Source organism: Serratia quinivorans (assembly GCF_946227985.1).
In the GTDB taxonomy this organism is placed as follows: domain Bacteria; phylum Pseudomonadota; class Gammaproteobacteria; order Enterobacterales; family Enterobacteriaceae; genus Serratia; species Serratia quinivorans_A.
On record NZ_CAMKGL010000004.1, the window covers coordinates 1 to 230,686 of the forward strand.

The 230,686-nt window shown below is 55.0% G+C and carries 197 protein-coding genes, 4 tRNA genes, 5 pseudogenes, 1 riboswitch and 2 other annotated features (1 of these 209 cut by a window edge); of the genes and pseudogenes, 80 read left to right on the top strand and 126 right to left on the bottom strand.

Features of this window, described 5'->3' with window-relative positions:
* Window positions 1–479: 479 nt before the first annotated feature.
* The 3 genes from clpB to rluD all read right to left on the bottom strand — a co-directional run bounded on the left by clpB (window position 480) and on the right by rluD (window position 4,892).
* Complete coding sequence (gene clpB, locus OCH02_RS13085; RefSeq protein WP_261431627.1) at window positions 480–3,053, bottom strand: ATP-dependent chaperone ClpB; 2,574 nt, start codon at window positions 3,051–3,053, stop codon at window positions 480–482.
* A gap of 130 nt (window positions 3,054–3,183) precedes the next feature.
* Window positions 3,184–3,915: a purine nucleoside phosphorylase YfiH gene (yfiH, locus tag OCH02_RS13090; RefSeq protein WP_261431628.1), complete on the bottom strand. Its 732-nt coding sequence runs from the start codon at window positions 3,913–3,915 to the stop codon at window positions 3,184–3,186.
* Entirely contained in the window at window positions 3,915–4,892 is a 978-nt protein-coding gene (gene rluD / locus OCH02_RS13095; RefSeq protein ID WP_135315212.1) for a 23S rRNA pseudouridine(1911/1915/1917) synthase RluD, read from the bottom strand. The genes yfiH and rluD overlap by 1 nt, the downstream gene beginning before the upstream one ends.
* A gap of 131 nt (window positions 4,893–5,023) precedes the next feature.
* On the opposite strand from rluD, the gene bamD reads away from it, so the two are divergent.
* From bamD to pheA, 4 genes are all read left to right on the top strand, one after another.
* The gene (gene bamD, locus OCH02_RS13100) at window positions 5,024–5,755 is read left to right on the top strand and encodes an outer membrane protein assembly factor BamD (RefSeq protein WP_012005328.1); all 732 of its coding nucleotides are present in this window, start codon (window positions 5,024–5,026) and stop codon (window positions 5,753–5,755) included.
* Window positions 5,756–6,067: 312 nt separating this feature from the next.
* Complete coding sequence (raiA, locus tag OCH02_RS13105) at window positions 6,068–6,409, top strand: ribosome-associated translation inhibitor RaiA (RefSeq protein WP_012005327.1); 342 nt, start codon at window positions 6,068–6,070, stop codon at window positions 6,407–6,409.
* 122 nt (window positions 6,410–6,531) lie between these two features.
* Window positions 6,532–6,658 (top strand) — a sequence feature (Phe leader region).
* A complete protein-coding gene (locus OCH02_RS13110) occupies window positions 6,533–6,580 on the top strand; it encodes a hypothetical protein (RefSeq protein ID WP_261431838.1) in 48 nt (15 codons plus the stop codon). (Overlaps the previous feature by 48 nt.)
* A gap of 40 nt (window positions 6,659–6,698) precedes the next feature.
* A complete protein-coding gene (gene pheA / locus OCH02_RS13115) occupies window positions 6,699–7,856 on the top strand; it encodes a bifunctional chorismate mutase/prephenate dehydratase (RefSeq protein WP_153857977.1) in 1,158 nt (385 codons plus the stop codon).
* A gap of 40 nt (window positions 7,857–7,896) precedes the next feature.
* On the opposite strand, the gene tyrA is transcribed toward pheA, so the two are convergent.
* Both tyrA and OCH02_RS13125 read right to left on the bottom strand, forming a co-directional pair.
* Window positions 7,897–9,018 carry a bifunctional chorismate mutase/prephenate dehydrogenase gene (gene tyrA / locus OCH02_RS13120; RefSeq protein WP_261431629.1) on the bottom strand — a complete coding sequence of 374 codons (1,122 nt, stop codon included), beginning with the start codon at window positions 9,016–9,018 and terminating at the stop codon, window positions 7,897–7,899.
* Between the two features lie 6 nt (window positions 9,019–9,024).
* Entirely contained in the window at window positions 9,025–10,098 is a 1,074-nt protein-coding gene (locus tag OCH02_RS13125) for a 3-deoxy-7-phosphoheptulonate synthase (RefSeq protein WP_135315208.1), read from the bottom strand.
* Window positions 10,099–10,683: 585 nt separating this feature from the next.
* On the opposite strand from OCH02_RS13125, the gene OCH02_RS13130 reads away from it, so the two are divergent.
* Together OCH02_RS13130 and OCH02_RS13135 are read left to right on the top strand one after the other, a co-directional pair.
* Complete coding sequence (locus tag OCH02_RS13130) at window positions 10,684–11,448, top strand: YdiY family protein (RefSeq protein WP_153857980.1); 765 nt, start codon at window positions 10,684–10,686, stop codon at window positions 11,446–11,448.
* Between the two features lie 244 nt (window positions 11,449–11,692).
* Window positions 11,693–11,911 carry an ogr/Delta-like zinc finger family protein gene (locus tag OCH02_RS13135; protein WP_112348060.1) on the top strand — a complete coding sequence of 73 codons (219 nt, stop codon included), beginning with the start codon at window positions 11,693–11,695 and terminating at the stop codon, window positions 11,909–11,911.
* A 155-nt stretch (window positions 11,912–12,066) separates the two neighbouring features.
* On the opposite strand, the gene rplS is transcribed toward OCH02_RS13135, so the two are convergent.
* From rplS to ffh, 5 genes are all read right to left on the bottom strand, one after another.
* On the bottom strand, window positions 12,067–12,423 hold the full coding sequence (gene rplS / locus OCH02_RS13140) for a 50S ribosomal protein L19 (RefSeq protein ID WP_012005300.1): 357 nt from the start codon (window positions 12,421–12,423) through the stop codon (window positions 12,067–12,069).
* Window positions 12,424–12,477: 54 nt separating this feature from the next.
* The gene (trmD, locus tag OCH02_RS13145) at window positions 12,478–13,245 is read right to left on the bottom strand and encodes a tRNA (guanosine(37)-N1)-methyltransferase TrmD (RefSeq protein ID WP_012005299.1); all 768 of its coding nucleotides are present in this window, start codon (window positions 13,243–13,245) and stop codon (window positions 12,478–12,480) included.
* Window positions 13,246–13,297: 52 nt separating this feature from the next.
* A complete protein-coding gene (rimM, locus tag OCH02_RS13150; RefSeq protein ID WP_209635235.1) occupies window positions 13,298–13,846 on the bottom strand; it encodes a ribosome maturation factor RimM in 549 nt (182 codons plus the stop codon).
* A gap of 18 nt (window positions 13,847–13,864) precedes the next feature.
* Entirely contained in the window at window positions 13,865–14,113 is a 249-nt protein-coding gene (rpsP, locus tag OCH02_RS13155) for a 30S ribosomal protein S16 (protein ID WP_004932501.1), read from the bottom strand.
* Window positions 14,114–14,329: 216 nt separating this feature from the next.
* Entirely contained in the window at window positions 14,330–15,691 is a 1,362-nt protein-coding gene (gene ffh, locus OCH02_RS13160; protein ID WP_261431630.1) for a signal recognition particle protein, read from the bottom strand.
* A gap of 169 nt (window positions 15,692–15,860) precedes the next feature.
* Here ffh and OCH02_RS13165 point away from each other — a divergent pair, with 169 nt between their 5' ends.
* Window positions 15,861–16,652: an inner membrane protein YpjD gene (locus OCH02_RS13165; protein ID WP_017891659.1), complete on the top strand. Its 792-nt coding sequence runs from the start codon at window positions 15,861–15,863 to the stop codon at window positions 16,650–16,652.
* A gap of 40 nt (window positions 16,653–16,692) precedes the next feature.
* A complete protein-coding gene (locus tag OCH02_RS13170; RefSeq protein ID WP_012005295.1) occupies window positions 16,693–17,982 on the top strand; it encodes an HlyC/CorC family transporter in 1,290 nt (429 codons plus the stop codon).
* A gap of 68 nt (window positions 17,983–18,050) precedes the next feature.
* On the opposite strand, the gene luxS is transcribed toward OCH02_RS13170, so the two are convergent.
* The 13 genes from luxS to pncC all read right to left on the bottom strand — a co-directional run bounded on the left by luxS (window position 18,051) and on the right by pncC (window position 27,864).
* On the bottom strand, window positions 18,051–18,566 hold the full coding sequence (luxS, locus tag OCH02_RS13175) for an S-ribosylhomocysteine lyase (RefSeq protein WP_020825287.1): 516 nt from the start codon (window positions 18,564–18,566) through the stop codon (window positions 18,051–18,053).
* Between the two features lie 166 nt (window positions 18,567–18,732).
* On the bottom strand, window positions 18,733–20,295 hold the full coding sequence (gene gshA / locus OCH02_RS13180; RefSeq protein ID WP_261431631.1) for a glutamate--cysteine ligase: 1,563 nt from the start codon (window positions 20,293–20,295) through the stop codon (window positions 18,733–18,735).
* A gap of 82 nt (window positions 20,296–20,377) precedes the next feature.
* Window positions 20,378–20,806, bottom strand: coding sequence for a YqaA family protein (locus OCH02_RS13185; protein ID WP_012005293.1), 429 nt, complete (start codon window positions 20,804–20,806; stop codon window positions 20,378–20,380).
* On the bottom strand, window positions 20,803–21,369 hold the full coding sequence (gene yqaB / locus OCH02_RS13190) for a fructose-1-phosphate/6-phosphogluconate phosphatase (protein ID WP_261092475.1): 567 nt from the start codon (window positions 21,367–21,369) through the stop codon (window positions 20,803–20,805). Before yqaB ends, OCH02_RS13185 begins: the two co-directional genes overlap by 4 nt.
* Before the next feature lie 312 nt (window positions 21,370–21,681).
* Window positions 21,682–21,758, bottom strand: a tRNA-Arg gene (locus OCH02_RS13195).
* 51 nt (window positions 21,759–21,809) lie between these two features.
* Window positions 21,810–21,886: transfer RNA gene (locus tag OCH02_RS13200), tRNA-Arg, on the bottom strand.
* Window positions 21,887–21,947: 61 nt separating this feature from the next.
* Window positions 21,948–22,024 (bottom strand) — tRNA-Arg (locus OCH02_RS13205).
* A gap of 3 nt (window positions 22,025–22,027) precedes the next feature.
* A tRNA-Ser gene (locus OCH02_RS13210) sits at window positions 22,028–22,120 on the bottom strand.
* A gap of 311 nt (window positions 22,121–22,431) precedes the next feature.
* A complete protein-coding gene (csrA, locus tag OCH02_RS13215; protein ID WP_002209449.1) occupies window positions 22,432–22,617 on the bottom strand; it encodes a carbon storage regulator CsrA in 186 nt (61 codons plus the stop codon).
* 252 nt (window positions 22,618–22,869) lie between these two features.
* The gene (gene alaS / locus OCH02_RS13220; RefSeq protein ID WP_261431632.1) at window positions 22,870–25,497 is read right to left on the bottom strand and encodes an alanine--tRNA ligase; all 2,628 of its coding nucleotides are present in this window, start codon (window positions 25,495–25,497) and stop codon (window positions 22,870–22,872) included.
* A 133-nt stretch (window positions 25,498–25,630) separates the two neighbouring features.
* Complete coding sequence (gene recX, locus OCH02_RS13225) at window positions 25,631–26,137, bottom strand: recombination regulator RecX (protein WP_261431633.1); 507 nt, start codon at window positions 26,135–26,137, stop codon at window positions 25,631–25,633.
* Window positions 26,138–26,201: 64 nt separating this feature from the next.
* Window positions 26,202–27,263, bottom strand: coding sequence for a recombinase RecA (gene recA / locus OCH02_RS13230; protein ID WP_012005289.1), 1,062 nt, complete (start codon window positions 27,261–27,263; stop codon window positions 26,202–26,204).
* 112 nt (window positions 27,264–27,375) lie between these two features.
* Entirely contained in the window at window positions 27,376–27,864 is a 489-nt protein-coding gene (gene pncC, locus OCH02_RS13235; protein ID WP_012005288.1) for a nicotinamide-nucleotide amidase, read from the bottom strand.
* 250 nt (window positions 27,865–28,114) lie between these two features.
* On the opposite strand from pncC, the gene OCH02_RS13240 reads away from it, so the two are divergent.
* On the top strand, window positions 28,115–29,509 hold the full coding sequence (locus OCH02_RS13240) for an MFS transporter (protein WP_261431634.1): 1,395 nt from the start codon (window positions 28,115–28,117) through the stop codon (window positions 29,507–29,509).
* A gap of 11 nt (window positions 29,510–29,520) precedes the next feature.
* On the opposite strand, the gene chbG is transcribed toward OCH02_RS13240, so the two are convergent.
* The 5 genes from chbG to OCH02_RS13265 all read right to left on the bottom strand — a co-directional run bounded on the left by chbG (window position 29,521) and on the right by OCH02_RS13265 (window position 34,424).
* Window positions 29,521–30,282, bottom strand: coding sequence for a chitin disaccharide deacetylase (gene chbG / locus OCH02_RS13245; RefSeq protein ID WP_261431635.1), 762 nt, complete (start codon window positions 30,280–30,282; stop codon window positions 29,521–29,523).
* Window positions 30,283–30,435: 153 nt separating this feature from the next.
* Window positions 30,436–31,299 carry a transcriptional regulator ChbR gene (chbR, locus tag OCH02_RS13250; RefSeq protein ID WP_261431636.1) on the bottom strand — a complete coding sequence of 288 codons (864 nt, stop codon included), beginning with the start codon at window positions 31,297–31,299 and terminating at the stop codon, window positions 30,436–30,438.
* Window positions 31,299–32,684 (bottom strand): glycoside hydrolase family 1 protein, encoded by a 1,386-nt coding sequence (locus OCH02_RS13255; protein WP_261431637.1) that lies wholly within the window; start codon window positions 32,682–32,684, stop codon window positions 31,299–31,301. The genes chbR and OCH02_RS13255 overlap by 1 nt, the downstream gene beginning before the upstream one ends.
* A 49-nt stretch (window positions 32,685–32,733) precedes the next feature.
* Complete coding sequence (gene chbC, locus OCH02_RS13260; RefSeq protein WP_261431638.1) at window positions 32,734–34,095, bottom strand: PTS N,N'-diacetylchitobiose transporter subunit IIC; 1,362 nt, start codon at window positions 34,093–34,095, stop codon at window positions 32,734–32,736.
* Between the two features lie 11 nt (window positions 34,096–34,106).
* Window positions 34,107–34,424, bottom strand: a complete 318-nt coding sequence (locus tag OCH02_RS13265; RefSeq protein WP_020825274.1) for a PTS sugar transporter subunit IIB — start codon at window positions 34,422–34,424, stop codon at window positions 34,107–34,109.
* Between the two features lie 1,261 nt (window positions 34,425–35,685).
* On the opposite strand from OCH02_RS13265, the pseudogene OCH02_RS13270 reads away from it, so the two are divergent.
* The 3 genes and pseudogenes from OCH02_RS13270 to OCH02_RS13280 form a co-directional block, all read left to right on the top strand.
* Window positions 35,686–35,817, top strand: a pseudogene (locus OCH02_RS13270) (IS630 family transposase); the annotation flags it as partial.
* 59 nt (window positions 35,818–35,876) lie between these two features.
* Window positions 35,877–36,686 (top strand): DUF3289 family protein, encoded by an 810-nt coding sequence (locus OCH02_RS13275; protein WP_261431639.1) that lies wholly within the window; start codon window positions 35,877–35,879, stop codon window positions 36,684–36,686.
* The gene (locus OCH02_RS13280; RefSeq protein ID WP_261431641.1) at window positions 36,673–37,119 is read left to right on the top strand and encodes a DUF943 family protein; all 447 of its coding nucleotides are present in this window, start codon (window positions 36,673–36,675) and stop codon (window positions 37,117–37,119) included. Before OCH02_RS13275 ends, OCH02_RS13280 begins: the two co-directional genes overlap by 14 nt.
* Before the next feature lie 296 nt (window positions 37,120–37,415).
* Here OCH02_RS13280 and OCH02_RS13285 read toward each other — a convergent pair whose 3' ends face one another.
* From OCH02_RS13285 to OCH02_RS13295, 3 genes and pseudogenes are all read right to left on the bottom strand, one after another.
* Entirely contained in the window at window positions 37,416–38,234 is an 819-nt protein-coding gene (locus OCH02_RS13285) for an RES family NAD+ phosphorylase (protein ID WP_261431642.1), read from the bottom strand.
* Entirely contained in the window at window positions 38,231–39,412 is a 1,182-nt protein-coding gene (locus OCH02_RS13290) for an IS3 family transposase (RefSeq protein WP_261431643.1), read from the bottom strand. Before OCH02_RS13290 ends, OCH02_RS13285 begins: the two co-directional genes overlap by 4 nt.
* 66 nt (window positions 39,413–39,478) lie before the next feature.
* Window positions 39,479–40,190 (bottom strand): annotated as a pseudogene (locus OCH02_RS13295) (integrase); the annotation flags it as partial.
* 147 nt (window positions 40,191–40,337) lie between these two features.
* Between OCH02_RS13295 and OCH02_RS13300 the strand changes: the two are divergent.
* Window positions 40,338–41,576, top strand: a pseudogene (locus OCH02_RS13300) (DNA mismatch repair protein MutS); the annotation flags it as partial.
* On the opposite strand, the pseudogene OCH02_RS13305 reads toward OCH02_RS13300, so the two are convergent.
* The 8 genes and pseudogenes from OCH02_RS13305 to ftsB all read right to left on the bottom strand — a co-directional run.
* Window positions 41,569–41,829, bottom strand: a pseudogene (locus OCH02_RS13305) (sigma-70 factor domain-containing protein); the annotation flags it as partial. The pseudogenes OCH02_RS13300 and OCH02_RS13305 overlap by 8 nt on opposite strands.
* A gap of 53 nt (window positions 41,830–41,882) precedes the next feature.
* A complete protein-coding gene (gene nlpD / locus OCH02_RS13310) occupies window positions 41,883–42,869 on the bottom strand; it encodes a murein hydrolase activator NlpD (protein ID WP_261431644.1) in 987 nt (328 codons plus the stop codon).
* 324 nt (window positions 42,870–43,193) lie between these two features.
* Window positions 43,194–43,820, bottom strand: coding sequence for a protein-L-isoaspartate(D-aspartate) O-methyltransferase (locus OCH02_RS13315; protein ID WP_261431645.1), 627 nt, complete (start codon window positions 43,818–43,820; stop codon window positions 43,194–43,196).
* Window positions 43,814–44,575, bottom strand: coding sequence for a 5'/3'-nucleotidase SurE (gene surE, locus OCH02_RS13320; RefSeq protein ID WP_012005277.1), 762 nt, complete (start codon window positions 44,573–44,575; stop codon window positions 43,814–43,816). The genes OCH02_RS13315 and surE overlap by 7 nt, the downstream gene beginning before the upstream one ends.
* 269 nt (window positions 44,576–44,844) lie before the next feature.
* Entirely contained in the window at window positions 44,845–45,891 is a 1,047-nt protein-coding gene (gene truD / locus OCH02_RS13325; protein ID WP_261431646.1) for a tRNA pseudouridine(13) synthase TruD, read from the bottom strand.
* Window positions 45,892–45,894: 3 nt separating this feature from the next.
* Entirely contained in the window at window positions 45,895–46,368 is a 474-nt protein-coding gene (ispF, locus tag OCH02_RS13330) for a 2-C-methyl-D-erythritol 2,4-cyclodiphosphate synthase (protein ID WP_006317702.1), read from the bottom strand.
* A 10-nt stretch (window positions 46,369–46,378) separates the two neighbouring features.
* Complete coding sequence (gene ispD / locus OCH02_RS13335) at window positions 46,379–47,086, bottom strand: 2-C-methyl-D-erythritol 4-phosphate cytidylyltransferase (RefSeq protein WP_261431647.1); 708 nt, start codon at window positions 47,084–47,086, stop codon at window positions 46,379–46,381.
* Between the two features lie 3 nt (window positions 47,087–47,089).
* Window positions 47,090–47,410, bottom strand: a complete 321-nt coding sequence (gene ftsB / locus OCH02_RS13340; protein WP_012005273.1) for a cell division protein FtsB — start codon at window positions 47,408–47,410, stop codon at window positions 47,090–47,092.
* 406 nt (window positions 47,411–47,816) lie between these two features.
* On the opposite strand from ftsB, the gene OCH02_RS13345 reads away from it, so the two are divergent.
* The 3 genes from OCH02_RS13345 (at window position 47,817) to OCH02_RS13355 (ending at window position 50,215) form a co-directional block, all read left to right on the top strand.
* Window positions 47,817–48,587 (top strand): basic amino acid ABC transporter substrate-binding protein, encoded by a 771-nt coding sequence (locus tag OCH02_RS13345; RefSeq protein WP_261431648.1) that lies wholly within the window; start codon window positions 47,817–47,819, stop codon window positions 48,585–48,587.
* Window positions 48,588–48,789: 202 nt separating this feature from the next.
* Window positions 48,790–49,509, top strand: a complete 720-nt coding sequence (locus OCH02_RS13350; RefSeq protein ID WP_261431839.1) for an amino acid ABC transporter permease — start codon at window positions 48,790–48,792, stop codon at window positions 49,507–49,509.
* The gene (locus OCH02_RS13355; protein WP_153857996.1) at window positions 49,493–50,215 is read left to right on the top strand and encodes an amino acid ABC transporter ATP-binding protein; all 723 of its coding nucleotides are present in this window, start codon (window positions 49,493–49,495) and stop codon (window positions 50,213–50,215) included. The genes OCH02_RS13350 and OCH02_RS13355 overlap by 17 nt, the downstream gene beginning before the upstream one ends.
* A 52-nt stretch (window positions 50,216–50,267) precedes the next feature.
* Here OCH02_RS13355 and OCH02_RS13360 read toward each other — a convergent pair whose 3' ends face one another.
* From OCH02_RS13360 to cysG, 5 genes are all read right to left on the bottom strand, one after another.
* Window positions 50,268–50,585, bottom strand: a complete 318-nt coding sequence (locus OCH02_RS13360; RefSeq protein ID WP_261431649.1) for a DUF3561 family protein — start codon at window positions 50,583–50,585, stop codon at window positions 50,268–50,270.
* An 84-nt stretch (window positions 50,586–50,669) separates the two neighbouring features.
* Window positions 50,670–51,299, bottom strand: a complete 630-nt coding sequence (gene cysC, locus OCH02_RS13365) for an adenylyl-sulfate kinase (protein WP_315899209.1) — start codon at window positions 51,297–51,299, stop codon at window positions 50,670–50,672.
* Between the two features lies 1 nt (window position 51,300).
* Window positions 51,301–52,728: a sulfate adenylyltransferase subunit CysN gene (gene cysN, locus OCH02_RS13370; RefSeq protein ID WP_261431650.1), complete on the bottom strand. Its 1,428-nt coding sequence runs from the start codon at window positions 52,726–52,728 to the stop codon at window positions 51,301–51,303.
* Between the two features lie 11 nt (window positions 52,729–52,739).
* A complete protein-coding gene (gene cysD, locus OCH02_RS13375) occupies window positions 52,740–53,648 on the bottom strand; it encodes a sulfate adenylyltransferase subunit CysD (protein WP_012005266.1) in 909 nt (302 codons plus the stop codon).
* A gap of 9 nt (window positions 53,649–53,657) precedes the next feature.
* Window positions 53,658–55,088, bottom strand: a complete 1,431-nt coding sequence (cysG, locus tag OCH02_RS13380; RefSeq protein ID WP_261431651.1) for a siroheme synthase CysG — start codon at window positions 55,086–55,088, stop codon at window positions 53,658–53,660.
* A 262-nt stretch (window positions 55,089–55,350) separates the two neighbouring features.
* On the opposite strand from cysG, the gene OCH02_RS13385 reads away from it, so the two are divergent.
* Window positions 55,351–56,424 carry an aminopeptidase gene (locus tag OCH02_RS13385; protein WP_261431652.1) on the top strand — a complete coding sequence of 358 codons (1,074 nt, stop codon included), beginning with the start codon at window positions 55,351–55,353 and terminating at the stop codon, window positions 56,422–56,424.
* A gap of 61 nt (window positions 56,425–56,485) precedes the next feature.
* Here OCH02_RS13385 and OCH02_RS13390 read toward each other — a convergent pair whose 3' ends face one another.
* From OCH02_RS13390 to cysJ, 3 genes are all read right to left on the bottom strand, one after another.
* A complete protein-coding gene (locus OCH02_RS13390) occupies window positions 56,486–57,220 on the bottom strand; it encodes a phosphoadenylyl-sulfate reductase (protein WP_261431653.1) in 735 nt (244 codons plus the stop codon).
* A 71-nt stretch (window positions 57,221–57,291) separates the two neighbouring features.
* A complete protein-coding gene (gene cysI, locus OCH02_RS13395) occupies window positions 57,292–59,007 on the bottom strand; it encodes an assimilatory sulfite reductase (NADPH) hemoprotein subunit (RefSeq protein ID WP_012005259.1) in 1,716 nt (571 codons plus the stop codon).
* Window positions 59,007–60,806, bottom strand: coding sequence for an NADPH-dependent assimilatory sulfite reductase flavoprotein subunit (gene cysJ, locus OCH02_RS13400; RefSeq protein WP_261431654.1), 1,800 nt, complete (start codon window positions 60,804–60,806; stop codon window positions 59,007–59,009). The genes cysI and cysJ overlap by 1 nt, the downstream gene beginning before the upstream one ends.
* A gap of 435 nt (window positions 60,807–61,241) precedes the next feature.
* Here cysJ and queD point away from each other — a divergent pair, with 435 nt between their 5' ends.
* Window positions 61,242–61,601, top strand: a complete 360-nt coding sequence (gene queD / locus OCH02_RS13405) for a 6-carboxytetrahydropterin synthase QueD (protein ID WP_012005257.1) — start codon at window positions 61,242–61,244, stop codon at window positions 61,599–61,601.
* A 29-nt stretch (window positions 61,602–61,630) separates the two neighbouring features.
* Here queD and queE read toward each other — a convergent pair whose 3' ends face one another.
* Window positions 61,631–62,302, bottom strand: coding sequence for a 7-carboxy-7-deazaguanine synthase QueE (gene queE, locus OCH02_RS13410; RefSeq protein WP_261431655.1), 672 nt, complete (start codon window positions 62,300–62,302; stop codon window positions 61,631–61,633).
* 323 nt (window positions 62,303–62,625) lie between these two features.
* Here queE and OCH02_RS13415 point away from each other — a divergent pair, with 323 nt between their 5' ends.
* From OCH02_RS13415 to OCH02_RS13455, 9 genes are all read left to right on the top strand, one after another.
* Window positions 62,626–63,963 (top strand): MFS transporter, encoded by a 1,338-nt coding sequence (locus tag OCH02_RS13415; RefSeq protein WP_261431657.1) that lies wholly within the window; start codon window positions 62,626–62,628, stop codon window positions 63,961–63,963.
* A gap of 375 nt (window positions 63,964–64,338) precedes the next feature.
* Entirely contained in the window at window positions 64,339–66,030 is a 1,692-nt protein-coding gene (gene hutU, locus OCH02_RS13420; RefSeq protein ID WP_261431659.1) for a urocanate hydratase, read from the top strand.
* Window positions 66,027–67,562 carry a histidine ammonia-lyase gene (gene hutH, locus OCH02_RS13425; RefSeq protein WP_012005252.1) on the top strand — a complete coding sequence of 512 codons (1,536 nt, stop codon included), beginning with the start codon at window positions 66,027–66,029 and terminating at the stop codon, window positions 67,560–67,562. The genes hutU and hutH (OCH02_RS13425) overlap by 4 nt, the downstream gene beginning before the upstream one ends.
* 225 nt (window positions 67,563–67,787) lie before the next feature.
* Entirely contained in the window at window positions 67,788–69,179 is a 1,392-nt protein-coding gene (locus tag OCH02_RS13430) for an amino acid permease (RefSeq protein ID WP_261431660.1), read from the top strand.
* A 52-nt stretch (window positions 69,180–69,231) separates the two neighbouring features.
* Window positions 69,232–70,197 carry an ABC transporter substrate-binding protein gene (locus OCH02_RS13435; RefSeq protein WP_261431662.1) on the top strand — a complete coding sequence of 322 codons (966 nt, stop codon included), beginning with the start codon at window positions 69,232–69,234 and terminating at the stop codon, window positions 70,195–70,197.
* A 68-nt stretch (window positions 70,198–70,265) separates the two neighbouring features.
* Complete coding sequence (locus tag OCH02_RS13440; RefSeq protein ID WP_261092441.1) at window positions 70,266–71,111, top strand: ABC transporter permease; 846 nt, start codon at window positions 70,266–70,268, stop codon at window positions 71,109–71,111.
* Window positions 71,112–71,116: 5 nt separating this feature from the next.
* Window positions 71,117–71,974, top strand: coding sequence for a glycine betaine/L-proline ABC transporter ATP-binding protein (locus OCH02_RS13445; RefSeq protein ID WP_261431664.1), 858 nt, complete (start codon window positions 71,117–71,119; stop codon window positions 71,972–71,974).
* 10 nt (window positions 71,975–71,984) lie between these two features.
* Window positions 71,985–73,508, top strand: coding sequence for a histidine ammonia-lyase (gene hutH, locus OCH02_RS13450; RefSeq protein WP_261431665.1), 1,524 nt, complete (start codon window positions 71,985–71,987; stop codon window positions 73,506–73,508).
* Window positions 73,509–73,899: 391 nt separating this feature from the next.
* Window positions 73,900–74,934: a 3-oxoacyl-[acyl-carrier-protein] synthase III C-terminal domain-containing protein gene (locus OCH02_RS13455; RefSeq protein WP_261431666.1), complete on the top strand. Its 1,035-nt coding sequence runs from the start codon at window positions 73,900–73,902 to the stop codon at window positions 74,932–74,934.
* Between the two features lie 146 nt (window positions 74,935–75,080).
* Here the strand turns inward: OCH02_RS13455 and eno are convergent, their stop codons facing one another.
* The 5 genes and pseudogenes from eno to OCH02_RS13480 all read right to left on the bottom strand — a co-directional run.
* On the bottom strand, window positions 75,081–76,376 hold the full coding sequence (eno, locus tag OCH02_RS13460; RefSeq protein WP_012005243.1) for a phosphopyruvate hydratase: 1,296 nt from the start codon (window positions 76,374–76,376) through the stop codon (window positions 75,081–75,083).
* Window positions 76,377–76,457: 81 nt separating this feature from the next.
* The gene (pyrG, locus tag OCH02_RS13465) at window positions 76,458–78,095 is read right to left on the bottom strand and encodes a glutamine hydrolyzing CTP synthase (protein WP_012005242.1); all 1,638 of its coding nucleotides are present in this window, start codon (window positions 78,093–78,095) and stop codon (window positions 76,458–76,460) included.
* Between the two features lie 367 nt (window positions 78,096–78,462).
* On the bottom strand, window positions 78,463–79,257 hold the full coding sequence (mazG, locus tag OCH02_RS13470) for a nucleoside triphosphate pyrophosphohydrolase (protein WP_261431667.1): 795 nt from the start codon (window positions 79,255–79,257) through the stop codon (window positions 78,463–78,465).
* Window positions 79,258–79,317: 60 nt separating this feature from the next.
* Window positions 79,318–81,549: a GTP diphosphokinase gene (gene relA, locus OCH02_RS13475; protein ID WP_261431668.1), complete on the bottom strand. Its 2,232-nt coding sequence runs from the start codon at window positions 81,547–81,549 to the stop codon at window positions 79,318–79,320.
* Between the two features lie 9 nt (window positions 81,550–81,558).
* A pseudogene (locus tag OCH02_RS13480) lies at window positions 81,559–81,984 on the bottom strand (hypothetical protein); the annotation flags it as partial.
* 87 nt (window positions 81,985–82,071) lie between these two features.
* Between OCH02_RS13480 and barA the strand changes: the two are divergent.
* Window positions 82,072–84,792: a two-component sensor histidine kinase BarA gene (gene barA, locus OCH02_RS13485; protein WP_261431669.1), complete on the top strand. Its 2,721-nt coding sequence runs from the start codon at window positions 82,072–82,074 to the stop codon at window positions 84,790–84,792.
* A 58-nt stretch (window positions 84,793–84,850) separates the two neighbouring features.
* On the opposite strand, the gene degP is transcribed toward barA, so the two are convergent.
* Both degP and dgt read right to left on the bottom strand, forming a co-directional pair.
* Window positions 84,851–86,293, bottom strand: coding sequence for a serine endoprotease DegP (degP, locus tag OCH02_RS13490; protein WP_174354283.1), 1,443 nt, complete (start codon window positions 86,291–86,293; stop codon window positions 84,851–84,853).
* Window positions 86,294–86,485: 192 nt separating this feature from the next.
* A complete protein-coding gene (dgt, locus tag OCH02_RS13495; RefSeq protein WP_261431671.1) occupies window positions 86,486–88,003 on the bottom strand; it encodes a dGTPase in 1,518 nt (505 codons plus the stop codon).
* Window positions 88,004–88,132: 129 nt separating this feature from the next.
* Here dgt and mtnN point away from each other — a divergent pair, with 129 nt between their 5' ends.
* From mtnN to OCH02_RS13515, 4 genes are all read left to right on the top strand, one after another.
* On the top strand, window positions 88,133–88,834 hold the full coding sequence (gene mtnN, locus OCH02_RS13500) for a 5'-methylthioadenosine/S-adenosylhomocysteine nucleosidase (protein ID WP_261431672.1): 702 nt from the start codon (window positions 88,133–88,135) through the stop codon (window positions 88,832–88,834).
* A gap of 46 nt (window positions 88,835–88,880) precedes the next feature.
* Window positions 88,881–89,642: a vitamin B12 ABC transporter substrate-binding protein BtuF gene (gene btuF / locus OCH02_RS13505; RefSeq protein WP_410001258.1), complete on the top strand. Its 762-nt coding sequence runs from the start codon at window positions 88,881–88,883 to the stop codon at window positions 89,640–89,642.
* On the top strand, window positions 89,642–90,256 hold the full coding sequence (locus OCH02_RS13510; protein WP_012005233.1) for a TRIC cation channel family protein: 615 nt from the start codon (window positions 89,642–89,644) through the stop codon (window positions 90,254–90,256). The genes btuF and OCH02_RS13510 overlap by 1 nt, the downstream gene beginning before the upstream one ends.
* 228 nt (window positions 90,257–90,484) lie before the next feature.
* Entirely contained in the window at window positions 90,485–90,733 is a 249-nt protein-coding gene (locus OCH02_RS13515; protein WP_261431675.1) for a hypothetical protein, read from the top strand.
* A gap of 57 nt (window positions 90,734–90,790) precedes the next feature.
* Here OCH02_RS13515 and erpA read toward each other — a convergent pair whose 3' ends face one another.
* Both erpA and clcA read right to left on the bottom strand, forming a co-directional pair.
* On the bottom strand, window positions 90,791–91,135 hold the full coding sequence (erpA, locus tag OCH02_RS13520; RefSeq protein WP_012005231.1) for an iron-sulfur cluster insertion protein ErpA: 345 nt from the start codon (window positions 91,133–91,135) through the stop codon (window positions 90,791–90,793).
* An 89-nt stretch (window positions 91,136–91,224) separates the two neighbouring features.
* Entirely contained in the window at window positions 91,225–92,664 is a 1,440-nt protein-coding gene (gene clcA, locus OCH02_RS13525) for a H(+)/Cl(-) exchange transporter ClcA (RefSeq protein ID WP_261431676.1), read from the bottom strand.
* A 178-nt stretch (window positions 92,665–92,842) separates the two neighbouring features.
* On the opposite strand from clcA, the gene hemL reads away from it, so the two are divergent.
* Window positions 92,843–94,132, top strand: coding sequence for a glutamate-1-semialdehyde 2,1-aminomutase (gene hemL, locus OCH02_RS13530; RefSeq protein ID WP_261431678.1), 1,290 nt, complete (start codon window positions 92,843–92,845; stop codon window positions 94,130–94,132).
* A gap of 60 nt (window positions 94,133–94,192) precedes the next feature.
* Here the strand turns inward: hemL and ampE are convergent, their stop codons facing one another.
* The 3 genes from ampE to OCH02_RS13545 form a co-directional block, all read right to left on the bottom strand.
* A complete protein-coding gene (gene ampE, locus OCH02_RS13535; RefSeq protein ID WP_153858028.1) occupies window positions 94,193–95,047 on the bottom strand; it encodes a beta-lactamase regulator AmpE in 855 nt (284 codons plus the stop codon).
* A 387-nt stretch (window positions 95,048–95,434) separates the two neighbouring features.
* Window positions 95,435–95,719 (bottom strand): hypothetical protein, encoded by a 285-nt coding sequence (locus OCH02_RS13540; protein WP_261431679.1) that lies wholly within the window; start codon window positions 95,717–95,719, stop codon window positions 95,435–95,437.
* Entirely contained in the window at window positions 95,697–96,212 is a 516-nt protein-coding gene (locus OCH02_RS13545; RefSeq protein WP_261431681.1) for a DUF2778 domain-containing protein, read from the bottom strand. The genes OCH02_RS13540 and OCH02_RS13545 overlap by 23 nt, the downstream gene beginning before the upstream one ends.
* A gap of 386 nt (window positions 96,213–96,598) precedes the next feature.
* Between OCH02_RS13545 and nadC the strand changes: the two genes are divergently transcribed.
* The 4 genes from nadC to hofC all read left to right on the top strand — a co-directional run bounded on the left by nadC (window position 96,599) and on the right by hofC (window position 100,775).
* Window positions 96,599–97,489, top strand: coding sequence for a carboxylating nicotinate-nucleotide diphosphorylase (nadC, locus tag OCH02_RS13550; RefSeq protein ID WP_012005227.1), 891 nt, complete (start codon window positions 96,599–96,601; stop codon window positions 97,487–97,489).
* A 198-nt stretch (window positions 97,490–97,687) separates the two neighbouring features.
* A complete protein-coding gene (ppdD, locus tag OCH02_RS13555) occupies window positions 97,688–98,137 on the top strand; it encodes a prepilin peptidase-dependent pilin (protein ID WP_261431682.1) in 450 nt (149 codons plus the stop codon).
* On the top strand, window positions 98,134–99,579 hold the full coding sequence (gene gspE, locus OCH02_RS13560; protein ID WP_261431683.1) for a type II secretion system protein GspE: 1,446 nt from the start codon (window positions 98,134–98,136) through the stop codon (window positions 99,577–99,579). The genes ppdD and gspE overlap by 4 nt, the downstream gene beginning before the upstream one ends.
* Window positions 99,576–100,775 carry a protein transport protein HofC gene (hofC, locus tag OCH02_RS13565; RefSeq protein WP_261431684.1) on the top strand — a complete coding sequence of 400 codons (1,200 nt, stop codon included), beginning with the start codon at window positions 99,576–99,578 and terminating at the stop codon, window positions 100,773–100,775. Before gspE ends, hofC begins: the two co-directional genes overlap by 4 nt.
* A 70-nt stretch (window positions 100,776–100,845) precedes the next feature.
* Here hofC and OCH02_RS13570 read toward each other — a convergent pair whose 3' ends face one another.
* Entirely contained in the window at window positions 100,846–101,889 is a 1,044-nt protein-coding gene (locus tag OCH02_RS13570) for a GMP reductase (RefSeq protein WP_261431685.1), read from the bottom strand.
* Window positions 101,890–102,346: 457 nt separating this feature from the next.
* On the opposite strand from OCH02_RS13570, the gene coaE reads away from it, so the two are divergent.
* Genes coaE through yacG form a run of 3 tightly spaced genes read left to right on the top strand, consistent with a single transcriptional unit; the run spans window position 102,347 to window position 103,973 of the window.
* Window positions 102,347–102,961 carry a dephospho-CoA kinase gene (gene coaE, locus OCH02_RS13575; RefSeq protein ID WP_261431686.1) on the top strand — a complete coding sequence of 205 codons (615 nt, stop codon included), beginning with the start codon at window positions 102,347–102,349 and terminating at the stop codon, window positions 102,959–102,961.
* A gap of 5 nt (window positions 102,962–102,966) precedes the next feature.
* Window positions 102,967–103,719, top strand: a complete 753-nt coding sequence (gene zapD / locus OCH02_RS13580; RefSeq protein ID WP_261431687.1) for a cell division protein ZapD — start codon at window positions 102,967–102,969, stop codon at window positions 103,717–103,719.
* 50 nt (window positions 103,720–103,769) lie between these two features.
* A complete protein-coding gene (gene yacG, locus OCH02_RS13585; protein WP_112348023.1) occupies window positions 103,770–103,973 on the top strand; it encodes a DNA gyrase inhibitor YacG in 204 nt (67 codons plus the stop codon).
* 104 nt (window positions 103,974–104,077) lie between these two features.
* Here yacG and mutT read toward each other — a convergent pair whose 3' ends face one another.
* The 3 genes from mutT to secM all read right to left on the bottom strand — a co-directional run bounded on the left by mutT (window position 104,078) and on the right by secM (window position 107,920).
* Window positions 104,078–104,482 carry an 8-oxo-dGTP diphosphatase MutT gene (gene mutT / locus OCH02_RS13590; RefSeq protein WP_261431689.1) on the bottom strand — a complete coding sequence of 135 codons (405 nt, stop codon included), beginning with the start codon at window positions 104,480–104,482 and terminating at the stop codon, window positions 104,078–104,080.
* 103 nt (window positions 104,483–104,585) lie between these two features.
* A complete protein-coding gene (gene secA / locus OCH02_RS13595) occupies window positions 104,586–107,297 on the bottom strand; it encodes a preprotein translocase subunit SecA (protein ID WP_261431690.1) in 2,712 nt (903 codons plus the stop codon).
* An 89-nt stretch (window positions 107,298–107,386) separates the two neighbouring features.
* On the bottom strand, window positions 107,387–107,920 hold the full coding sequence (gene secM, locus OCH02_RS13600; RefSeq protein ID WP_261092421.1) for a secA translation cis-regulator SecM: 534 nt from the start codon (window positions 107,918–107,920) through the stop codon (window positions 107,387–107,389).
* Between the two features lie 26 nt (window positions 107,921–107,946).
* Between secM and OCH02_RS13605 the strand changes: the two genes are divergently transcribed.
* Window positions 107,947–108,471, top strand: a complete 525-nt coding sequence (locus tag OCH02_RS13605) for a DUF721 domain-containing protein (protein ID WP_135315109.1) — start codon at window positions 107,947–107,949, stop codon at window positions 108,469–108,471.
* Between the two features lie 13 nt (window positions 108,472–108,484).
* Here OCH02_RS13605 and lpxC read toward each other — a convergent pair whose 3' ends face one another.
* From lpxC to mraZ, 16 genes are all read right to left on the bottom strand, one after another.
* A complete protein-coding gene (gene lpxC / locus OCH02_RS13610; RefSeq protein ID WP_017891607.1) occupies window positions 108,485–109,402 on the bottom strand; it encodes a UDP-3-O-acyl-N-acetylglucosamine deacetylase in 918 nt (305 codons plus the stop codon).
* 103 nt (window positions 109,403–109,505) lie between these two features.
* Entirely contained in the window at window positions 109,506–110,660 is a 1,155-nt protein-coding gene (gene ftsZ, locus OCH02_RS13615; RefSeq protein ID WP_004950150.1) for a cell division protein FtsZ, read from the bottom strand.
* Between the two features lie 74 nt (window positions 110,661–110,734).
* The gene (gene ftsA / locus OCH02_RS13620; RefSeq protein ID WP_004950148.1) at window positions 110,735–111,991 is read right to left on the bottom strand and encodes a cell division protein FtsA; all 1,257 of its coding nucleotides are present in this window, start codon (window positions 111,989–111,991) and stop codon (window positions 110,735–110,737) included.
* Window positions 111,988–112,839 (bottom strand): cell division protein FtsQ, encoded by an 852-nt coding sequence (gene ftsQ / locus OCH02_RS13625; RefSeq protein ID WP_099063078.1) that lies wholly within the window; start codon window positions 112,837–112,839, stop codon window positions 111,988–111,990. Before ftsQ ends, ftsA begins: the two co-directional genes overlap by 4 nt.
* 1 nt (window position 112,840) lies before the next feature.
* Window positions 112,841–113,761, bottom strand: a complete 921-nt coding sequence (locus OCH02_RS13630; RefSeq protein ID WP_261431691.1) for a D-alanine--D-alanine ligase — start codon at window positions 113,759–113,761, stop codon at window positions 112,841–112,843.
* Window positions 113,751–115,229, bottom strand: a complete 1,479-nt coding sequence (gene murC / locus OCH02_RS13635; RefSeq protein WP_012005212.1) for a UDP-N-acetylmuramate--L-alanine ligase — start codon at window positions 115,227–115,229, stop codon at window positions 113,751–113,753. The genes OCH02_RS13630 and murC overlap by 11 nt, the downstream gene beginning before the upstream one ends.
* Window positions 115,230–115,312: 83 nt before the next feature.
* A complete protein-coding gene (murG, locus tag OCH02_RS13640) occupies window positions 115,313–116,377 on the bottom strand; it encodes an undecaprenyldiphospho-muramoylpentapeptide beta-N-acetylglucosaminyltransferase (RefSeq protein ID WP_261431692.1) in 1,065 nt (354 codons plus the stop codon).
* Window positions 116,378–116,380: 3 nt separating this feature from the next.
* A complete protein-coding gene (gene ftsW, locus OCH02_RS13645) occupies window positions 116,381–117,583 on the bottom strand; it encodes a cell division protein FtsW (RefSeq protein ID WP_037426050.1) in 1,203 nt (400 codons plus the stop codon).
* Window positions 117,580–118,899, bottom strand: a complete 1,320-nt coding sequence (murD, locus tag OCH02_RS13650; RefSeq protein ID WP_261431693.1) for a UDP-N-acetylmuramoyl-L-alanine--D-glutamate ligase — start codon at window positions 118,897–118,899, stop codon at window positions 117,580–117,582. Before murD ends, ftsW begins: the two co-directional genes overlap by 4 nt.
* 2 nt (window positions 118,900–118,901) lie before the next feature.
* A complete protein-coding gene (mraY, locus tag OCH02_RS13655) occupies window positions 118,902–119,984 on the bottom strand; it encodes a phospho-N-acetylmuramoyl-pentapeptide-transferase (RefSeq protein WP_012005208.1) in 1,083 nt (360 codons plus the stop codon).
* Window positions 119,978–121,339 carry a UDP-N-acetylmuramoyl-tripeptide--D-alanyl-D-alanine ligase gene (gene murF, locus OCH02_RS13660; RefSeq protein ID WP_261431694.1) on the bottom strand — a complete coding sequence of 454 codons (1,362 nt, stop codon included), beginning with the start codon at window positions 121,337–121,339 and terminating at the stop codon, window positions 119,978–119,980. The genes mraY and murF overlap by 7 nt, the downstream gene beginning before the upstream one ends.
* A complete protein-coding gene (murE, locus tag OCH02_RS13665; RefSeq protein WP_261431695.1) occupies window positions 121,336–122,823 on the bottom strand; it encodes a UDP-N-acetylmuramoyl-L-alanyl-D-glutamate--2,6-diaminopimelate ligase in 1,488 nt (495 codons plus the stop codon). The genes murF and murE overlap by 4 nt, the downstream gene beginning before the upstream one ends.
* Complete coding sequence (locus tag OCH02_RS13670) at window positions 122,810–124,573, bottom strand: peptidoglycan glycosyltransferase FtsI (protein ID WP_012005205.1); 1,764 nt, start codon at window positions 124,571–124,573, stop codon at window positions 122,810–122,812. The genes murE and OCH02_RS13670 overlap by 14 nt, the downstream gene beginning before the upstream one ends.
* Before the next feature lie 42 nt (window positions 124,574–124,615).
* Window positions 124,616–124,936, bottom strand: coding sequence for a cell division protein FtsL (gene ftsL / locus OCH02_RS13675; RefSeq protein ID WP_012005204.1), 321 nt, complete (start codon window positions 124,934–124,936; stop codon window positions 124,616–124,618).
* On the bottom strand, window positions 124,933–125,874 hold the full coding sequence (rsmH, locus tag OCH02_RS13680) for a 16S rRNA (cytosine(1402)-N(4))-methyltransferase RsmH (protein ID WP_261431696.1): 942 nt from the start codon (window positions 125,872–125,874) through the stop codon (window positions 124,933–124,935). Before rsmH ends, ftsL begins: the two co-directional genes overlap by 4 nt.
* A 2-nt stretch (window positions 125,875–125,876) precedes the next feature.
* Complete coding sequence (mraZ, locus tag OCH02_RS13685) at window positions 125,877–126,335, bottom strand: division/cell wall cluster transcriptional repressor MraZ (RefSeq protein WP_261431698.1); 459 nt, start codon at window positions 126,333–126,335, stop codon at window positions 125,877–125,879.
* A gap of 871 nt (window positions 126,336–127,206) precedes the next feature.
* Between mraZ and OCH02_RS13690 the strand changes: the two genes are divergently transcribed.
* The gene (locus OCH02_RS13690) at window positions 127,207–127,647 is read left to right on the top strand and encodes an L-alanine exporter AlaE (RefSeq protein ID WP_085120222.1); all 441 of its coding nucleotides are present in this window, start codon (window positions 127,207–127,209) and stop codon (window positions 127,645–127,647) included.
* 33 nt (window positions 127,648–127,680) lie between these two features.
* On the opposite strand, the gene cra is transcribed toward OCH02_RS13690, so the two are convergent.
* The 5 genes from cra to leuO all read right to left on the bottom strand — a co-directional run bounded on the left by cra (window position 127,681) and on the right by leuO (window position 134,672).
* On the bottom strand, window positions 127,681–128,685 hold the full coding sequence (gene cra, locus OCH02_RS13695; protein ID WP_085120221.1) for a catabolite repressor/activator: 1,005 nt from the start codon (window positions 128,683–128,685) through the stop codon (window positions 127,681–127,683).
* Between the two features lie 216 nt (window positions 128,686–128,901).
* The gene (gene ilvN, locus OCH02_RS13700) at window positions 128,902–129,393 is read right to left on the bottom strand and encodes an acetolactate synthase small subunit (RefSeq protein ID WP_261431699.1); all 492 of its coding nucleotides are present in this window, start codon (window positions 129,391–129,393) and stop codon (window positions 128,902–128,904) included.
* Between the two features lie 2 nt (window positions 129,394–129,395).
* Window positions 129,396–131,114, bottom strand: a complete 1,719-nt coding sequence (ilvI, locus tag OCH02_RS13705) for an acetolactate synthase 3 large subunit (RefSeq protein ID WP_174354262.1) — start codon at window positions 131,112–131,114, stop codon at window positions 129,396–129,398.
* 317 nt (window positions 131,115–131,431) lie between these two features.
* A complete protein-coding gene (locus OCH02_RS13710) occupies window positions 131,432–133,240 on the bottom strand; it encodes an AMP-dependent synthetase/ligase (protein ID WP_261431700.1) in 1,809 nt (602 codons plus the stop codon).
* Between the two features lie 484 nt (window positions 133,241–133,724).
* The gene (gene leuO / locus OCH02_RS13715; RefSeq protein WP_261431701.1) at window positions 133,725–134,672 is read right to left on the bottom strand and encodes a transcriptional regulator LeuO; all 948 of its coding nucleotides are present in this window, start codon (window positions 134,670–134,672) and stop codon (window positions 133,725–133,727) included.
* 885 nt (window positions 134,673–135,557) lie between these two features.
* Here leuO and leuA point away from each other — a divergent pair.
* From leuA to leuD, 4 genes are read left to right on the top strand one after another with little or no spacing between them, the layout of a single operon-like run.
* Window positions 135,558–137,132, top strand: coding sequence for a 2-isopropylmalate synthase (gene leuA / locus OCH02_RS13720; protein ID WP_261431702.1), 1,575 nt, complete (start codon window positions 135,558–135,560; stop codon window positions 137,130–137,132).
* Window positions 137,133–137,134: 2 nt separating this feature from the next.
* The gene (leuB, locus tag OCH02_RS13725; protein ID WP_261431703.1) at window positions 137,135–138,226 is read left to right on the top strand and encodes a 3-isopropylmalate dehydrogenase; all 1,092 of its coding nucleotides are present in this window, start codon (window positions 137,135–137,137) and stop codon (window positions 138,224–138,226) included.
* A 1-nt stretch (window position 138,227) separates the two neighbouring features.
* Complete coding sequence (gene leuC, locus OCH02_RS13730) at window positions 138,228–139,628, top strand: 3-isopropylmalate dehydratase large subunit (RefSeq protein ID WP_129937893.1); 1,401 nt, start codon at window positions 138,228–138,230, stop codon at window positions 139,626–139,628.
* A gap of 11 nt (window positions 139,629–139,639) precedes the next feature.
* Complete coding sequence (gene leuD, locus OCH02_RS13735; RefSeq protein ID WP_261431704.1) at window positions 139,640–140,242, top strand: 3-isopropylmalate dehydratase small subunit; 603 nt, start codon at window positions 139,640–139,642, stop codon at window positions 140,240–140,242.
* 47 nt (window positions 140,243–140,289) lie between these two features.
* On the opposite strand, the gene OCH02_RS13740 is transcribed toward leuD, so the two are convergent.
* From OCH02_RS13740 to sgrT, 3 genes are all read right to left on the bottom strand, one after another.
* On the bottom strand, window positions 140,290–141,762 hold the full coding sequence (locus tag OCH02_RS13740) for an anion permease (RefSeq protein ID WP_261431705.1): 1,473 nt from the start codon (window positions 141,760–141,762) through the stop codon (window positions 140,290–140,292).
* A gap of 141 nt (window positions 141,763–141,903) precedes the next feature.
* Complete coding sequence (locus OCH02_RS13745) at window positions 141,904–143,103, bottom strand: sugar efflux transporter (protein ID WP_261431707.1); 1,200 nt, start codon at window positions 143,101–143,103, stop codon at window positions 141,904–141,906.
* A gap of 156 nt (window positions 143,104–143,259) precedes the next feature.
* Window positions 143,260–143,433, bottom strand: coding sequence for a glucose uptake inhibitor SgrT (gene sgrT, locus OCH02_RS13750; RefSeq protein ID WP_012005190.1), 174 nt, complete (start codon window positions 143,431–143,433; stop codon window positions 143,260–143,262).
* Window positions 143,434–143,523: 90 nt separating this feature from the next.
* Here sgrT and sgrR point away from each other — a divergent pair, with 90 nt between their 5' ends.
* The 7 genes from sgrR (at window position 143,524) to ilvN (OCH02_RS13785) (ending at window position 151,198) form a co-directional block, all read left to right on the top strand.
* Window positions 143,524–145,185: an HTH-type transcriptional regulator SgrR gene (gene sgrR / locus OCH02_RS13755; RefSeq protein ID WP_261431708.1), complete on the top strand. Its 1,662-nt coding sequence runs from the start codon at window positions 143,524–143,526 to the stop codon at window positions 145,183–145,185.
* Between the two features lie 37 nt (window positions 145,186–145,222).
* Window positions 145,223–145,447: riboswitch (TPP riboswitch) on the top strand.
* 57 nt (window positions 145,448–145,504) lie between these two features.
* Window positions 145,505–146,491, top strand: a complete 987-nt coding sequence (gene thiB / locus OCH02_RS13760) for a thiamine ABC transporter substrate binding subunit (RefSeq protein ID WP_261431709.1) — start codon at window positions 145,505–145,507, stop codon at window positions 146,489–146,491.
* Complete coding sequence (gene thiP, locus OCH02_RS13765) at window positions 146,467–148,071, top strand: thiamine/thiamine pyrophosphate ABC transporter permease ThiP (protein ID WP_261431710.1); 1,605 nt, start codon at window positions 146,467–146,469, stop codon at window positions 148,069–148,071. Before thiB ends, thiP begins: the two co-directional genes overlap by 25 nt.
* A 114-nt stretch (window positions 148,072–148,185) precedes the next feature.
* Window positions 148,186–148,890, top strand: coding sequence for a thiamine ABC transporter ATP-binding protein ThiQ (gene thiQ, locus OCH02_RS13770; RefSeq protein WP_261431842.1), 705 nt, complete (start codon window positions 148,186–148,188; stop codon window positions 148,888–148,890).
* A gap of 88 nt (window positions 148,891–148,978) precedes the next feature.
* Entirely contained in the window at window positions 148,979–149,095 is a 117-nt protein-coding gene (gene ivbL / locus OCH02_RS13775; protein WP_208295193.1) for an ilvB operon leader peptide IvbL, read from the top strand.
* Between the two features lie 111 nt (window positions 149,096–149,206).
* The gene (ilvB, locus tag OCH02_RS13780) at window positions 149,207–150,901 is read left to right on the top strand and encodes an acetolactate synthase large subunit (protein WP_261431712.1); all 1,695 of its coding nucleotides are present in this window, start codon (window positions 149,207–149,209) and stop codon (window positions 150,899–150,901) included.
* Window positions 150,902–150,904: 3 nt separating this feature from the next.
* Window positions 150,905–151,198 carry an acetolactate synthase small subunit gene (ilvN, locus tag OCH02_RS13785; protein ID WP_261109675.1) on the top strand — a complete coding sequence of 98 codons (294 nt, stop codon included), beginning with the start codon at window positions 150,905–150,907 and terminating at the stop codon, window positions 151,196–151,198.
* A 209-nt stretch (window positions 151,199–151,407) separates the two neighbouring features.
* Here the strand turns inward: ilvN (OCH02_RS13785) and OCH02_RS13790 are convergent, their stop codons facing one another.
* Window positions 151,408–152,178 (bottom strand): DedA family protein, encoded by a 771-nt coding sequence (locus OCH02_RS13790; RefSeq protein WP_261431713.1) that lies wholly within the window; start codon window positions 152,176–152,178, stop codon window positions 151,408–151,410.
* Between the two features lie 184 nt (window positions 152,179–152,362).
* On the opposite strand from OCH02_RS13790, the gene OCH02_RS13795 reads away from it, so the two are divergent.
* The 3 genes from OCH02_RS13795 to rluA all read left to right on the top strand — a co-directional run bounded on the left by OCH02_RS13795 (window position 152,363) and on the right by rluA (window position 158,816).
* Window positions 152,363–154,726: a DNA polymerase II gene (locus OCH02_RS13795; protein ID WP_261431714.1), complete on the top strand. Its 2,364-nt coding sequence runs from the start codon at window positions 152,363–152,365 to the stop codon at window positions 154,724–154,726.
* A gap of 265 nt (window positions 154,727–154,991) precedes the next feature.
* Window positions 154,992–157,898 carry an RNA polymerase-associated protein RapA gene (gene rapA / locus OCH02_RS13800; protein ID WP_261431715.1) on the top strand — a complete coding sequence of 969 codons (2,907 nt, stop codon included), beginning with the start codon at window positions 154,992–154,994 and terminating at the stop codon, window positions 157,896–157,898.
* Between the two features lie 267 nt (window positions 157,899–158,165).
* Window positions 158,166–158,816: a bifunctional tRNA pseudouridine(32) synthase/23S rRNA pseudouridine(746) synthase RluA gene (gene rluA, locus OCH02_RS13805; RefSeq protein WP_261431716.1), complete on the top strand. Its 651-nt coding sequence runs from the start codon at window positions 158,166–158,168 to the stop codon at window positions 158,814–158,816.
* 142 nt (window positions 158,817–158,958) lie between these two features.
* On the opposite strand, the gene djlA is transcribed toward rluA, so the two are convergent.
* Complete coding sequence (gene djlA / locus OCH02_RS13810; protein WP_112347999.1) at window positions 158,959–159,780, bottom strand: co-chaperone DjlA; 822 nt, start codon at window positions 159,778–159,780, stop codon at window positions 158,959–158,961.
* A gap of 228 nt (window positions 159,781–160,008) precedes the next feature.
* Here djlA and lptD point away from each other — a divergent pair, with 228 nt between their 5' ends.
* From lptD to apaH, 6 genes are all read left to right on the top strand, one after another.
* Window positions 160,009–162,372 carry an LPS assembly protein LptD gene (gene lptD / locus OCH02_RS13815; RefSeq protein WP_261431717.1) on the top strand — a complete coding sequence of 788 codons (2,364 nt, stop codon included), beginning with the start codon at window positions 160,009–160,011 and terminating at the stop codon, window positions 162,370–162,372.
* Window positions 162,373–162,437: 65 nt separating this feature from the next.
* A complete protein-coding gene (gene surA, locus OCH02_RS13820) occupies window positions 162,438–163,736 on the top strand; it encodes a peptidylprolyl isomerase SurA (protein ID WP_261431718.1) in 1,299 nt (432 codons plus the stop codon).
* On the top strand, window positions 163,723–164,715 hold the full coding sequence (gene pdxA, locus OCH02_RS13825; protein WP_261431719.1) for a 4-hydroxythreonine-4-phosphate dehydrogenase PdxA: 993 nt from the start codon (window positions 163,723–163,725) through the stop codon (window positions 164,713–164,715). The genes surA and pdxA overlap by 14 nt, the downstream gene beginning before the upstream one ends.
* Window positions 164,708–165,526 carry a 16S rRNA (adenine(1518)-N(6)/adenine(1519)-N(6))-dimethyltransferase RsmA gene (gene rsmA / locus OCH02_RS13830; protein ID WP_012005175.1) on the top strand — a complete coding sequence of 273 codons (819 nt, stop codon included), beginning with the start codon at window positions 164,708–164,710 and terminating at the stop codon, window positions 165,524–165,526. Before pdxA ends, rsmA begins: the two co-directional genes overlap by 8 nt.
* A gap of 12 nt (window positions 165,527–165,538) precedes the next feature.
* Window positions 165,539–165,916: a Co2+/Mg2+ efflux protein ApaG gene (gene apaG / locus OCH02_RS13835; RefSeq protein ID WP_012005174.1), complete on the top strand. Its 378-nt coding sequence runs from the start codon at window positions 165,539–165,541 to the stop codon at window positions 165,914–165,916.
* 2 nt (window positions 165,917–165,918) lie between these two features.
* Complete coding sequence (apaH, locus tag OCH02_RS13840; RefSeq protein ID WP_261431721.1) at window positions 165,919–166,770, top strand: bis(5'-nucleosyl)-tetraphosphatase (symmetrical) ApaH; 852 nt, start codon at window positions 165,919–165,921, stop codon at window positions 166,768–166,770.
* A 39-nt stretch (window positions 166,771–166,809) separates the two neighbouring features.
* Here apaH and OCH02_RS13845 read toward each other — a convergent pair whose 3' ends face one another.
* The 4 genes from OCH02_RS13845 to OCH02_RS13860 form a co-directional block, all read right to left on the bottom strand.
* Window positions 166,810–168,699, bottom strand: coding sequence for a PhoX family protein (locus tag OCH02_RS13845; RefSeq protein ID WP_261431722.1), 1,890 nt, complete (start codon window positions 168,697–168,699; stop codon window positions 166,810–166,812).
* A 192-nt stretch (window positions 168,700–168,891) separates the two neighbouring features.
* The gene (gene folA / locus OCH02_RS13850) at window positions 168,892–169,374 is read right to left on the bottom strand and encodes a type 3 dihydrofolate reductase (RefSeq protein ID WP_012005171.1); all 483 of its coding nucleotides are present in this window, start codon (window positions 169,372–169,374) and stop codon (window positions 168,892–168,894) included.
* Window positions 169,375–169,516: 142 nt separating this feature from the next.
* Window positions 169,517–169,981: a threonine/serine exporter gene (locus tag OCH02_RS13855; RefSeq protein WP_261431724.1), complete on the bottom strand. Its 465-nt coding sequence runs from the start codon at window positions 169,979–169,981 to the stop codon at window positions 169,517–169,519.
* On the bottom strand, window positions 169,978–170,778 hold the full coding sequence (locus OCH02_RS13860) for a threonine/serine exporter ThrE family protein (protein ID WP_153860865.1): 801 nt from the start codon (window positions 170,776–170,778) through the stop codon (window positions 169,978–169,980). The genes OCH02_RS13855 and OCH02_RS13860 overlap by 4 nt, the downstream gene beginning before the upstream one ends.
* 127 nt (window positions 170,779–170,905) lie before the next feature.
* Between OCH02_RS13860 and OCH02_RS13865 the strand changes: the two genes are divergently transcribed.
* Window positions 170,906–171,520 carry a LysE family translocator gene (locus OCH02_RS13865; protein WP_261431726.1) on the top strand — a complete coding sequence of 205 codons (615 nt, stop codon included), beginning with the start codon at window positions 170,906–170,908 and terminating at the stop codon, window positions 171,518–171,520.
* 234 nt (window positions 171,521–171,754) lie between these two features.
* Here the strand turns inward: OCH02_RS13865 and kefC are convergent, their stop codons facing one another.
* The 5 genes from kefC to dapB form a co-directional block, all read right to left on the bottom strand.
* Window positions 171,755–173,608, bottom strand: a complete 1,854-nt coding sequence (gene kefC / locus OCH02_RS13870) for a glutathione-regulated potassium-efflux system protein KefC (protein WP_261431727.1) — start codon at window positions 173,606–173,608, stop codon at window positions 171,755–171,757.
* Complete coding sequence (gene kefF / locus OCH02_RS13875; protein WP_261431728.1) at window positions 173,601–174,158, bottom strand: glutathione-regulated potassium-efflux system oxidoreductase KefF; 558 nt, start codon at window positions 174,156–174,158, stop codon at window positions 173,601–173,603. The genes kefC and kefF overlap by 8 nt, the downstream gene beginning before the upstream one ends.
* A 180-nt stretch (window positions 174,159–174,338) precedes the next feature.
* A complete protein-coding gene (gene carB, locus OCH02_RS13880) occupies window positions 174,339–177,563 on the bottom strand; it encodes a carbamoyl-phosphate synthase large subunit (RefSeq protein WP_135315069.1) in 3,225 nt (1,074 codons plus the stop codon).
* A gap of 16 nt (window positions 177,564–177,579) precedes the next feature.
* Window positions 177,580–178,728: a glutamine-hydrolyzing carbamoyl-phosphate synthase small subunit gene (carA, locus tag OCH02_RS13885; RefSeq protein ID WP_261431729.1), complete on the bottom strand. Its 1,149-nt coding sequence runs from the start codon at window positions 178,726–178,728 to the stop codon at window positions 177,580–177,582.
* A 471-nt stretch (window positions 178,729–179,199) separates the two neighbouring features.
* A complete protein-coding gene (dapB, locus tag OCH02_RS13890; RefSeq protein ID WP_261431730.1) occupies window positions 179,200–180,021 on the bottom strand; it encodes a 4-hydroxy-tetrahydrodipicolinate reductase in 822 nt (273 codons plus the stop codon).
* Between the two features lie 434 nt (window positions 180,022–180,455).
* Between dapB and OCH02_RS13895 the strand changes: the two genes are divergently transcribed.
* The 4 genes from OCH02_RS13895 (at window position 180,456) to OCH02_RS13910 (ending at window position 185,362) form a co-directional block, all read left to right on the top strand.
* The gene (locus OCH02_RS13895; RefSeq protein ID WP_261431731.1) at window positions 180,456–181,187 is read left to right on the top strand and encodes a FadR/GntR family transcriptional regulator; all 732 of its coding nucleotides are present in this window, start codon (window positions 180,456–180,458) and stop codon (window positions 181,185–181,187) included.
* 169 nt (window positions 181,188–181,356) lie between these two features.
* Complete coding sequence (locus OCH02_RS13900; RefSeq protein ID WP_261431732.1) at window positions 181,357–182,745, top strand: MFS transporter; 1,389 nt, start codon at window positions 181,357–181,359, stop codon at window positions 182,743–182,745.
* Window positions 182,746–182,747: 2 nt separating this feature from the next.
* The gene (gene ilvD, locus OCH02_RS13905; protein ID WP_261431734.1) at window positions 182,748–184,460 is read left to right on the top strand and encodes a dihydroxy-acid dehydratase; all 1,713 of its coding nucleotides are present in this window, start codon (window positions 182,748–182,750) and stop codon (window positions 184,458–184,460) included.
* On the top strand, window positions 184,460–185,362 hold the full coding sequence (locus OCH02_RS13910) for a dihydrodipicolinate synthase family protein (RefSeq protein ID WP_261431735.1): 903 nt from the start codon (window positions 184,460–184,462) through the stop codon (window positions 185,360–185,362). The genes ilvD and OCH02_RS13910 overlap by 1 nt, the downstream gene beginning before the upstream one ends.
* 38 nt (window positions 185,363–185,400) lie before the next feature.
* Here OCH02_RS13910 and OCH02_RS13915 read toward each other — a convergent pair whose 3' ends face one another.
* The 3 genes from OCH02_RS13915 to pvcA form a co-directional block, all read right to left on the bottom strand.
* Entirely contained in the window at window positions 185,401–186,675 is a 1,275-nt protein-coding gene (locus OCH02_RS13915; protein WP_261431736.1) for a glycosyltransferase, read from the bottom strand.
* A gap of 5 nt (window positions 186,676–186,680) precedes the next feature.
* Complete coding sequence (locus OCH02_RS13920; protein WP_261431737.1) at window positions 186,681–187,544, bottom strand: TauD/TfdA dioxygenase family protein; 864 nt, start codon at window positions 187,542–187,544, stop codon at window positions 186,681–186,683.
* 90 nt (window positions 187,545–187,634) lie between these two features.
* On the bottom strand, window positions 187,635–188,600 hold the full coding sequence (gene pvcA, locus OCH02_RS13925) for an L-tyrosine isonitrile synthase (protein WP_261431738.1): 966 nt from the start codon (window positions 188,598–188,600) through the stop codon (window positions 187,635–187,637).
* Window positions 188,601–188,792: 192 nt separating this feature from the next.
* On the opposite strand from pvcA, the gene OCH02_RS13930 reads away from it, so the two are divergent.
* Window positions 188,793–189,716, top strand: coding sequence for a LysR family transcriptional regulator (locus OCH02_RS13930; RefSeq protein ID WP_261431739.1), 924 nt, complete (start codon window positions 188,793–188,795; stop codon window positions 189,714–189,716).
* Window positions 189,717–190,024: 308 nt separating this feature from the next.
* Here the strand turns inward: OCH02_RS13930 and ispH are convergent, their stop codons facing one another.
* The 5 genes from ispH to ribF all read right to left on the bottom strand — a co-directional run bounded on the left by ispH (window position 190,025) and on the right by ribF (window position 195,851).
* Window positions 190,025–190,978 carry a 4-hydroxy-3-methylbut-2-enyl diphosphate reductase gene (gene ispH, locus OCH02_RS13935; RefSeq protein ID WP_261431740.1) on the bottom strand — a complete coding sequence of 318 codons (954 nt, stop codon included), beginning with the start codon at window positions 190,976–190,978 and terminating at the stop codon, window positions 190,025–190,027.
* A complete protein-coding gene (gene fkpB, locus OCH02_RS13940; RefSeq protein ID WP_261431741.1) occupies window positions 190,959–191,429 on the bottom strand; it encodes an FKBP-type peptidyl-prolyl cis-trans isomerase in 471 nt (156 codons plus the stop codon). Before fkpB ends, ispH begins: the two co-directional genes overlap by 20 nt.
* Window position 191,430: 1 nt before the next feature.
* Window positions 191,431–191,940 (bottom strand): signal peptidase II, encoded by a 510-nt coding sequence (gene lspA / locus OCH02_RS13945; RefSeq protein WP_261092379.1) that lies wholly within the window; start codon window positions 191,938–191,940, stop codon window positions 191,431–191,433.
* Window positions 191,940–194,756 (bottom strand): isoleucine--tRNA ligase, encoded by a 2,817-nt coding sequence (gene ileS, locus OCH02_RS13950; protein WP_261431742.1) that lies wholly within the window; start codon window positions 194,754–194,756, stop codon window positions 191,940–191,942. Before ileS ends, lspA begins: the two co-directional genes overlap by 1 nt.
* A 156-nt stretch (window positions 194,757–194,912) precedes the next feature.
* Window positions 194,913–195,851, bottom strand: a complete 939-nt coding sequence (ribF, locus tag OCH02_RS13955; protein ID WP_261431743.1) for a bifunctional riboflavin kinase/FAD synthetase — start codon at window positions 195,849–195,851, stop codon at window positions 194,913–194,915.
* A gap of 390 nt (window positions 195,852–196,241) precedes the next feature.
* Between ribF and rpsT the strand changes: the two genes are divergently transcribed.
* Complete coding sequence (gene rpsT / locus OCH02_RS13960) at window positions 196,242–196,505, top strand: 30S ribosomal protein S20 (protein ID WP_037420676.1); 264 nt, start codon at window positions 196,242–196,244, stop codon at window positions 196,503–196,505.
* A gap of 67 nt (window positions 196,506–196,572) precedes the next feature.
* On the opposite strand, the gene nhaR is transcribed toward rpsT, so the two are convergent.
* The 4 genes from nhaR to dnaK all read right to left on the bottom strand — a co-directional run bounded on the left by nhaR (window position 196,573) and on the right by dnaK (window position 202,217).
* Entirely contained in the window at window positions 196,573–197,472 is a 900-nt protein-coding gene (nhaR, locus tag OCH02_RS13965; protein WP_004950031.1) for a transcriptional activator NhaR, read from the bottom strand.
* 194 nt (window positions 197,473–197,666) lie between these two features.
* Window positions 197,667–198,833, bottom strand: coding sequence for a Na+/H+ antiporter NhaA (gene nhaA / locus OCH02_RS13970; RefSeq protein WP_261431745.1), 1,167 nt, complete (start codon window positions 198,831–198,833; stop codon window positions 197,667–197,669).
* 236 nt (window positions 198,834–199,069) lie between these two features.
* A complete protein-coding gene (gene dnaJ / locus OCH02_RS13975; RefSeq protein WP_261431746.1) occupies window positions 199,070–200,197 on the bottom strand; it encodes a molecular chaperone DnaJ in 1,128 nt (375 codons plus the stop codon).
* 106 nt (window positions 200,198–200,303) lie between these two features.
* A complete protein-coding gene (gene dnaK / locus OCH02_RS13980; protein WP_012005144.1) occupies window positions 200,304–202,217 on the bottom strand; it encodes a molecular chaperone DnaK in 1,914 nt (637 codons plus the stop codon).
* A gap of 324 nt (window positions 202,218–202,541) precedes the next feature.
* Here dnaK and satP point away from each other — a divergent pair, with 324 nt between their 5' ends.
* On the top strand, window positions 202,542–203,141 hold the full coding sequence (gene satP / locus OCH02_RS13985; RefSeq protein ID WP_261431748.1) for an acetate uptake transporter: 600 nt from the start codon (window positions 202,542–202,544) through the stop codon (window positions 203,139–203,141).
* 52 nt (window positions 203,142–203,193) lie between these two features.
* Here satP and OCH02_RS13990 read toward each other — a convergent pair whose 3' ends face one another.
* The 3 genes from OCH02_RS13990 to tal form a co-directional block, all read right to left on the bottom strand.
* Window positions 203,194–204,501, bottom strand: a complete 1,308-nt coding sequence (locus OCH02_RS13990; RefSeq protein ID WP_261431749.1) for an MFS transporter — start codon at window positions 204,499–204,501, stop codon at window positions 203,194–203,196.
* Window positions 204,502–204,625: 124 nt separating this feature from the next.
* Window positions 204,626–205,213: a molybdopterin adenylyltransferase gene (gene mog / locus OCH02_RS13995; protein ID WP_153858086.1), complete on the bottom strand. Its 588-nt coding sequence runs from the start codon at window positions 205,211–205,213 to the stop codon at window positions 204,626–204,628.
* Window positions 205,214–205,363: 150 nt separating this feature from the next.
* Window positions 205,364–206,317 (bottom strand): transaldolase, encoded by a 954-nt coding sequence (tal, locus tag OCH02_RS14000; protein ID WP_135315054.1) that lies wholly within the window; start codon window positions 206,315–206,317, stop codon window positions 205,364–205,366.
* Between the two features lie 381 nt (window positions 206,318–206,698).
* Here tal and OCH02_RS14005 point away from each other — a divergent pair, with 381 nt between their 5' ends.
* Entirely contained in the window at window positions 206,699–208,123 is a 1,425-nt protein-coding gene (locus OCH02_RS14005; protein WP_261099203.1) for an alanine/glycine:cation symporter family protein, read from the top strand.
* 104 nt (window positions 208,124–208,227) lie between these two features.
* The gene (gene yaaA, locus OCH02_RS14010) at window positions 208,228–209,001 is read left to right on the top strand and encodes a peroxide stress protein YaaA (protein WP_017891555.1); all 774 of its coding nucleotides are present in this window, start codon (window positions 208,228–208,230) and stop codon (window positions 208,999–209,001) included.
* Window positions 209,002–209,062: 61 nt separating this feature from the next.
* Here the strand turns inward: yaaA and thrC are convergent, their stop codons facing one another.
* From thrC to OCH02_RS14035, 5 genes are all read right to left on the bottom strand, one after another.
* Window positions 209,063–210,352 (bottom strand): threonine synthase, encoded by a 1,290-nt coding sequence (gene thrC, locus OCH02_RS14015; RefSeq protein ID WP_012005137.1) that lies wholly within the window; start codon window positions 210,350–210,352, stop codon window positions 209,063–209,065.
* Between the two features lie 3 nt (window positions 210,353–210,355).
* Window positions 210,356–211,285: a homoserine kinase gene (gene thrB, locus OCH02_RS14020; RefSeq protein WP_004949998.1), complete on the bottom strand. Its 930-nt coding sequence runs from the start codon at window positions 211,283–211,285 to the stop codon at window positions 210,356–210,358.
* 1 nt (window position 211,286) lies between these two features.
* Complete coding sequence (gene thrA / locus OCH02_RS14025; RefSeq protein WP_261431750.1) at window positions 211,287–213,746, bottom strand: bifunctional aspartate kinase/homoserine dehydrogenase I; 2,460 nt, start codon at window positions 213,744–213,746, stop codon at window positions 211,287–211,289.
* 25 nt (window positions 213,747–213,771) lie between these two features.
* Window positions 213,772–213,890 (bottom strand) — a sequence feature (Thr leader region).
* Window positions 213,829–213,915, bottom strand: coding sequence for a thr operon leader peptide (thrL, locus tag OCH02_RS14030; protein WP_073963430.1), 87 nt, complete (start codon window positions 213,913–213,915; stop codon window positions 213,829–213,831). (Overlaps the previous feature by 62 nt.)
* Before the next feature lie 194 nt (window positions 213,916–214,109).
* Window positions 214,110–214,796, bottom strand: a complete 687-nt coding sequence (locus OCH02_RS14035; RefSeq protein WP_261431751.1) for a tRNA/rRNA methyltransferase — start codon at window positions 214,794–214,796, stop codon at window positions 214,110–214,112.
* A gap of 633 nt (window positions 214,797–215,429) precedes the next feature.
* Here OCH02_RS14035 and arcA point away from each other — a divergent pair.
* Window positions 215,430–216,146, top strand: a complete 717-nt coding sequence (gene arcA / locus OCH02_RS14040) for a two-component system response regulator ArcA (protein WP_004949989.1) — start codon at window positions 215,430–215,432, stop codon at window positions 216,144–216,146.
* A gap of 47 nt (window positions 216,147–216,193) precedes the next feature.
* Here arcA and creA read toward each other — a convergent pair whose 3' ends face one another.
* Entirely contained in the window at window positions 216,194–216,673 is a 480-nt protein-coding gene (creA, locus tag OCH02_RS14045) for a protein CreA (protein ID WP_261431752.1), read from the bottom strand.
* A gap of 342 nt (window positions 216,674–217,015) precedes the next feature.
* On the opposite strand from creA, the gene robA reads away from it, so the two are divergent.
* Window positions 217,016–217,885: an MDR efflux pump AcrAB transcriptional activator RobA gene (gene robA, locus OCH02_RS14050; RefSeq protein WP_261431753.1), complete on the top strand. Its 870-nt coding sequence runs from the start codon at window positions 217,016–217,018 to the stop codon at window positions 217,883–217,885.
* On the opposite strand, the gene gpmB is transcribed toward robA, so the two are convergent.
* A complete protein-coding gene (gpmB, locus tag OCH02_RS14055) occupies window positions 217,882–218,529 on the bottom strand; it encodes a 2,3-diphosphoglycerate-dependent phosphoglycerate mutase GpmB (protein ID WP_261431754.1) in 648 nt (215 codons plus the stop codon). The two genes, robA and gpmB, sit on opposite strands and share 4 nt — an antisense overlap.
* A gap of 111 nt (window positions 218,530–218,640) precedes the next feature.
* On the opposite strand from gpmB, the gene yjjX reads away from it, so the two are divergent.
* On the top strand, window positions 218,641–219,177 hold the full coding sequence (gene yjjX / locus OCH02_RS14060) for an inosine/xanthosine triphosphatase (protein ID WP_261431755.1): 537 nt from the start codon (window positions 218,641–218,643) through the stop codon (window positions 219,175–219,177).
* Window positions 219,178–219,195: 18 nt separating this feature from the next.
* Here the strand turns inward: yjjX and trpR are convergent, their stop codons facing one another.
* Window positions 219,196–219,525 (bottom strand): trp operon repressor, encoded by a 330-nt coding sequence (gene trpR / locus OCH02_RS14065; protein WP_153858096.1) that lies wholly within the window; start codon window positions 219,523–219,525, stop codon window positions 219,196–219,198.
* Between the two features lie 55 nt (window positions 219,526–219,580).
* Entirely contained in the window at window positions 219,581–221,509 is a 1,929-nt protein-coding gene (gene sltY / locus OCH02_RS14070) for a murein transglycosylase (protein WP_261431756.1), read from the bottom strand.
* 746 nt (window positions 221,510–222,255) lie between these two features.
* On the opposite strand from sltY, the gene OCH02_RS14075 reads away from it, so the two are divergent.
* From OCH02_RS14075 to ettA, 4 genes are all read left to right on the top strand, one after another.
* Window positions 222,256–222,870, top strand: coding sequence for a YfiR family protein (locus OCH02_RS14075; RefSeq protein ID WP_261431757.1), 615 nt, complete (start codon window positions 222,256–222,258; stop codon window positions 222,868–222,870).
* A complete protein-coding gene (locus OCH02_RS14080) occupies window positions 222,867–224,114 on the top strand; it encodes a diguanylate cyclase domain-containing protein (RefSeq protein WP_261431758.1) in 1,248 nt (415 codons plus the stop codon). The genes OCH02_RS14075 and OCH02_RS14080 overlap by 4 nt, the downstream gene beginning before the upstream one ends.
* A gap of 36 nt (window positions 224,115–224,150) precedes the next feature.
* A complete protein-coding gene (locus OCH02_RS14085) occupies window positions 224,151–224,648 on the top strand; it encodes an OmpA family protein (RefSeq protein WP_017891551.1) in 498 nt (165 codons plus the stop codon).
* 265 nt (window positions 224,649–224,913) lie between these two features.
* Window positions 224,914–226,581 carry an energy-dependent translational throttle protein EttA gene (ettA, locus tag OCH02_RS14090; RefSeq protein ID WP_261431759.1) on the top strand — a complete coding sequence of 556 codons (1,668 nt, stop codon included), beginning with the start codon at window positions 224,914–224,916 and terminating at the stop codon, window positions 226,579–226,581.
* A gap of 30 nt (window positions 226,582–226,611) precedes the next feature.
* On the opposite strand, the gene OCH02_RS14095 is transcribed toward ettA, so the two are convergent.
* Window positions 226,612–227,523: a LysR family transcriptional regulator gene (locus OCH02_RS14095; protein WP_261431760.1), complete on the bottom strand. Its 912-nt coding sequence runs from the start codon at window positions 227,521–227,523 to the stop codon at window positions 226,612–226,614.
* Between the two features lie 98 nt (window positions 227,524–227,621).
* Between OCH02_RS14095 and OCH02_RS14100 the strand changes: the two genes are divergently transcribed.
* Window positions 227,622–228,623, top strand: a complete 1,002-nt coding sequence (locus OCH02_RS14100; RefSeq protein ID WP_261431761.1) for a zinc-binding alcohol dehydrogenase family protein — start codon at window positions 227,622–227,624, stop codon at window positions 228,621–228,623.
* A gap of 36 nt (window positions 228,624–228,659) precedes the next feature.
* Here the strand turns inward: OCH02_RS14100 and nadR are convergent, their stop codons facing one another.
* Entirely contained in the window at window positions 228,660–229,919 is a 1,260-nt protein-coding gene (gene nadR / locus OCH02_RS14105; protein ID WP_261431762.1) for a multifunctional transcriptional regulator/nicotinamide-nucleotide adenylyltransferase/ribosylnicotinamide kinase NadR, read from the bottom strand.
* A 56-nt stretch (window positions 229,920–229,975) separates the two neighbouring features.
* Window positions 229,976–230,686: the 3' portion of a DNA repair protein RadA gene (gene radA, locus OCH02_RS14110; protein ID WP_012005120.1), read on the bottom strand. The gene runs 675 nt beyond the window's last position; 711 of the gene's 1,386 nt are visible here — the last part of the coding sequence; the start codon falls outside the window, past its right edge; it ends in the stop codon at window positions 229,976–229,978.

Sequence of the window (230,686 nt, forward strand, 5' to 3'; positions counted from 1 at the left end):
AAACAACTTATTGCTTGGTCACTCTTCAAGACTTGATATTTTTTCGAACCCGAAGGTTCTGGATATCGTCTTGTGGAGTGCCCACACAGATTGTCTGATAAATTGTTAAAGAGCAGTGAGTTAGCCGCCGTGGCGCGCTATCTCGAGGTGGCGTATATTACGCTTTTCACCCGAAGAGTCAAGCGTTTATTTTGCCTTTCTCTTTCCGACTGGGCGACTTGGCTCTCGTTAGAGGAGTCGTTGTTCCCGGTCAGTGGAGGCGCATTATAGGGAGTTCTCAGAAGGCCGCAACCCCTAAATGCAAAAAACTTTTCAAGCGTTCAAATAACAACCAATAAAGGTCTTTTAGGATATTTATTAGCCGGAAAAGTGGTGTTTTAAGGCCGTTAGCCCGGAAAGTTCTATAAGCGCAATGAAAACAGATAAAGAAAAGGGAGCGGTTGCCCGCTCCCTTTTATCGCAATGACTATAGATAGCCGTTACTGTTTGGCGACGATATGTTCGTCTTCTACATCCAGCGTCACCGGTTTGCCCGGAATCAACTTGCCGGAAAGGATTTGCTGCGCCAATGGGTTTTCGATCTCCTGCTGGATAGCGCGTTTCAACGGACGTGCACCATACACAGGGTCGAAACCAGTTTTGCCCAGCAGCTCCAACGCCGGTTCGGTCATAGTGACTTCGTAACCACGTTCTTCCAGACGTTTGTACAGACGCGCCAGCTGAATCTTGGCAATCTCGGCAATGTGTTTCTGGCTGAGAGGGTGGAACACTACCACCTCATCTATACGGTTGATGAATTCCGGACGGAAATGATGCGTGACCATTTCCATCACTGATTCCTTCATCTGCGCGTAGTTCATCTGACCGAAGTGTTCCTGGATCAGATCGGACCCCAGGTTAGAAGTCATGATCACCACGGTATTACGGAAATCAACGGTACGTCCCTGACCATCGGTCAGACGCCCATCGTCCAATACCTGCAGCAGGATATTGAACACATCCGGGTGCGCTTTCTCCACTTCATCCAGCAGGATCACTGAATAAGGTCGACGACGCACTGCCTCGGTCAGATAACCGCCCTCTTCGTACCCGACATAGCCCGGAGGCGCACCCACCAGCCGCGATACCGAATGTTTTTCCATAAACTCGGACATATCTATACGCACCATGGCATCGTCACTGTCGAACAGGAACGAGGCCAGCGCCTTACAGAGTTCGGTTTTACCCACCCCGGTCGGACCAAGGAACAGGAACGAACCGATTGGACGGTTTGGATCTGAAAGCCCAGCTCGACTACGGCGAATTGCGTTAGAGACCGCGCTCACGGCTTCATCCTGGCCAATAACTCGAGAATGCAGTTCCTGCTCCAGACGCAACAGCTTGTCACGCTCGCCTTCTAGCATTCTGGCAACAGGAATACCGGTAGCCCGCGCCAACACTTCAGCAATTTCTGCGTCGGTCACCCGGTTACGCAACAGCTTCATCGTTTTGCCTTCAGCCAGCGTGGCGGCAGCAAGCTGTTTTTCCAACTCTGGGATCTTGCCGTACTGCAGTTCTGACATCCGCCCCAAATCGCCGACGCGACGCGCCTGCTCCAGAGTTATCTTGGCCTGCTCAAGTTCCGCTTTAATATTCTGCGTACCGGAGAGTGAGGCTTTTTCCGCTTTCCACTCTTCTTCCAGCTCTGAATATTCACGCTCTTTCTGCTCCAGCTCACCGCTAAGCATTTCCAGACGTTTCTTGCTGGCGTCGTCCGACTCTTTGCTCAGCGCCTGTTGCTCCAGCTTAAGCTGAATAATGCGGCGCTCCAGACGATCGAGCGATTCCGGCTTGGAGTCCATCTGCATGCGGATGCTGGACGCCGCCTCATCGATCAGGTCAATCGCCTTATCCGGCAATTGACGATCGGAGATATAGCGATGTGACAAGGTCGCCGCAGCAACAATTGCCGGATCTGTGATCTGCACATGGTGATGCAGTTCATAACGTTCTTTCAGACCTCGCAGGATAGCGATGGTGTCTTCAACGCTGGGTTCCGCCACATAGACTTTCTGGAAACGACGTTCGAGCGCCGCGTCCTTCTCTATATACTGGCGATATTCGTCCAGCGTGGTGGCACCGACGCAGTGCAATTCCCCACGCGCCAGCGCCGGTTTCAACATATTGCCGGCATCCATCGCGCCATCGGCTTTACCCGCGCCGACCATAGTATGCAATTCATCAATAAACAGAATGACGCTGCCTTCCTGTTTGGACAGATCACTCAGCACCGCTTTCAGACGCTCTTCAAACTCACCGCGGTACTTAGCCCCGGCGATCAGCGCCCCCATATCGAGGGACAGCACACGTTTATGCTTTAGGCCTTCCGGGACTTCACCATTAATGATGCGTTGCGCCAAACCTTCGACGATGGCGGTTTTACCCACGCCAGGTTCGCCGATCAACACCGGGTTGTTTTTGGTACGACGTTGAAGCACCTGAATGGTGCGACGGATCTCTTCGTCACGGCCGATAACCGGGTCAAGTTTGCCCTGCTCGGCACGTTCGGTCAGATCAATAGTGTATTTCTTCAATGCCTGACGTTGGTCTTCAGCACCCTGATCTTCCACGCTGTCTCCACCTCGCATTTGCTCAATAGCCTTGCTGATTTTATCGGTTGTCGCACCGGCCGCTTTCAACAGATCGGTCAATGTTCCACGATCCTCAAGCACCGCCAGTACAAAGAGTTCGGAAGAAATGAATTTGTCCGCCCGCTTTTGCGCCAGCTTGTCGCACAGGTTAAGGACACGCACCAGTTCATGGGACGGTTGAACGTCACCACCGGTACCTTCGACTTGAGGCTGACGAGACAGTGCCTGTTCGATTTCAGTGCGCACGCGCCCTGCATCGATACCGGCAGAAGTTAAGAGTGGACGAACCGTGCCCCCGTCCTGATTGAGCAGAGCGCTCATCAGATGTAACGGTTCAATAAACTGGTTGTCGCGCCCAAGGGCTAAAGATTGGGCATCGGCGAGGGCAAGCTGGAATTTGTTAGTAAGACGATCCAGACGCATAACACCTCCAAGATGGGTCGAAATTGCTACTGGAGATTAAATGAGGTCATCCCTCAAAAATTCAAGGTTATTTCGACTGTATATTTTCGGTACTACATCATGCGTCTTTGGACCGTCCTAATTCAATAGGTTATATCAGCCAGATTAAACTTGCCAGACGTCCGGTTATTCCATCGCGACGATAGGAGAAAAAATGACTGATTTCGCTCACCGTACAACGATCGCCACCGTAGATGGCGTGGATGCCTGCGCGTTGCAGGCGCTGACGGGCTAATAAATAGATATCGGCCAGAAATTTATCACCCAGGGGGGTAAAAGCTGCCGCCGCTGCGTCATCCACAGCAATAAATGCCGCACGGACCTCAGGGCCTACCTCAAACTGCTGCGGGCCAATCGCCGGGCCGAGCCAGGCGCTGATGCGCCCCGGTTCAGCTGCAAAAGCAGCCAGAGTTTGTTCCAGCACGCCATTGCACAACCCACGCCAACCGGCATGGGCTGCAGCAACTTCATCACCGGCCTGCGAACAAAACAGCACCGGCAAGCAATCCGCCGTCATCACGGCACACACTTGCCCCGGGACATTACTGTAAACGGCATCCGCTTGCAGGTCGGCTGGCGTTTGCCCATCCAGCCGCACTACACGGGTACCATGGATTTGCTCCAGCCAGACTGGCATCTGCGGCAGGCCGGCATTCTCTACCAGCCGTTGGCGGTTATCCGCCACTGCTCGCGCATCATCACCCACGTGGGTTCCGAGGTTGAGCGAGTCATACGGCGGTAAACTAATGCCGCCGTGACGGGTGGTGCTGCAGGCTTTTACCCCAGCAGGCAACGGCCAATCGGGCAGGATAAGAGAATCCATTACCAGTTCATCTGATCTTTAAATTCTTCGGTATCGGCTTTCAGCGCGTTAATCAAATCGACCATATCCTGAGGCAGCGGCGCGTGCCACTCCATCTGGATACCGCTGATTGGATGATATAAACGCAGCATGGTCGCGTGCAGTGCCTGACGATCGAAACCGCGCAGCGTGGCAATAAATGCATCCGACGCACCTTTTGGTGGACGCGGACGGCCACCGTACAGCTGATCGCCCACCAACGGATGGTTGATATGTGACATATGCACGCGAATCTGGTGAGTACGGCCTGTTTCCAGACGCAGGCGCAGGCGAGTGTGCGCACGGAAGTGCTCCATAATACGGTAATGCGTCACCGCGGGTTTACCCATCGGGTGCACTGCCATATGAGTGCGCTTGGTTGAATGGCGCGAAATCGGCTCTTCGACGGTACCGCCGGCGGTCATGGTGCCAATGGCAACCGCTTCATATTCACGGGTAATATCACGCGCCTGCAGCGCTTCTACCAGTCGGGTTTGCGCCGGGACGGTCTTGGCCACGACCATCAAACCGGTAGTGTCCTTGTCCAAACGGTGCACGATGCCGGCACGCGGCACATCGGCAATTTCAGGATAGTAGTGCAGCAACGCATTAAGCACCGTGCCATCCGGGTTACCGGCGCCAGGGTGCACGACCAGGTCGCGTGGTTTGTTGATGACCAGAATGTCACTGTCTTCATAGACGATATTCAGCGCGATGTCCTGCGGTTCCCAACGGGCGTCTTCTTCTATCTGTGCATCAATGGCGACCGTCTCTCCCCCCAGTACCTTCTCTTTCGGTTTGTTTATCGTTTTGCCATTAACCTGTACCCGATCGTCCAGGATCCAATCTTTTATGCGAGATCGTGAATAATCAGGGAACAATTCGGCCAAAGCCTGATCTAAACGTTGTCCGAGTTGAGATTCGGCCACCGTTGCGGTGAGTTGTACTTGTTGTGCCATATGCAGCTTCTTCGTTAACGTTGGGTTTTCACGGCGATGCCGTTTAATATAATGTGCTATTGTAACTGGTCTTTGTCGGGAGCTTAACGGACAGTCTCCCGGAATAACACCCTGAGGATAATCAAAACGTCATGACGCGTATGAAATATCTGGTGGCGGCAGCCACGTTGAGCCTGGCGCTGGCAGGTTGCTCCACATCCAAGGATGCGGTTCCCGACAACCCACCTTCGGAAATCTATGCTACTGCCCAGCAAAAACTGCAGGACGGTAACTTTAAGGGCGCGATTACGCAACTCGAAGCGTTAGATAACCGCTATCCTTTCGGGCCGTACTCTCAGCAGGTTCAGTTGGACCTGATTTATGCCTACTACAAATCTGCCGATTTACCACTGGCTCAGGCGTCTATCGATCGTTTCATGCGTCTGAACCCTACGCACCCGAACATCGACTACGTGATGTACATGCGTGGTCTGACCGATATGGCGTTGGATGACAGTGCATTGCAAGGCTTCTTCGGGGTCGATCGTTCAGACCGCGATCCACAGCATGCTCGCGCTGCGTTTCGCGATTTCAGCCAGCTGATTCAGCAGTACCCGAACAGCCAGTATGTGACCGATGCCAACAAGCGTCTGGTGTATCTGAAAGACCGCCTGGCCAAGTATGAGCTTTCGGTGGTGGAATACTACACTAAACGCGGTGCCTACGTCGCGGTCGTTAATCGCGCCGAACAGATGCTACGTGAATATCCGGATACCAAAGCGACGCGCGACGCGCTGCCGCTGATGGAAAATGCGTATAAACAGTTGCAACTGAACGGTCAGGCCGACAAAGTGGCCAAAGTGATTGCCGCCAACCCGGCATAACCGAATTGGCAACGGTAGAAAAACAAAACGGCAGCTTCGGCTGCCGTTTTCATTTGCTGCGAACTTAGCCAGAGCTGGATAAATACACAAGCAAAAACACGATGTTAGCAAGACTGCCCCACCGCTTATCCATTCAATAATGCGCGTTCCGCTCTCAAGACTCAAGCGTTAGATAGCCAATTCAAATGCTGAATCACAGATTGAACTAACTTTGCAAAAAGTGACAAAAATACGTGATTTTCATCACGCATTTAAGCAAAAAGCGGGGTATGCTGGATCCATCCAAGACGGAAAGACAGAGAGGTAAGTTATATGACATTGAACATTACCAGCAAACAAATGGACATCACTCCCGCAATCCGCAGTCACGTCGAAGACCGTCTCACCAAACTGGAAAAATGGCAGGCCCAACTGATTAACCCACATATCGTCTTATCCAAAGAACCGAAAGGGTTTGTTGCCGACGCCACCATTACTACCCCTAACGGCCCGCTGGTCGCCAGCGCAAAACATGAAGACATGTACACCGCCGTTAACGATCTGATCGCCAAGCTGGAGCGTCAGTTGAATAAGGTGCAGCACAAAGGCGAAGCACGCCGTGCCGCGACCAGCGTGAAAGACATCATTCCGGAAGTCGAACCGGAACAGGAATAACCGTTTAGCGGCTGTTTCACATCAAACGCGCCTGAGGGCGCGTTTTTTGTCTGGTTTTTTTATTGACGAGATAAAGGCCTGCGGTTACTTTAAAAACTGTCTCACGCATACTCTGGATAACCCATGCTCCCTAAACCGTTTTTCTTCGCATTCTTTTTTACCTTCCCCTGATTGGGAGGCGTTTCGTCGTGTGATAAAGAATGCGAAGACGAACAGCAAAGCCTCCTGAAACCAGGGGGCTTTTTTTATGGCTATTTACGACGTATAAAAAATAAGGCAGAAGCTGATTATGACTGACAACCCGTTACTCGTGCTGCGCGAACGCATCAGCGCACTGGATCTAAAACTGCTGTCCCTGCTGGCAGAACGCCGTGAGCTGGCGGTAGAAGTAGGGAAAACCAAGCTTCACTCTCATCGTCCAATCCGGGATAAAGAACGTGAGCGCGACCTGCTGGACGCCCTGATCGCCGCCGCCAAGCCCTACGATCTGGACGGGTTCTACGTCACCCGCCTGTTCCAACTGATTATCGAAGACTCGGTATTGACCCAGCAGTCGTTACTGCAAAACCAACTCAATCAAGTCAGTCAGCATTCAGCCCGCATCGCTTTCCTCGGCCCGAAAGGCTCTTATTCTCACCTGGCCGCACGCCAATACGCAGCTCGCCATTTCGACCAGTTGATCGAGTGTGGTTGCCAGAAATTCCAGGACATATTTACCCAGGTCGAAACCGGTCAGGCGGATTACGCCATTCTGCCGATCGAAAATACCAGCTCAGGTTCGATTAACGACGTCTACGATCTGCTGCAGCACACCAGCCTGTCGATCGTCGGCGAGCTGACTAACCCTATCGATCACTGCGTCCTGGTAGCCAGCGACACCGATCTTGCCCAGATCGAAGTTGTGTATAGCCACCCGCAGCCATTCCAACAGTGCAGCCAGTTCATTAATCGCTATCCGCACTGGAAAATCGAATATTGTGAAAGCACTGCCGCAGCGATGGAAAAAGTCGCCAAATTGAACTCGCCAAAAGCCGCAGCGCTAGGCAGCGAAGCTGGCGGCGCGTTGTATGGCCTGCAGGTGCTGGAGCACAATCTGGCCAATCAACAGCAGAACATCACCCGTTTCATCGTGCTGGCGCGTAAGGCTATCGACGTTTCCGAGCAGGTGCCGGCTAAAACCACGCTAATCATGGCCACTGGGCAGCAATCCGGTGCACTGGTTGAAGCCCTGCTGGTGCTACGCGAAAACGGCATCATCATGACCAAACTGGAATCTCGCCCGATTAACGGCAATCCGTGGGAAGAAATGTTTTATATCGATGTGCAGGCTAACCTGCGTTCTGAATCAATGCAGAAAGCATTGAGGGATCTGACCCCCATCACCCGCTCACTGAAGGTGTTGGGCTGCTATCCCAGCGACAACGTGGTGCCGGTCAATCCATCCTGATGATGTAAAAAAGGGTTCGGCATTGCCGAACCCGGATACTCTATTGTCGGCTGTCATTCGCCTGACGTAGCAACGAACGGCTTTCCACCAGGAAACGCTGCGCATAGTCACCAAACCAATGCTCGACCTTCTGGAAGCTGTGAATAAACGCCTGTTTATTACCCTGTTCCAGCAGTTTGATCGCCTCGCCGAAGCGCTGATAGTAACGTTTGATTAGCGCAATATTCTCTTCCGACGACATGATGATATCTGCGTACAACTGCGGATCCTGCGCAAACAGCCGTCCGACCATCGCCAACTCCAACCGGTAGATCGGTGAAGAGAGTGCCAGCAATTGTTCCAGTTGAACGTTTTCTTCCGCCAAATGCAGACCATAGGCAAAGGTGGCAAAATGGCGCAGCGCCTGGATGAAAGCCATGTTCTGATCGTGCTCAACCGCGCTGATACGATGCAAACGCGCGCCCCATACCTGCAGCTGCTCCAGCAACCATTGATAGGCTTGCGGCTCACGGCCATCGCAATAGACCACCACCTGCTTGGCCACGCTGCCTACGTCCGGGCCAAACATCGGATGCAGCCCCACCACCGGGCCCGAGTGCGCTGCCAACATGGCATTTAGCGGACGATTTTTTACCGATGCCAGATCGACCAGGATACAGTCCGCCGGCAGCGGGGGTAATCTTTCAATGACCTGCTCAGTCACGTGAATCGGCACGCTGACAATCACCATTCCGGCGTCTGCCAGCAATGTATCGGCCTGCGGCCAATCTTGCTGATCCAATACCTTGACCTGGTAGCCGGACAGCGTCAGCAGGCGATTAAACAACCGTCCCATTTGGCCGTTACCGCCGATGATGACAATCGGACGCAGCTGTGGGTTCAAGGTTTTAAAGCCTTTGTCGTTCTCGCTGACATAAGACTCGCGCATTACCCGGCGTAGCACGTCCTCGATCAGATCAGGGGGGACACCAAGATTGACGGCTTCCTGACGCCGTGAGGCCAGCATCGCCGCCTCACGTTCAGGAACATACACCGGTAACCCGTGGTGGCTCTTGACCTCACCCACTTCTGCCACCAGCTGCAGGCGTTTTGCCAGCAGCTCCAGCAGCGCCTTATCCACTTCGTCGATTTGATCGCGCAACGCGGTCAGTTCAGCCACCATAACTTACTACTCTCCAGTACGTGCCGTCAGCGCAGTGCCGAGTTCCTGGTGCATATGACGCAGCAGCGTCTCTGTACTTTCCCAGTTAATGCAGGCGTCGGTAACAGAAACCCCGTAGCGCATATCTGCACGCGGTTGCTCAGAGGACTGGCTACCTTCGTGCAGGTGGCTTTCCAGCATGATGCCGGTGATCGAACGGTTACCCGCTTTAATCTGCTCTACCACGGACTCGGCAACCGTCGGCTGACGGCGATAGTCTTTATTCGAGTTGCCATGGCTGCAATCTATCATCAAGGACGGGTGGAGTCCCGCCTCCTGCATCTGTTTTTCACAGGCCGCAACGTCTTCGGCACTGTAGTTCGGCGTTTTGCCACCACGAAGGATCACATGCCCATCCGGGTTACCTTGCGTTTGCAACAGGCACACTTGCCCTGCCTGGTTGATGCCGACAAAACGGTGTGGCATCGCCGCTGCACGCATCGCGTTGATCGCCGTGCCCAGGCTGCCGTCGGTACCATTTTTGAAGCCCACCGGCATCGACAAGCCTGAAGCCATCTCACGGTGAGTCTGCGATTCTGTGGTTCGCGCACCAATCGCAGACCAGCTGAACAAGTCGCCCAGGTATTGCGGGCTGTTCGGATCCAACGCTTCTGTCGCCAACGGCAGGCCCATACCCACCAGATCCAGCAACAGACGACGCGCGATATGCAAACCGGCTTCAACATCAAACGAACCATCCATGTACGGATCGTTAATCAGGCCTTTCCAGCCGACGGTGGTTCGTGGTTTTTCAAAATAGACACGCATAACGATATAAAGCTGATCGCTCAATTCAGCCGACAGGGTTTTCAAATGACGGGCGTAATCCAGTGCAGCATCCGGGTCGTGGATAGAACAGGGCCCACACACCACCAGCAGGCGATGATCGCGCCCCTGCAAAATATCAGCGATGGTTTTGCGCGCGGTAGCGATTTCATTTTCATCGCTGGCGCTGAGCGGGAACTGGTTCTTCAGTTCTTCCGGTGTGATCAGAATTTGTTCTGCACTGATATGAACGTTATTGAGCGCGTCTTTTTGCATGATGCTATTCCTGTCGTTTGCCGTTATGCGTAAGCGTTAATACAACCTTGAGCGTTTCAGGTCCTTACCATACCATGCAATGTAAAGTTTTCAATCCGACATCTGTAAATAAAAAATTACCACTGACAAACCATCTTGAAATGCCGTACTGAAATAGGCAACAAAAACAAATCAACATCATGATTTGTAAATAAAAAACATCAAATTAAACCAATGTTTTCGTTTATCCCTTTTAACCTTGAAGGATGGGCGCCATCGCCATAGATCGTAAATATAAATGTACACTACGTTTTCTACGACAATGCATCGGGACGCGATACACCGTTCGGTCTCATCCAGATTATTGAGCACGGTTCCCCCACCCGATGTTGCCACCAGACGATAACCTTAGCCAAAACCCAGCCAAACGCTAAGGATACTCAGCATGATATGCCACAGGAAGGGGTTAATTAAGTAGAAGAAAAGTGAATAAGTGAGGAAGAGAAATTAAAAACTTAAGCTAATCGTAGCTATTTTGGTCGCCATGACGAACCGATATAATGTGACTGACATCACTTATAATCACTCTTAACAACTGGATCCAAAATGCTCTCTTTACGCGCTCGCCGCGCTATTCCGCTGTTCATTAGCTGCTTAACGACTTTCACCAGTGTTTCAGCCCTTGCCGACAATACACTTTTCACCGCGATGGACGATCCGGCCACCGCGAAAAAGCCATTTGAAGGTAACATTCAGGCGGGTTACAACTCACAGTCTGGCAACTCCCAAAGCTCGACGCTGCTGGCCAACACCAGCATGACCTGGTTCAACAGCGATGCCGCCTACAGCCTGTGGGGAGCCGCCAACAACACCACCTCCTCTAACGTGCGCTCGTCTGAAAAGTATCAGGCTGGCGGTCGTACACGTTATAACCTGTCCGATCGCAACTACCTGTTCGGTCAGGCAAGTTGGCTTAGTGACCGCTTCAATGGCTATGACTCCCGTTCCACGCTGACCGGCGGTTATGGTCGCCAAATCCTCAACGGGCCACTCAGCGACCTGCGAGTTGAATTTGGTCCCGGCGTACGTCACGATGAATATCATGGCGGTGGTCGCTCCACCAAAGCGCTGGCTTACGGCGCAGCCAACTATTCGTATCAGTTGACCGACAATACCAAGTTCTCCGAAGGCGTTTCCGCACTGGCTAACGAAGAAACCACCTTGAACTCCGAAACCGCGCTAAGCGTCGCGATTAACGAAAAGTTCGCACTGCGTCTGGCTTATAACGTGACTTACAACAGCAAGCCGCCGGCGTCAGCACCGAAGAACACCGATACCACGACGTCCATCAGCCTGGTATACGGTCTGTAATCTTTTCGCCCTGTAAACTGACCCCACTAAGCCCATCATCGATGGGCTTTTTTTTATTTCCAAAAAAAATTTAAACATTTTGCTAAAAAATAACACTCTCGCCATTGACGACTTTAGCAAATAGCTTAATACTGTATATATATACAGTATTTGTTAAACGAGTTTAGAACATGAGTATTTTCAATTTCTAATTCTGAGCTCTATACCTACCCATTTTTACTTAATTTTTTGCAAGGGGGTTTCTATGATGCACTGTCCACTTTGCGGTAGCGTGGCCCATACTCGCTCCAGTCGTTACCTGAGTGAAGCGACCAAAGAGCGCTATCACCAATGCCAGAACATTAACTGCAGTTGCACTTTTGCCACGCATGAGTCCGTCGCGCGAGTGATTGTGAAGCCTGGCGATATTATTCCGGCTCAGCCGCACCCGGAAAAAAACAAGCCGCGCGCCGCCGCACTGTAATGCACAGAGCCTGCCACCGCAGGCTTATTTATCTCTGAGGAAACCTACTTTTCCGAAAACAAAATCTTGCAAATGCAATCAACAGATTTTAAGCATAAAAAAAGGGGTCGGCATATTGCCAACCCCTTCATAGTTATTAACTTTTGGATGCAGCGTTAGCCGACGCGGTTCAGACGCTCTTTAATACGAGCAGACTTACCAGTACGCTCACGCAGATAGTACAGTTTGGCTTTACGAACGGCACCACGACGTTTAACAGCAATGCTGTCAATTACTGGTGAGTGAGTCTGGAATACACGCTCAACACCTTCGCCGTTGGAAATCTTACGAACAGTGAATGCAGAGTGCAGACCGCGGTTACGGATAGCGATAACCACGCCCTCGAATGCCTGCAGACGTTTTTTGCTACCTTCAACGACCCATACCTTAACTTCCACGGAATCACCCGGACGGAATGCAGGTACGTCTTGCTTCATCTGCTCTTGTTCAATTTGCTTAATAATGTTGCTCATAATATGTCTCTTACCCTAGGTAAACTGATATATCGGTCCCGTCGAGCCAATTGCTCAGACGTTCCCTTCATAGTCCTGCTGCTTGGTCTGATGTTCCCGTTGGAACTCAGCCAGCAACACCGCTTGCTCGTCAGTCAGAGCTAGGCTTTCCAGAAGTTCAGGTCTTCTAAGCCAGGTACGGCCCAGCGACTGCTTTAAGCGCCAGCGACGTATCTCGGCATGGTTGCCCGACAGTAAAACTGGCGGAACTTCCATCCCTTCCAACACCTCAGGACGGGTATAGTGCGGGCAGTCCAGCAATCCATCGGCAAAAGAATCCTCTTCTGCTGATGCCTGATGGCCCAGCACACCCGGTATAAAACGGGCGACTGAATCGATCAAGGTCATTGCCGGCAGTTCCCCGCCGCTGAGAACGTAATCGCCGATTGACCATTCTTCATCAATTTCGGTTTGGATTACGCGCTCGTCTACCCCTTCATAACGACCGCATACCAGAATCATCTTCGGGTTGGCCGCCAGTTCGCACACGCCGGTTTGATCCAGCTTGCGTCCCTGAGGTGACAGATAAATCACCTTTGCTCCCTCGCCTGCCGCTGCTTTTGCTGCATGAATGGCTTCCCGCAAGGGTTGCACCATCATCAGCATTCCCGGGCCGCCGCCATAAGGGCGATCGTCCACGGTACGATGCCGGTCGTAGGTGAAGTCACGCGGACTCCAACACTGCACGCTCAGCAGGCCATTTTTTACTGCCCGGCCAGTCACCCCGTAATCGGTGATCGCGCGGAACATCTCAGGAAACAGGCTTACAATACCAATGAACACAAGCCAATCCCCATACTGTCATTCCACTTGTTTCGACCGTTTAATTCGGAGGTCAAAAACCAGGATCCCAATCTGCTTCAATCACGCGAGCAGTGAGATCGACTTTCTTGATAACCTGCCCATGAAGAAACGGGACCAACCGTTCCTTCATGCCGAATGCATCTTTCAGGTTAGCTTTCACAACCATCACATCGTTCGAACCGGTTTCCATCATATCGATGACTTTACCCAGTTCGTAGCCGGTGGTTGTGACTACCTGGCAACCCATAAGGTCTTTCCAGTAGTAATCATCACCCACCAACGCAGGAAGTTGTTCCGAATCCACCAGGATCTCGCGATTGGTCAGTAGATTCGCAGCATCCCGATCGTCAACGCCTTTGACTTTGATGATCAGGTCCTGACTGTGGCGCTTCCAGTCTTCCAACTCGACAAGCTGCCATTGACCCGCCTGCTGGATAAACCACGGCTGATAGTCAAAAATGCTTTCGGCGTTCTCGGTGGATGAAAATACTCTGAGCCAACCACGAATGCCGTAAGTAGACCCCATTTTACCGAGTACAATCGGCTGCTTAGGTGCTACCGGTTTGAGTTGCTTGCTCATTGCCACCACCGCGACAGATTAAGCTGCTTTCTTAGCGTCTTTGATCAGCGCGTGAACGCGATCAGAAACAGTTGCACCCAGGCCGACCCAATGTTCGATGCGGTCCAGGTCCAGACGCAGTGCTTCAGCCTGACCAGATGCGATCGGGTTGAAGAAGCCTACGCGCTCGATGAAACGACCATCACGAGCATTGCGGCTGTCGGTCACTACTACTTGATAGAACGGACGCTTTTTTGCGCCGCCACGTGCCAAACGAATTGTTACCATAACATCCTCTTTAGTTAATAAAACAGCCGGGCCCCATTGAGGGAACGGGGCCCGGTTGCAATATAAAAAGCCCGAAAATTTTACTCATTTTGGCGCAAAAAGCAATCGAAAGCGTAGATCGTCGTCAACTACTTTTTTTCGCCAGTAATATTTCGGGCGGTTTTCACCGCGAACGGCAAATGCTTAAACAGGCTCACCCCAGAGGGCAAGCGGCTGTCAGCGGCCCGGGAAGCCCGGCGGCATCATACCTTTCATGCCGCGCATCATCTTCGCCATTCCGCCTTTCTTCATCTTTTTCATCATGCGTTGCATGTCGTCGAATTGTTTTAACAAGCGGTTAACATCCTGCACCTGCATGCCGGAACCCACCGCAATACGACGTTTACGCGAACCTTTGATGATTTCCGGTTTGGCGCGCTCTTTCAGCGTCATCGAGTTGATCATCGCCTCCATGCGCACCAAAACCTTGTCGTCCATCTGCGATTTCACATTGTCCGGCAGTTGGCCGGCACCGGGTAGTTTGCTCAGCATGCTGGCCATACCGCCCATGTTACGCATCTGCTTGAGCTGTTCCAGGAAGTCGGTCAGATCGAAACCGTCCCCCTTCTTCAGCTTGTTAGCCAGTTTTTCCGCCTGTTCACGGTCAACTTTGCTTTCGATATCTTCGATCAGCGACAGTACGTCGCCCATGCCGAGAATACGTGACGCCACGCGGTCCGGATGGAATGGCTCCAGCGCTTCGGTTTTCTCACCCACGCCGAGGAACTTGATCGGTTTGCCGGTAATGTGACGGATCGACAGCGCAGCACCGCCGCGCGCATCACCATCGACCTTGGTCAGCACTACGCCGGTCAGCGGCAGCGCCTCGTTAAAGGCCTTGGCGGTGTTGGCCGCATCCTGGCCGGTCATGGCGTCAACCACAAACAGGGTTTCCACCGGCTTGATCGCCGCGTGCACCTGTTTGATCTCGTCCATCATCGCTTCGTCAACGTGCAAACGGCCGGCGGTATCGACGATCAGAACATCGTAGAATTTCAGCTTGGCCTGTTGCAGTGCACGGTTAACGATGTCGATCGGCTTGTCTTTAACATCAGACGGGAAGAAGTCGATGCCGACGCTTTCCGCCAGCGTTTCCAACTGTTTAATCGCCGCTGGGCGATAAACGTCAGCGGAAACCACCAACACTTTTTTCTTCTGTTTTTCTTTCAGGAATTTGCCAAGCTTGGCGACGCTGGTGGTTTTACCGGCGCCCTGCAGGCCCGCCATCAGCACCACAGCCGGCGGTTGCGCCGCCAGGTTCAGCTCGGTGTTCACTTCGCCCATCGCGGCAATCAGCTCGCCCTTGACGATTTTTACAAACTCTTGCCCCGGCGTCAGGCTTTTGTTGACTTCATGACCAACCGCGCTTTCTTTTACGCGATTGATAAAGTCCCGCACCACCGGCAGCGCAACGTCCGCTTCCAGCAATGCCATGCGCACTTCACGCAGGGTTTCCTTGATATTTTCTTCGGTCAGCCGCCCACGGCCGCTGATATTGCGCAGGGTGCGCGACAAACGATCGGTTAAATTTTCAAACATCGTCTCTTGCTCAACGTGTAATGACAGGCCGCTCTGGCGACATAATTGCGGCGATTATAACACGAAGCGAAGAGGATCTCTGCCTCAGCGTTGGAGATCGGTTGGAGTGGGACGCGCTCAACGCTATACTGACAATCCAATTCACCACGCCGAAGCAAAATTAAACGCTATGCCAGTTTTCTCCATTGTGGCTTTGATCGCCTACCTGCTCAGCCTTGGACTGATTATTCCCAGCTTGTTGCGGAAGAACAGCGCATACCGTCGGCTTGCTCTCGTCTCGGCGGTGGTGGCACTGGTTTGCCACGCCATCGCACTGCAGCAGCGTATTTTTGACGTCAGCGCCGGACAAAATCTCAGCTTGTTAAACATCGGCTCGATAGTCAGCCTGATCATCTGTTCGGTCATGACCTTTGTCGCTTCACGCGACCGCGGCTGGTTCCTGCTGCCGATTGTTTATAGCTTCGCGATGATCAATCTGGCCTTCGCCAGCTTTATGCCGGGTGAGTTTATTACCCATCTGGAAGCCAGCCCGGAACTGATGGTGCACATTGGCCTGGCGCTGTTTTCCTACGCTACGCTGATTATTGCCGCGCTATATGCGCTGCAACTGGCCTGGCTGGACTATCTGCTGAAAAACAAAAAGCTGTCGTTCAGCGCCGACATGCCGCCGCTGATGAGCATCGAACGCAAAATGTTCCATATCACCCAGATTGGTGTCGTGCTGCTGACGCTCACACTTTGCACCGGCCTGCTCTATATGGATAACCTGTTCAGCAAAGAAAACGTGCACAAGGCCGTCCTGTCGATCATGGCATGGTTTGTCTATATCGTTTTGCTGTGGGGCCATTACCATGAAGGCTGGCGTGGTCGCCGTGTCGTGTGGTTCAGCTTTGCCGGCGCCTTTCTGCTAACGCTGGCCTATTTCGGCAGCCGTCTGATCCAGCAAGTGATGGTTCGCTAAGCCCTCAGGCTATCTTTCTCCATACATAAGGAATACCGCGTTGGAGCACGTTTCGACAGGGACCCTGATCATTATCCTGGTGGTTATGATCGTGGTTTCCGCTTACTTCTCAGCATCCGAAACCGGCATGATGACGCTAAACCGCTATCGTCTCCGTCATCTCTCCAAGCAGGGCAACCGCTCTGCCCGCCGGGTCGAGAAGCTACTGCAAAAACCGGATCGTCTGATCGGCCTGGTGTTGATCGGCAATAATCTGGTCAACATCCTCGCCTCGGCGCTGGCAACCATTGTCGGTATGCGCCTGTATGGCGATTTTGGCGTCGCTATCGCCACCGGTATCCTGACCTTTGCCGTGCTGTTGTTCGCCGAAGTGCTGCCGAAAACCTTCGCCGCTTTATATCCGGAGCGTATCGCATTCCCCAGCAGCGTTTTACTGGCACCGTTGCAGAAGGTGATGTTTCCGCTGGTGTGGCTGCTTAATGGCATCACCACGCTGGTCTTGCGCCTGTTCGGCATCCACACCAACGTGCGGGTCAGCGATGCCGTCAGCAAGGACGAGTTGCGCACCATCGTTAATGAATCCCACTCACAGATTTCTCGCCGCAATCAGGACATGTTGATTTCCGTACTGGATCTGGAGAAGGTGACGGTCGACGACATCATGGTGCCCCGCAACGAAATCGTCGGCATCGATGTCAACGATGACTGGAAGTCGATCATGCGCCAGCTCACCCACTCGCCGCACGGCCGCATCGTGCTGTACCGCGGCTCACTGGATGATGCCATCGGTATGCTGAGGGTACGTGAAGCCTACCGCCTGATGACCGAGAAGAAAGAGTTCAACAAAGAGAACCTGCTGCGCGCCGCCGACGAAATTTACTACGTGCCTGAAGGCACACCGCTTAACGTCCAACTGGTGAAATTCCAGCGCAACAAAGAAAAAGTCAGCATCGTGGTGGACGAATACGGTGATATTCAGGGGTTGGTGACAGTCGAAGATATCCTGGAAGAAATCGTCGGTGATTTTACTACCTCAATGTCGCCAACGCTGGCGGAAGAGGTCAATCCGCAAAGCGACGGTTCAGTCCTGATCGACGGTACCGCCAACGTGCGTGAGTTGAACAAGGCATTCAACTGGACACTGCCGGCCACCGATGCACGCACCATTAACGGTATGCTGTTGGAAGAGCTGGAAGAGATCCCTGAGGTGGGTACCCGAGTCCGGGTTGGCCATTACGACGTCGACATCCTCGACGTGCAGGACAACATGATCAAACAGGTGCGGGTCACGCCGATAAAGTCGCTGCAATCGAGCGTTCAACAACACTGACCGCCCACCAGAAAGGAAAAAAGACGCGAACATCGCGTCTTTTTTTATCGTTGTAGCCAGGTGACGAACTAGATATGTAGTTCCTGCAGCTTCTCTTTCGGCAGCGCTAACTCTTCGTTGTGGTTCACTACCACGTCGTGATCAAGAATGTGCTTGGCAATTTCCTGCGCTTCCTCCAGTGAGTGCATATGGTAAGTACCGCACTGGAACTCATTGAGTTCAGGAATTTTACGCTGGTCGGTCACTTTCAGCACGTCAGCCATCGCCGCTTTCCAGGCGTCGGCAACTCGCTGCTCTTCCGGCACACCAATCAGGCTCATGTAGAAGCCGGTACGGCACCCCATTGGGGAGATATCGATAATCTCAACGCCCTGGCCATTCAGGTGGTCACGCATAAAGCCGGCAAACAGGTGTTCCAGCGTATGGATGCCACGCTCCGGCATCACTTCCAGATTCGGGCGGCAAAAACGCAGATCGAATACGGTGATGGTATCACCATGAGGAGTTTTCATGGTTTTCGCAACGCGGACAGCCGGGGCTGCCATGCGGGTATGGTCTACGGTGAAGCTATCCAGCAGTGGCATTTCGTTACCTCCTCGTAAAAGAGTATTTATTTCGAAACTTTTTTATCTATCCAGGAAACCTTTTCTAACTCAGCGAGTCTGAATATGTGAAAGACGCGCATTTGTTATCATCATCCCTGTCATCAGAGATGCATATTTGGCCACATTGATGTGGCCTTTTTCTTTTTCAGCTCCCGCCATGCAGCTTCAGGAACTCTTCAAAGCTTAGCGTATCACTGGCTTCTACGTTACGTTGGCGCTGCCATGAGGCTTCCTGCTCCTTCGCCAGTTCGGCTTCAGTCAGGATTTCCAACGGCTCTTCAATCAGCATCTGACGGTATTGCTCAGCTAACTGCAGGCCCACACGACCGGTGCCCTCTTCCTTCATCGCTTTCAGGATACGGGCCGAGAACGTCAGTTCCGGATCGTCAAACGCTGCGACCAGTTCGTCACACACCTGCTGATACTGGCGATCGCCAGCTTCGCTATCCAACACTTCCGCCACGCGGCGCAAATCGTCAAACAAGGCTTTGCCTACTTTTGCCAATGGCTCACGGCTGTCATCACAACCGATACCAATGGTCTGGCCCGGTTTACGTCCTTCGAGGATCACCCGGTTCCAGTTTTTGCGTGTGCAGAGTAATTCATCACTGCTCATCTCTGGCGCATCGGCCAACACACACCATACCAGGAACAGGTCCAGGAAACGTGCCTGCACCGCATCCACGCCGATTGGCGAGAACGGGTTGATGTCCAGCGAGCGAACTTCGATGTATTCAATACCGCCGCGCAGCAGAGCATCTGACGGTGTCTCACCGCTTTTAGTCACACGCTTCGGCCGGATCGGTGCATAGAGTTCGTTTTCTATCTGCAGCACGTTACTGTTCAACTGCAGATGACGATCGCCATCTTTAACACCTAATTTGGCAAACTCTTCCGAAGGGGTAACAATTGCCCGCTTCAGGCCTTCAACATAGCTTTGCAGATCGTTAAAGGTAATGCCCAGATTGCTTTGCGATTTATTGGTGTAACCCAGGTCACTCAACCGTAGCGAAGTGGCATACGGCAGATAACACATACCCTGCTCGGTACGCTCAAACGGCAACGCGGTCTCACGCCCTTTCAGGAACGAGGAACAGATCGCCGGCGATGCGCCAAACAGATACGGGATCACCCAGCCAAAACGGTAATAGTTGCGGATAAGACGGAAATAGCCCGCTGAAATCTGCTCCTTACCGCTTTCGGCATCTTTAACGCCGGCCCAAGCTTGCCAGAATTCCAGCGGCAGGGAGAAATTGTAATGCACGCCGGAAATGGTCTGCATCAGCGCGCCGTAGCGGTTCTTCAACCCCTCACGGTACAACGTCTTCATGCGGCCAATATTCGACGAGCCGAACTGCGCCAGTTCAATGTCCTGCTCGGCTTCAATAAAGCACGGCATGCTGAGCGGCCACATGCGCTCCTCACCCAGATTACGTGCCACGTGACGATGAATATCACGCAAGAACGTCAGCAGGTGATCGAGATTGTCGTCAACCGGCGTAATAAACTCTAACAGCGCCTCGGCAAAGTCTGTGGTTATCCAGTGGTGCGTTAATGCCGCCCCCAATTTTTCCGGATGTCCGGTTGTTGCAAGCTTTCCGTCTTCGGTGACACGCAGCGTTTCACGCTCAATGCCGCGACGAATGCCTTTTAATGCATGGGGATGGGCTTCCAACCAAGAAAGCGCCTGGGATACGTCCGGGATCAAATTGACCTCCCGCTTCTAAAAACAAGAACTCGTAAGCATACTGAATCTGCACCCGAGAGAATATTGAGTTATATTCACGTCGTTAATGCCACCAGGCCATTCCCTGTAGCGTTATCATAGTCAAAATGATGTAACGCAGCGCCTTTCCGATACACAGAAATAGCGCAACAGGACCCCAGGGCATGCGCAGCCAGCCTGCCAACACGCACAACAAATCGCCCACTACCGGTACCCAACTGAGCAACAGCGCAGCCGGGCCAAAACGTTGCATCCACCCAAGCGCTGTGTCCAGCCCTCGCTGTGGTTTCAACGCCGGTAACAGGCGCCCGATAATGACATTGGTCAGCCCACCGAGCGTATTGCCCAACGTCGCGGCCAGCACCAGTAACTCCGGTGAGACGCGGCTGTTGGTCAGCAAGGCAACCAAAATAATTTCTGAATTTCCCGGCAGCAACGTCGCACTGAGAAAGCTGCCGCCGAATAACGACATCACGGCCAGCGTACTACTCACAGCGTACGAACGTCTACCACGGCCATATTGGCGCTTTTCGCCGCCTGAATGCCGAAATCTGCGTCTTCAAACACCACGCATTTCTCCGGCGGTACGCCAATCAGTTCGGCACAGCGCAGGAAGGTGTCCGGCTCTGGCTTGTGACGCTGCACATCATCGGCGCCTACGATCGCATCAAAGCAGTGGAACAAGCCCAGATGACGCAGCAGCGTTTCCGCCATGCGGTGCTCACTGCCGGTACCCACCGCCATGGGACGGCGGCCATGGTAGGCCTTCACCACCTCAATCAACGGCAAGGGCTGTACGCTGTCCAGCAGCATCACCTCAACAGCACGAGTTTTCTCCGCAGCCAACTGATGGGGATCAAGATCGGCCTGATGGCTGGCAATAATCGCCTGGGCAATACGCCAGGTTGGTGAACCGCTCAACGCCATCACCGCAGGCTCATCAAACGTCATACCGTAACGGGACAACACTTCACGCCACGCCTTTCGGTGCGTCGGCTCGGTATCGAGAATAGTGCCGTCCATGTCGAAAATAAGACCCTGATAGCGGTCGTACATCGTTACTCCATGATCGTTGAGGAAAGAAAACTACTTTAGCGTAAAGCCGGAAGGTTGTCGCTGATCGCGTAATAGCGGAATGTGCTGTGCGCAAGAGTAAAGATGGAAGGATTACAGCAGTGTATCGCCAAATGCCAGAAAGCGAAAAACCCGCCAAGGCGGGTTTTTCTTAGATGGTGCATCCAGGAGGATTACTCAGCGTAAACGCTTCGCCCTGCGGGCCGTTGCTAAAGCAACGTTATCCTTCTTCGCGCTACCTTCCAGTTCGTAGCTATCTGAAAGCGAAGACTTAGAGATAAGTACTTTTCAATATGGTGCATCCAGGAGGATTCGAACCTCCGACCGCTCGGTTCGTAGCCGAGTACTCTATCCAGCTGAGCTATGGATGCATTACTATTTTTTGGTTTGTCTGCTTGAAGAAACAAGTTTGACAGAAAGAATGGTGCATCCAGGAGGATTCGAACCTCCGACCGCTCGGTTCGTAGCCGAGTACTCTATCCAGCTGAGCTATGGATGCACAGGAATTCTTTTTTGATACCGTATGGTACGTTGTTACTACCCCACCATACTGCAAAATATGGTGCATCCAGGAGGATTCGAACCTCCGACCGCTCGGTTCGTAGCCGAGTACTCTATCCAGCTGAGCTATGGATGCAAATGGCGGTGAGGCGGGGATTCGAACCCCGGATGCAGCTTTTGACCGCATACTCCCTTAGCAGGGGAGCGCCTTCAGCCTCTCGGCCACCTCACCATACGCTTCTTGCGAATTGTACCTAACTTGCTTTGGAGAAGCTCATCGGCACTGCGTGGCGCACATATTACTTTCTCCGACTTTTAAGTCAAACAATTTTTCCCATCTCATGTGCGTTTGCACAATTCACACTCAACATGGGCGATTTCACGTCAAAAAGATTGTTTTATCAACAGGCAATAACAGTGGATCGGCAAATAAAGGGGGGAGTAGCTGCAGGAAGATTTAACAGGGGATGTCAGAGAATAGTCTGTGGGGGGAACAAAAAAGCTCAGTAGCGTCTCGCTGTGCAACGAGACGCTGCATCGAAATCAGTAAGTCGTCGGTTGAGACTTCTCTGCCTGAATGCGCTGATAGATTTCTTCGCGGTGAACTGACACCTCTTTGGGGGCATTCACACCAATACGAACCTGGTTGCCCTTGACCCCTAACACTGTGACAGTGACCTCATCGCCAATCATGAGGGTTTCACCAACTCGACGAGTCAGAATTAACATTCTTTGCTCCTTGAAAGATTAAAAGAGTCGGGTCTCTCAGTTTCCCCGTCATTATCCATCATATGCTGCGAAAACGTAAGTCATGTAATCCACAATAAGTGTAAGCAGACTTGGTCTCACCTCAGATAATGATAAGTTTAGCCGACCTGAAAAACTTTGTTCCCGTAATTGTAACCAAATTGTGTTAGCACAGGTTAAAAACGCCATAATCAGTAATGAGTTATGGCGTTTGTAAGTGCTATTTATTTATATTCACAGTTTCGAGGCCACCCAGGCTTCTACGCTGTCTAATGCCGCTGGCAGGGCGCTGACATCTGTCCCCCCGGCCTGTGCCATATCAGGGCGTCCGCCCCCTTTACCGCCAACCTGCTGCGCTACGTTACCGATCAGCTCGCCGGCTTTTACCCGGTCGGTCAGATCTTTGGTCACGCCGGCAATCAGGCTCACCTTATCATCGGCCGTGGTGGCCAGCACGATAATCGCGGAACCCAGTTGATTTTTAAGATCATCAACCATGGTACGCAGCATTTTGGCCTCAACGTTATCCAGTTGGCTGACCAACAGCTGTACGCCGTTAACCATTTTCGCCTTGCTGGACAATGAAGCGCTTTCTTGTGCCGCCTGCTGGTCCTTCAACTGCTGCAGCTCTTTTTCCAATGCGCGGGTACGATCGAGCACCGCACGCACTTTGTCCGTTAGGTTATTGCTGTCACCTTTAACCAGATGGGCAACGTCCTGTAACAGATCGTTTTGCTGATGCAAGGTAGCCATCGCGCCATCACCGGTTACTGCTTCAATACGACGGATACCTGCGGCGGTACCAGACTCGCTCAGAATGCGGAACAGGCCGATGTCACCGGTACGGCTGGCATGGGTGCCGCCACACAGCTCAGTCGAGAAATCGCCCATGGTCAGTACGCGCACGTTGTCATCGTACTTCTCACCGAACAGCGCCATAGCGCCCTTCTCTTTGGCATCATCCAGCGCCATAACCTCGGTTTGCACCGGCAGGTTACGACGAATTTGTTGGTTCACCAAGTCTTCCACGGTGCGAATTTGCTCCGGCTTCATCGCTTCAAAATGCGAGAAGTCGAAACGCAGGTATTTATCGTTAACCAACGAGCCTTTCTGCGCCACGTGCTCACCCAACGTTTGACGCAGCGCAGCGTGCAGCAGGTGGGTTGCGGAGTGGTTCAGACGAATCCGGTTGCGTCGCACGGTGTCGATCTGCGCGTCAACGCGGTCGTTCACCTTCAGCGAGCCATGTGACAACTTGCCCTGATGGCCAATAGCCTGGCCGTATTTCTGAGTGTCGCTCACTTCAAAATCAGCGTTGGTGGCTTTCAGCACCCCTTTATCGCCAACCTGACCACCGGACTCACCGTAAAACGGGGTCTCGTCCAGGACCACCACGGCTTCTTCTCCGGCGTGGATCTCGTTCACCGGCTGACCATTACGGAACAGCGCGGTCACGGTGGACTGCTGTTGTTCGTGGTCATAACCACTGAATTGGCTGGCACCATCAACGCGGATCATGCTGTTGTAGTCTGTGCCGAAGCCGCTGGACTCACGCGCACGGCGGCGCTGTGCTTCCATTGCCTGCTCGAAACCGGCTTCATCCACTTTCAGACCACGTTCACGGCACACGTCCGCCGTCAAATCGACCGGGAAACCGTAAGTGTCGTACAGACGGAATGCGGTTTCACCGTCCAGGGTATCGCCCTGCAACTTGGCCAACTCTTCGTCCAGCAGCGTCAAACCACGTTCCAGAGTGCGGGCAAACTGATCTTCTTCGGTTTTCAGCACTTGCTCAACCAGCGACTGCTGACGCTTCAGTTCGTCGGCTGCAGGCCCCATCACTTCGATCAGCGGGGCAACCAGCTTGTAGAAGAAGGTGTCTTTCGCGCCCAACATGTTGCCATGGCGAACGGCGCGACGGATGATACGGCGCAGAACATAACCACGACCTTCGTTGGACGGCGTCACACCGTCTGACACCAGGAAGGCACAAGAACGAATGTGGTCGGCGATCACGCGCAGAGATTTATTATCCAAATCTGTGGCGCCGGTCACCTTGGCCACCGCGGCAATCAGCTTGCTGAACAGGTCGATTTCATAGTTGGAGTTCACGTGCTGCAATACTGCGGCAATACGCTCCAGCCCCATACCGGTATCTACCGAAGGTTTTGGCAGTGGCAGCATTGTGCCGTCGGATTGGCGGTTAAACTGCATGAAAACGAGGTTCCAGATCTCAATGTAGCGATCGCCGTCTTCTTCCGGGCTGCCCGGCGGGCCACCCCAGATATGATCGCCGTGATCGTAGAAAATCTCGGTGCACGGGCCGCATGGGCCGGTATCACCCATTTGCCAGAAGTTGTCTGAGGCAAAGGCGCCGCCTTTATTGTCGCCAATGCGAATAATACGTTCTGCCGGCACACCAATCTGCTGCTGCCAGATGTCGAAGGCTTCGTCATCGGTTTCATAGACGGTCACCCACAGCCTTTCTTTCGGCAGGTTGAACCAGTTCTCACCGGTCAACAGTTCCCACGCGTAGCTGATGGCATCATGTTTGAAATAATCGCCGAAGCTGAAGTTGCCCAGCATTTCAAAGAAGGTGTGGTGACGTGCGGTATAACCGACGTTCTCCAGATCGTTATGCTTACCGCCCGCACGTACACAACGCTGTGAGGTGGTGGCTCGGGAATAGGCGCGCTTGTCCAGCCCCAGGAAAACATCTTTAAATTGGTTCATGCCGGCATTGGTAAACAACAATGTCGGATCATTGTCAGGCACCAGGGAGCTGCTCGCTACAACCTGATGGCCCTTACTATGAAAGAAATCGAGAAACGCTTGACGGATCTCAGCGGTGCTCTTGCTCATAATTTTCCCGGAAAGGCTAGAATAACGACACGTGAGCAAGATACGCGACATCCTGACGATGGCACCTAGCTCACGAACAAAAAGTGGGGATAAGATAAATTTTCTTCAGAGGGAAGTAAAACCCCGTGTGCGTTCATTGCGCAAAATCACGGTAAATTGACTGAATTTCTTCCTGGAAGAAGCCACGATAGAGCAGATAACGCTGCACTTTGGCTTTCTCCTTCCAGTCCGTTGGCAATGCTTCGCCAAATTTACGCTGCGCCACCTGTTTGGCCTGCTCACACCAATCAATCTCGCACTCCGCCAGAGCTGCCTGCGTCAGTTCCTTATCCACACCTTTTTGCATCAATTCGGAGCGAATGCGCTGCGCGCCATAACCTTTACGACTGCGACTGCCAATATAACTGCGGGCAAAGCGTTGATCGTCCAGCCAGTTATGCTGGTAACAATAGGCAATAACCTGTTCTATAACGGCAGGGTCGACGGGTTCTTCAGGGAGCGGAGCGGAGGACGAGGGAGTTTTGGTGCCAAATCTGGCTTTCGCCATAAATGGCTGCGCCGCAAGTTTGCGGCGCAGTTCAGCTTCACTATGATCGCGTTGCGACAGCAGGCGCATGGCGCGGCTTAGCAAGTCATTCATTTTTCAAGCCTGATTTAGTTGACGTCCGTGAACCTATAACGGTATTCACGAACGCCAGCAGCGATTAAAACTCTTCGCTGGTTTCAGCTTCGTCGTCGAAGCCTTCGTTGGTTGCAGCAACCAGTTCGCCGTTGCTGTGCAGCAGCAGGTCACGCAGTCTTTTATCCAACTCAGCAGCAACCGCCGGGTTTTCTTTCAAGAAGTTACAGGCGTTTGCCTTACCCTGACCGATTTTATCGCCATTGTAGCTGTACCAGGCGCCGGCTTTCTCGATCATCTTGTGCTTCACGCCCAGATCGACCAGTTCACCACGGCTGTTGATACCTTCACCGTACAGGATTTGGAACTCGGCCTGTTTGAACGGCGCAGCGATTTTGTTTTTTACCACTTTTACGCGGGTTTCGCTGCCAACCACTTCATCGCCTTCTTTAACCGCGCCGATACGGCGGATGTCCAGACGGACAGAAGCGTAGAATTTCAGTGCGTTACCACCGGTGGTGGTCTCAGGGTTACCGAACATCACACCGATTTTCATGCGGATCTGGTTGATGAAGATCAGCAGCGTGTTGGCGTTTTTCAGGTTACCGGCCAGCTTACGCATCGCCTGGCTCATCATACGTGCCGCCAGGCCCATATGTGAGTCACCAATTTCACCTTCAATTTCCGCTTTTGGCGTTAGCGCCGCTACGGAGTCAACGATGATGACGTCAACCGCACCAGAGCGGGTTAAGGCATCACAGATTTCCAGTGCTTGCTCACCGGTGTCCGGCTGCGAACACAGCAGGTTGTCGATATCAACACCCAGCTTTTTCGCATAAATCGGATCCAGCGCGTGCTCGGCATCGATGAACGCACAGGTTTTACCTTCGCGCTGTGCCGCAGCGATAACCTGCAGCGTCAGGGTAGTTTTACCGGAAGACTCCGGGCCATAAATTTCAACGATACGACCCATTGGCAGGCCGCCCGCACCCAGTGCGATGTCCAGTGACAGTGAGCCGGTAGAGATCGTTTCTACGTCCATAGAACGGTCTTCACCCAGACGCATGATGGAGCCTTTGCCGAACTGTTTCTCAATCTGGCCCAGTGCCGCAGCTAGCGCCTTTTGCTTGTTCTCATCAATAGCCATTTTTGCTCCTTCGTTACGCAATGTCGGTGTTACCCCACACTGCCACTGATTGTATGTTGTGCAGGAAATGTCACTAATTATACTGTATGGTCATACAGTATCAAGCCTAATTTTACAAAAAATCATCAAGCGCGGTTTGCAGCGCAAAAATCGTCGCCTGAAGCCGCACTGCATCGCGATCGCCGGCAAATTGCTTCCTGTGCGCCAGTACCCGTCCAGAGCCGTCGGCAAAGCCAAACCAAACGGTGCCCACCGGTTTTTCCGCACTCCCGCCGTCCGGCCCGGCAATGCCGCTGACCGACAGCGCCAGACTGGCTCGTGCTGCGTGTAACGCCCCCTGGGCCATCTCGCGCACCACCTCTTCGCTCACTGCGCCATGGGCCGTCAGAGTTGCCTCCGCCACGCCCAGCAACTCATGCTTTGCCGTATTGCTGTAGGTGACAAAGCCACGATCGAAATAGGCAGAACTCCCGGCAATGTCGGTGATGGCTTTGGCGATGCCGCCACCGGTACAGGACTCCGCGCAGGTGATCCACTGGCCGTTGGCCTTCAGTTTTTCGCCCACCGCAATACTGAGTTTACGCAGTTGATTTTCGCTCATAACCTCTCCTTAGCGAATCAGGTATATGCGCCCGATAGTAGCATTTATCAAGCTTGCCTGACGGTGCGATGACAGAAATGCGCGGCGCTTCGCAGGCGAGGCGGTGTTAAGCGGCAAACCAAACTGCTAGTATCGAATGTAACGCTCGGGTTAACGGGCAGTGTCTTGCACGAGGGATCTCACCGGGTTGCCTTTGCCGCCGGCAGGGTCAGCCCCAGGGCAAACCAGGATAAAAGATTAGGATGATAGAGTGAAAAAAACGTTAGGCGTCTTCTTTCCGTTGTATACCACCACCCTGCTGATGCTGCTGGGTTCAGGGTTGCTCACCACTTACATCTCCCTGCGTTTAACCTCTATCCACGTGACCGGTGCGCTGATCGGGGCAATTATTGCCGCCAACTACATCGGCCTGGTGATCGGCGGCAAGGTCGGCCATTTTCTGATTGCCCGCGTCGGCCATATTCGCGCCTACGTTTCCTGCGCCGGCATTATCACCGCGGCGGTGCTGGGGCACGGCCTGACGGAATACATTCCCATATGGGTAGTACTGCGGCTGATTATCGGCATGTGCATGATGTGTCAATTCATGGTGCTGGAAAGCTGGCTGAACGATCAGGCAGAGTCCAATCAGCGCGGTATGGTTTTCGGCTTTTATATGGCAGCGACTTATCTGGGCATGTCATTGGGTCAGGTGGTGCTAATGCTGCAAAGCAATCTCGGTATCACCACCCTGCTGGTGATTGCCCTGTGCTTTGCACTCTGTCTGGTGCCTATCGCCCTCACCACCCGCACCAACGCACGCCATATGTCACCTGCACCTATGGAGCTACGCTATTTTATCGGGGCCATTCCCAAAGTGCTGGCGACCACGCTGGTGATCGGCATGGTGGTGGGATCTTTCTATGGTTTGGCACCGGTGTATGCCAGTCTGCAATCGTTAACCACCCAGCAAACCGGCCTGTTTATGGCGATAGCCATCTTCGCCGGGCTGGTGGCGCAGTTCCCACTCAGTTGGCTGTCAGACCGTTACAACCGAACGCTGCTGATGCGCATCAACGCCATTTTATTGATCGTAGCTTCGCTGCCGCTGGCGCTGGTGCCACACATTGATTTTCCGGTGTTGCTGGTCGTGGGCTTTATCGTCAGCATGCTGCAGTTCACGCTGTATCCGCTGGTCGTCGCCCTGGCGAACGATTTGATCGAACCGGAACGGCGCGTATCCCTGGCCGCCTGTTTGCTGATGGCCTTCGGTGTCGGTGCCAGTATCGGCCCATTGGCGGTCGGTTCACTGATTGAACCGCTGGGCGGCAATATTCTGTATGCCTTCTTCTCGCTTTGCGGCGTGTTGCTGGTGGGCTTCAGTCGGACGGTAAAACAGGACGAGTCGCAGTTTGCGCAGGATGCGCCATTACCGCATATTCCCCTGCCGGACAGCCTGACCAGTTCCCCGCTGTCTCCGGCATTGAACCCCACCTTCGATGAGCAGACAATCCATGACACCATGCCGCCACCGGAAGCGGCACCTGATCCGGTAGAGCCGCAGGCCAGTGAAACTTCGGAAGCAGAAGACGCTGATGAGCCAATCCCTCAGGGTGCCGATCCTGATGAGGATACCGGGCTGAAGAAGGCCCACTCGATGCTTTAAGCAGGCCAACGTCACAGGTCCAGGAAGGATCCCAGACGGTAGCCGCGCTCTGCAATCCTGTTTTTAATGTCTGGCGAGGTCAAAACGTCCACCTCAGCCAGCCGTGGGTAGCAATACTTGCTCGCCAAGATCGTCTTGTCCAAAAACGCCGGGTGGCACATCATCTCCACCGACCGGGCGCCGCGTTGGTCGGTGCGCTCAAGCACCTGTAAAAACAGTGCTTCGGATATCTCCTCACCATAAAAGCCCGCATCAAACCATTCAGTGCTGTGGTCATAGCGCAGTGGAGTGCCTTGCCGTTCAACCTCCTCGCGCCCTATGCGCAGCGGCAGGGATTTAGACTGGGCAAAAGCCTCCACCAGAGGATAAATCTGCGGCAACATATGCACGTGATGATGGCTGTCGATATGCGTCGGCGCTTTGCCGAACACCGCGACGAATTTGTCATATTGACTCACCAACTCGTCGTGGATTTCATCCAGATCCAACAGCGCGGACTCAGCCCTTTCCCATAACCACTTGCCCAACTCCCCACGTTCGTTGACCAGCGACGACATGACAGTCAGGGGCTTCCCGTGGGTCAGCACAAAGTGCAGGCCAATCTGCAGCCCAGAATATAGCTGGCTGAGCCTGGCGGCATGGTGCACATCCACGCTATTGACCATGGCAGTAGTTGAAGAGACAACCCCGTAGTGATAGGCCTCGATAACGCCATAGTTTTGGCCCTTGCTCAGACCAAAATCGTCAGCATTCACTATCAGTAACTTTTCCATTTTGGCATCCATTTAACAAATTTTTGGCAAGGGAATACCGTCCGTCAGGTACGGCAATTCCCCTTCGCTTAAGCAAAGAAATTTATCTCATCAGGCTATTGGTGGCCTGAAAGGCATTCGGAATATCGGCGTTAATGCTTATCGGGAGCGGCCCTAAATAGGGCCGTAGAACTTTTTTCGGTAATTACCCGGCGTCACTTCAGTGAGTCTTTTAAAGTTTTTAATAAACAGGCTCACGTCACCATAGCCCGAATCAAAGGCGATATCCGAAACCGAATAGTTGGTGACCTCAAGCTGGGTTTTGGCGAAGTTAATGCGGATTTCATTAATCACCTGCATCGGCGTTTTATGGTAATAACGCCGCATTGCCCGGGTCAGGTACTCCTGCGTTTTCCCCGACAGTTCAACCATATTGAGCAACGCCTTTTCGCCAAACATCGCTTTATCATGCATGCCGGCCAGAGTGTTCTTTAGCCACTGGGGAATATCATCCCCCTCGCCGCTCTCTTCCTTATAATGACGAATGCGGCTGATGATATAAAAAGTCAGGGTTTCCAGAAATTCGGCAAAATCATCCTCACGGAACTGTGGCGAACTGACCACCGACTCGATATAAGCCAGAAACTCATTCTTCAGGCTGTAGGCCTGAGAAGCGACAAAACAGCGAGGCAGCTGCTGCAAATAGTTTTCTTCAAAGAAAACCTTGCCGACCGCCACGTTAAAGATTTTCGCGGCGCCGAACTCATAAAAACTCTGGTGATGCGAGCCAATGGGGATAAACACAAAATCCCCCCGCTCCAGCAGCACCCGCTTGCCGTTGATCTCCTGATAGCATTTGCCGCTCAGGACGATGGTGAATTCGTAATAATCATGCTGATGTAGCCCGGTGGCGCTTTCCACCTTGTTATAGATAAACAGATGGAAATCTTTGCAGTTAAAAAAATCCTGCTCCCGAATCAGCTTAACGTCGTTCGCATTCAGCGAAACCAGACTTTCAGTCACCGCGCGCGCTCCCATTAATCAAAACCGTTTTGCCTGGCCGTCTCGGCAAACCAATAACCACTCTTTTTGATCGTGCGTTGCTGGCTGTCCCGATCCAGCCGAACCAACCCGTAGCGATTTTTGTAGGCATTAAGCCAGGACCAACAGTCAATAAAGGTCCATAGATGGTAGCCCTTGCAGTTAGAACCCTCTGACAATGCCTGATGCAACCATTTCAGATGGTCACGAATAAAGTCGATTCGATAATCGTCCTCTACCCGCCCACCGGCACCGATGAAGGCCTCTTCGCCTTCTACCCCCATGCCGTTTTCTGAAATATAGCAGGGAATGTTGCCGTAGTTTTCCTTCAAATCCATCAGGATGTCATACAGGCCTTTTTCATAGATTTCCCAGCCGCGGTGCGGGTTAATTTTGCGGCCCGGCATCTCGTAATAGCTGAACAAGTCTTCCGGCATCGTCACCAGGTCGCCGGCCCGATAGCCCTGCTTCGCTTTGACCCTGCGCGGTTGGTAGTAATTGACGCCCAGAATATCCACCACCCCAGCGGCAATCAGCTGCGCGTCTTCCGGCGCTGTCTGCGGCAACAAGTTATTGGCCCGCAGTATATTCACCAGGTCGTCCGGATAGCGCCCTTTGGTCACCGGATCGAGGAAACTTTTGTTCAACAGCAGATCCGCATGGTGGGCGGCAACCAAGTCTTCCTGGCTGCCCGAACGCGGGTAGGTCGGGCTCAGGTTCAAAATAATGCCTATGGAGCCCTGGTTACCCAGCGCCCTGAACTCGCTCACCGCTTTGGCATGGGCCAAAACACTGTGGTAAGCCACTGTAATCGCCCTTTTGAAATCAACGACACAAGGATAATGCAGGTCGTTCAGATACCCGGCTTCGACCGGGACAATCGGCTCATTAAAGGTAAACCAATGGCTGACTCTGTCACCGAACAGGCTGAAACAGGTTTTGGCATAACGCGCATAGGCATCAACCACCGCCCGGCTTTCCCAGCCCCCCTGTTGCTGCATGCACAGCGGCATATCGAAATGGTAAAGATTGATAAATGGCGTGATGCCCTGAGCCAGCAGGCTGTCGATCAGCGCATTATAGAAAGCGACCGCTTTCGGGTTCACTTCGCCATCCCCTTGCGGGATCAACCGCGACCAGGAGATCGAGGTTCTAAAGCTATTATGCCCAAGGGCCTTTAACAGTTGGATATCCTGCTGGAAATTATCATAAAAGGTGGAGGTTTCGGACGGGCCAACCTGATGATGAAAACGTTCTGGTGCAATCTCATACCAGTAATCGAAGATGTTCTGGCTTTTGCCATCCCGTGCGGCAGCCCCTTCCGACTGGGGTGCCGAAGTGGCGCTTCCCCACCAGAAATCGTCAGCAAATTGATATTTCATCCGAAGCCCCTCTAAAACCGGGGCAGCGGATTGCTGCCCCAGACTGCAGTTAGAATTTCAACGCCTTGGCGATGTCTTCTTCACTTTCCGTCGCCTGATCGATCTGACTCTGTGCCTTGTTGGAGATCATCACGAACGGCAAGTAAATCAGGGTCGCTACGCCCAGGTTAAAGAAGCTCAGTAACATGGCAACGATACTGCCGTTGGTGTTGAAGAACGCCCCCAGCCCCACCGGCATGGTCCATGGCGCAATATTGGTGATTGGCGGGATCAATCCGGTGTAATAAGCCACCGTGGTAATAATCGTCAGTACCGGCTGAACCAGAATAAACGGAATAAACATCACCGGGTTCATAATCACCGGCAGGCCGAACAGGATAGGTTCGTTGATCTGGAAGATGCCCGACGGCGTCGCCAGCTTGGCAACCTGACGATAATCTTCGCGGCGTGAAGCGATAAAGATGGCAATAATCAGCCCCAGTGTCGACCCCGTCCCGCCCAGATAGATGTAGGAGTCAACGAACGGCTTCGCCCACATGTGGAACTCTTTACCCGCAGCCACCGCGGCTTCGACGGAACCGTACTTGTTGTACAGCTCGACATTCTCCAGTGCGAATGGCGTCATGATGCCGCTGTCCAGTGCGGCCAGCGCCATTGAGCCATGTACCCCGAAGAACCACAGCAGCGAGGAGAACATCACATACACCCAGCCCACAATGCTGCCCATTTTTGCCAGCGGTGCCGAGATACTGTCCATGATGATTTGGTGGAAGTTGGTGCCCCACAGCGTCAGACAATAGGCCAGTACGCCCATGATCGACAAGATAAGAAAACCGGGGATCAAGGCCGAGAACGAGCGTGACACTGAAGAAGGTACGCTGTCCGGCAGGCTGATCACCCAGTTGCGACGAACCACAAAGGTAAACATCTCCGCCACCACCAGGCCGATCACCATACCGGAAATGATGTTGGCACCACCCAGCCAGTTAGCGCCTACGGCATAAGCCTCACCGACGCTAAACGGCGTCACGGTCATAAAGGCGGCAACCGCCAGCAGCGCTGCGGCCAACGGGTCGACTTTGCGCTCTTCAGCCAAAGCCATACTGATAAAAAAGGGCGTCATCAGGGACATAATCCCCAGGGTGCCGTTATAAACGCTGCCACCGATGGCCTTCAGGCCATTCAACGTCTCAATGGTAGACACATCCAGCCGCACGCCCATTGAAAAGAAGAACGATCCTTCGCCGAAGCTAAGAAACACGTTGTTGATCAGAACGAACATCGCCCCGGTCAACGTCAGTGGCATCAAGCGAATGAACCCGTTTTTGATGGCATTAACGTGGGGCTGTTTACCAATTTTCACGGCAAAGGGCAGAATGACCTTTTCCAACGAGGCAATTAACGTATTCACGGCAGACCCCTTTATTGGTTAGCTTTTTTTATAGTGGCAACGGCGGCCTTCAACACGCCCAGACCATCGAGCTTGCCGTATAAGGCAGAGTCGATCACTTCAACGGGCTTGTTGGGTAACTGCTTTTGCACTTCGGCTAGCGTGTAGGCAATCTGTGGTCCAAGCAGAATCAAATCAGCCTCGGCACCCTTTTCTGCGGCCAACGCCTCTGGATAGGCGGCAATGATCACCGGCACTTCGTACTTCTCGGCTTGTGCTTTCATTTTTGAAACCAGCAGGGAAGTCGACATACCGGCAGAACAAAACAGATAGATTTTTTTCTTTTCCATACCCAATCCCTCAAGATAATCAAAAAAGCCCCGTGTCATTTGTTTGCCAGATGCAATAGTCATTGCCTCACGCACATTCCTTATGAAAATTTCCGTTACTTTGCCCTGGTTGCAGACAGTATACGGAGGCAGCGAAGCGGATCGGTAAGCCATCAGCAGTTAGAACCGTCTCTGCTTGACCTTCCTGATTGACCCTCTTCACATTTCACATAAAAAAATAGTGTGATCTGTCTCTCAAATAACCTTTAATCACTGAATAAATTCGTCATAAATAAGCAAATAATAATTATAAACAATAAGTTATAAACATGCAGAGTGTTTATGGATAATTCTGTGCACGGGGTCATCCATCGGTCGATTGATGAGCATAAAATCGTTCGCCCTTGATTAGCGCGCTTCAGCAAGATATGACGATCCAGGTGATGGAAAAGAAGTGGTAAATGGCTGGGGTTTTGGGGGTGAGGGTTTGAAGGTCAGGCTCAGGCAGGGCTGGGTTACTCTCGAGACAGATCGCCTGATTGGGGTAACACATTGCTTTGATTGCCCACTAATGACATCTGCAATACAGACCTGTATCCCCCAAGATTGACCTGTGCCCCCCTCCCCCGCCTTATAAATAGACTTTGCGTAAAGCTTCCCATTTTTACCTGTGACAGCCGATTGCCCGCTGGGCTAGTATAGCGACAGTATTAAGGGCTTATTGATCCTTACCGCCGTCAACCACTGCTCTATCGAGTGGTTTTTTGTGCCGCGGCGTGAACCCTAATGATGACAATCAACATCACAACCAACTTTAAATTCAATGGATTGGAAACAGTAATCTTATGAATAGTACCGATAAGCTCGATTCACACACGCCAATGATGCAGCAGTATTTTTTTCAACAGTCAACCATTTGAAATAAAAGAACAAAGTGATTGCCATACTGATTCTAGTTTACTGATGGAATACATATTGTTTTTACTATGAAGATTCTGCTGGGTATGGATGTAGTTCAAAGGTATGGTGAAGCAATCTTCCAAAATGGGTAGAGGGGGCTGGTATTGAACACAAGAGAAAACAGATTAGAGTCCTAGCTAAATAGTTGTGTGAAATAGTACTCCACTTTTGACCAACCTTTATGAAACAAGAGCTCTATCCATACCTTATCTGGTGAATTAATGTTCGTCCAGCGTCAAGATCCCATTGTATTCAAATAGAAACATCAGCATCTGTAGGCGGACGTTTGTTGGGGGGATTACCGGGAGCGCTTTTGCTTTACCGTTATTTCAGTAATGCACGGGAGTTCAGGGATGCGATATCGGTATTTTTCAAACAGACGCTACCGGATATAGCGGGATCTCTTACATCTCGAATTAACGATCACTTTCAGGTACTTAAGTCTGTGCCTTGAGGTTTATTGAGTATAGTTGTAAAGTGGTTGCACATTTGACTGTAAGGGATTTATTTCGAATGAACGCAATTGACAGTAGATTGATAATCTTCTCAACCCAAAAAAAATTCAATGACAGAAATGCCGATGATATGCAAAGCGGCGACATTGATGTTGATACACTAAAAAAGCATTACCATCTTGGGCAAGTCTCAAATTTCATCGACTGGACAACTTTTGGTCCTTCCTATAAACATCCCTATCTGAATTCAATACAGCCCGTAAGCAGAGAAAAAACCATTGCACTGTTATATGATGAGTTAAGATCGCAGTCGTATGTATTTTCTTTTCAGGGACCATACCAGGGCTTAATCAAAGATCTTTTCAATCATATGCAACGAAATAATGGAAGAGATTATCAAAATCCAGCAATGAATACTGCATACAGAAATTTAATCCTGGCTGATAATTCCCCGAACAGCACCAGAGCCATAATAAAAAGAGGCATCGAGCAGTTTGATTTTAGCAAATCGAAACTGACCAAAGAAAATTTCACCAATGATCTATATAAAAGTCATTTACCCAAATACACAAGGTGGAAAGACTGGATTAATGGAATGGGTATTACCGTTCATGATGTAAACAGTACAGAAATTTCCATTGAGAGCCTCACTCTCGAAGGAAAAAATTACACTGCGGTTGTCAAATACAGGGCACAGGATCATTTTGGATTAGACAGAGAAGATATAATGAAAGCTAAATTCAATTCGATTGCCTTTTTTAGGATATGGTTTGTTCTGCAGCGTGCAAAGCATTTGGCTCAAAAACCATTCTTCACTAATTTTGAAGCCACAATAACACTGACAGGAGAAACCAATGTTCAAATATAAAAGGACCATAGCGACTGTAATTGTTTTAATCATTGCATATTGCATATGGCTTGCTGTCAGACCAACAAAAATTGTCAGAGTCGATAATGGTGCTGTTTTTGTAGAACACTTACCAATGACAACAGAAGGAAAACTAAAATGGTGGTTGAAAAACAAAGAGCTATTGCAGGAAAAATATCACATCATTAATAAACCGTATAACTTCACGGTTACCATCATGAGCTTTGATGGTTATGAGGAATTACCTAAAGGAACAACGGACGGTTCTATCGATGATTATACCTGCTTTGATGATACTAATGGAAAGCATGAAAAATGTGTTTATAACAATATAGCGATAATTGTCAGAGGTCAACTTAAAGGAAAACAGTTCATAAATATTGACGGTAAAACATATATCCAGAAAGATGATGGGAAAGTTGAATTAGAATGAACATTATTTTCAATACCTAACTATATATTAAAATAAAATAATGAGAGTCTACAGTATTTCGAAGCATCGCCCAAAAAGTGTTTAATCGTGCATTGTGGTGTGGTTGTGTTTAAGTATATAAATTGAAAAAAACAATCTATATAATCATAAAGGATTAATTAAGCACTGATACGAAGGCCTGACTCGAACATCGCAACTATCCTTTTGATCTTTAGTAATTAAAGCAATCCACATTGTCGATGATACCATCATTGATACCATCAGTCCCGACTGGTGATAATCGAACAAAGAGTATATTAATCTTGTTTACTTACACTAACTTCGACTTTATCTATATCATAAATACTTACATTTCCTCCAGTCGCATTTAACGGATCAAAAAGAGCAAGATTGATTCCTTCACTTACAGAACTAATATAAAGTACTCCATGAAAGCCAGTTTTCTTAATAAATTCGCATATATATTGACTTGGAATATAATCAAGGGCTGCACTTTTAGGTAATACAGGTCTTGTTAGTTCATAACCAAGCCGTTCAAGAAAAGGTATATCTGCAAGCATTTTACCCATTTCACCTGGATCGGTTAATAAAAACGGTGAAACGGTTTCACGAGGGTTTCTTAGGTCTATTAGAGTCAGGTTATCTTTTAGAGTAAACTCTGCGACACAAGCTCTGTCACCTGTATGAGGTCGAATTTCAGACAAAGCTGTATCTGGTTTAGATCCAAGATATAAATACGGTATACCTGTAGGATTTGCTCTCCCATGACTAACTAATCTCTTGGGGGGAGCCCCCATTTTGTCTATCGTAAAAGCAGCATCATCTGCATAAATACGGGCTCGATACCAAGTTTTAGAAAAATAATCTAAAGCAAGGAAACTTAATAACTCGCCAAGCCTATCTGTATCAAGTGATTTATTGAGAAAATATCTATTTTCATACATGAGTTCCTGACAAAGATGATCCCATAATGCGAGAGATTCACTCTTATAATCATCAGAAAGCACGAAGGTTTTTCTAACAATATTCCCATCATCAAGTATATCACCTAATAACTCTTTGGCATGAGCCTCATCTAAAAGAGGATGTGGAAATAGCTTCCATGTAGTGGTCAAGCAAAACTGGCCACGGCGTTAGAGTTTTTCCAGAACAATCGTTCTGATTCATTCGGCGTCAAACCACCATTATATTGATGAGGTCTGAGCTGGCTATAATATCCTGTGATGTAATTCGTTATTGCCGTGCTGGCTTGGCTAAAATTAGCGTAGCCATTATCCGGTACCCACTCTGTTTTCAGGCTTCTGAAGAACCGTTCCATTGGGCTGTTATCCCAGCAATTCCCCCGGCGACTCAGGCTTTGCTTTATCTGACACCTCCACAGTAACTGCCTGAAATTCCTGCTGGTATAGTGGCTGCCTTGGTCCGAGTGATACAGTAAATTAGCCGGCTTTCCTCCCGCTTCCCAGGCCATTGACAGCGCTTTAGCTGTCAATGCAGAATCCGGGAAAAATGACATCGCCCAGCCAACCGGTTTACGGGAAAACAAATCGAGTACAACAGCCAGATAAGCCCAGCGTTTTCCCGTCCAGATACAAGTCACATCACCGCACCAGGCCTGATTAGGCTCGGTAACAGCAAACTGGCGATCCAGATAATTAGGGATCTCAATGTGTTCCTTAGACGCCTTCTTATAACGATGGCCAGGTTGCTGACAGCTGATAATATTGAGCGCTTTCATCACCTTTGTTGCCCGCCAGCGGCTCAGTTTTATACCTTTGGTGGTGACCATCGCGGCAATGCTTCGCGCTCCTGCTGAGCCGTTACTTTCGCGATAAACTTCACGCACAAGGCTCAGTAATGCCACTCTCGTAGCGTCAGGCCTCTTTGGCTGCCGCCAGTATTTATAGCTGCTGCGATGAACCCCAAACACGTTGCACACAACGGCAACAGGAAACCGCGCCCTGAGTTTCTCAACTAATGAGAACTGTTCAGGGAGTCTGACATCAAGAGCGCGGTAGCCTTTTTTTAATATATCCCTTTCCATTTCCATTTCAACGCGTTGAAGTCTTTTCTTCAACTCACGTATCTCAATCTGCTCAGGTGTAATGGGTGACGCTACGGGTGATTTTCCCGCTCGCTCTTCTTTCAGTTGTCGAACCCATTTGTCCATCGTGGATTTGCCGACATTCATCGCAGTGGCAGCGGCGGCAACGGTATAGTGCTGATCGAGTACAAGCTGGGCAGCTTCGAGGCGAAACTCGGGGCTAAAATTGCGTCTGTTACGTCCGGTCATAATGTCACCTGTTTTGACTATGAGGTGATGATATCACCTCTATTCAGGTGGCCAAATTCACTATGCCACTACAAAAGGGTTATATGACAATGATGGTTGTCGTTGCTGGGTCTGAGCATTCCCTGCTTCAATCTCGATTGCGTGTTTTACAGCAACGTTAGCCCAGCGGAATGTTTGCTCTGCGGCCGTCCTTGCTCTACTTGCGATTTCATCAAACTTGCGAAGAATTTCATTGTCTGTTAAATCCTTCACTCGAAGCCCTGACCATTCAGAAAGCCTGTTTTCTGCTTTGCTCAGCACATTAAGTGTGTTGGGTTTCGCCGGTTTAGATCTACCCATCAAATGATTTCTGTATTGAGCAAAGACTTCGCTGATAGTGAGTTCTGAAGCATCGGCCTCCCGCCTCACTGCATTAGGATTCCTTTTGGTCAACTTCATCGTTTGCACAAAATTGCGGGCTACATCGCGTGCCTGTTCAATGCTGGCAAAATCAGAGACATTACCAATAGTAGACCTGATAACCTCTTGAGGTGCCCTACCACCCGTAGAAGGTCTATTTTCTGCTGATGACACACGCCGCTGGATGAAGTAGGTCTTTTTCGTGGCACTAATTTTGACACCAAAACCAACGGGTGAATCACGATGGCTGTCAGTGATAAGATACGATCTTTCGCTCTGGATTGGGTAAGTAGACTACTCTGCCTTGCGGATCGAGACTTGGTTTGACGTCGATTGATAACTTATTGATTATAATCGACTGATTGAGTGTCATTTTCATCAATGTATACCAGCAGTTCAAGTGTGTATACCAAATACTAACTAGAATACATAGGGTATACAAATTTATCGGTTCACATGGGTTTTTAAGGGTTTCACATGGGGCCACCTGAGTACCCAAAAGACTTAAAAAACGAGTAAAATCAATATGAATGAGTCTATTGACAAGGATCTATCAGACCACACTCCAATGATGCAGCAGTATCTGCGCCTCAAGGCACAGCACCCCGAGATCCTGCTGTTCTACCGCATGGGCGACTTTTATGAGCTGTTCTATGACGATGCCAAACGCGCTTCCCAACTGCTGGATATATCGCTGACCAAGCGCGGTGCCTCAGCGGGGGAGCCTATTCCCATGGCCGGCGTCCCTCACCATGCAGTCGAGAACTATCTGGCCAAACTGGTGCAGCTCGGTGAATCTGTCGCCCTGTGCGAACAAATCGGCGATCCGGCCACCAGTAAAGGCCCGGTGGAGCGCAAAGTAGTGCGTATCGTCACGCCAGGCACCATCACCGACGAAGCTCTGCTGCAAGAACGTCAGGACAACCTGCTGGCGGCAATCTGGCAGGATGCACGCGGCTTTGGCTACGCCACGCTGGACATCAGCTCCGGTCGTTTCCGCGTGGCCGAACCTGCTGATATCGAAACCATGGCGGCAGAGTTGCAGCGCACCAATCCTGCCGAGCTGCTTTACCCCGAAACCTTTGAACAGATGTCGCTGATTGAACAGCGCCACGGCCTACGCCGTCGCCCATTGTGGGAGTTTGAACCCGAGACTGCACGCCAACAGCTCAACCTGCAGTTCGGTACCCGCGATCTGACCGGTTTCGGCGTTGAGCAGGCCCATCAGGCACTGCGCGCCGCCGGTTGTCTGCTGCAATATGTTAAAGATACTCAACGCACCTCATTACCGCATATCCGTGGCATCACCATGGAGCGCCAGCAGGACGGCATTATCATGGATGCCGCCACGCGGCGTAACCTTGAGCTGACCCAGAACCTGTCCGGCGGCAGCGAAAATACCCTGGCGGCAATCCTCGACCACAGCGTGACGGCGATGGGTAGCCGTATGCTTAAGCGCTGGCTGCATATGCCGACCCGTGACATCAAAGTATTGAATAATCGCCAGCAGGCGATCGGCTCGCTGCAGGATCTGTATAGCGACCTGCAACCCTCGCTGCGTCAGGTGGGCGATCTGGAGCGCATCCTCGCCCGTCTGGCATTACGCAGCGCCCGTCCCCGCGATTTGGCCCGTATGCGTCATGCTTTCCAACAGTTGCCGGATATTCACGCGTTACTGAAAGGGGTAGAAACCCCGTATGTGCAACAGCTGCTGTCACAGGTCGGTCAGTTTGATGAACTGCAGGATTTGCTGGAACGCGCAGTGCACGCCGCGCAAAATAAACTTCTTCCTCTGCGGTCAGCAGCGGAGAATAACCGATTTCGCCAAGATAGAGCTGCGTCGCATCCAATACGCGTTGGGTCACGCCTTGTGACAACAACTCTTCTTCCGCTAGATCACTCTCACTGGCCTCTTCTTCAACCAGTGCTTTTTCGTCGAATGATTCCGCTTCCGTTGCGTTCTCGTCGAAATCCGCATCGTCATGTAACTCGTTAACTTTCAGCGTATTTTGGCTCATATGCTGCTCCTACCCGTGATACCGCGAGCAGAATACAGCGTATTCTGCCCAATCTATCGCTGCGGAAGATAACGCAGCGGGTTTACGGATTTCCCCTTGTAACGAATTTCAAAATGCAAACGTACTGAACTGGTTCCGGTGCTACCCATGGTGGCTATTTTTTGACCCGCCTTCACTTCTTGTTGTTCCCGGACCAGCATTGTGTCGTTGTGAGCGTAGGCGCTCAGGTAATCATCATTGTGTTTGATGATGATTAGATTACCGTAACCCCGTAAAGCGTTGCCTGCGTACACTACACGACCATCGGCGGTAGCGAAGATAGGCTGCCCACGAGTCCCGGCGATATCGACACCTTTATTCCCACCTTCTGATGAGGAAAAGTTATCAATAATCTTACCGTCAGTTGGCCATCTCCAGGTACTTACTGGGGCGCTGTTGCTGACGGTGCTGCTCACTGGTGGAGCAACGACCGGTGCGGTAACAGGGGCTGTTGCGGTAGTTGCCGCCACTGCGCCTGCTGCAGGTAACATCTTACCTACATTCTGTTTACCCGAATTATCAGAATACGCGTTAGTTGATGGAGAATCAACCGTTGCAGTTTGTATCTGAGAGGTCGATGGTGGCTTAGGAACACCGCCGCTGGTCGCGTCTGTTGCCGCCAGCATACCGCCGTTTCCGTTGGAGGAACCATTACCAAGCTGAATGCTTTGACCCACATTCAGGCTGTATGGCTCAGGGATATTATTGCGCTGGGCCAGGTCACGATAGTCGTTGCCGGTGATCCAGGCGATGTAAAACAGCGTGTCTCCGCGTTTAACCGTGTAGGTATTGCCGCTGTAGCTCCCTTTGGGGATCGAAGTGTAACTGCGGTTGTAAACAATGTGCCCTTCAGCGTTAGCCTGCGCTCCAGCGTTGCTGGATGCGGCAGCTCCGCCACCGTCCACACTACTAATAGGGGCCGATGTCGATTCAGTGTTCGTACAACCTGCCAACCACAAACTTACCATCGTACACACCGCAACCCGGCGTAATGTAATCATTGGGCTTCCCGTGCTCATGCTTCCCCCATGACAGCAATATCAGCGATATATCCAAATACCCTTTACATGGTAGCTGAGCTTTTAACATTCTCTCGATTTCTACCCTGAAAGGTGCCCACAGCCGATCCCTGAACGTCAGGAAATCTCATGCCGGAGCCTCAAAACAGCGCGCCAATGCTAACCACATTAGCGCTGCTGCACCATAAGACAACTACGCAGAAAGGCAATTGTATTGAAAATTAGTTTTATTGAAACGTTAAAACATTAACCGGAGGTGATGAAAGTGCAACAGATTTCGTTTCCTGCCGAAAATTCAGACAATCGCTAGGCCAGTTCACCCTTGACCAAGGGAACAAAACGCACCGCTTCGACGGTATCGATAACAAATTCGTTTCCCTGACGCCGTATGTACTTCAGAGTTTGGGCCTGCTCACCGACCGGTAACACCAGAATACCGCCGTCGTCCAACTGCTCCATCAGCGCCGGAGGGATCTCCGGCGGGGCTGCCGTGACGATGATGGCATCAAACGGCCCGCGCGATGCCCACCCCTGCCAGCCATCGCCGTGACGGGTGGAAACATTGTGAAGATCGAGTTGCTTCAGCCGCCGTTTGGCCTGCCATTGCAACCCTTTGATGCGCTCAACAGAGCAAACATGCTGCACCAGATGCGCCAGGATAGCCGTTTGATAACCGGAACCGGTGCCGATCTCCAATACCCTGGAGGTTGGCGTCAGGTTCAGCAGTTCGGTCATACGTGCAACCATATAAGGTTGGGAGATGGTTTGGCCAGAGCCAATGGGTAACGCAGTATTCTCATAAGCCTTGTGTTCAAGTGCCTCATCAACAAAACGTTCACGCGGCACCGCTTCGATCGCCTGCAGCAACCGCTCGTCCCGGATCCCCTGTTGACGCAGCTGCGTCAGCAATGTTTGCATACGCTTGTTCACCATTCCCCGCCGACCCCTGCTTTGGTTAACCACGTTTTTACCACGTCCTGGGCTGCATAGGCGGTTAAATCCACCTGCAGTGGCGTGATGGCCACATAACCCTGTTCTACCGCAGCGAAATCCGTGTCCGGCCCCGCATCAAACTTATCACCGGGCGGCCCAATCCAATAGAGATTTTGCCCACGCGGATCTTGTTGGCAGAACACTTTGTCAGCCGGATGGCGACTGCCGCAGCGGGTCACGCGAATGCCCTTGATCTGATCCAGCGGTAAATCCGGCACGTTGATATTCAGAATTTTACCGGTTCGCAATGGCTCGCGCTGTAACGCACGCAGCACCCGACAGGTAATTGCCGCGGCGGTCGCATAATGCTGATGGCCGTTCAGCGACACGGCCAGCGCAGGCAATCCCAAATGGCGTCCTTCCATGGCAGCAGCCACGGTACCGGAATAGATAACGTCATCGCCCAGATTAGGGCCCGCATTGATACCGGAAACCACGATATCAGGCGCAGGCTGCATCAGGGCATTCACTCCCAGATACACGCAGTCCGTCGGCGTTCCCTGCTGAACGGCGATATCTCCATTGGGCATCGTCAGGGTGCGCAATGGAGATTCCAGCGTCAGCGCATTGGAAGAACCACTGCGGTTACGATCGGGTGCTACAACTTGCACTTCGGCGAACTCTCTCAATGCCGCCGCCAGCACCTGGATGCCCGGGGCGGTCACGCCGTCGTCATTACTCAGCAATATCCGCATAAAAGATTGTCTTCTTTTTTATCTCTCAATCAGAACGCCTTAAACGCGGCCTGGTAATTAAATACTCGGAATCAACGCCCAAAAGGAGGGGCTTAACCAGCAGATATTATGTTTACTCCCCCCGGCATGTCCAGTCACCAAGGGAAAAGACGATTTTTCGCGCGGCTTTCAAGCCTCGTGTTAGCACCGAAAACCGCAGTTGGGCAAACACACCTCATTACGTCGTCATGCTCCAGACGAAAAAAAACCTGCATAAGCAGGCTTTTTTATTACTCACTAATATCCGCATCACCGTTGTCCTGCCGCATAATTTCGCGCACAACGCTGGTAGCGAAACTGCCGGCCGGCAGCCAAAAACGCAGTTCAACGGTGGCATCATCCCACCACTCCCACTGCATATTTTTGGGTTGTAACAACAGCGCGCGGCGGGCCGGATCAACACGTTCGCGCTTTAAAAGCGCCATCAGTTCCGGTTGCTCCAGTAAACACTGCTGTTCAAAATGTAACGCTTCACCGGCGGTACCGGGTTCGCCGTCGCCCGGTAAGGGGGCGGTAATCATCAGTTCGCCGGCATCCAGCCGCTGTTGCAGCGCTGCCAATTCTTCCGGCTGCGCAACAAACCAACTGCCACGGCCGCTGAGCTGTAAGGCATCGCCTTCCAGCACGGTGTGTTGCTGCTGATTGGCCAAACGTCGGCTGGTAATCAGGTTAAACAACGCACTGCGGCTGGCAGAAAGATAAAAACTGCGCTTGCTGCGTTCTTTAACCCGGATCTCATCATTCGCCCAACGGCGCGCCATCACCAGGTTATTGCCGCCGCGACCAAAGCGTTGGCTGCCAAAATAGTTTGGTACGCCGCCGGTTGTAATCGCCTGCAGCCGCGGTTCGACATCCTGACGATCGGAGATATGGCGTAGAACCAGCGTGAAGGCATTGCCTTTTAGCGTGCCAATACGCATTTTGCGCAAATGGCGGGCGCTGGCCAGCACTTCACAGCCCTCCAGTGAGAACTGAGTAAAATCAGGTGTCTCTTTGCCCGGTAGATGCAGGCAGAACCATTGCTCGGTCACCGCATGACGATCTTTCAGACCCGCGTAACTGACAGAGCGAGCATGAATACCGGCAAAGCGCGCCAAATAATCGGCGACAAACTGGGTGTTACAGCCCTTCTTGCGGATGTTCACCAGCACATGTTCGCCTTCGCCATCCGGCTCAAAGCCCAGGTCTTCCACCACCACGAAATCTTCCGGGTTGGCTTTCAACACGCCGGTGCTCTGCGGCTGGCCATGCAGCCAGGTCAGGTTAGCCATATCCATGCGTTATTCCTTGATCAACAAGGCGACCGCTTCACAGGCAATGCCCTCGCCGCGCCCGGTGAAACCGAGCTGTTCGGTGGTGGTCGCCTTAACGTTGACGTCATCCATATGGCACTGCAGGTCTTCCGCCAGGAAAACGCGCATTTGCGGAATATGCGGCGCCATTTTAGGTGCCTGGGCGATAATGGTGATATCCAGGTTACCCAGACGATAGCCTTTGGCGCGAATGCGTTTCCAGGCTTCGCGCAGCAGCTCGCGGCTGTCGGCCCCTTTGAATGCCGGGTCAGTATCCGGGAACAGCTTGCCGATATCCCCTAACGCCGCCGCCCCCAACAGAGCATCGGTCGCCGCATGCAGCGCCACGTCACCGTCGGAGTGGGCCAGCAAACCTTTTTCATAAGGGATACGAACGCCACCGATCACCAGCGGCCCTTCGCCACCAAATTTATGTACGTCAAAACCGTGACCGATACGCATGATGCGCTCCTTAATTGTCCAACTGAGTTAAGTAAAAGGCCGCCAGCGCCAAATCTTCCGGGCGCGTGACTTTAATATTGTCCGAGCGTCCGCTAACCAGCAGCGGATGATAGCCACAATGCTCAAGGGCAGAGGCCTCATCGGTGACCGTCGCACCGTCATCCATCGCACGCTGCAGGCAGAGCTTAAGCAACGCGAGCGGGAACAGTTGTGGAGTTAACGCATGCCACAGATCCTGGCGTTCAACGGTGTGGGATATATCACTGCGACCAGGTTCCGCACGCTTCATGGTGTCACGTACCGGCGCGGCCAAAATCCCCCCCACCTCGCTGTGTTCTGTAATCGCCAGCAGGCGTTCCAGATCCTCGGCATGCAGGCAGGGTCTTGCCGCGTCGTGTACCAGCACCCATTTGGCCTCACCGGCCAGTTGCAACCCGGCCATCACCGAATCGGCGCGTTGCTGACCACCGACGGTGACCTGCACGCGCGGATCTCGGGCAATAGGCAACTGGTGAAACTGCTGGTCATCGGGGCCGATAGCCACAATCACCTGCGGAATACGCGGATGGCGCAATAGCGCATGGATCGCATGTTCGAGAATGGTTTGGTGGCCGATGGTTAAATACTGCTTCGGGCAATCCGCCTGCATACGGCTGCCGATACCGGCAGCGGGCAGGACGGCAATCACCGGTGGAAAGGTTCCTGCGGAGTGATTCATGCGTTACTTTTGTAGGTTATTTTGCGAGGAGGACGCCGCGTTGCGTCTGGATTGGTCAGGAACCAGACGATAGAAAGTCTCACCGGGCTTAATCATGCTCAGTTCATTGCGCGCACGCTCTTCGATCGCTTCCTGACCGCCGTTCAAATCGTCGATTTCGGCGAACAGCTGATCGTTACGCGCTTTCAATTTAGCATTGCTGCCCTGTTGGACCGCAACGTCATCATTGACCCGCACGTAATCGTGAACACCATTTTTGCCCAGCCACAGTGAATACTGTAACCAACCGAGCAATGCCAGCAATAACAGCGTAAGTTTTCCCATCTCCGCCCCCTGAAAAACCGCCTAATCATCCCACAACTTTTCGTTGGACTCCACACTGGGAACGGCATTTCACCGCCAAATTCAGAGTAGGATGAGAATTTCTTGAGTTTATAACCTAAATTCGCGCCGAAAGCGGCAAAAAAAAGCACTTTCATCCGATAAGTCACCTCTCGACCTCTCTGTATTCCCACTTTCAGGGTTTTTATCTGTTATGCAGCAAGAAAAACTGGCTGCACCGCCGTTTCGCCAACGCTTCCGCCAATCAAAATTAAAAAGTGCATATTTAACACTACAGAAAATTACATCATCAGGTAGGAGTTGTATTTTTATTCATTGAAGGTTATTTTTATGCACTCTTACTGCATAAATAAATCCAACGAAAAACGTTTAATTACCGGGGATAGTGATGTTTAAACGCTTAGTTCTGATTGGCGCCTGCCTGGCTGCCACCCTGTCGGCTTCTGCCCTGGCGGCAGAACCCACTTACGTCGTCGGCTCCGGCGGTACCTATCGTCCGTTCGAATTCGAAAACAGCAGCAAACAGCTGGAAGGCTTTGATATTGATATCATCAAGGCCGTCGCCAAGGCCGAGGGCTTCCAGGTCAAGCTGGTAAATACCCCCTGGGAAGGCATCTTTGCCACGCTGAACTCCGGCGATCGCGACATCATTATTTCCGGCATCACCATCACCGACAAACGCAAGCAAATGGTGGATTTCTCCGCGCCTTACTTCCCGGCGGAGCAGACCATTGTGGTTCCCAAAGACTCTCAAGTAAATTCCATTGCCGCGCTGAAAGCGCTGAAAGTTGGCGTAGTGAACTCCAGCACCGGCGACATCGTGGTATCTGACGTGCTGGGTAAAAACAGCACCGCCATCAAGCGCTTCGACAACACCCCGCTGCTGCTGCAGGAGCTGTACGAAGACGGCATCGGCGCAGCCGTAGGCGACGTTGGCGTGGCCAAGTTCTACATCAAAACCCACCCGGAAAAAGAGTTCAAATTGGTGTCAGACGCCAAATTCGAACGTCAGTATTTTGGCATTGCCGTTGCCAAAGGCAACGATGAGCTGCGCGGTAAAATCAACGCCGGCCTGAAGAAAATCATCGCCGACGGCACCTACGCCAAAATTTACCAAACCTGGTTTGACAGCAACGTGCCGACACTGCCTGCCGAATAAGCCACTCTCTACACAGGCGTAGCGAGCTAAGTCATATTGGGTGCGGACAGCACGCAGTCACCGGAATGGACACAACGTCCATGAGGATGACGAGTACTGCCCAATCCCAATATGGCGACGCGCAGTAGCCTGAACTCGCTAAAAAAGGAACTAGAACGTGAATTTCCGTTGGGAGATTATCCAGGAATATGCCCCGCTGTTTATGGAAGGCGCCTGGATGACCATCAAATGCACCATTATCTGCGTGATACTGGGCACCACCTGGGGGTTGCTCCTGGGGTTAGGCCGTCTGGCGCAAGCGCCGCACGGCATCTGGAAACCAATACTGCATTACGGCATACAGTGGCCGGTGCGCATTTATATCAGCGCCTTCCGCGGCACGCCGCTGTTCGTGCAGATCATGGTGGTGCACTTCGCCCTGGTACCGCTGTTTATCAACCCGCGTGACGGCCTGCTGGTCACCAACGGCCTGATGAGCAGTGATTTTGCCCGCGCGTTGCGCTCCGACTACGGCGCGTTTCTCTCCTGCGTGGTGGCAATTACGCTTAACGCCGGTGCCTACGTCTCGGAAATTTTCCGTGCCGGTATTCAGTCAATCGATCGCGGCCAGATGGAAGCTTCGCGCTCGCTGGGCATGAGCTACGGCAAAACCATGCGCAAAGTGATCCTGCCGCAGGCATTCCGTCGCATGCTACCGCCGCTGGGCAATAACGCCATTGCCATCGTCAAGGATTCCTCACTGGCTTCCGCCATCGGTCTGGCCGATCTGGCCTATGCCGCCCGGACGGTTTCCGGTGCCTATGCCACCTATTGGGAACCCTACCTGACCATTTCACTGGTCTATTGGGTCCTCACCTTCCTGCTTTCGCTGATGGTGCAACACATGGAAAAGAGGTTCGGGAAAAGTGATTCGCGTACATAACCTGCAAAAACAATTCGGCGAAAGCCACGTACTGCGTGGTATCTCCTGCGAGATCGCGGCCAATGAAGTGGTCTGCGTCATTGGCCCGTCCGGTTCCGGTAAAAGCACCTTTCTGCGCTGTATCAACGCGCTGGAGACGCTTTCCGGCGGTGAGATCCTGGTGAACGGTTTTGCCATTCACAGCCAGAAAACCGATATCAATAAAATGCGCGAGAGCGTAGGGATGGTATTTCAACGCTTTAATCTGTTCCCGCATATGACGGTGCTGGAGAACATCATTATGGCACCGATGGGGGTGAAAAAGCTGTCACGCGCCGACGCTATCCTGCGTGCAGAAGCGCTGTTACGCAAGGTGGGCCTGTTGGACAAGATTGATGCCTATCCCAGCAGCCTGTCCGGCGGCCAACAACAGCGGGTGGCGATTGCCCGGGCGCTGGCAATGGAGCCGAAAATCATGTTGTTCGACGAACCCACCTCAGCGCTTGATCCCGAGTTGGTCGGCGAAGTGCTGGCGGTGATGAAGTCTTTGGCACACGAAGGCATGACCATGGTAGTGGTAACCCACGAGATGGGCTTTGCCCGTGAAGTGGCCGATCGGGTGTTGTTTATCGATCAGGGGATCATTCAGGAAGAAGGCACACCGCAGCAGATTTTCAGCAATCCGACCAACCCGCGCACTCAGGCTTTTCTAAGCAAAGTTTTGTAACCTTCGGCACGGCTTTGCAATGCTTCGGGCGCAGGCAACTGCGCCCACTTTCTCACCAGCCGGTCAGAAAACTGAATACCAGCCAGAACAGACACAGCACAATAGTGCCGGTCAACAGCAGCGTCAGGATCAGGCGGCCGCGCAACAGCATGCTGAGCGTGATGCCAATCAGTACCGACACCGGCATCAGGGCCAGGAAGAACGGCCAGGTGTAGAGCAGGAAGAAAAGCGTGTTGGAACCGTAGACCACAAAGGGCACCGCGAACGCCAGCCAGTAGAAAACAAAGCCGCAGACGCCGCCCAGGAAAGAATAAGAGGGCTCCTCTTTCTCCTGGTTTGAGTCAATCAAGATAGGCGAGACATTTTGCATAGTGTTCCCTGGTTATTCGGCACGCTCTCCGGCGGGCTTAGCGTAAAAAGCGTATGGCGCAAAACGCCACACGCTTTTCTGAATTCAGGGTTTGATAATAGCCCGACCACGCAGCACGTCTAACAATTGCGCAATCAAATTTGTTACCAATTGTTGGCCATCAAGGTGAATATCCGGCCGTTGCGGGGCCTCGTAAACCGAATCAATTCCGGTGAAATTGCGCAGTTCCCCGGCCCGGGCTTTTTTGTACAATCCCTTCGGATCGCGCTGCTCGCAAATCGCCAGCGGCGTGTCGACAAACACCTCGATAAAGCGCTCTTCATCAAGCAGTTCGCGCACCATCTGCCGCTCTGCCCGGTGCGGTGAAATAAACGCGGTGAGCACCACCAGCCCGGCATCTACCATCAGTTTGGACACTTCACCCACACGGCGAATATTCTCGCGCCGATCGTCGTCGGAGAAGCCCAGATCGCGGCACAGACCGTGACGCACGTTATCGCCATCCAGCAAATAGGTACTGACACCAAGGGCGTGCAGTGCCTGCTCCAGCGCACCGGCAACGGTGGATTTGCCCGAGCCGGACAGCCCGGTAAACCACAGCACCACGCCTTTATGGCCATTACGGGCTTCGCGATCCGCACGCGCTACCGCATGCGGATGCCAGACCACGTTGTCATCATCCGGCCCGGTTGATCGTTGCTCTACGTCGACCACGTTATTTGCCCCCGTTCAGGTCGCGTGCGCCCCAATGCGGGAAGTGTTTACGCACCAGGGCATTCAGTTCCAGCTCGAATGCGCTGAAGTCACCAGTGGCTGCCTGAGCGTCCTGCAAGGTTTCGCGGATCAGCCCAGCGCCGACCGTGACATTGCTCAGGCGATCGATAAAGATAAATCCGCCGATGTCATGATTCCGCTGATAGCTGTCCAGCACCAGCGGTTCGTCAAAGGTCAGCTCCACCAGGCCAATGCCGTTCAGCGGCAAGGTATCCGCCTGATGCTGGGCCAGTGAGTTGATTTCAACCTGGTGGCGAATGCCTTCCACTCGTGCACGAGTCTTTTTGCCAGCGACCTTGATGTCGTAGCTCTGCCCCGGTAGCAGCGGCTTCTCAGCCATCCACACCACGTCCACCAGTGCGCTTTGCGCCGCCTGCAGGATTTCCCCGGCATCGACCAGCAAATCGCCGCGGCTGATGTCCACTTCATCCTTCAACACCAAGGTTATCGCCTCACCCGGTACCGCTTCCTGCAAATCACCATCAAAGGTGACAATACGTGCAACGGTGGATTCCACACCAGAAGGCAACACCTTCACACGTTGACCCACGCGCACGACACCGGCCGACAGGGTGCCTGCATAGCCACGGAAATCCAGGTTCGGACGGTTAACATATTGCACCGGGAAGCGCAGCGGTTGCGTTTCACGCTCGCTGACAACATCCACGCTTTCCAATACCTGCAGCAACGTAGGACCGTTGTACCAAGGCATATGGGTGCTTTCGCCAGCCACGTTATCGCCGTCCAGAGCCGACAGCGGGACAAACTTGATATCCAGATCCTTTGGCAACTGCTGAGCGAAGGTCAGATAATCCTGCTTGAACTGCTCGAATACCGACTCTTTGTAATCCACCAGATCCATCTTGTTGACCGCCACAACCAAATGGCGAATGCCCAGCAGCGTAGCAATAAAGCTGTGTCGGCGGGTTTGATCCAGCACCCCTTTACGCGCGTCAATCAGCAGAATTGCCAGATCGCAGGTGGAGGCACCGGTCGCCATATTGCGGGTGTACTGCTCATGCCCTGGGGTGTCGGCGATAATAAATTTGCGCTTTTCAGTCGAGAAATAGCGATAGGCCACGTCAATGGTAATGCCCTGCTCGCGCTCAGCCTGCAGGCCGTCGACCAGCAATGCCAGGTCGAGCTTTTCACCCTGGGTGCCAATGCGCTTGCTGTCACTGTGCAGCGTAGACAGCTGATCTTCGTAGATCTGGCGGGTATCGTGCAGCAGGCGACCGATCAAAGTACTTTTACCGTCATCGACGCTGCCGCAGGTCAGGAACCGTAACAGACTTTTATGTTGCTGCGCGTGCAGGTAGGACTCGACCCCGCCCTGCTCAGCGATTTGTTGTGCAATTGCGTTGTTCATCTGGCGGCTCCTTAGAAATACCCTTGACGCTTTTTCAGCTCCATCGAGCCGGACTGATCGCGGTCGATCATCCGTCCCTGGCGCTCACTGGTGGTGGATACCAACATCTCTTCGATGATTTCCGGCAGCGTTTGCGCTTCGGACTCCACCGCGCCGGTCAGCGGCCAGCAACCCAGGGTGCGGAAGCGCACCATGCGCTGGCTGATCACTTCGCCCGGCTGCAGATCGATGCGATCGTCGTCCACCATCAACAGCATGCCGTCGCGCTCTACCACCGGACGTGGCTTCGCCAGGTACAAAGGGATGATGTCGATCTTTTCCAGGAAAATGTATTGCCAGATATCCAGCTCGGTCCAGTTCGACAGTGGGAACACACGAATACTCTCGCCCTTGTTGATCTGACCGTTGTAGTTGTGCCACAGCTCCGGGCGCTGGTTCTTCGGATCCCAACGGTGGAAGCGGTCGCGGAAAGAATAGATACGCTCTTTGGCGCGTGACTTTTCTTCATCACGGCGAGCACCACCAAAGGCGGCATCAAAACCGTATTTGTTCAGCGCCTGCTTCAAGCCTTCGGTTTTCATGATATCGGTGTGCTTGGCACTGCCGTGAACGAACGGGTTAATACCCATAGCCACGCCTTCCGGATTTTTGTGTACCAGCAGCTCAAAACCGTACTCCTTGGCGGTGCGGTCACGGAATTGGTACATCTCACTGAATTTCCAGCCGGTATCCACGTGCAGCAGAGGGAACGGCAGTGTGCCTGGGAAGAAGGCCTTACGCGCCAGGTGCAGCATCACGGAAGAGTCTTTACCGATGGAATAAAGCATCACCGGGTTGCCGAATTCAGCGGCGACTTCACGGATGATATGGATACTCTCCGCCTCCAATTGCCGCAAATGAGTGAGTCGTTTTTCGTCCATAACAGATCCTTAAGCCAAATTCACGACGGCTGGGCGTGATACCCCTGCCGCCTGCGGTTGATGCCCAAACCAGGCGATTTGGTGATGTAAGTCCACCACTTCGCCGATCACCAGCAGCGCCGGTAACGGTGCCTGTTGAGCCAATTGTTCGAGTTGTTGCAGCGTACCGGTTTGCACCAGTTGGTCCGCACGCGTGCCACGGCTGATTACCGCCACCGGCGTTGTGGCCGCACGGCCGTAGGCCATCAGGCGCTGGCTGATATCCGCCGCCTTCATGGTGCCCATGTAGATAGCCAGAGTCTGGCGCGCACGCGCCAAATCGGCCCAGTCCAGCCCATCGCCGTCGGGGCGACAGTGGCCGGTAATAAAGGTAACGCTCTGTGCGTGATCGCGGTGCGTCAGCGGGATACCGGCATAGGCGGTTGCCCCGGCGGCGGCCGTTACCCCCGGCACCACCTGGAACGGAATGCCCGCCGCGGCGGCCACCTGTAATTCTTCACCGCCGCGACCAAAGATAAAGGGATCGCCGCCCTTCAGCCGCACCACACGTTTACCCTGCTGCGCCAGTTCCACCAGCAGACGGTTGGTTTCTTCCTGGATCACCGAGTGTGCGCCAGCGCGTTTGCCCACGCAGATGCGTTCGGCATCGCGACGAACCAAATCAAGAATTTCATCGCTAACCAGATGGTCGTACAGCACCACGTCGGCCTGCTGCATCACCTGCAGCCCGCGCAGGGTCAGTAACCCCACGTCGCCCGGCCCGGCCCCCACCAGGGCAATTTCACCCTGAGTACCTTCACTGCCCTGTGCAAACTGCTGTAAGTCCTGTTCCAATTGCCGCTGCGCCTCGGCGGTTTGGCCATTGGCCACCAGCGTTGAGAAGCGGCCGCCAAAGGTTTTTTCCCAAAAACGACGGCGTTCGCCGATCGTATTCAGCCGTTGCTTCACCTGACCACGCCAGCGCCCGGCTACCTCAGCCATCTGTCCCAGGCTGGCGGGCAACAAGGCTTCAAGTTTTTCACGCAGCATGCGTGCCAACACCGGTGCCTGACCACTGGAAGAGACGGCTACCACCAAGGGTGAGCGGTCGATAATCGACGGGAAGATGAACGAACAGCGCGGCTGATCGTCCACTACGTTGGCCAGCACCCGGCGTTTATCCGCCTCGCTAAATACCTTGGCATTCAGTGCACTGTCATCGGTGGCGGCAATCACCAGGAAAACCTCATCCAGTTGCTGCGCGGCAAAAGCCTGTCCCAGCCAGTGGATCTGCCCCTGCTGACGCAGTTGTTCGAGTATCGGTGAGAGTGACTGCGCAACTATCCGTATTTCAGCCCCGGCGCGCAGGAGAAGATCAACTTTGCGCGCAGCCACTTCACCGCCGCCAACGACCAACACCGGACGTTGTTTCAGGTCGGCGAATATAGGTAGATAGTCCACAACAGCCTTTTCATTTATGCAGGAAGATAGTGTGACTATACGGGCTGAGATTTAGCCTCTGAAATGACGAAAAGGAATGACTAGTTCCTTTATGGAATATAGGCCGCAGCACAGGGCTCAAGCAGTGATAATCGCGACGAAAGTTTGCGCGTTTGTACCAAAATTAAGAGCGGGAGAAATTGTTTAATCTTGCGTACCGTCTCATACTGAACACCGCAAAAAAACAATCGGTATCGCCGATATCAAAGAAGGATTTTTCGGTATGTTTTCCCGCTTTTCTCTGAAGGCCGGCCTGCTGGTTGCAGTGCTCGGCGGTGTTTTCAGCGTTTCTGCCGCCACACAGCCCGCGAAAGAGTCCCCGATGGGTAAATTCGCCGCCGACCAAATCCGTCATATCGCGACTTATTTTCCCGGCCGTATGGCAGGCAGCCCGGCCGAATTGCTCACCGCAGACTATCTAAACCAGCAGTTCAGCAAGATGGGTTATCAGAGCGACATCCGCAGCTTCAATACCCGTTATCTCTACACCAGTAAAGACGGTAAAAAGAACTGGAATAATGTTACCGCCAGTTCGGTGATCGCCGCTAAAAATGGCAGCAATCCGCAGCAAATTCTGATCGTGGCGCATTTTGATACCTATACGCCACAAAGCGACGCCGACCTGGATAACAACCTCGGCGGCTTGACGCTACAGGGCGTCGATGACAATGCCTCTGGCATCGGCGTAATGCTGGAATTGGCAGAGCGCCTGAAGAACATCCCCACGGCTTACGGCCTGCGCTTTGTTGCCACCAGCGCCGAAGAAATCGGCTCATTGGGGGCGCAGAACTATCTGCAGCGCATGAGCCCGGAAGAAAAACGCAATACCGTGCTGGTGATTAACCTCGACAGCCTGATCACCGGCGATCGCCTGTATTTCAATGCCGGCCGCAACACGCCACCCAAGTTGGCAAAACAGAGCCGCGATCGCGCACTGGATATCGCCCACCGCTATGGCATCGCCGCTGCCACCAACCCGGGCAACCAGGCGCATCCTAAAGGCACCGGCTGCTGCTCCGATCAGGAAGTATTTGATAAAGCCGGTATTCCGGTGCTGTCCGTCGAAGCCACCAACTGGTCGCTGGGCAAGAAAGACGGCTATCAGCAGCGTGCCGTCAGCCCGCACTTCCCACAGGGCATGAGTTGGCACCGCCCGCAGTACGATAATCTGCAATATCTGGAGCGTAATTTGCCAGGACGGATCGACAAGCGCAGCCGCGAGAGCGTGCAGATCCTGTTGCCGTTGATCAAAGAGCTGGCGCAGGCGCATCCGCCTAAAGCACCAAAGAAAAAGTAGCCCCCCACAGAAACACCAGGGGCCCAGCCAATGCTGAGCCCCTGGTCAGTTTAATCGGGTATTAGCCTTCGTGCAGGCCGCACTCACGCTTCAGGCCGAAGAAGCGGGTTTCTTCCTCGCTCATGCCCGGTTCCCATTTCTGCGTGGTGTGGGTATCCCCCACCGACAGATAGCCTTGCTCCCACAACGGGTGATAACTCAGGCCGTGCTCGGTCAGGTATTGATAAATCTTGCGGTTGTCCCAGTCGATAATCGGCAGAATTTTGAACACTCCGCGCTGCACTGCCAACACCGGCAAGTGGGCGCGACTGCCCGATTGTTCGCGACGCAGGCCGGCGAACCAGGTCTGCCCGCCCAGAGTTTCCAGCGCGCGATTCATAGGCTCAACCTTGTTGATTTGGTTGTATTTCTCAATGCCCTCAACGCCCTGCTCCCACAGCTTGCCATAGCGTGCCTCCTGCCAGGCAGGCGACTGCTCGGCGCGGAACACCTGCAGGTTCAACTTCAGCATGTCGGCCAACCGATCGATAAACTGATAGGTTTCCGGGAACAAATAGCCGGTATCGGTGAGGATCACCGGGATATCCGGCTTGATCCTGGTCACCAAATGCAAACACACCGCCGCCTGAATGCCAAAGCTTGAAGAGAGTACAAACTCGCCCGGCAAATGCTCCAGCGCCCATTCGACACGCTGCTCGGCAGAAAGGGTTTCCAACTGACCATTAACCACCGCCAGTGCCAACGCCTGCCCTGATTTGGGCAGCGCGTTCAGCTCCGCCAGATTGAATTCAGCCATGTTGCCTGCCTCCTGATGCTTGAATCATACCGCGCAGATCCAGCCCCCTGTAACAGCGGGGCCAAATGGCGTCAGTCCCAGAAATCCTGCGCCGGATCAACCACCGGCCTGACCACACCGGCGCGGATGGTGAAATCACCAAAGCCTTCGCCAGCCGTGCGCTCAGTGGCCCAACGGCCTACCAGTTGGTCAATCTCTCGCAGAATTTCTTCTTCGTTAATATTTTCACGGTACATACGCGGTATACGCGTGCCTTCCCGGTTACCGCCCAAATGCAGGTTATAGCGACCTACCGCTTTACCCACCAGGCCAATCTCCGCCAGCAGCGCACGGCCACAGCCGTTCGGGCAACCGGTGATGCGCAGTACGATATGCTCATCACCCACGCCGTGCCGATGCAGGATCCCTTCCACCTTGGTGACGAACTCCGGCAGGAAACGCTCGGCCTCCGCCATTGCCAACGGGCAGGTCGGGAAGGATACGCAAGCCATCGAGTTTTGGCGCTGTACGCTAACCCCATCGTCGATCAGGCCATGATCCCGCGCCAGCGCTTCGATCTTCGCCTTCTCGCTTTCCGGCACGCCGGCGACGATCAGGTTCTGGTTGGCGGTCAGGCGGAAGTCCCCTTTGTGGATCCGCGCGATCTCGGCAACGCCGGTTTTCAGCGGACGCCCCGGGTAATCCAATAACCGACCGTTCTCAATAAACAGCGTCAGGTGCCATTGGTTATCAATGCCTTTCACCCAACCAATGCGATCGCCGCGACCGGTGAATTCGTACGGGCGGATCGGCTCAAAAGTGATGCCTGCCCGTTTTTCGACTTCGGCGCGGAAGGTATCCACCCCGACGCGCTCCAGCGTGTATTTGGTTTTGGCATTTTTACGATCGGTACGATTACCCCAGTCGCGCTGGGTGGTCACTACCGCTTCGGCGACTGCCAGCGTGTGCTCCAGCGGGATGTAGCCGAACTCGCTGGCCTGGCGCGCATAGGTTTTCTTGTTGCCATGTTCAATCGACAGGCCGCCTCCCACCAACAGATTGAAGCCCACCAGCTTGCCGTTTTTGGCGATCGCCACAAAGTTCATGTCGTTGGCGTGCAGGTCAACGTCGTTCTGCGGCGGGATCACCACCGTGGTTTTAAACTTGCGCGGCAGATAGGTCGCACCGAGGATCGGCTCTTCGTCGGTGGTCGCCACTTTTTCCTGATCCAGCCACACTTCCGCGTAGGCGCGAGTACGCGGCAACAGATGTTCGGAAATTTTCTTAGCCCATTCATAGGCTTCCTGATGCAGTTCTGACTCCACCGGGTTAGAAGTACAAAGCACGTTACGGTTAACGTCGTTGGCGGTAGCCAGCGCGTCCAGCCCCAGGCGGCCCAACAGTTGATGAACCGGCTTAACGTTGCCCTTCAAAATGCCATGGAACTGGAAGGTCTGGCGGTTGGTGATACGAATGCTGCCGTACAGGGTGCTTTCCTGCGCGAACTTATCAATGCCCAGCCACTGCTGGGGCGAGATAATCCCCCCCGGCAGACGGCAGCGCAGCATCATCGCGTGGCGCGGCTCCAGCTTCTGCTCGGCACGTTCGGCACGGATATCACGGTCGTCCTGCTGGTACATGCCGTGAAAACGGATCAGCAGGAAGTTGTCACCGGTAAAGCCACCGGTCAGGCCGTCCTTCAAATCTTCAGCGATGGTGCCGCGCAGGAAGTTGCTTTCTTTCTTCAAACGCTCGGCATCGGCCAATTTGCCTTCAACCACCAGAGGCCCCGGGTGTTTATCACTCATCAGTAAACATCTCGCTGATAACGGCGCTCAAGGCGCAGCTCACTTAAAAATTCATCCGCCAGCTCGGTATCCATACCACCGTGCTCGGCCACCAGTTCCAGTAATGTGTTTTCCACGTCTTTTGCCATGCGGTTGGCATCGCCACAGACGTAAATATGCGCGCCTTCCTGGATCCAACGCCACACCTCTGCGCCCTGTTCGCGCAGTTTGTCTTGTACGTAGACTTTATGTTGTTGGTCACGTGACCAGGCCAGATCGATGCGGGTCAGCAGGCCATCCTTCACATAGCGCTGCCATTCGACCTGATACAGGAAATCTTCGGTAAAATGCGGGTTGCCAAAGAACAGCCAATTCTTGCCGCCGGCGCCGTCAGCGTCACGCTGCTGCATAAAGGCGCGGAAAGGCGCAATGCCGGTGCCAGGGCCAATCATGATCACCGGCGTTTCCGGGTTGGCCGGCAGGCGGAAGTTGTCGTTGTGCTCGATGAACACCCGCACATCGCCGTCCTCTTCCAGGCGATCGGCCAGGAAGCTGGAAGCGCCACCGGCACGAGCGCGACCGTCAATGTCATAGCGCACCACGCCAACGGTAACCTGTACTTCGTTTTCGTTCTCAGCCTGCGACGAAGCGATGGAATACAGGCGCGGCGTCAACGGACGCAGCAGACCAATCAACTGTTCGGCATTGAGATCGGCCGGTGCCTGACGCACCATGTCAACAATCGGCGTATTGTGCGCGTAATGCTGCAGCGCGGCCTTATCTGCCAGCAGGCCAATCAGCTTCTCGTCACGCGACAGCGCCGCGTATTTGTCGACGATCAGCGTAGTGTTCTGCGTCAATTCGAAATGGCTGCGCAATGCTTGCGCCAGCGGCAAAGTTTTACCTTCGACCTCCACCGGCTCGTCGCCTTTCAGCCACAGCAGTTGCACCAGTTCGTCCACCAGCGCAGGATCGTTATCGAACCAGATGCCCAGCGCGTCACCCGGTCGGTAGCGCAGCCCAGAATCGCCCAGATCAATCTCGATATGGCGCACGTCTTTATCTGACGCACGGCCGGTAATTTTTTGTTTCACCGCCAGTTGCGCGGTCAGCGGCTGTTCTTTGCTGTACGGGCTGCTGTCGAGCAGATCAACTGCACCGCTGGCCAACACGCCCGGTGCGGCATTTTCCGCCGGCGCGCGTGCTTTCAACACTTCCACGACCTGTTTACGCCAGGCCGTGGCCAGTTCCTGATATTCCACGTCGGCGTCAACCCGCTCAACCAGGCGCTCTGCACCCAGTTCGGCCAGCTTGCTGTCGAAGTCTTTACCCGACTGACAGAAGTTTTCGTAGGACGTGTCCCCCAGGCCGAATACCGCAAACGCGGTCTCGTTTAGCTTGGGTGCCTTCTTCGAGAACAGGAATTTATGCAGCGCCACCGCCTCTTCCGCCGGCTCGCCTTCCCCCTGAGTGGAGGCGACAATCACCAGCAAACGTTCCTGGGCAATCTGCTTGAATTTGTAGTCACCGGCGTTCACCAGGGTGACGCTCAGCTTGGCGGACAACAGATCGTCGCGCAGCTGTTCCGCCAGGCGGCGTGCATTGCCAGTCTGCGAAGCAGAGATCACCGTGATGCTGGCGGCAGCGGAAGCTACCGGCGCAATGGCAACGCTGCCAGGCTGTTGATTTACCATTCCCCAGAAATAACCTGACAGCCATGCCAGCTGCGTTGGTGAATATTCACCAATCGCCGCCTGCAGGCGCGCCAGCTGTTCGGGCGTCAGCGGGAGCAAAGATGTTGGAGGTGCCTGAGTCGTCATTGCAGTACTTATTTCCTATACTTGGCACCTATCCAGCCAGGTGCTCGCCAGTGTCAGCCGCTTTTTTCATTCGGTCTGCGGTCCTGAAAAGATCAGGAGAGTTTGTAAGGTTACCCAGCCGATTGGCAACGATTAAATAAGGGATAGCAATAAATAATAACTAAAATGACTAAGCTGTTTTTCTGGTAACGGATAGTGCTTAAAGCGCTAAGCGATTTTTTTTATCCACATGAAAATTAAATCATTTTTTTGACGTTTATTGAATGAATCGCATTTAGCACTCATTACCCCAATCGATAGGTCTCATTCATACCAAACAAAAAAAGTGTTAAGCCAACTTTGCTCGCGCTACCGGTAGACCAAAGCGGTATAAATGGCAAGCAAGCTCCGTTTCCGGTAAACTTCGGCGGTTTTTGAGTCAATGAGGCCGTAATAATGGCAACCACGCTGTTTAAAGATTTTCAGTTTGAAGCCGCACACCGCTTGCCGAACGTAGCGGAGGGCCATAAATGTGGCCGTCTGCACGGGCATTCGTTTATGGTGCGTCTGGAAGTGACCGGTGAAGTGGATGCACACACCGGTTGGGTGATGGATTTCGCCGAGCTTAAAGCCGTGTTCTCCCCAATCTGGGAGCGCCTGGATCATAATTATCTCAATGATATTCCAGGATTGGAAAATCCCACCAGCGAAGTCCTTGCCGCCTGGATTTGGCAGCAGCTCAAACCCCAGCTGCCGGAACTGACTGCGGTGATGGTGAAAGAAACCTGTACCGCGGGATGCGTGTATAAAGGTTAAAGAAAGGGCGCCCTATGGCGCCCTGAATTTTATGCGATATTCAGATACTTATGGGTCTGCATCGACAGGCGCCAGTTGCGCGCAATGCAGGTTTCAATACACAGGCGGGTCGCCTCTTCCTTCTGACTGATCGGCTGCAACGCGATAATCCGCGACTTCTCATCGTGCAGCGTCGCCAGCAGCGCATCCAGCGCTTCAATATCACGCTCACGTCCGACCGGGTGTTTCACTTCATCAGCACGTTGCAAAGCCTGGCTCAACACCTTCATGCCGCCGCGCATCCCCACCTTGGGTGAAACCGTCACCCAGGTTTTCGCCGAACATTGGATTTCATGCGTGCCACTGGTTTCAATCTGGCAACCATAGCCATGGTCTTCCAGCAATTGGGTCAGCGGGGTCAAATCGTAAATACAGGGTTCGCCTCCGGTGATTACCACGTGGCGAGCGGTGTAGCCTTGTTGGCGAATGACGGCCAGTAACTGCTCGGCACTGGCGCTCCCCCAGGCATCGCTCTCTTCGGTTTTCACCAGAATCCGTTGCATATCAACTTCCCGATTGGCTTCCTTTTCCCAGGTATGTTTGGTATCGCACCAGCTGCATCCTACCGGGCAGCCCTGCAGGCGGATAAAAATGGCCGGAACGCCGGTAAAAAAGCCTTCGCCCTGCAAGGTTTGGAACATTTCATTAATCGGGTACTGCATCGGTTTCTCAATCTGGATAGGTAAAAAGGGATTATCGCAGATTCCGGCCCGGCGACCAAACAGGCGAAATTGTATTAAATTTTATCTTCCGCGCTGCTACCAGCTTATCTCACCGGCTATCAGCTTCATTTAATTCACTTACCGTGCAATCCCCTGCCGCTGACGATGTAATCTGCTTCGCAAAAACAACATTTAATTAACGTATAAGATAAATATATTTGACATAAACCGCTCACACGCAGATGTATATACAGGCAAGCACAAGTCGGACGCCAGTTCCGGCGGTTCATTCATCACAATCACATCTGCGTTTAGAGGGTGCTATGGCTCATTCCACCGAGTTGAATATTCAGCAGGCCATCGACGACAGCAAATTCTCGCTGTTTCACTGGACCTTGATCATTTTGGGATTTCTGATCCTGGCCATTGATGGCTTTGACACAGCGGCCATGGGGTATATCGCCCCTTCGGTCGCCAAAGACTGGGGCATTGTAAAACAGGATCTCGGCCCGGTATTGAGCGCCGCCCTGTTGGGCCTGTCACTCGGTGCGCTGGTTGCCGGGCCAATCTCCGATCGTATCGGTCGCAAACGGGTGCTGGTGTTTTCATGCCTGTTCTTCGGTCTTTCGAGCCTGGCCACCGCCTATGCCGGCTCGCTCAATAGTCTGACGCTGTGGCGTTTTCTCACCGGCCTGGGGCTGGGAGCGGCAATGCCGAACGCCATCACGCTGATTTCCGAATATGCGCCGCAGCGCTGCCGCTCATTGGCGATTAATACCATGTACTGTGGTTTCCCTCTGGGGGCCGCGGGCGGTGGAGCGATTTCGTCATGGCTTATCCCGGCCTATGGCTGGCACAGCGTGCTGTTGCTGGGAGCAATCGCTCCGCTGGTGCTGACGGTATTGTTGATCCTGTTCCTGCCGGAATCGGTGAAGTACATGGTTAACCGCGGCAAAGACGCGATCAAAATCAAACGCATTGCCCAGCGCTTTGTCAGTCAGGATCTAGACAAGATAACTCGCTTCTATCTGTATGAAGAGAAACTGGCACAGTCGAAAACCAGCGTCGGGCTGTTGTTCACCCGGCCTTATCTGACCGGTACGCTGATGCTGTGGCTGACCTATTTTATGGGGCTGGTGATTTATTACGTGCTGCTAAGCTGGATGCCCATTCTGATGCAGGGGCTGGGCTATCAGTTGGAGCAGTCGGCTATCCTGACCTCGCTGTTCACCTTCGGCGGCACCCTTGGCATTCTGGTGGCCGGCTGGCTGATGGATCGCTGGAACGCCCATAAGGTGGTATCGAGCGGCTTTGTCATTACCGCGCTGCTGATCATGGCGATGGCCACCGAGGACAGCCATATCGTGCTGCTGGGTACCTTTATCTTCCTGATGGGGATCACCATGAACGGTGCGCAGTCCGGCCTGCAAACGCTGGCAGCGACCTTCTACCCAACCCACAGCCGCGCAACCGGCATTGCCTGGATGCAGGGCATCGGCCGCTTTGGTGGCGTGGCAGGGACCATGATGGGAGCGCAATTGCTGGCCATGCAATGGGAAGTGCAGAGTATTTTGATGTTCCTGTGCGTGCCGGCGTTGATCGCCGCTATCGCCACGGTATTCAAAATGACCCGCCGGGCGGTGTTACAGCCTGCTGCATAAAGAAAAATGCCCGTCCTCTGGCGGGCGTTTTTCTTGCAGCGATAGGACTTTTTTATCACAGGCCCTAACTTGTAATAGGTATGTAAATTTATTGTGATTAGACGCGCAAAATTGACCCATTTTTAATTCATTTTTGCTGAATAGCTCACTGTTCTCCCTTGTCCAGCTAATGGCCACAACGCCTAACAAAACACCATCGCATTGATTAATAATAAAAATAACTTTCTCTTATGCCATTTTCGTCCTTCACTGGTCGGTGTTGCATATGCTTGTACATACAAGTATATGTTAATAAACCCGACGCATTGTTATGGCGTGGTGATTCACCCCACCGCGTTATGGGATTCTGCACCAATACTGTTTGAGGAAAATGCTGTGACTGCAAATAACAAAGTTCGCAATGTCGAAGTACGCGCGCCACGCGGCACAAAATTAAATGCAAAAAGCTGGCTGACCGAAGCGCCGTTGCGCATGCTGATGAACAACCTTGATCCTGACGTGGCGGAGAACCCGCACGAGCTGGTGGTTTACGGCGGTATCGGCCGCGCTGCCCGTGACTGGGATTGCTATGACAAAATTGTCGCCACCCTGAAAACCCTGGAAGACGATGAAACCCTGCTGGTGCAGTCCGGCAAACCGGTGGGAGTATTCAAAACCCACAGCAACGCGCCACGCGTGCTGATCGCCAACTCCAACCTGGTGCCTCACTGGGCAACCTGGGAACACTTTAACGAACTGGACGCCAAGGGCCTGGCCATGTACGGCCAGATGACCGCCGGCAGCTGGATCTACATCGGCAGCCAGGGCATCGTCCAGGGCACCTACGAGACCTTCGTCGAAGCGGGTCGCCAGCATTATGACGGCAGCCTGCAAGGCCGCTGGGTGCTGACCGCCGGTCTGGGTGGCATGGGTGGCGCACAGCCGCTGGCCGCTACGCTGGCAGGCGCTTGCTCGCTGAACATCGAATGCCAGCAGAGCCGCATCGATTTCCGCCTGAAAACCCGCTATGTCGATGAGCAGGCCAAAGATCTGGACGACGCGCTGGCCCGCATCAAGAAATACACCGCCGAAGGCAAAGCCATCTCCATCGCCCTGTGCGGTAACGCAGCGGATGTGTTGCCAGAGTTGGTGCGCCGCGGGGTGCGTCCGGACATGGTCACCGACCAGACCAGCGCCCACGATCCGCTGAACGGCTACCTGCCTAAAGGCTGGAGCTGGGAAGAATACCGTCAGCGTGCGCTGACCGAACCCGCTCAGGTGGTTATCGCCGCCAAGCAGTCAATGGCCGAACACGTCGAAGCCATGCTGGCGTTCCAGAAAATGGGCGTGCCAACCTTCGACTACGGCAACAACATTCGTCAGATGGCGAAAGAAATGGGCGTCAACAACGCCTTTGATTTCCCGGGCTTCGTACCGGCTTATATCCGTCCTCTGTTCTGCCGCGGTGTTGGCCCATTCCGCTGGGCCGCACTGTCTGGCGATCCACAAGACATCTACAAAACCGACGCCATGGTCAAAGAGCTGATCCCGGATGACGAGCATCTGCACCGCTGGCTGGATATGGCACGCGAGCGCATCAGTTTCCAGGGTCTGCCGGCACGTATCTGCTGGGTCGGTCTGGGCCAGCGCGCCAAACTGGGTCTCGCGTTCAACGAAATGGTGCGCAGCGGCGAGCTGTCCGCACCTATCGTCATCGGCCGTGACCATCTGGACTCCGGCTCGGTTGCCAGCCCGAACCGTGAAACCGAATCGATGAAAGACGGCTCAGACGCCGTGTCCGACTGGCCGCTGCTCAACGCCCTGCTCAATACCGCCAGCGGCGCGACCTGGGTTTCCCTGCACCACGGCGGTGGCGTCGGCATGGGCTTCTCCCAGCACTCCGGTATGGTTATCGTTTGTGACGGCACCGATGAAGCAGCAGAACGCATCGCCCGCGTATTACATAATGACCCGGCCACCGGCGTAATGCGTCACGCCGATGCCGGTTACGACATCGCCATTGAATGCGCCCGCGAGCAAGGTTTGAACCTGCCGATGGTGGCTGCGACTCAAGGAGACAAAGCATGAAAGCGCTGACTATTCGCCCAGGCCAATTAACGCTGGCGCAACTGCGTGAAATTTATCAACACCCGGTCACCCTGACTCTGGACGACAATGCCTACGCAGATATCCAGAAAAGCGTTGCCTGCGTTGAGCGTATCGTTGAGGAAAACCGTACCACTTACGGCATTAACACCGGTTTCGGGCTGCTGGCATCCACCCGCATCGCCCGCGAAGATCTGGAAGACCTGCAGCGTTCTATCGTGCTGTCGCATGCCGCCGGCGTCGGTGCGCCCACCGACGACAATCTGGTGCGCCTGATTATGGTGCTGAAAATCAATAGCCTGTCGCGCGGTTTCTCCGGCATCCGTCTGGAAGTGATCGAGGCGCTGATGGCGCTGGTCAACGCCGAAGTCTATCCCCATATCCCGCTGAAAGGCTCCGTGGGCGCCTCCGGCGACCTGGCACCGCTGGCACACATGAGCCTGGTGTTGTTGGGTGAAGGCAAGGCCCGTTATCAGGGCGAATGGCTGCCTGCCACCGAAGCGCTGGCCAAAGCGGGCCTGAAGCCGCTGACGCTGGCGGCCAAAGAAGGCCTGGCACTGCTGAACGGCACCCAGGTTTCCGCCGCCTTTGCCCTGCGCGGTTTGTTTGACGTAGAAGACCTGTACGCCGCGGCAACGGTTACCGGTAGCCTGACGGTGGAAGCCGCGCTGGGCTCACGCAGCCCGTTTGATGCGCGCATTCATGCCGTGCGCGGTCAGCGTGGTCAGATTGACGCCGCCGCTGCTTACCGCCATCTGCTGGGCGAGCGCAGCGAAGTGTCCGACTCACACCGCAACTGTGAAAAAGTGCAGGATCCATACTCCCTGCGCTGCCAGCCACAGGTGATGGGTGCTTGCCTGACGCAAATTCGCCAGGCCGCCGAAGTGCTGGAAATTGAAGCCAACGCGGTGTCCGACAACCCACTGGTCTTTGCTGACCAGGGCGACGTACTGTCCGGCGGTAACTTCCACGCCGAACCGGTCGCCATGGCCGCCGACAATCTGGCGCTGGCGTTTGCCGAAATCGGTTCACTGTCCGAGCGCCGTATCTCGCTGATGATGGATAAACACATGTCGCAGCTGCCACCTTTCCTGGTGGACAACGGCGGGGTGAACTCCGGCTTTATGATTGCTCAGGTGACCGCTGCGGCGCTAACCAGTGAAAATAAAGCGCTGGCGCACCCGGCCAGCGTCGACAGTATTCCAACCTCGGCCAACCAGGAAGACCACGTTTCCATGGCACCGGCCGCCGGTCGTCGCCTGTGGGAAATGGCGGATAACGTTCGCGGCATTCTGGCCGTCGAGTGGCTGGCGGCCTGTCAGGGGCTGGATCTGCGTAAAGGGCTGAAAACCACCGAAAGCCTGGAGCAGGCCCGCCGCACACTGCGCGAGCAAGTCAGTTACTACGACAAGGATCGTTTCTTCGCTCCCGACATTGAAGCCGCCAGCCTGCTGTTGGCGGCCGGTCACCTGACCTCGTTAATGCCTGCAGCACTGCTGCCTAGCCAGGCATAAATAAAACGTCCACCCGAAGTCGTTGGAGTTGCAGCTAGGCGGCCAGAGCGTGAATCCCCGGGAGCTTAGTCAGCTAAGTGACTGGGGTGAGCGAACGCAGCCAACAACGCTGCGGCTTCAAGTAATAAGGGTATACCACGCAGTTTGTTCTGTCCCACCGGGCGCTATCCGCCCGGTGCGGATAGCGCGTGCCTGTTCTGCCGTAAAAACTCGACGGGAAGCAACATGCATAACGAAACACCACAACTCAGACGCGGATTAAACGCGCGACATATCCGCTTTATGGCACTCGGCTCCGCCATCGGCACCGGGCTGTTCTATGGTTCCGCCGGGGCGATCCAACTGGCCGGTCCTGCAGTGCTGCTGGCCTATCTGGTGGGCGGCGCGGCGGTCTTTATGGTCATGCGCGCGCTGGGAGAAATGGCGGTGCATCAGCCGGTTTCCGGTTCGTTCGGCCACTACGCCAGCCACTATCTTGGCCCGCTGGCCGGTTTCCTCACCGGCTGGACCTATACCTTCGAAATGGTGATTGTCGCCCTGGCGGACGTGACCGCCTTCGGCATCTATATGGGGCTGTGGTTCCCGGACGTCGCCCAATGGGTGTGGGTACTCAGCATTATCATGTTTATCGGCGCGCTCAATCTGTGCAGCGTGAAAGTGTTCGGCGAAATGGAGTTCTGGCTGTCGCTGATCAAGGTCGCGGCCATTGTGGCAATGATAGTCGGCGGCGGTGCCGTGATGCTGTTTGGTTTTGGCCAGACTCAGCACGCTACCGGCATCAGCAATCTGTGGGCGCACGGCGGCTTTATGCCTAACGGTATCGGCGGCGTGATCGCTTCATTGGCGGTGGTGATGTTCGCCTTTGGCGGCATTGAAATCATCGGCATTACCGCCAGCGAGGCAAAAGACCCCGCGAAAGTGCTGCCGAAGGCGATCAATGCCGTACCGATCCGCATTTTGCTGTTTTATGTGCTGACGCTGCTGGTACTGATGGCTATCTATCCGTGGAACAGCATCGGCCAGAATGGTAGCCCCTTTGTTGAGATCTTCAGCAATCTGGGCATCAGCTCGGCCGCCAACGTACTTAACGTGGTGGTGATCACCGCCGCCATTTCCGCCATTAACAGCGACATCTTTGGCGCAGGCCGCATGATGTACGGCATGGCGCAGGATGGTCAGGCACCGAAAAGCTTCTCCAAACTGACCTCCAGTGGCGTGCCCTGGATGACGGTGTTGGTGATGTCGGTCGCCCTGCTGCTGGGCGTGGTGCTCAATTACCTGATCCCGAAACAGGTGTTTATGATCATCGCTTCCATCGCCACCTTCGCCACCGTCTGGGTATGGCTGATGATCCTGCTGTCGCAGATTGCCATGCGCCGTACGTTGACGCCGCAAGAAGTCAGCAAATTGAGTTTCCCGGTGCCATGGTGGCCGGTCGCACCGGCGCTGGCAACGATATTTATGCTGTTCGTTATTGGCCTGCTCGGTTACTTCGAAGACAGCCGCATCGCCCTGTACGTCGGGCTGGTGTGGGTGGCCTTTCTTACCCTGGCTTACTGGGTATGGGTACGTAAAAAAGGCGGGGGTTCACCCGTCACGTCCTCACCGCAGTATTAATCTCACGAGCCCGCCGTTCCCGGGCTCTTCGTCATTACAGTGGAGTATCACTATGCAAACACGACACAAACTATGGATACCGCTCATTGCGCTCGGACTGATGACAGGCAGCCTGTCCGCGCGCGCAGCAGGCTGGTGCGAATCCGGCAAACCGGTCAAATTCGCCGGACTCAACTGGGAAAGCGGCATGTTGCTGACCGACGTCATGCAATATGTGCTGCAAAAGGGCTACGACTGCAAAACCGACGCGCTGCCGGGTAATTCCATCACCATGGAGCAGGCGGTTGGCAACAACGACATTCAGGTATTCGCCGAAGAGTGGATTGGCCGTAGCGAAGTCTGGAACAAGGCCGAAAAAGCCGGCAAAGCGGTCAGCGTTGGCGCCCCCATTGTCGGGGCTGTTGAAGGCTGGTACGTGCCCCGCTATGTGATTGAAGGCGATACCAAGCGCAAGTTGAAACCGCTGGCGCCGGATTTGAAAAGCATCCCGGATTTAGCCAAGTATGCGCAGGTATTCCGCGATCAGGAAGAGCCGGGCAAAGGCCGTTTTTACAACTGCCCGGCCGGCTGGACCTGTGAACTCGACAACACCGCGATCCTCAAAAAATTCAAGCTGGACGACAAGTTCACCAACTTCCGCCCTGGCACCGGCCCGGCACTGGATACCGCGATCCTTTCCAGCTACCGTCGCGGCGAACCTATCCTGTTCTACTACTGGTCACCTACCCCGATCATGGGCCAGCTCGATCTGGTGAAACTGGACGAACCGGGTGTGAACAAGAACATCCATATCAAGGTCGGCCTTTCCAGCGTGTTTAACCAGCAGGCACCTGAACTGGTGCAGGTGCTGTCTAAAGTCAATCTGCCGCTCGACCTGGTTAACCAGAATCTGGCGCGCATGAGCAAGGAACGCATCAGCTCAGAGAAGCTGGCGCTGGAGTTCTTCAAGCAGCACCCGGAAATCTGGAAACAGTGGGTCAGCGAAGACGCAGCGAAAAAAATTCAGGCCTCCTTGTAATTGCTTTGGCATTCAGTAAACACCAACCCGGAGCCTGCGCGCTTCGGGCCTGACAGGGGTAAATACTTATGTTTCCAGATCGTTTTACTTTCTCCATCGCCGATTGGATCAATCGCTGGGTCGATGTTCTGGTCAACAACTATGGCGATATGTTCCGCAAGATCTCCGACACCCTGCTGTGGGCGGTGATCCACCTCGAAAGCCTGCTGCGTGCTACACCCTGGTGGCTGATGCTGGCGGTGGTTGGGCTACTCGCCTGGCACGCCACCCGCCGCTGGCTGCCGACGGTGGTGATCGTTGGCCTGCTGCTGCTGGTCGGCACCGCCGGCATGTGGGACAAATTAATGCAGACCCTGGCGCTGGTGCTGGTCGCCACGCTGCTGGCGGTGATTATCGGTATTCCGCAGGGCGTACTGGCGGCGCGTAACGATCGGGTGCGGGCGGTAATGATGCCGCTGATGGACGTCATGCAAACCATGCCGAGCTTCGTTTATCTGATCCCGGTGTTGATGCTGTTCGGATTGGGCAAGGTGCCGGCAATTCTGGCGACGGTGATCTACGCCACGCCACCGCTGATCCGCCTGACCGATTTGGGTATCCGCCAGGTGGACAAAGAAGTGATGGAATCCGTCACTGCCTTTGGTGCCAACCGCTGGCAGAAACTGTTCGGCGTGCAGTTGCCGCTGGCGCTGCCAAGCATTATGGCCGGTATCAACCAGACCACCATGATGTCACTGTCAATGGTGGTTGTGGCTTCAATGATCGGTGCTCGCGGGCTGGGTGAAGACGTGTTGGTGGGCATTCAGACACTGAACGTCGGTCTGGGCCTGGAGGCAGGTCTGGCGATCGTTATTCTCGCCGTAGTCATTGACCGTATCACTCAGGCTTATGGCCGCTCCGCCGTTGCGAGGTAACCCCGATGAACAAAATCGAAATCAAAAACGTTTACAAGATCTTCGGCCACAAAACTGCGGCGGCGCTGGCAATGAGCCAGCAGGGTAAAACCAAGCAGGAAGTCCAGGCAGCGACCGACTGTGTTATCGGTGTACACGATCTATCGATGTCGATCGAGGCCGGTGAGATCTTCGTGATTATGGGCCTGTCAGGATCGGGCAAATCCACCCTGGTGCGCCACTTCAACCGGCTTATCGATCCCACCAGCGGCCAGATCCTGGTGGATGGCGAAGATATTCTGCGCTATGACGAAAAGCAGCTTGAGCACTTCCGCCGTCACAAGATCAGCATGGTGTTCCAGAGCTTTGGCCTGCTGCCGCACAAGACGGTGTTGGACAACGTGGCCTACGGTCTGAAAGTACGCGGCGAGGCAAAAGAAGTATGTCAGGAGCGCGCACTGCATTGGATCAACACCGTCGGGCTAAAGGGCTATGAGAAATCCTACCCGCATCAACTCTCCGGCGGCATGCGTCAACGCGTCGGGCTGGCGCGTGCGCTGGCCACCGATACCGATATCATTTTGCTGGACGAAGCCTTCAGTGCGCTGGATCCGTTGATCCGCGCCGAAATGCAGGATCAACTGCTGGCGCTGCAAAAAGAGCTGCACAAGACGCTGGTGTTTATCACTCACGATCTGGACGAGGCCGTGCGCATCGGTAACCGGATCGCAATCCTCAAAGACGGCAAACTGATCCAGGTAGGCACGCCACAGGATATTCTTAACAACCCGGCCGATGAGTATGTTAACCGCTTCGTGCAACGCCGTCTGGCGCTGGATGAAAACGTACAGAAACCGCGCCCGATGATCGCGGCCCGTGCCTGAGGAGAGCAATATGCACTACCCTATTTCGGTCACCCTCGACAACCTGCCGTTACGCTGGCAAGACGTGGTGGCGGTGGCCCGGTATCAGGCCCCGCTCAACCTGTCTGACGCTGCCTGGGCGCGTATCGACAATGCGCAGGCCATCGTTCAGAAAATTGTCGCCAGTGAACAACGTGCCTATGGCGTCAATACCGGCCTCGGGGCGCTATGCAATCAGGCGCTGCACGGCGAACAATTGGCGCAACTGTCCCGCAACACGCTGATGAGTCACGCCTGCGGCGTGGGGGAGCCGCTGAGCGATGAGCAGACCCGCGCCATTATCTGCTGTGCCATCGTCAACTATTGCCAGGGTAAATCCGGTATTCAACGCCCGGTCGTAGAAACGCTGCTGGCACTGCTGAACCGGGGGATTACCCCGCGGGTGCCGTCGCAGGGGTCGGTCGGCTATCTGACCCATATGGCACACGTCGGCGTCGCGCTGCTCGGTCTGGGCGAAGTCAGCTACCGTGGCCAACTCGTCACCGCAGCCCAGGCTTTGGCGGAGGAAGGCATTGTGCCGCCACAGTTGGGTGCCAAAGATGGTCTGTGCCTGGTCAACGGCACGCCCTGCATGACAGGGTTGAGCTGCCTGGCGCTGGCCGATGCCTGGCGGCTGGCCCGCTGGGCGGACGTGCTCGCGGCGATGAGCTTTGAAGCGCTGGGCGGGCAGATAGCCGCCTTTGACAGCGAAATTTTGGCGCTGAAACCACACCCGGGTATGCAACGGGTCGGCAGTAATTTACGGATGTTATTGAACGGCAGCGAGATGATTGCCGCCAGTAAGGGCATTCGTACCCAGGATGCGCTGAGCATCCGTTCAATCCCGCAGGTGCACGGTGCCTGCCGCGATCAAATTGCTCATGCAGAACGGCAGATTGAAATCGAGCTAAACGGCAATAGCGATAATCCCCTGCTGCTCGGCACGCCGGACAACTATAGAGTGATGTCACAGGCCAACCCACACGGCGAGTCTGTGGCCATGGCCGCCGATCTGCTGGCGATTGCCATCGCCGAACTGGGTGGCATCGCAGAACGGCGCATTGATCGGCTGATTAACCCACTGGTCAGTGGCTTGCCGGCATTTCTGGTCAGCGAGCCCGGGGTGAATTCCGGCATGATGATTGCTCAATACGTGGCGGCATCGCTGTGCGCGGAGAACCGCCAACTGGCACAGCCTTGCGTGGTGGATAATTATGTGACCTCGGCGCTGCAGGAAGATCACCTCAGCCTGGGCACCGGGGCGGCGCTAAGACTGCATAAGGCTCTGGGCAACATTAACCAGATCCTGGCGATTGAATACCTGCTGGCGGCACAGGCCTTTGAGTTCCTGCAGCAGCACCGTTTCGGTGACGGCACCCAACGGGCCTGGCAGCGGCTGCGGCAAGCGGTGGCCCCTTATCATCAGGACCGCTGGCTGGCACCGGATATCGCCAGCAGCGCCGCACTACTGCGTGATGAGCAAGCACTGGCGGAGATCGCCCCTGAATTACGTTAATCCCCAGCCCCTTTACCGACCAAGGGGCATTAAAGAGATATTCTCGCCATTTATATATATAATATTTATAATTAACATAAACTGCATACTTATTATAAATTAAATTAAACAATATCTTTGATGAATATGAGCCATCATAGAAAACCCACCAATAAAAAAAATGAAATACAATCAACACACTTCCATACTTAAACCAATAATAACAAATATTATTATTGACACTATTATTACGACTTGATAGTAGTACAAGTAAGGTGTTTTCACATTGGGTTGATATGAAAATAAAATTATTTTTTCAAAACAAATAACCCGATAACTTATCGGCCTTTCCAACTACTGGTTATAACGTCATTTAACTTCTTACCTGAGGGACCATATGAAGATAATAGGGATGTCTGGGTTACTTCCGTCGCGGCTCGTCGACAATCAGGAAATTATTAATTTGGTTGAACACCATTCTAAAGGTGTTTTTCAGGGCGATCTGCCCAAGATGCTAAAAACCATCGAAAAACTACTTAACAAAAGTGGTATTGAAACCCGCTACTGGTTGAACAATGACGAAACCCCGATGACGTTGATGAAAACCGCGTTTAATTCGGCTTTAGCGCAAGCTAACATCAACAAGAGCGATATTGATTTGTTAATCTACGCCAGTGTTACTCGTGGATTTATAGAACCGGCGAATAGTACCTTTATTTCGAAGGCGTTGGGACTGAACTGTAGAAATTATGACGCTGTCGATGCCTGTAACGGCTGGGTGACAGCCATGGACATAATTAACAGTAAAATGAAGGCAGGCGAGATACGCCATGCTATGGTTGTGAATATGGAGTTCGGTATGTCTGAGGGCGGCCCCGGCGTGCCGCAGAATTTTACTTTGCATTCCGCAGATGAACTGGACTATAAGTTTCCGAGCCTTACCATTGGTGAAGCTGCGACCGTTACGATACTCAGCAATGAGTCACCGGATAACTTCAACTTCTCCTATATCAATCGGCCAGATTTAAGCGATCTGTGTACCATTTCTTTGCCAAAATGGGAACTGTTTTGCAATGAAGAGGATATTGAACGTAATGCACCTACCGGTGGCCAATATCAATTCAGCTCATATGCGGCGGCATTGCATGATGAGGGAAAGAGTGAGTTAATCAAAGTATTTTATCAACATAAAATTCCTGTTAACGATATTCATCAAATATTTACGCATACGGCCTCACCAAAAATGATGGGCCTTGTTGGAGAATTTATCGGGGCTAATGGCAACTTGTATAATATTGGCAATAAAACAGGGAATATAATTACCGCCTCCGTCCCCTTTGGCATTGCCGATGCTATTGAACAAGGTAAAGTGGAGAAGGGCCAATTTTGTATGGGATGGGTTGCCAGCGCGGGAATGGTTTTCTCCGCTTTGTCATTTAAACTCTAATCTGTCTGGATTCTAATCGGGTGATTAAGCCGCACTTTTCAACAAGCAGAAAGGCGCTGCAAAAGGAAAATTATAGCACCAGGGGATTTTATGGATAAAAAAACCCGCCGCAGCGGGTTTTTATTTAACAACGAATCAAACCGTTATTACTGACCTTTAACTTCTTTCAGGCCATTGAAAGGTGCGCGTGAACCCAGCGCTTCTTCGATACGGATCAGTTGGTTGTATTTGGCAACGCGGTCAGAACGGCTCATGGAACCGGTTTTGATCTGGCCAGCCGCAGTGCCTACCGCGAGGTCTGCGATAGTTGCGTCTTCGGTTTCACCTGAACGGTGAGAGATCACCGCGGTGTAGCCTGCGTCTTTCGCCATCTTGATAGCAGCCAGAGTTTCGGTCAGAGAACCGATCTGGTTGAATTTGATCAGGATGGAGTTAGCGATGCCTTTCTCGATGCCTTCTTTCAGGATCTTGGTGTTGGTAACGAACAGGTCGTCGCCCACCAGCTGTATTTTGTCGCCCAGCACTTTGGTCTGGTATGCGAAACCATCCCAGTCAGATTCGTCCAGGCCATCTTCGATGGACACGATTGGGTACTGTTTGGTCAGGTCTTCCAGGAAGTGAGTGAACTCTTCAGAAGTGAAAGCTTTGTTGCCTTCGCCGGCCAGTACGTATTTACCGTCTTTGTAGAACTCGGAGGCCGCACAGTCCATTGCCAGGGTCACGTCTTTGCCCAGCTCGTAGCCTGCTGCTTTTACCGCTTCAGCGATAACCGCCAGCGCTTCAGCGTTGGAACCCAGGTTTGGTGCATAGCCGCCTTCATCACCGACAGCCGTGTTCAGGCCTTTGGCTTTCAGCACTTTGGCCAGGTGATGGAAAACTTCAGAACCGATGCGAACGGCTTCTTTCAGGGATTTAGCGCCAACCGGCTGAATCATAAATTCCTGAATATCGACGTTGTTGTCAGCGTGCTCACCGCCGTTGATGATGTTCATCATAGGCAGTGGCATAGAGAATTTGCCTGGGGTGCCGTTCAGCTCAGCGATGTGCTCATACAGCGGCATGCCTTTGGAAGCCGCAGCCGCTTTGGCAGCAGCCAGAGAAACCGCCAGAATGGCGTTAGCGCCGAACTGAGATTTGTTTTCGGTGCCGTCCAGGTCGATCATGATCTTGTCGATGTTAGCCTGGTCTTTGGCATCTTTACCCAGTACTGCCTGAGCAATCGGGCCATTTACTGCAGCAACGGCTTTCAGTACGCCTTTACCCAGGAAACGAGACTTGTCACCGTCACGCAGTTCCAGTGCTTCACGGGAACCGGTAGAAGCACCTGACGGCGCAGCAGCCAGACCTACGAAACCGCCTTCCAGATGCACTTCGGCTTCAACAGTCGGGTTACCGCGGGAGTCGATGATTTCACGACCGATGACTTTAACGATTTTGGACATTAGGTTTTCCTCAGTACAAGTTAAACTAAAACTCCAGACAAACAGCGCGCGGTTCTCACCGCGCGCCGCCTACCAAATATTTTATTTCACCTGGCGCTTCTGATACTCACCAGCGGCCTTCACAAAGCCGGCGAACAACGGATGACCATCACGCGGCGTCGAAGTAAATTCCGGGTGGAACTGACAAGCTACAAACCACGGGTGATTCGGCAGTTCGATAATCTCAACCAGCTTGTTGTCTGCGGAACGGCCGGCAACCAACAGCCCGGCGGCTTCGATCTGCTTCAACAGCATGTTGTTAACTTCATAACGGTGACGATGACGTTCAACAATGGTCGGTTCGCCGTACATCTGACGCACCAGGCTGTTGTCGGTCAGGTGGCATTGCTGGCCACCGACACGCATCGTGCCACCCAAATCGCTTTCTTCAGTACGCACTTCGACGTTGCCGTCTTCGTCGCGCCACTCGGTGATCAACGCCACCACCGGGTACTTACAGTCTGGCACAAACTCGGTAGAGTTGGCGTTCTCCATACCCACCACGTTGCGGGCGAACTCCATCAGTGCCACCTGCATCCCCAGGCAGATGCCCAGGTAAGGGATGTTATTCTCACGCGCGTAACGCGCGGTCATCACTTTGCCTTCCACACCACGGTAACCGAAGCCGCCCGGGATCAGGATAGCATCCAGACCTTTCAGCACTTCTACGCCACGGGTTTCCACATCCTGCGAGTCGATCAGCTTGATGTTCACGGTCAGACGATTTTTCAGGCCGCCGTGTTTCAAAGCTTCAATTACCGACTTATAGGCATCCGGCAGTTCGACATATTTGCCGACCATACCGATGGTCACTTCGCCGCCCGGATTGGCTTCTTCGTAAATCACCTGCTCCCATTCGGCCAGGTTGGCTTCCGGCGCATTGAGGCTGAATCGTTTACAAATATAATCATCAAGCCCCTGAGATTTCAAGAGGCCTGGGATTTTATAAATAGAATCAACGTCTTTCAGGGAGATAACCGCTTTTTCCGGTACGTTACAGAAAAGTGCGATTTTTGCACGTTCGTTAGCAGGAACGGCGCGATCGGAACGGCAAATCAGCACATCAGGCTGAATACCGATGGAAAGCAGCTCTTTTACGGAATGCTGGGTAGGTTTGGTTTTCACTTCACCGGCAGCGGCCAGGTACGGCACCAGCGTCAGGTGCATATACAGGGTGTGCTCACGGCCCACTTCTACGGCCATCTGACGAATAGCTTCCAGGAACGGCAGCGATTCGATATCGCCCACGGTACCGCCAACTTCCACCAATACCACGTCGTGACCTTCGCCACCTTCGAGGATACGCTCTTTGATCGCGTTGGTGATGTGCGGAATAACCTGTACGGTTGCGCCCAGATAGTCGCCACGGCGTTCTTTACGCAGAACGTCGGAGTAAATACGACCGGTGGTGAAGTTGTTGCGGCGCGACATTTTGGTACGGATGTAGCGCTCGTAGTGACCCAAATCCAGATCGGTTTCTGCGCCGTCTTCGGTGACGAAAACTTCCCCATGCTGAATCGGGCTCATGGTGCCCGGATCCACGTTGATGTACGGGTCCAGTTTCATGATGGTAACGTTGAGGCCACGGGCTTCAAGAATAGCCGCCAGAGAGGCTGCGGCAATGCCTTTACCCAGAGAGGATACGACCCCGCCGGTCACAAAAATATAATTAGTTGTCATGCTGAACCTGAGAGTTTAGGTTTAAAGACGATGGAAGAACCAAGACGGGAAAGTAGTATACCCGAACCTCTTCAGACCTACAAACGATCGTTTTACTGTCCATCATCTCTGTCCCCCTCGGGAGTTCATCCGGGTTTACTTTATCGGCCCGCCAGTAACGGTCTTTTTAAAACAACGAGTTAGCGCAGAAAAACTCAATTTACCGCCCTTTAGAGATAATAAAACGCCTTAGAATTCAGTTTGTTGGCGTTTTACTGTCGGTAGGCCGCGGTTCAGCAAACCATAGCCCTGAGCTTAACCGTTTCAGCTTGCATGAACCTTGTCGCCGATCAACATTGCGATAATCATGGGACAGCATTGCTGCTGATTAGTTTTCCTGGCGTTTAACCTGTTGCCACGCCTCTTCCATCTGCTCCAGCGTGGCTTCACCCATCTGCAGCCCGCGCTGTTTGACAATGTCTTCCACCTGACGGAAACGGCGCTCGAACTTGCGGTTGGCAGCCTGCAGCGCGTTTTCTGCTTTATGGCCAAGATGGCGCGATAAATTCACCGTGGCAAACAACAAATCGCCAATTTCTTCTTCCAGCTTCTGCTCGTCGACCACGGCCTGCCGCGCTTCATGCATCACTTCGTCGATCTCTTCGTACACCTTGTCCAGCACCGGGCCCAGCGTATGCCAGTCAAAACCGACCGAGGCGCAACGTTTCTGAATTTTGTGCGCCTTCATCAGCGCCGGCAACGCCTGCGGAATATCATCCAGCGCCGAATGCAGCTCTTTCTCGGCGCGTTCACCGGCCTTCAGCTGCTCCCAGCGCGCCGCAACGACGTCACTGTCCGCTGCATCAGCTTCGCCAAAGATATGCGGATGACGGCGTTCCAGCTTGTCGCTGATGGCATTGCACACCTCGCCGAAGTCAAACAGCCCCTGCTCCTGGCCCATTTGAGCGTAAAACACCACCTGGAACAGCAAGTCACCCAGTTCGTCACGAAGATCGCCGTAGTCCTGACGCTCTATGGCATCCAGCACCTCATAGGTTTCTTCCAGCGTGTAAGGGGCGATAGTGGCAAAGGTCTGCTTGCGGTCCCACGGGCAACCGGCCTGCGGATCGCGCAGCGTTTTCATGATGTTCAGCAAGCGTTGCAGCGGAGAAGATTGGGTCATGACGAAGTCTCTGAAACGAGCGAGGCCCAATATATGGGCCCCGCGATAAAAAATGTAAGGTTAGCTGCCGTGCAGGCGTTTGGCGTCTATCACATCCGGCAGTTGATTGAGCTTGGCCAATACCCGGCCCAGCACCTGCTGGTTGTAGATTTCAATATCCATATCTATGGTCGCCAACTGCTTTTTGGTGTCGCTGCGGCTGGCCACGCCCAGCACGTTGACCTTTTCGTTGGCCAAAATGGTGGTGATGTCTCGCAGCAGGCCGCTGCGATCGTTGGCCATCACACGCACGACCAAAGAGTACCCGCTGGAGTAGCTCTCGCCCCACACCGCGTCAACGATGCGTTCCGGCGCGTGCGACTGCAGATCCACCAGTTGGTCACAGTCTGCCCGGTGGATAGAAATACCGCGGCCCTGGGTGATAAAGCCGACAATATCGTCGCCCGGGATCGGCTGGCAGCAGCGGGCAATGTGGTGCATCAGGTTGCCTACCCCTTCCACCACCACCCGGCCGTTGTCCTTGCTGCGAGTTGCCGGCGGCGCTTTGTGCTGAACCAATTGGCGCAACGCTTCGCGATCCTGCTCCTCGGCGCTCGGTTTGTTGAACTTGCCCTGCAGGAAGTTCACCATCTGATTGAGACGGATATCCCCGCCGCCAATCGCCGCCAGGATCTCATCCAGCGAATTCATGTTGTAACGCGGGATCAGCAGCTTCTCGGCCTCTTTCAGGCTGATGCCGAGGTGTTCCAGCTCATTATCCAGCATTTGACGACCGGCCAGAATGTTCTTGTCCCGATCCTGCTTGCGGAACCAGTTATGGATCTTGGAACGCCCACGGCTGGTGGTGACATAGCCCAGGTTCGGGTTCAACCAGTCGCGGCTCGGGTTCGGCTGCTTCTGGGTGATAATTTCAATCTGATCGCCCATCCGCAGCTGATAGGTAAAGGGCACGATACGGCCACCAATTTTGGCGCCGATGCAGCGGTGGCCGACGTCGCTGTGAATATGGTAGGCAAAGTCGAGTGGCGTAGAGCCTGCCGGCAGATCCACCACATCGCCTTTCGGGGTAAACACATAAACCCGATCGTCGAATACCTGGCTGCGAACTTCGTCGAGCATCTCGCCGGAATCCGCCATTTCTTCCTGCCAGGCGATCAGTTTGCGCAGCCAGGCGATACGTTCTTCGTAGCCGGAACGTACCGTCGCAACCGCGCCCTCTTTGTATTTCCAGTGCGCGGCAACGCCCAGTTCGGCATCTTCGTGCATCTGGCGGGTACGGATCTGGATTTCCAGCGTTTTACCGCGTGGCCCCAGTACCACGGTGTGGATCGACTGATAGCCGTTGGGTTTCGGGTTGGCAACATAGTCGTCGAACTCATCCGGCAAATGACGAAAGTGAGTATGCACAATACCCAATGCCGCATAGCAGTCCTGCAAGCGCTCGACCACCACCCGCACCGCACGCACGTCAAACAGCTCGTCAAACGCCAGCGCTTTCTTCTGCATCTTGCGCCAGATGCTGTAGATGTGTTTTGGGCGACCGTAAATGTCGGCCTTAACGCCCTCGTCCCCCATCGCACTACGCAGCGAGGCAACGAAATCATCGATAAACTGTTCGCGATCGATGCGGCGTTCATGCAGCAGCTTGGCGATGCGCTTGTATTCTTCCGGATGCAGGTAGCGGAAGCAAAAGTCTTCCAGCTCCCATTTCAGTTGCCCGATACCAAGACGGTTGGCCAGTGGTGCATAGATATTCGAACACTCTTTGGCCGCCAGTACCCGTTCGTCTTCCGGCGCGTCTTTCACTTCACGCAGGTGGGCGATACGCTCCGCCAGCTTGATGACCACGCAGCGGAAGTCCTCCACCATCGCCAACAGCATGCGGCGCACGTTGTCGACCTGTTCGGAGGCCATTGAATCGTTTTGGGTGGCTTTCAGTTGGCGGATAGCGTCCATATCGCGTACGCCATGTACCAGATAGGTGATGCCCTTGCCGAAGGCTTCGGTCAGGGTTTCTTCCTGTACGATACCGGCATCCACCAACGGGAACAGCAGCGCGGCGCGCATGCTGTCGTTGTCCATACTCAGGGTGGAGAGGATTTCAACCATTTCCAGCCCGCGCCACAGTAACAGCGACGCGTTGGGATGGTTCTGGGTCTGTTGCTCACAGTAGCGCCAGGTTGCGGCTAATCGCTCACATGACTGCGGGTTAGGTAGCCCCAAGCTGGCAATCCACTCGTCGAGTGCAAATTCGCCAGCCGTGTTCAGATGTGCACTTCTTACCGCAACCATAACCTCTCCCTACTTTGCAGCGACCTCTGGCGCACAACCGTTAATCAACAGCGCCATTGACTCAAGATGCCCCGTATGCGGAAACCGACCCAACATCCACACACGCGCAAGACGATAAGAAGCCGGCGTGACTCGCCTATTCTTATGTGCATTATATTGCCCATTCGCTTCCGGTGTGGCAACACCTTCTATACCTGCCACCGCAGCGGCGCAACGCGCCAACGGCAGGCTAGAATGCCCAGGGCCGCAGAACAGATCCAATACCCGATCATTGGGTTGAATAGCGACCCATTCAAGGGCAGGCCCCACCATTAACTGATTTAATAAGCTATTTATCTGAATAAAGTCACACCAGCTAAAGTCTAAGCGTAGCCCGTCGCTCTAATGATACGGCGTTTCACCGCACAGTTTTTCTAGGCTATCGCTGCCCGTTGCGAATAAAGAATTGCGCCATATTTGTCGATCGAGTGCCGGTTCATTTAAAGTAGGGTCTGTCCGGCAATTTTCCCATACTGGAACCCCATGACCAAATACAGCCTGCGGGCGCGCATGATGATCCTGATTCTGGCCCCAACGCTGTTGATTGGTCTGTTGCTCAGCACCTTCTTCGTGGTGCATCGCTACAATGAGTTACAGGAACAATTGGTTGACGCCGGGGCCAGCATTATCGAACCCCTGGCGGTGGCCAGCGAGTACGGCATGACGTTCCGCAGCCGCGAGTCGGTCAGACAATTGGTCAGTCTGTTACATCGTCGCCATTCAGACATCGTCCGTTCCATTACGGTGTTCGACGCGCAGAATAATCTTTTTGTCACCTCCAATTACCATCACAACTTTACCCAACTGCAGTTGCCGAAAGGGGTGCCTATCCCCACCGATCTGATGCTGACACGGCGTGGCGACTCACTGATCCTGCGTACCCCGATCCTGGCAGAAAGCCAGTATCCGGATCAAACCGCTGGCAGCGATCCTCAACAGGACAACCGCCTGGGCTATGTGGCGATTGAGTTGGATCTGCAGTCGGTCCGTTTGCAGCAATACAAAGAGGTGTTTGTCTCCACCCTGCTGCTGCTGCTGTGCATGTGTATTGCCATTCTGTTTGCTTACCGCCTGATGCGCGACGTCACCGGCCCGATCCGCAATATGGTCAATACCGTTGACCGCATTCGCCGCGGCCAGCTCGACAGCCGCGTCGAAGGCTTTATGCTCGGCGAACTGCACATGCTGAAAAACGGTATCAATTCGATGGCGATGTCGCTCACCGCCTACCACGAAGAAATGCAGCAGAATATCGATCAGGCGACCTCCGATCTGCGCGAAACGCTGGAGCAAATGGAGATCCAGAACGTCGAACTGGACCTGGCAAAAAAACGCGCCCAGGAGGCTGCGCGAATCAAATCCGAATTCCTGGCGAACATGTCGCACGAGCTGCGAACCCCGCTCAACGGCGTGATAGGCTTTACCCGTCAGATGCTGAAAACCGAAATGAGCGTCACTCAGACCGACTATCTGCAAACCATCGAACGCTCGGCCAATAACCTGCTGACCATCATCAACGACGTGCTGGACTTCTCCAAGCTGGAGGCCGGCAAGCTGGTGCTGGAACATATCCCCTTCTCGCTGCGTGAAACGCTGGACGAAGTGATAGTGCTGCTGGCGCCCAGCGCCCATGAGAAAGGGCTGGAGCTGACGCTGGACGTGCATAACGACGTGCCGGAACAGGTGATTGGCGACTCCTTGCGGCTGCAACAGATCATTACCAACCTGTTGGGCAACGCGATCAAATTTACCGAAACCGGCAACATTGACATCCGCGTCGAGCTGCGTGGCCAGCAAGAGCGTCAGATGGAGCTGGAAGTGCAAATCCATGACACGGGCATCGGCATCTCAGAACGGCAGCAGTCACAGCTGTTCCAGGCGTTCCGCCAGGCGGATGCCAGTATTTCACGCCGTCACGGCGGAACCGGGCTGGGGCTGGTGATCACCCAGAAGCTGGTGAAAGAGATGGGAGGCGATATCTGCTTCCACAGTCAGTTGAACCGTGGTTCGACCTTCTGGTTCCATATCACCCTCGACCTGCATGAGGGCATGCTGTCGCTGCCGTCAAACCTGCCGGACCTGCAGGGCAAGACGCTGGGGTATATCGAAGCTAACCCGATGGCGGCGCAGGCGACGCTTAATATGCTAAGCCTCACCCATTTGGTGATCACCCATTCGCCAACGCTGGCCCAGTTGCCGAAGAAAGATTACGACTTCCTGCTGGTAGGAGTACCGATCCCGTTCCGCGAAAATATGGCGCAGCACGAAAGCAAGCTGCTGGCGGCGTTGAAGATCGCCCACCGGGTGATTCTGGCTCTGCCCAGTCAGTCGCAGATCAATGCCGAACAGCTTAAACTGCAAGGAGCCGCCGGCTGCCTGATCAAACCGATCACCAGCAACCGTCTGTTCCCGCTGTTACGCATGGAAACGCCGCTGCTCCTCGCCGCCGTGCCGGAACATAAGCGCCTGCCGCTGACGGTGATGGCGGTCGACGATAACCCGGCCAACCTGAAGCTGATTGGTACTCTGCTGGCCGAACAGGTGGAAAAGACCCTGCTGTGTGAAAGCGGGGAAGAAGCATTGCTGCTGGCGCGCGACAACGTGCTGGACTTGATCCTGATGGATATCCAGATGCCCAATATTGACGGCATTCGTACCAGCGAGTTGATCCGCCAATTGCCGCACCACAATTCGACGCCAATCGTCGCCGTCACCGCCCATGCCGTCAGCGGCGAGCGTGAGCATTTGCTGCAGGCCGGGATGGATGACTATCTGGCCAAGCCGATTGACGAAGCGATGCTGACCCGCGTACTGGCGCGTTATTACAGCGGCGAGCCGGAGCCGGAAACAGCGGTCAATCAACCGCTGCTGTCGCTCGACTGGCCGTTGGCACTGCGCCAGGCGGCGAACAAACCCGATCTGGCACATGATCTGTTGCAGATGCTGCTCGACTTCCTGCCGCAGGTCAGCAGGCGGGTGCAAGCGATTCTGGACGGCGCACCGGATGACGGCATTCTCGATTTGATCCACAAACTGCACGGCAGTTGCAGCTACAGCGGCGTACCGCGTCTGAAACAGCTGTGTTTCTACCTTGAACAGCAGTTACGTCAGGGCGTCAGCAACGACGAACTGGAGCCGGAATGGCTGGAACTGTTGGATGAGATTGAGCTGGTCAGCCAGGCGGCTCGTGCTCATTTGGGCTGATACCGCACGCAATAAAAAGGCACGCCGAAGCGTGCCTTTTTAGCCGGGAGCTAATTAATTACTGCATCAGCAGATACAGCGTGGTATCGCCGCGCAGGATATTCAGCGCCAGTACCGACGGTTTGCTGTCGAGGATTTTACGCAGTTCGCCCAGGTTCTGGATCGGCTGCTGGTTAACCCCAAGGATAAAGTCGCCTTTTTTCAGGCCGATACGCGCAGCAGCGCTGCCTGCCTTGACGTTATCCACCTTCACGCCTTTCTGAGCGCCAGCTTGACCATTGCTCAGCTCGGCGCCTTCAATACCGGTGTAGATATTGCCGGATTCAACCTGAGTCTGAGAACTTTGCTCCAGCGTAACGTCCACGGTGACAGGCTTGCCGTCGCGAATGATCCCCAGCGACATTTTGCTGCCTACCGGCAGAGTACCGATTTCCGCCCGGAAGGAGGCAAAGCTGGAGATGGCCTTGCCGTTCATGGTAACAATCACATCACCAGCCTTGATGCCGGCCTTGGCAGCAGAAGATTTCGGCATGACCTGGCTGACAAAGGCCCCACGCTGCGCGTCCACTTTCATCGCTTTCGCCAGCTCAGAATTCAGCTCGGTACCCATAATGCCCAATTCGCCGCGTTTAACCTGACCATATTCGACCATCTGCGCCGTCAGGTTTTTCACCATGTTGCTCGGGATGGCAAAACCGATACCGATGTTGCCGCCGTCCGGTGCCAAAATGGCGGTGTTAATGCCGATCAGTTCGCCGTTCAGGTTAACCAACGCGCCGCCGGAGTTACCACGGTTAATCGCTGCATCGGTCTGGATAAAGTTCTCGTAATTTTCGATATTCAGCCCGCTACGACCCAGCGCAGAAACAATGCCTGAGGTCGCGGTCTCACCCAACCCATACGGGTTACCGATAGCAACGGTGTAATCGCCTACGCGCAGTTGTTCGGAGTCCGCCATCTTGATCGCCGTCAGATTTTTAAAGTCTTTCAGTTGGATCAACGCGATATCGGAACGCGGATCCTTACCGATCACCTTGGCGTCAAATTTACGGCCATCGCTCAGCTGGACCTGAATTTTGTTGGCGTTCTCCACCACGTGGTTGTTGGTCACCACGTAGCCTTTCGCGGCATCAATCACCACCCCGGCACCCAGCGCCTGGAATTTCTGCTGAGTCCCCTGGCCTGGTGCACCCGGCTCACCGCCAGGTCCTCCGCCCTGACACATCGGCGAAGCCTGGAACGGCGAACCGTCCTGGCAGAATGGCGAGTCTTCACCGAAGAACTGTTGGAACTGCGGCGGCATCTTCGCCGTGTTGACCGTAGTGCTGCCTTCAACATTAATGCTCACCACGGAAGGCATCACTTTTTCCAGCATCGGCGCCAGGCTTGGCAATTGTTGAGTGCTGGAAGAAGCACTTTCTGCGGCGCTGGCCGTCATCGGGCCCATCGCCATACCAATACTGAATGCCAATGCGCTCAGAACTAATGCGGTTTTTTTCATCTGTGTGTCTCTTATAAAAGTCGTTCAGAAAATATTAGGGTCTTTGTGCATAATCAGAACCTATTAATACCGCTAAGTTCCGGCGCAGGTTATTGGTAATAGTAAACAAATATTGTCCGTCTTTACAAAACTCGAAATAGATCCTGCGCCGCCGAGTCAAATGCTTAAAATAATATTTATTAGCTGAATGAATTATTCAGCAGCCATTAATCGCCGATATTCGTCATAGGCATAAAGATCGGTCATGCCGCTGATATAATCCTGCAGCAAACGCGCCCGGAAATAATACTCGCGGATCGCCAACTGCTCGGATGACAGATGCTGCAGGCCCTCAATCGCTTCGATATAGGCCAACCGATGCTTGGTTGAAAGCTTATGAAACAGACGCGTTTCGATCGGATAGGCACGGTGACTGTCTTCCTGCACCAGCAGGGTAAAGTCCGCCAGCGGCATCGCCAACAGGGGGCTGTAAATATCCAGCAGGCCGCTGATGACCCGGTAGCCCTGCAGCTCAAGCTGTTCCACTTCCGGGTGATTGAACACGTGTTTGAACGCGACATTTTTGAAGATTTTCAACAATTGGTAAGCCGGGCTGGAGTCCTCCAGCAGCGCCTGATTAAAGTTTCCCTGATAGACCGCCTCCAGGTTATCAATAAAACGCTGCGCCGCATGCGGGACCAACCGCGCCACGGTAAAGACCCGTAAATACATGAAGAACTGATCTTCGCTACTGCGCCGCGCGCCACCGTGCGCGATTTTGCGAAATGCGCTGGCCACGGTTTTATCAAACAAATCACCCGGCGTGACCTCGCCCCATTCCTGAGTTAAATGCTGGTAAAGCTGCTCGACGGTGAAAATATTTTTTTCCACCGCATCTTCCAAATCGGCCACGCAGTACGAAATATCATCAGCCGCTTCCATAATATAGGTCAATGGGAAGCGGTCGAACTCGCCCATATTCAGCTCCCGCCGCAGCCGATCGACAAACGCCTCTTCCGCCAGATAAAAGCCCGGTTTTTTCATCAGATAGTTATGGCTGGCAGGAATAGCGCTGGCCCAATAGGCCGGGCGGGTATATTTCAGGATACAGCCCACCTGCGCGTAGGTCAGGTTAAGCTTCAGCAGGGTATGCACCAACCGGATAGCCTGGGCATTGCCTTCAAAATGGCTGAGATCCTGACGGATACGGCTACGCAGGCGGTTAAGATCGCTCTCGCCTTCATGCAGCCGCAGTGCACTGACCTGGCAACGATCGTTGCTGGCCGGCTCGCTGCCACAGCTGGCGGGATCGAGGCGCTGGGAAAACCAGTTGTTGATCGCCGACTCGCCAAAGTGCCCGAAAGGCGGATTGCCGATGTCGTGCATCAGGCAGGCCATCTCGACAATACTCTCAAAAGGATCCAGCAGTTTGGTCAGCCCGAGTTCGTCGACTCGCCCGTCTTGTTTAAAACGATTGAGGATCTCTTTGGCGATATGCCTTCCGACCTGTTGCACCTCCATTGAGTGCGTCAGGCGACTGCGAACCGCGGCATTACGCTCGAGAGGAAACACCTGGGTTTTTTGCTGCAGACGGCGAATGGCGGCGGAATTGACTATGCGCCCGCGATCGCTCTCGAACTGCCGGACAATGTCGTATTCTTCCCCGGCTTCAATTGGCTTGCTGAATGGCCGCTGGAAGCTGATTTTCTGCTTAAAATCGATCCCGGACATCTGTTTCTCCGCCGTTGCACCCTGCCCCCGTGATAACAATTCCCGGCGGCATATGCAACGGATTATCTCTCTATGAGAGCCATGATAGACTATGGCGAAATTCCCACAGCCAATCAGTGAGTGTTATTTATGAAAGTAGGCATCATCGGCGCAATGGAGCAGGAAGTCACCCTGCTGCGCGATCAAATTGAAAACCGTCAAACCCTTCAACGCGCAGGCTGTGAAATCTATACCGGCCAAATCGGTGGCGTTGACGTGGCATTGCTCAAATCCGGCATCGGTAAGGTTTCTGCCGCCATGGGCACCACCCTGCTGCTGGAACACTGCAAGCCGGATCTGGTGATCAATACCGGTTCCGCCGGTGGCCTGGCCAGCTCGCTGAAGGTCGGCGATATTGTGGTATCCGAAGAAGTGCGTTACCACGATGCCGACGTGACCGCCTTTGGTTACGAGCCAGGCCAGATGGCCGGCTGCCCGGCGGCGTTTGTGGCAGACGACGCGCTGATTGCCCTGGCGGAAGACTGCATCAAGCAGCTGGGCCTGAACGCGGTACGCGGTCTTATCTGCAGCGGCGATGCTTTCATTAACGGTGCAGAGCCACTGGCACGCATCCGCGCTACCTTCCCAAGCGTGGCGGCGGTGGAAATGGAAGCGGCGGCAGTCGGGCACGTCTGCCACCTGTTTGCTACGCCGTTCGTGGTCGTGCGCGCTATCTCTGACGTTGCCGACAGTGAATCGCACATGAGTTTTGAAGAGTTCCTTACCGTAGCTGCCAAGCAATCTACGCTGATGGTCAACGCCATGCTGCAAACCCTGGCTAAGCGCGGCTGATGTGACACGACGCTTTTCAGCCCTGCTGTGGCTGCTGGCATTAGGGATGGCGCTGCCTGCCGGCGCCGCCCAACGGGTGATCAGCCTGGCTCCCAACACCACCGAGCTTGCCTATGCTGCCGGCATGGGCGATACCCTGCTGGCAGTGAGCGCTTATTCCGACTATCCCCCGGCGGCCAAAAAGCTGGAGCAAGTCGCCTCCTGGCAAGGCATCAACCTGGAGCGGGTGCTGGCGCTGAAACCGGATTTGATCCTGGCCTGGCGCGGCGGCAATCCACAACGGGTGCTGGATCAGCTCGCCGCTTTTGGTATCCCGATCTTTTATGCCGATGCCACCACCATCAATGACATCGCGCAGCGGCTGGATGACCTGGCGCAATACAGCCCGCATCCTGAGCAAGCACACCAGGCAGCAGAGGCGATCCGTCAGCAAATTACCGCGCTGAAAGCAAAATATCCGCATAGCCAGCCACGACGAGTGTTGCTGCAATTCGGTACCCAGCCGCTGTTCACCAGTTCCGGGGCCACCTTGCAAAGTCAGGTGCTGTCACTGTGTGGCGCTGAGAACATCTTTGCCGACAGCCGCATGCCGTGGCCGCAAATCAGCCGCGAACAGGTTCTGGCCCGCCAACCGCAGGCCATCGTCATTACCGGTGACCAAAAAGAAATCGCCAGCGTGAAAGCCTTCTGGGCACCGCAACTGCAGGTGCCGGTGCTTGCAGTGAATGGTGATTGGTTCAACCGCGCCGGCCCGCGCATCATGCTGGCGGCGCAGCAACTGTGCAGTCAACTGGCGGAGATTCATTAATGCTGGTGTTTTGGCTGGATATTCTCGGCACTGCGGTTTTTGCCATCTCCGGGGTATTGCTGGCGGGCAAGCTACGTATGGATCCGTTCGGCGTACTGGTGCTGGGCGTGGTCACGGCGGTCGGCGGCGGTACTATTCGCGATATGGCATTAGCCAACGGACCGGTATTTTGGGTGAAAGATCCCACCGATCTGGTGGTCGCCATGATCACCTGCGTGCTGACGCTGCTGCTGGTACGCCAGCCGCGCCGCCTGCCCAAGTGGATCTTGCCGGTACTGGACGCCGTTGGGCTGGCGGTGTTTGTCGGCATCGGGGTCAATAAAGCCTTCGCTGCCGACGCCAGTCCGCTGGTGGCAATCTGCATGGGAGTGATCACCGGGGTGGGAGGCGGTATTATCCGCGACGTGCTGGCGCGGGAAATTCCGATGATCCTGAGAACCGAAATTTACGCCACCGCCTGCATCATCGGCGGCATTGTGCATGCTACGGCCTATGCGACCTTCGGTATGCCGCTGCAACAGGCAATGATGCTCGGCATGGGCATCACGCTGGCAATCCGCCTGGCCGCCATTCGCTGGCACCTGAAACTTCCCGCTTTTATCCTCGAACGCTAATCCCTCCGCCTGTATACACGGGCGGAGCCTTATCTGCCCGTTACATTTAAAAACAGAATATTCGACTAATTAATAAGCAAAGTGTTATTATCAACTCCTGAAAAATTCAGGGAAACCAATGTAATAAACTTTTTAACCCCAAGTTAATTATTATCCCGCCCTGTTAAATCTTATTAACTTTTTGCCGATAAGCCATTATGTGATTGCTTACGGATGGCTATTTCCCAAATGATGAAAAATATTCTCTTTTTATTCAGTGTAATGCTGTGCAGCCCCTTCGTTTACGCCGGTGCCGCCAGCGGACAAATCGGTGTCAGCCTGACCATCACCCCAAAGTGCAGCGTGCATATCGATGATTCAGTGCCCCAGGTAAAATGCGGCGGTGCAACCGATAGTCAGCCTAAAGTCACCCGAAGCCGGTTGCTGACCGAGGGTGAAAATGAGCCTCACCAGGAACTGGTCACCGTGGAATGGTAGCAATAAAAAACCCGCAAACCGGTGAGGTTGGCGGGTTTAATACTGCGGTAGGCAGGATCAGACGCTGAACGAGGATCCGCAGCCGCAGGTTGTTTTAGCGTTCGGGTTGGTCACCACGAAGCGGGAGCCTTCCAGCCCTTCGGTATAATCGACCGAGCCACCGACCAGATATTGCAGGCTCATTGGGTCCACCACCAGCGCAACCCCCTGCTTCTCGATGGTCATGTCGCCATCGTTAACCTTGTCGTCAAAAGTGAAGCCGTACTGGAATCCGCTGCAGCCGCCACCGGTAATGTAAACCCGCAACTTCAGATCCGGATTTTCTTCATCAGCAATCAGGACTTTAACCTTGCTCGCTGCTGCCTCGGTAAATTGCAGGGGCAGTGCTGTTTCATCACTCATACTCTTTACTCCCAACATTGTTCTGCATCAGGCCGCTACAATGGCGACCGGATTAATGTTATTGATTATCTAATACCTGAGTGTTGCGTTCAAGTATTCACCGCATTTGTTGTATCTTCTTTACCTGTTTTATCTGCTGCTTCGCGTGTCTGCAACGCTTCCTGACGCTGTAAGGTACGGGCCAATATGGAGGAATACAACGGCTTACCTCCGAGGAACTGTGCCACCAAGGTAGCCCCCAGGCAGGTAATAATCATTGGCAGTATCAGCTGATAGTTATCCGTCATTTCCAACACCAGCACGATACCGGTCAGGGGCGCACGTACCGTGGCAGCAAACAGGGCACCCATTCCTGCAATGGCAAAGGTACCGGCCTCGATGCCGTACGCAGGAAACAGATGTGCACCGGCCAGACCAAAGGCAGTACCAAACAGCGTACCCAACGCCAGCATCGGCGCAAAAATCCCGCCCGGCGCGCCGGAGCCAAAACATAACAGCGTAGTGATCACCCGGGTAATAAAAATAAACATCAGCATGCCGACGCTGTAGTTACCGGCAGCGGCGATCGGGATCAGCCCAAAACCCCCGCCTGCGGCTTCCGGCTGGATCAGCCCCAAAATGCCGCAGAGGCCGCCGAGCAAACCGCCTATCAGCAAAACCTTGCGCATTTTACCGCCGTGCAGACGAGCGAACATGTCCTGGGCACGGAAAATCAGCGCGTTGAACATAACCCCCACCGCACCAAAGATCGCCCCGAGCACCAAATACAGCCAAAGGGTGTTAATCGGTGCCGAAGAAAGCTTACCCACCGCAATCACCGACCCTTCGCCGTTGAACAGCTGGAACACCACGCTGGACATAATGACGCCGATAAACACCGCTTTAATTGAGATCAGGTTATAACGGAACTGCGGACGCATCTCTTCAATGATAAACAGAATGCCTGCCAACGGCGCATTAAAGGCGGCGGCAAGGCCGGCGGCTGCACCGGTAGCCAGCAACGAATGGCGCGCCTCTGCGCCGCGCAGGCGGAAAATATCCAGCACCATGCGCCCGACGTTGCCGCCCATTTGCACCGTAGGCCCTTCACGGCCCAGCACCATGCCTGCCCCCAGGGTTCCCATGCCACCGATAAACTTCACCGGGATCACTCGCCACCAGCGCACCGGGCGTAGCTCTTCCAACGCCCCTTCGATCTCCGGGATACCCGAGCCGCCCGCCTCCGAGGCAAAGCGGTGCACCAGGTAGTACCCCAACACCGCCAGCAAAGCGGAAAGAATAAAGGCCAACGGCCAAACCAGTATCCAGTAATCGGCGACCTGTGCCAGCCCGGAAAAACGCTGCTGCTGCACCCAATCCACCGCTTTATCGAACGCCACGCCGAGCAAACCCGCCAGGGTTCCCACCAACGCCGCCATTAGCAGGATCGCCACCGGCGTTTTATCACGGCGCATAAGCTGACGTACCGCATCACTGCGTTTCAGGCGTGGAGCCCGCACCAGCGGCGGCTGTTGCTGTAATTCAGTCATAATGGGTTATTCATTAATGGAATTAAATGTAATACAAATAGGCCAGCTGATTATTCTAGCCTACCCGCTGACTGACCGCCCCTCAAAATAGGTATCTGTCTGTGATCGTTTCATATCGACGAACACTTCACTAGAATAGCGCGGTCAAATCATTCAAACAGAATCCAGGAGCCGATTTATGAGCTTACACAGCAAGTCCGAAAGTCTGTATGCCCAGGCAAAACAGGTAATCCCAGGCGGGGTTAACTCTCCGGTGCGTGCATTCAACGGCGTTGGCGGTGTACCACTGTTTATCGAACGGGCGGACGGGGCTTACCTGTTCGACGTCGACGGCAAAGCCTATATCGACTACGTCGGTTCCTGGGGCCCGATGGTACTGGGGCACAACCACCCGGCGATCCGCAACGCGGTCATTGAAGCGGCACAGCGCGGCCTGAGCTTTGGCGCCCCTACCGAGATGGAAGTCAAAATGGCGGAACTGGTCACCGAACTGGTGCCGACCATGGATATGGTACGCATGGTGAACTCGGGGACCGAAGCCACCATGAGTGCCATTCGTCTGGCGCGCGGCTATACCAACCGCGATAAAATCATCAAGTTTGAAGGCTGCTACCACGGCCACGCCGACTGCCTGCTGGTAAAAGCCGGCTCCGGTGCGCTCACTCTGGGGCAGCCAAACTCACCGGGCGTGCCAGCAGACTTCGCCAAGCATACCCTGACCTGCACCTTTAACGATCTGGAATCGGTACGCACCGCATTCGAGCAGTACCCTTCCGAAATCGCCTGCATCATCGTCGAACCGGTCGCCGGTAACATGAACTGCGTACCACCACTGCCGGAATTCCTGCCGGGCCTGCGCGCACTGTGCGACAAGTACGGTGCATTGCTGATTATCGATGAAGTCATGACCGGCTTCCGCGTGGCGCTGGCCGGCGCACAGGCCTATTACGATGTGGTGCCTGATCTCACCTGCCTGGGTAAAATCATCGGTGGCGGCATGCCCGTTGGCGCGTTCGGCGGCCGTCGTGAAGTGATGGCAGCGTTGGCACCTACCGGCCCGGTCTATCAGGCAGGCACGCTGTCCGGTAACCCGATTGCGATGGCGGCAGGCTTTGCCTGCCTGACCGAAGTTTCGCAGGTGGGTGTCCACCAGACGCTGACCGAACTGACCGATATGCTGGCAGCCGGCCTGCTGCACGCGGCTAAAGAAGAAAACGTCGCGCTGGTGGTGAACCACGTTGGCGGCATGTTCGGCCTGTTCTTTACCGATGCGCCGTCAGTCACCAGTTATCAGGACGTGATGCAGTGCGATGTAGAGCGCTTCAAGCGTTTCTTCCATCTGATGCTGGAAGAAGGGGTTTATCTGGCACCTTCTGCCTTCGAGGCTGGCTTTATGTCCATTGCGCACAGCAAAGAAGACATTCAGCGCACTATCGATGCCGCACGTCGCTGCTTCGCCAAGCTGTAAGTTTTGGCTAGCCAATAAAAACGGGCGCTAAGCGCCCGTTTTTATTTTCAAACTTTGCCGTCAGAGCAAGGTGCCGTAAATCGTCAGCAGTGCCACCACCACCACGATAATCATCGTCACCTTACGTGCCAGGGTTACCGCCGCTCGCGGGGTCTGTACTGGATCCATATGGGGGTCACGCGCCAGTGAGAACTGCGCCAGCCGCGTCAGCACCTGATACTGCGAAGAATGGAGATCGCCCAGCGATGCAAACCATGCCGGCAGCGCTCTCTCACCATGTCCAAACAGGGCGTAAGCCACGCCGGCCAGGCGCACCGGGATCCAGTCCAGCCAGTTCAACAGATGATCGATGCCCGACTGCGAACGCTCCAGCGGGGTATTATGGCGCGCCAACCAGGTTTGGTAAGCACGCAGGAAGGAGTAGCCCGCCAGCGCAATCGGCCCGTAAGGCCCGCAGACCACGAACCAGAACAGCGGAGCCAGATAATAACGGAAGTTAATCCACAGCAGCGCATTTTGCAGTTCACGCAGGCGCAGCTCTTCGCTGCAATCCACCGGCAAACCGTGGATCAGTGCCAGCTCTTCCGCCATCTGGTCGCTGGCATGAACATCCCCCTGCCGCGCCGCTTTCAGATAGGCACGATAGTGTTTACGCTTGATGCCTGCCCCCACGCACAGCAAATCAATAACGATCCACAGCAACAGCGTCACTACGCCGAAAAAAAGCCCTTGAGACAGCCACAGAATGCCCCCGACCACCACCATCCAGGCCAGGGTCATCAGTAACGTCTGCGCCAGCGAGAACCGGTGCAACCGATGAAACACCACCTCCAGCCGATGGTCCAACTGCCAATGCTCACCCAGCTTGAACAAACGTTCCCACGCCAGAACCAGTAACAGCGTAAACAGCGTCATTAGCGACTCCTCTCCCTTTCCATTGTTCCAAGCATAGCGTCATCGGCCTTGCCGGGTTGTTCCAGAGATGCCAGATTTAAATCCGACCCCATGTCGGGTCTGAATCGGTTTTACAGCCTGGGGCAATATGACTGTGCCCGGTAATCCGCGCCGCTGACATCGGATTAATGCCAGATTAGCGGCGCAACCACCGCGCTGCAGTGGTACTTATCATGGCAACAGAGTAGCATGTTTCTGTAAATCAGAAATAACCGTATGATACAAAAAGGATTTACTATCAGTACGTCCACATGATGACCATATCGACAATCGGCCCAGTTTTGGGCCGATTGACTAAACAAAAAAGCCAGCCCGAAGGCTGGCTGAAAGCAAAAGTTGTTTGTGCACTCACTTTCTAACTGCTGAAATTATTCTTTTAGTAACCAAAAACAGAAGAGTAGCGATCACGACATTGGCACACAGCCCTACAGGGAACAAAGCCGGATTACCTTCATTAACTCCCTGGAACCAGCCTAACGGATGCAATGCATCATAGATGCCGTCAGCTAGCGCCCATAGTAGGCTACCAATCGGAGTAAACCGAATTACAAATGCCGAAACAACCAAGCACACGATAAAACCCGCAATATTTAGAGGCCATCTGCTTTTTTTACTTAATTGCGCATCGGTCATAATCCTTACTCCCTGTTACATCAACGCGACCATATGCCAGAAGGCCATTCCGTGAACCTGGCACCTTAAACTTTTTCCGGCTCAGGATCGCGCGCCTAACCTGCTGAAAGTCAGAATTTCGGAAAAATGTGATGCATCCCCATGACTCCCCTGTTCCATCGGGACGCAAGGGATGTAAACGAAATGCACCTCTACTTATTCCATTCACAAAAGTGGTATCACTCATTGTCTGAAAATTATAGAGGCCAAACCATTCATCATGATTAGTTCCAAACCAAGTATCTTTTCCAAAGGTAAGGATCCGGTTTTTTATACCACCTAAAGGCCGGTCTACGATCCAGTACTGCCCTGGCGGAAGCGCTGCATTTTCGATAAATGAACAACGGGGCATATTTATTCTTGGCGCTTGGCCTGAGAAGACCTCAAAGGTGCCTTTACCATAGCAGTGAAATTTTGCTTTTTTCCTATCGGCCGATAAATCGTTATAGTCCATCCGGCATATTTGCATCCTGCACTCCTGTGAAATTGTTAAGCAGAGTTAATCATAATACATAAAATCAGGGTAAAAAAAGCCAGCCCGTAGGTTGGTTTTAAGGTGATTCCCCGGTGTTGGGATACTCATTAAAACCGATCACTCTGGCCCAGTTATCCAAGCCAGCTATGAGTTATTGCGCCGGATTTCCTTCAAGGTGCAGTAACCTTGAACCCGGTCGCCAAAATGCCCACATTGAGTCCACGAGGTGGCAATAGTTAGCACTTATTAGCGTCACTTAGCTTTACTAAGCTATTGATATTATGCAGAACGCCCCGCTAGCGCGGGGCTATAAAACAGAGTAGCATGTTCCCCCTACGATATTACCGTCCATTTCGGAGTTTTCTATGCCGACACGCCGCTACAGTGCCGACAGTCGCCGCACCGAGCTTCTTGAACGAATTGAAAGCGATATCCCCTATGCCGTTGCCCAGGCGCTGCGTGAAGACCTGGGTGGTGAAGTCGATGCCGAACGCGATATTACCGCGCAATTATTACCGGCCGACACCCAGGCCGAAGCCACTATTATTACCCGCGAGCCCGGCATCTTTTGTGGTAAGCGTTGGCTGAATGAAGTCTTCATTCAACTGGGTAACCAGGTGAAAGTGGAATGGCAGGTAGCGGACGGCGATAGCCTGGTCCCAGACCAGCCGCTCTGCAAACTGACCGGCCCGGCGCGGGTATTGTTGACCGGTGAGCGCACCGCACTGAATTTTGTCCAGACGCTTTCCGGCGTAGCGACCGAAGTCAGCCGCTATGTGGCGCTGTTGCAGGGCACGCAAACCCGCCTGCTGGACACCCGCAAGACCCTGCCAGGGCTGCGCACCGCGCTGAAATATGCCGTGCTGTGCGGCGGCGGCAGTAACCATCGCCTGGGGCTTTCCGATGCCTTCCTGATCAAGGAAAACCACATCATTGCCTCCGGTTCGATTAAAAAGGCGGTCGAGAAGGCGTTCTGGCTGCATGCCGACGTGCCGGTCGAGGTGGAAGTCGAATCGCTGGACGAACTGCAGCAGGCGCTGGATGCCGGAGCCGACATTGTCATGCTGGATAATTTCAGCGTCGAGATGATGCGTGCTGCCGTAGCGCAAACTCAAGGGCGTGCCCAATTGGAAGTTTCAGGTAACGTGACCAGTGAAACCCTGCGCACCTTCGCCGAAACCGGGGTGGACTACATCTCTGTGGGTGCCCTGACCAAACATGTGACCGCGCTCGATCTGTCAATGCGCTTTAAATAAACTCCGTCATCCCTGCCTCCCTGTCCCTCGGGGAGGTATTTTCTCGTCAGAATTGCGAAGCTCGCCTCATCCTTTTTCCCTCTTGTGCAATGCTGATTAATTGCTGTGGAACTGCAACGCAAAACAGCCATAACTCGCTCGAAGCCCACGCCCTGTACGCTTACCTTTGCTTCCACATTCACCCGGAGGCAACAACAAATGGAAACACAGCGCGGTTTTACCCTGATTGAACTGATGGTGGTGATCGCCATTATCGCCATCCTGAGCGCCATAGGCATTCCCGCCTACCAGCGCTATATCCAAAAAGCAGCGATGACAGACATGCTGCAAACCATGACGCCGTATAAGCTGGCCGTTGAGCTATGCGTGCTCGACAGCGGTGCGCCCGCTGGCTGTAATGCAGGTAGCAAAGGTATCCCTGCCGGTGACGCCTCACGTTACGTCAGCGCGGTTCAGGTCAGCCAGGGGGTAATTTCGCTGACCGGTACGCAAACGCTGCAAGGGCTAACGGTCGCTCTGACCCCAACCCAAAATGCCAGCGGGCTGACACGCTGGACACGACAGTGCACCAGCAGCAACGTCAATCTGCAGGAAACCTGTCAGGAAGTTTTCCGTTTTGACACCACCGCAACGGCGCCAACGCCATGAGTACGGCGATAAGCGACGAAATCCATGCATTGTGCCGGCGTTACCAGGCGCTGGCGCTCAGCGAAGATCGGTACTGCCTGAATGTGGCCCTGACAGCGGAGGCGCCACAGGCGCTGCTGTCGGCGCTGCGTTTCGCCACCGGCAAGCGCATTCATCTGGAGCAGTGGCCGGCAGCCCGGCTGGAAATGGAACTGAACCAACGTCAAATACAAGGCGATGGCCCCTCGCAGGAAGCACCGGAGGCACAACCTAATGGGTCCTTATTAAACGACGACAGTGACGCTCCCGTCGTGCAGTTTATCAATCAGACGCTGCACATTGCTATTCAACGGCGTGCCTCGGATATTCATTTCGAGCCTTACCAACAGACGCTACGTATCCGACTGCGTATCGACGGGGTACTGCAGGCGATAGCCTCACCGCCATTCACACTCGCCGCTCGCCTCACCGCCCGACTGAAGATCATGGGGCAGTTGGACATTGCCGAGCGTCGCCTGCCACAGGATGGCCAGCTCAGCGTGCAATTGGATAACGCCGGTTACTCAATGCGCATCTCCACCCTGCCCACACTGTACGGCGAAAAAGTGGTGCTGCGAGTCCTGCAAACCGAACGCCAGGAGCTGCCGCTGGATCGGCTGGGAATGGATCCGGCGGCGTTGGCGAAGTTTGCCGCAGCATTATCCTGCCCACAGGGTATGATCCTGGTCACTGGCCCGACCGGTAGTGGTAAAACCGTCACCCTGTACAGCGGCCTGCGTCAGTTGAATGATGCGCAAAGTAATTTATGTAGCGTCGAGGATCCGATCGAGATCCCGTTATTTGGCGTTAACCAGACGCAAATTAATGCCAAAACAGATCTGGATTTTTCCCGCGTTTTACGCGCCTTACTACGACAAGATCCAGACGTGATCATGATCGGTGAAATCCGCGACAGGGAAACGGCAGAGATAGCAGTTAAAGCCGCGCAAACCGGTCATCTGGTGTTGTCCACGTTACACACCAACTCCACCAGCGAGACCCTGACGCGCCTGACCCATATGGGTATTCCCGGCTATCTGATTGCCGCCAGCCTGAAGCTGGTGATCGCCCAGCGGCTGGTGCGCAAACTTTGCAGCCACTGCCGCTATCAGCAAAGCCAACCGGTTCGCTTCCCCACCGCAATTTGGGCCATACCCTTGCTGCCCTGGCAAGCCGAGGGCTGCGAGCACTGCTTTGGCGGATACTACGGCCGTACCGGGGTGTATGAATTACTGACTATCACCCCAGAGGTGCAGGCCGGTCTGTTACAGGGCGCCGCCCCGGGTGAACTGGCCGACATTGCACTGCAGCAAGGGCAGACAACGCTGCTGCAAGCCGGGTTAACACTGGTTTCGCAAGGCATCACCTCGCTGGAAGAGGTATATCGCATTGTCGGTATCATCGCCGGTGAGGAGGCTCCGTGAAAGCGCCGCGCCTTTTCCTCTGGCAGGCAGTTGATCCACAGGGCCAACTGCGCGAGGGCGAACTGATGAGCAGCGAAAAAAATTTGGTCAGCCACTGGCTGATTGAACAAGGGCTGCAGCCCTGCCAGATTAACAGCGGGAAACGTATTGCCCCCAGTCAGTGGCGCGGGGAACCCTTGATCCAGTTCACTCGTCAACTTGCTACCCTGCTGCAAGCCGGCTTGCCACTGGTTAGCGGGTTGCAATTGCTGGCGACAGAACACCCGTCTGCGGCCTGGCGCTGCCTGCTGCGGGACATCAGCGAACAGGTGCAGCAAGGCCAACCCTTTTCCGAGGTTATCGCCGGGCAACAGGCCATCTTTCCTCTGATTTACCGCCAGTTGATCGCCATTGGGGAACTGACCGGTCACCTGGATGAGTGCTGTCGGCAACTGGCCCAACAACAGGAAGCACAGCAAAAATTGCAAAAGAAAGTGGTTAAGGCGCTGCGTTATCCCTTGTTTATCTGCGCTGTAGCGCTGTTGGTGAGCATTCTGATGTTAGTCATGGTGTTGCCGGAATTTGCCGGCGTCTATCAGTCCTTCAATGCGCCGCTACCCTGGTTTACCCAAGGGCTGCTGGATCTTTCCACCTGGTTGATTCGCTGCGGCCCCTGGCTGGCGGTGGTTTTGGGCTGCACGATATTTGCTTATTTTCGAAGACTGCACCCGCAGCCACACTGGCGCAGGCGTGAACAGGCGGCGTTACTGCAACTGCCGTTGATTGCACAACTGATCAAAGGCGGTTGTCTGAGCCAAATATTCCGCATTCTGGCCATGACCCAACAGGCCGGGCTCACTCTGGTTGAAGGATTGAACGCCGCGGCACTGTCGGTGGACAACCTGTTTTACCGACAGGCGATGGAGAAGGTGCAGCAACAAATAGCGCAGGGCCAGACTTTTCACAGCGCGTTGGGGGAACAGTCTCTTTTCCCCCCGCTTTGTCAGCAGTTAGTCCGGGTGGGCGAAGAGTCCGGTTCATTAGATACACTGTTGGGCAAACTGGCGCAGTGGCATGAGCAACAAACTTTTGAGTTGGCCGATACGCTGGCGCAAACGCTGGAACCGATCTTGATGCTGGTGGTGGGCGGGATCGTCGGCACGTTGGTGATCGCGATGTATTTGCCGATATTCCAATTGGGGAACGTTTTAGGATAACTATTGGAGAACCCTGGGCGCAGCATCAATGAACTGCACCCGAGGTTTGGTCAGGCTGAAGTGAACCTGATTAGTTACTGCCGAATATGCGGTTTTCCTGTTCCGCTACGCGGATGAAGGTCGTGCGTTTGGTCAGCTCTTTCAAACGCTCTGCACCCACATAAGTGCAGGCGGAGCGCAGGCCGCCCAGGATATCACGAACGGTAAACTCAACCTCGCCACGCAGTGGCAGTTTAACGGTTTTTCCTTCCGCCGCACGGTACTGAGCAACACCACCGACGTGACGTTTCATCGCCGATTCGGAACTCATACCGTAGAACAGCATGAATTTCTCGCCGTTCTCTTCCACTACGGTGCCTTCACACTCGTCATGACCGGCCAGCATGCCACCCAACATGACAAAATCTGCGCCGCCACCAAAGGCTTTCGCGACATCACCCGGTACCGAACAACCGCCATCACTGACGATCTGACCGCCCAGGCCGTGTGCCGCATCGGCGCACTCGATCACCGCAGACAGCTGTGGGTAACCCACGCCGGTTTTCACTCGGGTGGTACAGACTGACCCTGGCCCAATACCCACCTTGACGATATCGGCACCGGAGAGGATCAACTCTTCAACCATTTCACCAGTGACTACGTTACCGGCACAGATCACATGGTTCGGACAGGCTTCACGCGCTTTCTGCAAGAAGGCGACAAAATGCTCTGAGTAACCGTTGGCGACGTCGATGCAGATAAACTTCAGCCCCGGCGACAAGGCCAGAATTTGCTGCATCTTCACAAAATCAGCTTCTGAAGTGCCGGTCGAAACCATAACGTGGCGCAGCACCGATGCCGGTACGCGCTGCACAAATGCGGCCCATTGTTCAAGGGTGTAGTGTTTGTGTACGGCGGTGAGTACGTCGAAAGAAGCCAGGGCCTCTGCCATGCTGAAGGTGCCGACCGAGTCCATGTTGGCGGCGATAATAGGGACGCCGGACCAGCTCAAGCCAGAATGTTTGAAGCTAAACTGACGATCCAGTTCAACTTCTGAACGGCTTTTAAGCGTGGAGCGCTTTGGGCGAATCAGCACATCTTTAAAGCCTAATTTCAAATCTTCTTCAATACGCATGACTTATGATTTCCTGGTTTATGGCGACGGATCGCAGAACGCAATGGCTTGAAAAGCGACGGGGTATACCTAAATAATTCGAGTTTCAGGAAGGCGACAAGAACGAGAGTCCCGATGCGCTTACTCACGTAAGTGATTCGGGTGAACGCTCGCAGTCAACACACTTGCAGCTCGAAGAATGACGGGTATAGATTAATGCCAGCTCCAGTGACGCTATCATACGCGCTAAAAATCGCCGGACAAGACTGCGAATTATCCTTTATTTACGCTACAATCCGACAAATTTACCTGCGAATGCGCAGTGTGACCGCCCGCTCATTTTCTCTTTCCGACTGCATTTTTTATCACCGGACAGCACAAGCTGCCAGACAAGCAGCGCCTGCTGACTTGCACTTCTGCGCGATCGCTTTATGATTCGTCTATTATTTTTTTATGAACATCAGGTGCATTCTCTACCATGGCCTACATTGTTGCGTTGACAGGAGGTATCGGCAGCGGTAAGTCGACCGTGGCAGACGCCTTTGCCCGCCATGGCGTGGCAGTGGTCGACGCAGACGTTATCGCCCGGCAAGTTGTCGAGCCTGGCACCCCAGCGCTGGCTGCTATCGCCAAACGTTTTGGTAATGAAATGTTGCAGCCTGATGGCACGCTAAACCGCGCCGCACTCCGTCAACGTATCTTCAGTAACCCTGATGAAAAGAGCTGGCTGAACCAACTGCTGCACCCGCTGATTCATCAGGAAACTCAATGCCAACTGGCGCAAGTGACCAGTCATTATGCACTTTGGGTGGTTCCTCTGCTGGTTGAAAACAACCTGCAGGCACGAGCCGATCGCGTCCTGGTGGTCGACGTTGACAGTGAAACTCAGTTGGCCAGAACCATCGCCCGCGACGGCATCAGCCGTCAGCAGGCACAGAACATACTGTCCGCACAGGTCACGCGCGAGCAGCGCCTGGCCGCTGCAGATGACATAATAGATAATAGCGGCACCGCTCAGGGGATAGAGCCATTGGTTGCCGCACTGCATCGCCGTTACCTTGAGCTGGCGGCATCAGCGACCCGACAGGATTAAACTGAATGAGTGATGTTTCCCCAAGCGTTCTTTTTGAACACCCGTTGAATGAAAAAATGCGCACCTGGTTGCGTATGGAGTTTTTACTGCAGCAATTGCACGGCCAGCGGGCATTGAGCGAAACAGCCATTGCCCTGACCTTCTTCCGTACCGTTGCCGATCTGCTCGACGTGCTGGAACGTGGTGAGGTGCGCACTGAGTTACTCAAAGAGCTGGAGCGGCAGCAGCAAAAGCTGTTGGCCTGGGCCGATGTGCCAGGTGTCGATATGTCGCTGGTGGATCAGTTGCGCAACCAGTTGAAACAGCGCGGGGCAGCATTGATGTCTGCCCCGCGTCTCGGCCAATCGCTGCGTGAAGACCGGCTTATCAGTCTGGTACGTCAACGCCTGAGCATCCCCGGCGGGTGTTGCAGCTTTGACTTGCCAACGCTGCACATGTGGATGCATGCGCCCCAGCAAGAACGTGATGATGACGTAGCCAAATGGCAGCAAACGCTGGAGCCACTGAACCAGGCGCTGACCATGGTGCTGGATCTGATCCGTCAGTCCGGGCCGTTTCGCAATCAGATCAGTTTGAACGGTTTCTTCCAGGATAACGCGGAAGGCGCCGACCTGTTGCGCTTGCGCATCAATCTGGCACATCAACTTTATCCGCAGATTTCCGGCCATAAGACGCGCTATGCGATCCGCTTCCTGCCGCTGGACAGTGAGCTTGGTGTGGTGCCGGAACGATTAACCTTTGAGTTGGCCTGCTGCTAACCCAATGACATAAAAACCTTTCACGTGTTGGAAGGGAGTAAGGAACAGATATGACGACCGTAGTGAAATGCCCAACCTGTGGCAAAGGTGTGGTTTGGGGTGAAGTGAGCCCGTTCCGCCCGTTTTGCAGCAAACGCTGCCAGTTAATCGATCTGGGCGAGTGGGCCGATGAAGAGAAGCGCATTCCCAGCAACAGTGACCTGTCGGAAAGTGAAGAATGGAGTGAACGACAAATCGGTCCGGAACCGATTTGAACGCTGCTTGCAGCGGCCCTGTAAGGGTGAGACTCATGGACGAGTCGAATAAGACGAGCGCTGATCTTCTCTGTAGCCCGGCTCTCGCCGGGCCTTTTGCCTGACTACTGTGCAGCGTTCGCCTGTGCCACCAATAGTTTAATAATACTGACATTGGCCTCCGGGAATTCCTCCTCCCGTAGATCAGCCTGCTTCACCCAGCGCATTGGCTGACCTTCACGGCCAAAGGGTTCACCCGCCCACCCCTCCACCAGATAAAAATTCAGCGTCACGATACGATCGCTAAAACGGTGCTCAAGCACTTCCAATAACTCTGCTTGCTCGGTTTCAATGCCGGTTTCTTCCTGCAACTCACGGTTAAGTGCCTGCTCCGGGGTCTCCCCCGGCTCAATCTTGCCGCCAGGAAATTCCCAGAAACCGGCCATGTGTGAATCGGCGGCACGCCGGGTAATAAAGATTTCCTGTTGGGCATTACGAATGATGCCAACGGCGATGTTCAGATGTTTCATCGCATTCTCCTGATTAATTCGTCGGGGGCATGGGCTTCGGCCCAAAAAAACAGGGGCTCAGCACGCTGAACCCCTGGATTTTATGGGTTAAACATTACCGGGCTTAGCTCTGAAGACGGCCGTGGCACTGTTTGTATTTTTTACCGGAACCGCATGGGCAAGGATCGTTACGTCCTACTTTACGTTCAGCCGTTGCCGGCGCATTCGGATCCTCGGTGACCAGCGCATTTTCTTCATAGTGGCTCAGCTGTTGCTGCTTGGCCAGGCGCTCGGCTTCTTCACGACGCTGCAGCTCCAGCGCTTCAACCTCTTCCGGCATCCGCACCTGTACCTTGCTCAGTACGCTGATCACTTCATGCTTCAGTGATTCCAGCATGGTGGCAAACATGTTGAAGGACTCGCGCTTATACTCCTGCTTAGGATCTTTCTGCGCATAACCACGCAGATGGATACCCTGACGCAGGTAGTCCATCGCCGCCAGATGCTCTTTCCACAGGGAATCCAGTGTCTGCAGCATCACACCCTTCTCGAAGTTGCGCATCATCTCGACGCCAACCACTTCTTCTTTACGCTGGTACTCTTCTTTAGCCTTTTCCAGAATGCGCTCACGCAGAGTTTCTTCGTGCAGCTCAGGCTCTTTGTCCAACCATTCGGCGATTGGCATATCCAGATCAAAGTCGTTTTTCAGGCGCTCTGTCAGCCCCTGAACATCCCACTCTTCTTCCAGCGATTCTGGCTGAATGTAGCCGTCGATAGTGGTCTTGAAGACGTCTTCACGGATGCTGGTGATGGTTTCGCTAACGTCAGACACGTCCAACAGTTCGTTACGCTGGCTGTAAATAGCGCGACGCTGGTCGTTGGCCACGTCATCGTATTCCAGCAGTTGCTTACGAATATCAAAGTTGCGGCTTTCCACTTTGCGCTGTGCATTGGCAATCGCCTTGGTAACCCAAGGGTGCTCAATGGCCTCACCTTCTTTCATACCCAGTTTACGCATCATGCTGGAAACGCGATCCGAGGCGAAAATACGCATCAGGGCATCTTCCATCGACAGGTAGAAGCGGGAGGAACCGGCGTCACCCTGACGACCGGAACGGCCGCGCAACTGGTTATCGATGCGGCGTGATTCATGGCGCTCGGTACCGATGATGTGCAGGCCACCTGCGGCCAGTACCGCATCATGGCGGATTTTCCAGGCTGCTTTAATTTCAGCAATTTGCTCTTCAGTTGGGTCTTCCAACTGTTCAATTTCGGCCTGCCAGCTGCCGCCCAGCACGATATCGGTACCACGACCCGCCATGTTGGTGGCGATCGTGACCGCACTGCTTTGGCCTGCCTGGGCTACGATGTCCGCTTCCATGGCGTGGAACTTGGCGTTCAGAACCTTGTGTTCGATGCCGGCTTTAGTCAGTTCGCGGGAAACCACTTCGGATTTTTCAATCGAGATGGTCCCCACCAGCACAGGCTGTCCGTTGACGGTACGCTCACGGATATCTTCAATGATGGCACCAATCTTCTCCAGCTCGGTCATGTAGACCAGGTCCGGCATGTCCTTACGGATCATCGGACGGTTAGTCGGCACCACTATGGTATCGAGCTTGTAGATAGAGCTGAATTCAAAGGCTTCGGTGTCTGCGGTACCGGTCATCCCCGCCAGCTTCTCGTACAGACGGAAGTAGTTCTGGAAGGTGATGGAGGCCAGCGTCTGGTTCTCGTTCTGGATTTCCACGCCTTCTTTGGCTTCCACCGCCTGATGCAGACCATCAGACCAGCGACGGCCCTGCATGGTACGGCCGGTGTGTTCGTCAACGATGATAACCTCACCGTCTTTTACGATGTAGTCAACGTCACGGGTAAACAGCACGTGGGCACGCAGCGCGGCGGTCACATGGTGCATCAGCATGATGTTGGTCGGGGAGTACAGTGACTCGCCGTCATCCATGATGCCGGCTTCCATCAGCATTTCTTCGATCAGGATCAGGCCGCGTTCGGTCAGGTGCACCTGGCGCGCTTTCTCGTCAACCGAGAAGTGGCCTTCGCCCTGGAAGGAATCGGAATCTTCTTTTTCCTGGCGGATCAGCTTGGGGATCAGCTTGTTGACCTTGATATACATCTCGGAGCTGTCTTCAGCCGGACCGGAGATAATCAACGGGGTACGCGCTTCATCGATCAGGATGGAGTCAACCTCATCCACCAACGCATAGTGCAGCTTGCGCTGAACTCGCTCTTCCGGGCTGAACGCCATGTTGTCGCGCAGGTAGTCGAAGCCGTATTCGTTGTTGGTGCCGTAGGTAATGTCGGCGGCATAGGCTTCGCGCTTGGCCGGTGCCGGCATACCTGGCAGGTTGATACCGATGCTCAGGCCGAGGAACTCGAACAGCGGGCGGTTATTTTCGGCGTCACGCTGTGCCAGATAGTCGTTCACTGTAACCACGTGCACGCCACGACCGCTCAGGGCGTTCAGATAGGCCGGCAGGGTTGCGGTCAGGGTTTTACCTTCACCGGTACGCATCTCTGCGATACAGCGATCGTTCAGTACCATACCGCCCAGCAGCTGCACGTCGAAGTGACGCATGCCAAACACGCGCTTGCTCGACTCGCGCACTACGGCGAAGGCTTCTGGCAGCAGGTTTTCCAGCACTTCACCCTTTTCCAGACGCGCGCGGAACTCGTTGGTCTTGGCTTTCAGTTCGTCATCGGACAGTTTTTCCATGTCCGGTTCCATCTGATTGATCTGCTCAACCGCTTTACGCATGCGGCGCAGTGTACGATCGTTACGGCTACCAAAAACTTTGGTCAATAATTTCACTAACATGATGTTTGATATCTCTGTCATGACAGCCAATACAGGCCGTCAATTTGCTGTTATTTTTAGGTTTTTTTTGTCGCCCGACGGGCAAGAAATCAGCTTAAGGCTACGGGTCCGGCGCGAATGCCCTGCACCTGTGCCAGCCACAGCCCCGTCTGATGCTGCGCAAAGGCAGGCAGCACGGCATGGTGGGTATTACGAATGATGGTCGGCGGCTTCGACTCATGCGTTAGCAGCGCGTTGAGAGTAGAAAGCAGCGCCAGTTGCGCTACCTGTAATGGGGGTTCGGTCGCTTCCGCTTCTCTTTCCTGCCCCCGCGCGAAAACCGCCTGCGGTGCAAGAGCAAAAGAAAGGTGACGAATGACGGTGCGAAGCGCATGCTGGTGCCAATAATCGACACTGAAGGTCGGGCGACGATGCGCTTCCTGCAGTAATGCCAGGCTATTAAAGGCACCGCTGACGGAATTTTGCCGGTTCAGGCTGGACGAGGTGCTCGGCAGAGCGGCTTGATCAGGGCTGCCGGACAGATTTGTAGGTACGCCAAGCGTGGCCGCGACCATCCCTAACAGGAGATGGGGCCAGAAATAACGTCTGCCAAATTGTCGCCAACGATTTAGAATACCGATCACGAGTTTATTATCCGCCGGAGCCCATTATGCGCGATAGCCGTCCACAATTATTAGATTCCCTGTTTGACGACGCTAACACAGAAGACAAAGGCCCGCTGCATAACGTCCAGCAACGCGCAGTGGCGCTGCTGAAGCTTAACCGTGCAGTGAAAGGCGTATTGCCAGTTCAACTGCATCCCTGGTGCCGCGTCGCAAATTTCCGACAGGGTATTTTAGTGCTAGAAACGGCAAATGCCAGCTGGATGATGCGTCTACGTTACGAACAACCGGCTTTATTATCTGCACTACGAGCGCAAATTCTACCATCATTGTCGTCGATCGACATCAGGATTAATCCGGCGTTGATGGCAAAAGGGAGCAACCTTGTGCAGAACGCCGCAAAAACCGCAGGAAATACGCAGGCGAAGGTACCAATGCGTCATCTGAGTCAGGAAAGTGCCGAGGAATTAAGGGGATTGGCGAGCCGGAGCCCAGAAAAACTGCGCAAGATATTGGAACGACTGGCATCGCTGGCCGGAGAAGGTGCCAACGCTACCAGTCGTGATAAGTAATCGCGGTATCAGCTTATGCCAATACGGTGGACGGGGCTTTGAATGCCAAAGGCATTTCGGCTTCGTCCTGGAAGGTGACAAATTCCCACGCTTCCTGTTTTGCCAGAACCGCTTGCAGCAGTTTGTTGTTCAGCGCATGACCAGACTTGTACGCGGTGAACGCGCCAATGATGTTATGGCCGCACATGAACAGGTCGCCGATGGCGTCCAGCATTTTGTGGCGTACGAATTCGTCTTCAAAGCGCAGGCCGTCTTCGTTCAGAACGCGGTAATCATCCACCACGATAGCGCAGTCAAAGCTGCCACCCAGCGCCAGGCCACGTGACTGTAAATACTCGATGTCACGCATAAAACCGAAGGTACGTGCACGGCTGATTTGACGCACGAACGAGTCGGCAGAAAAATCAAGGCGGTAGCGTTGCGTACTGGCATCGATAGCCGGGTGGTTGAAGTCGATGGTGAAGTCCAGGCGGAACCCGTTATGCGGGGACAACTCGGCCCACTTGTCGCCATCTTCAACACGCACGGTGTCTTTCAGACGCAGGAATTTCTTCGCAGAGTTCAGTTCTTCAATGCCGGCATCCAGCAACAGGAAGACGAACGGGCTGGCACTGCCGTCCATGATAGGAATTTCGGCGGCGTCAACTTCGATAACGATGTTGTCGATACCCAAACCAGCCAGCGCGGCATTAAGATGCTCAACGGTAGAAATACGCACGTCATGCTCGTTCACCAGGCAGGTGCAGAGCATGGTATCACGCACGGATTTTGCATCAGCCGGAAAATCAACCGGGGGATTCAAGTCAGTGCGACGATAGATGACCCCGGTATTAGCCGCCGCGGGGCGCATTGTCAGCGTGACTTTCTTGCCGGTATGCAAACCGACACCAGTCGCCTGAACAATACGTTTTAATGTCCGTTGTTTGATCATCGTTTTATCTCGCAATGTTATCAATCCTACCGACCAAGCATACAGCATGGCCGGCGGGACAGTTTAGCACAAAGAGCGGAGATTCCAAATTCTCAGGATATTCTTAGTCTGCCTGCTTGCGCAGGAAGGCAGGAATATCGAGATAGTCGGGCTCTTTATTAGGCTGCGCAGTCGGATCGTTAACTACCTTGGCGGCAGGTTTCACTTCCTGCGGCAACGGCGACATGCCGTGCTGCTGGTAGCGATGATCCATCACTGGCTGGCTGGCCTGTTTGTTGGTCACCAGAGTGATTTCCGGACGTTTGTCCATGCCGATACCGGTCGCAACCACGGTCACACGCAGTTCGTCGTTCATTTCCGGATCCAGCGAGGTACCGATAACTACGGTCGCATTGTCGGAAGCAAAAGCACGAATGGTGTTACCCACGGTTTCGAACTCATCCAAACGCAGGTCGAAACCGGCGGTGATGTTGACCAGAACGCCACGAGCGCCGGACAGGTCGATGTCTTCCAGCAGTGGGCTGGAGATCGCCATTTCCGCTGCTTCTTCAGCACGGTCTTCACCACAGGCAACGCCGGAACCCATCATCGCGTAGCCCATTTCGGACATTACGGTGCGCACGTCGGCGAAGTCGACGTTCATCAGGCCCGGACGGGTGATCAGTTCGGCAATACCCTGCACCGCGCCTTTCAGCACGTCGTTAGCCGCGCCGAACGCGTCCAGCAGAGAAATACCGCGCCCCAGAACTTTCAACAGCTTGTCGTTCGGGATAGTGATCAGTGAGTCCACATGTTTGGACAACTCTGCAATACCCTGCTCAGCGAACGCCATGCGTTTCTTGCCTTCAAAATTGAAAGGCTTGGTAACCACGGCCACTGTCAGAATACCCAGATCTTTAGCAACTTCTGCGACGACTGGCGCTGCACCGGTACCGGTACCGCCGCCCATGCCGGCTGCAATGAAGACCATGTCTGCACCATCGAGTGCGGCACGCAAGGCTTCACGGTCTTCTTCCGCTGAATTGCGACCCACTTCAGGGTTCGCGCCTGCCCCCAGACCTTTGGTAATACCGCTACCGATCTGGATGGTTTGGCCAACTGCCGTTTTACGAAGCGCCTGAGCGTCTGTATTAACGGCGAAGAATTCAACACCTTCGATGCGCTCGCGCACCATGTGCTCAACGGCGTTGCCACCGCCACCGCCGACGCCGATGACTTTAATCACCGCGTCATTGGTTAGTTCCATTGGTTCAAACATAGTTTCTCTCCGTTTTGTGCCTGTCGCTGCGAGATCATAAAAAGATTACTCAGCATGATCTCTTTGTTGAAACATTAAAACTCTTTTCTCAGCCAGCTATTGATACGTTTAAACCAATTGCCCACCGAGGCGCGTTTTTCTACTTCTGCCTCACCACTCAGGTGAGACTCTTTTCCATAGTGCAGCAGACCTACCGCCGTAGAGTAGTAAGGCTCCTGCGCGTAATCCGTCAGACCCGTGATGTTCAAGGGTTGGCCGATGCGTACCTGGGTATGGAACACCCGTTGCGCACAAGCTGCCAGGCCATCAATCTGGGCGGCGCCACCGGTCAGCACAATACCCGCTGCCAGATGATGCTTCACCCCTTGCTGACGCAGTTGCTCCTGCAATTGCAAAATCTCATCGTTAACCAGATTCAACAGTTCGGTGTAGCGTGGCTCAATAACTTCAGCCAGTGTCTGTCTTTGCAGACTACGAGGAGGACGCCCCCCAACGCTTGGCACCTCTACACTTTCATCCTTGCTAACAATCGACCCAAGCGCACAGCCGTGTCGAACTTTGATCGCTTCCGCATCTGTCGGCGGTGTGCCGAAGGCGTAGGCGATATCGCTGGTGACCACGTTCCCGGCGTAAGGGATCACTTTGGTGTGGCGCAGAGCACCGCCGGTGTACACCGCCATATCCATGGTGCCACCGCCGATATCCACCACACAAACGCCGAGTTCGCGCTCATCTTCGGTCAGTACCGCATAGCTGGCGGCCAGACCGGCGAAAATAAGTTGGTCTACCTTCAGACCGCAACGTTCTACTGCCTTAACGATGTTTTTTGCCATATCGTTATGGCAGGTGATCAGGTGCACCTTGGCTTGCATACGCACGCCGGACAACCCAACCGGGTTTTTGATGCCTTCCTGATAATCGATGGCGTATTCCTGAGGGATGACGTGCAGGATGCGGTGTTCATCACGTACGCGTACCGATTTAGCGGTATGCACCACGTTCTCCACATCTTCCTGTGTCACTTCCTCTTCGGAAATAGGAACCATCCCTATTTCGTTCTGGCAGCTGATGTGTTTACCCGATAATGCGAGGTAAACCGAAGAAATCTGACAATCAGCCATCAATTCAGCCTGATCGATAGCGCGCTGTACGCACTTCACTACCGACTCCAGGTCGTTAACGCCACCCTTATCCATACCGCGAGACGGGCAACTGCCCACCCCGATAATGTTGACCATGCCATCGGGCAGAACTTCCCCTACCAATGCGGAGACTTTTGCAGTACCGATCTCCAGTCCAACTACCAGTTTTCTGTCCGTCGACTTGATCATTGTTGTTTTGCCTGTGCCTGATTCTGTTGCTGATTACTGTTTTGCTGATCGCCTGCTGCCTGCGGGTCGATTAACACTGGGGCCCAACCTACCGATGCACCGGCCTCATAGCGTAAGTCGACATAGCTGACTCGCTTGCTTTCTGCCTGCCCCTGCTGCTGCAATACCGGATAAAGCTCGATAAAGCGCTGCAGGCGTCCGGTGCGATCGTCGCGTCCCAGCTCCAGCCGAACATCATTATCCAAAGCCAGCTGCCAGGAATGGCGAGCACTCATGGCTGCCATTTTCAGCGTATATTTGCTGGCCGCTAACATGCTGCTCATGGTCCGATATCCGTCCAGAACATCCTGTTCGCTCCCTTCCGGGCCATAAAGCAACGGCAACTTCTGTTTGCCAATTCGTTCTGCCGGCACGCTGAAGGATTTGCCTTCGGCGTCCACCATGTGCAAATCATTCCAGCGCGCCACCGGGACATATTCCACCAGATGGATCTTCAGCTCGTCCGGCCACTGCTTGCGTACGCTGGCCTGCTTGATCCACGGCAGGCGTTCAATCTGCTGCTGGATGATATCCACATCCTGCGTCATGAAAGTACCCGGCGAGCCCAGCGCCAGGATCGCCTGGCGAATATCGTCGTTGGTGGTGTAATGGCGTTCACCGGTTACCACCAGTCGTGACAGCGGCAGGCGGCTGGCGTCTTTCATCCAGCCAATCACAGCCCAGCCACTCCACAGGACCGTTCCCAACACCATCAGCAGGAAAACCATTCCTGCCAACTGGGTTCCATTGCTGCGGCGCGGGTTGTTATCCACCTCGCGTTCACGAGCATTCAGGGCAGCTTGCGACATATCAGTCGGCCAATTCCAAAATTCTCGCCACCAGCTGCGAGAAGCTTAAACCAGACTGGCGAGCTGCCATCGGCACCAGACTATGACTGGTCATGCCCGGCGAGGTATTCACCTCAAGCAGATAGAAGCTGCCATCGCTATCCTGCATCACATCCACGCGGCCCCAGCCGCTGCAGTCCAGCCCGCGGTAGGCGCGTAACGCCAGGGTAGCCATCTCGGCTTCCTGCTGCGCACCCAGGCCACTCGGACAGAAATACTGGGTATCGTCCGAAATGTACTTGGCCTGATAGTCATAAAATACGCCGGCCGGTTGAATACGGATCGAAGGCAATACCTGGTCACCCAACATCGCTACCGTGTATTCCGGGCCACTCAGCCACTTTTCGACCAGCACGTCGTCGTCATGGCGGAAACCTTCTCCCAATGCCGCTTCAAGCGCATCGCGCTCAGTGACTTTGCTCATGCCGACGCTGGAACCTTCACGGCTCGGCTTGACGATTAACGGCAGGCCCAGGGCTTCCACGCGGGCAATCAGCGCCGCTTTCTCTGCACCGACATACTGCTCGCGGTTCAGCGCTACGTAAGGTGCTACCGGCAAGCCCATCGACTGCCACACCATTTTGGTACGCCATTTGTCCATGGTCAGCGCCGAAGCCATCACACCGCTGCCGGTGTAAGGCAGTTCGAGGAACTCCAGCATCCCTTGCAGGGTGCCGTCTTCGCCGCCGCGACCGTGCAGCGCGATAAAGACTTTGGTAAACCCGTGTTCTTTCAGTTGGGTTACCGGGAAGTCACGGATATCAATGCCGTGGGCATCGATACCGGCTTCACGCAGCCCGGCCAGCACGGCGGCGCCGGATTGCAATGACACTTCACGTTCAGCAGAGGTGCCACCCAGCAGTACGGCAACTTTATCGACCATGGTGTTCCTCCTCTTTTTTCTGTGGCTGCAGCTTCAACTCAGCCAGTTTGCGGGCAACTTTGCCCACGTTGCCGGCACCTTGTACCAGCACTAAATCGTCGGCCTGCAGCAACTGCGCCAGGGTTTCCGGCACGGTGTCCGCATCGGAAACCAGAATCGGATCCAGCTTGCCGCGGCTGCGGATAGTCCGGCACAGTGAGCGGCTGTCCGCCCCTGGGATCGCCGTTTCACCCGCCGAATACACGTCCAGCATCAGCAGCACGTCCACCTGCGACAGCACGTTGGCAAAGTCGTCATACAGATCGCGCGTACGGGTGTAACGGTGCGGCTGGAAAACCATCACCAGACGCTTGTCCGGCCAACCGGCACGCGCCGCTTTCAACGTTGCGTCAACCTCGGTCGGATGGTGACCATAGTCGTCCACCAGCATCGCGCTGCCACTTTTGCCGTTAACCGGCTCCAGCGGGAATTCGCCGAGGAAATCAAAGCGGCGACCGGTACCCTGGAAGCCGGCCAGCGCACGCAGGATATCTGCGTCGTCGATGCCTTCCTCTGTAGCCACTGCCACTGCCGCCGCGGCGTTCAACGCGTTGTGACGGCCCGGCGCATTCAGGGTGACCGTCATTAACGGCTTATCCTGACGGCTCAGCGTAAAGTGGCCCTGCGGCCCAACCTGGCGATAGCTTTCGATGCGTACGTCGGCATCGTCACTGAAACCGTAGGTGGTGATATGGCGGCCCACGCGTGGCAGCAGTTCGCGCACCACCGGGTCATCAACACACATCACCGCACGGCCGTAGAACGGCAGGTTGTGCAAAAAGTTGATAAACGTCTGCTTCAGATTTTCGAAATCGCCCTGGTAGGTCTCCATATGGTCGGCTTCGATATTGGTGACAATCGCCACCATCGGCTGCAAATGCAGGAACGACGCATCGCTCTCATCCGCTTCCGCAATCAGATAACGGCTGGAACCCAAACGCGCATGGGTACCCGCCGCTTTCACCAGCCCGCCGTTGACAAAGGTCGGGTCCAGGCCGGCTTCGGCATAAATGCTCGACACCATCGCCGTGGTGGTGGTCTTACCGTGCGTACCGGCAACGGCGATACCGTGGCGGAAGCGCATCAGTTCGGCCAGCATCTCTGCGCGACGGATCACCGGGATACGCGCCTCACGGGCGGCGACAAGCTCCGGGTTGTCGGCGGAAATAGCGGTAGAAACCACCACTACGCTGGCATCCAGTACGTTTTCCGGGCGGTGATGGAAATAAATCGTCGCCCCGAGCGCGCTCAACTGTTGGGTTACCGGATTCGGTGCCAGATCGGAACCGCTGATTTGATAACCTTCGTTAGCCAACACTTCGGCGATACCACCCATGCCGGCGCCACCGATGCCGACAAAGTGAATGTGCCGGACGCGTCGCATCTCGGGCACGATAGTACGTAGTTTCGCCAGTTGTTGTGTATTCATCACTCTCTCTAATCCGGGTCCGGCATACCGGGCCCCTGTATGACATTCTTTAATTCAGGCCCGGCGTACCGAACCCCTGCACATTATTTGGCGGCCCGCACCAGCTCCGCTGCCACCCGCTCGGTGGCATCCGGAATGGCTACTGCACGCGCCTTTTCAGCCATCGCCAACAGCGTTGGACGATCCCAGCCGGCCAGCAGTTCCGCTACCACATCGGTGTTAAACTGCGGTTGTTCGATAATCTTCGCCGCGCCGGCTTCTTCCAGCGGGCGAGCATTCCAATATTGCTGACGGTCTTTGTGCTGGAATGGCACGAATATCGCCGGCAGGCCTGCAGCAGCAATCTCGCTGACGGTCAACGCGCCGGAACGGCACACCACCACATCAGCCCAGGCGTAGGCGGCAGCCATGTCATCAATAAACTCGGTCACCTTGTGCTGTGTCTGCCCTACCCTCTCGTAGTCGCGCAACACGTTTTCCAGCGCACCTTTACCTACCTGATGCCAGAGCGTTATTTTATCGCCCAATCTCGCCGCGACTTCAGGAACTGTCTGATTCAGTACCCGTGCCCCCTGACTTCCGCCAATCACCAGTACGCGGATTGGCCCTTCACGCCCGATCAAGCGTTCTGCCGGTAGCGGTAACGCCAGTACGTCGGTACGAACCGGGTTACCCACCACCTCGGCGTTCGGGAACGCGCCAGGGAATGCCTGCAGCACGGTTTTGGCAATACGCGCCAGCCAGCGGTTGGTCAGCCCGGCAATACCGTTTTGCTCGTGCAATACCACCGGGACACCGCACAGCCATGCCGCCAAACCGCCAGGGCCGGAAACATAACCGCCCATGCCCAGCACCACGTCCGGCTGGTAGTTGCGCATTATTGCCTTCGCCTGGCGTACCGCGTGCCAGATCCGCAGCGGCGCGCTCAACTGGGCCTTCAGCCCTTTGCCGCGCAGGCCGGAAATACGGATGAAATCAATTTCGATCCCGTGCTTTGGCACCAGATCGGCTTCCATTCGGTCTGCGGTTCCAAGCCAGCGCACCTGCCAGCCCTGCGCCATCAGATGATGTGCGACCGCCAGTCCCGGGAACACGTGTCCGCCGGTACCGCCTGCCATCACCATTAAACGCTTAGGTTTCCCGCTCATCCCTTACCTCTTCACAAACGCCTGGGCTTTAGCCAGACGCGTTTCATAATCAATACGCAATAACAGCACGATCGCCGTCGACATAATCAGCAGGCTCGAGCCGCCGTAGCTTATCAATGGTAGCGTCAGACCTTTGGTCGGCAACATACCTGCCGCAGCACCGACGTTAACCAACGCCTGGAAGCTAAACCACACGCCAATTGAGCAGGCCAAAAAGCCGGAAAAACGTTGATCGAGCTCCAGCGCACGGCGGCCAATCGACATAGCACGAAAAGCGACGCAGAATACCATTAACAATGCAAAAACCACACCGATATAGCCCAGTTCTTCGCCTAAAATCGAGAAGATAAAGTCAGTGTGCGCTTCCGGTAAATACTCGAGTTTCTGTACCGAGTTCCCAAGTCCCTGTCCCCAGAACTCACCGCGTCCAAAAGCCATCAGCGACTGGGTCAACTGGTAGCCGCTGCCGAACGGATCGGCCCATGGATTCCAGAACGATGTCACGCGGCGCATACGGTAAGGTTCGGCAATGATCAACAGCACCACCGCGAAAGCGCCGGAGCCGATAATCGCCAGGAACTGCCACATTTTGGCACCAGCCAGGAACAGCATCGCCAGCGTGGTAATGAACAGCACGACCACGGTACCCAGGTCCGGCTGGGCCAGCAGCAATACCGCCAGCACCACCATCACGCCCATCGGCTTGCAGAAACCCCAAAAGTTGGAGCGCACTTCTTCAACCTTGCGCACCAGATAACTTGCCAGGTAGCAGAACAGGGACAGCTTGGACAGCTCTGCCGGCTGAATACGCAGCGGACCCAGCGCGATCCAGCGCGATGCCCCGTTTACCGAGCTGCCGACCACCAGTACGATCAACAGCATCACAATCGACATCAGCAGCATGACGTTGCTGTAGCGCTGCCAGACTTCCATCGGAATGCGCAGCGTCACCATCGACAGGCCAAACGCCAGGCCGAGGTACAGCGCATCACGCTTGGCGAACAGGAAAGGATCGTCCGCCAGGCGCTGACCGATCGGCATCGACGCCGAGGTCACCATCACAAAACCGATAATGGCCAACCCAAAGGTCAGCCACAGCAAGGTGCGATCGTACAGCACCATATTGACCGAGTCGTTATCACGCGATCCCGCGACCCAGTTTTTAAACAGTTCGGTCAGCCCGAAGTTCGGCAAGCGTAGTCTCATCCGCCGAGCTCCTGTGCCAGGCGGGCAAACTCGTCGCCGCGCACTTCAAAATTACGGAACTGGTCCAGGCTGGCGCATGCCGGTGACAGCAACACCATGTCGCCGGACTGCACCCGACCGGCTATCGCCTGCATCGCCTGTTCCATGGTCTCGGTCAGCGTAGCGACCTCCGGCCGCAGTTGCGCCAGCTGTTCGCCATCACGGCCAAAACAGTAAAGGCGGGCGTTATCGCCCTGCAGATACTGCGCCAGCGGGGAAAAGTCGGCAGACTTGCCATCGCCGCCCAGCAGCAGATGCAGAGTGCCGTCAACCTGCAGACCATTTAACGCCGCTTCGGTGCTGCCGACGTTGGTGGCTTTGGAATCGTTAATCCAGCGCACGCCGTTATGTTCCCACGCCAGTTGGAAGCGATGCGCCAGGCCGGTAAAGGTGGTCAGCGCTTTCAGGCTGGAGGCTCGTGGGATATTGACCGCATCGGCCAATGCCAACGCCGCCAGCGCATTGGTGTAGTTGTGACGCCCGGTCAGCTTCATCTCGCGGGTATTGAGGATTTTCTCGCCGCGTACGCGCAGCCAGGTTTCGCCCAGTTGACGGTTCAAATGGTAGTCGCCTACATCGGCACCGAAGCTGATGCAGCGCTCATCGGCGCCGCGAACCGGCATGGTCAGCGCATCATCCGCATTGACCACGCAGACTTCAGCATTTTCATAAACGCGCAGTTTGGCTGCACGGTACTGCTGCAGGCCAAACGGGTAGCGGTCCATGTGATCTTCGGTGACGTTCAAAATGGTCGCCGCGGCTGCATGCAGGCTGAAAGTGGTTTCCAGTTGGAAGCTCGACAACTCCAGCACGTACAGTTGGCACTCCTGACGTAACAAACTCAGCGCAGGCAGGCCGATATTGCCGCCAACGCCCACCGCCCAACCGGCCGCTTTCGCCATCTCACCCACCAGGGTAGTAACGGTGCTTTTGCCATTAGAGCCGGTGATGGCTACGATCGGTGCCTGTGCTTCGCGGCAGAACAGCTCGACATCGCCGACGATCTCCACGCCGGCATCCGCAGCGGCGCTTAATGCCGGGGTAGCCAACGCCATTCCCGGGCTGGCGACGATCAAATCCGCCGCCAACAGCCAGTCCTGATTCAAATCGCCCAGATGACGCTCAACGCTTTCAGGCAGCTTGTCCAGCCCTGGCGGTGAGATGCGGGTATCCATAACGCGTGGCGTCACGCCGCGCGCCATAAAGAAATCAACACAGGACAGGCCGGTAAGGCCCAGCCCGATGATGACCACTTTTTTACCCTGATAATCCGCCATAATTACCGCACCTTCAGCGTCGCCAGGCCAATCAGCACCAGCATCAGCGAAATAATCCAGAAGCGCACGATCACGCGCGGCTCTGGCCAGCCCTTCAATTCATAGTGGTGGTGAATCGGTGCCATGCGGAAAATACGTTGTCCGCGCAGCTTGAACGACCCCACCTGCAAAATGACCGACAGCGTTTCAACCACGAATACGCCGCCCATAATCAACAGTAAAAACTCTTGGCGCAGCAGCACCGCGATAGTGCCCAGCGCGCCGCCCAGTGCCAGTGAGCCAACATCGCCCATAAAGACCTGAGCCGGGTAGGTGTTGAACCACAGGAAGCCCAGACCGGCACCCACGATGGCGGTACAGACAATCACCAGTTCGCCGGCGTGACGCAGATACGGAATGTGCAGGTAGTTGGCGAAGTTCATGTTACCGGTCGCCCAGGCCACCAGCGCAAAGCCTGCGGCCACGAACACCGTTGGCATAATCGCCAGGCCATCCAGCCCGTCGGTCAGGTTGACCGCATTGCTGGTACCGACAATCACAAAGTACGCCAACAGCACGTATAACAGGCCCAGCTGCGGCATGATGTCCTTAAAGAACGGCACAACCAGCTCGGTGGCTGGCGTGTCTTTTCCTACGGCATACATGGCGAAAGCAACCACCAGCGCAATCACCGACTGCCAGAAATATTTCCAGCGGGCAATCAGCCCCTTGGTGTCTTTGCGAACCACCTTGCGGTAGTCATCAACGAAACCAACGATGCCGTAGCCCACCAGGACGAACAGTACGCACCACACGTAAGGGTTGGACGGATAGGCCCACATCAGCACCGAAACGGTGATGGAGGTCAGGATCATGATGCCGCCCATGGTCGGCGTACCACGCTTACTGAAATGCGACTCTGGACCGTCGTTACGCACCACCTGGCCGAAGGACATCTCCTGCAGGCGTTTAATCACCCGCGGTCCCATCCACAAGGAGAGGAACAGCGCGGTCAGCAGGCTGACAATGGCTCGGAACGTCAGGTAGGAAAAGACGTTGAAGCCGGAATAATATTTGACCAAATGTTCGGCCAGCCAAACTAACATGGTGCTTTCTCCTGTAACGCGCGTACTACCTGCTCCATTGCGGCACTACGTGAACCCTTGATTAACACGGTAATTACCGCATGTTCTGACAGTAATTCCGCCACGCGCGCGATCACTGCTGCCTTATCCTGAAAATGTTCGCCATTACCCGAAGCTTCAACCAGCACCTGGCTTAACGGACCGACGCCCAATACCTTGTCGACCCCGGCCAACCGGGCGGCTTCGCCCACCTGACGGTGACACTCTTCGGCTTCTGCCCCCAACTCTGCCATGTCACCCACCACCATCACGCGGTAGCCCGGCATTTCCGCCAGGACCTGTGCGGCGGCGGTCATTGAACCGACGTTGGCGTTATAGCTGTCATCCAGCAGCAGTTGATGGTCAGAAAGTGCAATCGGGAACAGACGCCCCGGCACCGCCTGTAATTGCTTGAGGCCCTGACGCACCGCCTCAAGCGAGGCTCCGGCCGACATGGCCAGCGCCGCAGCAGCCAACGCATTGGCTACGTTATGGCGACCCGGCAACGGCAGTGCAATCTCTGCGGTGCCGAACGGACTGTGCAGACTAAACTGCGTGCCCTTGCCATTCACCTGCACATCGCTGGCAAAGAAATCAACGCCTTCCGCCGCCTGCGGCGAGAAGCGCCAGACGGTTTTGCCGTCCAGCATGCTCTGCCAGTGCGGCCAGTCGTTGTTGTCGGCGTTGAGGATCGCCACGCCGTCAGCCGGTAAACCTGCAAAAATTTCGCCTTTCGCCTGAGCGACACCGGCCAAAGAGCCAAAGCCTTCCAGGTGGGCAGCCGCCAGGTTATTCACCAGGGCGGTCTGCGGACGGGTTAATGCGGTGGTGTAAGCAATCTCGCCAATATGGTTGGCGCCCAGCTCAATCACGGCAAAGTCATGCTGCGGCTGTAAACGCAACAGCGTCAGCGGAACGCCGATATCGTTGTTGAAGTTACCGGCGGTATACAGCACTTCACCGCATTCACGCAGAATGGCCGCGGCCATTTCCTTCACCGAGGTCTTGCCCGATGAACCGGTTAACGCCACTACGCGGGTCGGCACCTGCTGGCGAACCCAGGCAGCAAGCTGTCCCAGCGCCAAACGGGTGTCTTTTACCACCAGTTGCGGAACCTCCACCAATAAGCGCTTACTTACCAGCAGTGCCCCGGCGCCAGCGGCTACCGCATCAACAGCAAAATCGTGAGCGTCGAAACGCTCGCCTTTCAGTGCCACAAACAGGCAACCTGCGGTTACCTGACGGGTATCTGTCGTCACCTCAACGATTTGGCAATCGGCGCCGATCAACTCAGCGTCCAATACATCGGCCAGTGTCCGCAGGGAGACAGGGATCATGCTACTACCCCCAGCAGACGCGCTACGGTGGTACGATCGGAGTAATCCAGACGGCGATTCCCCACCAGTTGGTAGTCCTCATGGCCTTTACCCGCCACCAGTACCACGTCTTGTTCTTTGGCTTGCATGATGGCGCTGGTTACCGCTTCCGCACGACCGTGGATCACCAGAGCGCGTCCGGCGTCCAGCAGGCCGGTAAGGATATCGGCGATAATCGCCTGCGGCTCTTCGGTACGAGGGTTGTCATCGGTGACGACTACGCGATCGGCGAACTGTTCGGCGATGCCGCCCATCAGCGGGCGTTTGCCTTTGTCACGATCGCCGCCGCAGCCAAACACGCACCATAACTGCCCCACGCAGTGCAGACGCGCGGCTTCCAATGCTTTTTCCAGTGCATCCGGGGTGTGGGCGTAATCGACCACTACCGTCGGTTTACCCGGCGCATTGAACACTTCCATGCGGCCACAGACCGGCTGCAGCTGATTGCCGGTGGCAACCAATTTGGCCAGCGGGTAACCCAACGACAGCAGCGTCGCCAGTGCCAGCAGCAGATTGCTGACGTTGAACGCCCCCATCAGACGGCTTTCAATCTCACCATCGCCCCAGCTTGAGCTGAAGTGGATAGTGGCGCCGTTATCGTGATAGTTGACCGCAGTAGTCTTCAGCCAGCGCCCATGGCAGCCTGGCTGCAGGTTATCCTGCATGGTGACAGCCACCGCATCCGGCAATTGGCTCAACCAGCGCTGACCGACTTCATCATCGGCATTGATAATCGCCTGGCCCACTTCGTGACCGGCGAACAGCGACCACTTGGCCGCTTCGTAATTGGCCATGTCGCCGTGGTAATCCAGATGGTCGCGGCTAAGGTTGGTAAACACGGCAGCGGCAAACGGCAACGCCGCCACACGGTGTTGCACCAGACCGTGGGAAGAGACTTCCATCGCGGCAAGGGTCGCGCCCTGATCAACCAGTTCATTTAATACGTGCTGAATATCCACCGCAGAACCGGTGGTATTCTCGGTTGGGCATACCTGGCCCAGCAGGCCGTTGCCCACGGTGCCCATCACTGCGCTGATTTCACCCAGCAGTTGGCCCCACTGTGCCAGCAGTTGAGTGGTGGTGGTCTTGCCGTTGGTCCCGGTGACGCCGACCAGACACAGACGCTCTGCCGGCTCATGGTAAAAACGACCGGCCAACGCGGAAAGACGCTGATTGAGCTGGCTCAGATAAATCACCGGCACGCCGTGCATTTCAGCGATAGTACCGTCTTCAGCCTGACCTTCAGCTTCGGCAATCACAGCGGCAACGCCCTGCGCGATAGCCTGCGGAATAAAGCGGCGTCCATCTGCCTGATGGCCAACAACGGCGACAAACAGATCCCCGGCAGCCGCAATACGGCTGTCTAATGTCATTTCCCGCAGCGCGCGCCCGGGTGCCGTTGGCACCCACGGAGCGAGTAAGTCGCGCAAATTACGATCGGCCACCTGAACCCTCTTTTCTGTTAATTACAAAATCGCTTTTCTCACCGGTAGGCAACGCGTCCGGCTCGACGTTCATGGTGCGTAACACGCCGCCCATGATGGCGCCAAATACCGGTGCGGAGATCGCACCACCGTAGTATTTCCCACCCTGCGGGTCATTAATGACCACCACCAGAGCAAAACGGGGATTACTCGCCGGCGCAACGCCGGCGGTATAAGCGATGTATCGGTTGACGTATTTGCCGTCCGGACCCACCTTTTTGGCAGTACCGGTTTTGATGGCAATTCGGTAGCCCTTGATCGCGGCTTTCACCCCACCGCCGCCCGGCAGGGCAACGCTTTCCATCATGTGCACCACGGTGCGCACCAGAGGTTCAGGGAAGACGCGCTCACCGGCAACCGGTGGGTCAACTTTGGTAATCGACAGCGGACGATAAACGCCCAGGCTGCCGATCGTGGCGTAGACTCGCGCTAACTGTAACGGGGTTACCATTAGCCCATAGCCGAAAGAGAAGGTGGCCCTCTCTATGTCAGACCACCGTTGTTTTTTTGGGTATATGCCACTGCTTTCTCCGACCAGCCCCAAATTGGTCGCTTTTCCCAATCCAAAACGAGAGTAAGTATCTACTAACGCTGAGGACGGCATCGATAACGCCAGTCGTGAAACACCGACGTTACTCGACTTCTGCAAGATCCCGGTCAGGGAGAGTTCCGCGTAACGCGCAACGTCCCTGATTTCCTTGCCGTTGATACGGTAAGGGACGGTATTGAGCACGCTGTTTTCTTTCACAATGCCGTGCTGCAATGCCGTCATGACCACCATAGGTTTTACGGTGGAGCCGGGTTCAAAAATATCGGTGATAGCACGGTTACGCATGGTTTCTTTCGGCGTACCGGCCATATTGTTCGGGTTATAAGACGGGCTGTTGGCCATCGCCAACACTTCGCCGGTGTTCACGTCCACCAGTACCGCGGTACCGGATTCAGCCTTGTTGAACGCCACGGCGTTGTTCAGTTCACGATAAACCAGCGCCTGCAGACGTTCGTCGACGCTCAGCACCAGGTTATGCGCCGCCTGGCTGTCGACTGAAGAGATGTCCTCGATCACCCGGCCAAAGCGGTCTTTACGCACGGTTCTTTCGCCCGGTTGCCCGGTCAGCCAGCGGTCGAAGCTCTTCTCTACGCCTTCAATCCCCTGACCGTCGATATTGGTCACGCCGATGATATGCGAGGTCACCTGGCCGGATGGATAGTAGCGGCGAGACTCCTGACGCAGGTAAATCCCCGGCAGTTTCAGCTTATGGATGTAGTCGCCAATCGCCGGGTTCACCTGACGCGCCAGGTAGACAAAGCGCCCTTTCGGGTTGGCGTTAATGCGGGTAGAAAGCTGATCCAGCGGGATATTCAGCGCATCAGACAGCGCCTTCCAGCGGCTGTCCAGCGTTATGCCGCCGCGCTCATTCAGCTCTTTCGGGTCGGCCCAAATGGCGTTCACCGGCACGCTCACCGCCAGCGGCCGTCCTGAGCGATCGCTGATCATGCCGCGCGAAGTGGGCACTTCCTGCACGCGCAGTGAACGCATGTCGCCCTCTTTCACCAGGCGGTCCGGATTAATCACCTGCAGATAAGCCACACGCAGCATCAACCCAACCAACGCCAGCAAAATACAGCCGCACAGCAACGCAAAACGCCAGCTTACAAAGCTGGCCTGATCTTCCTGGCGTTTCAACTTACCGGGCCGTGCTGCTTTCATGCGTTCCCTTTCTACTCCGTGTAGTGATTTCAGTTAAACCATTCATTGTTTAACGATGATATTTTCCTGCGATGGATCAACATGTTGCATCTGCAGTTTTTCAGTAGCGATGCGCTCTACCCGACTGTGATCCCCAAGAGCATTCTCTTCCAGAATCAGGTTGCGCCACTCAATGTCCAGAGCATCTCGCTCTAAAACCAGTTGCTCGCGCTCGGCGGTCAGCAAACGGGTGCGGTGCGCGGTAGTCACCACAAAAACCGCCGACACCAGCGAGGCAATAAGCAAAATCAACGGGATCTTGGCGTTACGCAGCAGATCGCCGCCAATCACCCCGACCAGGCCATGACGCTCATTACCAATCACGCGGGCATCCTCTCGGCAATACGCAGCACCGAGCTACGTGCGCGTGGGTTTTCCGCCACTTCGGCATCACCAGGCATCATCTTGCCCAGCGCTTTCAGCGTGCGTCCGCCCATACTGCGCAATTGCGCTTCGGTCAGCGGAATACCGGCCGGCACCTGAGCGCCGCGGCTGTGGTGGCGCATAAAGCGTTTAACGATACGGTCTTCCAGCGAGTGGAAGCTGATCACCGACAGGCGTCCCTGCGGAGCCAGCACCTCCAGCGCGCCGTCCAGCGCACGTTCGATCTCTTCCAACTCACTGTTGATGTAGATGCGGATCGCCTGGAAACTGCGGGTCGCCGGGTGTTTGTGTTTGTCCCGGAACGGGCTGGCGTTGGCGATCAAATCGGCCAGCTGTTTGGTGCGCGTCATCGGGTCGACCAGGTTTCTTTCCACGATGGCGCGAGCGATACGCTTGGCGAAACGCTCTTCGCCAAAGGTTTTCAGCACCCAGGCAATGTCGTCGGCTTCCGCTTTCATTAGCCACTCGGAGGCTGACTGACCGCTTGAGGAGTCCATACGCATGTCCAGCGGCCCGTCACGCATGAAGGAGAAACCGCGCTCTGCGTCATCCAGCTGCGGCGACGAAACACCCAGATCGAGTAAAATGCCGTCAATCTTCCCCACCAGTTCGCGTTCCCGCACATAGTGTGACAAATCAGAAAATGGGCCGTGTACGATGCTAAAACGAGGATCTTCAATAGACTTGGCGGCTGCAATCGCCTGTGGGTCGCGGTCAATTGCCAGCAAACGCCCTTCCGGCCCCAATTGGGACAGAATCAGACGCGAATGGCCACCGCGGCCAAAAGTACCGTCGATATATATGCCGTTACTGCGAATATTAAGGCCGTTAACTGCCTCATCCAACAGTACGGTGGTGTGTTTATAATTTTCCAACATGCTTATAGCGACAAGTCCTGTAGCTGCTCAGACAACGGTTCCTGAGTCGACTGTTCTGCGTCAATATCATCCTTGACTTGTTGATACCAGGTCTGTTCATCCCACAGCTCAAACTTGTTGAACTGCCCGACCAGCATCACTTCTTTGGTAAGCCCGGCATGTTGGCGTAGCGTTGTCGCTAACAGCAACCGACCGGCGCTATCCATCTGACACTCACTGGCATGTCCCAACAGCAAACGCTGAACGCGGCGCTCGGCGGGATTCATACTCGACAGACGGGATAACTTTTGCTCAATAATTTCCCATTCGGGCAGTGGGTAAAGCAGTAGGCAGGGCTGATGGAGATCAATGGTACAAACCATTTGACCCAGCGATTGCTCGTTCAGCAATTCCCGGTAACGGGTGGGTACGGCAAGCCGCCCTTTGCTGTCGAGATTAACCATCGTTGCTCCACGGAACATGCCTGAGCTACCCCTCCACGACCGTTTTCACCACTTTACCCCACAAATTCCCACATAATGGAGTTTACGGAGGGTATGAAAACCTTGTCAAGCCAGAGCGCCAGCGCTTTGGCAATATTTCTTCGGTCATTTTGGGAGCTGGCTCGCGAAAGGAACGCTATTTATTAGATGATTAAAAATTAACATCATGATAAACGGGGAGAAATTTCTAAGCGGAAAGAGCGTGATTAAAAACCTGACAAATTGGCGATTAATTAACTCAATACTTCCTTCTGCAATCGATGTCTCATTTTTTAGCTCGGCAATCACATCCCTGTATCCCGGCGCGAGCCGCACCGGACAAGGCTCGGCGCAAACTCGCCCTAAAGCCGAAATAGGGCTTAAGCCATTGACTTAATAACACTCAACGGTTATTAGGTTCCAGGCCGGCCGCTATTTTACTTCAATTAAAGCCTCGGTGATAAGTTCGCTGAAAAAATAAATGGCTCGGATATTACGAGCAGAGCTAATTTCTATTTAAATCAATTTAGTAAGATTATTCTCAAAATACCTGTTTACAATTATGGTTTCATTTCCTTACATCATTTATTCCCACAATTTTTACTGAGGAAAAGCGCCCCTTCGCAACAAACAATGCAACTCATTGTTTTTAATTGAATAGTTTGAATTCATCCACTTTTAATCCCTTCGCGCCATATTCCACACCCTGAGCTCAGCACAAAAACCACGCAACGCCTTTAAATAAAAATATTCAGCTACTTATCCAAATAAAGGCAGAGGTGTAAACTGAAAGAATAATAAAAAACCAGTTTTAACCACTTTAAAATAAAGATTTAACAGAATATTAACCAATAACCATGGAGATTGCATCATGCTTTCGCCTGTTCCTCACTGGCGCAGCGCCGCTGCCGATACCTTTGCACTGGTGGTGTACTGTTTCATCGCCGGTATGGCGATAGAAATCCTGGTGTCCGGCATGAGCTTTCAACAATCACTCTCATCCCGTTTGCTGTCGATCCCGGTAAATATCCTGATCGCCTGGCCCTATGGGCGCTATCGCGATCTGTTTATCCGTGTCGCCAGGCGCTTTCACCGCCAACCCTTTTTACTGCGTAACCTGGCCGATCTGTTGGCCTATGTCAGTTTCCAATCACCGGTCTATGCCGCCATCTTATGGAGCGTCGGCGCCGATGGGCAACAAATCATGACGGCGGTGACCAGCAACGCAGTCGTATCGATGGCAATGGGCGTGGTGTATGGCTATTTTCTCGAATACTGCAGAAGGTTGTTCAGGGTGGCGGGCTACGTATGAAGCAGGAGCGCAACGGAGCGCTCCTGTTTGGGTTTATTTCCGGCTAAGGCTGCCGCGGCGGAACAAATTACGGCGAATACGCGTCAGACCCGGCTTGGGTTTGCGCGGCTCATCCAGGCTGGCCAGTACCAGTTCAAGTACACGCTCGGCCACGTCACGGTGGCGCTGAGCAACCGCCAGAACCGGACACTCGAGGAAGTCCAGCAGTTCGTGATCGCCGAAGGTGGCGATGGCCAGATCGGTCGGTAAACGGCCACGTTGCTTCAGCGTCACATCCATCACCCCTTGCAGTAAAGAGAATGAGGTGGTGAACAGCGCCTGGGGCATCGGATGGGTTTTCAGCCATTCGGCAAACAACACGCCGGCCGCCTCACGCTCATAGCTGTTGGCATACAGATAATCGACGTGCCGTTCGTCATCCTGCCATGCTTCACGGAAACCCTGCTCACGCAGGAAGCTGACGGAAAGCTCCGGCAATGCTCCCAGATACAGTACCGACTCCGCCGGGAAGGTGCGAAGTTCTTGCGCCAGTGCGAAGGAGTCCTCTTGGTCGGCCCCTACCACACTGATGAAATGCTCGCGATCCAATGCTCGATCCAGTGCGATAATTGGCAGCGGATCATTGGCCCAGCGCTGATAGAACGGATGCTCCGGCGGCAAGGCGGTGGAAACGATCAGCGCGTCAACCTGACGTTGCAGCAGATGCTCAATACAGCGCATTTCGTTATCCGGCTGATCTTCCGAACAGGCAATCAACAGCTGGTAACCGCGTTGACGGGCCTGTCGCTCCAGATAATTGGCGATGCGGGTATAGCTGGTGTTTTCCAGATCCGGTATCACCAGACCGATAGAACGAGTACGCCCGGCGCGCAACCCTGCCGCGACGGCATTCGGGTGATAGTTGTGCTCCCTGACCACGGCCATCACTTTTTCGACGGTTTTATCGCTGACACGATACTGCTTCGCCTTGCCGTTGATGACATAACTGGCCGTGGTGCGCGAAACGCCTGCGAGACGCGCGATTTCATCCAGTTTCACGTTAACCCCTTAATGACGCTGAAAATAGAAGTGAAAGCCATGCTCGGATTAACCATCGCATCCTGTGCGGTTATTCAATCCAGCCTCTGCGATCTAACAGCAGAAAACACTGCCTAGCAACCGCTTTTGCCGAAAGGTGCCAGCAAACTGGCAAAAAACACCGAAAAACAAAGGGCGCAGCCTGGCCGCGCCCTCAGATTATGCCAATATCACGCCTCAGCGCATGATTTTATCGCCGCGCGACACGCCGACCACACCGGAACGTGCCACTTCGACAATTTCGGCCACCTCACGCACCGCACTCAGGAACGCATCGAGCTTGTCGCTGGTGCCTGCCAGCTGAACGGTGTACAGCGTGGACGTGACGTCAACAATCTGACCGCGGAAAATGTCGGCGCAACGTTTCACCTCTTCCCGGCCATAACCGCTGGCCTGCAGCTTCACCAGCATGATTTCACGTTCAACATGAGCCCCCTGCACCAGTTCGCTAACGCGCAGCACGTCCACTAGCTTATGCAGCTGTTTTTCGATCTGCTCCAGTACCTTTTCATCGCCGACGGTTTGAATCGTCATACGTGACAAAGTGGGATCGTCGGTCGGTGCTACCGTCAGGCTTTCAATGTTGTAACCGCGCTGAGAGAACAAACCCACCACCCGCGATAACGCACCGGATTCATTTTCCAGCAATACAGATAAAATACGGCGCATGATCAGGTCCTCTCCGTTTTGCTTAACCACATTTCGTCCATGCTTCCACCACGAATCTGCATTGGGTAAACATGTTCGGTCTCATCGACGGTCACGTCGACAAATACCAGGCGCTCTTTCTCGGCCAGCGCCTGAGCCAGTTTGCTTTCCAGTTCATCCGGCGTGCGAATGGCGATGCCAACGTGGCCGTAAGCCTCGGCCAGTTTGACGAAGTCCGGTAGGGAATCCATATAAGACTGGGAGTGACGGCCGGAATAAATCATGTCCTGCCACTGCTTCACCATGCCCAGATAGCGGTTGTTAAGATTCACCACGATCACCGGCAGGTTGTATTGCAGCGCGGTAGACAGTTCCTGAATGTTCATCTGGATGCTGCCGTCGCCGGTGACACACACCACGGTTTCATCAGGTAGCGCCAGCTTCACGCCCAGCGCCGCCGGCAGACCAAAGCCCATGGTGCCCAATCCGCCGGAGTTGATCCAACGGCGTGGTTTGTCGAACGGATAGTAGAGCGCAGCGAACATCTGGTGCTGGCCGACATCAGAGGTGACATAAGCGTCCCCCTTGGTCAGTCGATGCAGGGTTTCGATCACTGCCTGCGGCTTAATGGTGCCGCTGTTTTTGTCGTAACCCAGGCAATCACGCGCACGCCACTGTTCGATAGACTGCCACCAGTCACGCAACGCGTCGTGATCCTGCGCTTTATCTTCCTGCGCCAGCAGCTCCAGCATTTGGGTCAACACCTGTTTGGCGTCACCGACAATGGGAATATCGGCGTCTACCGTCTTGGAAATTGAGGTAGGGTCAATGTCGATATGCAGCACGGTAGCGTTCGGGCAGTATTTGGCCAGGTTGTTGGTGGTGCGATCGTCAAAACGCACGCCGACGGCAAAGATCACGTCAGAATTATGCATGGTTTTGTTGGCTTCATAAGTCCCATGCATGCCGAGCATACCAACGCTCTGACGATGCGTGCCGGGGAAGGCCCCCAACCCCATCAGGGTACAGGTGACAGGCAGATTCAGCTTCTCCGCCAGTTCCAGCAGTTCTGCATCACAGGCCGAGTTGATCGCTCCGCCCCCGACGTACATGACGGGCTTTTTTGCCGTCAGAATGGTGTGCAGTGCCCGTTTGATCTGCCCGCGGTGCCCTTGCACCGTAGGGTTATAGGAACGCATGCTCACTTCCTGCGGATAGGCGTAAGGCATTCTCACCGCCGGGCCCACGATGTCTTTCGGCAAATCGATCACCACCGGCCCGGGGCGGCCGGTTGAGGCCAGGTAAAAAGCCTTTTTCAGTATGCCGGGGATATCTTCGGTACGTTTGACCAGGAAGCTGTGTTTCACCACCGGGCGCGAAATCCCGACCATGTCGCACTCCTGGAAGGCATCATAGCCAATCAGCGAGCTGGGAACCTGACCGGAAAGCACCACCATCGGAATCGAGTCCATATAGGCGGTTGCAATGCCGGTGATCGCATTGGTCGCTCCAGGACCAGAGGTCACCAACACCACCCCCACCTCACCGGTCGCACGCGCATAGCCATCGGCCATATGCACCGCACCTTGCTCATGGCGCACCAATATGTGGTCGATCCCTCCGACCGTATGCAGGGCGTCGTAGATATCAAGTACCGCCCCGCCCGGATAACCGAATACATGCTTAACGCCTTGATCGATCAACGATCGGACGACCATCTCGGCTCCTGACAACATCTCCATGGGTTTGCCTCCAGGCTAACTTATTCTTATCTGGCACCGGAACGTGGCACCTGTTGTGGGGCAATACCCCAAAATTTTTATGGTTTGACTATAACCCATTAACATAACGTCAGAAGATAGGGCAGGCAAACGGCAAAATGGCACAACGATAGAAAGGTTACTAGCAACGGGCTGGGGATCGGGGATTTACAAAAACAATGCACTAGCTGCCGGCAAATCGGGCTAGGCATTGTTTCAGTCAGGTAGAGAATTACAGAACTATATCAGGCAAGAATGGTGTTGTTTTTTGAACCGGGTAATCTGCCCCGGCAACAGGATTAAGTCTTATCCTGGTACATCGACTCAATCTCACTTTGATAGCGCTGCAAAATCACCTTACGACGCAGTTTTAGCGTTGGCGTCAGCTCACCCAACTCCATCGAAAAGGCCGCCGGCAGCAGGGTAAACTTCTTCACCTGTTCGAACCGCGCCAACTCTTTTTGCATCTCGCGCAAACGGCTTTCGAACATTTCAAGAATATGGCTATGGCGCAGCAATTCGAGCCGATCCTGATATTTCAGGTTGATGGACTTGGCATATTCTTCCAGCGACTCAAAACTGGGCACAATCAAGGCGGAGACAAATTTACGGGCATCCGCGATGATAGCCACCTGTTCGATAAAGCGATCTTGCGCCAGCGTGCCTTCAAGCATCTGCGGGGCAATGTACTTGCCGCCGGAGGTTTTCATCAGATCCTTAAGACGCTCGGTGATAAACAGATTTCCCCCTTCATCTATGGCACCGGCGTCGCCGGTCTTCAACCAGCCATCTGCAGTAAAGGAGGCGGCGGTTTCCAGCGGCTTATTGAAATAACCGCGCATCACCACCGGACCACGCACCTGAATTTCATTTTCCTCGCCAATACGCACCTCTACCCCCGGCAGCGGCTTACCAATCGAGCCAAAGCGGAAATTGCCCTCTTCCCAGCAGGAAACGGTGGCGCAGGTTTCGGTCATGCCATAGCCATATTTGATGTTAATACCCATCGCCTGGAAAAACAGAATGACGTTGTCGTCCAGTTTGGCACCGGCGGCCGGCAAGAAGCGTACCCGGCCACCGAGGATCCCGCGTAATTTACTCAGTACCAGCTTGTCGGCCCAGCGGTGGGAAAGATCAAACAGCTTGCCCAGTGGTTTGCCGGCACGTTCCTGTAAAAACTTGCGTTCACCACAGACAATCGCCCAATGGAACAGAGCACGACGCAACCAGGGGGCTCGCGCAACTTTCTCGTGCACCGCACTGAAGATTTTTTCGTAGAAACGCGGTACCGCGCACATCAGCGTCGGGCGTACCGCCGTCATGGCTTCACGCACCCAGTCGGTATTCGGCAAAAACACGTTTTGCGCGCCGGAATGCATAATGAAGAAGCTCCAGGCACGTTCAAACACATGCGACATCGGCAGGAAACTGAGAGAGACATCCTCTTCATTTACCGTCAGCCGCTCATCGTGCAGATAAAGCTGTGCCGCAAGGTTACGGTAATCCAACATCACCCCTTTGGGTTCGCCAGTGGTACCGGAGGTATAGATCAGCGTGAACAAATCCCGTAAATCACAATCGGCAATGCGTTGCTGTAACTGCGATTCAAACGCCGCCAGATCGGCTTCGCGCTCAAAAGTACTCAGGTGCTGAGCAATCTCACAACCGCGCAGATCAGCGCCGTCATCAAATACAATAATGTGGATCAGTTGCGGACAGACACCGCGCAACGCGATGGCGGCATCCAGTTGAGCCTGCTCACCAACGAACAGAATGCGGATATCGGCATCATTAATAATAAAAGCCGCCTGGGCCGGCGTGTTGGTGGCATACAGCGGTACGCTGACCCCACGTAACCGCAGCACGGCCAAATCCGCCAGCGACCAGGCCATGCAGTTATTGGCAAAGATCGCGATACGTTCCTGCACGTCGGTACCCAAAGCCAGCAACGCACTGGCGATGCGGTTGATATGCGTATCGACCTGTCGCCAGGTCAGTTGGCTCTCGCCGCTGGGAGACCATTGGCGAAAAGCTGTGCAATCGGCACGCTGGGAAATTTGGTGCTGTATACGGTGAGTTAAATGGTATTGCAGCAGATTATTGATCATAGCGCCCTGAGCCTGAAATGAATCAAACAGTTAGCGTTGAGCAGGACATCTGGCTCTGCATCTCAGCTTACACGTGTTTACTTTTTTTCGCGCAGTCTACCTACTCTACGGCGACGGGAAAAGAGATTTCAGCGTAGAAGTGTGAGCTAAAACTCAGGTTAATTTCACCGTATCCTCCAGTTGGACAAAAGGGCGATGAAAAGGTTTTATTTCGCTCACAAAATGGGTGTTCGACAGACAGCGAAAGAAATAGATAAAAAAACCAGATTTAATAAAAATATCAGCAGATAATTTTATAGTGATATTTTTTAATGAAACTATCGAAATCTTTCGGAAGCGCTTAATTTAACACAGGTAAGCCAAGATATATCTTAGATAAATCCAAGATAATTCTTAGATAAATCCAAGATAATTCTTAACCAACGTACGGAAAAATTATTCCCCCAATGGATAACCACCACTTCGGGGGTAATAACAGGCTGATTTATTCAGTCAACTCAGACTGGCCAAGCATCAATTTCATCCATTGATGTCCCTTATCCCGTTCAGCCGACTCATGCCAGGACAGATAACAGGTAACCTTGTTTTCATTCCAGGGCAAAGGAATAAAACGCAGCTTCAAGGTCTCAGCCTGCTGCCGAGCCAGCCAGGCCGGAACAACGGCAATCATGTCGGTTCTGGATACTATATTCAGCACGCTATATAAATCAGTACAGTGTTGAGCCACGACTCGTTGCATGGCTTCTTCTATATAGTAGGGTTTACTGAAAGAATAAAAGCTCTCGAGTGAAACCACCGCATGATGCTCCGCCAGGATTTGTTCCGGCGTGATGGATTTTCCTATCCTCGGATGTTTCTTGGAAAGTACCAGCACCAATTCGTCATCAAAAAGCGCCATACTTTTAAACTCTGAAGACTCAAAGCTGGCATAGCCAACAACGAACTCAACTTCCTGGTAGCGCAATTGGTTATCGATGTTATTGGTTATATATGACTTTATTTTCAAATGGGCATGAGGCGCTATTTCCCTCATGTGATTGATTATGGTAGCCCCTAAACGCAAATCAAGCGGACTGCAAATGGCGATAGAGAAGACTCGCTCACTGGCAAAGGGTTCAAACTCCGCTCCGGGCAACTCATTTTGCACCAGCTGTAACGCCTGGCGAACCGGACCAAACAGCTGCTTAGCCCGCACCGTGGGCTGGATCCCACGCCCACAGCGGACGAACAGCTCATCATTAAACATCAGCTTTAAACGTGCAACGGCATTGCTCACTGCCGGCTGCGACATTCCCAAAAAGCTCGCTGCCCGGGTAATATTCTGCATCTGCATAACGGCATCAAACACGGTGAGCAAATTCAGATCGACGCTGCGCAAGTGCAGTTCGCTGGTTTCTTTATCGATAACAACTCCTGAATTACATTCCGACATATCCCACTCCACTAAGTCCTGTGTAGATAATTCCCCGCACATAAAATAATGACAAAACGGCGCCATCTGAATTTCGCACGGTAGAATTAGTTAACTCTCACTCCATTCATTTGAAATCGAGCTCAAGCATCATCCTATATATAAACATGGTTAATATTTTGTTCTGATACATATTAAATTCATTTCTTCTAACAGAGAGTGAATTCGCACACTATCAAAAAACCCTTTGCAATAGTCCATCATCACACTGTCATTTAGCACTTATCGTTTATATTTAATCACAAGAAAAAATACAACATGCATAATCACGTCCTATTTATTAGCGCCCCATAATTTTCCAACGCCAGTCGGCCTTATGAACAATTCATAAAAAACATAACCGACAACAACATATTGATATCAAGAATACAAAACCCACACTTTTATTTTTTTGCTAGCACGCCTGCAGCAGTTTTGCATCTTTAATTTTAACCCAATCAACATCAGAAGCAATTGCGGTGATATATATTCATTTAATTTATGCTAACAGGCTCGCAAATCCTGCCTTGCTTTTTATCTGACAATGCCATTTTTTACCGAACTATCCTCTGCTCGTACTGCCCCGTTAATCAGGAGGTAAAGGAGTACCCTCATTTTCAATCAGGTGTTGACATAACCAAGCCAATAACGTATCAAATTAGGCAACGAAACTATTTTAGAGAGCTGAACCGCCATGAACTCTACTTTCCGTCTACTAGGCCTACTACTTAACGCATCTTGTTTGCGCGGTATGCCGGTGGACGCAGTTCAGAGCTGATTTAGCCCACCTCATAACAAACCCGCGCTACTGCGCGGGTTTTTTTTTACCCGCTTAGCGTGAAATAAACACGATAAGGAACCACCCTGATGAGCCAACAAGTCATTATTTTCGATACAACGCTGCGTGATGGTGAACAAGCGCTTCAAGCCAGCCTGAGCGTGAAAGAGAAGATTCAGATCGCGATGGCGCTGGAAAGAATGGGTGTCGACGTCATGGAAGTCGGCTTCCCTGTCTCCTCACCAGGCGATTTTGAATCTGTTCAGACCATTGCACGCCAGATTAAAAACAGCCGCGTATGTGGCCTGGCCCGTTGCGTGGATAAAGATATCGACGTCGCAGCAGAGGCGTTGCGCGTAGCCGAAGCCTTCCGTATTCACGTGTTCCTGGCCACCTCAACCCTGCATATTGAATCAAAACTGAAGCGCTCGTTCGACGAAGTGCTGGAGATGGCGATCCGCTCGGTGAAACGCGCCCGTAATTACACCGACGACGTAGAGTTCTCCTGTGAAGACGCAGGCCGTACACCAATTGATAACCTGTGTCGCGTGGTAGAAGCTGCCATCAACGCCGGTGCCACCACCATTAACATTCCGGATACCGTGGGCTACACCACGCCGAACCAGTTTGGTGGCATTATCACCACCCTGTATGACCGCGTACCGAATATCGATAAAGCCATTATCTCTGTGCACTGCCACGACGACCTGGGTATGGCAGTCGGCAACTCCATCGCCGCAGTGCAGGCGGGTGCTCGCCAGGTAGAAGGCACCTTGAACGGCATTGGTGAACGCGCTGGCAATACCTCGCTGGAAGAAGTGATCATGGCGATCAAAGTACGCCAGGACATCATGAACGTGCACACCAACATCAACCACCAGGAAATCTTCCGCACCAGCCAAATCGTCAGCCAGCTGTGCAACATGCCGATCCCTGCCAACAAGGCTATCGTGGGTTCCAATGCCTTCGCCCACTCTTCCGGCATTCATCAGGACGGCGTGCTGAAAAATCGTGAAAACTACGAAATCATGTCACCACAGACCATAGGTCTGAAAGATGTGCAGTTGAACCTGACCTCTCGTTCCGGCCGCGCCGCGGTGAAACACCGTATGGAAGAGATGGGCTATAAAGAACAGGACTACAACCTGGACAATCTGTACGCCGCCTTCCTGAAGCTGGCCGATAAGAAAGGTCAGGTATTCGATTACGATCTGGAAGCTCTGGCCTTCATTAATAAGCAGCAGGAAGAACCCGAGCATTTCAGCCTGGACTACTTCAGCGTGCAGTCCGGCAGCAGCATCATGGCCACTGCATCGGTGAAACTGATCTGTGGCGAAGAAGAAAAAGCCGAAGCGGCCACCGGTAATGGGCCGGTTGACGCGGTTTACCAGGCTATCAACCGCATTACCGGTTATCCCATCGAACTGGTGAAGTACCAGTTAACCGCCAAAGGTCAGGGCCGTGACGCACTGGGCCAGGTGGATATCGTGGTGTCCTACAACGGCCGCCGCTTCCACGGTGTGGGTCTGGCGACCGATATCGTGGAATCCTCCGCCAAGGCGATGGTTCACGTATTAAACAATATTTGGCGCTCCCAGCAGGTAGAAAAAGAAAAACAGCGCCTGCAGCACAGCAAACATCAAAATAATCAGGAAACGGTGTGAACATGACGAAGACTTACCACATTGCCGTCTTGCCCGGAGACGGAATCGGCCCGGAAGTAATGGCCCAGGCGCGTAAAGTGTTGCATGCAGTGCGTCAGCGCTTTGATATCCGCATCACCGAAGCCGAGTATGACGTCGGTGGCATTGCCATCGATCGCCATGGCAGCCCACTGCCACCGGCCACCCTCGCCGGTTGCGAGCAGGCAGACGCCATCCTGTTCGGCTCGGTCGGCGGTCCAAAATGGGAACACCTGCCGCCGGCGGAGCAGCCTGAGCGTGGCGCTTTGTTGCCACTGCGTAAACACTTCAAACTGTTCAGCAACCTGCGCCCTGCCCGTTTGTATCAGGGGCTGGAAGAGTTCTGTCCACTGCGCGCCGATATCGCCGCCCGCGGTTTCGATATTCTGTGCGTGCGTGAACTGACCGGCGGCATCTACTTTGGCCAGCCTAAAGGCCGCGAAGGCCAGGGCATGCAGGAACGTGCCTTCGATACCGAGGTGTATCACCGCTTCGAGATCGAGCGTATTGCACGCATCGCCTTCGAGTCTGCCCGCAAGCGTCGTAACAAGGTGACCTCGATTGATAAGGCCAACGTACTGCAAAGCTCCATTTTGTGGCGCGAAGTGGTTAATCAGGTCGCCCAGGATTACCCGGACGTGTCGCTGTCACATATGTACATCGACAACGCCACCATGCAGTTGATCAAAGACCCGTCCCAGTTCGACGTGCTGCTGTGCTCCAACCTGTTCGGCGACATTCTGTCCGACGAATGCGCAATGATCACCGGTTCGATGGGCATGCTGCCTTCCGCCAGCCTGAACGAACAGGGCTTTGGTCTGTATGAGCCGGCCGGTGGCTCAGCACCGGATATCGCAGGTAAAGGCATTGCCAACCCGATCGCCCAGATCCTGTCTGCCACCCTGCTGCTGCGTTACAGCCTGGGCGCCACGGAGGCGGCCGACGCCGTTGAGCACGCCATCAATCAGGCACTGGAACAAGGTTACCGCACCGCCGATCTGGCCGGTGTCGGCCCAGCCATCAGCACCGATGAAATGGGTGACATCATCGCCCGCTTTGTTGCTCAGGGGGCATAACATGTCTAAAACTTTATATCAGAAATTATACGATGCCCACGTGGTGTACTCAGCGCCGGAAGAAACCCCGCTGTTGTATATCGATCGCCACCTGGTACACGAAGTGACTTCACCGCAGGCATTCGACGGCCTGCGCGCCATGGGCCGAAAAGTGCGCCAGCCGGGCAAGACTTTCGCCACCATGGATCACAACGTGTCCACCCAAACCAAAGACATCAACGCCAGCGGCGAGATGGCACGCATTCAGATGCAGGAACTGATCAAGAACTGCGAAGAGTTTGGCGTATTGCTGTATGACCTGAACCACCCATATCAGGGCATCGTACACGTGATCGGCCCAGAGCAGGGCATGACGTTGCCGGGTATGACCATCGTCTGTGGCGACTCCCACACCGCGACTCACGGCGCTTTCGGTTCGTTGGCGTTTGGTATCGGCACCTCCGAAGTGGAGCACGTGTTGGCGACCCAAACTCTGAAACAGGGCCGCGCCAAGACCATGAAAATTGAAGTGACCGGCGACGCGGCCGATGGCATCACCGCCAAAGACATCGTGCTGGCGGTGATCGGCAAAACCGGCAGTGCCGGCGGCACCGGCCACGTAGTGGAATTCTGCGGCAAGGCCATTCAGGCGTTGAGCATGGAAGGCCGCATGACGCTGTGCAACATGGCGATCGAAATGGGTGCCAAAGCCGGGCTGGTTGCGCCGGACGACACCACCTTTGATTACCTGAAGGGTCGCCAGTTTGCGCCAACCGGCAGCAACTGGGAACAGGCCGTCGCCTACTGGCGCACGCTGAAATCCGATGACGATGCCAAATTCGATACCGTTGTCACCCTGCGCGCGGAAGACATCGCGCCACAGGTAACCTGGGGAACCAACCCTGGGCAGGTTATCGCCGTCAACCAGACCATCCCGGCCCCTGAGTCGTTCAGCGATCCGGGTGAGCGTGCCTCGGCCGAAAAAGCCCTGGCCTATATGGATCTGAAACCGGGCATCAAGCTGACAGAAGTACCGATCGACAAAGTCTTCATCGGTTCCTGCACCAACTCTCGCATTGAAGACTTGCGTGCAGCGGCGGCCATCGCCAAGGGACGCAAGGTTGCCAGCGGTGTTCAGGCCATCGTGGTGCCGGGTTCCGGCCCGGTAAAAGCGCAGGCAGAAGCCGAAGGCCTGGATAAAATCTTTATCGATGCCGGTTTTGAATGGCGCCTGCCGGGCTGCTCGATGTGTCTGGCGATGAACAACGATCGCCTGAATCCCGGCGAACGCTGTGCCTCCACCAGCAACCGTAACTTTGAAGGGCGTCAGGGCCGCGGTGGACGTACTCACCTGGTCAGCCCGGCAATGGCCGCTGCAGCCGCTATTGCCGGCCATTTCGCCGATATCCGTGATATTCACTAAGGAAGGCTACCGTGGCTAAATTTACTCAACATACCGGTTTAGTGGTGCCTTTGGATGCGGCGAACGTCGATACCGATGCCATTATTCCAAAACAGTTTTTGCAGAAGGTGACGCGCACCGGTTTTGGAAAGCACCTGTTTAACGACTGGCGTTTTCTGGACGATGCCGGCCAGCAGCCAAACCCGGAGTTTGTACTGAACAAACCGCGCTACAAAGGCGCCAGCATTTTGCTGGCCCGTGAAAACTTCGGCTGCGGCTCATCACGCGAGCACGCGCCCTGGGCGCTGACCGACTATGGTTTTAGAGTGGTGATTGCCCCGAGCTTTGCCGATATCTTCTACGGCAACTCACTCAACAACCAGCTGCTGCCGGTTAAGCTGAACGAACAGGACGTGGAAACGCTGTTCCAGTTGGTGGCTGCCAACGAAGGCATTGAATTTGAAGTTGATTTGGAAAACCAGACGGTCAAAGCCGGTGGCAAAAGCTATCCGTTCGAGATTGATAGCTTCCGCCGTCACTGCATGATTAACGGGCTGGACAGCATCGGTCTGACGCTGCAACACGAAGCGGATATTTCCCGCTACGAGGCGCAGCAGCCGGCCTTCCTGAACTGATATTAATCACCCGCCGCCAGGCGGGTTTTTTTATTATCAATAACCGACTACCAATAACCGAGCCATTTCCACCACGCCCCACCAATCAACATCCAAATCAGCAAATTAACTATGCTCATCACCAAACCTGTTTTCCACCACTCACCCAGCGTCGCATAGCCGGAGCCGAAGACAATCGGTGCCGTGCCGGTACCATAGTGTGTCAGCGACATCATCAGTGAAGAAGAGAACGCCAGAATCAGGCCCAGCAGCGCGGGCGGTGCGCCGAGCGCAATACCGGCGGCAAAGAACGCGGCAAACATGGCGGTAACGTGCGCGGTGGTGCTGGCGAAGAAGTAATGCGAATACAGATAGATGATGGTCAGCAATATAGTGCCGCCAACCCAACTCATCCCCATATGATCAATCCCGTTGCCCACGGTTTGTGACAGCCAGCCGATCAACCCCAACTTGCCGAGGAAGCTGGCCATCATCACCAGTGCGGAGAACCACACCACCGTGTCCCAGGCACCCTTGTGCTTAAGCACATCTTCCCAGCTCAACACCCCGGTCGCCAACAGCACCGCCAAACCAATCAGCGCCGCAGTGGTTGGATTAACCGCCAGCGCCGGGCCGAAGAACATCGCCGGGATACCGGCCCACAGCACCAACAGCAGGGCAAACACCGCCAGGGTGATTTTCTCCGGCAACGTCACCGGCCCCAGGGCCTGCAGCTTGTCACGGGCGAAACGCGGGGCGTCCGGGGTGCTTTTCACCTCCGGCGGGTAGAGCAGGTAAATCACCAATGGCATGACAATCAGCGAGCACAACCCCGGTACCAGTGCCGCCACGGCCCACATTGACCAGGACAGCTCAAAGTTGCCATGGGTGCCCTTGGCAATCAGGCTGACGATCAACGGGTTCGGCGCCGTAGCGGTGATAAACATCGCCGAAGTGATCGGGTTGATATTGTAATTCACCAGCGACAGATAGCGGCCGATCTTGCCGGAGGTATTGAGCTCGGGCTTGGAGCCGAAGCTGTCGGCAATTGACCTCATAATCGGATGGATAATCCCGCCGCCACGCGCGGTGTTACTTGGCGTCACCGGCGCCAGGGTGGTTTCCGCCAGCGTCAATGCATAGGCAATTCCCAGCGTCTTTTTACCGAACAGCGAGATGAAGTAATAGCCGATTCGCGCCCCCAACCCGGTTTTGTTCAGGCTGAGTGAGATCATGATCGAAAAACCAATCAGCCAGATCAACTGGTTGGAAAATCCGCTGAGCGCATCATTGAGCGCAGCACCGGGTTTGCCGGGGTTAGTGACGCCGGTTACCGCCACCAGCGCGATCGCCACTACCGAAACGGCACCGATAGGCATGGCTTTGCCGATGATGGCGATGATGGTGCCAATAAACAGCGCCAGCAAATGCCAGGCATTGGGCTCCACGCCTTCAGGCACCGGGATCACAAACCAGATGAGTAAAGCAGCGGCGACGGCACACAGGGAAGGAACAGGCTTGAGCGGCGTTAGTTTATCCATAACATACCCACTTTTCTAAACGGATCGGCATCTTGGTAGCAAGATGGACGGGAACGCGCTCATCGCGTTCCGGGTCCGTTCAGCTTGGGGGGCTGGCGTAATGTTCTCAATGACATGCGTCAAGGTTGGTGACGTTTAAGCTCACACTTCCCGCACGCGGGCACTCATCCACAGCGCCGCTACTGCCAGGAGAGTCGCCAACCAGTAAACCGCATAGTGCCCCAGGTTTTCCACCAGCGCCCCCTGCAGCACCCCAGCCAGGATCACCCCGGTGGAAATACTGTTGGTAAACAGCGTGGTCGCCGCACCCGGTCGTCCCGGCATCAGATCCTGGAAATAGAGCATGCCAATACCGGCGATGATGCCGATAAATATGGCGTTGAACAGCTGTAATACCATCAGCGCCAGCTTAAATTTAAACACCACCAATCCGGCATAAAACAGGATACCGGCCGCCACGGCGAACAGCATCATATTGCGCTTGCCGAATCTTTTGACGTAGTAACCCGCCAGCAACATGGCCGGGATCTCCAGCCCGGCGGCCGTCCCCATCAGCAGCCCGGCAAGGTTTTCCGGCAGGCCCAGATCGGCGGTGATATACAGCGGCATATCGATGATATACATGGTATTGCAGGTCCACATCAGCATCGAGGCAATAAACAAACGGCGTACATCTCGGTTGCGCCAGGCGCTGACAGGGGCAATAGGAGCCGAAGCGGTGGCGTTCAGCACCGAACTACTCTGCTCCGCACGTGGCACCGAAGGCAGGGTAAACCACACCAGCAATGCACAAATCGCGAAGGTCGCACCGGCAATCACGAACATCCAGGTAAACCCGTAGTTCAACGCCAGCGTAAACGACAGCGGCGGGCCAATCACCCAGGCCAGCGACAGTTGCGCACGCATTACCGAGCTGAACATCACCACTTCGCGCGCCGAGCTGTCGGCGTATTCTCGTGCCAGCGCAAAAATCTGCGGCATCGCGGTATTGGCAATCGCCGACAGCAATACCCCGGCGGTGATCAGCGTCAGGTAGTCACGATTAAAGGCAAACAGCAGGCAGTTACCGACCGCCATCAGGCAGCACAGCAGAATCAATTTGCGTCGATCGCCGCGCGTATCCGAACGCTTGGCCAACAGGAAACTGACCGCGATGCCGACAATGGCGTTGACGGTATAGAACAGACCAACCCACAGCGGCCGCACCTTAACCTCGGTGGTCAGGAACAGGCTCAGCGTCGGCGCCAGTAGCGCGCCGGCAATGCCGGAAAGAAAGGCAATCAGCAGGAATGCGGCAAAGACTGGATTAAAGCGGCGTGGCAGCCAGCGCTGACGTTTCATCTCTTTGTTCCTGACCCTAAAGCAGAAGACAGAACCTTAGGCTACGGTGACAAAATTGCAAGAACATCCCCGCGACCGAGAATAAAAAAACCAGTGGGTATGACCCCACTGGCTGGTGAACAACACCATTACTCAGAAACCTTTACTACCCGAGCCTCACAGGTGCTCACGGTATTGCTTATCCGTCATAGAGTGGATGTCCCACTGGGTCAGATGGGCCAGCATCTCCAGCCGCGCCTGTTCAGGCACCAGCCCCAACCAATCGGCCCGCTGGCGACGTACCGCGCTGAAGTAGCGCTGATAGAACTGTTTTGACAAGAAAACTTTCATCCGTCGCCCTCCCCCTTTCATTGAGGAAAATTATCGGCGTAATATAGGGAAAGATAAATTGATGGATTGATGCCGGAGCGTTCCTCTTTTATGTCCACCTCCAGATTGCAACAGCAGTTCATTCGCCTGTGGCAGCGCTGCCACGGCGAGCCGACCGAAACCACCCTGCAGGAACTGGCCGAAGTGCTCAGCTGTTCGCGCCGCCACGTGCGTTCGCTACTGGGTGCCATGCAGCACCAGGGCTGGTTAACCTGGCAGGCCGAGTCCGGGCGCGGCAAGCGTTCACGGCTTACCTTTCACTACACCGGTCTGGCACTGCAGCAGCAACGGGCGGAGGAATTGCTGGAGCAAGACCGCATCGATCAACTGGTGCAACTGGTCGGCGATAAAAACTTCGTGCGCCAGATGTTGCTGTCCCAACTGGGACGCAGCTTTCGTCAGGGAAAACACATCCTGCGGGTGCTCTACTATCGCCAGTTGTATAATCTGCTGCCCGGTTCGGCGCTGCGGCGTTCGGAAACCCATCTGGCACGGCAGATTTTCAGTGGCCTGACGCGAATAAATGAGGAAAACGGGGAACTGGAGTCTGACCTTTCGCATCACTGGCAGGCTTTAACCCCGCTGCATTGGCGTTTTTATCTGCGCCCGGCGATTCATTTTCACCATGGGCGCGAGCTGGAAATGGAGGATGTCATAAGTTCGCTCAATCGATTGATGCCGCAGCCGTTGTTTTCCCATATTGAACACGTGACCTCACCGACGCCTTATGTGATTGACGTGCATCTGCACAGTCCCGATTACTGGCTGCCGTGGCTGCTGGGCAGCGTGCCTGCGATGATCCTGCCGCGCGAATGGCAGAGCCTGCCGGACTTCCCGCGCCACCCGGTGGGGACCGGGCCATATAGCGTGGTACGTAACCACCGCAGCCAGATGAAAATCCACGCCTTTGACGATTACTTTGGCTACCGCGCGCTGATCGATGAGGTGAATATCTGGGTACTGCCGGAAGTAACCGAAGAACTGGTGCACTCTGGCGTCCAGTTGCAGGCAGACGATACCGGTAAAAACGAACTGGAAAGCCGGTTGGAAGAGGGCTGTTATTTCCTGCTGTTCGATCAGCGTTCGCCACTGGCGGCCGATCCGGCCATCCGCAGTTGGCTGTGCGAGTTGATCAACCCCATTGCGCTGCTGAGCAATGCCGGGCCTGTTTATCAGCGCTATTGGTCGCCGGCCTACGGCCTTCTGCCGCGCTGGCATCACAACCGCGCACTGGCACAATTACCCAAACCGAACGGACTGACCGAACTGACGTTGACATACTACAGCGAGCACTCGGAGTTCCACGCCATTCAGTTGGCGATCGAACCCCTGCTGGCGCAGCAGGGTATCAAGCTGAAGATCCAAACCGTGAATTACGATACCTGGCATAAAGGCGAAGCCATCAGCGATCTGTGGCTTGGCAGCGCCAACTTCTATTTGCCGCTGGAATTTTCGCTGTTCGCCACCCTGTATGAACTGCCGTTGATGCAGCACTGCATGAATGAAGATCTCGCTGAGGATGCCGCGCTGTGGCGCGCTAATAGCCTGCCGCTGGCCGATTTTTGCCAGCGCCTGGTCAGCAACCATCAGTTACACCCGCTGTTCCACCACTGGTTGCAACTGCATGGCCAGCGCAGCATGCGCGGCGTGCGGATGAATACCCTGGGCTGGTTTGATTTTAAATCCGCCTGGTTTGCGCCGCCGGAAGCATAAGCGCCTTTCACCAACGCCCGTTAGTCTTTACAATGGCGCCGTCTCAACGGGGTGCAAAAAACAATTCATTGCTGAGATATACCCAAAATAATTGGAGTTGCAGGTAGGCGGCAACCGAACGAATCCCCAAGAACATAGAATTCCTATGTGACTGGGGTGAGAGAGAGAAGCCAACACCGCTGCAATTTCAAGTATGAAGGGGATAAACCCGTCGAACCTGATCCGGTCAATACCGGCGGAGGGATTTGAGCCCAGCGAACCGGCAGCCGCCGCTCGCCCCCTCAGATACCCTTGCCCCCTATATTTTCAGGAGTGCAAAGTGGTCAAGAAAAGCCTGCCCTTGTTACTGTTGTTGTGCGCTGCATCGGTGTTCGCCAAACCGGTGCTGACGGTCTACACCTATGACTCTTTCGCAGCCGACTGGGGCCCTGGCCCGGCGGTCAAAAAAGCCTTTGAAGCCCAGTGCGACTGTGAGCTGAAGTTTGTCGCGCTGGAAGACGGCGTTTCGCTGCTTAACCGCCTGCGCATGGAAGGAAAAAACAGCGCCGCCGACGTGGTGCTGGGGCTGGACAACAATTTACTGCAGGCCGCGCAACAAACCGGTTTATTCGCGCCGAGCAACGTCGACAGCACCAGGCTGAGCGTGCCCGGCGGCTGGCAGGATAAAACCTTCGTGCCTTATGACTACGGCTACTTTGCCTTCGTTTACAACAAAGAAAAGCTGAAGAACCCGCCCAAAAGCCTGCAGGAACTGGTCGACAGTGACCAGAACTGGAAGGTGATTTATGAAGATCCGCGTACCAGCACGCCGGGCCTCGGCCTGCTGTTGTGGATGCAGAAAGTCTATGGCGACAAGGCCCCCGAAGCCTGGCAAAAGCTGGCGAAGAAAACCGTCACCGTGACCAAGGGCTGGAGTGAAGCCTACGGCCTGTTCCTGAAAGGCGAAGGCGACCTGGTACTCAGCTACACCACCTCTCCGGCCTACCATCTGATTGAAGAAAAGAAAGACAGCTACGCCGCCGCTAACTTCAGCGAAGGCCACTACCTGCAGGTCGAGGTGGCAGGAAAACTCAAGGCCGGCAAACAGCCGGCGTTGGCAGAGCGCTTTATGCAATTTATGGTGACCCCGGCGTTCCAGAACAGCATTCCCACCGGCAACTGGATGTATCCGGTGATCAAAACCCAGCTGCCGGCCGGGTTTGAAAAAATGACCGTACCGCAAACTGCGTTGCAATACAGCGCTGAAGAAGTGGCCAAACAACGCGGCAACTGGATCCGGGCATGGCAAACCGCCGTCAGCCATTGATCCCACGCTGGCTATGGCCGGGGCTGCTGGCTTCTGGTCTGATCCTGACCATCGCCGTACTGGCGATGGGTTCACTGTGGCGGCACGCGCCGGAAAGCAACTGGCAGGGCCTGTGGCAGGACAGCTATCTGTGGCATGTGGTGCGTTTCACCTTCTGGCAGGCGTTGCTGTCGGCACTGATCTCGGTGCTGCCCGCTATCCTGCTGGCACGAGCGCTGTTCCGTCGCCGTTTCCCTGGCCGTCAGTTACTGCTGCGGCTGTGCGCCATGACGCTGGTGCTGCCGGTGCTGGTGGCGGTGTTCGGCCTGCTCAGCGTTTATGGCCGACAAGGCTGGCTGGCCGCAATATGCGGTTGGCTCGGCATTAACTACAGTTTCTCCCCCTATGGCCTGCAGGGCATTCTGTTGGCCCATATGTTCTTCAACCTGCCGCTGGCGACCCGCCTGCTGTTACAGGCGCTGGAAAACATTCCGGTCGAACAACGCCAACTGGCGGCGCAGCTTGGCATGAACGGGCGGCAGCAATTCCGCTTTGTCGAGTGGCCGGCACTACGCCGTCAGATCCTGCCGAGCGGTGCGCTGATCTTTATGCTGTGCTTTGCCAGTTTCGCCACCGTGTTGTCGTTGGGCGGCGGGCCGCAGGCCACCACCATCGAACTGGCGATCTACCAGGCGCTCAGCTATGACTACGATCTCAGCCGCGCCGCGCTGCTGGCGCTGATCCAACTGGCCTGCTGCCTGGGTCTGGTGGTGCTCAGCCAACGGTTAAGTCAGGCACTCCCCGTAGGCAACACTCACGCTCACATCTGGCGTAACCCGGAAGACAGCCTGTGGCGTCGCGTTAGCGATTTTTTGCTGATTGCTGCTGCCCTGCTGCTGCTGTTCCCCCCGCTGCTGGCGGTGATTGCCGACGGAGCCAACCAAAGCCTGGTCAGCGTGCTGCAACAACGGGTGCTGTGGCAGGCGTTATTCACCTCGTTACGTATCGCTCTCGGTGCCGGTGCGCTGTGCGTGCTACTAACCATGATGCTGCTGTGGAGCAGCCGTGAGCTGAAGCTGCAACAGCGGCTGCGCTGGGGCCAGCGACTTGAGCTCAGTGGCATGGTGATCCTGGCAATGCCTGGCATCGTGCTGGCGACCGGCTTCTTCCTGCTGTTGAGTGACACCGTCGGGTTACCGCAGTCGCCGTATGCGCTGGTGATCCTCACCAATGCACTGATGGCCGTGCCTTACGCGCTGAAAGTGCTGGAAAACCCGATGCGCGACCTGGCCGAACGCTACAACCCGCTTTGCCTGTCGCTGGACATCCACGGCTGGCAGCGGCTGCGGCTTATTGAACTGAAAGCATTGCGCCGCCCACTGGCCCAGGCGCTGGCCTTCGCCTGCGTACTGTCGATTGGCGATTTCGGCGTCGTCGCCCTGTTCGGCAACGAGCACTTCCGCACTCTGCCTTACTACCTGTATCAACAGATCGGTGCCTATCGCAGCAATGATGGCGCGGTCACCGCCCTGTTGTTGCTACTGTTGTGTTTCCTGCTGTTTACCCTGATCGAACGCTTACCGGGCCGCTCTGTGCAATAGATTTCAAGCTGCAGCAAGGCGGCGACTGAGCGCGTTCCCAGGAGCTTAGTCCCCTAAGTGACTGGGATAAGTGAAGAAAGCCAACACAGCGGCAACGTGAAAGATGAAGGACATATGCTAGAGCTTGAAAAACTGACCTACCTGTATGAACACCTGCCGATGCGCTTTGACCTGCGCATTGCGCCGGGCGAACGTGTTGCGGTACTTGGCCCCAGCGGTGCGGGCAAAAGCACGCTGCTCAGCCTGATTGCCGGGTTCCTGCCGGCTGCCAGCGGCAGGTTGCGGCTCGATGGCAGCGATCACACCGCCACGCCACCGGCCAAACGCCCGGTCTCGATGCTGTTTCAGGAAAACAACCTGTTTGCTCACCTGACGGTAGAGCAGAATATCGGGCTGGGTCTGGATCCGGGGTTACGGCTCAACGATCGACAAAAGCAGCAATTGGCACAGATTGCCCGCCAGGTGGGGTTAAAGGAGCATCTGCCGCGTCTGCCGTCTCAGCTTTCTGGTGGCCAACGCCAGCGTGCTGCTCTGGCGCGCTGCCTGATCCGCCAGCGGCCGATCCTGCTGCTCGACGAACCTTTTTCGGCACTCGATCCGGCATTACGCAATGAAATGCTGCAACTGCTGCAGGAGGTGTGCGACCAACGTAACCTGACGCTGCTGATGGTATCGCACAATCTGGATGACGCTGCGCGTATCGCCCCACGTACCCTGCTGGTGGTCGATGGGCGCATTTATTACGACGGCCCAACGCAGGCGCTGCTGGACGGCAGCGCGCCGGAAGCCAGGGTGCTGGGCATTTCACACAAAGCGTGATCTGCAGCGCGTTTTTTATGCTGCGCAAATAAACCTGTTGTGTGAATTTTGCGCCTGTGGTTTTATGAAAACCTGACTTTTTTTAATGATGATAAGGTTCCCTGTGATCGCATCCTCGCTGACTTCGACCCTACTAGTTACCGCGCTACCAGCCGCGGTGATGGTCGTCGTGCGTGTGGTGGTGGTCGTCGGCAATGCGCCGTAGGGTCCGAATCAACGCATCGATTCCCAAACCCCGCCGGCGCAAACCGGGCGGGGTTTTTAGTTTCAGCCCCCTGCCCAGAAAAGCGAACCGGCCTTGAGAAAGGATAGGAACATGGCAATTTCGGGCACGCCACAGCAAGGCAACAGCTTCACCGGCGCACAGTTGATCATCCACCTGTTGGAACGTCAGGGCATCACCACCATTGCCGGCATTCCCGGCGGCGCTGCATTGCCACTGTATGACGCACTGAGCCAAAGCACCCGCATTCATCACGTACTGGCACGCCACGAACAGGGCGCGGGCTTTATGGCACAGGGTATGGCACGCACCAATGGCAAGGCGGCGGTGTGCATCGCCTCCAGCGGGCCGGGTGCCACCAACCTGGTCACCGCCATTGCCGACGCCAAGCTCGATTCCATCCCGCTGGTGTGTATCACCGGCCAGGTACCCTCTTCAATGATCGGTACCGACGCCTTCCAGGAAGTTGATACCTACGGCATCTCGATTCCTATCACCAAGCATAACCATTTGGTCCGCGATATCCGTGAACTGCCGCAGGTGATCTGCGACGCGTTCCGTATTGCCGAATCCGGCCGCCCTGGCCCGGTGTGGATCGATGTACCGAAAGACGTGCAAACCGCGGTGATCACTCTGGATGAACTGCCGCCGATCGCGATTCCCGATGCGGCACCGGCCTTTGAAGCCTCTGCCGTAACCCAGGCCGCTGCGATGATCAACCAGGCCAAACGCCCGGTGCTGTATCTGGGTGGCGGCATCATCTGCGCCAATGCTTATCAACAGGCGATTGCGCTGGCGGAACGCGCCAACCTGCCGACCACCATGACACTGATGGCGTTGGGTGCGATGCCGGTGCAGCACCCGCTGTCGCTAGGCATGCTGGGGATGCATGCAGCACGCAGCACCAACTTTATTCTGCAAGAGGCCGATCTGCTGATCGTACTGGGCGCCCGCTTTGACGATCGGGCGATTGGCAAAACCGAACAATTCTGCCCGAACGCCGCCATCATTCACGTAGATATTGACCGTGCCGAACTGGGTAAGGTAAAGCAGGCCAATATTGCCATTCACGCCGACGTTGGCCAGGTATTGCAACAGTTGTTACCACAGATTGAGGCACAGCCACGCAGCGAATGGCTGGACACCGTCAACGGCCTGAAGCGCGAGTTCCCGTTCAGCATGCCGAACGCCGAAGATCCTCTGAGCCACTATGGGCTGGTGCTGGCTGCTGCGCGCTGCGTGGACGAAAGCGCCATTATCACCACCGACGTGGGCCAGCATCAGATGTGGGTGGCGCAGGCCTACCCGCTGAGCCGTCCGCGTCAGTGGCTGACCTCCGGCGGATTGGGCACCATGGGCTTCGGTCTGCCGGCAGCGATAGGGGCAGCCCTGGCCGAGCCGCAGCGCAAGGTGCTGTGCTTCTCCGGTGACGGCAGCCTGATGATGAACATTCAGGAAATGGCCACCGCCGTCGAGCATGATCTGGACGTAAAAATTATCCTGATGAACAACCAGGCATTGGGGCTGGTGCATCAGCAGCAAACGCTGTTCTACCAGCAGCGCATCTTTGCCGCCGCTTATCCCAAGCGTACCGACTTTATCAAGATTGCCGCCGGTTTCGGGCTGGACACCTGTGATTTGAACGCCGCGGAAGATCCACAAGCCGCGCTGGCCGAGGCGATCCAACGACCTGGCCCTTGTTTGATCCACGCGCTGATTGATATCAATGAAAAAGTCTTCCCGATGGTGCCGCCGGGTGCCGCCAACATCGACATGATTGGAGAATAAGCCATGTCAGAACAATTCAATAATCCACAGGTGATCCTGGAACTGACGGTACGCAACCATCCCGGCGTGATGTCGCACGTGTGCGGCCTGTTTGCCCGCCGTGCCTTCAACGTAGAGGGTATTTTGTGTCTGCCGCTGAAAGACGGCAAACAGAGTCGTATCTGGCTATTGGTGGCAGACGATCAGCGGCTGATGCAGATGATAAGTCAGGTAGAAAAACTCGAAGATGTGCTGCAGGTAAAACGCCACAGCGAGGACGTGCGGGTGTTCGAACAGTTGGAAGCCTTCTTCCAGTAATCTAAAGTTGTCTTTGAACCCGAGATACCCGGGCCTAGCGCACCGAGGGGCCATTATGGGACACGTCCATGTGTCCCACCCTGCGGGCCGGCTGGAAGTCGTTCCAATTTGCTCCTGGCAAATGGGTCGGCGGACAAGCCGCTACGACCCCTTCGGCACGCTCTCCCTAATAACGGGCTTTGTCACAGTCTGGGGCGAATAACCCCTTGTCACTGCCCGGCCAGCACCTTCCACAGCAAATGCCGGTAAACCGGCATCAGCGGCTGTTGGGACAGGTAATAAAAGGTGCCGACCGCCAGGACCCAGCTCAGCACGCAGGCTACCCGCAGCCGCAGTGGCGACAGCCATTGGCTCAAGCGGTCATTGCTGCGCTTACCTTCACGCCACCAGCGCCAGCTCAGCCAGGCGGCCAGCCAAATCAGCATCGCCACCGCAAACAGCAGCCATTTGAATAAGGCGCTGTTGGCGCTGGCGGGAATGTCGATGGCCACGCCGGCCAGAATACCCGGGAAGAAATAGACCGGTGGCCAGGTGATACAGCCGATAATGTTCGGCAATGCGAATTTGTACGGCGGTAAGTCCAGCATCCCGGCCACCATAGGCACCAGCGGACGCGTCGGGCCGATAAAACGACCAATCAGAATGGTCGCCATACTGTGCTGATGGAGCGCATGCTCAGTCTTGTCGAGCATCGCCTTGTTCTTTTTCAGGAACGACCAGCGGTGCAGTGGCCCCTTGAACGCGCGGCCGATAAAGTAGGAGATCCAGTCCCCCAGCAGGCAACCGACGATCCCCGCCGCCCAGGCATAATAGAAGTCGACCTGGCCGCTACCGATCAGCGCGCCGATGCTGGCCATCATCACCGTACCGGGCAGCAACAGCCCTACCAGCGCCAGTGATTCCAGAAACGCGACGAACATGACGACCATCAGAGTGAAAGCCAAAGACTGGGTAATCAAATGCTGTAAATAGGCTTCCATTAAACCTCTGTTGGTTATCCAAAGCGCGTGGGCGTGGGATTGTCAGGTGCGGCCGAGAACGAGTCAACCGGTGAATTGTATGCGTTTTTGGCAGAACTGTGCAGCAATGGACAATCACTGTATAAAAACCCATACTATAATTTATCTATTCCCCCCTTTAGCTTAGCTTGTCAGGAACAGCGCGATGTCACTCCAACAGGGTTTCTTGCTCACCCGCCACTGGCGTGATACGCCCGCCGGCACCGAGGTGGAGTTTTGGCTGGCGACCGACAGCGGCCCGCAGCAACTTCGCCTGGCACCGCAGACTTCGGTCGCCTTTATCCCGGCCGAACAGCGCCAACGCGCCGAACTGTTGCTGCGGGAAGAGCGGCAATGGGAGCTAAAACCGTTGCCGCTGACCGATTTCCATCATCGCCCGGTGTTGGGGCTGTATTGCCGTCAGCACCGTCAGTTGATCAAACTGGAAAGGCTGCTGAAAGACGGCGGCGTCAACCTCTATGAGGCCGATATTCGCCCGCCGGAACGCTACCTGATGGAGCGTTTTATCACCGCGCCGGTATGGTTCAGCGGCCAGGCCAACGGCAACGGCCCATTGATCAATGGGCAAATGAAACCGGCACCGGAATACCGCCCGACCTTGAAACTGGTCTCGCTGGACATTGAAACCACCGCCCACGGTGAGCTGTACTCGATTGCGCTGGAAGGTTGCGGTCAGCGCCAGGTCTACATGCTCGGGCCGGCCAACGGTGGCAATGAACCGCTGGATTTTGACCTGGAGTACTGCGTCAGCCGCCCACAAATGCTGGAACGGCTGAATCAGTGGCTGGAGCGACACGATCCCGATGCCATCATTGGCTGGAACCTGGTGCAGTTCGATTTACGGGTCCTGCAAAAGCACGCTGAACGTTACCAGATCCCGTTAAAACTGGGCCGCGGTGGCAACCTGCTTGAATGGCGTGAACACGGTTTCAAGCAGAATCACTTTTTCGCCTCCGCCGCCGGGCGGTTGATTATCGACGGTATCGAAGCGCTCAAATCCGCCACCTGGAACTTCCCTTCTTTCAGCCTTGAACATGTGTCACAGACGCTGTTGGGAGAAGGCAAGTCGATCGACAATCCCTACCAGCGCATGGCGGAAATCGACCGGCGTTTCGCCGAAGATAAACCGGCGCTGGCGCGTTACAACCTGAAGGACTGCGAGCTGGTAACGCGAGTCTTTGCCAAGACCGATCTGCTGACCTTCCTGCTGGAGCGCGCCACGGTGACCGGGCTGGCGGTCGATCGCAGCGGCGGCTCGGTGGCCGCTTTCAGCAATCTGTATATGCCGCGTATGCACCGGCTGGGTTTTGTCGCGCCCAACCTTGGCGAGCAGCCGGAAGAACACAGCCCCGGCGGTTTTGTGATGGATTCACAGCCCGGCCTGTATGACTCGGTGCTGGTGCTGGATTACAAGAGCCTGTACCCATCGATCATCCGTACCTTTCTGATCGACCCGGTCGGGCTGGTAGAAGGCATGCAACACCCTGGCAATGCCGAGTCAGTGCCCGGTTTCCGCAATGCCCGTTTCTCGCGCAGCAAACACTGCCTGCCGGCGATCGTCGAGCAGATCTGGCAGGGGCGAGAGGCGGCAAAACGTCAGCAGAACAAAGCATTATCCCAGGCATTGAAGATCATCATGAACGCGCTGTATGGCGTATTAGGATCAAGCGGCTGCCGCTTTTTCGATCCCCGGCTGGCATCGTCGATCACCTTGCGCGGCCATGAGATCATGCGCCAGACGCGCGAACTGATCGAGGCTCAGGGTTATCAGGTGATCTACGGCGATACCGACTCCACCTTCGTTTGGCTCAAACAGCCGCATGACGAGCAGCAGGCAGCGCAAATAGGCCGGACATTGGTCGAACAGGTGAACCAATGGTGGCAACAGCATTTGCAGCAACAGTACGGGTTGGAGAATGCGCTGGAACTGGAGTTCGAAACCCATTACTCACGTTTCCTGATGCCCACCATTCGCGGTGCCGAACAGGGCAGTAAAAAACGTTACGCCGGACTGATCGCAAGATCGGATGGCAGTGAAGAAATGGTGTACAAAGGGCTGGAAACGGTGCGCACTGACTGGACACCGCTGGCGCAGCAGTTCCAACAGCAGCTTTACCAACGCATTTTCAAACGCCAGCCGTATCAGGATTTTGTGCGTGAATACGTTAACCAAACGCTTAACGGCGATTTCGACGATCGGCTGGTCTACCGCAAGCGCCTGCGCAGAAAGCTGGACGAATATCAACGCAACGTACCGCCACATGTCCGCGCAGCCCGCATCGCCGACGACTATAATCGTCAGCAGGGGCGACCGCTGCAATACCAAAACGGCGGGTGGATCAGCTATGTGATGACCGTGGCCGGGCCGGAGCCGCTGGAAACCCAGCAGTCGGCGATTGATTACCCCCATTATCTGGAGCGCCAGTTGGAACCGGTGGCAGACGCTATACTGCCATTTTTGCATGACGATTTTACTACGCTGGTGACCGGGCAGATGGGCCTGTTTTAGCATTCAGTCCACTCTGCGGGTTTTGCGAAGGGTTAAGAAAATTCATCGGGTTTTGCAGGTGACGAACGCGCCGCCTTCCATTACCATAGCGCCCTTCCCAAATTCTGGACCACACTCCACCCATGCCGTCTTACGATGTATGCATGGGGTGAATAGCTATTGCCCGCCATATTAAAATAAATCGGGATTAGCAGACGTTTGATACGGGTGCCGCGGCCCTCTCGCCCGGTAACAAGACTTACTTAAAGAATCGAGCCGACAATATATGCCTTTTACACTTGGTCAACGCTGGATCAGCGACACGGAAAGCGAATTAGGACTGGGAACCGTCGTGGCGCTGGATACGCGCATGATTACCCTGCTTTTCCCCGCCACCGGCGAAAACCGCCTCTATGCCAGAAATGACTCGCCAATCACCCGCGTGATGTTCAACCCGGGCGACACCATCAGCAACCACGAAGGCTGGGAGCTGCAGGTGGAAGAGGTCAAAGAGGAAAACGGCCTGCTGACCTATATTGGCACCCGCCTGGATACCCAGGAAAGCGGTGTGGCAATGCGTGAAGTGCTGCTGGACAGCAAACTGACCTTCAGCAAGCCGCAGGACCGTCTGTTTGCCGGCCAGATCGACCGTATGGACCGTTTCGCCCTGCGTTTCCGTGCGCGCAAATACCAGAGCGAGCAGTATCGTCTGCCGTTTGCCGGCCTGCGCGGCATGCGTGCCAGCCTGATCCCGCACCAGTTACACATCGCCTATGAAGTCGGCCAGCGCCATGCGCCGCGCGTGCTGTTGGCAGATGAGGTGGGTTTGGGTAAAACCATCGAAGCCGGGATGATCATTCACCAGCAATTGCTGGCAGGCCGCGCCGAGCGCGTACTGATCGTGGTGCCGGAAACCCTGCAGCACCAGTGGCTGGTCGAAATGATGCGCCGCTTCAACCTGTATTTCTCGCTGTTCGACGACAGCCGTTACTCCGAAGCCAAGCTCGACAGCAGCAACCCGTTTGAAACCGAACAGCTGGTGATCTGCTCGCTGGACTTCGTCCGTCGCAACAAGCTGCGTCTGGAAGAACTGGCCGACGCCCAGTGGGACCTGCTGGTGGTCGATGAAGCCCACCACCTGGCCTGGAGCGAAGAGGCGCCAAGCCGCGAGTATCAGGTCATCGAGCAACTGGCTGAGCACATTCCCGGCGTGCTGCTGCTGACCGCCACCCCGGAACAGCTCGGCCAGCAAAGCCACTTCGCCCGCTTGCGCCTGCTGGATCCGAACCGTTTCCACGATTACCAGGATTTTGTCGCCGAACAGCAAAAATATCGCCCGGTGGCCGATGCCGTCACCCTGCTGCTGAGCGGTGAACGCCTGGCCGATGACAAACTGAACCTGCTGGGCGAACTGATCGACGAGCAGGATATCGAACCGCTGCTGAAAGCGGCCAACAGCGACAGCGAAAACAGTGAGCAGGCGCGTCAGGAACTGGTCACCATGTTGATGGACCGCCACGGCACCAGCCGCGTGCTGTTCCGTAACACCCGTAACGGCGTCAAAGGCTTCCCGCACCGTTTCCTGCACCAGATCAAGCTGCCGCTGCCGACCCAGTACCAGACCGCGATTAAAGTGTCCGGTATCATGGGCGCGAAGAAAAGCGTTGAGGCGCGCGCGCGCGATATGCTGTACCCGGAGCAAATTTATCAGGAATTCGAAGGCGAGAACGCCACCTGGTGGAACTTCGATCCGCGCGTTGAATGGTTGCTGAACTACCTGGTGGCCAACCGCCACGAGAAAGTACTGGTGATCTGCGCCCACGCCGCCACCGCGCTGCAGCTTGAACAAGTGCTGCGTGAACGTGAAGCGATCCGCGCCGCGGTCTTCCACGAAGGCCTGTCCATTATCGAACGCGACCGTGCTGCCGCTTACTTCGCCTCAGAAGAAGATGGTGCCCAGGTGCTGCTGTGCTCGGAAATTGGCTCAGAAGGCCGCAACTTCCAGTTCGCCAGCCACCTGGTGATGTTCGATCTGCCGTTCAACCCGGATCTGCTGGAACAACGTATCGGCCGTCTGGACCGTATCGGCCAGATGCATGACATTCAGATTATGGTGCCTTATCTGGAAAACACCGCTCAGGCGGTGCTGGGCCGTTGGTTCCACGAAGGGCTGGATGCCTTCGAGCATACCTGCCCGACCGGCCGTACCATTTATGACAGCGGCTACGAGCAACTGATTGGTTTCCTGGCGGCACCGACCGAGCAGGAAGGGCTGGATGAGTTCATTCACCACTGCCGTCAGCAGCACGACCACCTGAAAGTGCAACTGGAGCAGGGCCGTGACCGCCTGTTGGAAATGCACTCCAACGGCGGCGAGAAAGCGCAAGCGCTGGCTGAGGCCATCGCCAACCAGGACAACGACGTCAATCTGGTGGGCTTTGCGCTTAACCTGTTCGATATCGTCGGCATCAACCAGGACGACCGCAGCGACAACCTGATTGTTCTGACGCCATCCGACCACATGCTGGTACCGGACTTCCCGGGCCTGCCGCAGGACGGCTGCACCGTGACCTTCGATCGCGAGCAGGCACTGTCGCGTGAAGATGCACAGTTCGTCAGTTGGGAACACCCGATTATTCGCAACGGCCTGGATCTGATCCTGTCCGGCGATACCGGCAGCTGTGCGGTTTCCCTGTTGAAAAACAAAGCGCTGCCGGTCGGTACCCTGCTGGTCGAACTGGTCTACGTGGTAGAAGCACAGGCGCCGAAGCACCTGCAACTGACCCGCTTCCTGCCACCGACGCCAATCCGTATGCTGATGGACCGCAAAGGGACCAATCTGGCCGCACAGGTTGAATTCGAAAGCTTTAACCGTCAGTTGAACGCGGTTAACCGCCATACCTCCAGCAAACTGGTCAATGCGGTGCAACAGGATGTGCATGCCATGCTGCAACAGGCCGAAAGCCTGGTTGAAGAGCAGGCTCGCGCATTGATAGAGCAGGCGAAACAGGAAGCGGATGACAAACTCAGCACCGAGTTGGCGCGTCTGGAAGCCCTGAAGGCGGTCAACCCGAACATCCGTGATGACGAAGTCGAAGCGCTGGAGTTCAATCGCAAGCAGGTGCTGGTTAACCTGAATGAAGCAGGATGGCGTCTGGATGCTATCCGTCTGGTGGTGGTAACTCACCAGTAACCTGCGCTACGTCCCCTTAGACTGCTGAAAGAGCCCGTTATTAGGGAAAGCGTGCCGAAGGGGTCGTAGCGGCTTGTCCGCCGACCAATTTGCCGGGAGCAAATTGGAACGACTTCCAGTCGGCCCGCAGGGTGGGACACACGGATGTGTCCCATAATGGCCCCACGGTGCGCTAGGCCCGGGTATCTCGGGTTCAAAGACAACTTTGTCATCAAACTCCGGGGGAACTTCGGTTCCCCTGTTGTCACTTTCAGCGGAGCCAATTAGATGGAACCCTACAATCCCCCGCAAGGCCCGATGCATATTCTGTATCAGGATGAGCACATTATGGTGGTCAACAAACCGAGTGGTCTGTTGTCGGTACCCGGCCGCGCACCGGAAAATAAAGACAGCCTGATGACGCGCATCCTGGCGGATCACCCGGCGGCAGAATCGGTGCATCGCCTGGATATGGCGACCAGCGGTGTGATTGTGGTGGCGCTGAACAAGGCGGCTGAGCGTGAGCTAAAGCGCCAGTTCCGCGATCGCGAGCCGAAGAAGTCTTATATCGCCCGCGTATCGGACCATCTGGAGCACGATGAAGGCCTGGTAGATTTACCGCTGATTTGTGACTGGCCGAACCGGCCGTTGCAGAAGGTGTGTTTCGAAACGGGCAAAGCGGCGCAAACCGAGTATCTGGTGCTGTCACGCGACGCCGATGGCAGCACGCGGGTAAAACTCATGCCGATTACCGGCCGCTCGCATCAGTTACGCGTGCATATGCTGGCGCTGGGCCACCCGATCCTCGGTGACGGTTTCTACGCCCCGCCAGAAGTCAAAGCCATGGCGCCCAGGTTACAGCTGCATGCCCAGGAACTGCGTATTACCCACCCGGCGTTCAAGACACCCATGCACTTTCGCGTCGAGCCGGATTTCTAACTTCACTGTGCAGCTATACCCTAAATAATTCGAGTTGCAGGAAGGCGGCAACTAAGCGCAACCCCGGGAGCGTACAAAAGTACGTGACCGGGGTAAGCGCAGGCAGCCAACGCCCCTGCGGCTCGAAGTATGACGGGTAGAGTTATTTGAAGCCTTTCTCGCGCTTGATCAGGTCGTACGCTGCCTGAATTTCCTGCGCTTTCTGCTTGGCCATTTCCATCATTTGCGGCGGCAAACCTTTTGCCACCAGCTTGTCCGGATGGTGCTCGCTCATCAGCTTGCGGTAAGCGCGCTTGATGGTGGTGGCATCGTCACTACTGCTGACACCCAGCACTTTGCAAGCATCGTCCAGCGTAGGCCCACGTTGCGCCTGCTGGAAACCGCCGTGCGAATAACCGCCCTGCTGACCGCCGCCAAACTGGCGCCCGCCTTCCATCATGCTGAGGAATTGATCGAACTGCGCACGCGAAATACCCAGCTCTTCAGCAATCACATACAGCACCTGCCGCTCGTTGGGATGCAGCGAACCGTCGGCGAATGCCGCCTGGATTTGAATTTCCAGAAACATCCGAATCAGGTCAAAACGGCCGAAACAAATGCTGCGGAACTGCTGCAGCGTTTCTCTCAGCGGAAACTGGCTCTGCTTGCCTTCACGAAATGCCTGCTGCGCCGCGGTACGTGCTTCTCCGTGCAGTTGCAGACGATCCATAAACAGGCTGGCGATCTGAATATCCGCCTCGGTAACGCGTCCTTTTGATTTGGTCAGGTGACCCATCACCTGAAAAGTGGTGCGGAAAAACAACGTTTGCCGCGTTTGCTGGCCGGCGAAAAAGCCCCGGCTACGCTTATTGCTGCGCGCAGTGTCAATCATATGACCGACAATCAGCCCCAAAACTACACCCCAGAATCCCGCGCCAGCCCAAATGGCCACGATGACCCCGAGCAGTTTTCCCCAATACTGCATATACTCCTCAATTATCATGCCGAAAGCCGACTGCTCCCTTCCGTCTTAGGTAAGGGTTAAGGCGATTTTTCTCAGGATTTGGATTATCATACCTGTCATTTATCTTTGCGCCTATCGACGACGCAAGTAAACGGCCGGATTTAACACTAGCGCAACGCAGATGAGTAATATAGTCTCTGACCGTTTGCCGGACATGACGCCTCTGATGACGGAACACCAAAACCGCGTATGAAAAAAAGTTTCCCAACACTGCTGGCCACACTGATTTGGACGGCACTCTACAGCCAGCACGCTCTGGCTGACCTTGCTGAGCAATGCATGCTTGGCGTTCCTGTTTATGATAAACCGCTGGTCAGCGGCGATCCCAACAGCCTGCCTGTCACCATTCACGCCGATGACTCCCGCGCGGACTATCCGAAAAGCGCGCTGTTCACCGGTAATGTGAATATTGAACAAGGCAACAGCACCCTGACCGCCAAACAGGTGGAGTTGAACCAGACGCAAAATCCGGGGCAGACCGATCCGGTGCGCACCGTGACCGCTACCGGTGACGTGCACTACAGCGACAATCAGATCAAACTGAAAGGCCCGAAAGCCTGGTCAAACCTGAACAACAAAGATACCGACGTCTATGAGGGTGACTACCAAATGGTAGGCCGTCAGGGGCGTGGCGATGCCGACAAGATGAAGATGCGCGGCGCCAACCGTTACACCATTTTGGAAAACGGCACCTTTACCTCCTGTCTGCCGGGCGACGACAGCTGGAGCGTGGTCGGTACCGAAGTGATCCACGACCGCGAAGAGCAGGTGGCGGAAATCTGGAACGCCCGCTTTAAAATTGGCGGCGTGCCGGTGTTTTACAGCCCGTACCTGCAATTGCCGGTCGGTGATAAACGTCGCTCCGGTTTCCTGATCCCGAATGCAAAATATGGCAGCAGCAATGGCTTTGAATTCATGCTGCCGTATTACTGGAACATTGCGCCGAACTTCGACGCCACCATCACACCGCACTACATGTCCCGACGCGGCCTGCAGTTGCAGAACGAATTCCGCTATCTGGTGCAGCCGGGCCTGGGCCTGATGGAGTTCGACTGGTTGCCGAACGACCAGGAATACAGCAAGGACAACCCTGACGACAGTAAACGTTGGTTGTTCTACTGGAACCACAATGGGGTGATGGACCAGGTGTGGCGCTTCAACGTCGACTACACCAAGGTCAGCGATTCCAAATACTTTACCGATCTGGACTCCAAATACGGTTCCACCACCGACGGTTATGCGACGCAGAAATTCAGCCTCGGCTACGCCATCGATAACTGGGACGCGACGTTAAGCTCCAAGCAGTTCCAGATCTACGACGATACCGATCGCAGCCGTTCAGACTCTTATAAAGTTCAGCCGCAGCTTGATCTGAATTACTATAAAGACGATCTCGGCCCGTTCGATTTCCACATTTACGGCCAGGCGGCCAAGTTTATCAGCGTCAACCCATACAGCCCGGACGCCACTCGTCTGCATATGGAACCGACGCTGAGCCTGCCGCTAACCAACGGCTGGGGCAGTCTGAACACCGAGGCCAAACTGCTGGCGACCCACTATCAGCAGGATATTCCTGACGGTTTTGCCGCCAACTACAAGAGCCGTACCGGTAACAATGCGCCAGGTCTTGAAGACTCGGTCAACCGCGTATTGCCGCAGTTCAAGGTCGACGGCAAGATGGTGTTCGACCGCCCAATGGATTGGTCCGAAGGCTATACCCAGACCCTGGAGCCGCGCATGCAGTACCTGTATGTGCCGTATCGCGACCAGAGCAACATCTACACCTACGACACCACGCTGCTGCAAACCGACTACTCCGGTCTGTTCCGTGACCGCACCTACAGCGGCCTGGATCGCATCGCTTCACAGAACCGTGTTTCAACCGGTTTGACCACGCGAATTTATGATGACGCGCTGGTTGAACGTTTTAACGCTTCCGTGGGTCAAATCTACTACTTCAGCCGTTCCCGTACCGGTGACCAAACCACGGGTTACGATAACAATGATGATACCGGCAGCCTGGCCTGGGCCGGTGACACCTATTGGAAGATTGACGATCGTTGGGGCCTGCGTGGCGGCCTGCAGTATGACACGCGCCTCAATAGCGTTTCATTGGGCAACGGCGTACTGGAATACCGTCAGGATTCTGAACGCGTCCTGCAGTTGAACTACCGTTACGCTACGCCGGAGTATATTGAAACGGCACTGAACACCACGCAGGTTCCGGCCTATCAGGACGGTATTTCGCAGGTGGGCGTCACCGGCAGTTGGCCAATCGCCGATCGTTGGGCAGTCGTTGGGGCTTATTACTACGATACCCGTGCCAAACAGTCCGCCGATCAGTTGCTCGGTGTGAAGTACAACACCTGCTGCTGGGCAGTGACCTTGGGCTATGAGCGTAAGATCACCGACTGGAATGGCAGCAACAATACCAGCGTTTATGACAACAAAGTTTCGTTCAACGTCGAACTGCGTGGCCTGAGCAGCGATCACAGTCTGGGCTCCGCAGAAATGTTGCGTGGCGGTATTCTGCCTTACCAGCGTGCATTTTGATGCTTTGTAACACTTTGAAAACGAGAACTTTAACCCGCATTTGCGGATTACATAATGGGAAATGTATGAAGAACTGGAGAACGCTTATTCTCGGATTGGTGGTTTGTGCCAATACCGCGTTCGCAGCACCCCAAGAAGTGGATAAAGTTGCCGCCGTCGTGGATAACGGCGTGGTTCTTGAGAGCGACGTAAGCACCCTGTTGCAGTCGGTGAAACTCAATGCACAGCAGGCCGGCCAGCAATTGCCGGATGACAAAACGCTTCGTCACCAGATCCTTGAGCGCCTGATTATGGATAACATCCAGCTGCAGATGGCCAAGAAAATGGGGATCAACGTTTCTGACGCCGATCTGGACAAAGCCATCGGCAACATCGCCGCACAGAACAAAATGAGCATCGATCAGATGCGCAGCCGTCTGGCGTATGAAGGCCTGAACTACAACACCTACCGTTCGCAGATCCGCAAGGAAATGCTGATTTCTGAGGTGCGTAACAACGAAGTGCGCCGCCGCGTCACTATCCTGCCGCAGGAAGTGGACTCACTGGCCGCTCAGGTTGGTGCCCAGAACGGTAGCGATACCGAAATGAACATCAGTCACATCCTGATCCCGCTGCCGGAAAACCCGTCGCAGGCGCAGGTAGACGACGCGGAAGCCCTGGCTAAAAAACTGATGGGTGAAATCAACGGCGGCGCCGATTTCGGCAAGCTGGCAATCTCCTACTCTGCCGACTCCCAGGCGCTGAAAGGCGGCAACATGGGCTGGGGCAAGCTGCAGGAGATCCCGACCCTGTTCGCCGAAAGACTGGTTAACGCCAAAAAAGGCGATGTGGTTGGGCCAATCCGTTCCGGCGTCGGCTTCCACATCCTGAAAGTGAATGATATCCGTGGTGCCAACCAGTCAGTGTCGGTTACCGAGGTTCACGCTCGTCACATTCTGCTGAAACCTTCTGTGGTGCTGACCGACGATCAGGCGCGTGCAAAACTGCAAGCCGTTGCTGCAGAAATCAAGAGCGGCCGCGCCAAGTTTGCTGACGAAGCCAAACAGCTTTCTCAGGATCCAGGTTCTGCATTGCAGGGCGGCGATCTGGGCTGGGCTTCTCCAGACATCTACGATCCGGCCTTCCGCGACGCGTTGATGAAGCTGAGCAAAGGCGAAGTCAGCCAACCGGTGCACTCTTCCTTCGGCTGGCACCTGATTCAGTTGCTGGATACGCGTCAGGTAGACAAAACCGATGCGGCGCAGAAAGATCGCGCTTATCGCATGCTGTTCAACCGCAAGTTTGCTGAAGAAGCGCAGACCTGGATGCAGGAACAACGTGCTCAGGCTTACGTGAAGATCCTTGACGGTAATGCACAACAATAATCGTATCGTAATCACCCCCGGCGAGCCTGCCGGGGTTGGGCCGGATTTGGTGGCAGCGCTGGCGCAACAGGATTGGCCTGTTGAACTGGTGGTGTGCGCGGATCCGGCCTTGTTGCTTGAACGCGCCCGGCAGTTAGACCTGCCGCTGCAACTGCGCACCTATCAGCCACAGCAACCTGCTCAGCCGCAGCGCGCGGGTACCTTGACGGTATTGCCGGTCGCTACCGCGCATCCGGTAGTTGCGGGTGAGTTGAACGTAGGTAACAGCGCCTACGTGGTAGAAACTTTGGCGCGTGCCTGCGACGGTTGTCTGAACGGTGAATTCGCCGCGCTGATCACCGGCCCGGTGAACAAGGGCGTCATCAACGACGCCGGCGTGCCGTTCATTGGCCATACCGAATTCTTTGCCGATCGTAGCCATTGCGATCGCGTGGTGATGATGTTGGCGACCGAAGAGCTGCGCGTGGCGCTGGCGACCACCCACCTGCCTTTACTGGCGGTGCCTGGCGCTATCACCCGGCAAAGCCTGCATGAAGTCATCCGCATTCTCGACCACGACCTGAAAACCAAATTTGGCCTCGCCAAACCGCAGATCTACGTCTGCGGCTTGAACCCGCATGCCGGGGAAGGCGGCCATATGGGGCGTGAAGAGATAGATACCATCATCCCGGCGCTCGACGCGCTGCGTGCTGAAGGTATTACTCTTATCGGCCCACTGCCGGCAGACACCCTGTTCCAGCCCAAGTATCTGCAACATGCCGATGCTGTGCTGGCGATGTATCACGATCAGGGTCTGCCGGTGCTAAAATACCAAGGGTTCGGCCGGGCGGTAAATATTACCCTCGGTTTGCCTTTTATCCGTACCTCGGTCGACCACGGTACCGCTTTGGAACTGGCCGGCACCGGCACCGCCGATGCAGGCAGTTTTAAAACGGCCTTGAATCTCGCCATTAAAATGATAATTAATTGTAATGAATAATAAAGTCCACCAAGGGCACTTTGCCCGCAAACGCTTTGGACAGAACTTTTTAACCGATCAGTTTGTCATCGACAGCATTGTCTCCGCCATTCACCCGATGCCGGGTGAAGCGGTGGTTGAAATCGGCCCCGGTCTGGGTGCCCTGACCGAGCCGGTCGGCGCACGAATGGATCGCATGACGGTGATTGAGCTGGACCGCGACCTGGCGGCCCGCCTGGCAAATCATCCACAGCTGAAAGACAAACTGACCATTCACCAGCAAGATGCCATGACGGTGAACTTTGCCGAAATGGCCGAACAGGCTGGCCAGCCGCTGCGCGTGTTTGGTAACCTGCCGTATAACATTTCGACGCCGCTGATGTTCCACCTTTTCAGCTATACTCAGGCCATTCGCGACATGCACTTTATGTTGCAGAAAGAAGTGGTTAACCGCCTGGTTGCCGGTCCGAACAGCAAGGCCTACGGGCGTTTGACCGTAATGGCGCAGTACTACTGCAACGTTATTCCGGTGCTGGAAGTGCCACCGACCTCCTTCACCCCGGCGCCGAAAGTGGATTCCGCCGTGGTACGTCTGGTGCCACACCTGGTGAACCCGAACCCGGTGGGTGACGTGCGGATGCTGAGCCGTATTACCACTCAGGCGTTCAACCAACGCCGGAAAACCGTCCGTAACAGCCTGGGCGACCTGTTTACCCCAGAGCAACTGACGGAGTTGGGTATCGATCCGATACTGAGAGCAGAGAATATTTCTGTGGCGCAATACTGTAAGCTGGCCAACTGGCTTTCAGCCAATCCCGCGCCGCAGCAATAAGGAGTAGTGGTCATGATTGATTCGCCCCGCGTATGTATTCAGGTACAAAGTGTCTATGTGGAATCACAGTCGATACCTGAGGAAGAACGTTACGTCTTCGCTTATACCATCACCATCCGCAACCTGGGGCGTTTCAATGTGCAACTGCTGGGCCGCTACTGGCTGATCACCAACAGCAATGGCCGTCAGACCGAAGTTCAGGGCGAAGGCGTCGTCGGCGAACAGCCGCTCATCCCGCCCGGTGGAGAATTCCAATACACCAGCGGCGCGATCCTGGAAACGCCATTGGGTACCATGGAAGGCCATTACGAAATGGTTGATCATCAGGGTCAGCCGTTCCAGACCGCCATTCCGGTGTTCCGCTTAGCCATTCCAACGCTGATTCACTAATTATGTCGACATATCTTATCGGCGACGTTCATGGCTGTTTTGATGAACTGAAATCGCTATTGGCCCAGGTGGCTTTCGATCCTCAGCATGACCAGCTGTGGCTGACCGGCGATTTGGTCGCCCGCGGCCCCGGTTCACTGGATGTATTGCGCTACGTGCGTTCACTCGGCCCTGCGGTACGCATGGTGTTGGGCAACCACGACCTGCACCTGCTGGCGGTCTACGCCGGCATCAGCCGCAACAAGCCCAAAGACCGTATCACCCCGCTGTTAGAAGCCCCGGACGCCGATGAATTGATCAACTGGCTGCGCCGCCAACCGGTATTGCAGGTGGATGAACAACTCAAACTGGTGATGGCGCATGCCGGTCTCACACCGCAGTGGGACATTGAAACCGCACAACTGTGCGCCCGTGAAGTGGAAGCGGTACTGAGCAGCGACAGCTACCCACTGTTTCTTGATGCCATGTACGGCGATATGCCGAACAACTGGAGCCCGGAACTGAGTGGGCTGGCGCGCTTGCGTTTCAGCACCAATGCCCTGACGCGCATGCGTTACTGCTTCCCGAATGGCCAGCTCGACATGATCTGCAAAGATGCGCCAGGCACCGCGCCTGCGCCGCTCAAACCCTGGTTTGAATTGCCACGATTGGTCGATGCCGACTACACCATTATCTTTGGTCACTGGGCATCACTGGAAGGCAGAGGTACACCGGCAGGCGTTATTGGCCTCGATACCGGCTGCTGCTGGGGAGGCGACCTGACCATGCTGCGCTGGGAAGACCGCCAGTACTTTACCCAACCGGCCAATCGCCGGGATCTGCTGGACGGCGTGCATCAGCAGGCAGCGTCATAATCAAGCCGAGGCGGTCAACGCCGCCCCGCTGTTTTCTGGTTAAGCCCCGATAACCCCACCGTCTTCACGCGTAATCATCAATACTGATGAGCGCGGGCGAGGACTATTGTTCGGGAAATGCGAATCTCCTTCTTCCCCCGGATGCTGAACGTTGACGAACATCGTCTTATAATCCGGCGTGAAGGTAATCCCGGTCAGCTCGCACGACTTTGGCCCGACCATAAAGCGGCGGATCTCGCCACTGAGGGGATCGCCCACCAGCATCTGATTATTCCCCTGCCCGGTATAGTCGCCCTTGTTACTGTATTTACCGTCGGTGAGGATCCACAGACGGCCGGCCTTATCAAAACCCAACCCGTCCGGGCTGTTAAAGGTATTGTCTGCCGTAATGTTTGGCGTACCGCGGTTCACCCCTTCCGGGTGCGCAATCGGGTTGCCGCATAGCGCATAAATATCCCAGGTAAAGGATGCCGCCGTAGCATCGCCACCCTCATCCCAACGGATAATTTGGCCATAGACATTGTTCGGACGTGGGTTAGCCGCGTTCAATGGCATGCCTTCTTCGCCGCGCTTGCTGTTGTTGGTCAGTGTGCAGTAGGCACGACCATCATGCGGATTGACTGCGATCCATTCCGGACGGTCCATTTTGGTGGCGCCCACCTGTGCCGCGGCCTTGCGGGCGAAGATCAGCACTTCGCCCTCATCACGGAAACCGTTTTCCGGCGTCAGGCCATTTTTGCCGAACTCCAGGGCAACCCAGCGCCCGGTGCCTTTCAACGGCGTGCCGGCAGCATCTCCGTCAAACTGCGCCACATACAGCGTGCCCTCGTCCAGCAGGCTGCGGTTGTTAGCCGGGTTAGCCACGTCGACCACGCCTTTGGAAACATACTTGTAGATGTGCTCACCACGCTCATCGTCGCCCATGTAAACCACCAGGCGACCATCCTTGGCAACGGTTACCGCAGCATTTTCATGTTTGAAGCGGCCCAACGCCGTGTGTTTGATTGGCGTCGAGGTCGGATTCATCGGGTCGATTTCGACGATCCAGCCGTGGCGGTTAAATTCATTCGGGTTCTTCGCCACGTCAAAACGCTCGTCGTAATCCGGCCAGTTGCGTTCCGGTTCGCTGACTTTTAGCGTATAGCGCTTTTGATCCGCCGTGGTCTTATAGTCGGCCTGATGGGTGCCAAAATAGGTATCGAAGTTCTCTTCACAGGTCAGGTAAGTGCCCCAGGGCGTTTTACCGTTGGCGCAGTTGCCGAAGGTGCCCAGCACTTTGCGCCCGGTCGGGTCGGCTGCCGTTTGCAGCAATACATGGCCGGCGGCTGGGCCGCTGAACTGCATCTCGGTGTTGGCCGTGATACGGCGGTTATAGCGCGAAGGACGTTCGACTTCCCATCGCTGGCTGTCACCGGCGCGTTTTACCGCCACGATGGAAACACCGTGCGCGGCCTGCGATTTACGCACATCTTCCAGACTGGTGGCCTTGCTGCCGCCATGGGCAAACAGATACTGCTCGTTAACATATTCGTTGTTGATGGCCATTACGCCGTGATTATCATCAATCGGGAAGAAGCTCATGCCATCGTTATTGTCGCCGAACTGCTTTTCCTGGTCGGCGGCACTGTTGTTGCCCTGCGGGTCAAAAGCGGCAGCGCCCTCTACCAGTGGCTCACCCCAGGAGATCAGCACCTCGGCGCGGTACCCCGGTGCAATCACCACCTCATCTGCCGTTGAGGCCGCAATGCCTTTGAAACCCAGCAGCTTGTTCGGCGGTAGATCCTCGGCCAGCGCTTCGGCGGAAACCGTCCAGATACCACCGCCGAGGAAACCGGCCAGGCCTACGGCTCCGGCACTGCCCAACAGCAGTTTACGACGGGTGGGATCGGTCAGGCGGTCGGCATCTAATTGCTCAATTTTGCTCGTCATTGCTTTGCTTCCTTTTTTAAATGGCGCCGCAGTCAAGATTCACCAGAGTTGCCGGGCGCTCAGAGTTGGGCTTCATACTAATCAGGAAGTGTGACGAAAATGTTACAATCAGAAGCTGGCGCAGGTTTGCCGCAGAAACGACAAAGGGCGCAAGAAATTGCGCCCTCAGGAAGAACAACTAACGCCCGGAAATTAACGGTGTTCTAAAATCTCGAAGCAATAGCTGTGAGAATTCACTTCGTCAGCATCGTGGAATTCGCTGAACGACGTTTCCCATTCATCCGGCTCATAGTCCGGGAAATGGGCGTCGCCACCGACTTCGGCATCGATATGCGTCAGATACATGCGATTGGCACGTGCCAGGAATTGGCTGTAGATACGCCCACCGCCGATCACCATCACTTCTTCCACATCCCCGGCAGCGGCCAGCGCTTCGTCGATAGACGTGGCCCAGGTCACCCCGGCATCGGTGCCGGCGCGGCTGCTTAACACGATGTTATGGCGGCCCGGCAACGGACGACCAATCGACTCGAAAGTTTTACGGCCCATAATCACCGGTTTATTCAGCGTGTTACGTTTAAACCACGCTAAGTCCGCCGGCAGGTGCCACGGCATGGCGTTTTCCATGCCAATAACGCGATCCGCCGCCAAGGCAGCGATCAGGCTGATAATCATTGTTAAACCCTGTGTAGGCAGCAAAATTGCTCACACTATACGTAAAGCCCCAACTGGCGTCGATAGGCTAATCAAGCAATATGAATATATAAGATAGCTCTTATCAGTATATCTAATACTCAATTTTTCCGGCTGGTCATGCTTAAACGCCAGGGCGTTTCCGGTACAGCCACAGCCCGGGTAACGACAGCCCGATCGATAACGCACCGACGATAAAACAGGCTTTGAGAAAGTTGCTCATCAAGGTGGCCATCAGCGCCTCGCTGTACCCCAGATGCGAAATTTCCACCACCGAGATCATCGCGGTATAGGCCGAGATACCCGGGAACATCGGGATCACCGCCGCCACGGTAAACACCTTCGGGTGCGCCAACAGCCAGCGCGACCAGTAAATGCCGATCATGCCGATCAAAATCGCCGCCAAAAACGTGGCCCATTCGATGTTCATTCCTGCGTGCATCAGCAGCATACGTGAACCGTGGCCTACTGCGCCAAGCAACGCACAATAACGCAGCGCGCGCACCGGGACGTTGAATACCATGGCAAAACCCAGCGCCGGTACCGCCGCCAGCAGCATGTCCTGCAGCAAATCCCAAAGCAGATTCATGACCACCCCCGCAGATCCCACAGCGACATTGCCATCACCACGCCAATGCAGGTCGCCAGCGTCAACAGGCTGGCCATCGCCCAACGCGCCAACCCGGTATTGATGTGACCTTTGAACATGTCCGCCACTGCGTTAATCAGCGGGAACCCCGGCACCAGCAGCAACACGCTGGCAGCCATCGCCACCGTAGAGGTTTGGCTGAACACCGGCAGCCGGAGCAACAAACCGGAAACCGAGGTGGCGACAAACGCTGTCAGGCAAAAATTGATCAGCGGATTCATGTGGCGGGCCGTCAGCATTTGGCGTACCGACATGGCCAGGCCGCTGGCGATAAAGGTCACGGCAAAGGCTTTTTGATCGCCACCGTTGAGCATGCTGAAGCAACCGCAAGACAGTGCCACCATCAACACCACCAGCCAGCGCGGATAGCGTAACGGACGGATTTTTTGCAGGCGGCGGGCCACGTCGTGTGCGTCCGCCAGCCGGTGCTCCGCCAAAATAACGATATGCTGCACCTCGGTCACCATCTGCATATTGATGCCGCGATCGACGTTCTTGCGCGTCGTGGTCAGGCATTCACCGTGACTGAGGGTAGTCAACACCACCGCGTTGGCCGATATCGAACTTTCCACGCTGTCCATGCCTAACGCCAGCCCCAGCCGGGTCGACAATTGCTCCACCACCATGCTTTCCGCCCCGTGCTGTAACAACAGCAAGGCGCATTGAATACACAGGCGGGTGATTTCACGCTGTTGCCGCTGCGGCGGCGGCAGGTCGGTGGTGGTCGGCTGCTGCATGGGGGCCTCTGGCTCATCAAAATAAAGTTCATCTTATTGCCAAACATTACCTCATTTGGTTGATGCGCATCAGGAGAAGCGGCGTTATTATCAGCGCAATTAGGCCTTTTGTGCAGAGAGTCAAATCATGCTTGAAACTTCGCTGTTCGTTGCCGGTATTGCCACCCTGGGGATGCTGTCGCCCGGCCCGGATTTTTTCATGGTGATCAAGAATGCCGCCCGCTATCCGCGGTTGGCTGCCATGATGACCGCTCTAGGCGTGATCTGCGGCGTCGCAACCCATATGTCTTACTGCGTTGCCGGGCTGGCGGTGGTGATCACCACCACGCCATGGCTGTTCAACGTGCTGAAATACGCCGGTGCGGCCTATCTGGTCTGGATTGGTATTCAGGCGCTGTTGTCACGCGGTGGCGGCAAAATGAACGTCAGCAATTTACCGCAGCAGCAGGTGAGCCTGAGAAGTGCCTTTGTGCAAGGCTATCTGTGTAATCTGCTCAATCCGAAGGCCACGCTGTTCTTCCTGGCGGTATTCACTCAGGTATTGCAGATCGACTCTGGATTGGGTGAAAAGCTGTGGTACGCGGGGATTATCCTTGGCCTGTCCGTCCTGTGGTGGCCAGCGCTGGTGTTCCTGATCCAAAGTGGCCCGGTGCGTCGCGGGCTGGAAAAGACCCAGAAGATAGTGGATAAATTATTGGGCGGCATGTTGATTGCCCTGGGCATCAAGGTCGCACTGAGCTAACCCTTCCCGAGTGAGGCGCAGCACCGTGCTGCGCCCACAGACTACTGATAAAGCCAGTTATTAGGGAGAGCGTGCCGATGGGGTCGTAGCGGCCTTGGCCGCCGACCAATTTGCCGGGAGCAAATTAGAACGACTTCCAGTCGGCCCGTAGGGTGGGGCACATGGATGTGTCCCATAATGGCCCCACGGTGCGCTAGGCCCGGGTATCTCAAGCTAACAAACAACTTTCAATGTTTACCCCTTGGCTTCTACCACCTCATCCTCTGGGGCCTTGCCGTCAATACTGCCCCGCCAGCCGCTCTGCTGGACCCGTGCCAGCCGATTCTGATCCTGCTCGATAGCCGCGCTGAGCATCTCTTTGGCCCGTTGCAGACCGGCGAGACGGAATTCGGTATCCTGATAATTCTCCAGCGTTTCCTCGAGCATTTTCAGGTTGTAGCGCCGGAAGGTATCGGCTTTTTCGCGCGCCTCGTAGGCATCCAGCCCCAACAGTTCCAGCGTTTCACGGCCAACGCGCAGCGAGCTTTCAAAGGTTTCACGCTCCGGTTTTTCCACCCCTAATTGACGCAACTGATACCAGTGATCGACGTCACGAGCTCGCGCCACCACCTTCAGGTGCGGGAAGTGCCGCTTGGCCAGTTCGGTCAATTGCAGATTGGCCTCGACATCATCGATAGCATTGATCAATACCTTGGCATGCTCGGCGCCTGCGGCCTCCAGCAGATCGGCGCGGGTGGCATCGCCATAAAACACCTTGGTATCGAACTTACGCAGCGTTTCAATATGGTCCGGGTCGTGATCCAACACCACGGTATGGACACCATTGGCCAACAGCAAACGGCCGGCGATCTGGCCGAAACGGCCAAAGCCGGCAATGATAACGCTGGCATTCTCATCATCAATTTCATCCGCCGGTCGTTCATCTTTCGGCGCGTTTTTCTCAATCCTTGCCGCCACCACCAGCAACAACGGCGTCACCGCCATCGACAAGGCCACCGCCAGCGTCAAAGATTTTGCCCACTCCGGCGGCAATACCCCGGCCAACTGTGCGGCCCCGAAGATAACAAAGGCAAACTCACTGCCCTGACCTAACAAAATGGCAAACATCCCGCGCTGACGCTTCGGCACGCCGAGCCAGGGAGCAATCAACCACAACAGCGCCGCCTTGATCAGCATAAAGCCCAGCAGCAGTGAGGCAATCAACAGCGGATGATGGAACAAGGTACCGAAGTCGATCGACATGCCGACACCGATAAAGAACAGCCCGAGCAGCAGGCCCTTAAACGGCTGAATATCACTTTCCAACGCATGGCGGTATTCAGAACTCGCCAACATCACCCCGGCAAGGAAAGCCCCCATCGCCATCGACAGCCCGGCCATTTCCAGCAGAATGCCAAAACCGAACACCAGGAACAGCGCCACGGCGCTAAAGACTTCACGCATGCCGGAGCGGGCGACAAAGTGCAGCAGCGGCCGGGTCACATAGCGGCCGAGCAGCACCACAATCACCAGCGCGCCGACGACCTTGGCCGCCGACAGGGCGAAGGTCGCTAACGTGGTGACGGCGCCGCTGCTGGCCAACAATGGGATCATCGCTACCAGCGGGATCGCCGCGATATCCTGGAATAACAGGGCGGCAAAGGCGCTGCGACCTATCGGTGACGGCGTCAGGTTACGTTCACTCATTGCCTGCATGGCTATCGCCGTAGAGGACAACGCCAGCGTCAGGCCAATCAGCAGCGCCACCTTCCAGTCCAGCCCAAGGAAATAGCAAAAGGCGCTCAATGCCAGCCCACAAGCGGCCATCTGGATAATACCGCCGCCAAACACCGAAGCACGCAAAGTCCACAGCCGCTTCGGATCCAGCTCCAGCCCGATGATAAACAGCATCAGCACCACGCCAATTTCGGCAAAGGTGAGGATCGACTCGGCATCAGAGACCAGTTTCAGCCCCCAAGGGCCGATAATGCAGCCGGCTATCAGATAACCCAGTACCGACCCCAAGCCCAGCCGCACCGCTATTGGTACGAACAGCGCGGCCGATCCCAGATAGATCAGCCCCTCAATCATCATATGGTGATTATCCATGCTCGACTCCCTGCTCCGCCGGTTCACTGTGTTCCATCAGGTAGTCTACCAGCCGCCGCCGGTAGGCCTCACCGGCGGCAATCAGCGCCGGTTCATTGCAGGTAAAGGTGTTATGCACGGCAAAATAGGGCTGCCAGTTCATCCCGCAATACAGCGCCGTGGCCTGCAGCGGCTGCCCCAGAGCGGCAAAGTTGGGGTAATCACCCAGTTCGAAATGGTGCTCATCCCCCCCGCTGGTTACTGCCCACAGGACATCTTTGCCCACCAGGGCATCGCCTTCATGGCCATAGGCCCAACCGTGCTCCAGCACCTTGTCGATCCACAGTTTCAGCAACGGCGGTTGGCTGTACCACTGCATCGGATGCTGCAGCACCACCAGATCGGCACGCTCCAGCGCGCGCTGTTCGGCATTGATATCAATATTGAAATCGGGATACAGCTCATACAACGAACGGACTTCCACCTCGGGAAGATCCTTGACCGCCTGTAACAGACGGTGGTTGGCATGGGAATGCCGGGGGTAAGGATGGGCGTAAATTATCAGGATCATGGTTGTCGTCGTTCCTTCGTTCCTTGCCAATATATCAAGCATATACCAATCACACAGAGTGACAGTTTGCTGAATGATTGATAGCGGAAATTTCTAATTCACGACAACAAATTCACTGAACGAGTTAAAAAAATAAGGGCGCTGCAACTGCAGCGCCCTGGGACTTACGGCATCATCTGATTACTTGGCGATGCGTGCGTGCATCTCCTGCACCGAAGTCACCTGTTCGGTCGGGTCGGCCTTCAGCGCCATCGCGGTGGCGAAGCCGCCGTTCAGGGTGGTGTCGTAATGCACCTTGTACTGCAGCGCACTGCGGCGAATCAGCTTGGAATCCTCAATCGCCTGACGACCTGCCGTGGTGTTAACGATGTAGGTGTACTCGCCATTCTTGATACGGTCCTGAATGTGCGGGCGGCCTTCATGCACCTTGTTGACCAGGCGCGGGTTAATCCCCGCTTCGCCCAGTACCACGGCGGTTCCGTGGGTCGCATCCAGTTCAAAGCCCTGTTTCAGCAGGCTTGCCGCCAGATCCACCACCCGGGCTTTATCACCTTCACGTACCGACAGCAGTGCACGGCCCTGTTTCTTCATGCCTGACTGGCTACCGAGCATCGCCTTGGAGAAGGCTTCTGCGAAGGTACGGCCAACGCCCATCACTTCCCCGGTAGAGCGCATTTCCGGCCCTAAAATCGGGTCGACGCCCGGGAACTTGTTGAACGGCAGCACCACTTCTTTCACCGAGTAGTAAGGCGGGATAACTTCTTCCGTTACGCCCTGCTCGGCCAACGTTTTTCCTGCCATCACGCGTGCCGCCACCTTGGCCAACTGAACACCGGTCGCCTTGGAGACGAATGGCACAGTACGCGCAGCACGTGGGTTGACTTCAATCAGATAGACTTCGTTGTTCTTCACCGCAAACTGCACGTTCATCAGACCACGAACCTGCAGCTCGAACGCCAGTTTCTCAACCTGCTGACGCATCACGTCCTGAATCTCTTTGCTCAGGGTGTAGGCCGGCAGTGAGCACGCGGAGTCACCGGAGTGCACACCCGCCTGTTCGATGTGTTCCATGATGCCGCCAATCAGCACCCGTTCGCCGTCGCAAATCGCGTCGACGTCGACTTCTACCGCGTCATCCAGGAAGCGGTCCAGCAGCACTGGCGCGTCGTTAGAAACGCTAACCGCGTTCTGGAAGTAACGGCGCAGGTCGATGTCATCGTAGACGATTTCCATCGCGCGGCCGCCCAGTACGTAGGAAGGACGAACCACCAGCGGGTAACCGATACCGGCTGCCTTTTCTACCGCCTGTTCGATGGTGGCGACAGTGGCGTTAGCCGGCTGTTTCAAACCAAGACGCTGTACCGCCTGTTGGAAACGCTCACGGTCTTCAGCGCGGTCAATCGCATCCGGGCTGGTACCGATAATCGGCACCCCTGCGGCTTCCAGCTCACGCGCCAACTTCAGCGGAGTCTGACCACCGTACTGCACGATCACGCCTTTCGGCTTCTCGATACGCACGATTTCCAGCACGTCTTCCAGCGTGACCGGCTCGAAGTACAGACGGTCGGAAGTGTCGTAGTCGGTAGACACGGTTTCCGGGTTACAGTTGACCATAATGGTCTCGTAACCGTCTTCGCGCAGCGCCAGCGAGGCGTGTACGCAGCAGTAGTCGAACTCGATGCCCTGGCCGATACGGTTCGGACCGCCGCCCAGCACCATGATTTTCGGACGGTCATTGGTCGGATTGGACTCGCACTCTTCTTCATAGGTGGAGTACATGTAAGCGGTGTCGGTGGCGAATTCCGCCGCGCAGGTATCCACACGCTTGTAAACCGGGTGCAGCCCATAACCGTGGCGCAATTTGCGGATTTCGCTTTCGGCAACGCCGGCCAGAGTGGCCAGGCGCGCATCGGCGAAGCCTTTACGCTTCAGGGTGCGCAGGAACTCTTGCGTTAAACCGTTGATGCCGGTTTCGGCCACCTGCTCTTCCAGGCGTACCAGTTCTTCAATCTGCACCAGGAACCAGCGGTCGACGTTGGTCAGGTTGAATACGCCGTCCACCGACAGGCCGGCGCGGAAGGCATCGGCGATGTACCAGATGCGGTCAGAACCGGCATCTTTCAGTTCACGGCGGATTTTAGTCAGCGCTTCCGGGTCGTCCAGGCTCACTTTAGGGTCAAAACCGGTGGCGCCCACTTCCAGACCGCGCAGCGCTTTTTGCAGCGACTCTTGCTGGGTGCGGCCAATCGCCATCACTTCGCCGACGGATTTCATTTGAGTCGTCAGACGGTCGTTGGCACCGGCAAATTTCTCGAAGTTGAAACGAGGAATTTTGGTTACCACGTAGTCGATAGACGGTTCAAACGAGGCTGGCGTGCGGCCACCGGTGATGTCGTTCATCAGTTCATCGAGGGTATAGCCCACCGCCAGCTTGGCGGCGATTTTGGCAATCGGGAAGCCGGTGGCTTTCGATGCCAGCGCAGAGGAACGGGACACGCGCGGGTTCATTTCGATAACGATCAGGCGGCCGGTTTTCGGGTTAACCGAGAACTGCACGTTGGAGCCACCGGTTTCCACGCCGATTTCACGCAGCACCGCCATCGAGGCGTTACGCATGATTTGGTATTCTTTGTCGGTCAGCGTCTGCGCCGGTGCCACGGTGATTGAGTCACCGGTATGGATGCCCATGGCGTCGAAGTTTTCAATCGAGCAGACGATGATGCAGTTATCATTCTTATCGCGCACCACCTCCATCTCGTACTCTTTCCAGCCAATCAGCGACTCGTCAATCAGCAGCTCTTTGGTCGGTGACAGATCCAGGCCGCGTTCGCAGATCTCTTCGAACTCTTCGCGGTTATAGGCGATACCGCCGCCGCTGCCGCCCATGGTAAAGGAAGGGCGGATGATGCACGGGAAGCCAACGTCAGCGGCAACCGCCAGCGCTTCTTCCATATTGTGCGCAATGCCGGAGCGCGCGGTGTCCAGGCCGATTTTCTTCATCGCCACGTCGAAACGGCGACGGTCTTCGGCTTTATCGATCGCGTCGGCGGTGGCGCCAATCATGGTCACGCCAAATTCGGCCAGCACGCCCTGACGTTCCAACTCCAGCGCGCAGTTCAGTGCGGTCTGGCCGCCCATGGTCGGCAGCACGGCATCCGGACGCTCTTTTTCGATGATTTTGCGTACTACTTTCCAGTGAATCGGCTCGATGTAGGTCGCATCGGCCATTTCCGGGTCAGTCATGATGGTAGCCGGGTTGGAGTTCACCAAAATAACGCGGTAACCCTCTTCGCGCAGCGCTTTACACGCCTGAGCACCCGAGTAGTCGAACTCACACGCCTGGCCGATAACAATCGGGCCAGCGCCGAGGATCAGGATGCTTTTTATGTCTGTACGTTTTGGCATTTTTTACTGCTCCTGATTATTTGGCGTTAGAACGGTAAGTCTCGATCAGTTCGATAAAGTGATCGAACAGCGGCGCAGCATCGTGTGGACCCGGGCTGGCTTCAGGGTGGCCCTGGAAGCTGAACGCCGGTTTGTCGGTGCGGTGAATGCCCTGCACCGTGTGGTCAAACAAGGATTTGTGCGTTACGCGCAGTTCCGCCGGCAGGTTATTTTCGTCCACGGCAAAACCATGGTTCTGCGCGGTGATCATGACGCAGTCTTTATCCAGGTCTTTTACCGGGTGGTTGCCGCCGTGGTGGCCGAGCTTCATCTTCACGGTTTTCGCGCCGCTGGCCAGTGCCAGCAACTGGTGGCCGAGGCAGATGCCAAACACCGGAATGTCGGTTTCCAGGAATTGCTTGATGGCGGTGATGGCGTAATCACAAGGCTCCGGGTCACCCGGGCCGTTGGACAGGAAAATACCGTCCGGATTCATCTTCAACACGTCATCCGCCGGGGTCTGCGCCGGCACTACCGTCAGGCGGCAGCCGCGATCCACCAGCATGCGCAGGATGTTGCGCTTGGCACCGAAGTCGTAAGCCACCACGTGGAACGGCAGCTCGGAGGCCGCTTTGGCTTCCGGCAGTTCGCCTTCCAGCGTCCAGCTGCCTTGCTGCCAGCTGTAAGCTTCCTGGGTGGTCACTTCTTTCGCCAGATCCATGCCTTTCAGGCCCGGGAAACCTTTGGCCTTGGCCAAGGCCAGCGCTGCATCCGGGGTATCGGCAGCAATGATGCAGCCGTTCTGTGCCCCCTTCTCACGCAGCAGGCGGGTCAGCTTGCGGGTATCAATATCGGCGATCGCCACGATGTTATGACGCTTCAGGTAGTCAGACAGGCCTTCTTCGTTGCGGTAGTTGCTGGCAATCAGTGGGAGGTCGCGAATGACGAGGCCTTGGGCGTGTACTGCGGAGGATTCTTCGTCAGCAGCATTGGTGCCGACATTGCCGATATGAGGATAAGTAAGAGTAACGATCTGGCGGGAGTAGGAAGGATCAGTGAGGATTTCTTGATAACCGGTCATCGACGTATTGAAGACCACTTCTCCTACTGCCGTACCCTCTGCCCCGATGGCCCGACCGTGGAATTGGGTTCCGTCTTCGAGAACCAATAGCGCTGACTTAATCAAAACACCCTCCAAGGAATAATCAATCACAATATTTGCATATTAATTCAGATATCGCGATCTAAATCAATGCAAAAACCGCCCTCAAGGTCAATTTTTGGCAAATTGGGCGCATTCTAATGATGAGAGCTCCGCTTGTCTACCCAAAGCGCCATTTTTTCTCTTATTTTTGCACTTCTCGGCGTTTAATAGGGTTAGCAGCCATAAAAACACCGCTAAACTCGGGCGGGTAAACGGTTGCGGGGATGAATGACAGAAAAGCACAATAATGAAGGCTAAATCCAGGGCAAAAAACATCACCGCCGGGTGATTCAGGTAAAAAAACACAATAAAACACACACAAACAACCATGTTACAAACAAAAATAAACATAACTCATGTTTTAAATGTTAAAAAAAATGGACAATAAAATTATTGCCCACTAATCATAGCATTATGATAAATATAACCACATCACGATGGCATAAAAATCAATTACAACTGGTCAAGATTGAGTACGTCTCGCATATCAAACAGGCCTTTATCACGGTTACTTAACCATAATGCTGCCCGTACCGCTCCGCTGGCAAAAGTCATCCGACTGGACGCCTTATGGGTAATCTCCACCCGCTCGCCAATGTCGGCAAACATGGCGGTATGCTCACCCACGATATCGCCTGCACGAACAGTGGCAAAGCCAATGCTCTTCGGATCGCGTTCACCGGTATAACCTTCACGCGCATACACCGCGCACTCTTTAAGATCGCGCCCCAGTGCGCCAGCGATAGCCTCACCCATTGCCAACGCCGTGCCCGAAGGGGCATCCACTTTATGGCGATGGTGCGCTTCAATAATTTCGATATCGGTATAGTCGCCCATCACCTGAGCGGCTTTTTCCAACAGTTTCAGCACCAGATTGACGCCGACGCTGAAGTTGGCGGCAAAGACAATCCCAATCTGCTGCCCGGCGGCTTTGATGGCGTCTTTACCGGCGTCATCAAAGCCGGTAGTGCCAATCACCATGGCTTTTTTATGCTCAACGCAGAAAGCCAGATAGGCCAGGGTGCTTTCCGGGCGGGTGAAGTCGATCAGAATATCGAAATCATCGACCACCTTTTCCAGACTGTCGCTAACGGTCACGCCCAGTGCACCAACGCCCGCCAGTTCACCGGCGTCGGTACCGATCAGGCTTGAACCTGGCCGCGATATCGCTGCCCCCAGCACCACGCCCGGTGCCTGCTGGACCGCCTGGATCAATTGACGGCCCATACGGCCGCCGGAACCCGCAATCGCAATGCGGATTAATGAATCAGTCATACTTTCTCTCTTATTAATTGATTTCATTACCCTAAATAATTGGGGCTGTATCAGGGCGACAAGGGAACTTATCCCGATGAGCTTACTTCAGTAAGTGATTCGGGTAAGTGAGCGCAGTCAACACAGATACAGCTTCAAGTATGACGGGTATATCGGTTCAGGGTAACTGCCTCGCCCTATCACCGCCAGAGGATTCATTTCATAATTAGAAAATTATGATATCTCCCGCATTTCATCAGCAATGCTGTCAATGGGTTAACAATTGACCTAAAAAGTGTCTGTTGCCGATTGTACATAATCATGCAATTTCAATGGCTAAAAACCGCAGGGAAAACCTCTCATTTCATCCACTAAAACCGGCATGGGTACCACCAATCAGTCGCTTAGCTTAGTATATGCCTTAACTGCCGCTTTATTGCCTGAGAGCCACACGGATGAAAATCGCACCCACGACCCTATCGGAAACCCTGACGCAAGATCTGGCACGCCGTATTATCAGGGGTGATTTGCCGCCCGGGCTGTCGTTGCCAGGGGAAAATGAGCTGGCACAGCAGTACGAGGTTTCACGCACCTCGGTACGCAATGCCTTGCAGGTGCTGGCCGCAAAAGGGCTGATTTCTATCCAGGCCAAGAAGCGCAGTACGGTCAATTCACGCCAGCAGTGGAGCTTTTTGGATACCGATGTTCTGGCCTGGCTGGCTGAAGACAGCCTCGATCCGCAGTTGATTGAACAGCTAATGGTCACTCGTTTGATCTTTGAACCCAATATCGCTGCGCTGGCGGCGGTTAATGCCACCGGCCATGATTTAGCGGCGCTCGAAGATGCCTGCAAACTGATGGCGCAAGGGCAGCAACAAGCCAGCCGTGAACTGTTCGAACAGGGCGATATGGCATTTCATCTCGCTTTACTGGGTGCCAGCCATAACCCCTTTTTACATTCATTAGGCAGTGCGCTGTCCGCCGCAATGGCCCTCTCTTTTCAGCAAACGCTGGAAGAGGACGTACGCCTGACCCAAAAAGCCGTCGAAGAACACCAGCAACTGCTGGAGGCTATTCGCTTCAAGCAGGTGGAAAATGCGCGCCAATGCATGCGTGTCATTCTGCTCAACGCGGCCAAAAAGAATCATTGGCATAAACAGCCGGAAATGTTCGCTCATATTATTTAAAAACCTCGCTTTGTCGTAATTCCGATCGCCCTCACAGATTCTAGGTTCTTTTGCCTCTAGCATTCTTGTATTACAAGATTAACTGATTTGTATTACCTGAATGAATGACAAGTGGATTGCTATCGGCTGGGAGACCTAACGCCCGGTCAATCACTCTGAGGAATCGATCATGAAGTTGACTACAGCAACCCCGTCGGCAGAGCAAGCCGCTGAAACACAGGTCTACGGCAAGATCACCCGCCGCCTGATCCCTTTTTTGATCCTGTGTTATTTCTTCGCTTACCTGGACCGCGTTAACGTCGGGTTCGCCAAACTGCATATGCAGGATGCTTTGAACTTCAGTGATACCGTCTATGGCCTGGGCGCCGGTATCTTCTTCATTGGTTATTTTATTTTTGAGTTGCCCAGCAATCTGCTGATGCAACGCTTTGGGCCGCGATTCTGGATAGCCCGCATCATGGCGACCTGGGCAGTACTGTCAGCAACCATGATATTCGTCACCACCCCTACCAGCTTCTATGTATTGCGGTTTTTACTCGGCGTAGCCGAAGCCGGTTTCTTCCCGGGTATCGTGTTCTATTTAACGCTGTGGTTCCCTTCGTGGCGATCCGCCCGCACGCTCGGGCTGTTTATCCTGGTCACCCCGCTGTCGGTGATCATCGGCAGCCCGCTGTCAGGTTTGATCCTCAAGCTGTTCGAAAACGTCGGCGGCTTGCACAACTGGCAGTGGCTATTCCTGATTGAGGCCGTCCCGTCATTAGTCCTGGCCTTTGTGGTGTTGCGTTACCTGGATAACAATGTGGCCGAAGCCAAATGGTTAACTGCCGAAGAGAAAACCCTGGTGCAAGCCGATCTGGCTAAAGATCAGGCCAACCGAGACCTGGCAGCCAACGGCAAAGCGGCTCACAGTCTCAAAGAGATGCTGGCTAACCGGTATGTCTGGCTATTAGCATTGATTTTCTTCAGTTTTAACGTCGGCTACTACGGCATCAGCTTCTGGCTACCTTCCATCATCAAAACCTCGGGCATCAGCGACGATTTGCAAATCGGCCTGCTGGCGGCCCTGCCCTACGTGTTTGGCGCTCTGTTTATGATATGGAACAGCCGACATTCCGATTTGAAACAGGAGCGGCGCTGGCATATCGCCATTCCGGCGGTGATCGGCTGTATCGGGCTCACCCTCAGCGCTTACTGCAGCGGCTCGACCTTCTGGATGATGACCTGGATCTGCATCGCCATGTCCGGCACCCTGGCGCTGATCCCCACCTATATCAGCCTGCCGGGCGCGTTGCTTTCCGGCACTGCCGCCGCCGCCGGCATCGCACTGGTGAATTCCGTCGGCAACCTAGCCGGTTTCTTCGGCCCCACGGTGCTCGGCTGGTTGAAAGACCAAACCGGACAAACCGACAGCGGGTTATACATTTTGGCGGGCTTCCTGCTGCTGTGCGCCCCATTGATCTTCATGCTTCCGGCCAGGTTGATAAACCCAAAGAGAAAACCCTATCAGGCGACTCAGCCTGATGCCGACAGCCCTTTAAATATCACTGAGAGATTTTGATTATGAGCGGATGTGGAACCTGTGGCAGCGGCAGTTGCGGCACGCATTTCAACCCAATTTTGGAGGGGGATGACGGCGCACTGAAACGTGCGCTGTATAAATCGATGGGCCACAGCGATGAGCAATTGCGACGCCCGGTAATCGCCGTGGTTAACAGCTATACCAACGCCACCGCCGGCCACGTCAACCTCAATGAACTGACGGCCAAGGTATTACAGGGTATTGAAGAGGCCGGTGGTGTCGGCATGGTGTTCGGCACTATCGCCCCCTGCGACGGTATTGCCGAAGGGCATCTTGGCATGCGCTATATCCTGGCCGCTCGCGAGGTGATCGCCGCCTCAATTGAAGTGATGATGCGCGCCCATCGTTTCGACGGCATGGTACTGCTGGGATCCTGCGACAAAATTGTGCCTGCCATGCTGATGGCAGCGGCACGGCTGGACGTTCCGGCGATCATGGTCAACGGTGGGCCGATGTATCCGGCGGAATATAAAGGCAAGCACTGGGACGGCAACATCGTCACCGAAGCCATCGGCTGGAAAAAACGCGGCGAAATCGATGAGGCGGAATTCGCTCATATCGAAAATATCGCCGAGCCAGGCCCCGGCTCCTGCACCATGTACGGTACGGCTAACACCATGTGCTGTATCGGCGAAGTTTTGGGTATGAGCCTGCCGGGCAGCAGCACACTGCCGGCGGTATCAGCAGAGCGGCGCGAATGTGCTGTCGAAACCGGCCGTCAGGCAGTGGCGCTGGTGCTCAACGGCATTAACGCACGCCAAATAATCACCGCCGCATCGATCCGCAATGCGATGGTTTATCTACTGGCCACCGGCGGTTCCACCAATGCCATTCTGCATCTGCAAGCCATTCACTACGAAGCGGAATTGGGGCATCTGCCGCTGTCCGCCTTCGATGAGCTGAGTCATCAGGTGCCGCTGGTCGCCTCGCTGTACCCGGCCTCCGAGCATGACATGATTGATTTCTGGGAAGCGGGCGGCGTACCGGCGGTCGAAGTTGAGATTGCCAAACTGCTCGACCTTAACGCCTTGACCGTCACCGGTAAAACCAAGGCTGAGCTACTGGCGAAGACCCCGCCAAGCCGACGTCCTGAGGTCATCCACACCCTGGCCATTCCGGTGCGCAATGAAGCCGGCGTTGCCGTGCTGCACGGCAACCTGTCGCCGCTCGGCTGCGTGGTGAAGCCGGCCGCAGTGCCCGATCGCCTGATGCGTTTTAGTGGCCCCGCCGTGGTGTTCAACAGCGAGCAGGAATCGGTCGACGCCATTATGTCCGGCCAAATTAAACCGGGCAGTGCTCTGGTGTTGCGTTACGAAGGGCCTAAAGGCGGCCCCGGCATGCCGGAAATGTATAAACCGATGAAATCACTGGAAGGTATGGGCCTGTCCGACAGTTGCGCCCTGATCACCGATGGCCGTTTTTCCGGTTCCAACCGCGGGCTGTTTGTCGGCCACATTTCACCTGAGGCGGTGGAGGGCGGCGAACTGGCACTGGTGCAGAACGGAGACCCGATCTCCATCGATATTCCAGCTCGTACCCTAACGCTGCATGTCAGCGAGAGCGAACTGATCCTGCGACGTAAAACCTGGCAACCGGTGGATAAAGAAGTGCCACGCGGTTTCCTGCGGCTTTATCGCCGCTGGGCAATGCCGGCCGCGCAGGGGGCCGTACTGGCTGACCGGGAGGAAGAATAATGAGCCATTATCAAGCCGCAGATATTTGCGGCGTCAATCCTATTGTCGCTATGCCGTTTAAGGCTGACGGCGAGATAGATGAAGCAAGTTTTGTGCGATTGCTGGAGCATTTGGCCGCCACCGGCGTTCAGGGAACGACGCTGTTTGGTATCGCCAGTGAGTTCCCTAAACTGGACGACCGCGAACGCGGCCGCCTGGCAGAAATATTTATCGCCACGCTGGCGGGTGCCCCACTGTACCGCGCGATCTCAGTCACCGATCACAGCAGTGAAGTCGCCGTTAAACGCGCTCGTCATTATCAACAACTGGGCGCGGATGCGTTGATGCTGCTGCCGCCATTTTTCCTGCAGCCCAGTCCACAGGCGATCCAACAGCACATCTTTGCCGTACTGGATGCCGTAGATATCCCGGTGATGGTGCAATACGCGCCGGGCGAAACTGGATTGCCGATCACGCCTCAACAATTGGCTGACGTGGCGGCACGCTATCCCCATGCGGTGTTCAAGATAGAGTGCAATCCCCCGGTGGATTACACCAAAGAATTTCTGCAACTGTCCCCACAAGCCAGTGTGTTAAATGGCTATGCCGGACTTTATATGTTGCAGATGCTGGCGGCGGGCGGTAAAGGTGTGATGCCTGGCTGTTCGTTCAGTGAGGTTTATCTGCGTATTTATCGCCACTGGCAAGCCGACGAAGCTGAAGCGGCGCAGGCGTTACATCAGACGCTATTGCCTTACATTCAGCGCTGGATGGGCCACTGCGAATACATTATTCAGGTTGAGAAGACGATTCTGCAACGGCGCAATATCATTGCCACCGATTACTGTCGTCACCCCGGTTGGCCACTGACCGCTGACGATCGTGCCATGATTGACCGGTTTTTGATTCAGTTCTCTTTGTAGCGAAAGCGGCCGCCTCACGGCGGCCATTTCCCATACCCTCAACGGGTTAACGCTGCAACCTCAGCGGCAATTGCCGTCAGTGCATCGTGACGGGCGTAATCGGCCTGCACCACCGCAGCACGCTGCCGATAAGCCGGCTGCGCCAGAATTTGCTGCACCGCCTGACGCAACAGCCCTTCGTCCGGGGTGCTGGTATGCAAGCTAATGCCGCAGCCCGCCGCCACCACTCTTGCGGCGGCTTCGAGTTTATCTTCGCCGGTTCCCGCGACAATCAAGGGTACCCCCTGATCCAGGGCGTAGTTGATTGAGCCATAGCCACCATTGGTGATCAACAGCACCGCCTGCGGCAGCCAGTGTTCGAAAGAGATGAACTCCCGCACTTTGGCATTCGCGGGCAACAGCGCCAACAACTCGTCAATAGGGCGGCCCCCCGTGGTCGCTAAAACCCTAACCGGCAATTCAGCCAGTGCCTTCAGCGTCGGGACAATCAGCTGGTGCAGATCGACATTCGCCAGCGTCCCCTGCGAAACAATTACCAACGGCCGCCGGTCGGCCTCATCCCATTCATCGGTGGTTTCAAGCGTCGCCGCCGCGCTGCGCAGCGGCCCGATAAAGCGCACGCTACCCGGCAGATCTTCGCGCTGATACTCCAGCGCCGGGGTGGCCAGTTGCAAAAAGCGATCGCAGCCGCCAATCAACGCATCGGTAAAGGGCTGCTGCAGCGGCAGGCCACCAGATTGCGCCATCGCAATATCAAAGCTCCGTTGCACCTCATCAATTAGCGCGCGGGTGTCTTCGTCCACCAACTGTTCGCGCCGCAGCTCTCGTGGCAACAACGCCGGGGGGATTCGAGGCCCATAGAAGATCGAATCCCTTGAGGAATACGACAGCGGCGTTACCCCAATGCCGATTACCGGCGGTCGATCCGCCCTCTGCAACAACGGCAGCACCCCATAAAAGCAGTTTTCCACCATCAACAGGTCAGGATTCTCGGCAGCCAGCACGCTTCGCAACTGCTGATCCAACAGCGGGATCGGGGCGGCGAAGAAGTCTTTCAGCGCCAGTGCCATCTGGGCATTGCCCGGCGGCAGCGCTGCCCGTTCGGGAAAGTGCTGCTCAAGATAGCGGTAGTCGAAATCTACCCGCTCATCAAAGGCGATAAACTGCGCGCCAGCCGCCTCCGCGCGTTGACGAAACAGCGCACCGGTCATCACCCGCACCTGGTGCCCCTGTGCCGTCAGGTGTCGGGCTATGCTCAGCATCGGATAAACGTGGCCGGGCGTGGCCACTGCGGTAATCAGAATACTTGCCATAGGGTTTAAACCTCTGCGTTGGCCGGTTTCAGCGCCTGATTGGCGCACACCGGGTTGCTCTGAATATGCACCCGCTGCAAATGGCGAGCAGAACGCGCGGTAAAGCCTTCGCGCCCGTGCAACAACGAGAAGTTGTCCGCTATCACCACGTCTCCCTGCTGCCACTGATGGGCGTAATAATGACGAGGATCGTAGAGATGCTGTTGCAGGGTCTGATGGAATGCCTCTTGCTGCTCCTGTGGCACCCCGTGATATTCCAGCGCGTGCTGGTTAAGGAACTTTTTGCCCGCGGTCGGCGGCTCGTTGTAGCGCATAATCTGCCCATTGCCGTTCGGATGATCCACTACCAGCGGCGAACGAACCTCACCGCCGTAATGCACCACCTGCTTAATGCGATAAGAGATCGACACTTCCCGCCACTGCGCCAACAGTGACTCATCGGCATTAGCCAACAGGCACGTGGTGTCGACAAAGGTGGTGCGGCCGCCCTCATCCTGTGAAGGTGCTGCCACACAATGGAACAGCTGGAATTCCGGGATGGTCGGCTTGTACATGCCATCCCAGTGCAGCGGCACATAGCTGCTGTCGAAAATATGATCTTTGGCATCCGGATGCTCTTTCACGTCCAGCACCGCTCCGAACGGCCACATCATGATCTCACCCCAGCCGTCGGCATAGCGGGTCAGTACCTGCGGATCGGTAAAACCAGAGTCAAAGCCGCGCAGCACCAGCAGGTGATGCTGCTGGGCCAGTGAACGAAGCATCGCCACCGGCAGTTCGCTGATAGATTGGCCGGGATACTGCGGGGTCAGCACTGCGCCAAAAGGGGTATTGAGTTCAATGCGGCAGTTCAGCATTTGATTTTCCATAGGTCACTCTCCTTGAATCGAATTTGCTGCTCACACGGCTACCGTGCCGTTAAAAGACGCCCGTTAAAGTGGCGGGCGCAAGGTGCTGCATTACGCCATCTGTGGCTGTTCGACCAGGTAATGGCTGGGTGTTCCGCGGATCGCCACCAGTTCGCCCGCCAGCTGCTGCGCGTCCTTGCGCTTCATCAGCACAAACTGTCCGTTAACGTTGGCTGCCACGCCATGCCAGGGAGTCAGCCAGTCGTCTTTGGTCGGCATCATGTGGATGCCCATTTTCAGACTGTCGGCAGGCTGTGGGTGAATCGACAAACGTATTGCCTGCGGGAAATGCTGGGCCAGCAAGTTGCCCCAGGCCCAGCTGCGCTGGATCACACCGCAGGCCCGCTGTTTGGCGTCTTTTTGCAGAGCGGCATTGGAGCCGCTGTAGCCCGGCAGTTGGCTGTCTTCGTACAGGAATCGGGTGATCGCTCGATACAACTGCACCCCCTGCTCGTCCTGCATCAACCGGTGTTTGATCGTTTCCTCCGGCTCAGCGTAGCCGTCAACCAGCAACTGGCGCAGCAGGTCATAGTCGCCGGTATACTTGGCCAGCCCTTCCACGTCACCCAAATTGAAAACGCTCAGATGAGTCGCCCCCACCTCATGCAGCAGGTTTTCAATTTCATGTTGATAGCGGTTGATCGCATCGTCGCTGACATGGATCAAATCACCGAAAACGTGGCCATCGGAACAGATGATGATATGAGCACCCGGCGGGTAATAAAGCTGAATACGCTGACAGAGAGAATTAAGAAATATCAGCGACAATCGTTCGGCCATATCGGGCAATGAACCGATCACCTTATTAGTATTGGGTGATTTTGTCGGGAAGGCAGGCAGAACAAACTCAATGCGCTGCTCATTTTCAATAAATGCCCGAATACGCGGTAATTGCACCAGAGAAACCGCCTGTTCCTCTTCAGCGTTTGAACTTTCCAACCCCGGGAATCGACGCCGATATTGCAATAGTTCATGAAGGATTTTTAACGACACTTGTTCAATACGGGCACTATCCACAATTAACTCCTGTTCAGATGTGGCGCAGGCAACTTATTTGCAAACGCAATAAGACTTATCAAAAAGAGAGAGGCCGAACGGAAAAATCGGACTTACCTCGCGATTTATCTGCTTCAGGCAATATAGAAGAGATAATGCTATATTATTAGCCCTTACAATTAACAATCTTGGTTAAGTTGAACTTAACAAACTATGAGTAATATTCTAAAACGCATGGCTATTTTTTCTAAAGTTGTCGATTGCGGCGCATTCAGCACGGCAGCCAAAGAATTAGGCATTACTACCTCCGCCGTCAGCCAACATATTCGCTTGCTGGAAAACGAGTTGGGCATTCAATTACTTCTGCGTTCTACCCGCTCACTGAGCCTGACCGAGGCCGGGCTGTGTTTTTATGAGGATTGCGTGTTGATGATCCATGCCGCCGAACGCGGGCAACAACGTATTGCCGCGCTACGCGGTGAACTGGCCGGAGAGCTGCGCGTCGCCACCTCTACGGAGTTTGCCACTCATTATCTGGTGCCGGCGCTGCAAAGCTTCCTCGACGAGCACCCGCGCATCACGCTGAGGCTGGAAATTCATGATGAAAAGATTGACCTGATAAACCAGCGTATTGATCTGGCGATCCGTGGCGGCGTATTGGCTGATTCCAGTTATGTCTCAACCCGTCTGGCGCGCTTTCGCGAAGTGCTGTGTGCCTCGCCAGCCTACCTTGCCAACCACGGCATGCCAGAAACGCCACAGGCGTTGACGCACCATCAATGGGTCACTTTTACCCCCCTGGGGAACCCACAATTTGTTCGTCTGCTCCACCCTGATGGCGACGAGCATCGGCTGCGCATGACCGGACGTTTATTTACCAATAACGGCATGGCAATGAAAGAATTGGCGCTGGCCGGTAAAGGGATCATCCGTAATTTCTTCGTCAATGTTGAAAAGGAATTGAACCGAGGTGAGTTGGTCGAGGTACTGCCAGAGTGGCGCCTGCCCGATATTAGTTGCTATGCAATTATGCCGCGCAGGGACAGCCAACCATTAAAGGTCCGTCGTTTACTTGAACATATGAAAATCCATTTACAGAAAAAAGAGCAAAACTCCGTAGATCAGTTACGAACTTAATAAAATAAGAAACATCTGTAACATCAATTAATTTAGTTATTTAACCTTCAGCCCCTTGCTGACCAGCACCAGAGTTTATTTAGATTGCAGCCTAATGATATTAACCTTAATAACTTTATCACTGTCTATATAATCATTCCCTTTGCCATTAATTCAAATTGTCAGAACAAATTTGACTTTAAGTAACAGTAAATTTGAATCTGTCACTCTTCAAACTCATTTTTAATAATTTCATTGCCGGGTATCCTTCCCTAAAAACAAAACGGAGAGCCGAAGCTCCCCGTTCTCTTATATATGCCCGATGCTGATTAATCGACCTGTTTGATATCAACCCGCAGCTCTTTCGGTACTTCGAACACGATGTTCTCTTCACGACCGCTGACTTCCTGCACGTTGACACCGCCCAGCGCTTTCAGGCGACTGATCACATCCTGTACCAGCACATCAGGTGCAGAAGCCCCAGCGGTAACGCCGATATTATGGGCGTCCTTCAGCCAGGCTTCCTGAATGTCAGCCGCGGAATCTATCAGGTATGCCGGCTTGCCAACACGCTGCGCCAATTCTGCCAGACGGTTGGAGTTGGAGGAGTTTTTCGACCCCACCACCAGCACCACGTCCGCATCCCCGGCCAGGTTGCGTACCGCTTCCTGACGGTTGGTAGTGGCGTAGCAGATGTCGTCCTTGCGCGGCCCGATAATATTCGGGAAACGCTGGCGCAGGGCATCAATCACCTCAGAAGTGTCGTCCACCGACAGCGTGGTTTGCGTCATAAAGCACAGGTTGCTTTCATCCTTCACCTGCAGCTTCCACACGTCGTCCGGTGACTCCACCAGGTACATGCCGCCCTTCGGGTTGCTGTACTGGCCCATGGTACCTTCCACTTCCGGGTGACCGGCGTGGCCGATCAGGACAGCCTCGGTGCCACGGCGGCTGGCTCGCGCCACCTCCATATGCACCTTGGTCACCAGCGGGCAGGTGGCGTCAAACAGCATGGTTAAATCACGCGCCTTGGCTTCTGCCCTTACTGCCTGGGAAACCCCGTGCGCCGAGAAGATCAGAATCGACCCGTCCGGCACTTCGGTGATTTCCTCAATAAACACCGCCCCACGCTCACGCAGACTATCCACCACGTAGCGGTTATGCACCACTTCGTGACGCACGTAGATAGGCGCGCCGTAAATTTCCAACGCGCGTTCAACGATACTGATCGCACGATCAACCCCGGCGCAAAAGCCGCGTGGGTTAGCCAGCAATATTTGCATGCGTCTCCTCCTGCTGCGGGTCAATCTCCAGTACTTCAATATCGAAGGTGACCGGATGGCCCGCCAGCGGATGGTTGAAATCAACGGTAATCGAATCTTCCGCCACCTCACGCACCACGCCCGGCATTTCGCTGCCGTCGACAGCGGTAAACAGCATGATGGTGCCCGCGTCCGGTACGCCGGTTTCCGTAAAGTCGCGGCGTGAAAAGAACTGGACCAGGTCCGGGTTCTCTTCACCGAACGCTGCTTCCGGTTGCAGGGTAAAGGCGCACTTGTCGCCCGCACTCAGACCGAGTAACTGCGCCTCCAGCGGCTCGGACAGGCTGCCGTCGCCCAGACGAAACAACGCCGGTTTACCGTTGCCACGAGTGGATTCTGCCGTCGTTCCGTCTTCCAGTTTCAGCGTGAAGTGAACCAATACTTCGCTGTCGCCCTTAACCTGAGCCGTCATATTACTCACCTTTGCTCTTTGCGCTTTTTTTCGCCGGTGACAAGAAGCCTTCCAGCACGATCATCGCCGCCCCCACGCAGATAAAGCTATCCGCCAGGTTGAAGGTCGGGTAGTGCCAGTTGCCCACATAGAAGTCGATAAAATCGACCACGAAGCCGTGCCACAAGCGATCAAACAGGTTACCGAGCGCTCCACCGATGATAAATGCGTAGGCAATGTTGTTCAGCTTTTGCTGCGCCGAACTGCGGTACATCATCACCAGTAGCACCGCCACGATGGCGACGGCAATACCGGCGAAGAACCAGCGCTGCCAGCCGCCGTGATCGGCGAGGAAGCTGAACGCGGCACCGTAGTTACGCGCATAAAACAGATTGAACGACGGGATCAGCGACTGGGACTGGCCCAACGCGAAGTTACCGAGGATCCACTGCTTGCTGGCAAAATCCAGCACCAGCACTACCACTACCAGCCACAGCCAGCGCAAGCCGGTCGAACAAATAGGTTTACTCATTAGGCAAACTTACGCTTTTCGCCGTCGCCGGCTACGTTGACAACACAGCGGCCGCAGAGATCTGCGTGCTCCGCCACCAGGCCGATATCGGTGGTGTAATGCCAGCAACGCGGGCACTTCTCACCTTCTGCGGTGCTGAAGGCAATTTTCAGGCCTTTCACCAGCTCTGCAGCTTGTGCTTCCGCCGGCGCATCCGCCAGAGGCGCAACGCGCGCGCCGGAAGTCAGCAGCACAAAACGCAGTTCATCCTGCAGGCTGTTGAGGCGTTCAGCCAGTTCGCTATCGGCATACAGCGTCACCGCGGCTTCCAGAGAACCGCCGAGGCGTTTGTCAGCACGAGCCTGTTCCAGCACCTTGTTCACTTCGCCACGCACTTTAAGCAGCTCGGCCCAGAAGCTATCGTTCATGCCTTCGCCTTCGGCCAGACCGAATAGGCCGTCGTACCACTCTTCAGTGAACACGTACTGCGCGCGTTTACCCGGCAGGAAGGCCCAGATTTCATCGGCAGTGAACGACATGATCGGTGCCATCCAGCGAACCAGCGCTTCTGCGATATGGAACAAGGCAGTCTGGCAGCTACGACGGGCGACGCTGTCGCTCTTCGCGGTGTACTGACGGTCCTTGATGATATCCAGATAGAAGGAGCCCATCTCAACCGAACAGAACTGCATCAGACGCTGTACCACTTCATGGAAATCGTAATTGGCGTAAGCCTTTTCGATATCCTGCTGCGCCGCCAGTGCACGACCCACTGCCCAGCGATCCAGGACTACCATCTCTTCCGGCGCCACGCAGTCGGTGCTCGGCTCAAACCCGTTCAGGTTGGCCAGCAGGAAGCGCGCGGTGTTACGGATGCGGCGGTAAGAATCGGCGGAACGTTTCAGGATCTCGTCCGACACGGCAATTTCACCGGTGTAGTCGGTAGAAGCAACCCACAGGCGCAGGATGTCGCCACCCAGCTTGTTCATCACGTCCTGTGGACTGATGGTATTGCCGATCGACTTGGACATCTTGCGGCCCTGACCGTCCACGGTGAAGCCGTGGGTCAGAACTTCTTTATACGGTGCCTTGCCCTTCATCGCAGTGGAGATCATCAGTGATGACATAAACCAGCCGCGGTGTTGGTCGGAGCCTTCCAGATACATGTCGGCGCCATGGCCATTGAACTCGGGACGAACGTCGACCACGGAAGAGTGGGTCGAACCGGAGTCGAACCAGACGTCCAGGGTGTCTGGCACTTTCACGTAATCGGCAGCATCCGCACCGAGAATGTCGGCCGCGTCCAGATCCCACCAGGCCTGAATACCGTCCTGCTCAACGCGCTTGGCCACTTCTTCCATCAGCTCAACGCTGCGTGGATGCAGTTGCTCGGTGTCTTTATGCACAAACAGTGACATCGGCACGCCCCAGGTACGCTGGCGCGAAATACACCAGTCCGGGCGGTTGGCAACCATGGTTTCGATGCGCGCCTGGCCCCATTCAGGGATCCATTGCACGCCTTTGATCTCTTCCAGTGACTGCTTGCGCAGGCCTTTCTGATCCATGCTGATGAACCATTGAGGGGTCGCACGGAAGATAATCGGCGTTTTGTGGCGCCAGCAGCACGGGTAGCTGTGAACCAGTTTTTCCACGTGCAGCAATGCGCCTTTCTCACGCAGCAGATCAACGATCAAATCGTTGGCCTTGAACACAAACTTGCCATCCAGCAGTGGATGGGTACCGGTCAGATAGCAGCCGTTCGGCCCTACCGGATTGGCGATTTCCAGACCGTATTTCTGGCTGATGACAAAGTCATCCGGGCCATGGCCACCGGCGGTGTGTACCGCACCGGTACCGGCATCCAGCGTAACGTGTTCACCCATGATCGCCGGCACGTCGAAGCCCATGAACGGGTGTTCGAAACGCATCAGCTCCAGATCGGCACCCTTGCAATTGCCCAGGACTTCCCAATGGGTAATGCCGGCGCGTTTCATTACGCTTTCCACCAGCTCAGCCGCCAGGATCAGGCACTGGCCTTCTACCTGAACCAGCTGGTAGGCAAATTCCGGATGCAGTGAGATGGCGCGGTTAGCCGGCAGCGTCCACGGGGTAGTGGTCCAGATCACCAGAGAAACCGGGCCGTTGAAGCTGGCCACATCAAACTTGGCAGCCACGGCAGCCGCGTCTACCGCGTGGAAAGCCACATCGATAGACGGCGAAGTTTTGTCGTAATACTCTACTTCCGCTTCCGCAAGGGAAGAGCGGCAATCGGTACACCAGTGCACCGGCTTGGCGCCTTTCAGCAGGTGGCCGTTGCTGATGATTTTGCCCAGCGCACGGATGATGTTGGCTTCGGTTTTGAAGTCCATGGTCAGGTACGGGCGATCCCAGTCACCCAGCACGCCCAGGCGGATGAAGTCTTTCTTCTGGCCTTCAACCTGCTCAGCGGCGTACTCACGACACTTGATACGGAATTCTGCCGCAGTGAGTTTTTCACCCGGCTTACCGTACAGTTGCTCGACCTTTAGTTCGATCGGCAGGCCGTGGCAGTCCCAACCCGGAATGTAAGGCGAGTCGAAACCGGACATCCCTTTCGACTTGATAATAATGTCTTTGAGAATCTTGTTAACCGAGTGACCAATGTGAATGCTGCCGTTCGCATACGGAGGGCCGTCATGCAGAATGAAGGATTTCTTGCCCTTTTTGGCAGTACGAATCATCCCGTACAGATCCTGTTCATACCAACGTTGCAGCATGCCAGGTTCACGCTTGGCCAGATCGCCGCGCATCGGGAACCCTGTTTCCGGCAAGTTCAGGGTATTCTTGTAGTCACTCATGAGATTCTCGTTTCCGTTTTCGGCTATTTACCCGTCACACTTCAAGCGGCATCTTTGTTGGCTGCCCTTTCTTACCCGAATCACTTACCTGTGCAAGCTCATCGGGGTTCGCGCGGTTGCCGCCGCGATGCCACTCGAAGTGTTTAGGATAAACGATTAAACCAGTGTTTTTAACCCGAAGAACTTCCGGGCCGTCACCACATCATTGGCGATTTGCTGCTTCAGCGCATCGAGCGAAGCAAAACGCTGTTCATTGCGCAATTTCGCGCGGAGCACCACGTCTATATGGTGCCCGTAAAGATCCATTGTGACATCCAGCAGGTGGACTTCCAGCTGCTGTCGCACGCCGGCAACGGTTGGGCGTGTACCAATATTGGCCACGCCGGGGAGCGGTTCAGGCCCCAGGCCATAAACTTCTACCGCATAGACTCCCTTCACCGGGGCAACCAGGCGTTTCAGCGGCAGGTTGGCGGTGGGAAAGCCGATGGTACGGCCCAGTTCATCGCCATGTACCACCCGACCAGAAATACTGTACGGGTGACCCAATAGCGTTTCAGCCAATGCCAGGTCGTCATCGCGCAGCGCATTGCGGATTGCCGTGCTGCTGATACGTTGATCGCCCTCGCGGAAGGTCGGCGTGCTGATCACTTCAAAACCGTATTCTTTCCCGGCTTTTTGCAATAGCGGAAAATCGCCCTGGCGGGTCGCGCCAAAGCGAAAATCATCCCCGACCATCAGGAATTTCACGCCCAGTTTCTCCACCAGCAGTTCGGCAACAAATGCCTGTGCCGTATTGGCAGCGAAACGCGGGTCGAACTTGACGCACAACAGGTAGTCAACGCCCGCCTGCGCCAGATACTTGGCCTTGTCACGCAAACGCGTGAGACGGGCCGGTGCCTTGTCCGCTGCAAACATTTCCAGCGGCTGCGGCTCAAAGATCATGACCATCACTGGCAGCCCGAGGCGTTGCCCCTCTTGTTTCAGCTGCTCCAGCAACGCCTGGTGACCGCGGTGTACGCCGTCAAAGTTGCCGATGGTGAGCACGCAACCATGGTGGCGTGCCCGGATATTGTGAATGCCGCGAATTAGCTCCATAGCTGGCTCAAAACAGTGGAAATCGCCGGATTATACCTTGTACAGCGGTTAAGGTTAACCCGCGATTGGTGCCTTTATGTAATAGACATACCATACCGGAGATAATCTGCAGGTGAAACGCCCTGACCGCAGTTTATCCGGCGACTCATAGCTGATTATCGACCACGACCAATAGCTTGCGACCAATGCGCCAACTCATTGCTGAATTTTCTCGCGAAACACTGTATTCCCATGACCGAAGCTGGTAAAATCCTGCCCCATCACAACGTAGCAAGTGCCGCCAGTACAAACGGCGCTTATTTGCACAAATCCGTTGACAAACGAAGTCTAAAAGGGGATATTCCTCGGCCTTCGAATTGTCCTCAATAGAATATATTTGGGAGTTGGACCTTGGCTAATATCAAATCAGCTAAGAAGCGCGCCGTACAGTCTGAGAAGCGTCGTAAGCATAACGCTAGCGGCCGCTCAATGATGCGTACCTACATCAAGAAAGTAGAAGTTGCTATCGCAACTGGCGACAAAGAAGCTGCAAAAAATGCATTCCTCGTAATGCAACCAATCGTGGACCGCAAGGCAGCTAAAGGCCTGATCCACAAAAACAAAGCTGCACGCCATAAGTCAAACCTGACTGCGCGTATCAACGCAATGCAATAAGCATTACGTTGTCAGCTTGATAAAAAAACCGGCTCAGGCCGGTTTTTTTACGTCTGCAATACCCGCGCTAGTATGCAAACAATGCAGAGAAGTCCTTGTTGCACACCCGCTGTACCGCCGGATGCTGGATCATGCGTTCGGCAAAGATGATGTAGTACTCTTCCTGCACGCTATCGATACGCCCAATCTCCACCACGTCATCATCGTTATAGGTATCCTGCGCATACAGCGTCGGCGCAACGAAGATCGCGTTGTGGTACATGCCAAAAGTTTTCATCAGGGCCGCATCATCAAACTCGCCCAGGATCTCCACCTGAATACCCTGGGTGTTAAACCAGTTCAGCAGTTTACGGCCCAACATCGAACGCCGACCCGGGATCAGCAGTTTTCGCTGTTCAAGGCAGGCGGGGAATGGCAGATCCGGTGCCGGTTGGCGGCAGAAGAAGCTGATGCCGCATTCACCCAGCTTGAGCGAAAACAACCCTTCCTGCTGGCTGGAATCTACCGGGCAGTCTGACAGGATCATATCCAGCTTATGCTGGCTGAGCTGCTCCAGCAGCATCTCGTGCGTCGACTCAAAGCAGCGCAGGTGAATTTGCTCATTATCCACCACTACCGCCGTCTCCAGCACCTGACTCACCAAACGCTTGGACAACGCATCCGCTACCCCGACGTCGAACAGCAGGTTGGATTCCTTGCGGTAGTTAACAATATCCAGCATTTCCTGGCTGAGCATAAACATCTTGTCGGCATAGCGAAAAACCAGTTGCCCCAATTCGGATGGCACCAGCCCACGCCCCTGACGCTTGAACAGCTTGCCGTCCAAACGTTCCTCCAGCGCTTTGATCTGGCCAGTGATGGTCTGCGGTGTCAGAAACAAGGCTTCGGCAGCGCCGACCACCGAACCTTCCTTGCAAACCTGCCAGAAGTAATAAAGGTGATTAAAGTTGATATGCGACATCCTCACGAGGTGCTCTCCTTAACATTTCGTCATGGCAAACCCGCGGCCGTGACGAGCGACTAATGTCCTTTCCCTGTTTCAGACAACCTGTTGCTGCGTTCGTCCCAAACAGAACGGTCGAAGTTGTGCATATTTTATCCTGCACAACTCCGACCAGCTATTGTAGTGAGTCCCCACGAACAGGGGATCCCCTAAAAGGGTTATCTGACTCGCGGTAACGACATGCGCAACAGTCCATACCCGACCACTGCCGCCGTGGTTGATCCAATCAGGATCCCCAGTCGCGAATAGGTGCTCAGAACAACATCCGCATCGCCAAACGCCAGCGAAGCGATAAATATCGACATGGTGAAACCAATACCACAGAGCACGGAAACGGCAAACACCTGTTTGAAACCAATTCCTTCAGGCAGCCTTGCAATACCCAACTTCACTGCCAGCAGGCTAAAGGTGAAAATACCCAACGGCTTACCGATAAACAGGCCTGCTGCAATGCCCACTGGCAACAGGGAGGTCAGCCCGCTCAGTGACACGCCTTGTAATGAAACCCCCGCGTTGGCAAAGGCAAACAGCGGCAGTATAAGGAACGCCACCCACGGATGTAACTCATGCTCCAGCGTCTCGGACGGCGACGGCCCTTTCTTCACGCTCAGCGGGATCATAAAGCCGATAATTACCCCGGCCAGCGTCGCATGTACCCCGGACTTGAGGATAGCCACCCACAGTACCAGACCGACAATCATATAAAGTGAGGTTTTGCCCACGCCGCGCCAGTTCATAAACGCCAGCACTGCAATAGAGGCTGCCGCCACGCCCAATGCCGCCATCGAGACTTCGTGGGTATAGAACAGCGCGATAATCACGATGACACCCAGGTCATCGATGATCGCCAGCGCCAACAGGAAGACCTTCAGGCTGGTCGGTACGCGGTTACCCAACAGCGCCATCACCCCGAGGGCAAAGGCAATATCGGTTGCCGCTGGGATCGCCCATCCCTGACGAGTAACCTCGTCCGCGCCGTTGAACATCAGGTAAATCAATGCCGGTGCCAGCATACCGCCCAGTGCGGCAATCGCCGGGAACACGGCCTTGTCACGCCCGGCCAATGAACCCTGCATCAGCTCACGCTTGACCTCCAGCCCGACCACCAGGAAAAAGATCGCCATCAGGCCGTCGTTAATCCACAACAGCAGTGGCTTGGCAATTTCCAGTGAGGACACTTTCACCATCACAGGCAAATTGAGGAAGGCGTGATAAATCCCCTGGGCAGGGGTATTGGCCATGATCAACGCGATAATCGCGGCTACGATCAGGATAATGCCGCCCGCGGCTTCCTGACGTAAAAATTGACGAATGATGTTGGTCACAATACGTCTCTCCAGAGCAGTGCGAGGCACAGATGGCCCCGCAAACAAAGTAATGGAATGAGTATAGACGGCGAATCACTTCGATAAAATACGTTTATAAATGCTTTAAACATCGAAAAAACCGATCATATAACGATATATATCACACTTTTACTAGGGAAATTGACAAGCGATCGGCAATAAAAAACCCCGGCTTTGACACCGGGGTTATGCAGTACGCTAGCAGAAACAGCAGTTTAGCGCGTCAGGTCGTCAAAAAACTTTTTCACCCCATCGAAGAAGCTCTTCGAACGTGGGCTGTTTTTGTCACCGGAAGGGCCACCCAGGCTCTCCTCCAGTTCCTTCAGCAATTGCTTCTGCTTGTCGTTCAGGTTAACCGGGGTTTCTACCACCACGCGGCACAGCAGGTCGCCCTGGCTGCCACCACGAACCGATTTAACACCCTTGCCGCGCATGCGGAACAGCTTTCCGGTCTGAGTCTCTGCCGGCACTTTCAGCTTCACACGGCCATCCAGCGTCGGAACTTCAATCTCGCCGCCCAATGCCGCCATCGCGAAGTTAATCGGCACTTCACAGTACAGGTTATTGCCTTCACGCTCGAAGATAGGGTGCGCTTTCACCTGAACCTGAACGTACAGATCGCCTGCCGGCGCGCCGTGCTCACCCGCTTCACCCTCACCCGCCAGGCGGATGCGGTCACCGGTATCAACGCCGGCCGGGATTTTCACCGACAGCGTTTTGGCTTTCTCTACCCGGCCGTGGCCGTGGCAGCTATTGCATGGGTCTTTGATGATCTGACCACGACCATGACAGTGCGGACAGGCCTGCTGAACGGTAAAGAAGCCCTGGCGCATCTGCACCTGGCCCTGCCCGTGACAGGTTGGACAGGTCACCGGCGAGCTGCCCGGTTTCGCGCCGCTGCCGTGGCAAACGCCACACTCTTCCAGCGTCGGGATGCGGATCTCTTTGGTCACGCCACGAACCGCTTCCTCGAGGGACAGCTCCATGTTGTAGCGCAGATCGGAACCGCGGCTGGCGCGCTGACGGCGGCCACCACCGAAGATGTCGCCAAATACGTCGCCAAAGATATCGCTGAATTCAGCACCGCCGCCAAACCCGCCGCCGCCGCCCATACCGCCCTGTTCAAAGGCCGCATGGCCGTATTGATCGTAGGCCGCACGTTTTTGATCGTCAGTCAGGACTTCGTAGGCTTCCTTGATCTCTTTAAACCTGGCTTCGGCGTCTTGTTCCTGGTTGCGGTCAGGATGGAATTTCATCGCCAGACGTTTATACGCCTTTTTGATCTCACGCTCTTCCGCCGTCTTGGAGACGCCGAGAATCTCGTAATAGTCTTTCTTCGCCATTATTTCTGTAACCCTTAACATGCGTGCACGGGCGTAGAGTTGCCTCGACGCCCGTGCTGGTTTGCGGTAACGGCCTCTCGGCCGTTCCGTGCCCGCTTAAGGGCGATTATTTTTTGTCTTTAACTTCTTCGAACTCAGCGTCAACCACGTCGTCGTCTTTCTGCGCCGCGTTGTCAGCACCAGCATCAGCACCTTGCTGAGCCTGCTGCGCCTGAGCCATTTCCAGCAGCTTGCCGGAAACCTGCACCAGAGCCTGGGTCTTCGCTTCGATCTCGGCTTTATCTTCGCCTTTAACCGCTACTTCCAGATCTTTCAGCGCCGCTTCGATAGCCGTTTTGTCTTCCGCCGGCAGTTTATCGCCCGCTTCTTCCAACTGCTTACGGGTGCCGTGGATCAGGTGGTCGGCCTGGTTACGGGTCTGCACCAGCTCTTCGAACTTACGGTCCGCTTCGGCGTTCACTTCGGCATCACGCACCATTTTCTGGATTTCTTCTTCGTTCAGACCGGAAGAAGCCTTGATGGTGATTTTCTGCTCACGGCCAGTATTCTTGTCTTTGGCAGACACGTGCAGAATACCGTCGGCGTCGATGTCGAAGGTCACTTCGATCTGCGCCATACCGCGTGCAGCAGCCTGGATGCCGTCCAGGTTGAACTGGCCCAGTGACTTGTTATCGTTAGCGCGTTTACGTTCACCCTGCAGCACATGGATGGTTACCGCAGACTGGTTGTCTTCAGCGGTAGAGAACACCTGGCTGTGCTTGGTCGGGATAGTGGTGTTTTTGGTGATCAGCGGAGTCATCACGCTGCCCATGGTTTCGATACCCAGCGACAGCGGGGTAACGTCCAGCAGCAGAACGTCCTTCACATCACCGGCCAACACGCCGCCCTGTACCGCAGCACCCACCGCAACGGCTTCGTCCGGGTTAACGTCTTTACGCGGTTCTTTACCGAAGAAGTCAGCAACTTTCTTCTGAACCATTGGCATACGGGTCTGGCCACCGACCAGGATCACGTCCTGGATGTCGGAAACCGACAGGCCTGCGTCTTTCAGTGCCACTTTCAGCGGCTCGATAGAACGCGCAACCAGATCTTCAACCAGCGACTCGAGTTTTGCACGGGTCACTTTGATGTTCATGTGTTTTGGACCGCTCGCATCTGCAGTGATGTAAGGCAGGTTAACGTCGGTCTGCTGAGCAGAAGACAGTTCAATCTTCGCTTTCTCAGCGGCTTCTTTCAGACGCTGCATCGCCAACGGATCGTTGCGCAGATCGAAACCTTGTTCTTTTTTGAACTCTTCCACCAGGTAGTTGATCAGGCGGCTGTCGAAGTCTTCACCACCCAGGTGGGTATCACCGTTGGTTGCCAGAACTTCGAAGGTTTTTTCGCCGTCAACTTCGTCGATTTCGATGATAGAGATATCGAAAGTACCGCCACCCAGGTCATAAACCGCGATGGTACGGTTGCCGACTTCTTTGTCCAGGCCGTAAGCCAGGGCCGCAGCGGTCGGTTCGTTGATGATACGTTTTACTTCCAGACCTGCGATACGGCCGGCGTCTTTGGTCGCCTGACGCTGAGCATCGTTGAAGTATGCAGGTACGGTGATAACCGCTTCAGTTACTGGTTCGCCCAGGTAATCTTCAGCCGTTTTCTTCATTTTCTTCAACACTTCAGCAGAGATCTGCGGAGGTGCTACACGCTGGCCTTTCACTTCAACCCATGCGTCGCCGTTATCAGCAGCCACAATTTTGTACGGCATGATGTCTTTATCACGCTGCGCTTCTTCATCCTGGAAGCGACGGCCAATCAGGCGCTTAATCGCAAACAGGGTGTTTTGTGGGTTAGTAACAGCCTGACGCTTAGCAGGCTGGCCAACCAGAATTTCACCATCCTGGGTATATGCGATGATCGAAGGTGTAGTACGGTCGCCTTCGCTGTTCTCCAGCACGCGCGCTTTACCACCATCCATAATTGCTACACAAGAGTTGGTAGTACCCAGGTCGATACCAATAATTTTGCCCATCTAAACGTCTCCACTAATAAATTCATATTCGGTCAGGTTGCTAACCTATATGTGGGCAATTTTTTGTTTTTCAACTGCCCAACATTTCAGTCTTAGCCGCGGTCAGCAACTGCGGTTGCAAATAAGATGGGGTCATACAATCGAGCATCAAGGGGCAGGACAAAAAAAAATTCTTTTTTATCGTCACTCAGATCATTGTTTCCTGTTCTGGGGATCATTATGATGCCGCGCGCTCTGATGGAAGTTATCAACTTTTCGGCCATTCAGACCATATATGAATTTACTTCACTATTTTCGTTAATTTTCTGTTATTGCAGAGGACTTATGCACACCAACAAGTTGGCAAATCCCGGCCCTCTCGGCCTGATGGGCTTCGGGATGACCACCGTCTTGCTGAACCTGCACAACGCGGGCTTTTTCCCATTGAACTCCGCCATCATCAGCATGGGGATTTTCTTCGGTGGACTGGCCCAGATTATGGCTGGCCTGCTGGAATACAAGAAAGGCAACACCTTCGGCATGACGGCCTTTATCTCTTACGGCAGCTTCTGGCTGAGCCTGGTCGGGCTGCTGCTGCTGCCGCGTCTGGGTCTGGCTGAACCGACCGACGCCGGCGTGCTGGGTATCTACCTGGCACTGTGGGGCGTCTTCACGCTGTTTATGTTCTTCGGCACTCTACGCGCCAACCGCGTGCTGCAGTTCGTGTTCGGCAGCCTGACGGTGCTGTTCGCTCTGCTGGCCATCGGTAACATCACCGGCAACCATGCGCTGCTGAACTTTGCCGGCTACGAAGGCATTATCTGCGGTGCCAGCGCCATCTATCTGGCCATGGCAGAAGTGCTCAACGAGCAGTATGGCCGCACGGTGCTGCCGATTGGCGAGCCAAATATCGACAATGTGGAACCTATCCGGGCAGTGGCATAAGCGCCATTGGCCTGAAACAAGAAGCCCTGCGGTTGATTGCAGGGCTTTTTTTTTAACTGTAGGAACCGGCGCGCTGTGTTTTGGTTTCGCTGTTTAGATCGCGATGCAGGTAGATCCCCAGCAGCAGTCCGATACCCGACAGCGCCAGCACATAGTAAGCGGGTGCTAACGGGGTTAACTTCATGATCAACGTCACAAATATTGGGGTTAAACCGCCAAAAATGGCGTATGCGACATTATATGAGAACGAAATCCCGGTAAATCGCACTTCCGCCGGGAAAGCCCTTACCATCACGTAGGGTACCGCGCCCACCACGCCTACGCTGAAGCCCACCAGCGCATAGCAGGCGAACAACATTTCCGGGTGTTCGCCCACCGTCCGATAAAATAGCCAACTGCAACCGGCCAGTAGCAGGCTGCCGACGATAAAGGTTTTGCTGGCACCAAAACGATCCGCCGACAACCCGGCAATGATGCAACCGGCAATCAGCATGATGGTGGCGATGCTATTGGCCTGCAACGATAACGCCGGGGCGATGCCAAACTGTTTTTGCAGATAGGTCGGGGTCATCAGGATCACCACCACAATGCCGGCGGACAGTAGCCAGGTAAGCAGCATCGATACCACCACTTCCTTGCGATGATTGAGCACCACCGATTTCAACGGCAGCTCTTCTGCCAGAGCCTTACGCGCCTGCATCTCGATGAAGATGGGTGTTTCCTGCAGCCAGCGGCGCAGGTACATCGCCACCAGGCCGAAAATACCGCCTAGCAGGAATGGGATACGCCAGCCACCGTCAATAATGGTCTGTTGACTGAGCGTGGTATTGATCACCGTCGCCACCAGCGAGCCCAGCAGGATGCCGACGGTCAGACCAGCGGTCAGCGTGCCGCAGGCAAAACCGATGCGCCGACGCGGCACATGTTCAGCAACAAACACCCAGGCCCCCGGCACCTCGCCGCCGATCGCCGCCCCTTGCAGCACACGCATCAGCAGCAGCAACAGCGGTGCGGCAATGCCGATGCTGGCATAGGTCGGTAACAGGCCCATCGCCAATGTCGGCAACGCCATCAGCAAAATACTCAGGCTGAACATTTTTTTGCGGCCGACCAGATCGCCGAAGTGCGCCATCACGATGCCGCCCAGCGGGCGGGCCAGATAACCGGCGGCAAAAATGCCGAAGGTTTGCACCTGGCGTAGCCATTCCGGCATATCCGCCGGGAAAAACAGCTCGCCCATCACCGCCGCAAAGAAGACAAAAATGATGAAATCATAGAACTCCAGCGCACCGCCCAGGGCAGCTAACGTCAGAGTTTTGTAGTCTTGCCGGTTTAACCGGCGATTATTATCGTGAGGCATAGGGTACCGTCGGAGGAGACTGTAAAAATAAAAGCCATCGGCTTTCTGTAAACGAATCCTTACTATAACGGCAAATTATTTTCACACCAGATCGGCTAGCGCTTATCTCACAAAAGGCTGAAATTTAGAGGTTTATCTCGCGACGTGCATTCTTCGGACGAAATGCTGCTACCACTGCCGCCTCGGTTTCCACATAGGGTCCCTCAAGCAACTGAATGCAGTACGGCACGCTGGCGAAAATGCCATGCACCACCACCTTCCCCTGCTCGTCCTTAACCCCTTCCAGCGTTTCTTTGATCGACTTGGGTTGCCCCGGCAGGTTGATGATCAATGCCTGCTTGCGGATCGCCCCCACCTGACGTGAAAGAATGGCCGTTGGCACATAGTGTAGGCTGATTTGACGCATTTGCTCGCCGAAACCGGGCATCACGCGATCGGCAATGGCCAGCGTAGCGTCAGGCGTCACGTCGCGGCGCGCGGGGCCGGTCCCCCCCGTGGTCAGCACCAGATGGCAGCCCATTTCATCCACCAGCTCACACAGAGTTTGTTCGATCAACGTCTGCTCATCGGGGATCAGGCGGGTTTCCAGCTTAAACGGAGTGGTCAGCGCGCCAGTGAGCCATTCCTCCAGCGCCGGAATACCTTTGTCCTGGTAAACGCCGCCGGAAGCGCGATCAGAAACAGAAACCAAACCAATACGTAATATGTCCATGCGTAACCTCTACAGCCTGATGGGGTTCGGACGGGTTCGCTTCCCGCCCTGTTTTCAATTTTAGGAGTATAAAGTGTCTGCCTGCCTGCGGGATCTGCAAGCATAAAAAAAGGCGGCCTAAGCCACCTTTTTCTGCACTGATTGCCGGAATTACAGCAGATCGGCGATCATTTTTTCCAGCTTGCCCTGGTCTACGGCAAACTTGCGGATACCGTCGGTCAGTTTCTCAACTGCCATTGGATCCTGGTTGTGCTGCCAGTAGAACTCAGGCTCGGTCAACGCGGCAGGGCGCGCTTGCACTTCGCCGGTGTAGGCCAGTTTACGCTCCAGCGTGCCTTCGCTCTCTGCCAGCTCTTTCAGCAGTGCAGGGGCGATGGTCAGGCGGTCACAACCGGCCAGTTCGATGATTTCGCCGACGTTACGGAAGCTGGCGCCCATCACTACGGTTTTGTAACCGTGCTGTTTGTAATACTGGTAGATCTCGGTAACGGAAACCACACCTGGATCTTCGTTTGGCGCGAACTCTTTCTTGTCGCCATTGGCTTTGTACCAGTCGAGGATACGGCCAACAAACGGAGAAATCAGGAAAACGCCGGCTTCGGCGCAGGCACGAGCCTGGGCAAAGGAGAACAGCAGCGTCAGGTTACAGTTGATGCCTTCTTTTTCCAGCTGTTCCGCAGCGCGGATACCCTGCCAGGTAGAAGCCAGTTTGATCAGGATGCGATCGTTGCTGATGCCGGCATCGTTGTACAGTTTGATCAGGCGCTTGGCCTTGGCAACGCTGGCGACGGTGTCGTAGGACAAACGAGCGTCCACTTCAGTAGAGATGCGGCCTGGAACCAGCTTCAGGATTTCCAGACCAATGTTAACGGCCAGCTTGTCGGCGGCATCGGCGATTTGCTGTTCGCGATCGCTGCTCTGCTCACGTGCCCAGGCGATGGCTTCGTCAATCAGTTTGCGGTATTCAGGAATTTGGGCTGCATTGAGGATCAGCGAAGGGTTGGTCGTAGCATCTTGCGGTTGATACAGCTTCATAGCCGCGATATCGCCCGTATCTGCAACCACGGTAGTCAGTTGGCGCAGGGAAGTTAATTTATCGGTCATGTTGGCATTATCTCATCGTGTGTGCATGAACTTTTGGCATCGTTCAACCATGCCCTGCCCTGATAATAACATGCGCAAGGCCCGGTGCAAGGCTGGAAAATCACGCCCCGGCGGTGCTGGTTTTATCCTTGAGCGAGCAACCGTTTACGCTGCTATCTTTCGTCATTCCCGAGCTGATGAAAAGGCAATAACGTGCTATCGCTTGAATAAATTATGTTAAATTCGCGAAAATTAATGCAATAGGTTTCGAAATCTGAGAAAAGTCCCAATTGCTCGGAACCGGGCCGATTTCAGCTAAGCTCTTGTAAAAATTCAGTCAATATATTTTCACCCGCGGTGGATAAGGCGCGGTGCGCAACAATTTTCAACAAGGAGGGATCCGTGACGGACCTGATAAATTTTATAAATAATATTTTGTGGGGTTCGGTACTGATTTATTTGCTGCTCGGTACCGGCATTTATTTCACCCTGCGCACGCGTTTTATCCAGGTTCGCCATTTCGGCCACATGTTTTCGCTGCTGAAAAACAGCAACAAGAGCGACAGCGCAGGTATCTCCTCCTTTCAAGCCTTGTGCACCACCCTCGCCGCGCGCGTCGGTACCGGTAACCTGACCGGCGTGGCGATAGCCCTCACCGCCGGTGGACCGGGTGCCATCTTCTGGATGTGGGTAGTGGCCTTTATCGGCATGGCCACCTCCTTTGTGGAAAGCAGCCTGGCACAGCTCTACAAAACCAAAGATGACCAGGGTAACTACCGTGGCGGTCCGGCCTATTACATGGAGAAAGGGCTGGGTATGCGCTGGATGGGCGTGCTGTTCTCAATCTTCCTGATCATCGCCTTCGGCCTGGTATTCAACGCCGTACAGGCCAACTCCATCGCCCAGGCTTCCGCCGTCGCCTTCCACGCGAAACCGCTGTACGTCGGTATTGGCCTGGTGGTCCTGAGCGGTATCGTGATTTTCGGTGGCATTCGTTCCGTAGCGCGCGTTGCCGAACTGGTGGTGCCGCTGATGGCCGCAGCTTATTTGCTGCTGGCCCTGTGGGTGATTGGCCATAATATTGAACATATGCCGGCGATCCTCTCGCTAGTGGTTAAAAGCGCCTTCGGGCTGCAGGAAGCGGCGGCCGGTGCCGTCGGCTACGGTATTTCGCAGGCGATGACTCAGGGGGTACAGCGCGGTCTGTTCTCCAACGAAGCCGGTATGGGTTCTGCGCCCAACGCGGCGGCCTCCGCCTCACCTTACCCACCGCATCCGGCCTCGCAAGGCTACGTACAGATGCTCGGGGTGTTTGTCGACACTATCGTGATTTGCAGCGCAACCGCCGCCATCATTCTGTCTTCGGGCGTATTGGATCAACCGGTGGACAACATCAGCGGTATCGACATGACCCAGCGTGCGCTGTCCGCAGCCGTCGGCAGTTGGGGCTCGCCCTTTGTCGCCATCGCCATTTTCTTCTTCGCCTTTACCTCGATTATCGCCAACTACGCCTATGCCGAAAGCAATCTGGTGTTCCTAGAGCGCAACCACCCGGCCGGCCTGTTGATTTTCCGTTGCGCCGCACTGGGTATGGTGATGTTTGGTGCGCTGGCCGAACTGCCGGTGGTATGGAAAATGGCCGATACCTCTATGGCTTTGATGGCTATCACCAACCTGACGGCGATCCTGCTGCTGTCACGCGTGGCACTGAAATTGGCTAACGATTACCACCGTCAGCGAACGCTGGGAAGATTGCCTACTTTTGACGCCAACCGCTTCCCCGAGCTGAAATCCCAGCTTGAACCAGGCGTGTGGGACAAAAATTAATTTTTGCGGGCGCGTCAAACACGCGCCCTGCCTATCAGACCCATTGACCCTTTTTCCCGCGCTTTTTGCTACAGTAGCGGTTCTTGGAAAAACAGGATCTGGCCATGCTCGTTATTATTTCACCTGCAAAAACTCTTGATTACGAAAGCCCACTGGCAACCGAACGCTTCACCCAGCCGGAACTGCTGGATAAATCGAAGCAGCTGATCAAAATCTGCCGCGATCTGACGCCGGTACAAATCTCCAAGCTGATGGGCATCAGCGATAAACTGGCCGGCCTGAACGCCGCTCGCTTTGGCGACTGGCAACCGAAATTCACCCCGGACAATGCCCGTCAGGCCCTGCTGGCGTTTAAAGGCGACGTTTATACCGGCCTGCACGCTCAGGACTTCAGCGAAGATGACTTTGATTTCGCCCAGCAGCATCTGCGTATGCTGTCCGGGCTGTACGGCGTGCTGCGCCCGCTTGATCTGATGATGCCTTACCGTCTGGAGATGGGCATCAAGCTGGACAATGCCAAGGGCAAGGATTTGTACAGTTTCTGGGGCGAGCAAATCACCAAAAAACTCAATGAAGCGCTGGAGCAACAAGGTGACGATGTGGTGGTCAACCTGGCTTCCGACGAATACTTCAAATCGGTGAAACCGGCTAAACTGCACGGCGAGCTGATTAAACCAGTGTTCCTCGACGAGAAAAACGGCAAATACAAAGTGATCAGCTTCTACGCCAAGAAGGCGCGCGGGCTGATGAGCCGTTTTATCATCAAGAATCGCCTGACGCAGCGTGAACAACTGCTTGATTTCAACCTGGAAGGCTACGCGTTTGACGAAGCCAACTCCCAAGGCAACGAGCTGGTGTTCAAACGCCCCGAGCAGTAATCGCCCGTCCATAAAAAAAGCCGTCGCAATGACGGCTTTTTGCTTTATGTGGCCATGAGGATCAGGCTGGCAAGGCCATCAGGAACTTGCGCAGTTCGCCAAAGCCGGCGGGCAGGTTGTGAGACAGCAGCGGCAAATCTGCACGCAGCGCCAACGCCTTCGGCAGTGGCAATTCCTGGCCGAGAATGTCCTCGACGCTCTCTTTGAATTTGGCCGGATGCGCAGTGCCGAGGAACAGACCAAACTCCCCTTCCTGCAACTGGTCACGCAACGCGCGGTAAGCGATCGCCGCGTGCGGCTCGGAGAGATAACCCAACTTCGCCAGTTCACGCATAGTGTCTTTGGTGGTTTCGTCACTGACCGTGGCATGGCCCAGCTCTTTCAACTGCCAAATCTTACGGCGGAACAGCTCTTCGACCCGTGGCCAGTTGTTCGGTTGGCTGACGTCCATCGCATTGGACAGCGTAGCCACCGTGGCATGAGGCTGCCACTGACCGTTAGTCAGGAAGCGCGGCACGGTGTCGTTGGCATTGGTTGCAGCGATAAAACGCTTCACCGGCAGGCCCAGGGACTTGGCCAGCAGCCCGGCGGTCAGATCGCCGAAGTTGCCGCTTGGCACTGAAATCACCAACTGGTTGCGTGCTTCCTGTGGCAATTGCGCTACCGCTTCGAAGTAATAACAAATCTGCGCCAGCAGGCGGCTGATATTAATCGAGTTGGCCGAGTTCAGGTGCAGGGCTTCTTTCAATTCCTGATCGTCAAATGCCTGCTTCACCAACGCCTGGCAGGCGTCAAAATCGCCGTCGATCGCCACGGTATGGATATTACCACCCAGGGTACAGAACAGTTTTTCCTGCAGCGGGCTGATTTTTCCCTGTGGATACAGGATCACCACGCGTACATTCTTCAGACCGTAGAAGGCATGGGCCACCGCCGCGCCGGTATCACCGGAGGTCGCGGTCAGGATAGTGACCGGCTGATCGCCCGCCACTTCCGCCAGCATTTGCGCCATAAAGCGGCCGCCGAAGTCTTTAAACGCCAACGTTGGGCCGTGGAACAGCTCCAGGCAGGCGATGTCGTCTTCGACTTGCGCTACCGGTGCCGGAAACTCAAAGGCCGCCGCCACACGCTTATGCAATGCTTCTTCAGAAACTTCATCGCCAATAAACGCCGACAGGATACGGCTGCTGCGCGTGACAAAATCCTGTTCCAGCAGATGGTCGATTTCGGTCAGTTCAAACTCCGGCAGATCCAGCGGGAAAAACAGCCCTTGCTGTTTGCCCAGGCCCTGTTTGATCGCCTGTGTGAAGCTGACCTGCTCGTTATGATCCTTAAGGTTGTACAGTTTCATGCGTTATCCCAGTAGTCGTGCGCCTGCGGTATCCAGGCGGCAAATATGAACAAAACCTTCGTCGTTTTGCAGATAGTGATTAGTCAGCCAGTCGGCCATGCGTTGCGCCGTTGCGCCGTCATCACAAACGGCGAACAGCGTCGGGCCGGAACCGGAAATACCGCAAGCCAAAGCACCGATATCCTGAGCGGCTTTGCGTGCGTCGGCAAAGCCGGGCAACAGGCGGGTACGGTACGGCTCGGCAATCACGTCCTGCATCAGCTTGGCGGCCAGGCGTGGTTGTTGGGTATGGCAGGCATGGATAAAGCCCGCCAGATAGCGGCCGTGGCTGATACAGTCCTGACGACGATACTGCGCGGGCAGGATTGCACGCGCTTCGGCGGTGGATACCTTGATGCCCGGATAGGCCATCACCCACAGCCAGTCTTTAAAGCATGGCACTTCCTGGCTGATGAAGCCTTCTTCTTCCAACATCAACTGCAGGCCGCCGAGGTAGCAAGGCGCTACGTTATCGTAATGCACGCTGCCGGAGATGCGGCCTTCCAACTCGCCCATCAGGCCCAACAGCGTCATTTTATCCAGCGGGCGGTTGCAGAACTCATTCATCGCCATCAGCCCGGCGACCACCGAGCAGGCGCTGGATCCCAGCCCTGAACCGATCGGCATATTTTTCTCGAGTCGCATCGCCACCGGGATCTGCCGACCGATTTCCTGGCAGAAACGTTCCCAACATTGGTAAACGATGTTCTCTTTCGGATCGTCCGGCAGCTTGCTGACGAAGCGACCGGCATTTTGCAAACTGAACGTTTCGGCGGCCTCTACACTGACGCAGTCGCCCAGCAAGGTACCGTCAATCGGCGACACCGCTGCGCCCAGAACGTCGAAACCGACGCTGACGTTACCAATTGAGGCCGGCGCATACACCTTAACCATATTAAACTCCCAACTTCCATGACAGTGTGCGCAACAGGTCGGCAAATACCCCTGCGGCGGTCACATCGTTACCGGCACCGTAGCCGCGCAGCACCAGCGGCAATGGCTGATAGTAGCGGCTGTAGAAAGCCAAGGCGTTCTCGCCGTTCTTCACTTTATACAACGGATCGTTGCCGTCTACCGCATCTATACGCACCTGGCAGCGGCCGTTTTCGATCACCCCAACATAGCGCAACACCTTACCCTGCTCGGTGGCATTGGCCACGTTGCGAGCGTACTCTTTATCCAGTTCCGGCAGGCGTGCCATAAAGGTTTCCACGTCACCGGAAGCGTCAAAGGAAGGTGGTAGCACCGACTCAACCTCGATATCAGCCAACTCCAGTTTGTAACCCGCCTCACGCGCCAGGATCAGCAGCTTGCGCGCCACGTCCATTCCGGAAAGGTCGTCACGCGGATCCGGCTCGGTATAGCCCTTGGCTTTGGCCTCCAGGGTCGCTGCCGACAACGACATGCCCTCATCAAGTTTACCGAAAATAAACGACAGTGAACCGGACAGAATGCCAGAAAAGCGCGTCAGCTCGTCACCGGCGTTCAGCAGGTTTTGCAGGTTTTCGATCACCGGCAACCCCGCACCGACGTTGGTGTCGTACAGGAACTTGCGACGCGAACCGGCAGCGGCGGTACGCAGTTGTTGGTAGTAGTTCATCGACGAAGTGTTGGCCTTTTTGTTCGGCGTCACCACGTGGAAACCATCGGCCAGGAAATCGGCGTATTGATCGGCCACCGCCTGGCTGGAGGTGCAATCGACAATCACTGGGTTCAGCAGGTGATACTCTTTCACCAGGCGGATCAGACGGCCAAGGTTGAATGGCTCCTGCGCACCGGCCAGTTCATCACGCCAACTATCCAGCGCGATACCGTGTATGTTGGTCAACATGGCGCGTGAATTGGCAATGCCGCACACCCGCAGGTCGATATGCTTTTGCTTCAGCCACGGCTGCTGACGGTAGATCTGTTCGATCAACGCGCCGCCGACGCCGCCAACGCCGATAACAAACACTTCAATCACCTGATCGGTGTTAAACAGCATCTGGTGGCAGACGCGAACCCCGGTGGTCGCGGAGTCGTTGCTGACCACCACCGAGATGGAACGTTCGGAAGACCCCTGGGCAATAGCGACAATGTTGATATTGGCGCGCGCCAGGGCGGAGAAGAAGCTGGCCGAAATACCGCGCAGGGTACGCATGCCATCGCCGACGACCGAGATAATCGCCAACTGCTCCATCACGTCCAGCGGCTCCAGCAGGCCATCTTTCAATTCAAGATAGAATTCGTCTTCCAGCGCGCGTCGGGCACGCTGCAGTTCACTCTGCGGTACGCAGAAGCTGATGCTGTATTCGGAAGAGGACTGGGTGATCAACACCACCGAGATACCGGCACGGGACATCACGGCAAACACGCGCGCCGCCATGCCGACCATGCCCTTCATCCCTGGCCCGGAGACGTTGATCATCGCCATGTTATTGAGATTGGTGATGCCCTTTACCGGCGTATCGGTATCCAGATTTTCGCCGCCAATCAGGGTGCCAGGGGCCTGCGGGTTGGCGGTATTTTTGATCAGGCAAGGGATTTGGAACTGGGCAATGGGAGCGATAGTACGGGGGTGAAGTACGCTGGCGCCGAAATAGGAAAGCTCCATAGCTTCCTGATACGACATCGATTTCAGCAACCTGGCGTCTGGCACGGTGCGAGGATCGCAGGTATAAACGCCGTCGACGTCGGTCCATATCTCACAACAGTCGGCGCGCAAGCAGGCAGCCAGTACCGCAGCAGAGTAGTCGGAACCGTTACGGCCCAGCACCACCAGCTCCCCTTTGTCGTTACCGGCGGTGAATCCGGCCATCAGCACAATGTGATCTGCCGGGATCGCTGCTGCGGCGATACGCAGTGTGGATTCGGCAATGTCTACCGTGGACTCCAGGTAATGCCCCTGCGCCAGCAGTTTCTCCACTGGGTTTATCACCGTAACCGGGAAGCCTTTGGCGCGAAATACCCCTTCCATGATGGCGATCGAGAGCTTCTCACCGCGGCAGATGATCGCCGCATTCACGCTGTCCGGGCATTGCCCCAGCAGCGCAACGCCGTGAAGTACCTGTTTTAGTTGGGAAAACTCCTGGTCCACCAGCGTCTTGAGACGATCGTATTCAAAGCCGGGCAACGCCTGTGCCAGGCCACTCAGCAGGTCGGCAAAGATGCGTTCTGCATCGCTCATATTTGGCAGAATGTCCTGCCCCGCTACCGTTTTATCAATCATCGCCACCAGGTGGTTGGTGATTTTAGCCGGAGCGGACAAGACCGTGGCCACCTGTCCCTGACGTGCGTTACTTTCCATGATGTCGGCGACGCGCAGAAAACGTTCTGCATTCGCTACCGAGGTTCCGCCAAATTTCAGCACTCGCATTTCTTGTCTCTCCCGAATTTAAGCCGAAAAAAAAGCCCGCACTGGTTAGGTGCGGGCTTTTTTCTTTTGTTTCCTGTACGCGTCAGCCCGCCCCGTTACCTGTGGTATCGGTGGTGGTAATAATTGTTGTGTTCAGGCTGATATTTCGCATTTTTTCTGTCTGTCTCATTAAATACTCTGTCCCCTCTATTGGTTAAAGCAATCGCTATCCCAAGTCAAATTATTTCTTGTTTTTGCTCATTTATTACCCAGCAGTGCAACTGGGCAATGCGACAGTCGAAAAGCCAAATGACAGGATAAAAAGACAGACAGTCGGCAGTATTGCAGTGGATCACACTGCCTAATTAGCCATGTTTGCGGGTATCACTTTGTCAGTTTTTTTTCGATGTCGTGCAGCAAAGTATGCAACATTGCCGTATCTCGCTGCTGCAAAGTGCCAAGCCGCTGGTGCAGCCAATCGCGCAACTTTTGATCGTCGCCCACACCCAATGCCCCCAGCAGACCATCGGCACGCTGACGCAGTGCTTTAAGCTGGCCTTCATTAGCCACCGGCTCCTGCGGTGCGCCGACCTTCATCAGCTCCGACAATTGATAGCAATACACCATCACCGCCTGGCCGAGATTCAACGACGGGTAATCTGCCTGCATCGGCACACCGGTCAGCAAATCGGCCAACTCCAGCTCTTCGTTGGTCAGGCCGGAATCTTCACGGCCAAACACCAACGCTGCCTGCCCTACCCACTGACTACGCTCACTCAACTGACCCAACAGTTGCTGCGGCGTACAGTAATAATGGAAACGCGCTCGACTGCGAGCGGTGGTCGCAACGGTGAAATCCACGTCCGCCAGCGCCTGCTCGAGAGTGGCGAAAGTCTGCACGCCGTCGAGGATATCCCCCGCCCCATGAGCCACCCAGCGAGCCGCCGGCTGCAGGTGCGCTTCGCTGTCGACAATGCGCAACGAAGTGAAACCCATGGTTTTCATTGCCCGCGCCGCAGCGCCGACGTTTTCCGGCCGCGCCGGAGCCACTAAAACAATATGAAGCTGCATCAATACTCCACTAAATGAGATATCGCGTATTTTTGACTGTTTGGGATAGTCTGATTATATTTACATCTGCGCAACAATAATCCCGAAATTGAGGGTAGACAGGGCTAAATGGGTTATTGCCCCGATAAATTGCGCGTAATACATATTATTACTGCTTATGTTTTACTGCGCTTATTAATCAAAGCGTTAAAAGAAGCCCTTTATCAATAAGCTAATAATTCTACCTCATTAGGCGCTACAATGCTGAATCGTACACAGAATTTAGGCTTCTGTGACTTAAGCTGGCATTTCTGTAAGTGTTTTTCACAAAACTGTTAACGTGCTACAATTGAATTTGATATATGTCAACAAACCTTAGTTTTGTTGGGTGATGAATTCGGTGCGCACTGTTATATTGCTGTTAATACGGTTAGGATATGCACCGTTTTGGCACCTTTGGGGTTGTAAGGAATAGCGCCCCAACCAAGCTAGCGATCTTGTTGACATGGGATGGAAAGTGCATCAAGAACGAGTTTACGTACTTTAGTCATTGGGTAGAAGGGAACGTGAGCGCTAATCTCTGCCCTCCGCTATGAAAACAAAGACTTCTGTACTTCCTATTTTCTATTTTGTTGGCAATTTTAGGTAGCATATATGCAGACCCCGCACATTCTGATTGTCGAAGACGAGTTAGTCACTCGTAACACCCTGAAGAGCATTTTCGAGGCGGAAGGCTACGTTGTTCATGAAGCCAATGATGGTGCAGAGATGCACAACATCCTGTCTGAAAATGATATCAATCTGGTTATCATGGACATCAATCTGCCAGGCAAAAATGGCCTGCTGCTGGCACGCGAATTGCGCGAACAGGCCAGCGTTGCGCTGATGTTCCTGACCGGCCGTGATAACGAAGTTGACAAGATCCTCGGCCTGGAAATCGGCGCCGATGATTACATCACCAAGCCATTCAATCCGCGTGAATTGACCATTCGCGCACGTAATCTGCTGTCACGCACCATGAACCTGGGCAGCGTCGGCGAAGAACGTCGCCTGGTTGAAAGCTATAAATTCAACGGTTGGGAGCTGGACATCAACAGCCGCTCACTGATCAGCCCTGCGGGCGAGCAATACAAACTGCCACGCAGTGAATTCCGCGCCATGCTGCACTTCTGTGAAAACCCGGGCAAGATCCAATCCCGTGGCGAACTGCTGAAGAAGATGACCGGCCGTGAGCTGAAGCCGCATGACCGCACCGTGGACGTGACTATCCGTCGCATCCGCAAGCACTTCGAATCAACGCCGGACACGCCGGAAATCATCGCGACTATTCACGGTGAAGGTTACCGTTTCTGCGGCGATCTGGAAGAGTAAAGCTCCTCCCGCGTTAACATATTTGGGGTTCCGCAGAACCCCAAATCTTATTTTGCCTCACCCCAGGGGATGATCGGCACAGCGCTCAGTGCATTCTTCGGTGAACCATCCACCACACGGTCTGAATAACTCAGATAAATCAATGCATTGCGGGTAGCATCGTAGAAACGCACCACCTGCAGTTTCTTGAACACCAGCGACGTTCGCTTCTGGAACACTACCGTCCCTTCCGCCTTACCATTTTTGATTTTATCGTTCAGCTCAATCGGCCCAACCTGCTGGCAAGAAATGGCGGCATCCGCAGTATCTTCCGCTAATCCCAACCCACCTTTGATGCCACCGGTTTTTGCCCGACTGATATAACAAGTTACATTTTTAACATCAGGATCGTCGAACGCTTCCACCACAATTTTATGGTCCGGACCAAAGAGTTTAAATACCGTATCAACCGACCCAACTTGTTCTGCCTGCGCATTATTTACCGTTGCGCAAACTAAACAAAACAAAAATAACCATCCTTTTTTCATTCACTTAACTCCAATAGGCTAAATCCTAAAAATGGGTACCGGCAATCAATATTGTTTATGTTTTAGGTCACAGAAAAAGGATCTTTCTGGTCCGCACCCGTCTTTTTAGCACAGAGCGTGAAAAAAATCTTTGAGAGTCTCGGAGGAAAAAAATTGCTATTATGCGGCGTCGTTATTTCTTTGCGCCCTTTAAGGTGTGCCCCTGTCCAACTCCCGCGCAACCCGCAGCGAGAGGCAAAGAGTGCTACGCAAAATGGCTCATGGATCGGTCTGATAGCGCAAGCACCAGCGTGACGAATAAACAGTTCGGGTCCCGACCCTAAAGCTCTACGAGGAAGATCTATGGATCAAGCCGGTATCATTCGTGATCTGCTTAGCTGGCTGGAAAGCCATTTGGACCAGCCCTTGTCGCTGGACAACGTGGCGGCGAAAGCGGGTTACTCAAAATGGCATCTACAACGGATGTTCAAAGATATTACCGGTAACGCCATCGGCGCTTATATCCGGGCAAGGAGATTATCCAAGGCAGCAGTGGCGCTGCGTTTAACCAGCCGCCCTATTTTGGATATCGCCTTACAGTATCGCTTCGACTCGCAGCAGACATTTACGCGCGCATTTAAAAAACAGTTTGCGCAAACGCCGGCGTTGTATCGCCGTGCCGAAGACTGGAACTCATTCGGCATCTGTCCGCCAATCCGCCTGGGCGCCTTTACCCTGCCGCAGCCCGAGTTTGTCACGTTGCCGGAACAGCATTTGATTGGCCTGACGCAAAGCTATTCGTGCACGCTGGAGCAAATTTCGAACTTCCGTACCGAGCTGCGTTCACAGTTCTGGCGCCAATACCTGGGTGAAGCTGAGACGCTGCCGCCGGTGCTGTACGGTCTGCACCATTCGCGTCCAAGCCAGGAAAAGGACGACGAGCAGGAAGTGTTGTATACCACGGCGCTGGAACCGCATCACGTACCGAAGGAAATTCAGGCTGGGCAGCCGCTGACGCTGCAAGGTGGCGAGTATGCGATGTTCAGTTATGAAGGCCCGACCTCTGGCCTGCAGGACTTTATTCTGACGCTGTACGGCACTTGCCTGCCGGCACTCAAACTCACGCGCCGCAAAGGGCACGACATTGAGCGCTTTTATCCCAAGGGTGACCGTCGGCCACCCCAACCGCCGACCGAGATCAACTGCGACTATTTGATCCCGATCCGCCGTTAACGCTGCAGTTCGTCCAGTGCGGGCATGTCCAGATGCGTGACATCGCCCGCCGTTTCGACAATCCAGCCAGAAGCCAACCATGGGCTCTGCTGATGATCGACTCGTGACAGTGAACAGTTGCGTAAACGCAGGCGGCGCTCGGCATAGGCCGGTAGCCCGAGCACGGTACTGATCAGACAGCCTAAAGCGATACCATGGCTGACAATCAGCGGTTTGCTGCCCTCGGGCAACATCAGGCAACTTTCCAGTGCCTCGCGCATCCGATCGCCCAACTCGCTCATTGACTCACCTTGAGGGATACGGCCATCGGCAGTACCATCGACCATCTGTTTGCGCCACTGTTCTTCCTGTGGCGTCAGGCTGTCGATTAAGCGCTCTTCCAGCACCCCCATATGCAGCTCACGCAAACGTGGATCGTTTATGACCTCGCAACCGCAAGCTTCTGCGATGATTTGCGCGGTGCGGCGGGTACGCCCCAAATCGCTGGTAATCACGTGCGTGATGCCGAGCTTGCTGACGCGTTGGGCAACAAGATGAGCCTGATGTTCACCGTGGGCGGTTAACGGGCTGTCGGACTGACCCTGGATACGGCGAGCCGCATTCCATTCCGTTTCGCCGTGGCGAACGAGGTATACCTGTAACATTTTGCTTTTCCGTTATACTGCGTGAAACCTGAGTTTATCGTCGTCAAATGCCGCTTGCGCAAGCGTCTGACGTATTGAATAGGCTCTTAGCTTAAGGATGCCAAACCCGTTATGTATCATGTTGTCGCTGCAACTACCAACCCGGCAAAGATCAAGGCTATTCAACTGGCCTTTGAGGACACTTTTGGCCAGGACCAATGCCGCATTGAATCGGTCGACGTCGCCAGTGGCGTTTCACTGCAACCCATAGGTAATCTCGAAACCCGCACCGGTGCACGCCAGCGTGTTATGGAAGCACGGCAGGTACGCCCAGAAGCCGACTTTTGGGTCGGCGTGGAGGCAGGAATCGAAGAGAATATGACTTTCGCCTGGATGACGGTGGAAAACCCGCAGACCCGCGGCGAATCGCGCTCAGCCAGCCTGATGCTGCCGGAGACGATTTTACAGGGAATTCGCGCCGGCCGCGAATTGGGCAGTGAAATGGCACTCATCACCGGCAATGCCGAAGTGAAACGCCAGGGTGGCGCTATTGGCATCTTTACCGATGGGCGCTTGAGCCGCACCAGCGTTTACCATCAGGCTCTGCTGCTGGCACTGGTCCCTTTCCACAACCCGATCTACCAGGACCACAACGCGCCGCAAAAATAAGCCCCGCCGGGCGCGGCGCTACGGTGCCTCGCCCAGCAATTGCTGCTCCAGCCACTGCTTCAACGCCGGCGTCGCGGCCTTCAGGCTGTTCGAACCGCGAGTGATGGTGGCAATTCCCGCCCCCAGTTCGTTCTTCAGCTCACGCTGGCTCATCTCACCGCGCATCAATTCCTGGATAATCCGTACCCTTGTGCCTAAAGCCGTACGTTCGTCCGGCGTCAACAACAGCTGCATCAGCGGCTGATGCAGATCCTGGGCAAACGAATTCTGCAGCAGCGCAACAAAGCGCAGCCAATCCTCATTACCTTGTTCTGAAAGAGCCGGGTCGTTAAGCGATAATTGCGTCATGGCAAGCCACCATACTATTTAACTAGTACAGCAGCATACCATAGCGACGTCAAAATCAATAACGCCTCTGCCACTCGGCGTCGGTCAGCACTTTAGCCGGCCGATGCATGAGATAGCGATAAAATGCGTCGTAAGCCAACACGTTCTTCACGTAAGAACGGGTTTCCGAGAACGGGATGCTTTCGACAAATGCCACGGCATCCACCCGTCCTTCACTGTTGCCCAACCAGGTATTCACCCGAGATGGGCCGGCATTGTAAGCCGCCGATGACAGGATCCGGTTGCGGCCGAACTGCTGGTAAACATACTCGAGGTAGCTGGTGCCGATAATAATATTAACCCGCGGATCAAGCAGTTGGCTGGGGCTTGTGTAACCGGGAATATTGTACATCTGCACGGTATGCTGCGCGGTACGTGGCATGACCTGCATCAGGCCGCTGGCCCCTACCGGTGACTGCGCTTTCGGATTCCAGGCGCTCTCCTGACGAGCAATCGCCATGGCATAACTCGGCGTTATCCCCTTGTCATCGGTCGCCGCGCGGAACTCTTGCGGCCAGGCTACCGGGAAACGTTCTTCAAGGTGATCCCACATTTTGCCGACGATAGTCGCCTGCACGCTGAGATCGGCCCATTTCTGCTCGAAGGCATAACGCGCCAGCGCTTCCTGTTCCGGGCGGCTGCGACTGGCCACGAAGGACGTCCACTCGCTGCGCGCCAGGTTATCCATATTCCAGTACATCAACTCGCGCACCCGGGCAATTTCCGGCCCGTCCACCAATGAAGCGCGAGGTTTTGCCGCTACCGCCACCATCACCGGGTAAGGCGTATTCAGTTTCTGTGCCGCTACCATCGGGTAGAAGCCACGTTCGGTCATCAGCCGACGCAGGATCTCTTCTCCTTCGCTGCGTTTGCCTTCGTCCAGTAACATGCTCGCACGCCAGTAACGCCATTCATCCTTATTACGCGACTCCGTCGGTAAACGCGCCAGCCAGGTTGCCACACCCTGGCGATCGCCAGCCCCCAGTGCCATACGCACGCGTCGCTCCAGCAGTGCCGGTGACTGACTACGCAGGATCACCTTGTCGCGCCACTGAGTCTGTTCAAAGGTCGCATCGCTGCCCATCAGGCGCCATGCCACCGCTTCCTCCAGCCCCAGCCGCTCGCTGTCGCTCATTTTCTGCAGCCGGGCGAGGGTCGGGATCATCGCCCGGGCGTTTTCCGCATCCTGACGCGCCAGGCGTTCGAAGGCGATACCGGTCGCTGCACGGGTAAAGTCGGTCGGCCCCACGCTGCGGGCAAAAGACTCGACCGTCGCGGGATCGTTTTGCAGGCGTACCAGGGCATCACCCATGGTCTGATAATCTGACGGCAATTGGCGATAGAGACTGTTTACCAGGCCACTGTTGCCCTCCTTCAACGCCAGCTTCATGCGCTCCAGAATAGCCGACGGGGTTTGTTTACCCGCCCCCTGCCAGACGCTGAACAGCTTGTCACAGGCCGCCGGCAGCGATTTACCGCTCATCCAGATGTCGTCAACGCCGCTCCAGGCCGCGGTCTGATCGCCAGTGGCCCATTTGGCATAGTAGTAATTGCAACGCGCAGCAATAGGTTTCGGCGCCTGCGGGCTGAAGGCCAGCAGAGTACGCCAGTCTTCGCGTCGCGCCAGTTCATTAACAAAACGCGGGGCCAGCGACTTGGCCGGCGGCAGCGTCGGGTGCTGCTTGATAAAGTCGTTAACCTCAGAGAATCCGGCCTGGCTGAGATCTTGCGTCAGCTCACGGTATTCCAGATAAGGGTAAAGCGGGTAATCACGCAGCGTCGGCATCAGTTGCGCCACCACGTCCATCTGATTGCTGTCCCACGCCTGCTTGATCTGCAGGTAACGCTGACGCTGAGCGTCCAGGGAATCCGCCAATGCGGCGCTTGAAAATGCCGTCAGGCACAGGCCCACAGCCAAAAACCGCCACTTGTCTACCTTGACCATACTGACTCTTTCCTCGCTAATGCTGATGGTGTTGCCAGAGCCGCTTCACCCCGTTGCCGCGCTACGCCAGCAGCCAACGGATCGGTGAACCCGGCTCTCCGAGTTTTACTCGCCCTGTCGTGGATAACATCTATCCGGCACGCCAGAGCAAAAAGAGGGGCGCTGAGCAACCCGCTCAGCCGTCTATCATAGACAGCAGGATCGCTTATCCATTCACTACTGTAGAAGAAGTTTATCGCCACGATGGGCTTCAGGTAAAAAAGGTTTACCCTCGCTGACAAATCAATTAAAGCTGGCGGCAATTTTTGCCGTTTTAATCATTTCATCCTGGGGCTAATGCTAAAAACCGGTCGGATCCGCGATTATTAGTCCCCACCGCCAATATAAAACCAAGCCATTTGAAATTATTAGCCGTCGCAGTATTTCGCACTCAAAACGATGGGCAGAAACGTTGCGCAAACCGCCAGAATCCAGGCCTGGCGCGCCAACTTTGCAGAAAACGCCTGGCAAACCCCGGTGGTCGTTTTTATACTATTAAAAAAGGCTAAGATAATTCCGAGAAAATGGCACATAAAGCGCGCAACAGGGATATCTTATAATACAATCCGCGCCAATTATGGGTTAGATAGTGTTCATCAGGCAGTGCGATTGACAGTTTTCAGCAAGACAATTATCCCTTCGACCGGGTTAGGCTTCTCATCGTTATGTTGCCGCAACAGTACTGCGGACGTGGGCAGGAATGGCAGATGAAGATGGCAAAAAATGCCGCGTTGTTAGTGACCTGCGCAAAAAACTCATTCACGAGTTTCCTGTCCGCACGTCTGAAGTACGGCCGTCTGTTATCGTTGGTTCTGCTCGCCCTGTTGGCATTTCCCGGTTTGGCCCGCCCGGAGACTGGCGATCTTCATAAAAATCGCACCCATGCCGTCACCACAGTGGTGGTCGGCATCATCAGCTATGCCCGCTGGCCTAGTGGGCCCAACCCTATCCGGCTGTGCGTGACGGCGCCGACACAATATGCCGACGGACTGTTCGATCCCATCCTGCTTAGCGCGCCCAGGCCAATAAAAGCCGAGCGCATCGCTTTCGACAGCCCCTTACTGAGCAGCGGCTGTGACGTGATTTATTTAGGCAATATCAATGCCGGGCAGAAACAGAATTTCATCCAGCGCATTAGCGGCCATTCGATTCTCAGCATCAGCGAGAACGATGCTGAGTGTTCTGCCGGCAACGCATTTTGCCTGCAGTTCGAAGGGGATGAGGCCAGCTTTAAGGTGAACCTTGATGCACTGGCACGCAGCGGCGTACGCGTTCACCCCAACGTGCTGCAGCTGGCACGCAAACCGGGGCCGCCGCTATGAAGTGGTTGCGCAAGAACCGATCGGGGCAATCACGCCCGACGCTGGGCCGGGTGCTGCAACGAGTGCATCTTGGGTTGGCGTTGATTGCCGTCGGCACCGCCGGAATTTTCCTGACCCTGGTCGCGCTGTTTGCGCTGCGCGCTTATGCCGACCATAACCTGCATCTGATTGCGCGCTCCATCAGCTATACCGTCGAAGCTGCCGTGGTGTTTGAAGACCGCACCGCCGCACGTGAGGCGCTGGTATTGATCGCCTCCAAAGAGGAGGTCTCGGAAGCAAGAATTCTGAATAACAGCGGCAAAGTGCTCGCCACCTGGCGTCACCCCAAAGATGGCCCACTACACGGTATGGAACAAATCGTGGCCCACTGGGCGCTGCCGGAGCCGGTGATCCTGCCGATTACTCATGAAGGCAAAGAGGTCGGTAAAGTTTGGCTGCTTGGCCACGGCGGCAGCCTGCTGCGCTTTCTGTTGCGCGGCATGATTGGCATGATCGCCTGTCTGGTGCTCAGTACCCTGTGTGCGCTGGTGCTCTCCCGCCGCATGCTGGTGGGCATTGTCCGTTCTCTGGATGACATCGCCAATGTGGCGCATGCGGTACGTCGCGATCGCGCCTTTGGCCTGCGGGTGCCATCGGCACCGATTGCCGAACTGCATGAGCTGAGCATCGACTTTAATGGCCTGCTCGACGAACTGGAAGCCTGGCAGGCACACCTGAAACAGGAAAATGACTCACTGACTCACCGGGCCACCCACGACAGCCTGACCGGCTTGCCGAACCGCGCCTTCTTTGAGGGCCGTCTGAGCCGTGCGCTGGGGGACATTAAACCCACCGAAAAACTGGCGGTGCTGTTTATCGACGGTGACCGCTTCAAGGAAGTTAACGACAGTTACGGCCACGCCGCAGGCGATGTGGTGTTGACAACCATTGCCGGGCGCATTCGCGCGCAGCTGCGTGAAAGCGATCTGGTGGCACGTTTGGGAGGTGATGAGTTCGCCGTATTGTTGGCGCCGGTCCACACTACGGAAGATGTCCTGCAGATTGCCGATAACATTATCGACTGCATGACCCAACCGGTGATTTTACCGAACGATGAGGCGGTGATTTCCTCTCTGAGTATCGGTATTGCACTTTACCCCGAGCATGCGGTAACGCCTCAGGGGCTCTTGCACGAAGCTGACGATGCGATGTACCAGGCAAAGCATCGTTATAACGGAGGCTGGCGGCTGGCAATACAAAAATAAAGCCCCGGCTAAAAAATAAAACTAGGGATTTTGATTATGATACAGCAAACACTAAAAAACCGTTTTTCACTGCTGGCGATGATGTTTATCGCCCTGCTGGCCCTCGCCGGCTGCCAGAGCAAACCTCAGGGCCTGACGCCCGAGCAAATTGCCCTGTTGCAGTCGCAAGGGTTCAAGCTGACCGATAACGGCTGGGAGTTTGGCCTGTCCGACAAGGTGCTGTTTGGTAATAACATCGGCAAGCTGAACCCGGAAAGTACCGACACGGTACAAAAAATGGGCCGCGCGTTGATGAGCGTCGGCATCACGCAGTTCCGTTTGGATGGTCATACGGATAATTACGGTGAAGACAGCTATAACGATCAGCTCTCTCTGCGTCGCGCCAATGCAGTGGCCGATCTGCTCGCCAGCGTAGGCATTCCACGTGCCAACATCGAAACCCGCGGCATGGGTAAACGCGATCCGGTGGCCGATAACCGCACCTCCAGCGGCCGGGCGGAAAACCGCCGCGTCGCGATAGTCGTCACCCCTTAAGCAACCAATATGCGCCTTCACCGGCGCATAAAGGGTTATACTTGACGATCGCTGTGTGATGTCTGGGATCCGCTTTCGAAACGGGCTACACTCCGCAGCCAGACATCCTATATACCCTAAATAATTGGAGTTGCATCAAGGCGGCAAGGGAGCATATCCCGATGAGCTTACTGTGGTAAGTAATTCGGGTAAGTGAACGCAGCCAACACAGAGGCAACTTCAAGTATGACGGGTATAAAAACTGATATAGAGAGGCAGAGGCACCGTGGCTCAATACGTCTATACCATGCATCGCGTCGGCAAAGTGGTTCCGCCGAAGCGTCACATCCTGAAAAACATCTCGCTGAGCTTCTTCCCTGGCGCCAAAATTGGTGTGCTGGGTCTGAACGGCTCGGGTAAATCCACCCTGTTACGCATCATGGCCGGCATCGATACCGATATCGAAGGTGAAGCTCGCCCACAACAAGGGATTAAGATCGGTTACCTGCCACAGGAACCGCAGCTGAACCTCGAACATACCGTCCGTGAGTCGGTCGAAGAAGCACTGGCAGAAGTGGTCGGTGCGCTGAAACGCCTTGATGAAGTGTACGCCCTGTACGCCGAAGAAGGTGCCGATTTCGACAAGCTGGCCGCTGAGCAAGGCCGCCTGGAAGAGATCATTCAGGCCCACGATGGCCACAACCTGAACACCCAGCTGGAGCGTGCCGCCGATGCGCTGCGCCTGCCGGAATGGGACGCGAAAATCGCCAACCTTTCCGGTGGTGAACGTCGCCGTGTCGCCCTGTGCCGCCTGCTGCTGGAAAAACCGGACATGCTGCTGCTGGACGAACCGACCAACCACCTGGATGCCGAATCCGTGGCCTGGCTGGAACGCTTCCTGCATGACTTCGAAGGCACCGTAGTGGCCATTACCCACGACCGTTACTTCCTCGACAACGTGGCTGGCTGGATCCTCGAGCTGGACCGTGGCGAAGGTATCCCATGGGAAGGCAACTACTCTTCCTGGCTGGAACAAAAAGACGCTCGTCTGGCGCAGGAAGCCTCTTCCGAAGCCGCACGTCGCAAATCCATCGAGAAAGAGCTGGAGTGGGTTCGTCAGGGTGCCAAAGGCCGTCAGTCCAAAGGCAAGGCCCGTCTGGCTCGCTTTGAAGAGCTCAACAGCACCGAATACCAAAAGCGTAACGAAACCAACGAACTGTTTATCCCACCTGGCGCACGCCTGGGCGACAAAGTGGTTGAAGTCAGTAACCTGCGCAAGTCTTACGGCGACCGTGTGCTGATTGATGACCTGACCTTTGCAGTACCGAAAGGCGCCATTGTTGGCATTATCGGCCCGAACGGCGCCGGTAAATCCACACTGTTCCGCATGATGTCCGGCCAGGAGCAACCTGATTCCGGCAGCATCGTGTTGGGTGACACCGTCAAACTGGCCTCGGTCGATCAGTTCCGCGACAGCATGGATAACGCCAAAACCGTTTGGGAAGAAGTTTCCGGCGGCCAGGACATCATGCGTATCGGCAACACCGAAATGCCAAGCCGTGCCTACGTCGGTCGCTTCAACTTCAAGGGTGTCGATCAGGGCAAACGCGTCGGCGAATTGTCCGGTGGTGAGCGTGGCCGTCTGCATCTGGCCAAGCTGTTGCAGGTTGGCGGCAACGTATTGCTGCTCGATGAACCGACCAACGACCTGGATATCGAAACCCTGCGTGCGTTGGAAAACGCCCTGTTGGAATTCCCAGGCTGTGCGATGGTCATCTCGCACGACCGTTGGTTCCTTGACCGCATCGCCACCCACATTCTGGACTATCAGGATGAAGGCAATGTGGAATTCTTCGAAGGTAACTTTACCGAATACGAAGAGTACAAGAAACGGACGCTGGGCGCCGAAGCGCTTGAGCCACACCGTATCAAGTACAAGCGAATCGCCAAGTAATCCCGGAAAGCGCCGCCTGCGGCGCTTTTTTTATTCCCACGCCAGCTCGCGGGCATAATCGTCAAACACCGGGTGTTGCAATACCACGTCGATAAAACAGGCCAGCGCCGGTGAATTCAGCTTGCGGCTTGGATAAACCAGATACAGCTCATTGCCTTCCGCCTGCCATTCCGGCAGCACCTCTACCAGTTGTTTTTGCGCCACCACCTCGCGGCTAAGAAATGCCGGCAAGAGGGTTATCCCTGCCCCAGCAATCGCACATTCCCGCGCGTACAGCAGATTATCGGTAACATGCCGCATCGGCAGCTGCCAACGGAAATACTCATCGCCCCGGCGCAGGTTCCAGGCAGGCCAGGAACGGTGCGCAATACAGCGATGCTGTTGCAGCTGTTGCGGATGCAGGATCGGTGGATACTCTGCCAGATAGGCCGTTGAAGCCAGCAAATAACGTGGCGCATGCCCCAAACGTCGGCCAATCAGTGAAGAATCCTGAGGCTTACCGGTTCGCAACGCGGCATCAAATCCCTCCTGTACCATATCTACCATGGCATCAGATACCGATACCTCCAGCGAGACGTCCGGATATTGCCGCTGGAAATCCGCCGCCAGCCGCGCCAGCAAGGTCGCCCCCAACCCGGCGGGGGTCGAGATGCGCAAGCGCCCACTGGGGTTATCACGCAGGCGTTGCAGCGCCAGATCGGCCCGTTCGGCGGCGGACAGCATTTCCTGGCAGTGCTCCAGATAGCGTTCGCCGGCAAAGGTCAGATTGAGCTGACGGGTGGTGCGGTTCAGCAGCCGCAGGCCCAGCGTCTGTTCCAACTGACTAATGCGCTGGCTGACGCTGGACTTTGGCAAGGCAGCCCGTTTGGCAGCGGCAGTATAACTGCCACATTCGGCCACCAGCGCAAACAACGCCATATCTTGTAGCTGTTTAAACCTCATTGTTCACCTCAAGCGAACACTTAGTTAGTTATTGTCCATCTTATCATCAACTGCCAACAGGTCTACACTGAGGGTATTCATTCGAAAGGAGCACAGTCATGCCGATTAAAGCCATTGCCGTAGACCCGAAAAACCCCGCCAACTTCATTGCAATCAACCCGGAAAAACCCACCCCAGGCCAGTACGATTTATTGGTTGAAGTCAAAGCGGTGTCGGTCAACCCGGTGGATACCAAGGTCCATGCCGGCCTGCAAAAAAGTGGCCTGCAACAGCCCCGGATTCTCGGTTGGGATGCCAGCGGTATCGTGGTCGACGTGGGCAGCAGCGTCAGCGGTTTCAAACCCGGCGATGAGGTCTGGTATGCCGGTGATATCACCCGTCCAGGCAGCAACACGACCCATCAGTTGATTGACTCGCGTATTACCGCCCATAAGCCGCAAAGTCTGAACTGGGCTGAAGCCGCCGCCATGCCGCTGACCGCCCTGACCGCCTGGGAAGCGCTGTTCGAACACCTGAAGATTCAGGACGCCGCGCCCGGCAAAACCCTGTTGATTATCGGCGGTGCCGGTGGCGTAGGTTCGCTGGCGATCCCCTTTGCCGCACAACGCAGTCAGGTAAAGGTGATTGCGACTGCTTCGCGCCCAGAGTCAGCGGCCTGGTGCCGGGAGCGCGGTGCCGACCTGGTGGTAGACTACCGCGATCTTAAAGCCAATCTGGCACAGCAGGGCATTGAGAATGTGGATTATATTCTTTGCCTGAACGACACCGACGGCCACTGGAAAGCGATTTCCGATCTAATTGCGCCAATGGGCCATATCTGTACCATCGTCGAAAATGCACAGCCGTTGGACCAAAATGCGCTGAAGTTGAAAAGTGCCGCTTTGCATTGGGAGTTGATGTTTACTCGCAGCATGTTCACCACGCCGGACATCGCCCAACAGGGTGAGATCCTCAAGCAAGTGGCGCAAATGCTGGATGAAGGAAAGCTGAGTACCACCCTGAGCGAAACCTTGCAGGGGTTGACGGTCGATACCCTGACCGCCGCGCATCAAAAACTGCTCGACGGGCATATGCAGGGCAAACTGGTGATTGTTTACTGATGACAGACGGGGCGCAGCACGCTGCGCCCCGATGGCTTATACCGCCGCAACACCGAGCAGCCGACTGGCATCAGCCGCCAGCAGTTGTTTAACCAGCTCAACGCAGCGCAGGAAGCGTTCGTCATAGTCGCTGGACTCCACGTGTACGTACTCGATGTTATTGGCCCGCAGCATCTCTTCCAGCAAATGCTGGAACACTTTGCGATCCTTGGGGTTACCCAGGCTGCGCAGGCCATCCGCCACCCAGGGGGTGTTGTTTTCCAGCAGGATCACCAGATCAAACCGGTACTCGTCGATCAGCGCCTGCACAAAGGGGTGTTCGCGCCCTTCGTACTTTTTGCAGAAGGCCTGAGTAGTGACGAAGTCGGTGTCGATAAAGGCCACTTTGTTGGCGTACTTCACCGCGAAGTCGACGTACTGTGCCTGCCCGAGGGCAATCTTGTCGTAGTCGGAATACTGGAGCGCCATCTCATCCCCACCGAGGTGCGAGAACACATAGTCGCGGCCATATTCCCAGGCACTGGTGGTGTTAAAGATGTTCGCCAGCTTATTCACCAGCGTCGATTTGCCGCTCGACTCACCGCCGAGGATCGCCACGGTCCGAACAAAGAACGGCTTCACTTCAGTCGGAATATAATCCCAATAAAGGAACGGATCCTGACGGATCTGGCGGCCGCTGATATTCATAAATGAACGTTCGGGATCAATCAGAACGGTTTCAATCGCCAGATGTTCACGGTAACGCGGGGCATCCTGCGCTTCACTGGAATAGATAAAGGTCGGCACTATGGCTTTCTGTTCCAGGAAAGCCTTCACCCCATCGCTCCAGACGTTCCAGCCGTGTGGATAGGGTTCGATGCCCTGTTCGTCGAAGGAATGAATATGGATGTTTTTCTGGTACTTGAAGGTTTGCAGCAGCCAGCGCAGACGATCGCTGACCGTCGGCTGTTGAGACATCGAACTGTTCTCGAACAGCTCCCTGTCGCGGGGCTCGTCGTGACACAGGATCACATGCAGCTCATCTACCTGGCTGCAAGCACGCTGGATCAGGTAAATGTGGCCGGTGTGCAGGGGGTAAAATTTACCAAACACCACGCCGACCTTTTTCTCACGCCGTGGAAACTCCAGGCCAAGGTAGCGGTGCAGGGCCTCCAGTTTCTGGGCACTCGGACTTTTGATTTTGTCGTTTAACAACTGGCTGAGATAGCCTTTGGTCATGCCACTGGCATCTGCCACCTGCTGCAGAGTACAGTTCTTCTGCTTAATCGACGCCTTCAGGTAATCAAATTGCCGCATAACCCCTCCGTTTAGTATGCTAAACAAAATAGCACAGTCTGCGCACCGCGTGGCAATTAATAAAACTGTTCCAGCACGTCCAATGCGTCCGCCAGTTTCTTCACGCCGAACACCTGCATATTGGCCGGTGGTTTCTTAGGTACGTTGGCATGCGGCACGATGGCACGCTTGAAACCGTGTTTTGCTGCTTCGGAAATACGTTCCTGGCCGCTCGGCACCGGGCGGATCTCCCCCGCCAGCCCCACTTCGCCAAACACCACCAAATCGTTTGGCAGCGGACGATCGCGCAGGCTGGATACCAGCGACATCAGCAACGCCAGATCGGCGCTGGTTTCACTGACTTTCACCCCGCCAACCACGTTGACGAACACGTCCTGATCGGACATCTGCAGCCCGCCGTGGCGGTGCAGCACCGCCAGCAGGATCGCCAACCGGTTTTGTTCCAGACCGACAGCCACCCGGCGCGGATTGGACATCATCGAATGATCCACCAGCGCCTGAATTTCCACCAGCAACGGCCGCGTGCCCTCCCATACCACCATCACCGAACTGCCGGAGGTGACCTCGTCGCCACGGCTGAGGAAAATGGCCGACGGGTTGCTGACCTCGCGCAGGCCCTGCTCTGTCATGGCGAAAACGCCCAATTCATTCACTGCGCCAAAGCGGTTTTTGTGGCTGCGCAGGGTACGAAAACGCGAATCGGCGTCACCGTCCAACAGCACCGAGCAGTCAATACAGTGTTCCAACACTTTCGGCCCGGCCAGAGA

Excerpts from the sequence above, each read along its gene's own strand:
- clpB (WP_261431627.1), bottom strand. The coding sequence starts at position 3,053 with ATGCGTCTGGATCGTCTTACTAACAAATTCCAGCTTGCCCTCGCCGAT.
- yfiH (WP_261431628.1), bottom strand. The coding sequence starts at position 3,915 with ATGGATTCTCTTATCCTGCCCGATTGGCCGTTGCCTGCTGGGGTAAAA.
- rluD (WP_135315212.1), bottom strand. The coding sequence starts at position 4,892 with ATGGCACAACAAGTACAACTCACCGCAACGGTGGCCGAATCTCAACTC.
- bamD (WP_012005328.1), top strand. The coding sequence starts at position 5,024 with ATGACGCGTATGAAATATCTGGTGGCGGCAGCCACGTTGAGCCTGGCG.
- raiA (WP_012005327.1), top strand. The coding sequence starts at position 6,068 with ATGACATTGAACATTACCAGCAAACAAATGGACATCACTCCCGCAATC.
- pheA (WP_153857977.1), top strand. The coding sequence starts at position 6,699 with ATGACTGACAACCCGTTACTCGTGCTGCGCGAACGCATCAGCGCACTG.
- tyrA (WP_261431629.1), bottom strand. The coding sequence starts at position 9,018 with ATGGTGGCTGAACTGACCGCGTTGCGCGATCAAATCGACGAAGTGGAT.
- OCH02_RS13125 (WP_135315208.1), bottom strand. The coding sequence starts at position 10,098 with ATGCAAAAAGACGCGCTCAATAACGTTCATATCAGTGCAGAACAAATT.
- OCH02_RS13130 (WP_153857980.1), top strand. The coding sequence starts at position 10,684 with ATGCTCTCTTTACGCGCTCGCCGCGCTATTCCGCTGTTCATTAGCTGC.
- OCH02_RS13135 (WP_112348060.1), top strand. The coding sequence starts at position 11,693 with ATGATGCACTGTCCACTTTGCGGTAGCGTGGCCCATACTCGCTCCAGT.
- rplS (WP_012005300.1), bottom strand. The coding sequence starts at position 12,423 with ATGAGCAACATTATTAAGCAAATTGAACAAGAGCAGATGAAGCAAGAC.
- rimM (WP_209635235.1), bottom strand. The coding sequence starts at position 13,846 with ATGAGCAAGCAACTCAAACCGGTAGCACCTAAGCAGCCGATTGTACTC.
- rpsP (WP_004932501.1), bottom strand. The coding sequence starts at position 14,113 with ATGGTAACAATTCGTTTGGCACGTGGCGGCGCAAAAAAGCGTCCGTTC.
- ffh (WP_261431630.1), bottom strand. The coding sequence starts at position 15,691 with ATGTTTGAAAATTTAACCGATCGTTTGTCGCGCACCCTGCGCAATATC.
- OCH02_RS13165 (WP_017891659.1), top strand. The coding sequence starts at position 15,861 with ATGCCAGTTTTCTCCATTGTGGCTTTGATCGCCTACCTGCTCAGCCTT.
- luxS (WP_020825287.1), bottom strand. The coding sequence starts at position 18,566 with ATGCCACTGCTGGATAGCTTCACCGTAGACCATACCCGCATGGCAGCC.
- yqaB (WP_261092475.1), bottom strand. The coding sequence starts at position 21,369 with ATGTACGACCGCTATCAGGGTCTTATTTTCGACATGGACGGCACTATT.
- csrA (WP_002209449.1), bottom strand. The coding sequence starts at position 22,617 with ATGTTAATTCTGACTCGTCGAGTTGGTGAAACCCTCATGATTGGCGAT.
- alaS (WP_261431632.1), bottom strand. The coding sequence starts at position 25,497 with ATGAGCAAGAGCACCGCTGAGATCCGTCAAGCGTTTCTCGATTTCTTT.
- recX (WP_261431633.1), bottom strand. The coding sequence starts at position 26,137 with ATGAATGACTTGCTAAGCCGCGCCATGCGCCTGCTGTCGCAACGCGAT.
- recA (WP_012005289.1), bottom strand. The coding sequence starts at position 27,263 with ATGGCTATTGATGAGAACAAGCAAAAGGCGCTAGCTGCGGCACTGGGC.
- pncC (WP_012005288.1), bottom strand. The coding sequence starts at position 27,864 with ATGAGCGAAAATCAACTGCGTAAACTCAGTATTGCGGTGGGCGAAAAA.
- chbG (WP_261431635.1), bottom strand. The coding sequence starts at position 30,282 with ATGGAAAAGTTACTGATAGTGAATGCTGACGATTTTGGTCTGAGCAAG.
- chbR (WP_261431636.1), bottom strand. The coding sequence starts at position 31,299 with ATGGGAGCGCGCGCGGTGACTGAAAGTCTGGTTTCGCTGAATGCGAAC.
- OCH02_RS13255 (WP_261431637.1), bottom strand. The coding sequence starts at position 32,684 with ATGAAATATCAATTTGCTGACGATTTCTGGTGGGGAAGCGCCACTTCG.
- OCH02_RS13265 (WP_020825274.1), bottom strand. The coding sequence starts at position 34,424 with ATGGAAAAGAAAAAAATCTATCTGTTTTGTTCTGCCGGTATGTCGACT.
- OCH02_RS13275 (WP_261431639.1), top strand. The coding sequence starts at position 35,877 with ATGAACGCAATTGACAGTAGATTGATAATCTTCTCAACCCAAAAAAAA.
- OCH02_RS13280 (WP_261431641.1), top strand. The coding sequence starts at position 36,673 with ATGTTCAAATATAAAAGGACCATAGCGACTGTAATTGTTTTAATCATT.
- OCH02_RS13290 (WP_261431643.1), bottom strand. The coding sequence starts at position 39,412 with ATGACCGGACGTAACAGACGCAATTTTAGCCCCGAGTTTCGCCTCGAA.
- nlpD (WP_261431644.1), bottom strand. The coding sequence starts at position 42,869 with ATGATTACATTACGCCGGGTTGCGGTGTGTACGATGGTAAGTTTGTGG.
- OCH02_RS13315 (WP_261431645.1), bottom strand. The coding sequence starts at position 43,820 with ATGGTGAACAAGCGTATGCAAACATTGCTGACGCAGCTGCGTCAACAG.
- surE (WP_012005277.1), bottom strand. The coding sequence starts at position 44,575 with ATGCGGATATTGCTGAGTAATGACGACGGCGTGACCGCCCCGGGCATC.
- truD (WP_261431646.1), bottom strand. The coding sequence starts at position 45,891 with ATGGATATGGCTAACCTGACCTGGCTGCATGGCCAGCCGCAGAGCACC.
- ispF (WP_006317702.1), bottom strand. The coding sequence starts at position 46,368 with ATGCGTATCGGTCACGGTTTTGACGTACATAAATTTGGTGGCGAAGGG.
- ispD (WP_261431647.1), bottom strand. The coding sequence starts at position 47,086 with ATGAATCACTCCGCAGGAACCTTTCCACCGGTGATTGCCGTCCTGCCC.
- ftsB (WP_012005273.1), bottom strand. The coding sequence starts at position 47,410 with ATGGGAAAACTTACGCTGTTATTGCTGGCATTGCTCGGTTGGTTACAG.
- OCH02_RS13345 (WP_261431648.1), top strand. The coding sequence starts at position 47,817 with ATGTTTAAACGCTTAGTTCTGATTGGCGCCTGCCTGGCTGCCACCCTG.
- OCH02_RS13350 (WP_261431839.1), top strand. The coding sequence starts at position 48,790 with ATGGAAGGCGCCTGGATGACCATCAAATGCACCATTATCTGCGTGATA.
- OCH02_RS13360 (WP_261431649.1), bottom strand. The coding sequence starts at position 50,585 with ATGCAAAATGTCTCGCCTATCTTGATTGACTCAAACCAGGAGAAAGAG.
- cysN (WP_261431650.1), bottom strand. The coding sequence starts at position 52,728 with ATGAACAACGCAATTGCACAACAAATCGCTGAGCAGGGCGGGGTCGAG.
- cysD (WP_012005266.1), bottom strand. The coding sequence starts at position 53,648 with ATGGACGAAAAACGACTCACTCATTTGCGGCAATTGGAGGCGGAGAGT.
- OCH02_RS13385 (WP_261431652.1), top strand. The coding sequence starts at position 55,351 with ATGTTTTCCCGCTTTTCTCTGAAGGCCGGCCTGCTGGTTGCAGTGCTC.
- OCH02_RS13390 (WP_261431653.1), bottom strand. The coding sequence starts at position 57,220 with ATGGCTGAATTCAATCTGGCGGAGCTGAACGCGCTGCCCAAATCAGGG.
- cysI (WP_012005259.1), bottom strand. The coding sequence starts at position 59,007 with ATGAGTGATAAACACCCGGGGCCTCTGGTGGTTGAAGGCAAATTGGCC.
- cysJ (WP_261431654.1), bottom strand. The coding sequence starts at position 60,806 with ATGACGACTCAGGCACCTCCAACATCTTTGCTCCCGCTGACGCCCGAA.
- queD (WP_012005257.1), top strand. The coding sequence starts at position 61,242 with ATGGCAACCACGCTGTTTAAAGATTTTCAGTTTGAAGCCGCACACCGC.
- queE (WP_261431655.1), bottom strand. The coding sequence starts at position 62,302 with ATGCAGTACCCGATTAATGAAATGTTCCAAACCTTGCAGGGCGAAGGC.
- OCH02_RS13415 (WP_261431657.1), top strand. The coding sequence starts at position 62,626 with ATGGCTCATTCCACCGAGTTGAATATTCAGCAGGCCATCGACGACAGC.
- hutH (WP_012005252.1), top strand. The coding sequence starts at position 66,027 with ATGAAAGCGCTGACTATTCGCCCAGGCCAATTAACGCTGGCGCAACTG.
- OCH02_RS13430 (WP_261431660.1), top strand. The coding sequence starts at position 67,788 with ATGCATAACGAAACACCACAACTCAGACGCGGATTAAACGCGCGACAT.
- OCH02_RS13435 (WP_261431662.1), top strand. The coding sequence starts at position 69,232 with ATGCAAACACGACACAAACTATGGATACCGCTCATTGCGCTCGGACTG.
- OCH02_RS13440 (WP_261092441.1), top strand. The coding sequence starts at position 70,266 with ATGTTTCCAGATCGTTTTACTTTCTCCATCGCCGATTGGATCAATCGC.
- OCH02_RS13445 (WP_261431664.1), top strand. The coding sequence starts at position 71,117 with ATGAACAAAATCGAAATCAAAAACGTTTACAAGATCTTCGGCCACAAA.
- hutH (WP_261431665.1), top strand. The coding sequence starts at position 71,985 with ATGCACTACCCTATTTCGGTCACCCTCGACAACCTGCCGTTACGCTGG.
- OCH02_RS13455 (WP_261431666.1), top strand. The coding sequence starts at position 73,900 with ATGTCTGGGTTACTTCCGTCGCGGCTCGTCGACAATCAGGAAATTATT.
- eno (WP_012005243.1), bottom strand. The coding sequence starts at position 76,376 with ATGTCCAAAATCGTTAAAGTCATCGGTCGTGAAATCATCGACTCCCGC.
- pyrG (WP_012005242.1), bottom strand. The coding sequence starts at position 78,095 with ATGACAACTAATTATATTTTTGTGACCGGCGGGGTCGTATCCTCTCTG.
- mazG (WP_261431667.1), bottom strand. The coding sequence starts at position 79,257 with ATGACCCAATCTTCTCCGCTGCAACGCTTGCTGAACATCATGAAAACG.
- relA (WP_261431668.1), bottom strand. The coding sequence starts at position 81,549 with ATGGTTGCGGTAAGAAGTGCACATCTGAACACGGCTGGCGAATTTGCA.
- barA (WP_261431669.1), top strand. The coding sequence starts at position 82,072 with ATGACCAAATACAGCCTGCGGGCGCGCATGATGATCCTGATTCTGGCC.
- degP (WP_174354283.1), bottom strand. The coding sequence starts at position 86,293 with ATGAAAAAAACCGCATTAGTTCTGAGCGCATTGGCATTCAGTATTGGT.
- dgt (WP_261431671.1), bottom strand. The coding sequence starts at position 88,003 with ATGTCCGGGATCGATTTTAAGCAGAAAATCAGCTTCCAGCGGCCATTC.
- mtnN (WP_261431672.1), top strand. The coding sequence starts at position 88,133 with ATGAAAGTAGGCATCATCGGCGCAATGGAGCAGGAAGTCACCCTGCTG.
- btuF (WP_410001258.1), top strand. The coding sequence starts at position 88,881 with ATGGCGCTGCCTGCCGGCGCCGCCCAACGGGTGATCAGCCTGGCTCCC.
- OCH02_RS13510 (WP_012005233.1), top strand. The coding sequence starts at position 89,642 with ATGCTGGTGTTTTGGCTGGATATTCTCGGCACTGCGGTTTTTGCCATC.
- OCH02_RS13515 (WP_261431675.1), top strand. The coding sequence starts at position 90,485 with ATGATGAAAAATATTCTCTTTTTATTCAGTGTAATGCTGTGCAGCCCC.
- erpA (WP_012005231.1), bottom strand. The coding sequence starts at position 91,135 with ATGAGTGATGAAACAGCACTGCCCCTGCAATTTACCGAGGCAGCAGCG.
- clcA (WP_261431676.1), bottom strand. The coding sequence starts at position 92,664 with ATGACTGAATTACAGCAACAGCCGCCGCTGGTGCGGGCTCCACGCCTG.
- hemL (WP_261431678.1), top strand. The coding sequence starts at position 92,843 with ATGAGCTTACACAGCAAGTCCGAAAGTCTGTATGCCCAGGCAAAACAG.
- ampE (WP_153858028.1), bottom strand. The coding sequence starts at position 95,047 with ATGACGCTGTTTACGCTGTTACTGGTTCTGGCGTGGGAACGTTTGTTC.
- OCH02_RS13540 (WP_261431679.1), bottom strand. The coding sequence starts at position 95,719 with ATGACCGATGCGCAATTAAGTAAAAAAAGCAGATGGCCTCTAAATATT.
- OCH02_RS13545 (WP_261431681.1), bottom strand. The coding sequence starts at position 96,212 with ATGGACTATAACGATTTATCGGCCGATAGGAAAAAAGCAAAATTTCAC.
- nadC (WP_012005227.1), top strand. The coding sequence starts at position 96,599 with ATGCCGACACGCCGCTACAGTGCCGACAGTCGCCGCACCGAGCTTCTT.
- ppdD (WP_261431682.1), top strand. The coding sequence starts at position 97,688 with ATGGAAACACAGCGCGGTTTTACCCTGATTGAACTGATGGTGGTGATC.
- gspE (WP_261431683.1), top strand. The coding sequence starts at position 98,134 with ATGAGTACGGCGATAAGCGACGAAATCCATGCATTGTGCCGGCGTTAC.
- OCH02_RS13570 (WP_261431685.1), bottom strand. The coding sequence starts at position 101,889 with ATGCGTATTGAAGAAGATTTGAAATTAGGCTTTAAAGATGTGCTGATT.
- coaE (WP_261431686.1), top strand. The coding sequence starts at position 102,347 with ATGGCCTACATTGTTGCGTTGACAGGAGGTATCGGCAGCGGTAAGTCG.
- zapD (WP_261431687.1), top strand. The coding sequence starts at position 102,967 with ATGAGTGATGTTTCCCCAAGCGTTCTTTTTGAACACCCGTTGAATGAA.
- yacG (WP_112348023.1), top strand. The coding sequence starts at position 103,770 with ATGACGACCGTAGTGAAATGCCCAACCTGTGGCAAAGGTGTGGTTTGG.
- mutT (WP_261431689.1), bottom strand. The coding sequence starts at position 104,482 with ATGAAACATCTGAACATCGCCGTTGGCATCATTCGTAATGCCCAACAG.
- secA (WP_261431690.1), bottom strand. The coding sequence starts at position 107,297 with ATGTTAGTGAAATTATTGACCAAAGTTTTTGGTAGCCGTAACGATCGT.
- OCH02_RS13605 (WP_135315109.1), top strand. The coding sequence starts at position 107,947 with ATGCGCGATAGCCGTCCACAATTATTAGATTCCCTGTTTGACGACGCT.
- lpxC (WP_017891607.1), bottom strand. The coding sequence starts at position 109,402 with ATGATCAAACAACGGACATTAAAACGTATTGTTCAGGCGACTGGTGTC.
- ftsZ (WP_004950150.1), bottom strand. The coding sequence starts at position 110,660 with ATGTTTGAACCAATGGAACTAACCAATGACGCGGTGATTAAAGTCATC.
- ftsA (WP_004950148.1), bottom strand. The coding sequence starts at position 111,991 with ATGATCAAGTCGACGGACAGAAAACTGGTAGTTGGACTGGAGATCGGT.
- ftsQ (WP_099063078.1), bottom strand. The coding sequence starts at position 112,839 with ATGTCGCAAGCTGCCCTGAATGCTCGTGAACGCGAGGTGGATAACAAC.
- OCH02_RS13630 (WP_261431691.1), bottom strand. The coding sequence starts at position 113,761 with ATGGTCGATAAAGTTGCCGTACTGCTGGGTGGCACCTCTGCTGAACGT.
- murC (WP_012005212.1), bottom strand. The coding sequence starts at position 115,229 with ATGAATACACAACAACTGGCGAAACTACGTACTATCGTGCCCGAGATG.
- murG (WP_261431692.1), bottom strand. The coding sequence starts at position 116,377 with ATGAGCGGGAAACCTAAGCGTTTAATGGTGATGGCAGGCGGTACCGGC.
- ftsW (WP_037426050.1), bottom strand. The coding sequence starts at position 117,583 with ATGAGACTACGCTTGCCGAACTTCGGGCTGACCGAACTGTTTAAAAAC.
- murD (WP_261431693.1), bottom strand. The coding sequence starts at position 118,899 with ATGGCGGATTATCAGGGTAAAAAAGTGGTCATCATCGGGCTGGGCCTT.
- mraY (WP_012005208.1), bottom strand. The coding sequence starts at position 119,984 with ATGTTAGTTTGGCTGGCCGAACATTTGGTCAAATATTATTCCGGCTTC.
- murF (WP_261431694.1), bottom strand. The coding sequence starts at position 121,339 with ATGATCCCTGTCTCCCTGCGGACACTGGCCGATGTATTGGACGCTGAG.
- OCH02_RS13670 (WP_012005205.1), bottom strand. The coding sequence starts at position 124,573 with ATGAAAGCAGCACGGCCCGGTAAGTTGAAACGCCAGGAAGATCAGGCC.
- rsmH (WP_261431696.1), bottom strand. The coding sequence starts at position 125,874 with ATGTTGGAAAATTATAAACACACCACCGTACTGTTGGATGAGGCAGTT.
- mraZ (WP_261431698.1), bottom strand. The coding sequence starts at position 126,335 with ATGTTCCGTGGAGCAACGATGGTTAATCTCGACAGCAAAGGGCGGCTT.
- OCH02_RS13690 (WP_085120222.1), top strand. The coding sequence starts at position 127,207 with ATGCTTTCGCCTGTTCCTCACTGGCGCAGCGCCGCTGCCGATACCTTT.
- ilvN (WP_261431699.1), bottom strand. The coding sequence starts at position 129,393 with ATGCGCCGTATTTTATCTGTATTGCTGGAAAATGAATCCGGTGCGTTA.
- ilvI (WP_174354262.1), bottom strand. The coding sequence starts at position 131,114 with ATGGAGATGTTGTCAGGAGCCGAGATGGTCGTCCGATCGTTGATCGAT.
- OCH02_RS13710 (WP_261431700.1), bottom strand. The coding sequence starts at position 133,240 with ATGATCAATAATCTGCTGCAATACCATTTAACTCACCGTATACAGCAC.
- leuO (WP_261431701.1), bottom strand. The coding sequence starts at position 134,672 with ATGTCGGAATGTAATTCAGGAGTTGTTATCGATAAAGAAACCAGCGAA.
- leuA (WP_261431702.1), top strand. The coding sequence starts at position 135,558 with ATGAGCCAACAAGTCATTATTTTCGATACAACGCTGCGTGATGGTGAA.
- leuB (WP_261431703.1), top strand. The coding sequence starts at position 137,135 with ATGACGAAGACTTACCACATTGCCGTCTTGCCCGGAGACGGAATCGGC.
- leuC (WP_129937893.1), top strand. The coding sequence starts at position 138,228 with ATGTCTAAAACTTTATATCAGAAATTATACGATGCCCACGTGGTGTAC.
- OCH02_RS13740 (WP_261431705.1), bottom strand. The coding sequence starts at position 141,762 with ATGGATAAACTAACGCCGCTCAAGCCTGTTCCTTCCCTGTGTGCCGTC.
- OCH02_RS13745 (WP_261431707.1), bottom strand. The coding sequence starts at position 143,103 with ATGAAACGTCAGCGCTGGCTGCCACGCCGCTTTAATCCAGTCTTTGCC.
- sgrT (WP_012005190.1), bottom strand. The coding sequence starts at position 143,433 with ATGAAAGTTTTCTTGTCAAAACAGTTCTATCAGCGCTACTTCAGCGCG.
- sgrR (WP_261431708.1), top strand. The coding sequence starts at position 143,524 with ATGTCCACCTCCAGATTGCAACAGCAGTTCATTCGCCTGTGGCAGCGC.
- thiP (WP_261431710.1), top strand. The coding sequence starts at position 146,467 with ATGGCAAACCGCCGTCAGCCATTGATCCCACGCTGGCTATGGCCGGGG.
- thiQ (WP_261431842.1), top strand. The coding sequence starts at position 148,186 with ATGCTAGAGCTTGAAAAACTGACCTACCTGTATGAACACCTGCCGATG.
- ivbL (WP_208295193.1), top strand. The coding sequence starts at position 148,979 with ATGATAAGGTTCCCTGTGATCGCATCCTCGCTGACTTCGACCCTACTA.
- ilvB (WP_261431712.1), top strand. The coding sequence starts at position 149,207 with ATGGCAATTTCGGGCACGCCACAGCAAGGCAACAGCTTCACCGGCGCA.
- ilvN (WP_261109675.1), top strand. The coding sequence starts at position 150,905 with ATGTCAGAACAATTCAATAATCCACAGGTGATCCTGGAACTGACGGTA.
- OCH02_RS13790 (WP_261431713.1), bottom strand. The coding sequence starts at position 152,178 with ATGGAAGCCTATTTACAGCATTTGATTACCCAGTCTTTGGCTTTCACT.
- OCH02_RS13795 (WP_261431714.1), top strand. The coding sequence starts at position 152,363 with ATGTCACTCCAACAGGGTTTCTTGCTCACCCGCCACTGGCGTGATACG.
- rapA (WP_261431715.1), top strand. The coding sequence starts at position 154,992 with ATGCCTTTTACACTTGGTCAACGCTGGATCAGCGACACGGAAAGCGAA.
- rluA (WP_261431716.1), top strand. The coding sequence starts at position 158,166 with ATGGAACCCTACAATCCCCCGCAAGGCCCGATGCATATTCTGTATCAG.
- djlA (WP_112347999.1), bottom strand. The coding sequence starts at position 159,780 with ATGCAGTATTGGGGAAAACTGCTCGGGGTCATCGTGGCCATTTGGGCT.
- lptD (WP_261431717.1), top strand. The coding sequence starts at position 160,009 with ATGAAAAAAAGTTTCCCAACACTGCTGGCCACACTGATTTGGACGGCA.
- surA (WP_261431718.1), top strand. The coding sequence starts at position 162,438 with ATGAAGAACTGGAGAACGCTTATTCTCGGATTGGTGGTTTGTGCCAAT.
- pdxA (WP_261431719.1), top strand. The coding sequence starts at position 163,723 with ATGCACAACAATAATCGTATCGTAATCACCCCCGGCGAGCCTGCCGGG.
- rsmA (WP_012005175.1), top strand. The coding sequence starts at position 164,708 with ATGAATAATAAAGTCCACCAAGGGCACTTTGCCCGCAAACGCTTTGGA.
- apaG (WP_012005174.1), top strand. The coding sequence starts at position 165,539 with ATGATTGATTCGCCCCGCGTATGTATTCAGGTACAAAGTGTCTATGTG.
- apaH (WP_261431721.1), top strand. The coding sequence starts at position 165,919 with ATGTCGACATATCTTATCGGCGACGTTCATGGCTGTTTTGATGAACTG.
- OCH02_RS13845 (WP_261431722.1), bottom strand. The coding sequence starts at position 168,699 with ATGACGAGCAAAATTGAGCAATTAGATGCCGACCGCCTGACCGATCCC.
- folA (WP_012005171.1), bottom strand. The coding sequence starts at position 169,374 with ATGATTATCAGCCTGATCGCTGCCTTGGCGGCGGATCGCGTTATTGGC.
- OCH02_RS13855 (WP_261431724.1), bottom strand. The coding sequence starts at position 169,981 with ATGAATCTGCTTTGGGATTTGCTGCAGGACATGCTGCTGGCGGCGGTA.
- OCH02_RS13860 (WP_153860865.1), bottom strand. The coding sequence starts at position 170,778 with ATGCAGCAGCCGACCACCACCGACCTGCCGCCGCCGCAGCGGCAACAG.
- OCH02_RS13865 (WP_261431726.1), top strand. The coding sequence starts at position 170,906 with ATGCTTGAAACTTCGCTGTTCGTTGCCGGTATTGCCACCCTGGGGATG.
- kefC (WP_261431727.1), bottom strand. The coding sequence starts at position 173,608 with ATGGATAATCACCATATGATGATTGAGGGGCTGATCTATCTGGGATCG.
- kefF (WP_261431728.1), bottom strand. The coding sequence starts at position 174,158 with ATGATCCTGATAATTTACGCCCATCCTTACCCCCGGCATTCCCATGCC.
- carB (WP_135315069.1), bottom strand. The coding sequence starts at position 177,563 with ATGCCAAAACGTACAGACATAAAAAGCATCCTGATCCTCGGCGCTGGC.
- dapB (WP_261431730.1), bottom strand. The coding sequence starts at position 180,021 with ATGACTGATTCATTAATCCGCATTGCGATTGCGGGTTCCGGCGGCCGT.
- OCH02_RS13895 (WP_261431731.1), top strand. The coding sequence starts at position 180,456 with ATGAAAATCGCACCCACGACCCTATCGGAAACCCTGACGCAAGATCTG.
- OCH02_RS13900 (WP_261431732.1), top strand. The coding sequence starts at position 181,357 with ATGAAGTTGACTACAGCAACCCCGTCGGCAGAGCAAGCCGCTGAAACA.
- ilvD (WP_261431734.1), top strand. The coding sequence starts at position 182,748 with ATGAGCGGATGTGGAACCTGTGGCAGCGGCAGTTGCGGCACGCATTTC.
- OCH02_RS13910 (WP_261431735.1), top strand. The coding sequence starts at position 184,460 with ATGAGCCATTATCAAGCCGCAGATATTTGCGGCGTCAATCCTATTGTC.
- OCH02_RS13915 (WP_261431736.1), bottom strand. The coding sequence starts at position 186,675 with ATGGCAAGTATTCTGATTACCGCAGTGGCCACGCCCGGCCACGTTTAT.
- OCH02_RS13920 (WP_261431737.1), bottom strand. The coding sequence starts at position 187,544 with ATGGAAAATCAAATGCTGAACTGCCGCATTGAACTCAATACCCCTTTT.
- OCH02_RS13930 (WP_261431739.1), top strand. The coding sequence starts at position 188,793 with ATGAGTAATATTCTAAAACGCATGGCTATTTTTTCTAAAGTTGTCGAT.
- ispH (WP_261431740.1), bottom strand. The coding sequence starts at position 190,978 with ATGCAAATATTGCTGGCTAACCCACGCGGCTTTTGCGCCGGGGTTGAT.
- fkpB (WP_261431741.1), bottom strand. The coding sequence starts at position 191,429 with ATGACGGCTCAGGTTAAGGGCGACAGCGAAGTATTGGTTCACTTCACG.
- lspA (WP_261092379.1), bottom strand. The coding sequence starts at position 191,940 with ATGAGTAAACCTATTTGTTCGACCGGCTTGCGCTGGCTGTGGCTGGTA.
- ileS (WP_261431742.1), bottom strand. The coding sequence starts at position 194,756 with ATGAGTGACTACAAGAATACCCTGAACTTGCCGGAAACAGGGTTCCCG.
- ribF (WP_261431743.1), bottom strand. The coding sequence starts at position 195,851 with ATGGAGCTAATTCGCGGCATTCACAATATCCGGGCACGCCACCATGGT.
- dnaJ (WP_261431746.1), bottom strand. The coding sequence starts at position 200,197 with ATGGCGAAGAAAGACTATTACGAGATTCTCGGCGTCTCCAAGACGGCG.
- dnaK (WP_012005144.1), bottom strand. The coding sequence starts at position 202,217 with ATGGGCAAAATTATTGGTATCGACCTGGGTACTACCAACTCTTGTGTA.
- satP (WP_261431748.1), top strand. The coding sequence starts at position 202,542 with ATGCACACCAACAAGTTGGCAAATCCCGGCCCTCTCGGCCTGATGGGC.
- OCH02_RS13990 (WP_261431749.1), bottom strand. The coding sequence starts at position 204,501 with ATGCCTCACGATAATAATCGCCGGTTAAACCGGCAAGACTACAAAACT.
- mog (WP_153858086.1), bottom strand. The coding sequence starts at position 205,213 with ATGGACATATTACGTATTGGTTTGGTTTCTGTTTCTGATCGCGCTTCC.
- tal (WP_135315054.1), bottom strand. The coding sequence starts at position 206,317 with ATGACCGATAAATTAACTTCCCTGCGCCAACTGACTACCGTGGTTGCA.
- yaaA (WP_017891555.1), top strand. The coding sequence starts at position 208,228 with ATGCTCGTTATTATTTCACCTGCAAAAACTCTTGATTACGAAAGCCCA.
- thrC (WP_012005137.1), bottom strand. The coding sequence starts at position 210,352 with ATGAAACTGTACAACCTTAAGGATCATAACGAGCAGGTCAGCTTCACA.
- thrB (WP_004949998.1), bottom strand. The coding sequence starts at position 211,285 with ATGGTTAAGGTGTATGCGCCGGCCTCAATTGGTAACGTCAGCGTCGGT.
- thrA (WP_261431750.1), bottom strand. The coding sequence starts at position 213,746 with ATGCGAGTGCTGAAATTTGGCGGAACCTCGGTAGCGAATGCAGAACGT.
- thrL (WP_073963430.1), bottom strand. The coding sequence starts at position 213,915 with ATGAGACAGACAGAAAAAATGCGAAATATCAGCCTGAACACAACAATT.
- OCH02_RS14035 (WP_261431751.1), bottom strand. The coding sequence starts at position 214,796 with ATGCAGCTTCATATTGTTTTAGTGGCTCCGGCGCGGCCGGAAAACGTC.
- arcA (WP_004949989.1), top strand. The coding sequence starts at position 215,430 with ATGCAGACCCCGCACATTCTGATTGTCGAAGACGAGTTAGTCACTCGT.
- creA (WP_261431752.1), bottom strand. The coding sequence starts at position 216,673 with ATGAAAAAAGGATGGTTATTTTTGTTTTGTTTAGTTTGCGCAACGGTA.
- robA (WP_261431753.1), top strand. The coding sequence starts at position 217,016 with ATGGATCAAGCCGGTATCATTCGTGATCTGCTTAGCTGGCTGGAAAGC.
- gpmB (WP_261431754.1), bottom strand. The coding sequence starts at position 218,529 with ATGTTACAGGTATACCTCGTTCGCCACGGCGAAACGGAATGGAATGCG.
- yjjX (WP_261431755.1), top strand. The coding sequence starts at position 218,641 with ATGTATCATGTTGTCGCTGCAACTACCAACCCGGCAAAGATCAAGGCT.
- trpR (WP_153858096.1), bottom strand. The coding sequence starts at position 219,525 with ATGACGCAATTATCGCTTAACGACCCGGCTCTTTCAGAACAAGGTAAT.
- sltY (WP_261431756.1), bottom strand. The coding sequence starts at position 221,509 with ATGGTCAAGGTAGACAAGTGGCGGTTTTTGGCTGTGGGCCTGTGCCTG.
- OCH02_RS14075 (WP_261431757.1), top strand. The coding sequence starts at position 222,256 with ATGAAGATGGCAAAAAATGCCGCGTTGTTAGTGACCTGCGCAAAAAAC.
- OCH02_RS14080 (WP_261431758.1), top strand. The coding sequence starts at position 222,867 with ATGAAGTGGTTGCGCAAGAACCGATCGGGGCAATCACGCCCGACGCTG.
- OCH02_RS14085 (WP_017891551.1), top strand. The coding sequence starts at position 224,151 with ATGATACAGCAAACACTAAAAAACCGTTTTTCACTGCTGGCGATGATG.
- OCH02_RS14095 (WP_261431760.1), bottom strand. The coding sequence starts at position 227,523 with ATGAGGTTTAAACAGCTACAAGATATGGCGTTGTTTGCGCTGGTGGCC.
- OCH02_RS14100 (WP_261431761.1), top strand. The coding sequence starts at position 227,622 with ATGCCGATTAAAGCCATTGCCGTAGACCCGAAAAACCCCGCCAACTTC.
- nadR (WP_261431762.1), bottom strand. The coding sequence starts at position 229,919 with ATGCGGCAATTTGATTACCTGAAGGCGTCGATTAAGCAGAAGAACTGT.